Below are 226,040 nucleotides of genomic sequence, written 5' to 3' on the forward strand. Positions count from 1 at the left end.
CGCAAGCGGCTCGGCATCGACACCGCCGGTCCGACCTTGCTGATCACCGACCTCGCCGTCTGGAAGCCGGACCGTGTCACCAAGGAATTCACCGTCGTGTCGCTGCATCCCGGCGTCACCCGCGAAGAGGTGCAGGCGACCTGTGGCTGGGAAGCAAAGTTTGCCGAGGCGCTTGACGAGACGCCGGCGCCGACGGAACTCGAGCTGAAGACATTGCGCGATTTGCAGGCGCGCAGCAAGGCCGCGCATGCGGGTACCGCCAAAGGGAAAGCTGCATAATGACTGATGCCTTCATCTGCGACTACATCCGCACGCCGATCGGCCGTTTTGGCGGCGCGCTATCCTCGGTGCGAGCCGACGATCTCGCCGCCATTCCGCTGAAGGCGTTGGTCGAGCGCAACCTGGGCGTCGACTGGGCCGCGGTCGACGACGTCGTCTTTGGCTGCGCCAACCAGGCCGGCGAGGACAACCGCAACGTGGCGCGGATGGCGTTGCTGCTGGCCGGCCTTCCCCAGGACATTCCGGGCTCCACGATCAATCGGCTCTGTGGCTCGGGCATGGATGCCGTCACCATCGCCGCCCGGGCCATCAGGGCCGGCGAGGCCGAGCTGATGATTGCCGGCGGGGTGGAATCGATGAGCCGCGCGCCCTTTGTCATGCCGAAGGCCGACACCGCCTTCTCGCGCAATGCCGAGATCTACGACACCACCATCGGCTGGCGCTTCGTCAACCCGCTGATGAAGAAGCAGTACGGCGTCGATTCCATGCCGGAGACCGGCGAGAACGTCGCCGAGGAGTTTTCGGTCAGCAGAGCCGACCAGGACGCCTTTGCCGTGCGCAGCCAGGACAAGGCTGTTGCGGCGCAGGCCAATGGCCGGCTGGCGAAGGAGATCACGCCGGTGGCGATCCCGCAGAAAAAGGGCGAGCCAATCGTCGTCTCGAAGGACGAGCATCCCCGCGCCGGCACGACCATCGAGGCCCTGGCCAAGCTGTCGACGCCGTTCCGCGAGGGCGGCACCGTGACTGCCGGCAATGCTTCCGGCGTCAATGATGGTGCTGCTGCGCTGATCATCGCCTCGGAAGCGGCGGCCAGGAAACATGGCCTGACGCCGATCGCCCGCATTCTCGGCGGTGCTGTTGCCGGCGTCGCGCCGCGCATCATGGGTATCGGTCCCGCGCCGGCAACCAAAAAGCTCTGCGCCCGTCTCGGCTTGAGGCCTGACCAATTCGACGTCGTCGAGTTGAACGAAGCCTTCGCCTCGCAAGGCATTGCCGTGCTGCGTGAACTCGGAATTTCCGAGCAGGCGAAGCATGTGAACCCCAACGGCGGCGCCATTGCGCTCGGTCATCCGCTTGGCATGTCGGGCGCGCGCATCACCGGCACGGCGGCGCTGGAGCTGCGCGAGCGCGGCGGACGCTGCGCTTTGGCCACCATGTGCATCGGCGTCGGCCAGGGCATTGCGATTGCACTGGAACGGGTCTGACGGCTCGGCCCGCTCAGTAAGGCAGGCCGACATAGTTCTCCGCCAGCGCGGTCGAGGCGGCAATGGAGTGTACGAGATAATTGAGCTCGGCTTCCTGGATGCGCTGACCGAACTCACCCGCCTCGGGGAAGCGGTGGAGGATCGTCGTCATCCACCAGGAGAAGCGCACCGCCTCGCAATCGATGCGATGGCGTCGCCCTCGAGCCCGGTCCGGTATCGGTTGGCATTGTTTGCGTCATCGTCCATGGAGAGGCTTCCCCTCAGGCAACGACGCGACGAAGGCGCGGATCAGGGCGACGAGCGCATCGGGCTGCTCGATGCAGGGAATGTGCCCGGCGCCGCGGATCAGCTCGAAGCGCGCGCCGGGGATCAGGTCGGCAAGCGAGCGCACGAGATTGGGCGGCGTCGAACCGTCCTGGTCGCCGCCGATGCAGAGCGTCGGCACCGCGATGCGGCGCGCGCTGTCGGTGAAATCCGCGTCGCGAACCGCCATACACGTGCCGATGTAACCTGGCAGCGCCTGCCTGGTCAGCATGTTGCGGCAACCGGCAAGCTCTGCGACGCGGTTGGCATGAAAATCCGGCGTGAACCACACCTTCATGATGCCATCGGCAATCGCCTCGATGCCGTCACGCTCGACCGTCGCGATGCGGCTGTTCCAGCTCTCGGCGGTACCTATTTTGTGCGCGGTGTCGCTGAGGATCAGCGCTTCGACGAGTTCGGGCCGCCGTGCATAGAACCCCTGCGCGACCATGCCGCCGACCGACAGTCCAAAAAGCACGACCTTCTGGAAGCCGAAGCAATCGATGAGCGCGCTCAGATCGTCGACATGGTCGTCGATCGAGCGCACGCCGCTGCCGATGTCGGAAAGTCCATGGCCGCGCTTGTCATAGACGAGCATCGGCATCTCACCGGCAAGCCGTGCGACGACATCGTCCCAGATCCGCAAGTCGGTGCCGAGCGAATTGATGAAGATGATCGGGCGCGCAGCAGCCGTCCCGACGATAAGGCGATGGTGCAACGCAATGCCGCCGATACTGACGAATGGCACGATCTCGATCCTCCAAACCAACATTGCACCAGTTGTCTGGATCGGTAAACCGAAGGCTACTCTGGACGGTGCACGCCGCCTTGGATCTTTTGAGGGGGCGTTTGGCGATCCGCCTCCGGCGTCGAGACCAGCAGGGCGGCGGCGGCATTCGCGGCGGCGATGGCGGCCTCGGTGGGCTCGCCGCGAGCAAGCGCAGCCGCAAAGGCACCGACGAATTCGTCACCAGCGCCATGAGTGCTGACCACCTTCACCGGAATGGCACCGAGCGCAAAGGCGCGGCCGTCGCGATCGTGATAGGCGACGCCATCCTCGCCGGCGGTGACGATTGCCGCCGGATAAACGATTGCCAGTTGCCGCGCTGCCTCAGCTGTGCCTTCAAGCGTGTCGACGACCGGAATGCCGGCCAGGAACTCCGCCTCTAGAGCGTTGGTGACCACGATATCGACGAGCCCGGTGAGTTCGGCTGGCAGCGGCCGGGCCGGCGCCGCGTTGAGCACGACGCAGCAGCCATGAGCCTTCGCCGCGCGCGCGGCAGCGATGTTGGCGATTTCCGGCACTTCGTTCTGCAGCAACAGCACTCCAGCCTGCGCGAGCACACCGGCCGCCCCCGCGACATCCTTTTCGCCGAGTGTCAGATTGCTGCCGGAAACGATCACCGCGCCGTAGTCGCCATCGGCGTCGAAGATGGCCACGCTCATGCCTGATCGGGTCCCTGGTTCTACTCGCACGAAGCGGTGATCGACATTGCTGCGGCTGAGATTGGCGAGCAGCGCGCGGCCGAAATCGTCATCGCCGACGGCACCGATCATCGACGACCTCGCCCCCGCGCGAGCCGCCGACAGGGCCTGATTGCCGCCCTTGCCGCCGCATTTCGGCTGCCAGCCGAAACCGGTCACTGTCTCACCCTTGCGCGGACGATCCGGTGCGTCGACCAGGATGTCGTAATGCAGGCTGCCGAACACGGCCACCAACCCCGCTGAAGCATCGCTCATCCGCGACGATCTTTCATCTGTACTTGTCTCGGCGTTTCGACGTCACTGCCGACATGGTGCGGCCGAGATTGTGCTCCGCCGCCTGATAGTCGCGCTGCGCCACCGCGACGAACAGCGCATCCAGGATGTTGAGCTGGGCGATACGGGCGGCCGCATTCTCGCCCATCAGCGGCGACCCCCGCGCGGTCGAGCAGAGCACGACATCCGCCTCGGCTGCCAGCGGCGAGTTGGCGTAGTTGGTTATGGCAAGCGTTCTGGCGCCGTTCTTTCTGGCAAGTTGAACGGCATCAATCACCGCGCTGCTGTTGCCGGAATGGGAAAAGCCGACGGCAATGTCTTCGGCGCCGAGGAGCGACGCCGACATAAGCATCATGTGGGAATCGTCGTAAACCGCCGCGCGGATGCCGATGCGCAGGAACTTGTGCGAGACGTCCCGGGCGATCTGAGCCGAACCGCCGACGCCATAGAAGTCGCGATTTTTGGATCGATAAATGAGGTCGGCGGCCCAGTCGAAATCGCCGATGTCAAGAATCGCCAGCGTTTCCTCCAGCGCCTGTATGGAAGTGCGGAAGACCTTTTGCACGATCTCGGCCGAACTGTCGTCAGCGGACAGTTCCCGGTGCATCTCGGCGGTCGGCGAGCGGCTGTATTCGCAGACTGCCGTCCGGAAGTCGCGATAGCCGGAGAAGCCCAGCTTCTTGGCGATCTTCACCACCATCGCCTCGGAGACGCCGGCCTCGTCAGCAATCTCCTTCAAAGGGATTGTCTCGTCGAAACCGCGGCGGCCGAACACGGTTTCCACCACCTTTGCCTCCAGCGGTGTCAGATGCGGCATCATCATGCGGATGCGCGGCCCCACGGCCCGGAGATCCGCGAACGTCATCCTGCAGCTCCGAGCAGGATTTCCTGGACGATAGCCTGCGAGGCAACCGCGTCCTGCCCATCGAGGGCAGCCGCCAACCGATTGTCCCGCTCCAGCCGCTCGACGACCCGCAACATGCGCCTGACAGTGACGATGTTGACCTCGCATTCGCGAACCGGGTCGAGACCAGTCGTGTCCGGAAAGGTATCGAAATAGATGGCACCGGCGTAGCCGTCCCTGCGTATCTGGCGCAGCAGCTCGATGGTCTGCAGCGTGTGCACGGCGCCGACCATCAGGCCGTCGTCGCGCTTGGCGTAGCCATCGTTGAGATGAACGCCGAGCAACCTGCTGTGACGGGCGACAAGAGCGGCGGCAAAGGCCGGTTGCTCGTCGGCATAAAGAACATGCGCGAAGTCGAGGGTGACGCCGAGATTGGGCAGGCCGGCCTCGCGGATCGCCAGCAACGTGGTCGCGGCATCCGGCATCAGCGAATAAGAACGCGGCTCGTTCGGCTTATATTCGAGACTGATGGCGCAATCGGGGTCATGCGACGCAACTTCACGAATACCGTCGATTTCGTGTTGCCAAAGTGTCGCGTAGTCGGCTTGGAAAGCGTAGTCGAAACCATCCTGCCCCAGCCACAACGTCATGAGACCGGCGCCGGCCTCTCGCGCCGCGTCGATGCCAGCCTTGGTGAGGTCGATGGCTTCACGCCGCACTGCCGGATCGGGATTGGTGAACGCGCCGAGCTTGAAGGCGGGATTGGAATAGTAGCGCATCGCGAAGCCATTGATGGAAAGCCCGAGATCACCAAGCCTCCGTGCGATTTCCCTGGGGTTTTCACCGATATGGTCGGGAAAGTTGAGGTCGAGATCGGTGAGCCCCTCGACCTTAGCCGCCCGCGCCGCCATCTGCAGCACCGAGGGCTTCCCGGTAAGCCCGGCCCACTCCGCCTCAGGCCGCGAGGCGAAGGAATTGAGACGGGTGGCAAAACGGTGGGATGTCATTTGGGATCCTTGGGATGCCTGAGACTTCACATGGAAAAATGATTTTGTAAAGTTAACTGGTGAGCTGTACAGGCTGGTTGCCCTGGTTGGCATGCGCTGATTGTTCTGGCATTACCGGGTTCGAGAACCATTCCGACGGGCAGCAATGACCTCGAAACGCAACGTCCTTTTCATCATGTGCGACCAGCTGCGGTTCGATTATCTGAGCTGCGCCGGGCACAAGAGCCTGAAGACGCCGAACATCGACCGGCTCGCCAGCCGCGGCGTGCGTTTCACCAATGCCTATGTGCAATCGACGGTCTGCGGCCCCTCGCGCATGAGCGCCTATACCGGCCGCTACGTCCGCTCGCACGGCTCGACGCATAATGGCGTGCCGCTCAGAGTCGGCGAGCCGACGCTGGGCGACCATCTGCGCGAGGTCGGCGTGCGTTGTGCGCTCATCGGCAAGACACATATGAAGGCCGACGAGGAAGGGATGGAGCGCCTCGGCATCGCCAAGGATTCCGTCATCGGCGTGCGTGTCGCGGAATGCGGCTTCGAGCCGTTCGAGCGCGATGACGGCCTGCACCCCTCGACCAGCTACGACCCCGATCCGGCCTACGACTCCTATCTGCGCCAGCACGGCTTCGAGGCCGAAAATCCTTGGGAGCATTGGGCGAATTCCGGCGAAGGCGAGAATGGCGAGAATTTCAACGGCTGGCTGCTCGTCCATGCCGACAAGGCGGCGCGCATTCCGGAGGAGCATTCCGAGACGCCTTACATGACGCGCCGTGCCATGCGCTTCATTGAGGACGCCGAGGCCAAGGGCGAAGCCTGGTGCGCGCATCTTTCCTACATCAAGCCGCACTGGCCCTATATCGTGCCCGCGCCCTACCACGCCATGTACAGCAAGGCGGACATCCAGCCGCCCGTTCGCAGCGAAGCCGAGCGCGTCTCGCCAAACCCGATCTTCGAGGCCTTCCAGCAGGAGCGGTACTCGAAGAACTTCTCGCGCGATGAGATCCGCGAAACGGTCGTTCCCTGCTACATGGGCCTGATCAAGCAGATCGACGACCAGCTCGGCCATTTGTTCGACTTCATGGAGAAGCGCGGCCTGTTCAAGAACACGCTTGTCGTCTTCACTTCTGACCATGGCGACTATCTCGGCGACCATTGGCTCGGCGAGAAATACCTGTTCCACGACGCCGCAGTGAAAGTGCCGATGATCGTCTACGATCCTCGTCCGGAAGCCGACGTCACAAGAGGAACCACGTCGGACGCGCTGGTCGAGATGATCGATCTCGCACCCACCTTCCTCGATTATTTCGGCGGCAGGCCCAAGCCGCATGTCCTCGAAGGCCGCTCGCTGCTGTCGCTGACTTCGGGTGAGCGGAAGAGCCTGCGCAACTATGCCATCAGCGAATATGACTACAGCGGCGATGCGGCGCGGCTGAAGCTCGCCATGCCGGTGTCGGGCTGCAAGCTCTACATGATCACCGACGGCCGCTTCAAACTCGTCCATGGCGAAGGTGTCGAGCCGATGTTCTTCGATCTCCAGAACGACCCCGGCGAATTGCGCGACCTCGGCCGCGAGCCGTCGGCCGCCGGCGACATCGAGCGGCTGCGCAAAATGCTGATGCGCTGGCTGGCGTTGCCCAACAACCGCATCACCGTCCCCGACGAGTGGCTGACGGAGATCGACGACAAGGTCGGGCATTTCGACCCGATCATCGGCTCCGGCGTGCTCATCGGCTACTGGGACGAGGCCGAACTCGCCGAACAGCAGGAGGCGCGTCGCCGCTGGCTGACGCGCCGGGGCAAGTAGCTTCGTTACCCGAGTGTCAGCCCCGCCTTCTTCGCTTCGTCGCGCAGGAAGGGCAGCCCCACCTCGATGACGTCGCGCGGGTCTTCCGCCACCGGACGCCATACCGCGAGCCCGCCGGCGATGTCGACGTCGACATGGTTCATGCTTTCGAGCGTGATCGGGCCCTCATAGCCGATGTCGGCGATCGCCTTCATGCAGGCTGCCCAGTTCAGCATGCCGCGCCCCGGCACGCCGCGGTTGGCCTCCGACACATGCACATAGCCGAGGAAGGGCGCCGCCGCCTCGAAGCCGGCCGCGAAGCTCTCTTCCTCGATATGCATGTGGTAGGTGTCGAGATGGATGAAGATGTTGTCGGCGCCGATGCGCTCGATGATGCGCGCCGCATCGATGCCGCGGTTGATCAGATGCGTCTCGTAGCGGTTGCAGGGTTCGATGCCGAGCTTCAGGCTGCGTGCCTTCGCCGACTTTGCCGCCCGTTCGAGGAAGCGGCACATGCCGTCGATCTCCCGCTGCGTCGGCGCCCGGCCGGTGGTCTTGCCGATCGTGCCATAGGTGACGCCGCCGAGCGCCTCGGCGCCCACCTCGTTGCAGACGTTGAAGGCCGGCTGCAGGAAATCGAGCGCCTCTTCCGGCCGCTCCACCACGTCGAGCGCGCGCGGCAAGCCGAGCGATGGGATGAGCTGCACGCCATAATGGTTTGCAAAACCGCGCGTGCGCTTGGTGTCGATCTCCTCGGGTCTGAGCAGCGGGATCTCCATCAGGCCGATGCCGAGCTCCTTCAGCCGGTCCATCTGCGGCTCGATGCGGGCCAGATCCCAGACCGGGGCGATGGCGAAAGTGTGCAGTCCGAAAACATTCATATCAGCCTCGTTGCTCGTGCGCCGCCGCGGCGGCCGTGTCGCCGCCGCCGACGATGCGGCTGACGACTTCGTTCATGTTGGTTTTGGCGGTGACGAGATCGGCATCCGCCCTGCCGTGGCGCAGCACGACGATGCGATCGGTGACCGACAGCACGTCGTTCAGCCGGTGCGAAATCAAAATGACGGCGATGCCTTCAGACTTCAGCCGCCGGATGAGATCGAGCACGCTCTGCACCTCGCGCACGGCGAGCGCCGCCGTCGGCTCGTCCATGATGACGAGCTTCGGGTTGAAGGTGAGCGCCCGCGCAATCGCCACCGTCTGCTGCTGGCCGCCGGAGAAGGAGCCGACGGAACGACTGATCGACGGCAGGTGCGCCCCGAGCCGCTCGATCATCCGCGCCGCCTGCCGATCCATCTCGGTCTTGTCGACAAAGCCGGGGAAGAGGCCGAGCAGCCTTTTCGTCGGCTCTCGGCCAAGGAAGATGTTGGAGGCCACGTCCTGCTGCTTGGCCAAGGACAGATCCTGGTAGATCATCTCGATGCCGAGCCGGCGCCGCTGGCCGGGATCGAGAGCGAGGATGTCCTTGCCGTCGAACTCGATCGAGCCGGTGTCGGCGCGGTAGATGCCGGTGATGGTCTTCATCAGCGTCGACTTGCCGGCGCCGTTGTCGCCGACCAGCCCGACCACCTCGCCGGCCGCGACCGACAGGTCGACGCCATGCAGCACGTCGACCGCCCCGAAGCTTTTGCGGATCTTATGGAGCGAAAGCAGGGTCATACGCGCGACTCCTTCCGCACCTGATATTGGTCGATGAAGACCGCTAGGATCAGCACCGCGCCGATCGCCATCTGCTGGTAATAGGATTGCACGGCAAGCAGCGTCAGCCCGTTCTGCAGCACGCCCATGATCAGCGCGCCGATCATGGTGCCGAGGATCGAGGCACGGCCGCCGAACAGGTTGGTGCCGCCGATGATCGCCGCGGTGATCGCGGTGAGTTCGTAGTTGATGCCAGCGGTCGGGTCGCCCGCATTGACGCGGGCGGTGAACAAGAGACCGGCAAGCCCGGCAAGCGCGCCGGAGAGCGTGTAGATGATGCGGCGATGCTGCTCGACGCGGATGCCGGCTGCGCGCGCCGCGCCCTCGCTGTCGCCGAGCGCCAAAGTGTGGCGGCCGAAGCGCGTATAGGCAAGCACCGTATGCGCGACGATCGCCGTCAGCACGAAGATGATGACGGGCATCGGAATGCCGAGCGGCCTCCCTTGCCCGATATAGACGATCTCCGGCGGCAGGCCGTAGATCGCCCTGCCCTGCGAGATGACGAGCGCCAGCCCGCGCGCAAGGCCCAGCATGCCGAGCGTGACGATGAAGGCGGGCACGAAGGCGCGGGTGACCAGTTGGCCGTTGATGTAGCCGGCGATACTTCCGGCCAGAATGCAGGCGATCACCGCGAACACCGACGGCCAGCCGAGGTTGACGGCGACGAAGGCCCCCGCCACGCCGGCAAGGCCCATGACCGATCCCAGCGACAGATCGAGCCCACCTGAACCGATGACGAAGGTCGCGGCGATCGCCAGCACGCCGATCGTCGACGTCGCGAGCAGGATGTTGAGGAAATTGCTGAGCGACAGGAAGAAAGGCGACAAAAGCGCCATCGCCGCGCTCAGCAGCACAAGCACCAGCAGCGACTCCAGCCTGATGTGGAGCCTCTCGACGGATGCGCGCTGCACCCGAGCCCAAAACCCGGGCTGCGCCGTTTCGGAAGCCATGTTTTGACCCTTCTGGGTAGGGGACTAGGGGAATAGGGAAGTCAGCGGGAGAGAGCCGGGTCTGGGAAGTGCAAACCTTCCTCCTCCTACTCCCCTACTGACCTACTCCCCTAGTCCCTTCTCTTGCTACTTCACGTATTGCAGCATCGGCTCCTTGCCGGCGTCGAGCACGTCCTTGGTCAGCACCAGGGTGGGCACCGCGATGCTTTCCTCGACCTTCTCGCCGGCCAGCGCCTTCTTGACGTTCTCGACCGCCTGCTTGCCGACGAGATAGGGAAGCTGCGCGACGGAAGCGTTCAGGCGGCCTTCCTTGATCGACTTCACCGCGTCGACATTGCCGTCCACGCCGATGATCGTCACCTGCTCGCCTTTGCCGGCGGCGTAGACCGATTCCACGGCGCCCAACGCCATGCCGTCGTTGGCGCAGAAGATGGCAACCAGATCGGGATGCGCCGTCAGTGTGTCGGTGGCGATCGAGGCGGCCTTGCCGCGATCCCAATCGCCCGGCAGCGAGGCGACCACCTCGAGCCCCGGCGCCAGTTCCTTGAGCTTGTCGGCAAAGCCCTTGGCGCGCTTCTCGCCGGTGATGTTGCCTGAGAGACCCTCGATCACCAGCACCGGACCCTTGGCGTCCTTGCCAAGCTTGGAGACGAGATATTCGGCCCCTTGCGCACCCGCGGCGACGTTGTCGGAACCGATATGGAAGGTGACCTTGACGCCTTCCTTGTCGAGAACCGCCTGGTCAAGATTGTTGTCGAGATCGACGATCTTGATGCCGGCATCCTGCGCCGATTTCAGGCAGGGCAAGAGGTTGGTCGAGTTGATGGCGGCGGTGATCATCGCCACCGGCTTGCGCTCGAGCATCGTGTTGCAGAGGTTGAGCTGCGGCTCGGCCGCCTGGTCGCTTTCGGCCGCCTGCTGGAAGTATTTCACGCCGGCTTCCTTGGCGCCGTCGGCGACGCCCTGCGCCATCGCGCCCCAGAACGGATTGGCCAAGGTCTTCATCAGCACGCCATATTCGCCGTCCTCGGCCTTAGCAGCGCCGACCGCGGCAAACGTAAGCGCTACGCCCAACGCGAGAGTAAATCGATTTATCTTTGTGGAAAGCGATGTCATTCCATCCTCCGTTTGTTGTTTTGCGCCGGATGCCTCGGCCAGGGCCGGCACTCTTCTTCCGTTTTCGACAATGGGGGTTATTGTCGGTCTCCTCCCCCGGAATGCGGGACGCTGCCTGGCGAGCCAACGGATTCCCGCATGAACACGTTGCAAGGTTCGAGCCGCGCCCTCGGCGGGCCGCGCTCGCCTTCGATCCTGCGAAACAAAACCTCCATTGCGTTGGCTGCGATCTCGCGCACCGGCTGCACCACCGCGGCGATCGCCGGCCACGTCACCTGCATCCATTCGGCGTCGTCGAAGCCGACCAGCGAGATGTCGTTTGGGCAATGCCAGCCGCGCCGCCGAAATTCCGAAAGCGCCACCAGCGTGCCCTTCAGGAAGAGCGAATAGACCGCCGTCGGCCTGTCGCCGCCGTCCTCCCGCTGGCTGAAATAATCGCGAAGTAGCGTCCGCAAGGGCCCGACATCGCTTTCGCAGAGTACGACGTCGATCCGGATGTCGGGCGCAAGCTCAAGTGCCGTCTTGCGAAACCCTTCGAGGCGGGCGCGCACGGTCGCCGCCTGCTGGCCGAGACCGACCACAAGAACATGGTGATGGCCCTGGCTGACGAGCGCGCGCGCCACCTCGGCGCTTGCCGCCGCGCTGTCGGCCGAAACCGTGTCGAAGGCGTCATCGGCAAGCACGCGGTCAATCAGCACCCCTGTCATGCCGTTCGCTTTCATAAAACCAGCCGCCGGTCCGTGCTCGTTTCGCACCGGCGCCAGTACGACGCCGGCAACGCGCCAGTCATGCATGCGGGCGAGGATCTCCTTCTCACGTTGCTCCGATTCCCGGCTGGAGGCGGCGACCAGCGTATAGCCGCGTTGCTCGGCGAGGCCTTCGAGCTCGCTCACCATCTGGCCGAAGAACTCGCTTTCGAACTCCGGCATGATGGCGCCGATGATGCGACGCTTGGCCCTGCGCATATCCGAGGCGAGCGGATCGACGCGGTAGCCCAGAAGCTCGACGGCATCGAGGACGCGCTGCGCGTTTTCCGGTTTTACCGTGGTGACGCCGGAAAGAACCTTGGAAACAGTGGCCGCCGACACGCCCGCCTGGCTTGCCACATCGTGGATCGACGCGCGCCGCTGCTGGGCCTGCTGTTGCGCCATTAATCTTCTCCCGGAGGCGAGTGGTCGCCCTCTCGTTAACATAATCGATAAATCGATTTTTCGCTGTTGTAAATCGTTTCATCGGGAGTAAAAACGCTGATATGATTGATGCGATCCAATCGCGCCGGGAGGAAAATCATGTCCAACAAAGCCTCGCCGCTGGTGATCAGCGCACCCGAACCGCGCACGCTCGACCTGATCTTCACGCCGCCGCAGCTGGCGCGCTTCCGCAAAAGATATCGCATCGTCGAGACAACGCCGGAAGGCGTCTCGGAGTTGCCGACAGATGTGCTGGCCGAAGCCCGCTACATCGTCGGCCAGCCGCCGATCACCCCTCAGACGCTGGAGAGGTTGAAAGCGCTGCGCTGCATCTTCAACGTCGAGACCAATCTCATCAACAACATGCCCTATGAGACGCTGTTTGCCCGCGGCATTCACGTCGTCACCACCGGCCTGGTGTTCGCGGAGCCGGTGGCGGAACTCGGCCTTGCCATGGCGCTAAACCTGGCGCGCGGCATCGTCGATGCCGACCTCGCCTTCCGGCAAGGCGAGGAACTATGGGGCGGCGACGGCAACCAGACGGCGCGACTCCTCTCAGGTTCGGATGTCGGCATCATCGGCTTCGGCGATATTGGCCGCGCTCTCAATCGGCTGCTGACCGGCTTCCGCACGCGCACCAGGGTCTTCGATCCCTGGCTACCGCCTTCCGTGCTGGTGGAGCATGGCGTCGAGCCGGCCTCGCTCGACAAGGTGCTGTCGGAAAGCGATTTCGTTTTCGTCGTCGCCTCGGTGACCAGCGAGAACCAGGGTTTTCTCGGCGCCGACGCTTTCGCCAAGATGCGCCAGGGCGCCGCCTTCATCCTGCTCAGCCGCGCCGGCGTCGTCGATTTCCCGGCGCTGATGGAAGCGGTCAAAAGCGGCCATGTCGTTGCGGCCAGCGACGTGTTTCCCGAGGAGCCGCTGGCCAAGAACCACCCGGTGCGCTCGCTTTCCGGCTTTCTGCGCTCGGCACACCGCGCCGGCGCGCTCGACGTTGCCTTCAAGCGCATGGGCGACATGGTGCTGGAGGACATGGACCTCGTCGATCGCGGTCTGCCGCCGATGCGCTCCAAGCGCGCCGAGCGAGAGACCGTTTCGCGGATGCGCTCCAAGCCGGTCGACAGGAACTGATCGCGCCTCGTCGCCTGGAACATTAGCGTTCCTGCTACTGATTGCCGCCCTGAGTGTAATGCAACCAAAATTAACGGCCGGACCACGGAGAGTTTCGGCCCTCTCAGGACCATTTTTTTTCAGAATTTTTTTCTGCATTTCACGGGAATAGAGGAACTTTGATCCGGACCTTCCGTTGATGACACGATCGTTTCTCGAACGATCCAGAGAAACAGGAGGTTTATGTCATGAACATCAAGATGATCTGCCTTGGCGCAATGACCCTTTCGATGGTCGCCGGCTCGGCTCTCGCCGCTGGCGAAACCGGCACGTCGGCGCTGGATGACCCAGCCAAGATGCAGCCCTTCTACACCGACTCCAGCATGAAAACGATGGTCAGCAAGGACGCCTTCGTGAAGGCGTGGAAGGCAATGTCGCCGGAGGACCAGACCGCGATGATGACGGCTTGTGAGGACGAGGCCAAGAACGCCAATGCAGCCAACAGCCATCCGGAGTTCTGCAGCAGCGTCAAGGAGAACGGCGGCAGCAAGTAACCAATCAGTGCAGCTACCGACAAAACGGCCCCGTTGTGGGGCCGTTTTTGCGATCCCAGACGAAGGACCGCGACGCACTTTTCCCGAGATTGATCAGGCAACCAGATCGCTGCGGTCCGCCGGTTCGAAGCCGTCATTGAAATTCGCCGCGAGCCAGGCGATCGCGCTGGCGACATCGGCGATGGCGAAACGCGCCGCGGTCTCGCCCTGCGGTCTCACGCGGATCGAGATCCCGCCCGCGGCATTGACGGTCTCAAAACCGTTTTCGTCGGACGTGTCGTCGCCGAGGAATACCGGACGCCGTCCGGTGAAAGGTTCAAGCTGCATGAAGCGCCGGATTGCGGCGCCCTTGGCCGCCTCCAGCGGCATCAGTTCGACACCGGCATTGCCGGCAATTACGCGGTAGCCTTTCGGCAGCCGGGCAAGTGCTGTCTCGACCAGTTCCGTCGCGCGGGCCAGCAATTGCGGCGCCGCCCGCGTGTGGATGGCGAGCACCGGCCCCTTGCGCTCGACATAGACGGCCTTGCTTGCCAGCTCCAGCTCGATTTCGTCGGCAAGTGCAGTCATATCCGCCGGCTCGTCGGCGGCCTCGATTTGCCCGTCCGGTGTCAGCCTGTGCTCCAACCCGTAGAGGCCGGCGATCCGCAGCTTCAAAGGCTCGAACAGCCGGTCGACGGCCGCGATAGAGCGGCCGGTGATGAAGGCGAGCGCTCCATCCAGCCGGCGCTCGACCGTTTGCAGCAGCGAACGCAACTCCGCGCTGACCGCGACGCTATCTGGATGGGCGGCGTGCTCGAGCAAGGTGCCATCGATATCGAGGAAGAGCGCCCACCGGCCTTCGGGAAGCGGTGGTGTCAAATCTGCCTGGATGTTCATCGGAATCCGACTGCCTGTTTGCGTTCGAAGATAGAGACGACATTGTCGCCGTTGGTGTTTGCCGAGCGGTCGGACAAGGCCGTGACGCGGTCGAGCTCGCCGCGCTTCCTCAATCGCGCCGCGTCGAGCAGCATGCTGCCGGCCCAGCGATAGACATTGTTGTCGCGTACGATCTCGCGCATGCGGCGCATGCGCTCGCGCTGCTCGTCGGGCCCCATGACCAGCGCCTGCCGCATGGCTTCGCTCATCATCGCCGCGTCGTAAGGATTGACGATCAGCGCCTCGAGCAGTTCGCGCGAGGCGCCGGCAAACGTGCTGAGCAGGAGCACGCCCTCTTCGTCGTCGCGCGCGGCAACGAACTCCTTGGCCACGAGGTTCATGCCGTCATGCAGGCTGGTGACGAGGCAGATGTCGGCCGCGCGGTAGATCTTGTAGACGTCCTTCTGCGAGTGATGCTCGGCCACGAGTACGACCGGACGATAGCTGCCGTTGCCGTAGCGCTCGTTGAGTCCCTCGGCGAGCCGCTGGCATTCCTCATGCAGGTGCTTGTAGGCCGGCAATGTGCCCCGGCTCGGTGCGGCGACCTGCAGGAACACCGCCTTGCCGATCATTTCAGGGTAGCGGATGAACAGTTCCTCCAGCGCATGGAAGCGGTCGAGAATGCCCTTGGTGTAGTCGAGGCGCTCGACACCGACGCACAGCTTGGCGTCGGCTGGAATCCCGAACCGCTCGCGGATTTGCGCGCGGCATTCCTCGACCGGCGGCAGGCTCTTCAGGAGCTGCACAGGCCATTCGATAGAGATCGGGTAGGCGTGGACCAAAGTCGTCTGGCCGCCATAGGACACCGCGGCATCCGCCCGTTCGATCCGGCTCTCCATGAAGCGGTCGACGCTCTCGGTGAAGTTGTTGGCATGGAACTGGGTGTGGAAGCCGATGATCGAGCTGCCCAGCAGCCCATCCAGGATGCGCTCGCGCCACGGACAGATGCTGAACACTTCCGAGTTCGGCCACGGGATGTGCCAGAAGGTGATGACGATGGCCTCGGGCAGCCGCTCGCGGATCATGCGCGGCAGCAGCGCGAAATGATAATCCTGGACCAGCACGATCGGCCTCTCGTTGCGGGCCTCGGCAACCACCGTTTCGGCGAATTTGCGATTGACGGCCTCGTAGGCCGCCCAGTCCGACTCGCGGAAGATCGGTCGGGTAAAGGCTATATGGCAGAGCGGCCAAAGCCCTTCATTGGCGAAGCCGAGATAATAGCCCTGATATTCCTCATCGGTCAGCCAGACCCGGCGCAGGGCATAAGATGGATTTTCGGGCGGCACCTGTACCCGGTCGTGGCGGTCGACGACCTGACGATCCGCGCTGCCGCCGCCATAGGCGATCCAGGTGCCGGCGCAGGCGCGCGTGATCGGCTCCAGTGCCGAGACCAGTCCGCTCGCCGGCACGACGAGCTCGACATCGCCGTTCTCGTCCTCATTGTGGATGTAGGGCTCGCGGTTGGAGACGACGATGACCTGTGCGTCCGGCAGATCCTCGGCAAGGATCTTGCGCAGCGTCTCCGGTGACCAGGTGACGAGGGCGGCGTCGACCGACTGCCCGTTCTTCTCGAATTCGCGCAACACCTTGCGTGCGGCTTCCGATGCGACGTCCTCGCCCGCACCGGGCGTGTTCACAGCCGTTGCATGCTGGTGACGGTGCCTGGTTATTGAGACGAAGATCGCGAGAGCGCTGAGTCCGAGACTAGCTAGGATAAGGACCCACAAGAGGTCGACGCCATACTGTGCCATTGATGCCAGGTTGCCTCCGGCTGTCCGCTATTTTGTTTTCGTTCTTGCCGGCTGCGGAGAGGTGTGCCGGTTCCGGTTTGCAAACGCATAGGGCGCTCGTCGGTTCCGACATTTTTCGACTGCCGGATGCATTTGCGGAACTCCGCTCTCGTAACGGTTTTCCGTCCGGAATTGCGCAATCGACCCGTCTAAGTCCGCACAATCAGCGGCACCAGGCCCTCATGCCGATCGGCGAGGAAGGCAACGACGCGGTCCCCGACACGCTGGAAGGTGAGGTCGATAGTCTTATTGCCGACGGACAGATGCCGGAGCGTGAGCGTGTCGATACCGATAGGCATCCGTGGGCGGGTGACGCGCAACTCGCCTTTCCAACCGTCGATTTCCAGACCGAGGCAGGCCTGCATCAGCATGAAGGTGGAGCCTGCCGACCAGGCCTGCGGCAGACAGGCGACAGGATAGGCGATCGGCGCCTCGCCTGGCGCCCGGGTGAAGCCGCAGAACAATTCCGGCAGCCGCATGTTGAAGTGCACGGCCGACTCGAACGTGCCGCTCATCAGCCGCACGACACTTTCGCGCTCTCCATAGCGCGAGAGGCCGACACCGCAGAGCGCCGTGTCGTGCGGCCAGATCGAGCCGTTATGGTAGGACATTGGGTTGAAGAAGATCGCGTCGTCCGCAAGCGTCCTCAGTCCCCAGCCGGAATGGAAGGAAGCCGACAGCAATTGATCGGCGACAATCTTGGCGCGCTCCGGCTGCGGCAGCCCGGCATAAAGCAGATGCCCCGCATTTGACGTTCGCACCTTGCAGGGCTGGCCTTCGCCGTCGATCGCGATGGCGTAGAAGTTCAGATCCTCGATCCAGAAGTCACGCTCGACGGCGATCCGCATTTCCTCGGCGCGGTTCTCCCAATGTTCGGCATCGGCAAACTCGCCGCGGCGGCGTGCGAGCGCGGCAAGGCCGCGATAAGCGGCAAAGACATAGCCTTGCACTTCGACCAGCGCGATCGGTCCCTTGGGCATGCGGCCGTCGGCATGGAAGACCGAGTCGACGCTGTCTTTCCAGCCCTGGTTGGCGAGGCCGGACTCCGCTGCGCGTTGGTAGGTGACGAAACCCGTTGCCCGGCTTGCCTCTTCCGTCCACTCGGCCGCCGCCTTGAGCGATGGCCAGAGCGTGTCGATGAAGGCCATGTCGCCGGTGCGGTCGGCATAGGCGCAGGCGAGATGAATGTAGAGCGGGGTCGTGTCGACGCCGCCATAATAGCGGCCGAAGGGAAGTTCGCGCAGCGCCGCCATTTCGCCCTTGCGCGTCTCGTGCATGATCTTGCCTGGCTGGGAATCGATGAAGGGCGACGTCTCCGTCGCCTGATGTTCGGCAAGGAACGCCAGCACGCCGCGCGCGAGACCCGGATTGAGCCACAGCATCTGCAAGCCGGAGATCACGCCGTCGCGGCCGAAGGCCGTGGAGAACCACGGGATGCCGGCATAAGGATAAGGCCCGGTAGGAAGCTCGGTGGTAAGCAACGCGACATCCGCGCGGGCGCGTTCGACCCAATCGTTGAAGACGCGACCGGAGCTGTGGACCGTGGCGCCATGCCGACGCTTGGCGCGCATGGCAAAACGCGCGCGTGCGGCAGCGGCCCGGAACCGGTCGCGATTCGGCGTTTCGGCAACTTCCGGGCCCACCTCGACATAAAGCACCTTGCTGCTGCGCTTGGTCACCGCGATCAGGAAGTCGGCTCGATTGTCGCTCAGTTGGTCGGGAGCTTGCGAGAAGGAGATTGCCGACTGGCGCGGCAGGCCGTCGAGACCGTCATAGCCGAGCATAACGGACGCCTTGTCGGTCTTCGCCAGATGGACCGTTCCACGTTTCGGCCGTGTCGAGCCGCGCACCTCGAACATGTCGCGAAAGTCGGCGGCGAAATGCAAGGAGATGGCGATGGTCGAATGCTCGCGGCTGTAGTTGGAAAGCGTGATGCGATCGAATAGCCTGTCCTGCCAGATCAGCCTGACGCGCTCGATATGGATCGCGCCTTGCGGAATGTCGCGGCCCGCGGCGCTCTGTATCGGCAAGTTGGTGAGGTTGCTGGTGAAGAGAACATTGTCCTGGCTGAGCGAGGCGCCGAGCAGCGACATCGGCCTGCCGCCGATCGTCAGGCGGAACTCGGAAAGAACGCGCGTGTCGTCGCGAAAGAAACCGTCGCCGGCGCCCCTGATGTCACCATAGGCGTCGGTGACCGCGAAACAATCGCCCTGTTTGAGCGCGAACAGCCGGTGCGGCTCCCGCGGCGCCGTTTCGTCGAGCGAGGCAAGGGCTACGGCGGGATCGAGCTTGCGCTCGTCGAGCTGCGTCATTCGTCACCTCTTCGCTTGCCCCGCCCCAAGAGAATGCCGATCAGGAGGCTCTCGCCTCCTGGATGCCGATCAGGCGCATATAGGCGGCAAGATAGTCGCGCGCCATCCTGGTGGCTGAAAACCGCTTTTCGAAGACCACTCTCACCTGCCGTCGGTCCAGTCCGAGCAGGACCGGCATCGCAGCGACCGCATCATCGACAGAGTCCACGACAAAGCCGGTCACGCCCTGGTCGATGAGCTCCGGCAGGGCGCCGCAGTTCCAGGCGATTACCGGCGTGCCGCAAGCCATCGCCTCGATCGGCGCCAGGCCGAACGGCTCCGGCCAGTCTATGGGAAACAGCAGGCCCGCGGCATTGCCGAGAAACTCGGCCTTCTCGTGTTCCGCGATCTCGCCGACATAGTCGACCCGGTCGCCGTCGACGAGCGCCTCGATCTCGTCGTGAAAATAGGCGCGATCGTCATCGCCGATCTTGGCCGCCAGCTTAAGCTTCAAACCGGAACTTCGCGCGATCTCGATCGCTCGATCCGGGCGCTTGTCGCGAGACAGCCGGCCCAGGAAAGCCAAATAGGGTTCCTCGGCCGAGGGATTGTAGGTGGGCTGATACGCATCGACCGGAATGCCGTGATGGATCGTCGCCAGCCAGTTGGCGTCGGGCAATCCGCGCTTCTGGCTGTGCGAGATGGAGATCATCGGAAAGCGCGGGAAGCGCTTGTAGGCCGGCGCCAGGTCGACATAGTCGAGCCGGCCATGCGGGGTCGTCACCGTTCGCCCCGCCATGTGTTCGAAGAATGGAAAATGCACGAAATGGCTGAGATGGAAGTGGATGACGTCGAACTCGTCCGCCCGCTCGCGCACCTGGCAAAGCATCGCCATATGCGCCGCAATCTCGGACTTTTTCGGCCGCGGATCAAGACGGATCGCCTGGTCGCGACCGGGCACCAGCCGCGCCGAGGTCTCACTGTCGCCGCTGGCGAACAGGGTCACTTCGTGCCCGACTTCCACCAGCGCTTCGGTGAGATAGGACACGATCCGCTCGGTGCCGCCATATAGTTTCGGCGGCACGGATTCGTAGAGCGGCGCGACATGAGCGATGCGCATGGTTCCCTCAAACGGTTGATGGGAACCAAAATGCGTCAGCCGCCAGATCGTTCCTGCCCGATTGTCGCAGGCGGGGCCTCGAGCTTCGGCCAATCAACTCATCCAGTTGCCGCCGTCCACATTGAGCGTCTGCGCCACGACGTAGTCGGCCTCGCTCGATGCCAGGAAGACGGCCGCACCCCGGTAATCGTCGGGATCGCCCATGCGTCCGGCCGGCACCGCCAGCCCGACCTGCCGCTTCTTCTCGCCGATCGGCAGGTTCTCGTAGCGCGCGAACAGCGCGTCGACCTGGTCCCACATCGGCGTGTCGACCACACCCGGCGCGATGCCGTTGACGTTGATGCCGTGCTTGATCAGCGCAAGGCCGGCCGACTGCGTGATGCTGATTACGGCGGCCTTGGTGGCGCAGTAGACGGCGACCAGCGCCTCGCCGCGCCGACCCGCCTGCGAGGCCATGTTGATGATCTTCCCCTTGCGCCCCTGGGCGACCATACGCTTGGCCACCGCCTGCAGCGTGAACAACAGCCCTTTCACATTGACCGAGAATTGCAGGTCGAAGCTTTTCTCCGAAATCTCGAGAAGCGGCCCCATGTCGAAGACGGCGGCATTGTTGACCAGGATGTCGATCCCGCCATGCGTCCTCGTCACCGAAGCGACCATCGCCTCGATCGAGGCGAGGTCGCGCACGTCGAGTTGCAGAGCGGTAGCTTTGCCTTCGAGCTCGCGCGCAAGCGCTTCCGCCTTGTCTAGTGCCATATCGGCGATGACGACATGGGCGCCTTCGGCGGCGAAACCGCGCACGATGGCTGCGCCGATGCCTTGCGCGCCGCCAGTGACGACGGCGACCTTGTCCTTGAGTTTCATCGCAATTCTCCTGTCTCAGCGCCCTAAGCTCAGCGCCATCTCAGCGTGTGGTATAGCCGCCGTCGATGACCAGCACCTCGCCGGTCACATAGCTTGAGGCGGGAGAGCACAGGAAAAGTGCGGCCGCCGCAACTTCTTCCGGCTGGCCGACGCGGCCCATCGGCGTCATGCCGCGCCAGATCGGGAACCATTCCGGATTCTCGATGCCGCCGCGCGAAAGGTCCGTTTCGATATAGCCGGGCGCGACAGCGTTGACGCGGATGTTATCGGCCGCCACCTCGCTGGCGAGGCTCTTGGTCATCATGTGCACCGCCGCCTTGGAACTGTTATAGGCAACCTGGTTCTGGGGAATGTTGGAGACGATGCCGGAAATCGAGCCGACATTGAGGATCGCGCCGCCTCCCTGGCGCCGCATCGGCGCCAGCGCTGCCCTGCAGCAGCGGAAGACGGCATCGACATTGATCGCCATCGTCTGCCGCCAGATGTCCTCCGGATAGTCGCCGCTGTCGCCATGGATGGCGATGCCGGCGCTATTGACCAGGATGTCGAGGCGGCCGGCCTTGGCGAGCGTGTCGGCGACCAGCCTGTCCGGCGCTTTCTCGTCCAGCATCTCGGCGGCGTGAAAGTCGAAGGCGAGGCCCGCGAGTTCCTGCCGCGCATCATCCTTCATCGTCCGGCCCGCAACGACGAGGCGTGCGCCGGCTTCGCCGAGCGCCTTCGCGATGGCGAGGCCGATGCCGCGCGTGCCGCCGGTCACCAGCGCGACCCTGTCGTCCAGTCGGAAGCGGTCGAGGATCATGGCGGCGGTTCCGTTCTGTGAGGGCCGGTCGGCGAGCCGCTCAGATGTCCACGCTCTGCGGCAGGATGACGAGGTCGCGAATGGTGATGTTGCGCGGTCGCGTCAGCATGAACAGCACGGCGTCCGCCACTTCCTTCGCCTCCATCAGGCTGCCGGCGGCGAGCGCTTCTTCCATCTTGGCCTTTGGCCAGTCGCTGAGCAGCGCCGTCACCACCGGACCGGGAGCGACTGCACCGACGCGAATGCCGTGCTTCAGCACCTGGCGCCGGACCGTATGGACGAATGCCTGCACGGCGAATTTCGAGGCGGTGTAGATCGGCTCCCAGACCACGGGAACGAAGCCGGCCACCGAACTGGTGACGATGATATCGCCCTTCTTCCGCTCGATCATATGCGGCAGCACGGCGTGCACCGTGCGGAACACGGCGTTGACGTTGAGGTTGAGCATCCTATCCCACTGATCGGGGTCGCCCGATGCCACCTCCCCGCCGACATAGGCGCCGGCATTGGCATGGAAGATGTCGAGTTGGCCCGCTCTTTCGAGGATCTCGGGCATCATGCGGTTGACGCTCGCCGGATCGAGCAGGTCGGTGACAACCGCATAAGCATTGTCGCCGAGCTCCGCGGCAAGTTCCTGAAGCCGGTCCTCGGCCCGGTCGACTAGGAAGACCTTTGCGCCGGCGGCGAGCATGGTGCGGGCGCATTCCAGCCCGATGCCCGAGGCAGCGCCAGTGATTGCGGCAACCTTGCCGGAAAGACTTTCAGACATTGCGATCCTCTTCGATAGGCCTCAGGCGCGGCCGTGTGAAACACGCGAGCGGCGGGCGAGAGAATCGACGATGACCGCGATCGCCAGCACGCAGCCGGTGATCATGTACCGGAGCGAGGATGACAGATCGAGCAGCGTCAGGCCGCTTGCGATGGATTGGATGACGATGATGCCGAGCAGCGCCGAATAGGCGCTGCCGCGGCCGCCGAACAGGCTGGTGCCGCCGATGACGGCCGCCGCGATGGCGTTGAGATTGACGTCGCCGGTGCCGGCCTGCTGGCTGGCGGTTGCCAGGCGTGCTGCCGAGAGCAGGCCGCCCGTCGCCGCCAGCGTGGCGCAGAGCGCGAAGGCGCTGGCGTAGATCAGCCGGACATTGATGCCGGCGCGACGCGCCGCTTCGCGGTTGCCGCCGACAGCGGTCATTGAGCGGCCCCATTGGGTGCGCTTCAGCGCATAGTTCATCGCCACGACCAGGCCGACGAACAACGCGAACATCCAGGGCACGCCGCGCGACAGGTTGAGGTAGTAAGCAACCAGTTCGAGCGCGACCGTGATCGCGACCGCCTGGAGCAGCAGCCCGCCCAGCGAACGCGATGACAGGCCGGCGGCCTGGCGGCGTTGCGCCTTGCGATAGCCGAGAGCCAGGGCAAGCACGCCGGGCACGACGGCCAAAGTGTGCGACACCCAGTGCGGCATCACCAGGAGCTGGCCGAAATTCACCAGCGGCGAATCGTAAGGCAGGTTGATCGAGCCCGTCGGGCCGAGGATGTAGAGCTGCAATCCTAGGAAGGCGAGCAGGCCCGAAAGCGTCGAGACGAAGCTTGGCATGCCGAGCCTGTTGAGCAGCAGCGCGTAGACACAGCCGGTCACGAACCCGACCGCCATCGCCGCCAGCATGGCAAGCGCGACCGGCCAGCCCCACTGCACCCACAGCACGCCGAGCAGCGCGGAGGCCAGGCCGCTGACAGACCCGACGGACAGGTCGATCTCGCCCACCATCAGCACGCAGACGATGCCGAGCGAGATGATGCCGACCGTCGAGCAGTCGAACAAAAGATTGACCAGATTGTTCGGCGACAGGAATACCGGGTTGAGCGTCTGGAAGATGGTGCAGATCAAAACCAGCCCGACAACCACGGGCAGCGAGCCGAGATCGCCGGAGCGGACGCGGTCGAGGAAGCCCCTGATGGCGCCCTTGGCGCCGCTGCGATCCTTCAGCCGTTCGTCGCTGCGATCGAGCAGCGCGCCGGGATTGCGGTCGGACGCCGTGGTCATGGCTGTTCTCCTTGCGCTTTCTCGGCCGTGCGCCTGCCGCGCCGCGAGACCGCATTGTCGTCGGCGCCGGTGATCGCCGTGACCAGCTCCTGATTGGAGGCGCCGGGCAGGAAGATGCCGTTGTTGCGGCCGAGCCTCAGCACCACGATGCGGTCGGCCACGGCGCGCACGTCCTCCATGTTGTGGCTGATCATGACGACGCCCAGCCCGCGATCCCGCACGCGCTCAATGAGATTCAGCACTTCAGCGGTCTGCGCGACGCCGAGTGCGGCGGTGGGCTCGTCGAGGAGGATCACGCGCGGCTCCATCAGCAGCGAGCGGGCGATCGCCACCGTCTGCCGCTGCCCGCCCGACAGCGACGCCACCGGCTCGCGCACGCTGGGAATCCGTGCCGAGAGCTCGTTGAGCAGTGTCCAGGCGCGGACCTCCATCGAGACCTCGTCGAGGCGAAGCGGATGAAGCTCGCGGCCGAGAAAGATGTTGGCCACGACGTCGAGGTTTTCGCAGAGCGCGAGATCCTGGAAGACGGTGGCGATGCCGAGCTTCAGCGCCGCGGCGGGATTGGCAAGCGTCACCGGCTGGCCGTCGAAAGTGATCGAGCCCGAGCTCGGCATATGCGCGCCGGCCAGGATTTTCACCAGCGTCGACTTGCCGGCGCCGTTGTCGCCGACCAGGGCGACGATTTCCCCGGCATTGATGTCGAGATCGACGTCGGTGAGAGCCGACACCGCGCCGAAATTCTTCGAGATGCCGCGCAGGCTAAGCACCGGCGGACGGCTCGTCGTGGGCGGTGCGTCGGGTATTGCCATTGCGTGTCTCTTCCCGCGTTTTGGTCGATCTGTCCGGCCGCCAGGAGGGAGCGGCCGGACACACCCGGCTCTCAGCCCTGACGGGCCAGCCGAGCATATCGCAGGCGACGCGGCTGCGCCGCATCGCTTTGGGAGACGATGCGGCTTCAGCCGCATCGCTCCTTATTGAATGCCGAGCTTCTTGCAGCCTTCGGCGTAGCGGTCGGTGCAGAGCTGGGCTGCGGTCTGGATCTTCTTGTCGATGATTTCGGCCTTCAAATTCTCCTGCGTCACCACCGCCGGCACGAAGAGTTGCGAGGGCGTATCGTACAGCGTTGTCTCGGCTTTCGGAGTCTCGCCCTTGAGAAGCTGCACAGCAACGTTTGCCGCCGCCGCGGCGACGATTTCGCTCGGCTTGGAGATAGTGTTGTACTGGTCGCCGGCAATGATGAGCTGCAAGGCGGCGATCGTCGCGTCGTTGCCCGTCACCGGCGGCACCGGATCGACGCCGGCTGCCTTGAAGGCGGCAATGGCGCCGCCGCCCGTGCCGTCGTTGGCGGCGACCACGCCGACGATCTTGTTGCCGAAGCGCGAGATCTGTCCCGCCGCCCATTGCTGGGCATTCGATGGCGCCCAGTTCGGCGTGTCAAACTCGGCGAGCGTCTTGTAGCTGCCGGTCTTGAGACCCTCATGGATGCCGTCCTTGATCAGGCCCGCCGCGGCGTCGGTCGGCGAGCCGTTGATCTGCAGCACGCCGACATCGCCGTCGCTCGACACGCCCTTGGCCTTGAGATGCTCGACCAGCGAGGCGGCGATCGCCTTGCCGATGGCCTTGTTGTCGAACGATACATAGAAATCGGCCTTGGCCGTGGGGATCGGACGGTCATAGGCGATCACCTTGACGCCCTGAGCCTGCGCATTGTGCACCAGCGAGGCCGCCGCCGCGGAATCGACCGGGTCGAGCACGACAACCTTCGCGCCCTGGGTGATGACGGAGTTGAACTGCTGCTGTTGCTTGGTGACGTCGGCGTCGGCATTGAGATAGAGCACCTTGCAGCTGTCGCAAAGCTTCTTCATTTCAGCGACGAAGCCCGGATGATCATGCTCTTCGTAACGCGTCGAGCCCTGGTCGGGCATCAGGAACGCGACCGTGGAGCCGGCGATATCCTGCGCATTGGCAAAAGTCGCCCCAAGAGCGAGGCTCGAGACGGCCATCGCGGCTGCTGTCAATCTGGACACGTATCTGGACATAAGGTCTTCTCCAATTCCCATTGTGTGATCTAAACGGACTTCGACATCGAGCCGCGGATGCTGCTCGCGCACCCCATCGGAAGTCCAGTGAACTCGTGCAGCAGCCTCACGGCTTCCTCCCGCTGGCATGACACGAGGAAATACTCGTCCATCGCTGGTTCGCTTGCGCGACCCACCGCTTCGTCCTGGTTCTTGTCTAAGGCTTGTTTCTCCTCCCGAACTCCTTTCTATGCGGCGCGCGCGGCCGCGAAATTATCCGCAACCAATCTCCTGAACTGCGAAGGCGGCATGCCCTTCTCGGCCAGGAACTGGCGATTGAAGTTCGACAGATTGTTGAAGCCGACCTCGAAGCAGATGTCCGAGATCTGCGCCTCTTCGTCGCTCATCAGGATCTGGCAAGCGAGGTTGATGCGCAGCCGCTTGATGTACTGCAGCAGCGACATGCCGGTATGCTTGCGAAACGAGCGCGAGAAGGCGCTCGGCGTCTGTCCCGCGATTGCCGCCAGATCGCCTTCGTTGAATTGCTGGGTCAGGTTCTCGCGGATATAGGCGAGCGCCTGGTTCATGCCCGCAGACATGTATCCGGACGGGTCCGGCAGATAGTTCTCGCTGGCGAGCACGCGCGGCGTAGTTTCGCGGCTCAGCGCCTCCATGATCGACATGAACAGGCTGATCCGGTGAACGCCGTAAGCATGAGTGATCTCCGCCAGCAACGGCATGACCGCCCTGCTCACACTGGCGCTGAACAGGACGCCGCGCCGCGCGAGCTCGAGCAGTGGCGAGACCGCGCCAAGCTCGGGAAAAGTGGCGATCGCGCCGCCGATGAATTCCTCGCTGAACTGGACCAGCCTGCAGCGCAGCGGAACTGACTGACCTTCCGGAACCTCGCTGATCCAGTTGTGCGGCAGGTTCGGACCGGTGAGAACGAGGTTGCCGACCTCGAACTCGCCGATGAAGTCGCCGACGAAATAGCGGCCCTTGGTCGCGACGATCTGGTGCAGTTCGTATTCCGGATGAAAATGCCAGCGCACCGTATGGTAGGGATAGCCATGCCACCTCACCGCGAACGACTCGCCAGGCCTTATCTGTATGACTTCCAGATCGGGTCCCATCGATTCCTCCCGCAGGCTGTGCCAGCCTTCGAACCGCGGCCGTTTGTTCCGGCTCATCTAGGGTCAGGATAGCGGCGGCCAAGGATGTGCGCCACCTCGCCACGCCGCGCCGACTGATACGTTTTTGACCTTTTTGGCCCAGCGAAAAACCTGCCTTCGAAAATTAGAAGCTTCGAATATCGGCGACTGGCCGGCGGCGTTTGGGCGTGGGAAAGTCGCCGCGGACCACGCTACCGCATTGCACAATTCCGGCCGGGCTGCACAATAGGGCGCATGTCCGCTGGTTCGTTGACCATCCTTGTTATCGACGAGAACCGCATCCGCGCCTCGATCATTGAGGCCGGATTGCGGGACGCCGGCCATCGCCATGTCACCGTTGTTCATGACGTGGCCGGCATTGCCAAGCGCATCGCCGAGATCGAGCCGGATGTCATCGTCATCGATCTCGAAAACCCCAACCGCGACATGCTGGAGAACATGTTCCAGCTTTCGCGAGCAGTGAAACGGCCGATCGCTATGTTCGTCGACCGCTCCGACCGGGCCTCGATCGAGGCGGCGGTCGAAGCCGGCGTGTCCGCCTATGTGGTCGACGGGCTGAAGAAGGAGCGCATCAAGCCGATTCTTGACATGACGATCAGCCGCTTCAACGCCTTCTCGCGCATGGCGCGCGAACTGGAGGAGGCGCGCAGCGAGCTCGAGAACCGCAAGGTCGTCGATCGCGCCAAAGGCATATTGATGAAGTCGCGCGGCTTGAGCGAGGAGGCCGCTTACGCGCTTCTTCGCAAGACCGCCATGAACCAGAACCGCAAGATCGCCGACATCGCCCAGAGCCTGGTGACGGCGGCGGGATTGCTGGGCCCGCTGGAGGGCGAATGAGCAAGACTGCCGCGCACCAGATCACCGCCGGCTTCATGCCGCTCTTCGACAGCGCCGTCCTTGTCGCAGCCGGCGAGATGGGCTTTGCCACCCGCGAAGGCATCGAGCTCAAGCTGCATCGCGAGACCTCGTGGGCCAACATCCGAGACCGCATCGCCATCGGCCATTTCGACGTGGCACATATGCTGGGGCCGATGCCGCTCGCCTGCAGCCTCGGCCTCACGCCGCTTGCCTCGGAGACCATAGTGCCCTTCTCGCTCGGGCTTGGCGGCAACTGCGTCACCGTCTCCAATGCGGTGTGGCAAGGCATGTCGGCGCACGGGGCCGCGCCCGATCTCGATCCGGCGCGCGCCGGGACGGCGCTTGGCGCTCTCATCCGCGAGCGGGCGGCCGCCGGCCGCGAGCCTTTGCGTTTCGCCGTCGTCCATCCGCATTCCGGGCATAATTACGAGCTGCGCTACTGGCTCGCCGCCTGCAGCATCGATCCCGACCGCGATGTCGAGATCGTCATCGTGCCGCCGCCCTTCATGGCCGATGCGCTCTCCGCCGGCCGCATCGACGGCTATTGCGTCGGAGAGCCCTGGAACAGTGCCGCCGTCGCCGCCGGCACCGGCCGCATCGTCACCGTCAAGGCGCTGCTGTGGCGCAACAGCCCGGAAAAGGTGATCGGCGCGCGCAGAAGCTGGGCCGAGGAAAACCCCGACGCGCTGGCGGCGCTGCTGAGAGCGCTGCATCACTCCGCGCGCTGGTGCCAGGATCCGGTGAACCGCGGCGCGCTGGCCGCGCTGATGGCCAAGCCTGCGTTCCTCGGGCAGCCGGAGGCGATCCAGATGCCGGCACTCACCGGGCGACTTCAGCTCGGCGGCGGCCCGGAGCGCAGCGTTGAGGCTTTCTTCCTGCCCTTCGACAAGGCGGCGAACTTTCCCTGGAAGAGCCATGCGCTCTGGTTCTACACGCAGATGGTGCGCTGGGGACAATTGCCGCATACGCCGCAAAACCTGGCGATCGCCCGCGACTGCTACCGGCCCGATCTCTACCGCTCGGCGCTGAAGCCGCTCGGCGTGGCCCTGCCCGGCGCCAACGCCAAAGTGGAAGGCGCGCTGAAGACCGCGACGCCGGTCGGCTCGGCCGGGGCGAGCCTTGTGCTCGGCCCGGACGGATTCTTCGACGGCCAGATCTTCGATCCCGATCGGATCGATGCCTACATCGCGGCCCAGAATCGCGACTGATCATTTGCGCGCCATTCTTGTGCATTGCACAAAATTTGTGCGCCCTGCCCGCTCCGTTGATCAACGTTTGACCGTGTCTCGGCTCGGCCGGGCCGGTGCCTGAAGCGCCTACCGCTTTGATTTCCCTGGAAATCCGTCTTCAACGCAAAACTGGCACGCTTCGTGCTTTAAGATAATCGCGCCCCTCGCGGGCAATAGAACAGGCGTCCAATGGCGGGCGCCACAGGCAAAGCTGCCGCTCAGGTCGACGCGTGTCCCGGATGTACGGACGCGACAGGCCTGGCCGGCAGCTTTTTTGTTTTGGACCGAATTGCAATCGAAGGCGCCCAGGCGGCGCCGAACGGAGACGACGATGACGAAACGGATCGGAACTGGCGCTTCCCTGAAGGACTTCACCCGCCGCGATTTCCTGGCGAGCAGCATCCTGACGGCGGTGCTGTTCGCTGCCGCGCTCCTGCTGTTTCCCACCAATCACGACAGAGAGGCCAAGGGTCCGCAAGTGACCGCGGAGATCACAGCCTCGCCGCGCTGACCGATGCCGAGCCTCTGATCAACACAACACGCGGTGCCTCCACGCCGCAAACGGAGCCGACCATGACCGCAAACCTCCAAGCCGCGCCCAGCCAGGACAGTAGCTCCCGGCAGGCGCTCGTCATCTCCACCATCGCCTTCACCGTCTGCTTCGCGGTGTGGACGATCTTCTCCATCATCGGCGTGCGCATAAAGCAGGAGCTCGGCTTGAACGAGACCGAGTTCGGACTGCTGGTCGGCACGCCGATCCTCACCGGCTCGCTCGTGCGCATGGTGCTCGGCGTCTGGACCGACCGCTACGGCGGCAGGCTGGTCTACACCATGACCATGCTCGCGGCGGCGGTCGCGACCTTCCTGCTCGCCTTTGCACATACCTATGAGCAGATGCTGGTCGCGGCGCTCGGCGTCGGGCTTGCCGGCGGCTCCTTCGCGGTCGGCGTCGCCTATGTCTCGCGCTTCTTCCCCGCGCGCAAACAAGGCACGGCTCTCGGCATCTTCGGCGTTGGCAATGTCGGCGCCGCGGTCACCAAGTTCCTGGCGCCGCTCGTACTGATTGCCTGGGGCTGGCAGTCGGTCGCGCTGATCTGGGCCGCGGCGCTGGTTGTCATGGCCGGCGTGTTCTGGTTCATGACCAGCGACGATCCGGTCATCCGCGAGCGCCGTGCCGGTAAGGCAGTACCGGCGAGAAGCTTCTGGCAGGAATTCGCGCCGCTGAAGAACCTTCAGGTCTGGCGCTTCGCCTTCTACTACTTTTTTTCCTTCGGTGCGTTCGTGGCGCTGTCGCTCTGGCTGCCGCGCTATCTGATTGGCGTCTATGGCTTTGGCATCGCCACCGCCGGCATGATCGGAGCCGCCTATTCGATCCCCGCAAGCATTTTCCGCGCCTATGGCGGCGTGCTTTCCGACCGCATCGGCGCCCGTACCGTGCTCTATTGGACCTTCGCCGTATCTGCCGTCGCGACCCTCGTTCTGTCTCTCCCCTCGACAGATTACGTCGTGCGCGGCATCAGCGGGCCGATCCCGTTCCATGTCGAGATCGGCCCGCTCGCCTTCATCGCCGTCGCCTGCGTGCTCGGCTTCTTCATGAGCCTCGGCAAGGCCGCCGTCTACAAGCACATCCCCGTTTACTACCCGCAGAGCGTCGGCGCGGTCGGCGGGGTGGTGGGCATGATCGGCGGCCTCGGCGGCTTCATCCTGCCGATCGCCTTCGGCGCGCTGAACGACCTCACCGGCGTCTGGTCGAGCTGCTTCATGCTGCTCTTCGTCATCGTGGTCTCGTGCCTTCTCTGGATGCACGCCACCATCCGCCGGATGGAGCGCGCGGCCGCCGTGAAGCCCGCGCCCCTCACCTACGCCGCCGAATAGATCGAGGCTGACCGGACATGAGCGAGAAACTCGTCATCATCGGCAACGGCATGGCCCCCGGCAGGATGCTCGAGCACCTGCTGGAAGCCGCACCCGACCGCTACGCCGTCACCATCTTCAACGCCGAGCCGCGCGTGAATTACGACCGCATCATGCTGTCGCCGGTGCTTTCGGGCGAGAAGGAGTTCGAGGAAATCGTCATCCATGGGGACGGCTGGTACATCAAGCACGGCATCACCCTCTACAAGGGCCACAGGATCGTCGCCATCGACCGCGAAGCGAGGACCGTCACCTCGGACCACGGCGTGACCGAAGGCTACGACAGGCTGATCATCGCCACCGGCTCGGTGCCGTTCATCATCCCGGTGCCGGGCAAGGACTTGCCGGGCGTGCTCAGCTACCGCGATCTCGACGACGTCAACGCCATGCTGCTTGCCGCGCAGTCGCGCGCCAAGGCGATCGTCATCGGCGGCGGCTTGCTCGGCCTTGAAGCGGCGGCCGGGCTTAAAGAGCGCGGCATGGACGTGACCGTCCTCCACGTCATGCCGACACTGATGGAGCGCCAGCTCGATCCGGCTGCCGGCTACCTGCTGCAGAAGGCCGTCGAGGCGCGCGGCATCAAGGTCATGATCAAGGCCAACACCAAGGCCATTGTCGGCAATGGCAAGGTCGAGGGCGTCGAACTCATGGACGGCACGATCATTCCGGCGACGCTGGTCGTGATGGCGGTCGGCATCCGCCCGAATATCGCGCTGGCCAAGGACGCAGGGCTGGAAGTCAATCGCGGCATCGTCGTCGACGACCGCATGCAGACATCCGATCCGGCGATCATGGCGCTCGGCGAATGCGCCGAGGTCGGCGGCCATGTCTACGGGTTGGTCGCGCCCCTCTACGAGATGGCCCGAGTGGCGGCAGCCGGGCTGGCGAACGGCGAGGACAGGCGCTTCGTCCATTCCGACACGCCGACCAAGCTCAAGGTCACCGGCATCGACCTTTATTCGCTCGGCGACTTTGCCGATGGCGACGACCGCGAGGAGATCATCCTGCGCGACGCATCGGCCGGCATCTACAAGCGGGTCGTGCTGCAGGACAACCGCATCATCGGCACGGTGCTGTTCGGCGAGACCGGCGACGGCGCCTGGTTCAACGATTTGAAGAAGAAGGCGACCGACATCTCGGAGATGCGCGACACGCTGATCTTCGGCCAGGCATTCCAGGGAGGCGCTTCCTCGGACCCTTTGGCGGCCGTTGCGGCACTGGCGGATGATGCGGAAATCTGCGGCTGCAACGGCGTCTGCAAGGGCAAGATCACCGGCGCGATCACCGGCAAAGGGCTGACCGGGCTCGACGACGTGCGCGCCCACACCAAGGCCTCGGCTTCGTGCGGCTCGTGCACGGGTCTCGTCGAACAACTCCTGAAACTCACGCTGGGCGAGGCCTACAATCCGGCGGCCGTGCAGCCCATGTGCGGCTGCACGAGCCTCGGTCATGACGACGTGCGGCGCCTGATCAAGGCGAAGGGGTTGAAAACGATACCGGCCATCATGCAGGAGCTCGAATGGAAGACCTCCTGCGGCTGCGCGAAGTGCCGGCCCGCGCTCAACTACTATCTGGTCTGCGATTGGCCGGACCAATATGCCGACGACTATCAGTCGCGCTTCATCAACGAGCGTGTGCACGCCAATATCCAGAAGGACGGCACCTATTCGGTCGTGCCGCGCATGTGGGGCGGCGTCACCAGCGCGAGCGAATTGCGCGCCATCGCCGACGTGGTCGATAAGTTCGGCATCCCGACCGTGAAGGTGACCGGCGGCCAGCGCATCGACATGCTTGGCATCCGCAAGGAGGACCTGCCTGCGGTGTGGGCCGATCTCGGCAAGGCTGGCTTCGTCTCAGGTCATGCCTATGCCAAGGGCCTGCGCACGGTCAAAACCTGCGTCGGCTCCGACTGGTGCCGCTTCGGCACCCAGGATTCGACGGGGCTGGGCATCCGCATCGAGAAGTTCATGTGGGGCTCCTGGACCCCAGCCAAGGTGAAGATGGCGGTCTCGGGATGCCCGCGCAATTGCGCCGAAGCGACCTGCAAGGATGTCGGCGTGGTCTGCGTCGACTCTGGCTACGAGATCCACTTCGCTGGCGCCGCCGGCCTCGACATCAAGGGCACCGAAGTGCTCGGCCTGGTGAAGACCGAGGACGAAGCGCTGGAGGTGATCGTGGCGCTTGTCCAGATGTATCGCGAGCAGGCCCGCTACCTCGAGCGCATCTACAAATGGGCCAAGCGCGTCGGTACCGCCGAGATCAAAAAGCAGGTCCTGGATGACGTGGAGAAGCGCCGCGCCTACTTCGAGCGCTTCGTCTTTTCGCAGAAATTCGCTCAGGTCGACCCGTGGTCCGAACGCGTCTCCGGCAAGGACAAGCACGAGTTCCGGCCGCTGGCCTCGGTCGGGTTCGCCGAGGCGGCCGAGTGATGGAGAAGTTCGCGCCATCCTGGACGCTCGCCTATCAAGCAAACACGGGAGTGTCCCAATGAACTGGATCGCAATCGGCTCCGTTTCCGACGTCCCTCGCCGCGGCGCGCGTTGCGTGGCCACCCCGCAAGGCAAGATCGCCGTTTTCCGCACCGCGGATGACCAGGTCTTCGCCATCGAAGACCATTGCCCGCACAAAGGCGGGCCGCTCAGCCAGGGCATCGTCCATGGCGCGGCGGTGACCTGCCCGCTGCACAATTGGGTGATCTCGCTGGAGACCGGCAAGGCGCTCGGCGCCGACGAAGGCTCGGTTAGGACGATCCCGGTCAGGATCGAAGGCGAACGGCTGTTCATTGCGCTCGAAGCGTTGGCCTCGAAAGCAGCCTGAGCCATGGAAGAAGCACGCGAGGTGAGGACCACCTGCCCCTATTGTGGGGTGGGGTGCGGCGTGGTGGCCGAGATCGCCGCGGGTGGCAAGGCAACCGTCCGCGGCGATCCCGAGCACCCGGCCAATTTCGGCCGCCTTTGCTCTAAGGGTGCCGCGCTTGCCGAGACGCTCGGCCTCGATGGCCGCTTGCTTCAGCCGGAAATCCAAGGCAGGCAGACGAGTTGGGACGAAGCGCTCGACCTCGTCGCCGCGAAATTCTCGGACGCGATTGCCGAGCATGGGCCGGACTCGGTCGCCTTCTATGTCTCCGGCCAGTTGCTTACCGAAGATTACTACGTCGCCAACAAGCTGATGAAAGGCTTCATCGGCTCGGGCAATATCGATACCAATTCGCGGCTGTGCATGGCGTCGTCGGTCGCCGGCCACCGCCGCGCTTTCGGCGAGGACATCGTTCCCGGTGTCTATGAGGATTTCGAGCACGCCGATCTGATCGTGCTCACCGGCTCCAACACCGCATGGTGCCACCCCGTGCTCTACCAGCGCATGCTCGCGGCGCAGCGCGAACGCGGAACCAGGATCGTCGTCATCGATCCGCGCCGCACCGCCACGGCCGACGAATGCGACCTGCACCTGGCGCTTGATCCGGGCACGGACGTGCTCTTGTTCAACGGCCTTCTGGCGCATCTCGTCCAGAGCGGAAAGATCGACGCGGATTTCATCCGCACCAGCACATCGGGCTTCGAAGCCGCTGCCGCGCTGGCCGGTGCCGATGCGCCGTCGGTCGCGCGCGTCGCAAAAGGCTGCGGGCTGGTGGCCACGGATGTCCAGGCCTTTTATGAGATCTTCGCCGGCACCGAACGGACGGTCACCGTCTACAGCCAGGGCGTCAACCAGTCGGCACATGGAACCGACAAGGTCAGCGCCATCCTCAACTGCCACCTCGCCACCGGCCGCATTGGCAAGCCAGGCATGGGGCCGTTCTCGGTCACGGGCCAGCCGAACGCCATGGGCGGCCGCGAGGTGGGGGGCCTCGCCAACCAACTTGCCGCGCACATGGACTTCGCGGATCAGGCCGCTGTCGAGCGGGTCTCCCGCTTCTGGAAGGCGCCCGGAATCGCGCGACGCGGCGGGCTGAAGGCCGTGGACATGTTCCAGGCGGTTGCCGACGGCCGCATCAAGGCGCTGTGGATCATGGGCACTAATCCCGCGGTGAGCATGCCGGACGCGTCGCGCGTGCGCGCCGCCCTGTCCAAATGCGATTTCGTCGCGGTTTCGGATGTGACCCGCACCGACACCACGCGCTATGCCGACGTGCTGCTGCCCGCCGCTGCCTGGGGCGAGAAGGACGGCACGGTCACAAATTCGGAACGGCGCCTCTCGCGTCAGCGGCCGTTCATGCGGTCGCCGGGCGACGTGAAAGCCGATTGGCGCATCATCTGCGAGGTCGCCGCGCGCATGGGCTTCGGCGATGCTTTTGCCTACCAGACCCCGGCCGAAATCTTCCGCGAGCATGCCGCGCTCTCGGCTTTCGAGAACAATGGGGGGCGCCTGTTCGATCTCGGCGGCCTGGCGGATATGAGCGATGCGGGCTATGCCGGCTTCGCGCCGCGCCACTGGCCGACACCAGAACGGCGCGAGTACCAGACGAGATTGTTTGCCGACGGTCGTTTCCCGACACCGGACGGCCGTGCGCGTTTCGTGCCGGTGCGGCAGGAGGCGACGGCGTTCACAGTCGATGCGGACTATCCGCTTGCCCTGAACACGGGCCGGCTGCGCGACCAATGGCACACCATGACGCGTACCGGCACCGTGCCGCGCCTGATGGCCAACGCGCCCGAACCGGCGGTCGACCTCAATCCGGCGGATGCAGCCGCGCACCAGCTCAAGGATGGCGACCTTGCCCATCTGTCGACGCGCTTCGGCTTCGTGCGCGCGAGAGTACGTGTGACCAACGCGCAGCGGCGCGGCCATGCCTTCATGCCCATGCATTGGAGCGGCCAGTTCGCGGCCAGGGCCGCCGCCGGCCTGCTGTCCTCGCCTGTTACCGACCCGCATTCCGGCCAGCCGGAACTGAAGCATGTCCCAGCCAGAATCGTGCGCGAAAACACTGGATGGGCCGGCGTGCTCATCACGCGGCGCAATCTCAGGCCGACGGGTTTCGTCCACTGGAGCCGCTACACGGTCGAAGGCGGCTGGGTCTACGAACTGACGGGGACCGAGCCACCGGACCAGGGCATTCTTCTGGCGCGCAAGCTGCTCGGCGTCCAACGGCAGGATCAACTGCTCGAATACACCGACCGCCGCGGGCTCGCTTATCGCGCCGCTGCGATCGACGAAGGCGGCGCCATGGCTGAGGCCGTGCTCGTCGCGGCTCCAGACCAGTTGCCGACGCGCGACTGGCTGATCTCGCTGCTGGCCACGCGCCAGCCGCTGTCGGCAGGCGATCGCCATGCGCTTCTTTCCGGGCGTTCACCAGCGCCGATGCCCGCCATCGGGCGGGTCGTGTGCTCATGCTTCCACATCGGCGTCAACCAGCTCGCTTCGGCGGTCGCTGCGGGCTGCGACAGTCTGGAGGCGATCGGGTCGACGCTGCGCGCCGGCACCAACTGCGGTTCGTGCCGCTCGGAGATAAGGGCGATCATCGACGCCCGGCACGTTCAGGCCGCCGAGTGAAATTCTCCCGAACCGTTCAGATCACCGCTTCTTCCAGGAACGGTTCATTGCGCGGGATGCGCTCGTAACAGAACGGTGAAAGGTCCAGCGTCTGGAAGGCGCCGTGCACGATGAGCTCCGACACCGCCCGGCCGACCGCCGGCGACTGCTGCAGGCCGTGCCCTGAGAAGCCGTTGGCGAACATGAAGTTCTTCACCTCCGGGTGAAAGCCGACGATGCCGTTGTGGTCGAGCATGTTGTATTCGTAGTGGCCGGTCCAACTGGTCTGGACCTTGAGCGCGTCGAAGCCCGGAATGCGGTGCCACAGCGCCGGCCAGATATAGTCGTCGAACTCCTCGAAATGCATTTCGAAATCGTCGTAATCGGCCGGCCCGTCGCCCTGCGGCGTGTTGCCGGTAAGGAAGAGCTCGCCTTCCGGGCGCACGAAAGTGCCGGAAAGGTCGATGACGTTGGGCATTCGCCCAGGGATCGGGTTGGCGCTGGCGAAGACGAAGCTGTAGCGCTTGTACGGGGCTACCGGGATGGAAAGGCCGGCCATGGCAGCGACCTGCTGCGCTCGCGGGCCGGCGGCGTTGACCAGGGTTCCGCAAGCGACTGTCTCGCCGGTCGCCAGCCGAGCGGAGACAACCCGCCCATCGACGACATCCAGTCCGGTCACGGCATTGTCGATGTACTCGACCCCGCTGGCGCGGGCGGCGCGGCGGAAGCCGTTCAACATGCCCATGGAATCGAACCAGCCCTCTTCGCGCGCACCCCACGAACCGCCGCCGAGGTCGTCGACATTCAGCCAGGGGAAGCGTTCCTTCAGCGGACCCGGCTCGAGGAAGACGGTGTGGGCGCCGAGGCTGCGCTGCAGCTCGACCCGCTCCTTGGCCGCCTCCACGCCTTCCGGCGAGCAGCAATAGAGATATCCGTGCTCCTTGAAGCCGAGATCGGGCGCCGGCTCGTTCGTGTAGAAGGGCGCCATCCGCTCCTGGAAACCGCGGATGATCTCGATGCCGAACTGGCTGATCTTCACATTGATCGGATTGGAATATTGCTGGCGGATGGCGCTGGTGGAGAGCGCCGTCGAGGAGAATTCGTAGCTGGAGTCGCGCTCGACCACGAGGATCGAGGCGCCGCTGCCCAGCGCTTGGCTCAGCCAATATGCCGTCGACGAGCCGATGACGGCACCGCCGACGATGACGATGTCGTAGGCGTAGCGCGAGGGTGCTTTGTAAGGGGGGATCGCCACGGCCGTCTCCCGAGTCTAGAGGTTGAAGGACGCAATCAGGGCGTCCGAGCCCCGCGCCAGCAGGCCGAGGTCGGAACCGACGGCAACCATGGTGAAGCCGTCGGCGAGATAACGGTCGGCGTCGGCCTTCACGGGAGCCAAAATCCCGCTCGCCTTGCCTGCCGCGGCCGAGGCCTTGCGCACGGAAGCGATCGCTTCCTGCACATGCGCAGCGCCGGGATTGCCCATCGCACCCATATTCGTGGAAAGATCGCCGGGCCCGACAAACAGAACGTCCACGCCTTCCACCGCTGCGATCTCAGCCGCATTGGCGACGCCGGCCGCGTCCTCGATCTGCACGGCCAACAGCTGCTGCTCGCGCGCTTTCGCATGATACCCGGCGATACGGCCGAAGGCGTTGGCGCGATGGCCGACCGAGAAGCCGCGGAAGCCGCCCGGAGCATAGGTCATCGCCGCGACGATTGCGCGCGCCTGGTCCGGCGTGCGCACATTCGGAATCATCAGGCTGCGGGCACCGACATCCAGGGCCTGCTTCATCAGGTTGGGATCGTCGGACGGCAGGCGCACCACCGCCTCGCACGGAAATGCCGCCGCGACCTGAAGCTGCGCCATGATGCTGCGCAGATCGTTGGGGCTGTGCTCGCCGTCGATCAGCAGCCAGCCCGCTCCGGAACCAGCCACCACTTCTGTGGTCAGCGCTGAAGCCAGCGAGCACCAGATGCCGATATGAGGCCGGCCGGCCTTAACGGCCGCCTTCAGCGAATTGACGCGCTCTTGCATTTGCGATCGGTCTCCAGTGGAAGAGGCATTGAAATTTGTATGATGTCCTATATCATACGCCTCCATTGAGCTGCAAGACGCTCTGGCGAGCACGGGAGTTGCGCATGAAAATCGGTTTCATCGGACTTGGCGTCATGGGCGCGCCGATGGCGCGGCATCTTGCCGATGCCGAGCACGAGATCGTCACGGTGCTCAATCGCTCTCCTCTGCCTGCCGATCTGAAAGCGTCGGTGCTGGCTTCCCCGGCGGAAGTGGTGCGGGTTTGCGAAATCATCATCACCATGCTGCCCGATACGCCCGACGTGGAGCGCGTCCTGCTCGGGCCGGGTGGCGTGCTCGAAGGGATTTCAGCCGGCAAGCTGGTCATCGACATGAGCTCGATCAGCCCGATCGCCACCGCGCAATTCGCGGCGAAGTTCAGGGAAGCGGGAGGCGGCTTCCTCGACGCACCGGTCTCCGGCGGCGAGGTCGGCGCAAAAGCGGCGAGTCTCACCATCATGGTCGGCGGGCCGGCTGCCGAATTCGAGCGCGCGCTGCCCATCTTCGAAAAGCTCGGCAAGAATATCACCCTGATCGGCGAGAAGAACGGCGCCGGCCAGACCTGCAAGATAGCCAACCAGATCATCGTCGCGCTCAACATAGAAGCCGTTGCCGAAGCGCTTGTTTTTGCCAGCAAAGCGGGCTGCGATCCGGCGAAGGTCCGAAGCGCGCTGATGGGCGGCTTCGCCTCGTCCCGCGTGCTCGAAGTGCATGGCGAGCGCATGATCGCCCGCACCTTCGCGCCGGGCTTCCGCATCCGCTTGCACCAGAAGGATCTCAACCTCGCGCTCGAAAGCGCCCGCGCGCTTGGAGCCGCCCTGCCGAGCACGGCGCTGTCGCAGCAACTGATGAATGCCTGTGCGGCCCGCCCGGGCGGCGCGGAAGCAGACCACTCGTCGCTCGTCCGGGCTCTCGAGGTCCTGAGCGATCATGAACTGTCAAACGGAAAGGAATAACCGATGCGCGGAACCGGCAAGGCCGATGTCTTCGTCATGCTGGCCCATCCCGTGGGCCACGCGAAAAGCCCTGGCATCTTCAACGAGATCTTCGAGCAGAAGGGGCTCGACAGCCTGATGGTGCCGCTGAGCTGCCGTCCGGAAGACTTCGATACTTTCTGGGCCGGCATCACGGCGGCGGAGAACATCCGCGGCGTCATCATCTCGGTGCCCTATAAGGTCCCGGTCTACCACAAATGCGCCGCCGCCCACGATCGCGCCGCGCGCGTGCAGAGCGCGAATTCCGTGCGCCGGCAGGCGGACGGCACCTGGTATGCCGACAATTTCGACGGCGTCGGCTTCATCGACGGCTTGAAGGCCGGCGGACACCGGATTGCCGGCCGGCGCATCCTCCAGGTCGGCGCAGGCGGTGCGGGCGCATCGCTGACCTACTGCCTCGCCGAGGAAGGCGCGACGGAGATCCGCCTCGCCGACATCGACAGGGAACGCGCGCAAAAGCTCGCTTCGCTGGTCAGCAGGTCGTTCCCCGATTGCCGCATCGAGGTCGGCGAACCCGATCCGTCCGGAATGGACATGGCGATCAACGCGACGCCCTCCGGGCTGAAGGCCGGCGATCCGCTGCCGATGGATGTGAACAAGCTGACGCCGGAGATGACCGTGGTCGACATCATCATGGAGCCGGCCGAAACGGCCCTGCTCAAGGCGGCGAAAGAGATCGGCTGCCGCATCCAGCCCGGACGCCCGATGATGGACTTCCAGGTCGAGGCCATGGCCGCATTCTTCGACATCGAGCGAAAGGAGCGCCACAATGGCTGAGGCTTCGACCGCGGTCGTCATCGGCGGCACGTCCGGGATCGGCCGCGCTATTGCGGAGCGCTTCGCCGAGGAAGGCTACCAGGTGGTCGTCGCCGGCCGGGACGCGAGCCGCGGCAAGGAAGCCGCCGAGGCCTGCGAGAGCGCCGGCGCCCCACGCGCCGTGTTTGTCCAGACCGATGTCGGCGATCCCGATTCCGTCGAGGCGCTGGCGCAAGACGTCAGCAATGCGTTCGGCACCCCTCATGTCGTGGTCAACTGCGCCGGCATCCTGCAGAGCGGCAAGCATGTGCTCGACCAGGACCTCACCGAAGACGAGCAGATGTGGCGGATCAACTATCGCGGCACGCTGCTTGGCTGCCAGTTGTTCGGCCGGCTGATGTCGGCCGCCGGACGCGGCGCGATCCTCAATGTCGGCTCGCTCGCCTCCTTCGCGCCGCTGTCGCTTCCGGCCTACACGCCCGGAAAGCATGCGGTGCTGGCGCTCACCCAGATCCTGGCTGCCGAACTCGGCCCGCATGGAGTCCGTGTGAACGCCGTAGCGCCGGGCTATACCCTCTCCGACGGGCTGAAGGCCAGGATCGCCAAGGGCGAACGCAACCCGGAAGCGATCCAGGCCACCACCGCGCTGCGCCGCTTCGTCGAGCCGCGCGATGTCGCCGAGGCGGCGCTGTTCCTCTGCTCCGACCGTGCCGCCTCGATCACCGGCGTTACGCTGCCCGTCGATGCCGGCTGGCTCGTCCAGGCGCCGTACGCGCAGTACCTGCAGGGCAACCCCATCCGGCAGACGCCGGCAATCTGACGAGGAAGAACCAGTGGGCGATATCCAGCGCTTCGACTTCGACACCCGCATCCATCATGGCGTCATCCACAACGGCACGCTCTACCTGACCGGCCAGGTTGCCAGGCCGGGCCAACCGGCGGCCGACCAGATGCGCGAGGTGCTCGCCAAGATCGATGCGCTGCTCGCCGCGGCAGGCACCGACAAGACCCGCATCCTCCACGTCCAGATGTGGCTGGACGACGTGCGGGATTTCGACGAGGTCAATGCGGTCTGGGACGCCTGGATGCCGAAAGAGCATGCGCCGGCACGCTCTTCCGGCGAGGGGCGGATGGCCAAGCCCGGCATGCTGGTCGAACTGATCGTCACCGCGGCGGTTTGAATGGTCTCGCCGGTTCGGGCATCATCCCGAATCTGAACTTGAACGGCCCTAGTCTGGACTTGAACGGAAGGCCTGAATGACGAAGCGCAAGCCGCTTTCCACCCTCGTGGCGGAGAGCCTGGCAAAAAAAATCCGCTCCGGTGAGTTGCAGCCGGGCGCGCAACTGCCGACCGAGGCGGAGCTTTGCGCCGAATACGATGTCAGCCGCACCGTCGTGCGCGAAGCCGTGGCGCGGCTGCGCTCCGAGGGCATGGTGGTGCCGCAGCAGGGACGCGGCATGTTCGTCAGCGAAACGCCCGTGCCGCGCAATTTCTCGATCCCGGACGAGGCGCTGAGAACCTTGCCGGAAACCATCGCCTTGCTCGAGCTCAGGTTGAGCGTCGAAGTCGAATCCGCCGGGCTATGCGCCGAACGCCGCACCGACAAGGAGGCGAGCGACATCCGTGCCATGATGGATGACATCGACGCGCAGCAGGCGGACCCGGCAGCCGTCCAGATCCACTACGACTACGATTTCCACCTCGCGATCGCCAAAGCCGCGCGCAACGAATTCATCCATGGCTTCCTGGCCTATCTCGGACCGATGATCGTGCCGCGCTTCCAGCTCGGCTACGTCGTCGAGCCAGCGCTGAAGGACAGCTATTACGCGCGCATCCACAGCGAGCACAAAGCCATCGTCGATGCCATCGAACGACAGGACGGCGGCAAGGCTCGCCAGGCCATGCGCAAGCATCTGCACAACAGCCTCGGGCGCGTTCGAGCCCTGGCGCGGGCTTCCGGAGTCGAGGCGACCGACGCGGAGCAAAAGGCCGCCGCAGCCTCGCTCTTCACCGAAATGAAAAGGCCTGCACCAACGGCCGGTTAAGGCCGGGACGGGTTCGATCCTTCGCGTGAGCACCGAATGCGACTTGCCGCGCGTTGCGAAAGCCGTGTTTTTGTTCCACCGGCGACCGGAAACCCTCTCCCGCGCGCCGACGGGATTGTTTTCCTTTGGTTCGCAGCGTTGGAGGCCGCGCAGGCAGCGTGGAACGTTTGAGCTGCCGGAAAGGCTCTCGAAAGTTTATCTTTCCTTTTTGCTGCTTTTCTTGGTTTCGCGGCACCGGTCGAGGCCGCAGCAATAGGGGAAGCCCACGTGACGACAGCCTTCATCACAGGTGCGACGAGCGGCATTGGGCGAGCCATCGCCATCGCGTTGAGCGACGCCGGCTACGACGTCTATGCGGTCGGTCGCAGCCAGGCGGCGCTGAAAGAACTGCAGGCCGAGCGTCCTGGCATCCTGCCGATCGCCGTTGACGTTACCGACCGCGAGGCTTTGGAATCGGTCCTGGCCGATCTCACAATCGATGTACTGATCAACAACGCCGGCATCATGCCGCCGCTCGGCAATTTCGCCGACATGACGATCGCAGACATCGACACCACGTTGGAGGTGAACCTCAGCGCGGCGATCCTGCTCACCCGCCTCGTCGTGCCGCAGATGCGCGAGCGCCAGTCCGGCCACATCTTGTTCACCGGCTCCACCGCCGGCCACGCGGCCTATTCCAACATCGCCGTCTATTCGGCCACCAAGGCGGCGATCTCCGGCTTTGCCGCTGCCTTGCGCGCCGACCTCTCGCCGTCCGGCATACGCGTCACCGAGATCGTCGCCGGTCGCGTCGAGACGCAGCTCTACAAAGGCATCCTCGACGCCGACGCCCGGGCGGCGATGTACGCCGGAAAAGTAGTGCAGCCGGACGACGTGGGCAGGATGGTCGTCGCTGTGCTGGCGCTCCCCGCATGGGCCGACGTTACCCGTTTCGACATCATGCCGACCTGGCCGACCTCGCCCAGCGGCACCAAGTAAGGAAAACTGCGATGAAGGATCTTTCCGTTCTGATCGTCGGCGGCGGCGCCGGCCTTGGCGCCCTTCTCGCCCGCATGGCTGTGGAGGCCGGGGCGGCAAAGATCGCCATCATCGACATCAACCAGGAAGCCGCTGAGAGCGCTCTCGACGCGGCGAAAGCCAAGGGCCTGCCCACGGCTGCCGCAGCTTGCGACATCCAGGTCGGACCGCAGTGTCACGCCGCCTTCGACGCCATTGTCGCGAAGCTCGGGCGCGTCGACACGCTGATCAATTGCGCCGCGATCTATCCTCGGCGTCCGCTCCTCGAGATCACCGACGCCGAGTGGGACGCCTCCAACGGCATCAACATCAAGGGCACGTACCACATGATGGTGGCGGCCGTTCGCCACATGCAGTCGCAAGAGCCAAAAGCGCATGTGCGTGGAAGGATCGTAAACCTCACTTCCGTCGACGCCTTCAAGGCGCATCCGCAGAACGCCCATTATGCGGCGACCAAGGCCGCCGTCGTCAGCCTCACGCGCTCCTTTGCCCATCACGTCGCCAAGGACGGGATTTTGGTGAATTCCGTCGCGCCCGCCGGCATGGCCACCGAGAAGGCCAAGGCGCTCGGTTTTCTCGAGGAATTGACCAAGGCAAGCCCGCTCGGCCGCGGCGCCGAGCCGACCGAGATCGCCGAGTGGGTGCTCATGACCGGCGGCCCGAAGAACACCTATATGACCGGTGAAAACGTAATCGTCTCAGGCGGTTACATCTACGCCTGAATCGGTTTTCATAAGCCGGCGGCGTCTGAAATCCAGCAGTGCATGATCAACGGAGTCTCGAACGAAAGGAGGCGGACCTCACGATGACCGGCAAGCTTCGCCTTCCTTCGCTCAATGCGCTTCGCGTCTTCCACGCCGTCGCACAGCACAAGAGCTTCCGGCAGGCCGCCGACGAGCTCCTGGTGACGCCGCAAGCCGTCGGCCAGCAGATCAAGCTCCTGGAAGACACGCTGCAGGTGACGCTGTTCGAGCGCAAGGGGCGCTCGATCGAACTGACTGAGTCGGCGATCCTGCTCTCGCACTATGTCAAAGCCGGCTTCGACGAATTTTCCGAAGGCGTTCGCCGCGTCACCAAATCGAACTACCGGGACCGCATCAATCTTAATGCCAGCCCCTACTTCGCAACGCACTATCTGCTGCCCAGTCTTTCATTGTTCCGCGAGATCCTGCCGGGCGCTGATCTGCGCCTGACGACGATGGTCGACCTGCCCGATTTCGGGCGTGACGACATCGATATGACGGTGCAGTGGGGCTATGGCAACTGGCCGGACTACGAGACCACGCTGCTGGTGCCGGACCCGAAGATCATATGCTGCACCCCGGCGATCGGCGAGAAGATCAAGTCGGCGCAGGACCTGACGCGGTTCACGCTCCTCGACACCGTCAAGTCGAAGCGGCTGTGGCCCGACATATTGCGGCACCTCGGAGTGGAACTGGCTGAGGGCGACCGCAGCATCGGGTTCGATGACGCCGCCACCATGCGCCGTGCGACGCTCCAAGGCATCGGTGTCGGCCTGGTTTCCGTCATCGATGCCGAGGAGGACTTCAGGTCGGGCGCGCTGGTCGCGCCACTTGGCCGTGACGCCCTCTCGGACATGAAGCCGGAAGAAGTCCCCGGCTTCTACCTCGTCATGCCGCGCGGGCATCTGCGCGTGAAGGCGGTGGCCGCCCTGCATCGCTGGCTCGTCCAGCAGGATTGGGGCAGCGACCTCAAGCTTTCTCTGCCGAAACCGACACCGCTCTCCGATTAGGAGCGGCTTCGCGACCGAGGGCCGAAGCGCGTGTTTCGGGCCTCCAACAACAAGAACAAGTGAACCTCAACAGTGGAGACAACAAACATGAAAATGAGGAAATGGGGGGCCGCAGCCATGGCCCTTGGCCTGGTTCATTTTGCGGCGCCTGCCGAGGCGGCGGGCGGCAAGACGCTGGAAACGGTGAAGGCGCGCGGCTTGCTCAACTGCACGGGCCATGACGGCTCCTATCTCGGCTTCGCCGAGGTAGACGACAAGGGCAACTGGAAGGGCATGGACATCGACCTCTGCAAGGCGGTGGCGACCGCCGTGCTCGGCGACCCGGCCAAGCTGAAGATCGTCCCGATCAGCTGGGCGCAGCGCTGGCCGTCGCTGCAGTCGGGGGACGTCGACATCATCATCAAGGCGTCGGGCGGCACGCTCAGCCGAGATACCGAGCTCGGCCTGCAATTCTCGATGTCCTATTACCTCGGAACGACCAAGGTGATGGCGCATAAGGAGCTCAATCTGAAGTCGCTCAAGGACGCCGATGGCGGCTCGATCTGCATCCCCGCGGGGACGACCATCGAGCAGCAGGTCGCGGCTTATGCGCAGAAGGTCGGGATCAAGCTGGAGCCTGTCGTCATCGAAAAGACGGAAGAGCTCGAGCAAGCATACTTTTCGGGGCGCTGCGACATGTATGCCCAGTGGGGGCCAGTTCTCGCAATCGCGCGTGTCGCCAAGGGCAAGGTCGACGACCACGTGATCCTGCCCGACGTGCTCGCCGTCGAACCCGAGGTCATGATCGTGCGGCAAGGCGACGACAACTGGGTCGACGTCGCCAACTGGACGCTCTCGGCCCTGCTCTTCGCCGAGCAGGAAGGCATCACATCCAAAAATGTCGATGAGATCAAGGCCAAGCCCACGTCGCCGGCAGTTGCCAAGTTCCTGGGTGCCGCGCCAGGCATGGGCAAGGGTCTCGGACTTCCTGACGACTGGGCTTACAACGTGATCAAGAAGGTTGGCAACTACGGCGAGATCTTCGATCGCGATCTCGGCAAGGAGTCGCCCTACAAGATGGATCGCGAGCTCACCAACCTGTGGAACAATGGCGGCGTCCTGTTCCCGCTGGTGATCGACTGACTCCACCTCTTAACGCAGCTCGCTCTGAGCTCCGCCTGGCACCGCCAGGCGGAGCCGGCGACAATTCGGGGACGACCATGATGGTCAGCCTGCTAAGAAATCAGAGGGTCCGCAATACGCTTTTACAGGTTCTTTATGTCGGCTCGCTTGCTGCGATGATCCTTGCCTGCGTGATGATTGCCCGGCGGAACCTGGCGCAGCAAGGCATCACCTCCGGCTTCGACTTCCTGTTCAAGTCGACGGGCTGGGATGTCAACTTCTCGCTGCTGCCCGCCACCGCCAACGACCCCTACTGGTGGTTCTTCCTCATCGGGGTCATCAACACGCTATTCCTGGGATGCACCGGGCTGATCCTGGCGACGATCGTCGGCACCATCGTCGGCCTGGCGCGGACTTCCTCGAACGAACTGGCGCGGCTGCTTGGCCGCACCTATGTCGACATCTTCCGCAACATCCCGCTGATCCTCCAGGTCTTCTTCTGGTACGCCGTCATCACGCATCTGCCGACGCCACGCGCCGCGCACGAGGCCTTCGGCATGCTGCTGACCAGCCGCGGCCTCTATGTGCCGGTCCCCAATGTCGGCGGCGTCGCGTTTGCGGCAGCTTTCCTTGCTGTAATCGCCGCGATCGCGCTGCCGGTTTGGCTGGGCCGGACCACGCGCCTCAGCCAACCGCCCGGCGAGCGGCTCGGCATTCAACTGACCGCGGCCGCGACGGCACTGGCCAGCGCAGTCATTGTCCTTGCGCTAGGTCGCCTGCCGGACCTGCCGCTGCTCGACTTCCCTGCCCTGCAAGGTCTCAATCTCAAGGGTGGCCTGCGCATCCCTCCCGAATTTTCCGCTTTGGCCATCGCGATCGCCATCTATGGCGGCTCCTATATCGCCGAGATCGTGCGTGGCGGCTTCAAGGCCGTCGGGAAGGGCCAGATGGAGGCCGCACTTTCGCTGGGGCTGAGCCCCTGGCGCGTGTTCACGCTGGTGCGGCTGCCGCTGGCGCTGCGTGCCATGCTGCCGATCCTCGCGAACCAGTATGTCTGGCTGATGAAGGCGACGACAATGGGCATTGCGGTGGGCTTCACCGACTTCTTCATGATCGTGGCGCTGACCATCAACCACTCCGGCCAGACGCTGGAAGCGATCGGTATCCTGATGGCAGGGTTCCTGGCGATCAATCTCAGCCTGGCCGCCGTGTTCAACCGCATCAACAAAACCATTGCCCTCAAGGGCAATCAGTTGAGGGGGTGAGTGATGGAGATGGTAATTGTCGCTCCCCCTGCCCCTGGCAAGCTCGAAGACGTGAGGCGCCGTTTCTTCGCCACGCCGCTGCAGGCGCTGTTGTCGCTGATATCCCTGACGATCATGGCTTTTGTCCTCTGGAAGCTGCTGAACTGGGCGGTGTTCTCAGCGGTGTTCACCACCAGCGGCGGGCCCGAGGCCTGCCAGGCGGCGGCAGGAGCCTGCTGGTCGGTCATTGCCGCCAGGTGGCGCATCATCCTTTTCGGCCTCTATCCCTTCGAGGAGCAATGGCGCTCGGCCTTGGCCTGTGTGGCCGTCGTGGTCATGACCGTGCTGAGCTGCATTCCGGCCTTTTGGACCGGCAGCCGCATCGCGCTCGTCTGGGGCGCCGGATCGGCGCTCTACTATGTGCTGATGAAAGGCGGCGTGTTCGGCCTTCCCTATGTCGGCGAGGAAGCCTGGGGCGGGCTGGCGCTCACCCTTTTCATCTTCGTCACCACCTGCCTGATCGGCTTCCCGCTGGCGATCTGCCTGGCTCTCTTGCGCCGCTCGGAGCTGCCCTGGATATCCAGGACCACGGGCCTGATCATCGACGGAGTGCGCTCGCTGCCGCTGATCTCTATTCTCTTCACCTTTGCCGTCGTGCTGCCCTTCGCGCTGCCGCAATGGATGGCAGGCGACAAGCTGTATAGGGTCATTCTCGGCTCGGCCCTGTTCTTCTCGGCCTATCAGGCCGAGATCGTGCGCGGCGGCATGCAGGGCGTTCCGAAGGGCCAGGAGGAAGCCGCCATGGCGCTGGGCATGAGCTACTGGCAGCGCATCGGCCGCATCCTCCTGCCGCAGGCCATGCGCAACGCGCTGCCGGCGACGATCAACCAGTTCGTCATCTCGTTCAAGGAAACCTCGCTGGTGGTTATCGTCGGTTTCTTCGAGATCCTCGCCTCCGGCAATGCCGCCTACGGCACCGGCGAATGGCGCTTCGCCTATGTCGAGGTCTATGCCTTCATTGCGTTGATCTATTTCGTCTTCGTCTTCAGCCTGTCCCGCTACGGTGCTTACCTCGAGCGCCGCATGTCGGTCGGCGAACGGTAAGGAGGCGCGCAAAGTGATTTCGACGCAGTCATCCGGCGCCGCGGTTCATATCGAGAACCTGGACAAATACTACGGCTCTTTCCACGCGCTGCGGAACATAAACCTTTCCGTGAAGCGCGGAGAAAAGATCGTCGTCTGCGGCCCCTCGGGCTCCGGCAAGTCGACCATGATCCGCTGCATCAATCGGCTCGAGCAGCACAATGGCGGGCGCATCACCGTGCTCGGCACCGAGATCAACGACGATGTCGGCAACATTGACGGGATCAGGCGCGAAGTCGGCATGGTGTTCCAGCACTTCAACCTGTTCCCGCACATGACTGTGCTGGAGAACTGCATGATCGCACCGATGATCGTGCGCAAGCGACCGCGCGCCGAGGCCGAGGCGACCGCCCGGCGCTATCTGGAGAAGGTCCGCATTCCCGAGCAGGCGACGAAGTTTCCCGAACAGCTCTCCGGCGGCCAGCAGCAGCGGGTGGCGATTGCGCGCGCGCTTTGCATGCAGCCGCAGCTCATGCTGTTCGACGAGCCGACGTCGGCGCTCGACCCGGAAATGATCGCCGAAGTGCTGGACGTCATGGTGACCCTTGCTTCGGACGGCATGACGATGATCTGTGTCACGCACGAGATGGGCTTCGCGCGCCGCGTCGGCGACCGCGTCATTTTCATGGACAGCGGCGAAATCGTCGAGGAGGCGCCGCCGGAGCAGTTCTTCACCTCTTGCCGGAACGAGCGCACCCGGCAATTCTTGTCGCAGGTGCTGGGTCATTGAGCCAGGCGCCGCTGCTGTCTATACGCGGCGTGCCACACATCGCAGGTATCGCAATGACCGACCCCGTGACCGCTTTGCGCGAGATTCTCGGACCGAAAGGCTGGCTTTCGGGCACCGACGCCGAGCCTTATCAGCGCGACTGGCTGAACCGCTATGGCGTCGCGCCTTTGGGCGTTGCCAGGCCCGCAAACACGGCCGAAGTTGCAGCAGTCGTCAAGGCATGCCGGATGGCGGGCTTGGCCGTGATTCCGCAAGGCGGAAACACCGGCCTATGCGGCGGCGCCGTCGCCGATCGGGCGAGCGCGGTGATCGTCTCGCTTTCGCGCATGACGGCAATAGGCGAACCGGATCCGGAGAGCGGGTCGATTGCGGTTGACGCGGGCGTTGTGCTCGCCGCGTTGCACGACGTGCTGGAGCCGCATGGCCTGATGTTCCCGATGCATCTCGGCGCCGAAGGCAGCGCCAGGATCGGCGGCCTGATCGGCACCAATGCCGGCGGCAGCCAGGCGTTTCGCTATGGCATGATGCAGGACCTTGTGCTCGGCCTCGAAATCGTGACCCCGGACGGCGCGATGTGGGACGGCCTTCGCGCGGTGCAGAAGGACAATGCCGGCTATCAGCTGCGCAAGCTGTTCTGCGGTGCCGAAGGCACGCTCGGCATCGTCACGCGCGCTGTCCTCAGGCTCTATCCCACCCCAAAACAACAGGCGAGCGCGCTTCTGGTAATGTCCGACTTCGCCGCGGCCGTTTCCTTCGGCACCTATCTGCGCGGCGAGGCCGGCGAGTTCCTTGCCGGGCTCGAATTCTTCTCCGATGTCGGCCTGACGCTGGCGCTCAAGCATCTGCCTGATCTCGCCTACCAGCTGGAAACACGAGGCGACGTCTACCTGCTCGTCGAACTGGCGTCAGGTTCGGCGCGCGTTCCGCTGGACGAGATCCTCGCTTCGGCACTGGAATGGGGTATGGAGGAAGGTCTGGTCGTGGATGGCGCGCTGGCCAACTCGGGCGCCCAGCGGGCGCAATTCTGGCGGCTGCGCGAGGAACAACCCGAGGGGCAGCGGCTGGAAGGCGAACAGTTGAAGCACGACATCTCGGTGCCGCCGGGCGCCATCGCCCGCTTCATCGAGACCGGCGCCGAGATTTGCGACGACATCCTGCCCGGCGTGCGGATCAACCCATTCGGGCATCTCGGCGACGGCAACATCCACTACAATCTGTCGCCGCCGGAAGGCCGCGCCGATTTCGACGGCAAGGCGGGACAATTTGCCGAGGCGCTGGCTGCGCTCGCTACCGAGATGGGGGGCAGCTTCGCGGCGGAACATGGGCTTGGGCGCGCCAAGATCGCCATGGCCGAGCGGAATCGCAGTTCTGTGGAGCGGGAACTCATGGCGCGGCTGAAGGGCGCGTTCGACCCGCAGGGCACGATGAATCCCGGCGTCCTGGTTCGAATTGCAGAATAAAGAAAAACTTTCGAATGGATCGCATTTCTTGATTTCGCGTCGGCCCGCCAGAGTGCAGGTATAAGTTCGAAAGGCAGGCTCCGTCTGCTTGCCACCATCGTAAGAGGATGCCGAAGCATGGTCCGCAATGGCGGTCGCCTTCTTGTCGAGTGCCTGATCTCGCTTGGCGCGACCAAGAGCTTCGGCGTTCCCGGCGAAAGCTATCTCGCCGTTCTCGACGCGCTGCACGACACGCGTGGAAAGCTGGACTACGTGCTCTGCCGCAATGAGGGCGGTGCGGCTTTCATGGCTTCCGCCTACGGCAAGCTGACGGGCACGCCGGGCATCAGCTTTGTGACGCGCGGCCCGGGCGTGACCAATGCCAGCATCGGCGTGCACACCGCCATGCAGGACAGTTCGCCGATGATCCTCTTCGTCGGCCAGGTCGGCACCGACATGAAAGGCCGCGAAGCCTTCCAGGAAATAGACTACCGGGCGGTGTATGGAACCGTCGCAAAATGGGCGGTCGAGATCGATGACGTCGATCGTCTTCCCGAAATCGTGGCGCGGGCCTGGACCACCGCTTTGACCGGACGGCCCGGCCCCGTAGTGGTCGCGCTGCCGGAAGACATGCTGACGGCCATGACCGGAGCCGCGCCGCTCGGCGGACCGGCCTCTGTCTTCGAAGCGGCGCCGGCACAGGAGGCAATTGCGTCGGTATTGAAGATGCTTGCCGCCGCCGAAAATCCGGTGCTGCTGATGGGCGGCACCAACTGGACGGCTGACGGACGCGCGGCGCTTCAGGCTTTCGCTGAGGCCTCCGATATCCCGGTCGTGACAGCCTTCCGGTATCAGGACCAGTTCGACAACCATTCGCCGGTGTTTGTCGGCGAGGCCGGCGTCGGGATGGTGCCGCATGTGAAAAACCTGATCCGCGATGCGGACGTGATCCTCGCCGTCAATGTCCGCTTCGGCGAGATGACGACCGACGGCTACACCCTGCTGGAAGTTCCCGTACCGCGCCAGAAGCTGATCCACGTGCACGGCTCCGATCGCGAGATTGGCAAGATCTATGTGCCCACGGTCGGTATCCATGCCGGTCCGAACGCCTTCGCCAAGGCGCTCATCCCGATCAAGGGTTCTTGGGCCGACTGGCGCACGACGGCACGCAAGGCCTATGAAGGCACGTTCGCTGCGCCCGTGCAGCCCGGCCCGGTCGACATGGTCGCGGTCAGCACCTGGCTGCGCGAGACGCTGCCGCCCGACGTCATCCTCACCAACGGCGCCGGCAATTTCACCGTGTGGCCGAACAAGTTCTTCAAGTTTGGACCGCAAGCGCGCCTGCTTGCGCCGCAATCCGGCGCCATGGGCTATGGCCTGCCGGCCGCGATCGCGGCCAAGGTCGCATACCCGCAACGCACCGTGGTCTGCTTTGCCGGTGACGGCGATTTCCAGATGAACTGCCAGGAACTCGGAACCGCCATGCAGGCCGGCGCGCAGCCGATCGTGCTGATCGTCAACAATGGCATCTACGGCACCATCCGTGCCCATCAGGAGCGCAACTATCCGGCTCGCGTCTCTGGAACCTCGCTCGAGAATCCCGACTTCGTGGCGCTGGCGAAGGCCTATGGCTTTCACGCCGAGCGGGTCGAATCCACGGGGGATTTCGCGGCGGCGTTCGAGCGGGCGCTTAGCTCGACGACCGGCGGCGTCCTCGACATCACCATCTCGCCCGAAGCGATAACGCCCCGGCAGACCCTCTCTCAGATGCGCGACGCCGCGCTCGCTTCCCAGAAGGCCAAGTCATGACCTCCAGAACTGACGACATCCGTCTCGGCGCGGACATCGGCGGCACCTTCACCGACATCGCCCTTGATGTCCGAGGGACGATGTTTTCGACCAAGGTGCTGACCAACTATGCGGCTCCCGAGCAGGCGATCCTCGACGGCATCGCCATCGTCATTCGCGACGCCGGAATTTCGCCGTCCGAGATCGGCATCATCATCCACGGCACGACGCTCGCCACCAACGCGCTGATTGAGCGCCGTGGCGGGAAGACCGCGCTGGTCACGACGGAAGGGTTCCGCGACGTGATCGAGATGCGAACCGAAAACCGCTTCGAGCAGTATGATCTGAACCTGCAGCTGCCGACGCCGCTGATCCCGCGCGAGGATCGCTTCACCGTCAAGGGCCGCATCGGCGCGGAAGGCCAGGAGTTGCAGCCGCTCGACGAAGCCGCTCTGGAAGAGATCGCCGACCGCATTGCGGCGGGTGGTTTCGGTTCGGTGGCGATCGGCTTCATCCATGCCTATGCCAACCCCGACCACGAGCGCCGGGCGCGCGAGATCCTCGCCAGAAAACTCGGCATCCCGATCTCGATCAGCGCCGAAGTCTCGCCGCAGATGCGTGAGTTCGAACGCTTCAACACGGTCTGCGCCAACGCCTATGTGCGGCCGCAGATGGCCGACTATCTCGCCCGCCTGCAGACGCGCCTGAAGGACATGGGCGCCGATTGCCCCGTCTTCATGATCCATTCCGGCGGCGGCCTGATCTCGGTGGAGACCGCTTCGGAATTTCCGGTCCGGCTGGTCGAATCCGGCCCGGCGGGCGGCGCGATCTTCGCCGCAGACATCGCCAGGCGCTTTGGTCTTGAGAAGGTCGTCTCCTACGACATGGGCGGAACCACCGCCAAAATCTGCCTGATCGAGGACTATGCGCCGCGCACGGCGAGAACCTTCGAAGTGGCGCGCACCTACCGCTTCTCGAAGGGCTCGGGCATGCCGATCTCCATCCCGGTTATCGAGATGATCGAGATCGGCGCCGGCGGCGGTTCCATCGCCTGGGTCGACGCCATGGGCCGTATCCAGACCGGGCCGGAGAGTGCCGGCTCGGAGCCGGGGCCGGCCTGCTACGGGCGCGGCGGCAAGCGTCCGGCGATCACGGATGCCGATCTCGTGCTCGGCAAGCTCGACCCCGACAATTTCGCCGGCGGGGCGATCAAGCTGGACAGCACTGCGTCCGAGCAGGCGATTCTGCGCGATGTCGGCGAGCGGCTGTCGCTCGATGCCATGTCGACGGCCTTCGGAATCTGCGAGGTAGTGGACGAGAACATGGCCAATGCTGCCCGCGTCCATGCGGTCGAGAACGGCAAGAACATATCCGACAATCTGATGATCGCCTTCGGCGGCGCCGCCCCGCTTCACGCGGCGAGACTGTGCGAAAAGCTCGGCATCGACCAGTGCATCGTTCCGCGCGGCGCCGGCGTCGGCTCGGCGATCGGCTTCCTCAAGGCGCCGTTCGGCTACGAGGCCCTGGCCTCGAAGCTGACGCGCCTGTCGCGGTTCCAGCCTGCCGAAGTGAATGCCCTGCTCGCCGATCTCAAGGCCTCCGCCGAGGGTTTTGTGCGCGGCGGCGCCAGCGGCAGGATCGTCTGCGAAATCACCGCCTTCATGCGCTATGCCGGCCAGGGCTGGGAAATCCCCGTGCCGGTGGCAGACGAGCCGTTCGGAGACGATGCCGTTGCAGAACTCAAGGCGTTGTTCGAGGAGAATTACCAGCGCTTCTTCGGCCGCGCCATCGAGGGGCTCGACGGACTGGAAATCGAGATCGTCACCTGGTCGGTCAAGGCGACGGATGTTCGTCCCGCCGTCGCCAGGCACGAGCTCACAACTGGCAAGACAACGAGCGAACTCAAAACGACCCGCGAGGTGTTCGATCCGGTCAGCGGCGCACCGCGCAGCTACGGCATCGTCGAGCGCGACTCGCTCCGCCCCGGCGATCGGATCGCGGGCCCCGCGGTCATCGTCGAGCGCGAAACTTCCACCGTCGTCACCACCAGCTTCGACGCCGTCATCCAGAGCGACGGCGCGATCCTACTGATCCGCAAAGGCAGCCAGGCATGAGCGATATTGGCGAAATCCGCATGCAGGTCATGTGGAACCGATTGATCTCGGTGGTCGAGGAGCAGGCGCTCACCCTGCTGCGCACCGCCTTCTCGACTTCGGTGCGCGAATCCGGCGACCTGTCGGCTGGCGTGTTCGACCCGCGCGGCCAGATGCTTGCGCAGGCAGTCACCGGCACGCCGGGCCACGTCAACACCATGGCCGAGGCGGTGCTGCATTTCATGCACGAAATCCCGCGCGACCAGATGTTCGAAGGCGACACCTACGTCACCAACGATCCCTGGCAGGGCACCGGCCACCTGCACGACATCACCATGGTGTCCCCGTCCTTCCTCAACGGCGAGCTCGTCGCCTTCTTCGCCTGCACGGCACATGTCGTCGATGTCGGCGGGCGCGGCTTCGGCGCCGACGGCAAGTCGGTCTACGAGGAAGGCATCCAGATCCCGATCATGAAGTTCGCGGAAAAGGGCAAGGTCAATCTCGATCTGGTCAGGATCCTGCGCGCCAATGTCCGCGAGCCCAACCAAGTGGTCGGCGATTTCTATTCGCTCGCTGCCTGCAACGAGGTCGGGCACCGGCGCCTCGTCGACATGATGAAGGAGATCGGCCTGACCTCGCTGGATGGGTTAGGCAATTTCATCTTCTCGCGCACCCGCGACGCCATGCTGGAACGCATCGAGGCGCTGCCCAAGGGAAGCTGGTCGAACGAGCTGGTGACCGACGGCTACGACGAGCCGGTGAAACTCGCGGCCACGGTGTCGGTCCGCGAGGACCATGTCGAGGTCGACTTCACCGGCACCGACCCGATGAGCCGCTGGGGCATCAACTGCCCGATCATCTACAGCAAGGCCTATGCCTGCTATGCGCTGAAATGCATGGTGGCGCCCGACATCCCGAACAATGCCGCCTCGCTCGCCTTCTTCACCGTGTCGTCGCCGGTCAACATCCTGAATGCCGTGCGGCCGGCCCCGGTGGCGTTGAGGCACATCTTCGGCCACATGGTGCCCGATCTGGTACTTGGCGCGTTCTCCAAGGCGTTGCCCGGAAAGATCCTCGCCGAAGGCGCCGGCGCGCTGTGGAACATCCACATTTCGGCGCGGCCCGTCGCCGGCGCGTCCGGCCGCCGCGCCGAAGTGCTGATGTTCAACTCCGGCGGCATGGGCGCGCGGCCTGAGCTCGATGGGCTGTCGGCGACGGCCTTCCCGTCCGGTGTCCATACGATGCCGATCGAGGCGACGGAGCATACGGGTCCGATCGTGATCTGGCGCAAAGAGCTGCGGCCGAATTCCGGCGGCGACGGCGAGTTCCGCGGCGGCCTGGGTCAGATCATCGAGATCGCCGCGACCGACGGCCACGAGTTCGACTTCTCCGCCATGTTCGACCGAGTGAACCATCCCCCGCGCGGGCGCAATGGCGGCGAGCCCGGCGTCGCCGGCGTGGTCAAGCTCGACGACGGCACAAAGATGCGCCCCAAGGGCTGGCAGCACGTCCCCGCCGGGCGGCGGCTGATCCTCGAACTGCCGGGCGGCGGCGGCTATGGCGATCCGGCCAAGCGCAGTGCCGCCGCGCGGGTCAACGACCGATCCAAGGGTTACATCTGGGAGAACGACCAATGAGTTACGTTGCCTCGCGCCTCTCGGCGGTGAAGCCTTCGGCTTCCATGGCGGCTTCGCAGGCCGCCAAGGCGCTGCGCGCCAAGGGTGTGGACGTGATCGACCTCGGGTTGGGCGAACCCGATTTCCCGACCCCGCTTCACATCATCGATGCCGCCCATTTCGCGGCGAAAGCAGGACAGACGCTCTACACCGCTGCCGCTGGCACCATCGAAGTGCGCGAAGCCGTGGCCGGCAAGTTCCGCCGTGAGAACGGGCTGGACTACACGGCCGACGACATCGTCGTCGCCAACGGCGCCAAGCAGATCATCTTCAACGCCCTGATGGCGACGCTGGAGCCAGGCGACGAGGCGATCCTGCCGGCGCCCTATTTCGTCTCCTATCCCGAAATGGTGAAGCTGCTCGGCGGCACGCCCGTCGTCGTCGAATGCCCGGAGACCACAGGTTTCCGGCTGACGCCGGCGCTGCTGGAAAAGGCAATCACGTCAAGGACAAAGTGGCTTTTCCTCAACATGCCCGGCAACCCGTCTGGCGCGGTCTATTCCGCGTCCGATCTCAAGGCGCTGGGCGCGGTCCTGGCAAAACACCCGCAGGTGCTGGTCCTTTCCGACGAGATCTACGAGCACATCCTCTTCGACGGACGCGAATTCGTCTCCTTCGGCAAGGCCTGCCCCGAGCTCAAGGACCGCACCCTGATCGTCAACGGCGTCTCGAAGTCCTACGCCATGACCGGCTGGCGCGTCGGCTACGCAGCCGGCCCCGCGCCACTCATCAAGGCGATGTCGACGATCCAGAGCCAGTCCTGCACCTCGGTGTGCTCGATCGCACAAGCCGCGACCGTCGCCGCCCTCAACGGGCCGCAGGATGAAGTCGCGCGCTTCCGGCAGGCCTTCGAGGCGCGCCGCAACCTGGTAGTGGACGGCATCAGGAAGATAAACGGACTGACGTTGTCGCCGCCGGAGGGCGCCTTCTACGCCTATATCGGCTGCGCCAGCCTGATCGGCCGCAAGACGCCCAAGGGCCTCGTCCTGGAGGATGACGCGGCCGTGGCCAACTATCTTCTCAACGAAGGACGCGTGGCGTCGGTGCCGGGTTTCGCCTATGGACTGTCACCCTATTTCCGCATCTCGACGGCGACCGGCGAAGGGGTGCTGGCCGAGGCGATCTCGCGGATCAATGCCGCCGTCGCGCAAGTGGAGTAAACGATGCCGCACTACGAACGTATATTGATCACCGGCGCCGCTGGCCGGCTCGGCTCGCAATTGCGCAAGGGACTGGTGCCGCTGGCAAGCAAGATCCGCCTGGCGGGCCGCGGGCCGTTCAGCGATCTTGCGCCTCATGAAGAAGAAGCCGTCTTCGATCTTGCCGACATGGAGGCGACCATCGCGGCCACCAAGGACTGCGATGCGATCGTGCATTTCGGCGGCGCGCCGCTCGAATGCGAGTGGCATACCATCCTCGATTCCAGCATTCGCGGCTCCTACCACATCTATGAAGGCGCGCGGAAACACGGCGTGAAGCGCGTCGTCTACGCCTCCTCGGTACATGCCATCGGCTATCACGAAATCGAGGCGCACATCGGCGTCGACGCGCCGGTGCGCCCGGACAGTCTTTATGGCGTGTCGAAAAATTTCGTCGAAAGCCTCAGCCGGCTTTATTGGGACAAGTTCGGCATCGAGACGGTGTGCCTGCGCATCTTCTCGTCGTTCCCCGAGCCGGCCGACCGGCGCATGCTGTGGTCGTATCTTTCCTTCGCCGACTGCGTGCGCCTGGTCGAGGCATCGCTGACAGCGCCGCGCGTCGGCCACACCATCTCGTTCGGCCTATCCAACAACAAGCTGAAGATGGTCGACAACAGCGGCGCCGATCATCTCGGATTTATCCCGCAGGACAGCGCCGAGCCGTTCCGAGCCGCCGTCGAGGCGAAGACGCCAATTCCCGACCCAAGGAGGCCGTCGGTGAAATATCTCGGCGGCTGGTTCTGCGAACTCGGTCATCCGGACGACAAGCCCGAATAACCATGCCTCGCAAGCAGGTCAGTTCGGAAATGCCGATCTGACCGAGCCGACACGGGCGCTGTCATAGTGATCGATGGGTCAGTCCCGTGGCCGCACCTGCGGCAGCGCGGCCTCGAGCGACCGTTCGAACGCGTCGACCAAAGCGTCGACCTGAGCCTCGGTAATGATCAGCGGCGGACAGAAAGCGATCGCATCGCCCATGTTGCGCGAGATCACGCCGTTGTGCTGCATGAACCCATTGACCAGCGCACCGAGAGCCGCAGGCTTGCCCCATGGCGCCTTGCTCGCCTTGTCGGCGACCAGCTCGACGGCGGCGATCAGGCCGACGCCACGCACCTCGCCCACCAGTGGATGGGAACCGAGCTTGCGCAGCCTGGCCTGCAAATGCGCGCCGACCGTGCGCGCATTGCCGACAAGGTCGCGCTCCTCGATCAGCTTGAGGTTTTCCAGCGCGACGGCCGCGGCGACAGGATGACCGCCGCCGGTGAAGCCGTGGCCGAAGGTGCCGATGCGATCGCTCTCGTCGGCGATCGGTTCGAAAACCTTGTCGTTGATCAGCAGCGCCGAGATCGGCAGGTAGGACGACGAGATCTGCTTGGACAACACCATGATGTCGGGCTTGATGCCGAAGGTCTGCGAACCGAACATCTCGCCGGTGCGGCCGAAGCCGCAGATGACCTCGTCGGCCACTAAAAGAATGTCGTATTTCGACAGCACCGCCTGGATTTTTCCCCAATAGCCGGCGGGCGGAACGACCACGCCGCCGGCGCCCATGATCGGCTCGCCGATAAAGGCGGCGATGGTTTCCGGCCCCTCTGCGAGGATCAGCTTTTCCAGGTCGTCGGCCAGACGGCTGGAAAACTGCTCCTCGCTTTCGCCGGGCTCGGCATCGCGCCAGTGGTGCGGCGTCGAGGTGTGCAGGATATTGGCGATCGGCAGGTCGAAGGACAGATGATTGTTCGGCAGCCCGGTCAGGCTTGCGGACGCGATGGTGACGCCATGATAGCCGCGCTTGCGGCTGATGATCTTCTTGCGCGTCGGCTGGCCGAGCGCGTTCGACCGGTACCAGATCATCTTGATCGCCGTGTCGTTGGCCTCGGAGCCCGAATTGGTGAAGTAGGCCTTGCTCATCGGCACCGGTGCCATCTGCACCAGCTTCTCGGCCAGATCGATCAGCGGCGAATGCGCCTTCGAGCCGAAATCGTGGTAGAAGGGCAGCTTCGACATCTGCCGCGTGGCCGCCTCGACCAGTCGCTTTTCCGAGAAGCCGACGGCAACGCTCCACAGGCCGGCCATCGCCTCGATATAGCGGTTGCCGGCAATGTCCTCGACATAGACGCCGTCGCCCTTTTCGATGACCAGCGGTCCCGTTTCCTGATGCTTGCGGGCATTGGTGTAGGCGTGCATGTGGTAGCGGATGTCGCGGGCTTCAGGGGAATTCGGTCTGGCGTCCATGATGGCTCCTGTCTGCGAGTGTAGGACCATCTCGCTGGTCGAGAAGTCCGAAATTTGCCCTCGTGTCTGAGCTGTGATGCATCATCGCGGGTCCAAGCCGCAAGAGCCGCCCTGTCACGATCGATAGCGCCATGGGAACCTGGCGCATGGTCGGTCTCGGAAGCGGCGGCGGGCACATCATTGCCCGACAGCAATGGACAACAGCCAGATGATCCTTGAGAAAGGGCTGTGAGGCGCCGCTCGCGCAACCGAATGGACTGGGCATGGAACGGGTTGACTGCGTGATTGCCGGTGCCGGCGTGGTCGGCCTCGCAATCGCGCGCGGCCTTGCCGCGCAAGGTTTCGACACGCTGATCCTCGAAGCGGCGGATGCCATCGGCACCGAGACGAGCTCGCGCAATTCGGAAGTCATCCATGCCGGCATCTATTATCCGCAAGGCTCGCTCAAGGCGCGGCTCTGCGTGGCCGGACGCGAGATGCTCTATCGCTACTGCGCCGAGCGCTCGATTCCGCACCGGCGCTGCGGCAAGCTGATCGTCGCGACCGATGATGCGCAGGAGCCGGTGCTTGCCAATATCCGAGCCAATGCCGCGGCCTGCGGTGTCGGTGACTTGCGTTTCCTCTCTGCCGCCGAGGCTCACAAGCTTGAGCCGGCGCTGCATTGCACCGCTGGCCTGCTTTCGCCCTCCACCGGCATCATCGACAGCCACGCGCTGATGCTCGCCCTGCTCGGCGAAGCCGAGGGCGGCGGTGCGATGCTGTCGCTCAACACCCGCATCGTGTCGGGCCGGATCGAAGCCGACCGCATCGTTCTCCAGACAACCAGCACGGGAAGCGGCGAAGATTTCGAGATCGCCACATCGCGGCTCGTGAACGCGGCGGGGCTCGGCGCTGTCGCGCTTGCCGGCTCGATCACAGGATTCGATCGCCGGTTCCTGCCCGGGCTTCGCTACGCCAAAGGCAACTATTTTTCAGTGGCGACGCGAGCGCCCTTTTCGCACCTCATCTATCCCGTGCCGGAGCCCGGCGGGCTTGGCGTCCATCTGACGCTCGACCTCGGTGGCACGGCGCGCTTTGGGCCTGACGTCGAATGGACCGATGCGCTCGATTACCGCGTCGACCCCGCACGCGGCACCCGCTTCTATGCTGAAATCCGCAAATACTGGCCGGAACTGGCCGACGGCAGCCTGCAGCCGGCCTATAGCGGTATCAGGCCAAAGCTTTCCGGTCCCGGCGAAGCCAACAGCGATTTCGTCATCCAGGATACCGGGACGCATGGCATCGCGGGCCTGGTCAATCTATTTGGCATCGAAAGCCCTGGGCTGACCTCGAGCCTGGCCATCGCCGAGCATGTGACGCGCATCTTGCTGGAGCATCGCTAATGGATAGAACTCATCGGAGCTCGAGCGAAAGCATGACGCTGAGAAGCCGCCTCAGGCCTGCGGACCGCCCTGATCGCACCGGTCGCAGCAAACAATATCCTTGCGGGCCTCGCGGGCGCTGACCATAGTTCGGGTATGAAATTAAGTTTCCCTGTTAGATTCCGCAGCACGAAATGAGTTCCGCGAAAGAATCCCTTGTTGTCGTCGAGAGCCGCCCTGTCGAGAATGTGGGGCTGGTCGAAATCAATCGTCCCGAAGTGCGCAACGCGCTCAACCTCGAAGTGCGGCAGAAGCTGGCCGCCGCCGTGGCAAGCTTTTCCGAGGACACGGAAATCCGTTCGATCGTCATTGCTGGGCGCGGCGGCAACTTCGCTGCAGGAGCCGACATAAAAGCGTTTGAAAAGCTCGGCTCGGCCGACATGCTTCTGCAGCGCACCCACCGCTACTGGGACGCGATCGCAAGGTGCCCGAAGCCGGTCATTGCCGCGGTCGAAGGCTTCGCGCTGGGCGGCGGGTGCGAGCTTGCCATGCACGCCGACATCATCGTCGCCGCAAGGTCAGCCACTTTTGGCCAGCCTGAAGTCAAGCTCGGCTTGATGCCGGGCGCCGGCGGCACCCAGCGCCTGCTCAGGGCAATCGGCAAATACAAGACGCTGATGCTCCTTCTCACCGGCGACATGTTTTCGGCCGAGGATGCCGAGCGTGCCGGCTTGGTCAGCACCCTGACGGGTGAGGGCCAGGCCTTGCAGCATGCGCTGCAAATCGCTGAGAGGATCGGCCGTCTTCCGCCGCTGGCCGTCGAGCAGATCAAGGAGGCGGTCGTCAACGGCGAAGACGCTCCGTTGGAAACCGCCTTGAGGCTGGAACGCAAAGCCTTCCAGCTGCTTTTCGATACCGCGGACAAACGGGAGGGCATTGCCGCCTTCCTGGAGAAGCGCAGACCCTCGTTCAAGGGGCGCTGACTTGGCAGGCGCGGGAGGGGAGTCCATCAGTCGGATCGAGAAAGCCGGTGTCGTAGGCGCCGGGGTGATGGGTTCCGGCATAGCGGAGGTCCTGGCGGCGGCAGGCATCGATGTGATGATGGTCGATGATGCCCCCGGAAAGGCGGCGGCGGCCATCGAGCAAATCGCGTCGCGTCAGCGCGCCAGGGCAGCCGCCGGCAAAGTCAGCTCGGACGTGGTCGAGAAGCTGCTCGCCCATATCGAACCTGCCGAAACACTTGAGCGACTGGCAGGCGCCGATCTGGTGGTGGAAGCTATTGTCGAACGTCTCGAGCCCAAACGTCAGCTCATCGAGGCGCTGGAGACAATCGTCAGGCCGGACGCCATCATCGCGACCAACACCTCTTCACTGTCCGTCACGGCGATCGCTTCCGCGGCCAAGCGACCTGAGCGGATTGCCGGCTACCATTTCTTCAATCCCGTGCCCGTGATGAAACTGGTCGAGGTCATCTCAGGAGCTCACACGGCGCCTGAGGTCGAGCACACGCTGGTCGAGCTTGCAGCCCGCTTCGGCCACCGGCCCGTCGTCGCCAGCGACACGCCCGGCTTTATCGTCAATCACGCCGGCCGCGCCTTCGGCACCGAGGCCCTGGCCATGCTGCGGGAGGGCGTGGCCTCGATCGCCGAGATCGATGCGATCCTGCGCGACGCCGCCGGCTTCAGGATGGGCCCCTTCGAATTGATGGACCTCACCGGGCTCGATGTCTCCCACCCGGTGATGGAGGGTGTCTACAACCAGTTCTATCAGGATCCGCGTTACCGCCCTTCCGTCATCGCGGCGCAGCGTGTGGCTGCGGGCCTGCTCGGGCGCAAGACCGGACGCGGCTTCTATGCCTACGACGGCAGCCGGCAAGCCGTTCCGCCCGCATCGACACAGCCGGCGGAGACCGCCGGGATTCCGGATCGCGTCACCGTTCTGGCCGACAATGACACCGGCGAAATGCAAAAACTGGTCGCGTCGGCCGGCGCCACTGTTTGCGGTCTCCAGGATCAGGCGCTAGGGCGGGACGGCCTCATCCTCGTAGGGTTGGAGGGGCACGATGTCGCCGGCGCCGCGATGCGTCTTGGCCTCTCATCTTCACTATGCGTCGGGTTCGATCCCTATTTCGGCCTGGACCGTCACGTCACGCTCGTCGCGTCGGCGGCGACATCCGATACGGCCAGGAGCGCCGCCCTCGCGCTTGCCAAAAGCGCCGGCCGCAAGGCGACCCTGGTGAGCGATAGTTGCGGCGCGGTCTGCCAGCGCGTGGTCGCGATGATCGTCAATATCGGCAGCGAGATCGTCGAGCAAAAGATTGCATCGGCGGCGGATGTGGACGCAGCCGTACGGCTGGGGCTCGGCTATCCCCACGGACCTCTGGAGTGGGGCAACAAGCTCGGCCCTGCCCGCATTCTGCGCATCCTGGATACGATCCATGACCGCACCCGGGATCCTCGCTACCGCGCAAGTCTTTGGCTGCGACGGCGCGCCGAATTGGGGCTTGCGCTGGAAGAATAGGCTGCCGGAAGGAGACGATTTGGCCCTAACGGTTTGGGCAGTTCAGCACTTCCGCGCTCTGAACTGCCCGTGCCAGGCCTGAGCGCCTTGCATCAGCTTGAAATGTAGGACCGATCAAATCCGGCTGTTTTGATCAGTCCCGGAAGATCGTGCAACTCGACGACCCCGTAACGGAATGAGGCCAGGGCGGTCTGTCGCAACGTTTTCAACACGCGACTCACATGCACAGCCGAAAGTCCCAATGCATCGGCCAGTTCGCCCTGGGTCAGCGGGCATTCAAAGCGGGCCGGATAGCTCGTTGCCGATCGATGTGAGCGGCAGGCCAGTTCGAGAAGGAAATGGGCCGTACGCTCAACGGCACCCCTTCTGCTGACGCTTGCCAGGTGTTCCGCAACCCTTGAATATCGATCCGCCTCAGCCCGCAGGATTGCTTCGCAGATGGACTGCGGATAACGCGCAGAACATGTACGGACGGGGCCGGCCAGCTCGATCGCGATAACGTCCGAGAGGGCCGTCACCGTATCGCCCGCTTTTCCGGCGAACTCGATCACCGCAATTTCGCGAGGAAGCGCAAAATCGACGATGAGACGTGAGCCATTTGGCAATGTCTTCGCAAATGCCGCCCAGCCGGCGATCATAATCAGAATAGAGGATTTGGTGTGGTATTCGCCTGCAATAGTCGCGTTGGCCGCATAGGTGCGGCGCACGGCTCCTGGCAGTACAGAGATTCCCCTTTCCCAGCTTGCGTCAGCAAGCGTGGGTCCTTTCACCAATCCAACCTGCTTCGATAAGTTCATTTCCCCGAATCGCCCAAGCCCATGATCCACCCCCCCGGGTCAACCTGAAGCTGCAACTATCGACTAGGCAAAAAGTTCCATCTGTCACCTCATCCGAATTGCAGCGCAGTCTACCACCTTTTGGTACAACCCTACACCCTTGGTATATTAAAGTCGCTCAGGCAGCACAGCTTTGGCTTGCAGCGCACGATGACTTCGGAACAACAGCTCGTGCCGCACCGATGCCAAGCAGCATGCCGCGGCGTGCCCGCATGCCGTCGAAATGCAGGCCCACCGCACCGATCCCGCATACTGCGCCCGACAGTATCGTCTGGACCATCGCAAAGCCCCGGCGGGAGGCCGGCAGAGTCTCGTCATTACGCGCGACGCTGCGGATGCAGCGAAAAGTTGAACCGCGCTGTCGGTCCGGACAGGCTGCCCGAGAACCTGCCGCCGGAACACCGATCCTTGTCTTCGAACCTTTTGTCAGGGGCTCCCACCCGTCGATGAGGCAAAATCGCGCCCTGCCGATTGCGTTGACGCCGGAGCCGCGGATTCGGGTCGCGGACCGGGCGCTTGCAGCTCTTGCCAAGGCGGCCCTGGGATATATCGCGTCTCGTTCTCTGGATTGTCCGTCGCGCCGACCGCGACGGTTTGCACCATTGCTCCGGCTTCCGGCTTCCGGCGCGAACGCCTGACGCTGTAGGTCTGTCGCCGCTCCTCGGCGACTTCCAGGCCGTCTATTGCCGACGCGACCAATGCGAGGCGGTCCTCGATTTGCTTCATACGCCTCCAGGTGGAAAGCAAGGCCAATGAAACGAGGACGCAATAGGCGAGAAGAGCGGCGACCGCTCCCGCCCAATTCTCGATACCCAACAAAAGCAACATGACAGTGCCGATAATGACGGCAAGGGTCCCGTAGCCCAGCTGCCGGCCCTTAAGAAGAAGCATCAGCGGCAGGGTTGCCGCCAGCAGAAGAATGACCCCGGGACCGTCGAGCACCCAACCTGCAAAACTCGGAACGACTTCGCTATAAGTGTCCATGTCAACCTCAGAACTGCCGAGGCCGGCCGCTTCTCTCATCGTCAGGAGCATCCTTGACGATCGTAGCGTTGTAGTGGACCTCCCTGAAGGGCGAGAGGAAGGTGTCTCGGCGACTTCTTAAAGCTCGGAGAGGCATACGGGGTAGACCAGATCGACCTTTAGCCGAGTTACTACTCAATAATGGTAATGGCGGCGATGTCCGCGAAGCTGATATGTTTCTGCCTTACCGGTGACGCGATCGGTGAGTGGGCGCAGAAGAGCGATTTGGACATGTCGGCGGGACACCAACCCTTACGATTCATGCGTTTGAGAGCGCATAACGGCTAGCTGCCCGACCCATTTTGAAATGAACGCCATTCAGCCGACGCTGAAGGGCTGGGAGTTGTGCTGTCGATCGTGAGGATTCGGGAAATGGCCAGTCCAACTGATAATCCGAGGATGATTCGGGAATTCCTGCCCCTCGACGTCAGGGAAGTCTTCGATTTCTTTCTTCGTCGGTGGAAGCTGGTGTGCGGAATTGCCGTCATCACTTTCACACTGTTTATGGCTGCCGCATATACTCTTCCGACAACATACACCGGCGTCTCTCAGATATTGCTCGACGCTCCGATCGACTATATGACTCCACAGGATTACTCCAATTCCGATTTTTCTGACAATCCAACATTCATTGAAAGTCAGATCGCTGTCTTGAGGTCTGCGTCACTTCTTCAGCAGGTCGTCGACAGCCAAAAGCTGGCGGAAGACCCCAAGATAGGACCGGGAGCATTGATATGGCTCCAGAACGCGCTGGGAGTTTCGCGCGTCGGGCTTGGCAACGTCATTGAGCTTGATGTAGGCGCTTACGATCCGGAAAAAGCGGCATCGCTCGCGAACGCGATTGCCCAGGCCTATGTGGCAGATCGAATAAGGTCCCGTTACGAAGGGGTCCAGAAGGCCTCCTCGTGGCTCAGCGATCGGGCCGCCTATCTGCGAGCGGAGCTCAGCCGCTCGGAGCAAGCTGTCCAGAAGTTTCGGATCGATCACAATCTAGTAGCGACGCAGGCGGGCAGCTTGACTGACCAGCAACTGTCCGAGTTGAACGTCGCCCTAATCAATGCTCGCGCCGAGTTGTCCGAGAAACGTTCGCAATATCAGCAAGTTAGCAAGGTACAGGCTGCCGGAGGCGACATCCAGTCGATTCCGGACGTGCTGCAGTCGGTGGTGATTAACGCGCTCAGGGCTCAGCTCTCCGGAGTGACCCGGCGGGAAGCCGACCTCAAATTGAAGTATGGCGAGCGGCATCCCGAGGTCTTGTCCGCTCAGGCCGAGCGCCGCGACATCGAGGGACAGATCGCCGCCGAAGTCCAGCGCCTGATCGGCAATCTGAAGAACGAGGTCGACGCGGCCGAAGCTCGGGAGGCTTCTCTGGCTCGCGCCCTGGACTCGGTATCCAACCGCTCCGAAATCGAAGGTCAGGTTGGCGTCCAGTTACGCGATCTGGAGAGGATCGCGGCCGCGAACAAGGAACTCTTCGAGACGTTCCTGTCGCGCGCCAAGCTCACCGAGGAGAAATCCACCCTCCTCAACAGCGGCGTGCGTGTAATCACCGATGCCAGCGTTCCTGGCGCTCCGAGCTTCCCAAACAGGCCTCTTTTTGCGGCTTTGGGTGTGGTTTTCGGCATCTTCTTCGGGGGCGCCGGCGCCGTTCTGCGTGAACTCTTCGCTTCCGGCTTCATGGCAAAGAAGCAGATCGAGGAAGAATTGGCCGTTCCGGTTCTTGCGTCGATGCCAAGGATGTCAGGCTGGTCGAAAGACGTCCATGCTCAGCCTGTGGCCTATCTCGAGCGCAAACCGCTCTCCAGGTACAGCGAAGCGGTGCGGCGGCTTCGCCTCGGTATCCAGGCCACGCCGGAATTGGACCGTTCGCCGCGCCTGGTGCTCGTGACATCGGCGATGCCCGGCGAAGGCAAGACAACGCTGGCATTGAGCCTGGCTTGCTCGGCGGCTGCCGACGGCGAACGGGTTCTGGTCATCGACGCGGACTTGCGCCTTTCGGCCGCCACGGCCTTCTTCGGCATGGCTGACAAGGTCGGATTGGTCGATCTCCTGACCTTGCCGGTGAAGGCCGCAAACGCGATCCATCTGGACGAACGCTCGGGCATATCCATGCTGCCCGCAGGAGCAAGAACCCGCAACCCGCCTGCCCTTCTTGCTTCGGCGCGAATGCGCTCGCTGCTTGAGGAAGTTCGGGGCAAATTCGACACGGTGATCATTGACGCACCACCCGTCGGACCCGCGGCCGATGCCTCGATCCTGGCCAGGCATGTCGACAAGGTCGTCTTCGTCGTGAGGTGGCGGGAAACCTCGCGCGAGGCCGTTGCCGAAGGAATTCGACATCTTGGCGATCGGTCCAAGCTTGCCGGCATTGCCCTGACGATGGTGGACGAACCAAAGCTGCCCAGATACGGCCGTTACACGTCGCTCGAAAGCAGTGTCTCGGACAGTTACTACCTCAATTAGGGAAAGACACAGTATTGCGTCATGCTGCACACTAACTCCTGCAACAACGGTTTTCCTGACTCGGCGGACAAAAGTCACGGCGGCGAAGCTGCGCGCTGGTGCGTGGTCCAGACGCACCAGCATTCCGAGAGCCTTGCCGAGCGGCACCTGCTATCGCAGAACTTCCGGACCTATCTGCCCAAGCGCAGGCGAACCGTCCGGCACGCCCGCAGGGTCAGGACCGTCTCCAGCGCGTATTTCGACTGCTATCTGTTCGTCTCCCTGGCTGTCCATCAGCAGAGCTGGTACCCGATCAACTCGACCGTGGGCGTCCGAAAGCTCGTCATGAGCAAGGGCATGCCGGTACCGGCGCCTTATGGGGTGGTTGAATCCTTGATATCGGCAACCGATGAGGACGGGATTTTGCACCCGGACATCCTGTTGAGGCCGGGCCAGAAAATCAGGATCATAGACGGGCCATTTTCGGACCAGCTCGGGATTCTTGATCATGTCGGAAGCGCCGGAGCGGTCAGAATCCTTCTCGACATCATGAACCGGTCTACTCCTATCACTATTGATCGGGACAAGTTGTCGATAGTGTCTTGAAACTACCCGGTGAGTTTTTACTCACCGCTTTCGTTACACAGATGCCGAAATACTCGGCAGGGAGTGATGAGTTGGCACCCAATTCACCCTCGGTGCGGTAGCCTGCGAAGGTGATGTCAGAACCTGCGGGCCGGCACTGAGACGATTGGTCGTTCGACATCCCAGGAACACCAGCCCACCGAGGGGCTTGGACTTACCGCACGCCAGTTCCACGACGTTTCCGGTGACGACGAGCGGGTGACGCTCGCCCGCGACCAATCACGAGAAATCTCTTGCAAACACCACGCAAGTCCAAATCGGCAGCCTTCCCTCCGGCCGCGGCCGGAGACCTTCGGGATCGTCTGCAGCCGCAGCAGTATCGACGCTGGGCTACGGAGGCCAAGGCGGAGATCGTGGCGGAAACGTTGGCGCCGGGAGCGAATGTTTCAGCGTCGGCGAAGACTGTTGGCGCGGGCGCATTGGGCAGCCACTCAGGTGCAGCGCCGTATCAAACTGACGGAGACGCTCCTTTCAGGCCGATCGAAACGGCGCCGGCACTGCCGATTGCCAGCGAACTGTTTCGAGCACTCAATGAAGCTGGCGTGAGGTACGGAATTATTCAGGATCTCGCGTCCGTGCACGACGGATTTGCCGGCCGGGATGATCTGGATGTCCTTTTGGACAAGCATGACTACCCGCTCTTCTGCTCTATCGTCTGTCAATTGCACGGCCGGCGCGGCGTGAGCCTCTCCTGCTACGATAATGTCTGTGCCGGCAGAGAAGACTGGTTCCTGCCTGACTTCACGCATGGCCGCTATCTCCATCTCGACATGCATATCGGTGCCCGCGTCGGCCGGGAATTTCGCAAGCGCTATCCGGCTTTCGATTATGCGGCGATCACGCGATGGGAGGCGATTTGCGTCGACGGAGTATCGGTTCCGGTGGTCTCTCCCGAAGACGAGCTTCGAATAGCGATTGCCCGCTTCGCCTTCCGCGCCTCGGCGCTTCCATGGAGGCAATGGATCACCCTCGACGAGGGTTGGAAGCAGCACTTTGCGCGCCTGCCGTCCACGTCGGACGAGCACGGCTTGCAGGTCGTCGACTGCACGTTTGACGGCGCAAGAACGGTGCGCTGCAGGTTCCTGCAAAGCGCCGACGGCTTGGCCGCCCACCGCGGAGATCTGGCCAGGCTGCGGCGTTCGATTCGGGAAATGTGTGGTTACACGGGACGCCCCCCTATCGCCGATGCGGCGGTGCACCTGGTGCGCAAGACCTGCTATCTCGCCCTGAGATCCCTCCACCGCTTGCTGCCGGGGCGCTTTCCACCGAAGAGACGGCCCGCAGCTGGTGGATTCGTGGTGGCCTTGATAGGTCCCGATGGCATGGGCAAGAGCACTCAGGCTACCTGGCTGAGGCAGATATTCGGGTGGAAATTCGGATGTGCCCAAGTCTATGTCGGAACTGGCGATGGCAATGGATGGCGGCTTCGCAAGGCACTGCAGGCCGTCGTCTCTCCCCATAGACGGCGCCTGAAGTCCCTGGCCCAGAACGATGGCAACGATTCCTCCGGCCGGGCTTGGTCGAAGGGAGGATTTGTCGCTGCCGCGTTGGCGTTTTGGGCGGTTTTGATCGCGTTTGAGCGATACGCTGTAGTGAAACGCGCACATCGATGGTCGACGCGCGGCATGATCGTCATTTGCGACCGGTGGCCGCAGGCGCTCGGCAGGGGATATCTGGACGGGCCGACCATTCCCGCTCGCCTGTTCTCCGTCCCAGGCCTGTCAGTTCTCGCCCGGCTTGAGCAGCGACTCTACGAGAAGATGGCGGAACGCCGCCCACACCTCGTTTTGCACCTCGTTTCAGACTTTGCGGTCTCCGAACAGCGAAAGCCCGGGGACATCAGGAAAGAAGCGTTCGACGCGCGGCTATCGCTGATGGCGGAACTGCGGGCGAAGGACAAGGATATCCGGACCGTTGACGCCAGCGCCGGCATAGAGGCCGTCGGCCAAGAGTTGTTCAGGCATATCTGGCTGTCTCTCTGAGAGGCAAATCGGGCGGTCCAACCGCCCCGCATCATCCCCGACGTGCAGCTTTTACGCGATCGCGCCGAACGACGGGCGAGCCCGGCCCGTGCCCCGAAACCCGCGGAAGGCGCCCCGCGACACTCCCGCTCGATCCCCTCGATCTCTCGCCGCTCCCGGATTTCATGTCCCTGAGGTACAAGCAAATGAAGATCGTTCATGTGATCACCAGACTGCTTCGAGCCGGCTCCGAGGAGAACACGTTGGCTTGCTGTCTCGCTCAGGCGCGGCACGGCCATGAAGTGCTGTTGGTTCACGGCGCCGAATACGACCCAAGGTTACGGGCATCCCTTGCCGGAGCCCTGCGAGTGGTGACGCTGGAAAAACTTATCAATCCGATCGCGCCATCCCGCGACGTTTCCGCCTTAAGGCAGCTCACCCGCCTTATGCGTGATTGGCGGCCCGACATCGTGCACACCCATCAAAGCAAAGCCGGCATTGTCGGCCGCCTCGCCGCCAAGGAAGCCAATATCCCTGGCATCATACACGGTGTCCACATCTTGCCTTTCGTGCATGTCGGCCGCGGGCAGAGGCTGGTGTTCCTGGCCGCCGAACGCCTGGCCGCGAGGTTCACGCGCGCTTTCATCGATGTCAGTCAGGCTATGCGCGACATCTGCATCGCCAATCATCTGGGCAGCCCCGATCAGCACCATGTCGTCCATTCCGGCTTCGATCTGGCACGCTTCGCGAACGCGCGGGGGCCGCAAGATCCGCATCTGCTCCTGGGGACGGCTGCCGGGGAGCCAAAGCCGCCGGTGGTCCTGATGTTGGCCGCGCTGGAACCGAGAAAACGCCACGTCGAGTTCATTGAGGCATTCGGCAAAGTCGTTGACCGAGTTCCAAACGTGCGACTGCTCCTCGCCGGTGACGGACCGGCGCGTTCGGACGTTGAATCGGCGATTGAACGATCCCGGTTCGCAAACAACATTCGCATGATCGGCTACCATAGCGAGCCCGAACGACTGATCAGCCTGGCGGACGTGTGCGTGCTGACCTCGATGCGAGAGGGATTGCCTCGCGTCATGATGCAGTATCTGGCCGGCGGTCGAGCCAGCGTGGTCTCGCATTTGCCCGGCGTGGAAGAGGTTGTCCGCCATGGCGTGAACGGAATTGTGACCCCGGCCGAGGATGTGGGCGCCGCGGCGGCGGCTGTCGCCGGTCTTCTCGAGAACCAGCAGCACCGCAGTCAACTGGCCGACGGCGCGAAACGCACCGACCTGTCGTCCTGGGGGCTGGACGCCATGTGCGAAAGCGTCGAGCAGATTTATCAATCCGTGCTGGAGCCCGCCCCTTCGGCCGCGAGGCCAAACGAGGCGAGAGTTCGCGACCGCCTCGCCGGGCAAACCTTCGGGCTGCACGGATTTTGATCGGCTTTTGCTGTTCCGATGGAGTTCGCAATGCAGGCTTACTTCTCGAACCATAGGAAGAACCTCCTGTCACGCGCCCGCCGGCGAATGTCGGCGGGTCTCGATGGCAGCAGGCTAGACAACCGGAGTACCGACGATGCGTATGCGTGTTGACCAGCAATTTCCTTCCAAGCCTCTGCGCATGAAGGACTGGTGCCGACGGCTAATTTCCAACTTCGAACCCGCGGTCGGCAGCATGCTCGCAATGATCGGCGGGCTTGCCGTTGCCATTGTACTGCTCACCGCAAGTGCATCGCGCGCAGATGGATACACCTTCGACACCGGTGACATCCTGCGTGTGTCCGTGATCGGCGAACAATCCTATCCGCTGGAGGTCGTGGTCGATGATCGGGGCTCGATCTCGCTGCCAATGTTGGGTGATATCAAAGCGCGCGGCCTGACCACCGTTGCCCTTTCGCAGGCCATCCAGCAAGCATTTCAGCAGCAGAAGCTGATCCTCCAGCCGTTCGTGAAAGTGGAGATCGGACAATACCGGCCATTTTTTATCTCCGGAACGGTGGCCCACCCTGGATCCTATCCGTTTCAACCCGGAATAACGGTTCGCCATGCACTCGCTATAGCAGGCGGGTTTCGCGCCAGCGCTGTGGGCAACACGGAGCCCGCCCTGGAAATAGCTGATCTGCGAAGCGCGCGCTCAAACCTGGCGCTTGAAGAATATCGCCTGAAGGTCCGTCTTGCCCGGCTCCAGGCGGAAAGTCGACTGGAAAAGTCCTTCGTCGCTCCTCCCGATTCGCCCGTCGAGTTTGGCGGGCAATTGATTGACGGCATCATCGCGTCCGAACAGCAGCAGCTGGACGCCCGCCTTGCCGCGTATCGGGATGACGTTTCCTACCTGGAGGCCTCGCTGGATCGGGCGAAGAAGGAAGCGGCCATGCTAGCCGCGGCCAGGCAAGAACGTGAAAAGACCGCGAACATCCAACTGCAAGAACTGCAGTCTGCCCGGTCTCTGCGGGAAAAGGGTTTGATAACGAACTCGAATGTGTTGACGGCGGAACGAGCACATACCAGCTATCGGGCTGAACTGGCGCAGACGGAATTGCAGCAGGAACAGGCGCAGCAGGCGATGCTGAACGCTGAAAGCGAGCTGCGAAAGAAGCACCAAAGTCACGAAATGGAATTGATCGGCCAGACCCAGGACGCGCAAGTTGAGCTCGGAAAAATCCAAAGTCAAATCAGATACGTGGCCGACAAGCTTCTCTTTATCTTCACTTACGGCGAACAGAGAACCTTCGACGACCTGCAGGGCTCGGTGAGGATTTCCATCTTCAGGCGCGACCAGAAGATCGCCCACGACATCGTCGCCGATCAAAACACGGAAGTGAGAGCCGGCGACGTCATCGAGGTTTCCGTCGTGGCCAACAAGGGGTTCTACGCTCCGGACTCTGGTATCTCTCCCAAAGTGCAAAATCCGGCCGTCCAGCGCAGCATGGTCGGCCAATAGAGCAGCAGAAATCTTCGGAATTTTGACGTGATCTTTGGCACAGCATTGACGGCCTTTGGAGCGCGTCCCCGCCGGGCGAATTTCCATGCCAAGACGAAGCAGCGGCCGCCAAAGCGCCCCCGCACAACTGCGCGCCGCAAGAAGTCGAGCAAGGCCCCGCGCCGCCGCCTCATCGTCCGACTTCCCGCTGCAATCCTGCTCCTCCTCGCCGCCGCGCTTGCGGGTGCGGAGTTTCTGCCACGCTTTGTTGATCTCGCCAGGGTTTCGCAGACGCGACCCTGGACGGACCTCGTGGCTGGCTGGCGCTATTTTTACGACCTGCAGGCCCTGCTGGCCGGTCCGGGCGCCCTCCAGGTTTTCGTGGCGGTCGCGGCCCTTGGTCTCCTCATGGCAGCCGTCCGCAGCGCAAGGCGGAGACGAAGAAGCGACTTGCCCGGCGCATTCGCGAACGCCGGCGCCCCGTCCCCGACCAAGGAACCGGCGCCCGGCTCCGAACTGGCCAGTGCGTTGCGTTCCTGCAAGGCAGCCTTCGCGGGCGTTGCAGTTTTCAGCGGCGTGAGCAACATCCTCATGCTGACCGGCGCAATGTTCATGTTGGAGGTCTACGACAGGGTGCTGCCGAGCCGCAGCGTCCCCACTCTGATCGCCATGGCAATACTGGCCGGCGTTCTGTTTGCCGGGCAGGCGGTCATCGACCTCGTGCGCGGCCGCATCATGAACCGGATCGGTGCTGAGTTGGACGAAGCGGTTGGGGGACGCGTATTCACCGCCGTTTCGAAATTGCCCCTGTACATCGGCCAGCAGGGAGATGGATTGCAGCCGCAACGCGATCTCGACAACATCCGTACTTTTCTGTCGAGTGCCGGGCCTGGCACCCTGTTCGATCTTCCCTGGCTGCCCTTCTATCTGGCGATCATCTGGAGCCTTCATCCGACCCTCGGGACAACCGCCGCTTGCGGCGCGTTGGTGCTGGTGACGCTGACGGTCGCCACGGAGATCCTCACACGCAGACCGATGGGCGCCGCGGTTCTAAGCAGCGTGAGGCGCAACAGCTTGGCCGAGGCCAGCCGGCGCAACGCGGAGGTGCTTCAGGCGATGGGCATGGGCAGGCGCCTGCACGACCACTGGCGCGAAGCGAGCCGCGAACATCTTGCGCTGCAACAGCGTGTCAGCGACATCGTTGGCGGTTTCGGCAGTTTCGCTCGCGCGTTGCGACTGATGCTTCAGTCGGCGATGCTGGGTGTGGGCGCCTGGCTCGTGATCGAGGGCGAGGCGACCTCCGGGATCATCATCGCCGGCTCCATCCTTGTAGGCCGTGCGCTGGCGCCCGTCGATCTTGCCATCGCCCATTGGCGCAACTTCGTCGGGGCGCGACAGAGCTGGAGCAGGCTGAGCAAATTGCTCGCCCGGTTGCCGCAGGACGCTCAACCGATGGCGCTTCCGGTGCCCGGGTCGAAGTTGACTGTGGAGCGCATCGCGATCGGTGCGCCGGGCGCGCAACGCATCATCGTGCAAGGTGTGGAATTCAGCCTGGATGCCGGCTCGGTGCTAGGCATCATAGGACCAAGCGGTTCCGGCAAATCGAGTCTGGTTCGCGGGCTGGTCGGCGCATGGCGACCGTTGGCGGGCCGTATCAAGCTGGACGGCGCCGCTCTCGACCAGTGGTCGTCGGAGCGGCTGGGCCGCTACATAGGCTACCTTCCGCAAGACGTCGAACTGTTCGCGGGAACGGTTGCCGACAATATCGCGCGCTTCGATCCCGGGCCGGACCCGCAGGCCATTGTCGCAGCCGCCCGCGCCGCGGGCGTCCACGAGCTCATCATCGGTCTCCCCAATGGCTACGAGACGCAGATCGGAGAGGGCGGAACCGCGCTTTCAGCCGGCCAGCGTCAGCGCATTGCGCTGGCGCGCGCGCTGTATGGCGATCCGTTCCTGGTGGTCCTCGACGAACCCAACTCCAATCTCGATGCCGAAGGTGAAATGGCGCTTGCCGCTGCCATCCTCGCAATCAAGGCCCGCGGCGGCATCTTAGCGATTGTGGCGCATCGGCCGAACATTCTCAGCACAGTGGATTTCCTGCTCGTGATGAAAGAAGGCCAGACGCAGATGTTCGGCACCAGGGAAAGCGTTCTGTCGACACTCTTGCCCGCGCCACAGACCGTGACCGCAGGCCTGCAGCCGGTTTTCAAGCTCACTCCGACACCGCGTTGATGGCTGACCCGGATTGGAATGGGGAAATGACAGCTGCCCTTTCGAACGTGTCGCTTTTGAACCGACGGTCGATCCGTCGCAATCTGCTGGGCGGCACGACCATCGTCGCATTGCTCGTCGGCGGAATGGGAGTCTGGGCCGGGACGGTGGATATTTCGGGAGCGGTGATTTCGCACGGCACGGTGGTCGTCGACAGCAGCGAAAAGAAGGTTCAACACCCGACCGGCGGTGTGGTCGGCAAGATTTTTGTGCGCGACGGCGACCGCGTCAGGGCCGGAGACGTTCTGGTCCAGCTCAGCGACACCGTTCCGCGTGCCAGCCTGGCCTACGTGACGAAGAACCTGGATGAGCTCTATGCGCGAAAATCCCGGCTCGAGGCCGAGCGTGACGGCAGCGAGCGCATCACGCTTGCTCCGATGCTTGTCGCGAGAATGAACGACCCTGAGATAGCTGCCACGGTGGCGAGCGAACAGCGGCTGTTCGAGCTTCGTCGAACCGAGGTGTCTGGCAACAAGGCGCGCCTGCGCGAACGCATCGAGCAGTTCGGGAAGCAGATCGAAGGCTATTCGGCGCAGGAATCGGCAAAGACGAAGGAGATCAAGCTGATCAACGACGAGCTCGTCGACATACGCAGTCTTGTCGAAATGAAACTCACCCTCAAATCGAAGCTGACCGAATATGAACGTGAGGCAACGCGCATCGAGGGTGAGCGGGCGCAACTTGTGTCGAGCATTGCGCAGGCAAAGGGAGCGATCGCCGAAATCGAGCTGCAGATCCTGCAGCTGGACAAGGAGTTTTCCAGCGAGACCGGGAGCGATCTGCGCGATGTCGAGGCCAAGATCGCCGAGTTCGAGGAGCGCAAGGTCGCCGCCGAGGACCAGCTGTCGCGCATTGATATTCGCGCCCCCGCCAGCGGCACGGTCCATCAATCCGCAGTCCATACCGTTGGCGGCGTGATTGGCGCGGGGGATCCGATCATGCTGATCGTGCCCGACACCGATGCTCTCGCGGTCGAGGTAAAGGCCGCACCTCAGGACATCGATCAGCTCTCGATCGGTCAGCGCGCGCTTCTTCGCTTCACGGCTTTCAACGTCCACACCACGCCCGAAACGGAAGGTATGGTCTCCATGATCGCGGCAGACGTGACGCGCGATCAGCATACCAACGAAATCTACTACACGGTGCGCATCACCCCCGACCCCCACGAGCTGAAGAAGCTTGGAGCGCTCTCGCTGGCGCCCGGCATGCCGGTGGAAGCGTTCATACGGACTGGCGACCGCAAGGTGCTCTCATACCTGATGAAGCCTTTGACGGACCAGATGATGCGTGCGTTCAGAGACCAGTAGCAGCGCGTTGTCGTGCGCATCCGTGCATCCTGGTTGACCTTTAGCGATAGGGGCTTGTCATGACGACAGCAGAGTTGAAACCTCCGATTTTTCTGATTGGCAACTACCGGTCGGGCACCACCATCACGCAGAAATTGATCGGGCTGCACCCGGATGTCGTCACCTGGTACGAGCCAAAAACATTGTGGCTCTATGCCGATCCGGCGCGCCGGCATGACGAATTTGTCAAAGCCGATGCCAGCGAGAAGGTCGTGCGCTACATTCGCAACCGGTTCCTCGACTATCAGCTGCGGAACGGCAACCGGCAAATCATGGAAAATACGCCCGCCAACGTCTTGCGCGTGCCATTTATCCACCAGATATTCCCAGAAGCTATATTTCTATATATTACAAGGAATCCGTTTTCCTATATAAGCTCCATGGAACTTAAGTGGCAGCGCGCAAAAAGTTTCAAAGGTCTTCTGCGACTATTGAAAGAAACGCCGGCCACACAAGTCCATTACTACGTGGGAGACGTCGTAAAGCAGATAGTCGCCAAGAGGATATTACACAGAAAATACACGTCGATCTACGGACCGCGCTACAAGGGAATAGATCGGGATTTGCAGGAGCATCAAAAATTGACAGTGATCGCGCGCCAGTGGGCGCGCGGCAATCGAATGGCCCGAGAGGATCTCGCCAGGCTGGGCGAAGGCCGCGTGCTGTCGTTTCGCTATGAGGATCTGATACAGGATCCCGAGTTGGTCTTGCGCCGTATCTATGAACATTGCGGGCTGCATTGCTCTGACGACATCCTTCGCGTGGCGAAGGAGATGATCGATCCCGGCCGCCAGCAGAAGTGGCTGCGCCTGGATGCGAACGAACTGGCGGCGATCATCCCCGAGGTGCGGGATGAGATGGGATTCTACCGCTACGAGATCCCCCCGTCCCTTCTCGTCGGGCATGGCTCGCGGCCCACGCGGGCGCCGTTGGCGTTTCAGCATGGCCATCCGAATATCCCCTCCCCCCGCTGAGCGGTTCCGGGGAGATGCATGGCCGCCCTTCTTTGGTCGGTCGAGTAAGCAAGGCGGCATGTGGAGATTGGCGTGAGCGACATCCGGCGCGGGCTGGCAAAACGCAGTGTCGTAGGCATGTTCTGGACGGGCCTGTCCATGGGCGCCTTGGCGGTTGCCGAGCTTGTCGCCCTCGTCCTCCTGGCCCGGTTGCTCTCGCCCAACGAGTTCGGTCTCTACTCCGCGGCACTGATCGTCATCAAGTTTTCGGCCATCTTCCAGGGCCTCGGCATCACGCCTGCGATCGTGCAGCGACCTGTACTGGAGGAGCGGCATCTCCGGGTCGGATATACCCTGTCGCTCTTCCTTGGGCTTACCGTAACCGCTCTGGTATGGGCGTTGGCACCCGCTATTGCCGGTCTTCTTCGCCTGCCCGAGCTCACTCCGATCGTGCGTGCGGTCTGCTTCATCTTTCTTTTCCAAGGAGCCTCCATGGTGGCGCTGGCCTCGGCCCAGCGTGCCTTGCGGTTCCGTTGGCTCGCGCTTGTCGACGCGGTCGCTTTCGCCATCGGCTACGTGGTCGTCGGTCCAGTGCTGGCTTGGCTCGGCTTCGGTATCTGGGCACTTGTCGCAGCGATCCTGGTCCAGCAGTTGTTCCGCACGATCGTGCTGCTCGTCGGCCAGCGGCACCCGATGCGGCCGTTGCTCGAGCGGAGCGCGATTTTCGAACTGCTCTATTTTGGCGGCGGCTTCACCATTGCGCGGGTCTGCAACTACCTTGCCACTCAGGTGGACAGGCTTGTCGTGGGCCGCTATCTCGGCGCCGATGCGCTCGGTGTCTACGGTTTGTCGTCCCAACTCATGACCACTCCGGCGGTGATCGTCGGCCAGGTTCTCGATCGCGTGCTGTTCCCCACCATGGCGCTGGTCCAGGAAGAGCCCGTCAGGCTTGCGCGCGCTTATCGCAGCGCGGTCGCCGGTTGCAGCCTGCTTGTCCTGCCGGCCAGCGTGGTGGTGGCGATCGTCGCACCCGAATTGGTTCGGGTCATTCTCGGACGGGGCTGGGAGGGCGTGGTCGGCCCCCTCCAGATCCTGGCGTTCAGCATGCTGTTCCGCACGAGCTACAAGCTTAGCGATTCCGTCTCGCGGGCAACCGGAACGGTTTACGCCCGGGCCTGGCGCCAGGCTGTTTTCACCGTCGGTGTCTGCATCGGAGCCTTCATAGGGCAATTCTGGGGCGTGGAAGGGGTGGCGTTCGGTGTCGGCCTGGCATTCGGGGCCAATTTCTTTCTCATGGCGCAGCTGAGTCTCCGCGTGACCGGGATGACGTGGGCGAATTTCTTCCTTGCGCACCTGCCTGGCGTCGCGCTCGCCGGCGTTGTCGGAACCGGTATCTGGGCGTTCGTGGACTGGCTTCGCGCCCTCCATCTATCGCCTCTTCCGCTGCTCATCGATACGGCATTGCTGGCCTCTGTGGGGGGCTTGCTGTTGTGCTGGCTCCTGCCGTCGCTGTTCCTTGGGCGGGAAGGCCTGTCACTGTTGCGCCTGCTCGCGGCAGTCGTGCCCGCATGGCCAAGACTGAGGCAGGCAACAGACTGATCAGCGGCGGAACTCGAGCTCAGTTCCCAGGATCACCTTCTTCACGCGCAACGACGCCATCGCCTTGCTCGATCATGGGCTCAGCCTGACGCCCGATCGGGCACCGGGAGATTCCGTCGTTGCGGAGGAAATTTACGAGAGGAGACCGACTATGGCTGAACTATTCGAAGCGCGGCTGGCGGCCGCGGGCGATGATGTCGAGGAGAAAGGTTCCGGCTCGATTTCGACCAATGTCGACGATCTGGAACTGGGCTTTGCCAGCACGACCCGCCAGACGGTCGGCCTACGCTTCACCGGCGTCGATATCCCGCAAGGCGCGATCATCACCAGCGCCTACATCCAGTTCCAGGCCAATGAGGTGAAGACCGGCGCGACCTCGCTGGTGATCAAGGGCCAGGACACCGACGACGCAAGCGCCTTCACCAGCACCAGCTTCAATGTATCGTCACGGGCAACGACCGACGCGTCGGCGACTTGGACGCCGGCCCCGTGGACCACGGTGGGCGAGCAGGCCCTGGCCGAGCGCACGCCCGACCTGACGGCTATCGTCCAGGAGATCGTCAGCCGCTCGGGCTGGGCGGCGGTCAACGATATGGCGTTCCTGATCACAGGCACCGGCACGCGCACAGCCGATTCCTACGAGTACAATCCGACCAGCGCGCCGCTGCTGCACATCGAATATGTCTTGCCCGGATCCGGAAGTCCGGTGGCCTTCAACACGCCTGCCGATGCCGATCCCACTGCCAACCAGATCGCCGAGCTCGCCGCGGCGGGAGCGCCGACCGGGATCACCGCTTCGGCCACGGATCCCGACGCCCGCGCGACCGTCACCTACAGCCTCAACGACTCGCGTTTCGACATCAATGCCAATACCGGCGTCATCACGCGCTCGGGCACAGGCACGCTCGACTTCGAAACCCAGTCGTCCATCAATCCGACGGTGACGGCAATCTCTTCCGACGGCAGCACCGCCACCACGAGCTTCACCCTCGATGTCCTCGACAGCCCGGAGCCGATCGCGTTCAACACGCCGCCGGATGCCAACACCGCGGCCAACCAGATCGGCCAGAACGCTGCCGCCGGCACCGCCGTCGGCATCACCGCTTCGGCCACGGATCCCGATGCCGGCTCGACGGTCGCCTACACGATCGACGACACGCGGTTTGCCATCAGTTCCAGCACCGGCGTCATCACGCGATCAGGTACCGGCACGCTCAACGCCCAGTCCGAGCCGTCTGTCAACCTCACCGTCACCGCCACCTCGTCGGACGGGAGCGTCGTCACGCACCCCTTCACCGTCGCCGTCACGGCCGGCCAACAGCCTGTGGCCTTCAACACTCCGCCCGACTCCAACCCCGGTGCCAACCAGATCGCCGAGCTCGCCGCGGCGGGAGCACCCACGGGCATCACCGCTTCGGCCACCGATCCCGATGCCGGCTCGACGGTCACCTATAGCCTCAACGACACGCGCTTCGCCATTGATGCCAATACCGGCGTCATCACGCGCTCGGGCACAGGCACGCTCGACTTCGAAACCCAGTCGTCGATCGACCTGACGGTGGCGGCAACCTCTTCCGACGGCAGCACGGCCAACAAGGTCTTCACCCTCGCCGTCCTCGACAGCCCGGAACCGGTTGCGTTCAACACGCCGCCCGATGCCAACACCGCGGCCAACCAGATCGGCCAGAACGCTGCCGCCGGTACTGCCGTCGGCATCACCGCTTCGGCCACGGATCCCGATGCCGGCTCGACGGTCACCTACAGTCTCAACGACCCGCGCTTTGCCATCAATCCCAGCACCGGTGTCATAACACGCTCGAGCACCGGCACGCTCAACGCCCAGTCCGAGCCGACGGTTGCGCTCACGGTCACCGCGACCTCGTCGGACGGCAGCACCAACACCCACGCCTTCAATGTTGACGTCACCGGCGGCAGCACGCCTGGGACTTTCGAGGCCAGGGTGGCGGCCGCAGGCGACGATGTCGAGGAGAAAGGTTCCGGCTCGATTTCGAGCAACGTCAGTGATCTGGAACTGGGCTTTGACGGCTCTACCCGCCAGACGGTCGGTCTCCGCTTCACCGGTATCGACATCCCGCAAGGCGCGATCATCACCAGCGCCTACATCCAGTTCCAGACCAACGAGGTGAAGACCGGCGCGGCCTCGCTGCTGATCAAGGGCCAGGACACCGACGACGCAAGCCCCTTCACCAGCACCAGCTTCAATGTATCGTCACGGGCAACGACCGACGCGTCGACAGCTTGGACGCCGGCCCCCTGGACCACGGTGGGCGAGCACGTCCAGGCCGAGCGCACGCCAGACCTCACGGCTATCGTCCAGGAGATCGTCAGCCGCTCGGGCTGGGCAGCGCTCAACGACATGGCCTTCCTGATCACCGGCACCGGCACGCGCACCGCCGATTCCTACGAATACAATCCCGCCAGCGCGCCGCTGCTGCACATCGAATATGTCTTGCCGGGATCCGGAAGTCCGGTGGCCTTCAACACTCCGCCCGACTCCAACCCCGGCGCCAACCAGATCGCCGAGCTCGCCGCGGCGGGAGCACCCACCGGGATCACAGCTTCGGCCACCGATCCCGATGCCGGCGCGACCGTCACCTACAGCATCAACGATGCACGCTTCGCCATCAATTCCAATACCGGCGTCATCACGCGCTCGGGCACAGGCACGCTCGACTTCGAAACCCAGTCGTCCATCAATCTGACGGTGACGGCAACCTCTTCCGACGGCAGCACCGCCACCAAGAGCTTCACCCTCGGTGTCCTCGACAGCCCGGAGCCGATCGCGTTCAACACGCCGCCGGATGCCAACTCCGGGGCCAACCAGATCGGCCAGAACGCTGCCGCCGGCACTGCCGTCGGCATCACCGCTTCGGCCACGGATCCCGATGCCGGCTCGACAGTCACCTACACGATCGACGACTCGCGCTTTGCCATCAATTCCAGCACCGGGGTCGTCACGCGCTCGGGCACCGGCACGCTCAACGCCCAGTCCGAACCGACGATCAATCTCCAGGTGACAGCGACGTCGTCCGATGGCAGCAGCGCCACGAGCACCTTCACTGTCAGCGTCACGGCCGGCCAACAGCCCGTGGCCTTCAACACTCCGCCCGACTCCAACTCCGGCGCCAACCAGATCGCCGAGCTCGCCGCGGCGGGGGCACCGACAGGGATCACCGCTTCGGCCTCGGATCCCGATGCTGGGTCGACGGTCACCTACAGCATCAACGACACGCGCTTTGCCATCAATTCCAGCACCGGTGTCATCACGCGTTCGGGCACAGGCACGCTCGACTTCGAGACCCAGTCGTCCATCAACCTGACGGTGACGGCGACCTCCTCCGACGGCAGCACCGCCAACAAGAGCTTCACCCTCGCCGTCCTCGACAGCCCCGAACCGATCGCGTTCAACACGCCGCCCGATGCCAACTCCGGGGCCAACCAGATCGGCCAGAATGCCGCCGCCGGCACTGCCGTCGGCATCACCGCCTCGGCCAAGGATCCCGATGCCGGCTCGACGGTCACCTACACGATCGACGACTCGCGCTTTGCCATCAATTCCAGCACCGGCGTCATCACGCGATCGAGCAGCGGCACGCTCAACGCTCAGTCCGAACCGACGATCGATCTCCACGTGACAGCCACCTCGTCCGACGGCAGCATCGCCACGCACACCTTCACCGTCGGCGTCACCGCCACCCAGTTGCCGACATCCGTGACCTTGGCGCACACTATTCTGACTTCGCAGTGGTCACCGCCGAGCCCCGACCCGACCGATATCGTCTATATCTCCCATCTCGGCAAGCTGCTGGTGGCCGATAGTGAGGTGGAGGAGATGTCGATTTTCACCGGCAAGAATCTCTTCCAGATGAATCTGAACGGCACCCTGACGGGCACGCTCACCACCATCAATTTCTCGGATGAGCCGGCCGGGGTCACCTATAATCCGGCGAACCACCATCTCTTCTTCTCGGACGATACCGGCACGAAGAGCGTCTACGAGTTGAACCCGGGCAACGATGGGCTTTACAACACCTCCGACGATATCGTGACCTCGTTCAGGACCGCCGCGTTCGGCAGTACGGATGCGGAGAGTATTGCCTACGACACAAACCGCGGCGTGCTCTATCTCGAGGATGGCACAACCCATAGGATTTACACCATCGCTCCGGGCCAGAACGGCAGATTCGACGGCGTCCCAAGCACGGGGGGCGATGATGTCGTGACGAGTTTTTCTGAAGAGGCGCTCGGAACCCCTTCTGACGGGGGCATCGCGTATGATCCGGTCCACGACCTGCTTTATGTCATCGTGTCACGCACCTCCGTGGCAATGGTGACGCCAACCGGGGATCTGCTGGGCACGCTCGACATCTCCGCCGCCAACGCGAAAAAGCCGGCGGGACTTGCCCTGGCGCCGAGCAGCGACGATCCGAGCCACCAAATGAGCCTCTATGTCGTCGATCGCGGCGTGGACAACGACTCGAATCCGACCGAGAACGACGGCAAGATCTATGAATTCCATTTGAACGATTGGCTGCTCGCCTGATCTGACAGGGGAGCGACCGCCAACAAACAAATACCCCGACCGCGGCGTGCCGCCAGCGATCGGGGTATCAAAATTGAAGCGCGCCGCCCGGATCAATCCCCGCGCGACGCGCTTTTGGTTCTCAAGACGCTGCTTCAGCGACCCTGACGGTCAACCTTACGACTGGCCGGGAGGCCCGAGGTGAATGTGGTTTTTATCGCCCCAGCCGTTGCCCGGGCGTGTTCCTCCCGATTTGGCGATTGCTCTGGAGTTCAGGCTGGTGCCGAGCAGAACCGTTATGGCCGGTGGAGTCACCGCCGCAAAACGCCCTGCCTTCTTGAGAAAGTCCCGGCGCGCCTGAGCCTCTGAAACGAGGACTTCCTGCGTCGTTTCCGAGCGTTTCGTGCTTTCGGTTGGCATGACGATTCTCCCATGCGGGTTCCAAAGTATCACAACAGCTTATGTTTCCCGATGCCAGGATACTAGTTCACCAAAAGGCTTAGATTTTCGCGCTTGGAAGCAAAAGCGTACGAGCGATGCGCCGCGCGAAATCGGACGAGCCCCCCCTCGCCGAACCCCTGGCGCTTAGAAACCGCCGCGTTCCCCAAATCAAATTCCCGGCCAGGCGCAACGGAGCGCCGATGATCGGGTGGGTTGCCGTGAAGACGCGCCTCCAGTGCTGGAAACGGACGATCGGGCGCCGCGCGCATCTTGCCGGGATCCTGGTTCCGAAGAAGTGATGCAAGGCCAGGAGCTGGGTATCCAGGGCATTGCGGGCGCTTCGGTCCGACATGGATGCCTGCAGCGCGCTCCAGTCCACGTTCTCGCTCTCCGCCAATTGGGCCAGGTCGTGAAGGTGCCTGAGATCAATCCTTCCGCGCCAATAGTCGCCCTCCTTAAACAGGTCGTGCACGATCCAGTGCAGAGCCCGGGACTGGGCAGTAGGAATATTCACCCACAAATCGTCGTGCTGGACGAGCTTGGGAGGTTCAAAGTCGATCGCCCGGCGCGCCCGGAGTTCCAGCATTCCGGCATCCTGCTCACGCGCCATGCCTCGCTCACCTGCCACCTCGACATAGCCGAGCTCTTCAAGGCAGATTTGGGCGGCCGCCTCGTTGGCCGGCTCCACGGCCAGATCGAGGTCGCTTGTCATCCTGCTGGGAGCCTGGCCTGCCGGCGCAAGGAACAAGGGAACAGCGCCCTTGAGCAGGAGCGGAACGATGCCGCGGCGATTAAGCGCCGCAACGGCTTCGCGCAGTTGCGCACGCAAGCGCAAGTTCCGCTCCCGATTGCAGTCGTGAACGAACCGGAGATACTCGTACACGTCCTGCGGTAGCCGGTGGATCTGGCCGGCGCGCGCGAGGGAGGAGAACAAATCCGGCGTGAGCAAAGTGCGATTGGCCAGAGCGATTACGGCGTGCCAATCGGCCCGGTCGGCCGGACTGCCGCGAAGTCCGGCGATCAGAGCCTCGAGCGCGTTGCCTCTGTGTCTCACCGGCATGCCTTCGTGATCAGCTCTACTGCATCATCGAGCTTCGAATAATTCAGGCAATAGGTGCCCGCCGATCCGATGACTTCGGTCAGAGTGTCGAAGGCGCTGCCACTCAACTCTCGGCCGGGTGCGAACGCCCCGTTGAGCAGCACACGCAATGCGCTGGCCGGGTCGATCGGCTCGAGGCAAGCTTTCGCGTCGCGACCTCGACGAAGCTGGATTGCATAGCCGATTGGTATGGGAGAGGACGGCACGACCTCGCTGGGCACCGCAAACCGAACTCGCCTGCGGTCTGGCCGGCGACAAACCGGAACAGCGTCGAGATCGGGGAAGCGTTCGGCCAAAAGCGGCCATGCTCCTGCCTTGACGGCAGGCGCAAACGGCAGACCAATGCCATGTCCCCGGGAGTCCAACAGGGTCACATCGTCAGATACGAAACCGAACCCTGCATTGACCAGCGCCAGGGTCAACGTAGTCTTGCCTGCGCCCGGGTTGCCGCAAAGAAGCACGATGCGCTCATTTTTGAGAAGCGCAGCCGCGTGCAGAGCAAGTTCGTAGGCGCTGCGATCGAGGACCTCGATCAGCATTTGCCCTTTCACCATGACGGGCAGCTCGTCGGGCGCGCAGGAAAGAACCCAGTCGCCATCCCGGAACAGGTGGACCCGTCCTTCATGCTCGACCAGTTGGAACAGAATGTCGGCAGTCTCTCGTCGGACCTCGAGATGCCGGAACACGGCGACCGCGGGAAAGGCGCAGGCTGCAGGATACTCGATGCGTACGGAAAGGCCCGCGATCGCGACGACCTGGCTCACAGCCTCTCGAGCCGACACAGACGGCGGTGCGTCGGGCCGTATCAAGCTCAGCCGCTGCCAATCCCTCAGCGCGGCCTCGACATGCCTGTTTGCCTCGATCCCATCGACGCCGGCGCGCGCCATCTCGGCCGAAATGGCGCGCGGCGATGTTCCCTCTTCCAGGGAGCGCCAGATCTCGGCGGCAGTATCGTTGACGGCGAAGATGGCCCGCTGGGAGGGACTGAACAGGATATTCTGCCCCCTGACGCGTGCCAGCCGTCCCTGGGTCACAAACGTGGCCGGGATATGAGCGGTGGAGCCTGGCGGCGCCGTTCCGTTACCCGCCTCGTGATTCATCGAGTAGTCCTCTCCCCCTCTGCCGGAACGCGACGGCGGTCCAACCTATCGTTGCGAAACAGGTACGTTCAATGGGCGAAGCGACAAGCGTTTCGGCAGGAGTTCACTTCGCCCAACACAGCTAAGCAACCGAATGTTTTGCCCCCGAGTGCGACTTCTCACAGCGCTTCGTCGGAGAACCGGGCCACGTTCTGATGCGCCGCGACCCATTGCAGATGCGCCTTGTTCCAGTATTCGCGCGCGTCAGCGCCCGTCAGCACCTTGAAACCGGATGGCGGCAGCGGCAATTCCGAAGGAATTGGTTCGTCGGGCAGCCACAGCAACACGTTGTCCCGGCTTTCGATAGCCAGCCCCCAGGTTCTTTCCAGGCGACGGAGTCCACGCATGTTCACCGAAGCCAATGCGAAAACCGATCCCGTTATCCTCAGCCTGGGTGACTGATCGACGGCCTTGATCGGCGCCTGATGTGTGATTTCGCCCTTGGAGAGAAACGAGTGCATGCGAATGAGGGTTCGATCGATCTGCACTGTCTCCCCTGTCCCATCCCGCTCGTTTGAGGCAGGATCCACGCTGATCCCCGAAAAACAGCCGTCGAACAGGCAATCTTCGACAATGCCGCTGAGCAGGTAGTCGTTCTCCACCGCATCATCCCTGATTTCGCTGAGCCAGCAGCCTTTCAGGTGAAAGCCGTCGGCCCGCGCTGCGAAACGCACGCCATCCCAGCAGCGCCGCGCGCGCACACCTTCTATTGTCGCATTGGCGGTTCCGTCCCTGACAAGCAGAGCCGCGCTGTTGCAGTAGGTGTCGCGCCAATCGGAGGTCAGCGGCACCTGGCCGTCGAAGCGCCCTCCGATGAAATGAACGTCCGGACAGTTGCGGATGACCACCGGGTAGCGATTGACCGGCAGGTTTCCTTCGTCGCAGCCCATCATCGCGCTGGGCTCAGGATTTCTGCTGTTGGCGACTGTGAAGGAAGCATTCCGGGCGTCGATTGTCGTTCCGGCTTCGAGATCCCGAAACATTTGTTGTTCGTAGCCGTGCTCACCCGTCAGAACGAGCTGCTTGCCCTCCGGCTTCTGCCCGCCCTCCGCCTGGCACGAGCCCGGCAACAGCGCGAACACGGGAGACAGCCCAGCAAGGCCCATGAATGAACGGCGGTCCATCCTCATGCTCGTTGACCTGAAGAAAGGGATTGCCGATGCCGCTCGAGACAGGCCGAACGGACCGCCTCGAGAGCTCTCGAGGCCACGTCTTCGGGCGATGCGAGCCTTTCGATGTCGATGGCCGCCAGCACGCCCATGCGATCTTCCGTTCCCATTCCCCGCTCAAGGGCGGCCGCCATTTCGCGGCAGGCCCGATCCGCCGCCGACCAAAGGTCGGGATCGCTGTCCGGAGATGTCCGTTGCAGCCGCGAGGAGCGATCGCCCCTGGTCAGGAGCCGGTCTCTGGCGATGCCGGTCTCGCTGCGCAGGTGGACAAAAACCATGTCATGCAATCCGACGGCAGAAAGCATATCCAGCCAATTCTCGGATGTTTTTCTGCATCTGCTCTTCAGCAATATGGACCAGAATCCCTGCAGCAACCCCTGATCCATTATGATTATTGAATTTCTTCTTGCCCTCTCATGCTGGATAAATGCGACCAGGCTGATAAGATTCCAGACAAGCCTGATGGCATCAAGGCGCGACACTTGCCTGCTTTCGATGACGAAGCGGGCAATTCGAGCAAGCAACGAGCGAAACTCACGATCTAGCAGCCGAGGGGCGACAACGCCCATTCTGTGTATCTGCCTCTCGATGAATGTTCTTCCTTCCCACGCCACTCGCACGTCGCCTACCGGCGGGCCGCACCGTCGCAGGCTGTTCGCCAGCAGGCCGGAGGTGGTTGTCTTTCCGACCCCGGGCAGACCAAAGAACTCGACAAATCGAATGTCTGTCCGCAGCGCGCGTGCTTCGACGCTTGGCGGGAGGCTTGCCGCCAGGTCACCAAAACTGTGCGAAGTCATTGGATTTCAGGTGATAAGATGAGCTCTTGGAATGCCCAGGAAATCAAGGCGATATGCGAGGGGCATACTCAACTTCAAGCAGCTGAGACCCGGTCCCGACATACAACCTCGGGGTCTTGGCAAGGCCGGTCTGCAGCGATCGCTGCATGCCGCGGTAGACTATGAGCAAAGCGAGCGGCAGCCAGAAGAAGGCCGCGGTTGACGGCCCGAAGGAATCGCTCATCTGGTTGGCGACCAAGTAGTTCCATACGGCGACCGATGTTCCGAGCACCATGACATTCACTTCGGTCGCTTGTTCGCTCCTGCCCCTGTCGACCAATGTGTGCAGAACGGCGCTGATCAGATACCCCACCACCAGCAGAACCATGATCACCACCAAGGCAAGGCCGGGCACTCCCAGCGTTCTAAAATAATCGATGAACAGGTTGTGGCTGTGCGGAGCGATGTCGCCCACCCATTGCCCTGCGCCCACGCCCATGAACGGATGCGACAGGCCCAGATCGATTGATATCGACCACAGTCGCTGCCGCGAAACGATCGAATGTGCCTCCCCGCCGGAGAGCTGAAGCGACAGCAGCTTGTAGGCCCGTGGGTTCAGGAACTGCAACATCATAAAGCTAGCCTGGAACAATATCGGAGCCGTAACGGTCGCCGCGATCACTGTTACCGGACGCTGCTTCCTTATCACCAGATAGATGCAGTATAGCCCGTAGAACGTGCCGAGACCGACGACCCCAAGAACGAAATTCGTCTTGGATCCCGATTTGACCAAACCCAGCAACCCCGCGAGGAGGCAAACCGACAGGAGGATTCGGTGCCTTCGAGAAGCGACCAGCTTCGCGGCGACAAGCGGCAGACCGGCCGACAAGGCAATTCCGAGCTGGTTTGCGTGCTTGAAATAGCCCTCCGCCCGATCGGCGAATCGAGCATCGCCGAGGCCAATAACGACAAGGCAGGATGTAACAGCAACCATGATGGCCATGGTCATCCCAATCCTGTCGATTGCCTCAAAACTCCTAGGCCTCGCGGCGATCAATGCAATGGTCGGGATAGTGGCGAAACCAAACACCTGGGCGAAGACAGCGCGCATGGTCCTGACCGGATTGTCCGCGTGTAGCGCCGACAGCAGCGATAGAACCATGATGAGGGCAGATGTTGTCAGCACGGCAGTTGCCAGGGCCGTGTCGGTGCGATGCAGACGTTTTGTCGCTTCGGCGTAGGGAACGAGGCTTACCAGGCCGCAGAACAAAGCGAGCAAAAAGGAAATCGAGCCATCGGTTCCGGCAATCCGCGTGGCGCCAGGGAACCATATCGACACGATCAGCAAAAGGATGGAAGCCTGCAGCATCGATGGACGTCACGCTGAAAATGCTATGCAACAACCGCGGGCCGACGCGCTCTTGCCTCGCCAGGCTGCGTCCGGTGCCCCTGTGTCCTGAACGGCAACGCCAAGAAATAGAGACACAACGTTCACTCCAGGACGGTGATTCAAGGCGCGCTGCCGCACCGCGGGTGAATACTCCGCGTACCTATTTCATAAGCAGCGTAGGCGCAGCGGGATGACAAGGAAATGAGCGAAAACGCGTCATTGGGACAAGGTGTCCTACGCCTTTTGTGCAAGGGCTGGTGGTGCTGCGATTCCAGTCTGCCTGGTCGAGATCCGGTCCAGCCGCGGCGGGGATTCGGTGTTGGTGCGGATTTGCATATGTGGGAGACTTGGGCGCGGCACACCGAGTCTTTCACACCGTAGGAGATCGCCGTGCTTTGGGGTCTTGTCGCTGTCGGCGTGATCGGCATTTTGCTCGGATTTCGTGTTCGCGCGCCGGCGCTCATCGTCATGACCGCGGTGATTGTGGTGTTCAGCGCCATTGCAGGCGGCATCGGCAGCCTGTTTGCCTGGGACCGTCTGCTTTCGATCCTGCTTTTCGTTGTCACGCTGCAGGGCGCCTACCTGCTCGGCGTCTTCCTCGGCATCGTGTGGCGTCGCGCCGTGACCGATGAGCATTGACGGATTGCGGCTGCCATTTCGTCGCCGGCGCCGGACTTTTTTAAAGCGGCGATGCCGCCAATGCTCGCTGCCTTCCTCGGCAGTCAGGACGCATGATCGAATCTCATCACAGCGAAGACCGTCCGAACGAGAATGACGACGTCGGCCCATATGGACCAGTTTCGCACGTAGCGGCTGTCGAGGGAGACACGGCTGGGATAGTCTATTGCGTCTCTGCCCGTCACTTGCCACGCGCCGGTCAGCCCGGGCCGGGTTCGAAGATAATCGATAGCGCAGGCGCCGTAACGTTGCAGCTCGTCGGGGACGACCGGCCGAGGGCCGACGCAACTCATGTCGCCGCGCAGCACGTTGATGAGCTGAGGCAACTCATCAAGGCTCGACTTTCTGAGAATGTGCCCCAGGAAGGTGACGCGCGGATCGTTCTTGAATTTCAAATTCTGCTCCCACTCCTTGGCGGCTTCGGGATTGCTCGCAAGATAGTCGGCCAGAACCTGCTGGGAGTTGGCAACCATGGTCCTGAATTTGTAGCAGGCGAAACGCCTGCCGTTGAAGCCGACCCGAGTGTGAGAGAATATCGCCGGTCCGCCGTCGGTCGCCAATATCAAGAGAGCAACCACAAGCATGATCGGAGCGGCCAGCACAAGCGCGATCGATGCGATGGTGACGTCCATGATCCTCTTGCGCCGCCCCCCAAGCGGACGATGGTTTTGGCCGACGCCTATTCCGGGTCTGCGGGGGTTCGTGTCGAATGCGCTGATTGTCATGAGCTTCGCCAAGGAAAACGGCTGATTTTAGCGCTCAACTTCACGCGGCGGATCATTCCCGGCAAGAACCGAAAAGGAGGTAGCGCCCTATCTGGCGCCGGTTAGCCTCTTAGCCTGAACGCGTATTGCCTGCGCGGTGTCGATAAGCCTTCTGATCAAACGGCGTAACACTGGCACCCATTTTCTGCAGTAGCAGTGTGGGCACCTTCGACTGTATTCGTGATCGACGAAATCAACTGGTCCGGCTAGGGGCGATCCAGACCGCCGACTGAATTCAGGCCCTAGCTCTGATGGCAAGGATGCCGAGAGAATGTCTGGAGCTACTGGTGCCGGATGGGCGAGCCGGCAGCCGTCTGGCAATGCCTGAAAAGCATGCGCGCGCATGCGACGAGATTCGACGAGACAGATCTTCCGCGTCGAAAGAATGCCTGCCAGCCTGTCAGTGGAGCACGCAACGTGACGCCCATTCCGAAGCCTTCGTCCGGTAACTTCCCCGCAAGGCCGGGCGCTCGTCAGTTTCTGGAGGTCGACCATGCGGAAGCACTTGCCGTCGTCCGCAAGCAGATAGCTTTGCTCGATCTTGATCTCTCCGGCCTCACTGTCGTGGCTGGCGCGGCGACGGGCTATCAGGCGGTGACTGCGACAGCCGCGGCGCTCGCCAATGCCGACCGTGTCGTTGCACTCACCCGCGTATCCTCCAGACATCCGAGCCTGGCGGCGGCCGCGGACGCGACGTTGGCATTTGCCGAGTACGCCAAGGTCGCCGAACGCGTGGAAGTGACGAACCGCATCGAAAGCCGCAAATGGCAGGAGGTCGACCTCATCACCAATTGTCCCCAGGTCGGACCGATTTCGAGATCGCTCATCGAGCTCTTGCCCTCTCACGCGGTCGTTGCGCTCATGGCGGAGCCTTGGGAGCTTCGGCAAGGCGTGTTGGACTTCGATGCCTGTGACGAGGCCGGCATCAAGGTTGCTGCTCCAAATCTCGGTCACCCGGCCATAGACCTGATGCCGGAATTCGCGCGCTTATGCCGGGTCCTACTCGAGGATGCCGGTGTCGATCAGCGTGCCTCGAGATTCGCCGTCGTCTGCGACACGCCCTGCGCACCATTCCTCGAACGTATGCTCGCCGAAAGTGGAGCAAGAGTTGGTGTTTTTTCGCATCCGGTTCTGCTGACCGATGATGCATGGGAGGTGATCATCGTCGCTATGCGGCCCTCCGCCAAACCCCCAATGGACATCAACAGTCTGGGCCGCATCGCCAGGAGAACGCGCCAGGCGCTGCTGGTGCAGTTCAGCGGCGGGATCGACCGCTCGGCCGCCAGCTATTTCGGCCTCAGGGTATGGCCGCCGAAGCGCCCCAACCGCGGCGAGCTGGGCCTGCCGCTTGAGATACTCGGAGCGGCTCCGGTGATCCGCAGACTGACGGGAGGCCTGAAGGCTGCCGAAGCAGCATATCGCGGTGCGGAGTTGGGCCGCGACAGTATTGGATTTCTCGTGAAGGCAGGATTCGAGATGCTCGACCGGGAACATGCCTGAGCATCGGCCTGAGCGCATCCGTTTCAAGACCTGCAGGCACCGTCCTATTTCTGAATCTCGAAAGGGAGGCGGACCTGAAATAGGTCCGCCTCCACGTCGAGGATCGGCGTGCGTCGTTCTATTGCCAGGCACCAGGCCTGGGCAGCCTTCAAAGCATCATCTGTCTAAGCTTGTAGGCCACCTCAGTGCGGTTCGTGGCTTTCAGTTTTTTCATGATGTTGCGGATATGGACCTTGACCGTGCTCTCGCAGAGGTTGAGCTCGTAGGCAATGATCTTGTTGGCCTTGCCTTTCCTGAGCGCTTCCACGACCGCGGCCTCGCGCGAGGTGAACATTCCGGCGAGCGGACGGGCGCCGTTTGCCGTCGAATGGATGATCTCGCGAAGCGCCAGCACGCAGCTGGCGGGCACGAAGATTCCTCCGGCGCGGGCGAGACCGATGGCCTCGGCAGCGACCTTCACCTTGACGCTCGTGGGAATGTAGCCGCGGGCGCCGCATTCGAGAGCCGCAAGGATCTCCCCCGGCTCGTCGGAATCCACCACGACGATTACCGGTACGGCGCCGACCTCGGAGATGAGGTGCACAAGTTCCGCCCGAACGCTCTGGTCGGTCACCTTTCGGGCGCCGAGAATAACGAGGATCGCGGAAGCCTCCGCCCCGCCGGCGACGTGCTGAATCTCATCAAGAGATCCTACGGCGCTGACGCGCAAAGCCGGATTATGTTCGATAAGGCCTCGAGCAAGACATTCGCGCTCGAGTGCCCGCTTGTCCACAATTACCACCAGACCTTCGGTCGGGTGTCCTTCTTCGAGATCAGACGTGCCGAGCCCGTTCACGTCCGTCAGATGCCCGTTCTGCAACGACCCCGTCGCGTCTTTCCAAGACTCGGAAATTTGAAGATGTCCCATCGCCTTATTTACTCCTCTCCGCCGCCGACTTCGCTCGCTCCCCTTTTTATCTTGACTCCCACGCAGGGCTTGTTCAGCGGCATGAACTGATACGCTGTTTACCGTGTGTCGGGCGACTTGCTGCGAAGTGAGGAATAGATTCAAGGAGTAGTGCATACGCCGGCCCAACCCACGGACGTATGGGATCCCCGCTCCATTGAGGTAATCCAGCCTCAAATGCATACTACGATGCTGTGGAAAAGGCGCATTAATCCTGGTTAACAATTTGGTAATTATATCTTAGGTGGCTAATATGACCGAAAGGATAACAACCTTAAGTTGCCATCACAGGAATTCTGCTCCTCAAAGCTGCGCGCGAGCATATCTCGACCTTAGAGCGAGATTTGCGGTTTGAAGCAAACGGCGCCACAGTTCTGAGAAAAACATTGACCTCGGCTGCCGTGCCCCCACCCAACCACTGCAGCCGGGGTTCCTTTTTTGGCCGGCAATCGCAGTCTTGTCGGGCCGACAAGTCAATCTTCGCGCGGCCTATCTCCACAACATCAAAGCGTCGCGCCTCGGAAATACGTACGCCTACCGGTACTAGCGTTTCAGGTTAGGCCTGACTGTCTCGACTCCTTCACGCGTGGTGGTGTCCGGCAATTCGCCGGGACCGTCCGGATTCCGTGTCGGGTTTTCGCGCGTGTCCCTCGGCGGCTTTTGCTTTGGGTTGGGGTCAGACGGATTTGGCTTGCGAGCTTTTTCCCGTTTCGATGGTTTAGGCATCTACACACTCCCTGCCTGCGCAATTTCGGAGAAACATTGCGGTTCCCGTCAAACAGCAGTTGATCGGTCGCTTTCGGCTGTAGCCGGTGCGGATCGTCCCATAACGTTCAGGTCCAGGCCGAAAGGACCGTCTCCATCTCGACGGTCTCGACCTGTTGCGCGAAGCGCTGATGGTAGACGGTCATCAGGGCATCGTGCGTCGCGTCCGATGAACTGCAAAGCGCATCCGTGACCAGCACCACGCGATATCCGATGTCGATCGCCCCCAGGACGGTTGCGAGCACGCAAACATCGGTTTCGCCTCCCGTGACCACCAGGGTGTCGATGCTGCGCGCGGCAAGTGCCGTCTGCAGTCTGCCCTCCGGCCAGGGCGAATAAACATGCTTGTCGATCACCTGCGCCGGCGGACAGAAGGATGACAGCGGCGGCAGCAACCCGACCATTTCTCGCCCGACATTTTCGATCGTCATCGAGGCCCAGCGCTCATAGTAGCGCCTCCAGGTGCCGGCACCCAGGCCAGGCTTTTCAGCCGGCACGAAGCGCGTGAAAAGGGTCTGCTCGGCTTTCCATTCGACGAGGCTGACGATCCTCGGAAGGACGCGGGTGATCCACGGCGTGGCCCATTCCGAAGGTTCCGCGAACAATTTCTGCATGTCGACGCATAGATGCGCGCAGCGCTCGCCCAGAGGACCATAGCTCAAGCCGGAAGCCGACATCGGATTTCCTGTCGGAAGTTCATGTTCGCTCTGGTGAAGAAGTGCCCGACGCGGTCAAAGCTCGACATTTGGTTTCTGAACTTTGGTGAGGCAACGCCTCGCCGTGCAACTCGTTCCCGTCGACCGGAAACTACAGGTGTGGTCGAACGTTCTACCGAGATGGAGACCTCCAGGATTACGTCCCAACCGGCGATCTCGAGTCCCGAGTTTCCGCTGTCTTTGGATACGCCGCCGATGGAGGCGCGGACCGCGGACGCCTTGCCTGAAGGTCCCTGGCAGTACGAACCCAAATGGGACGGGTTTCGCTGCCTGGCCTTCAAAGGCCGCGACGCCGTCGAGCTTCGCGCCAAATCCGGCAAGCCGCTCGGCCGCTACTTTCCCGAACTGACCACGATGCTGCGCGACCTCGCCGCAAGGCAATTCGTCGTGGACGGCGAGATCGTGATCGAGATCGACGGGCGCGTCTCCTTCGACGCGCTGCAGATGCGCCTTCATCCGGCCGAGAGCCGTATCCGCAAGCTGAGCGCGGAAACACCGGCGCGGTTGATCCTGTTCGATGCACTGGCTGCCCCGGGAGGCGAGATGTTGCTCGATTTGCCCTTGCCCGATCGGCGCCGGGCGATCGAGGACTTCGTTGCCAGGGCAGAGAACGCCGGGCTGAAGCTCTCGCCGGCCACAACGAGCCTCGCGACCGCCAGACGATGGTTGCGCGGCGCCGGCCGAGGTGCCACCGATGGCGTGGTCGCCAAGGCACTGGCCGAACCCTATCGCCCGGGCGAGCGAACCATGATCAAGGTCAAGCGGCTGCGCACAGCAGACTGCGTGGTCGGTGGCTTTCGCTACCTGAGCGGCAAGCGCCAGATCGGCTCGCTGCTGCTTGGCCTCTACAACGACCGTGGCCAGCTCGACCATGTCGGCTTCACCTCGACCATCGCCAGTGACGAGCGAGCGGCGCTGACCAAGAGGCTTGAAGCGTTGCGCGGCGGGCTCGGCTTCACCGGCAAGGCACCCGGCGGCCCGAGCCGCTGGAGCACCGAGCGCAGCGGAGAATGGGAGCCGGTGCGGCCCGAATTGGTCGTGGAGGTCCGCTTCGACCATGTCACCGGCGACCGATTCCGGCATGGAACAAGGATGGTGCGCTGGCGGCCCGACAAGGCGCCGCGCCAATGCACGTTCGAACAGATCGCGTAGGACACCTACCAGGGAGAGGCGACGCCACAACGGCCGCCACTTGCTGCAACGGGCGGAACCACCATTCGCCTGAGCGGTTTTCCAACTGAGCGAACCGCGAGCCGGATAGGCTTGCAGCATTGGAGAACGAGATGGACCCGCGTAAAAAGCAACGCACCGCAAATCAGGACGAAACCGAGGCTCCGGCAGTCGAGCAGCAGGACTGGGACGCGCTTGAGGGCGGCCGGATCCTGCCCGACAGCGTCGCCGTCAACGGCGACCCGCAGGACGATGAAGAAGCGGAGGGAACGCTCCCCGAAGAAGACGACGACAATCCCTATCAGGAAAGTGACGAGGCACTCCCGGACGACGAGGAGGAGCGGGTCCTCGCGCGCGATCCCTCCAAGGAAGGAAGCCGGTTCGACGAGGTCTGAGCGGCCGTTCTGGCGTCAAGCTGACTTGCGTTTGCCTTGCTTCGCGCCTTTCGCGGCGATGCCCTCCTTGGCAAGGCTCTTGCGCAGAACGTCGGCCAGATTGATGACGTTCTCACGCGGTTTCGGCGCCGCCTTGGGCAGCTTCTTGCCTTTGCGCTTGGCCTCGATCATGGCGATCAGCGCGTTCTCGTATGTATCCTCGAATTTCGAAGGATCGAACTTCGTCGCCTTCTTGTCGATCAGCAGACCGGCGATCTCGAGCAGGTCCGCCTCGTAGTCCTGCTTCTTCAGCCCTTCGAACACCGTCGCCTCCGAAACCATCTCATTGCGGTCCCGCAGCTCGGTGAGAAGCATTCCCTTGCCGAAGGGCTGGATGAGAACCTCGCGTCCGCGCTGGTAGAGGACGACACAGGATCGCGCCGCCACCCGTTTGTTCTTCATGGCCTCCCGAAGGACGTTGAACGCCTCTGCGGAAGCATCCTCCGCCGGAATGAGGTAATAGGGCTTCTCGAGATAGCGCGTGTCGATGTCTGCGACCGGCACGAACTCGCCGATTTCCAGCGTGTGCTCGGAGGCGAGTTTCAGCGCCTTGATCTCCTCGGGCTCGATCTGGATGAAATCCTCCTTATCGGTCTCGAAGCCCTTGACTTGGTCCTCGGCGTCCACCGGTTCGCCGGTCTCCTCATCCACATAGGCGCTTTTCACCGGCAGGCCGTCCCTCCGGTTCAATATCCTGAAATGGATTTTCGACGCTTCGCTGGTGGCGCCGACGATCTTGACGCCGCATGAAACCGATCCGACCTTCATGAAGCCTTTCCAGATCGCGCGAGGCGCAGCCATCGAGCTTACTCCGTCCGGATGCGCCCGGCAGGCGCCGGCGGATCGTCGGTTTCATCGGGATTTGGACGCGGCGCCTCGTCCGGCAGCCCGTGCCGCTCCGGCTTCCTGACCGGCTCCGGTTTCCAGCTGGGCGCCGGCATCGGCGTGTCGCGATCGGGATCCGGTTGTCTGGGGTCAGGCATCGAAGTTGGTTCCGTTGGTCTCCTGCACAACTCATCGCTGCCGGCATGGTTCCGAAGCGGCAGGCAGCACTGCGCCTCAGATTTCGAGCAGCGCGTAAGGACGGCCGGTCGGCTTCGCGATATGCATGGCGACGTTGTAGACGCTGGCCCCACCAGGGGTCCGGCCTTCATACGAGCCGCGATGGGCATGGCCATGCACCACGGCGCTTACCTTGAAGCGATCGATGGTTTCGGCCAGCCGCGAGGAGCCGAGGAACGGAAAGATTTCCGGAGGCTCTCCCGCCACGGTCTCCGGGACCGGCGCATAGTGGAGCACCACGAGCGTGCGCTTGGCGCGCACCTGCCGCATAGCATTCTCGAGCCGCATTGCCTCGTTGACGCTTTCGGCCACCATCGCCTTGATGGCCGGCTCACCGAAGGAGCCCAGCATCCTTCGACCGAAGCCGCCGACAAAACCCTTCACGCCGACGAAGCCGACATCGTTCAGTTCGATCGCCTGGCCATCGAGGAGATGGACCCCCGCCTGGCGGAGCGTTGCAGCGATCTGCTCGACGCAACCGGATTCGTAGTCATGGTTGCCGAGAACCGCGACCACTGGAATCGAGCATGCGCGCAGATCCTCGGCCAGAAGTTCCGCCTCACGCGGTTTTCCGAGATTGGTGAGATCGCCTGTAAGGACCAGGACGTCGGCCTCGCGCGATATCTCGCCGAACAGGTCGCGGTACGAGGTCTGGGCATCTTCCTGAACATGCAGGTCGCCCATGGCGGCGACCTTGATGACACCGTTGCCGTTTGATTTCGCTGATGTGGCTGGTTCAGGCATCGCGCATCTCTCCAACGCCGCCGACGCCGGCAAACCCCCATTCCTTGACGTCGATCTCATAGTCGACCTGCGACAGCAGGCGGCCGCGGCAGATCTTCATTTTGGGCGACGGCAGCTGCCGTTGCCGCGCAAGCCGGCCCAGCAGTTCGTCGAGCAGCCAGTCTGGGATGCGGTCCCGCTCGCTGGGATAGATCCACCGGAAGTTGAGGACCTGCATCAGCAGCACTTCCCAATGGACATCGAGATAGGCGAGCAGCCTTGGCCAGTCGATCTGGTCGTGCGCCTTGAGGATGGTGTGGGCGATGTCGGCGCCGTCGTGGCGTCCTCTGTCCTGGATGAAGCATTTCGACCAGATGAGCTCCGTTGGGCCGATGATGCGAACCCGGCTGCCCAGCAGCTCGACTTGGCGGGCATGCTCCAGCCACTGATCCTTGACCTGCATCGTGCCGTTGGCCGAGGCGAAGATAACATCGAAGAAATGCTTGCCCTCGAAGACCTTCCCGAGCCAGCGATCGTCCCGGATCTCGACCGCATAGCCGATGTCCTTGAAATGCTCGAGTATGCGCGAGCAGTCTCCGGCCTTGCAGAAGATATCCAGATCCTTAGTTTGCCGAACAACGCCCGTATAGGCGCTCACCGCGTAGGTCCCGGCGACGAGGAAAGGAATGTCGGTAGCGGCGAGCTCGCGGATCGCATGGGTGTAGAACGCTTCCGCCGCGGCGCTTTTCAGCGTTGGCTCGGCTTTCGCGTCGATCACGGGGAGCGATGCTGGCAGACCCGGCAACTCGTCGTTGGTCATCAACTGCTGCTCCGATTTCGGACCTTTCGATAACAGCCGCGGGCCTCGCTTGTTCCGCTGTCGGAGTTTGCGAAATGGGCCCGGCAACACCGTCCGGAGATCAGGCAAGCCGCCTCGCGCGCGGAGCATTGCCGAAATCGCGTGAAAACAACGACTTGGGCGCGACAGCTTGGCTGGTGCGCTAGTCCTTTTGCTCGCGGTACAAGCGCTCGGTCGCGCGGTCGCTCTCGCGCCGTTCGACTGGGCCTCTGTGACGGCGGGTGAAAAGCACGTAGATGATCGCAATGAGAAGGATCAGCGGACCGCCGGCAACAACGAACAGCCATAAATCGGAGCCGAACATGGCGTTTCCCTTCCTGTCGAAGGTGGTTTCTCCAGCAACCTATCGCTGGTCTTGAGCTAACCGATAAGGGCTGCAAATGTTCCTGTCCAAGGGAGTAGGCGGCCTGCATGGTCAGCCGCCTACGCGCCCGGCGGGATCGCCTTGGCGACCATGTCCGGCCGTTGCGGCACCCTAAGCCAAACGGCCGAAGGAAATCGCAGACGGTAGCCGCCAGTTCGTTTGCCGAGAGCGCCCTCTTGACCAAACCGCAGCAGGAAAGGCCGTTCCGTCCAAGCGACTTGCGGCGAGCAAGAACCTCTGAGGTGGGCTTGTCGTGGAACGCGGCCTTCGGATCACAGTTCCGGCAGACGCCATCTGAAAATCGACAGGCTCGGACTGGAACAAAGCCCTGAGTCGCTTGTTCGGCTCCGGCCCATCGAGCACAGGAGCTGGAAGCCACAGGAGCTTGAAGCCATGAACATGCGGACACTTCTCGCGCCATTGGCCGTCGCTGCGACCTCCCTCGTTTTTCCGGCGGTCGCAGCCGATAACGCGCAAACCTTTGCCGGCCAACAGTAATCGACAGGAGTCATCAAAATGCAGACGATCACCGCACTGTTCGACGATTATGACGATGCCGCCGATGCCGTGGGCGAGCTGGAGTCCATGGGCGTACCGCCGAGCGATCTCAGCATCATTGCCAACAATGCCGACGGCCGGCATTCTTCCGCGGCCGCCGAAGATGCAGCCAGTGGAGCCGGGATCGGGGCGGTCGTGGGCGGCGCCGGCGGCTTGGCGACGGGCCTCGGCGCCATAGCAATACCTGGCGTCGGTCCGGTCGTGGCGGCTGGCTGGCTGGCGGCGACAGCCGCGGGCGCGGCCGCGGGCGCAGTTGTTGGTGGAGCGGCCGGCGGCATCATCGGCAGTCTGACTGACGGCGGCGTGTCGGAGGGCGACGCCCATATCTATGCCGAAGGCATTCGCCGGGGCGGCACTCTGGTTACCGCTCGCGTCGAAGATGACCTCGCTCTGCAAGCACAAGCGATCCTCCACGATTCCAGGTCGGTGGACATCGGCGAACGGCGGAACGACTACGAAGCTGGCGGTTGGACCGGATTCGATCCGCGGGCCGGCGATTACCGTCAGCAGAGCAAATAGGAATCAGCGTGAGACGAGTGCTGTTGCCGCTGATCCTGACGGTAGTTGTGCTGTTGGCATGTTACTGGGCCTTCGCCTATGTCCAGAGTAGCTGGCCGACGGCACCGTTGAAGCGGACACCTGAGCAGAACCAGGGCGGAAACGCACCCCAGGACACGTCTCCGGCCGCCGGCATAAGAAAGGATCCGCAAGGCAGCAACAAAATGCCGGGCAATCAATAGCGGCAGGCGTAAGCAGCGAGCATCAGGCGAGCGAGTTGCTTTCCGCCCGATCGCATGGCGCTTCTCTCATCCGCGCTCGACGAATTTGTTGAAACGGCTGGGCAAACCTTCCGCCGTTAGGTCTTGGTGCACGAAGGCAAGTTCGTTGTCATCCAATATGGCGAAGAACTCTTCCCATTCGACGGGCTGCAGATCCTCTTCCTGCTCGCCGAAGTCGACGCGCAGCACCGCTCCCTTGCCTGCAGTCCGCGCGACTGCAGGTCTGCCTTCGCGGGCTTCAATCCAAGCCCGGATCACCTCGTGATTTGTGGTTTTCAGTGGCTCGCTCATGATCAACCCTTCCGGCTAATCGCCAATCCTGGCGCTTTGCTCGTCAGCGAATGAGGATTCAATCCGCGTCCGGCTCGCTCGTTCCCGCGAAATCGCTCCTTGCGAGGCGGTGGCCTGGTGGGGTGGGCAAGGGAACCAACTGCCGCCCTACTGGTTCGGAATGCATTCATTGGAGCCTTGCCATGCCAAATGCAGCCGAAATTTTCGTCGACACTCCGGTTGCCTGGGATGTCGAGGTCATGTTGGGCCTGCCCGGCGATGGCATCAACGGCATCATGGAGGCTTTGCGGAAAAACCGGGACAAAATCTCCTTTGTCCAGGTGCGCCATGAAGAATCTGCCGCATTGATGGCTTGCGCCAGCATCGAGCGGGCCGACGAGGTCGAGCGCGTTCTTGACGAGCCTTGATGCCGAAGATGCCGCCCGATTATGCCAAGAATTTCCGCAAGGCGCTGCCGGAGACTCCGGGGCGCGAGCGGATCGAGGAGAACGTCGCGCGGGAGCCGGCCAGGACGATGATGGAAGCCGAGGGATGACGTTGCCGCAGCCGCTTGCGATTCCAACTTCCTGTTGAGGATGCACATGCTCGACCTGTCCCGCGAACGTCGCCGAATGGTCGATGTTCATCTCCGCCGCCGCGGCATTCATGATCGTGAGATCCTGGCAGCGATGCGCGAGGTCCCACGCGAGACTTTCGTGGACCCTGGCTTCGAAGAATTTGCCTACGAGGATGGACCGCTGCCGATTGCCGAGGGCCAAACGATATCGCAGCCCTATATCGTCGCGTTCATGCTGGAAATGGCTGAGATCGGGCCCGGCGATCACGTCCTCGAGGTCGGCACGGGATCTGGCTACGCCGCCGCCGTGATGAGCCGCATCGTCGATCATGTCTACACGATGGAACGGCACGCCGGCCTGGCGGAAACCGCGAGACGGCGCTTCGAGACGCTTGGCTATCGCAACATCGATGTGCGCACCGGCGACGGCACCAAGGGCTGGCCCGAAGCGGCACCGTTCGATGCCATTGTCGTCGCGGCGAGCGGGCCCGGCGCGCCGCTCGCGCTGCAGCAGCAGTTGGATGTCGGCGGCAAGTTGGTCATTCCGGTCGGAGATGACCCTGACGAGCAGCGTCTCCTCAAAGTCACCCGCACGGGCGCTTCCACCTACAGCGAGGAAGATTTCGGTGCGGTGCGCTTTGTCCCTTTGATCGGCGAAGAAGGCTGGCAGGAGGACAACCGCATCCGAACCAGCCGTGTCTCCCCGCTCTTGCCAGCGCGCCGTCTTCCGCAGATGATTGCCGCAGCGGCCGAACCGCTTCCGGAGTTCGATGATCCCGCCTTTGTGGAGGCCTTCGATCGCTTTGCCGACCGGCGGATCGTGCTGCTCGGCGAAGCGAGCCACGGCACATCCGAGTTCTATCGGGCGCGGGCTTGGATCACCAGAAGACTGATCGAGAAACATGGCTTCACGATCGTCGCCGCTGAAGCCGACTGGCCCGACGCCGCGGCGATCGACCGCTATGTGCGCCACCGCCCACCTTCGCCGCGCGCCGACATGCCTTTCCAGCGGTTTCCCACCTGGATGTGGCGCAACGCCGAATTCGCGGCATTCGTGGAGTGGCTGCGTGCGCACAACGAGCAGATCGAAACACCGGCAAGCCAGGCAGGGTTCTACGGCCTCGATATCTACAATATGAAAGGCTCGATCGCGGCGGTTTTGGAATATCTCGACCGCATCGATCCGGAGGCGGCAAGCATTGCCCGCGAACGCTACGGCTGCCTGACGCCGTGGCAGCACGAACCCGCCACCTATGGCCGGGCGGCGCTAACCCGAGGCTACCGGGAATGCGAGGAGGCGGTGCTGCGGCAATGCCGGGACATGCTGTCGCGTCAGCTCGATCACGCCGGCCAGGACGGCGACGAATTGTTCGATGCCGCGCAGAACGCCCGGCTCATCGCCTCCGCCGGGCACTACTATCGCGTGATGTACTATGGCGGCGCGCAATCCTGGAACCTGCGCGACACGCACATGTTCGACACACTGCAACATGTTATCGAAGCGCGTTCCCCCGATGCCAAGGCCGTGGTCTGGGCGCACAACTCCCATATCGGCGACGCCCGCTTCACGGAGATGGGAATCGTCAGGGACGAAGTGAACATCGGTCAGCTCTGTCGCCAGCGGTTCGGCGACGACGTAGCCCTCATCGGCTTCGGCACGCATGCCGGGACGGTCGCTGCCGCCAGGCATTGGGACGGCGAAATGGAAATCATGTCCGTGCGGCCTTCGCGCGAGGACAGCTACGAGCGGCTTTGCCACGACGCCGGCACCGCTCGTTTCCTGCTCGACCTTGGAGCCGATCCAGCCCTTCATGAACGGCTGACCGAACGTCGGCTGGAACGGTTCATCGGAGTGATCTATCGACCGGAAACGGAACTGCACAGCCACTATGCCGACGCCTCGCTTGCGCGGCAATTCGATGCCTTCGTCTGGTTCGATGAAACTACCGCCGTGACGCCGCTCGGGCTGGAGCATGTGACGCGCGGTGTCCCCGACACCTACCCCTTCGGGGTGTAGGTGATGGACGGATGCATTCGACATCGCGCTATGCGGAACCTTCGGCGCACAGGTGATGCGGCGAGCGAAGACTACTATTCTTTCACATAGGTACCAGACCGGCGGCCGCCTTTGGGCGCTTTTGCATCCTTGGATTGCTTGGGGACCGATGGGCCCGCTCCGGAAGTCTTTTCCGTCGCAGGACCAGGCGTCGCCCGTCCCGGAGGGTTTTGCCCTTCCGACTGATGTGTCTTATCTTCCACCTCGCCCTGTCTGCGGGTGAGCCCAAAGCGATCGTGAGGCTTTTCGTTGCCGGCCGCAGCCTGCGAAAACCGGTCTGAGGGATCCGGATCGGTGTTGGCCGGGTACTTCCTGGCGCCGGTCTCGCGGCGGTTCTCGTCATTGCCCATGACACTCTCCGGGTTGATCTGAGGGATAACCAGATCGTCGGAAGAGCGTTCCCCGACCTGGCCGATAAGGGACGCGGGCAATCGGCTCCATCAGTCCGATGGAACAAACACGCCATCGCCCAATTAGGCAAACAGAGTTCGGAGGCCAAGCGCGGTCCGGTTGCGCCCGATCCGACAGTCGGCGCGGCTTCGGCTCCAAACACGAACAAGCCGGGCGGCTAGCAGCGGACGAAAGGATTTCTGATGCCCCGGATCGTTGCAGTGATCGCGATCGTGGTGATTTTGTTGATAACCGTTTGGGCCTGGATCGGCCGAGAGCCCGAGCGCCCGAGCGGCGGGAGCCAGCAGCCAGCGCCCCACGCGATCGACCAGAACGGCTGAAGCAGGGCCTTTCGATCGGCGACTTGCCGTTCTCACCGCATCGCCGTCTTCGCCGCATTGCGGTCTCGCGCGCCCTGCATGGACCTATCGCTCCGCGGATCGATCAACGTCCGAGCAAAGCCGGCGGCTGTCGCAACAGCCGCGATAGCGAGCAGGTTGAGACGCAGTCAGTGTATGAAGCGGCTTCTCAGCCAGGCAAAAATGCGATTGCCTGTGACAATTCTCCGGACGCGTCCAGCAGCCCAACTGGCCTGCATGGTTGCGCCGGTGTGGCAGCTGCAGACGACTTCATGCAACTGCCAATCGGAGAGTTCAAAGAAGCGTTTGGCTTCCCCATAGGTATCGGACTGCAGGCCCGAGGCCCTCAGCAGCGGGTCTTCGAACGCAACCGTCAGCGGGGATCCAGCCGCCCGCGCCTCTTCCCGCATGCCTGGATAGAGATACTCGGTGCCGGTGAGCGCGGCGAGACAGCGCAACGGATTCCGCTCGAGCAGTTCTGCCCACCTCTCTATCTTTTCAGTCCTTGTCGTGAGCGGCACCAGCGGATTGATATCAGCGACTGCGTGCAGTTGGTCGAGCGTTTGGTGTTTCATGATAGGCTCCCGTCCATACTTGGCTGACCGGCTTGTCCTGGCGGGGTCGGCAGGCCCGCGTCTGAGGTGCGGGCCGATCAGTGTTTCCCACCGATCTCCGGCAGGCGCCAAAAAAGCGGCGCCTGCAAATCATCGAACTGACAGTCGTCCCCAAAGTTCCGGATGAACACGGAATTCATTTGGAATGAGGTTCCGCAGTGCAGGACTGCACGGCGTTTCAGTTGCGAGCCCAGGCTGGACTAAGATGCAGGCGCATTGTCGAATATCTCATATCCAGTGATAGGAACGGGAGCATGGTCCTTTCTCAGGCCCCCGCGGTCCTCATTCCGCTGCCGCCTTCTTCCGTTTCGCCTCGTCGAAGTCGATTGACAGCACGATCTTTCCGTTGGCGTCGCGAACCCGGACGGCCCAGCCCTGCTGCCCACCTTCGGCGGCCGTGTCGTCAAGCAAATCAATCGCCGAACGCAGCGCCTCGTCGTGCACGGCCTCCAGGTTCGGGAATTCCACGCCCTTGAGCTGCCGCACGCCATCATTGTCGCGATATTCGAATGTGAAGGGGCTGTCCGGCTTGGCGGGCCCGCTGAAGTCGCGGCTGCTCTGCTGCTCGGACCGGTTTTCCACGGTCTCGAAAACCGCGCACGGCACCATCATCTCTTTGGCGCGATCGATAAGAGCGGTCGCCGTACGTCGGCCGTGGATCGGATCCAGCCATTGTGACGGCAATCTTTTCGCCGCCCTCACCGAGAAATTCGACTGTCACCACGCCTTCCGAGTTGGAAACTATTTGGGTCTCGAGAACCTGCATCGGTGCCTCGTCATCTTAGATAACGAAGGTAAAAGCTGCCCAACAGGAAATGTTCCGGCCGCGCTCAGCGATTGATAGTTCCCCCTTCCCGGAAACGAGTTCCTGGACAGCAGCGTTTCTACTTCGCGTTCAAGATCCCGTGGGAACACCGACGCCTGACAGATGTTTGGTAGCGAAGGAGCTGTCCGATGACCTCACCGAGCAAGCGAACACCCGCCGAGGGTCGAGGCGAAATGCAGATGGGCATTAGCCGGGACAAGACGCCCGGATTCGACCCTTCTGCCGCCCCGCAGGAAACGGATGCAGAGGCGGGAGGGTCGACGAGTTCCGCCCATCGCGTCGCATCAGATAAACCGAAATTCACCAATCAGGCGAGCTTCGCCGACGCCATGCAGCGCCCCCAGAACACGCCCGGCCTTCAACCGAGCAGGAACGGGCCGGTGCTGGTGATTGCGGCGCTCGTGGTTCTGGCGGGCGCCGCTTTCCTGCTTGCCGCCCGGCTGGGTTGATGGATGCCGGCTCGCCGAGGAAGTGGCGCTCCAACCCGGAACGCCCGATGCAAGGTCTGATAGCTAGGGAGTATGTGCATGCCCATGTTGAAAAAGCTTCTTCGCCATCTTTGGCGACGGAAAATCCAGCCGGCGGCCAATCCATCCCCAGTCGAAGCGATCGTGCGGCTGTTGCGTGAAAGCGAGGAACGCAACGGATAGATTTTTGGATCGTGCCCGGTGCGCCCCGGCGCGCCAAATCCTCGAGCTCGTACGGTGTTTTAGCCCGCGCTGAGCGTTACCCGAATTCCTCCTCGGCGAAGGCGCCAAGACTTCAGCCTTGTTTGCCTCGGCCTGCAAGCCAGCTTGATGTCGCTCACCGCACAGACAACTGCTATGCCGATTTGCGCCCCCGTGCAGAATTCTTCGTCTTTTTCCGTTTCGGCGCTCCCCTGGACTTCGGGGATTTGGGTTTTGCCCCGGCCTCCGCGCCGAGGCTCTTTTTCAGCGCATCGAACAAATTGACCACATTGGATGGCTTGGGTTCCGCCTTGGCTTTCGGCGCCTTCCTGCCGGCCTTTCTGGCGCGAACCAGTTCCAGCAGTGCCTCCTGATATCGATCCCGGAACTCGGTGGGATCGAACTTGCCCTTCTGCTTATCGATGATGTGCTCGGCCAACCCGATCATCTCGCTGTCGGGCTTTCCCGACTTGATCTCGGCGAAGACGCCGGCGGGCTCGCGCACAGTGTCGCCATAACGCAGGGTGGTCAGCATCATGCCCTTGCCGCGCGACTCGACCACCACCGGACGTTCCCTCTGATAGAGCACGATGCGAGCGAGCCCGGCCATCTTCTTTTCGGCCAGCGCGTCGCGGATCACCGCAAACGCCTCTTCCGAGACCTTGTCGGCGGGCGTCACGTAGTAGGGCGCGTCGAGATAGATCTGCTCGATCGACGATTTGTCGACGAAGCCGTCGAGATTGAGCGTGTGCGAAGACTCGATCTGCACCGCCTCGATGTCTTCCTCTTCGATGAAGATGAATTCGTTCTTGCCGACTTCGTAGCCCCTGACCTCGTCGTCTTTATCCAGCGGGTTGCCGCTCTCGGCATCGACATAGACGCGCCGGACCCGGTTGCCGGTCTTGCGATTGAGCACGTGGAAGGAAACCTTCTCGGCATGGGTCACGACGTTCGTCAATTCGACGGCGCAGGTGACCAGCGACAGTTTGAGATAACCGCTCCAGGCGGGACGCGGCGCCATGGCGATCTCCTTGGCGACAGGAATGCAGCCGGAACGGCGAACGCACCGCTTCGGTTCCGACGTCGCAGGCCGGCGCATCGCGTCGGCTTCAGCCGGCTGAACCGCGAAGCAGCGCTGAACTTCCCGGCGGGAGAAGCAACGGGAGCTTCCGACAAGGGCTTGGCCCGACATATTCGAGTTGCAGACATTTCGTTCGAAACGTCCGTGCCTCGCGGGATCATTCGGAACAATGGGCCTTCGGGCAAGTTGGATACGGCTCCAACGGCGAATTGATCTGGAACGACCGTGGCGACGCGGAAGATCGACAAGGACAGGCGTGAGCGCACCTCGAATGCGGCGCGCGAACTGCTTGAGACGGAACGACTGGCGCGCCAGGCAAAGACGGCGCGACTACGCGAGCAGCGTTTGGCCGCGGCACCGGCGGCAAAGTCGCCTCCTCCCGCAGCCAGGCCGGGCCGGACGCCCAAGAAGCGAAAAATCATAGATATCAGCTAGCGCCTGGCTCCGTGCGGCGCTGCCGCTTTAGGGCGGCCGGAAATCGATGACGCGTCCAGCCAGCTTCTCTCATTCCTTGGCCGCTGGCTCTCCAGGCCCAATCTCGGTCTCATCTAATATGTGCTCGTGAATGATGCCGAGGATTTGCAGCCTGACCGCCTCACGCGCCTCCGGCTGGATGAACGGCATGAGGAGATCGACCTTCTCCTTGACCCGCCGGGGCAGATCAGCGCTGGGATCGGTCAGCTGGCTGCCATGCTCATAGAGGTTGTCGGTAAGTTTCTTATCCAGATCGGAAAAGATGCCCATGGCTGTCGCTCCACATTGACGGCGGAACAGCCGTGCCCCGAATTGGTTCCGTCTCGCCGAGCCTCGTTTGCCGCGCGTTGCCGAATCCCAAGAATTCGAACGGAACAATCGCACTCTGCGCATGTTCGGCCGGACCACACTCGAACGGTCGGAGAACGAAATGGAAAGCGGAAAGCTCGCCGTGGTGACCGGCGCTTCCAGCGGCATCGGCAAGGAACTGGCGAAATTATGCGCGAGAGATGGCTACGAACTGGTGATCGCGGCCGACGAGCCGGCGATAGAGCAGGCTGCCGAGGCGCTGCAATCTCACCACGTTGCAGTCGAGGCGGTAGAAGCCGACCTCGCGACCGAGGAAGGGGCCAATCAACTGATCGCGAGGATTGGTGACCGCGCTATTGACCTTCTGTTCCTCAACGCGGGACGAGGCCTGGGCCGGGGCTTCATCGATCAGGACTGGCCCAAGGCGCGCCGCGTCATTGACACCAACATCACCGGCACGGTCTATCTGGCACATCGGCTCGGCCGGCAGATGGTCCGGCGTGGCCGCGGCCGGATCCTGTTCACGGGCTCCATCGCCGGCTTCATGCCCGGCACCTTCCAAGCGGTCTACAACGGCACCAAGGCCTTCATCGATTCTTTCGCCATCGCGCTGCGCCATGAGTTGAAGGACAGCGGTCTGACCGTGACAGTGCTGATGCCCGGCGCGACGCAGACCCGCTTCTTCGAGCGGGCCGACATGATGGACACCGAAATCGGGACTCAGGAGAAAGACAATCCGGCCGATGTGGCCAAGGACGGCTATGACGCCATGATGGCCGGAAAAGAGCAGGTCGTTAGCGGTTTGAAGAACAAGATGCAGGCTGCCGCGGCCCATGTCACGCCGGCCGGCACGCTGGCCGAGCAGCATCGCAAGGCCGCCGAACCGGGCTCCGCGAACAACGGATGAATCCGAGGCGCCGCCCGGGGAACATTCCAGCCGGGCGCAAGTTCGATGCACTCAATCCTCCAATCGACAGGAACGGCACGATGAAAGCGCTGACATGGCACGGCAAGGGCGATATCCGGTGCGACGCGGTCGCCGATCCCGCGATCGAGGACGACCGCGACATCATCATCAGGGTTACCTGCTGCGCCATTTGCGGTTCGGACCTGCATCTGATGGACGGCTATATGCCGACGATGAAATCGGGCGACGTGCTGGGCCATGAGACCATGGGCGAAGTGGTGGAGGTCGGCCGTGGACACAGCAAGTTCAAGAAGGGCGATCGCGTCGTCGTTCCCTTCAATATCTCATGCGGCGAATGCTGGTTTTGCCAGAACGGCCTGTTTTCACTCTGCGACCGGTCGAACCCCAACGCCGACCAGGCCGCCAAGGTCATGGGCCAGTCGCCCGCGGGCCTGTTCGGCTATTCGCATCTGGTCGGTGGCTATTGGGGCGGGCAAGCCGAGTATTTGCGCGTGCCTTTTGCCGATGTCGGCCCGATCAAGGTGCCGGACGGCATGGACGACGAACAGGTCCTGTTCCTCTCCGACATCTTCCCGACCGGCTATATGGCGGCGGAGAACGCCGGCATCCGGGAGGGCGACACCGTCGCCATCTGGGGCTGCGGGCCGGTCGGCCAGTTCGCGATCCAGAGCGCCTGGATGCTTGGCGCCGGACGCGTGATCGCCATCGACAAGGTGCCGGAGCGGCTTGCTATGGCGCGGGACCACGGCAAGGCCGAGACCCTCGATTTCAGCAACGTGAATATCTACGATGCCCTGATGGCCATGACCAACGGTCGCGGCCCGGACAGTTGCATCGACTGTGTCGGCACCGAAGCCGATGCCAGCGCCACCCCGGATTCCATGCTCGATAAGGTCAAGGCGAGTGTCTATCTTGGCACCGACCGGCCGCATGTGCTGCGCGAGGCGATCTATTGCTGTCGCAAGGGAGGCACCATTTCGGTGCCCGGCGTCTATATCGGCCTTGTCGACCACATCCCGTTCGGCGCGGCGATGAACAAGGGGCTGACGTTCCGCATGGGACAAACCCACACGCAACGCTATCTCGAGCCTCTCCTGCACAAGGTCCAAAGCGGCGACATCGACCCGTCCTTCGTGATCACCCACCGCGCTGGGCTCGAGGCCGGACCCGACCTCTACAGGAAGTTTCGCGATAAGCAGGACGGCTGCATCAAGGTCGTGATGCGCCCTCACGGGTGACCACGTCTTTGCCCGGAACTCGCCCGGCGCCCTGTCGTTGCGATCAGGTAAGGAGGTATCAAATGGCTCAACTGAAAAACACATCTCGGCCGGCCACCAGGTCACCGAACGCCGAAGGCCTTCCGCGTCCAAACCGCGATGCCATAGATAGCGACGCCGGCGCGAGACCGGCAGTTCCCAAAACAGCCGGCGCCGCCGAGGAACAGTCGACATCACCGCTCGACAGTAAGGTTGCCAATCGCAATGCCGGTCGCAAGCGCGAGGCCGGAACCACCCCGCGCCCAACCGACAAGCCATTGGATTGAGGCAACCGGGGCGGCGCGGCAGCCTCCGCCGGTCGGGCCGCTTGCGTGCGTTCGTTGCTGGTTACCTGCCGCCGCCCGCGTCAACCATTCCCGCTCCGCTCGACAAATTTGTTGAAGCGGCTCTTTCCTCCGCTCCCGGCCTTGTCCTGATGGAGGAAGGCAAGGTCGTTCTCGTCGAAGATCCGGAAGAACTCATCCCACTCGATCGGTTCGAGCGCTTCCTCCGGCTCGCCGAAGTCGATGCGCAGGATGCCGCCCTCGCCCTTGGTGCGAACCACGGCGGGATGGCCGTCCCTCTCCTCAACCCATTTGCGAATTTCGTCGTGATTGGTGGTCGTCTTCGCTTCAGACATGGCATTCCCTTTCTCGCCGCACGTCGGTGAGCGGCCCTAACAGCGCGCAAAGGGCAATGTTCCCAGGCATGCGGGCGACCCGCCGACAGCTTCGCCACGGAGGGAACTTTGATGAAGCAGGGAACAAACCTTTTGTCCCGAAGTTCGGGAGCCCAACGCTAAATCGGCCCCAACGCTAACTCGGCAAGGAGTTCTCGTGAAACGTGTCCTGGTTACGGGAGGCTGCGGTTTCATTGGCCGGCATGTCGCCCAGGAACTCATCGAGCATGGCTACGAGGTCCGTGTCCTGGACGCACTCTTGGACCAAGTGCACGGCAATGAAGCCGTCAGCATTCCAGCCGGCGCCGAGCTGATACGGGGAGATGTACGTGATCGAGACGCGGTCGCCGACGCGGTAGCGGATGTCGACACCGTCATCCACCTCGCTGCCGAGGTCGGCGTCGGCCAATCCATGTACGAGATCGCCCGATATGTCGGCACCAACGATCTCGGCACCGCGACCCTGCTCGAGGCGTTGATCAAGAAACCAGTCGAACGCATTGTCGTCGCATCGTCGATGAGCATCTACGGCGAAGGCCTCTACAAGACACCAGACGGGCGGCGTATCGACGATGCCCATCGCAAGCCAAGCGACATCAGGATCGGCCAATGGGACCCGCTGTCGGCTGCCGGCGAAGCGCTGTCGCCGATTCCGACCGACGAGGAGAAACGTCCTGACCTCGCTTCGATCTACGCGCTGACCAAATATGCGCAGGAACGCGCGGTGCTGATCTTCGGTCAGGCTTATGACGTGGATGCGGTGGCATTGCGCCTGTTCAACGTCTTCGGCGCCGGTCAAGCGCTCGCAAATCCCTACACCGGCGTGCTTGCCAACTTCGCTTCGCGGCTCGCCAACGGCAAGCGGCCGATGATCTTCGAGGACGGCGAGCAAAAGCGCGACTTCGTCCATGTGCGCGATGTCGCCCGGGCTTTTCGGCTGGCGCTGGAGCAACGCCAGGCAGCCGGCCACGCGATCAATATCGGCAGCGGACGGTCCTACACCATCAGCGAGGTCGCTCGATTGCTTGCAGAAGCGATGGGCGTTCCGAAGCGGCCGCCCGAAATCCTCGGCAAGGCGCGCTCCGGCGACATCCGCAACTGCTTTGCCGACATTGCCAAGGCGCGCGAGCTGCTTGGCTTCGAGCCGAGCCATCGGCTTGAGAACTCCCTCGGTGAATTCGCAGCCTGGGTTCGCAACACCGTCGTCATCGACCGCGGCGCTGACATGAAGCGCGAACTTGAAGAGCGGGGGCTGGTGTCATGAGTGAGCGGCATCGCGGCCTTGGCAAAGCGCCGGTGGCCGTCATCGGCGGCAGCGGCTTCATAGGCTCAAACCTCGCCGACAGCCTGTTGTCGGATGGCGAGCCCGTTCTGGTCATCGACAATCTCAGCCGAGCCGGCGTCGAGCAGAACCTCGAATGGCTGGCGCAAAAGCACGGCAGCGATCTTAGAGTTGAAACCGTAGACGTGCGCGACCAAGCCAGACTGGCCTCCGTGCTGACGCCAGCAAGAGCGATCTTCCATCTGGCCGCCCAGACCGCCGTGACCACGAGCCTGATCGATCCCGCGGAGGACCTCGACATCAATCTCAAAGGCACCTTCAACGTGCTTGAGGCGGCGCGCCAGGTGAGCGCCCCGGTAATCTTCGCCAGCACTAACAAGGTCTACGGCAGCTTGCCCCAGCTCGCGGTGCGGGAAACGGACGACCGTTACGAGCCTTGCGACGAAGCCATCCGCGCCAATGGCGTCGACGAGACGATCGGGCTCCATTTCTGCACGCCCTATGGCTGCTCCAAGGGCGCTGCGGACCAGTATGTCCTTGATTATGCCAAGTCCTATGGCCTGCCGACAGCGGTGCTGCGCATGAGCTGCATCTATGGACCGCGCCAGTTCGGCACCGAGGACCAGGGCTGGGTCGCGCATTTCCTCCTCAGCGCGCTCAGCGGCCGGCCCATCACCGTCTATGGCGACGGCAAGCAGGTGCGCGACATCCTGCATGTGTCCGACGCGGTTGCCGCCTATCGCGGAGTGCTGGCCAGGATCGAAGACCTCAAGGGACAGGCGTTCAATCTTGGCGGCGGACCGCGGAATGCCGTCAGCCTGCGCTCGCTCCTGTCGGAGATCGCCATCATGACCGGCCGCGACATCGTGGTGCGGCAGGATCTCGAACGCACCGGCGACCAGCCCTTCTTCATCGCCGATACCCGCAAGATAGAGGCCGCGCTTGGCTGGCGGGCGCATGTCCCGTGGCGCGAAGGCATCAGCGACCTTGCCGGCTGGCTGTTGCGGCACCGTCTTCAGCCGCACGCTGAAGTGGCGAGGTACGTCGCATGAAAGTCGCACTGGTCAATCCACGTTGGACGTATGAACACAGCATCTATTTCGGCTGCCGCCAGCCGCATCTGCCCCTGGAGCTTGGCTACTGCAAAGCGCTCTTGGAGACCGACGGCCACAGCGTGCTGATGCTGGACGGGCAGTTGCAGCATCTCGACAACGCGGAACTTGCCGAGCGCGTGGCGGCGTTCGCGCCGGACATGACCGTCGTGACCACCGCGCCGACCTATCTGTTCTGGCGCTGCGCGCCGCCGGAGCTGCGGGTGCCGGCAGAATTCCTGAAGCATCTCGCCGGGCGCGGCGGGCGCACCGCCGCCGTCGGGCCGCATGGCTCGGCGACGCCGGCCCCTACCCTGCGCAAGCTTGGCGTCGATGTCGTCGTGCGCGGCGAATGCGAGGAGGTGGTGGCGGAGCTTGCCGGGCGCGGCGAATGGAGCGCCGTCCCTCACACGGCGCGGCTCGAGAGCGGCGTGCTGGCCTGCAACGGTGGCGTGAGCGTCAGCCGCTTCGTCGACCACCCGGCACTTCATTGGCCGTCCGATTGGATTGCGGCCCATTCGCACCACCATCATCGGTTCGACGCGGACCAGAAGGGCGCCGGTGCAGAGGTGGAAGCTTCGCGGGGTTGCCCCTATAATTGCAGCTTCTGCGCCAAGATCGATTTTCGCGACGCCTACCGCCGCAGGAACCACGACGCGGTCGTCGCCGAGATCGACGGTCTGATGGCCCAGGGCGTCGGCTACATCTACTTCATCGACGAGATTTTCCTGCCCCAGAAGGCGCTGCTCGAGGCCCTTGTCGACCGCGATATCCAATTCGGCGTTCAGACGCGCATCGACCTCTGGAAACCGGAGTTGCTGGAATTGTTGGGCGAGGCCGGCTGCGTCTCGATCGAAGCTGGCCTGGAAAGCCTGACCGTCGAAGGCCGCGAGATGCTGGCCAAGCGCTGTCGGCTGGGCACCGAGGAATTGGCCGCGCTGCTGGTCGATGCCCGCCGCCATGTTCCTTTCGTCCAAGCCAATCTGATCGGCGTGGTCGAGGACGATCCGGCGTTGGTGGAGTATTGGCGCAAGCACCTCATCGACAACGGCGTCTGGGCCAACGAGCCGGTGCCGCTCTATCCCTATCCGAGCTCGCCAAGCTACCGCGAGCTGTGGGGCGAGCCCGACGATTTCGCCTGGGAGCGCGCGCATGAGCATTATCTGGCTTCGTTCAGGACGTTCAGCGACATCCAGGATCAGCGCCCGCGCGCGCTGGCCGAATTGGAGTCCTCATGCTGCAATCATTGATCCATCGCCCGCGGCGCATCCTGATGACCACCGACTCCGTCGGTGGCGTCTGGCGATATTCGCTCGACCTGGCGCGCGAGCTCACCAACCGAGGGGACAGCGTCGTGCTGGCCGGGCTAGGGCCTCGGCCTTCTCGGGAGCAGGCACAAGAGGCGCAATCCTTCGCGACGCTCGCATGGCTCGAGACCCCTCCGGACTGGATGACGCGCAACGAGAGCGATCTCGACGGCCTGCCCGGCGAGCTTCGGGAGCTTGCGACGGCCTATGCCGCGGACCTCGTTCATCTTAACGCTCCGGCCCAGGCGGCCGAGGTCGATCTGCCCTGCCCCATCCTCGTGGTCTCGCATTCCTGCGTCGTGACGTGGCTGCATGCCGTGCGCGGTCAGGTGCCGACCGATGCCTGGGCCTGGCAGAAAGACCGCAACCGGGCCGGTTTCAATCTCGCCGATATTGTGGTGGCACCCAGCCGAAGCCACGCCGACATGCTTGAGGCCTGCTACGGGCCGGTCGCGCGGCTAAGTGTTGTCCACAACAGTGCTCTTCCCGGCCCGGTCGCCTCGCGGCGCGAGCCTTTCGTCCTGGCCGCCGCCCGCTGGTGGGATGAAGGAAAAAATGCGGCGGTGCTGGATGCCGCGGCTGCCATAACCGAATGGCCGGTCCATGCCGCCGGCCCCCTCGACGGGCCGGACGGGCAGATGGCGTGTCTCGATCATTGCGTCGCGCTCGGCTCGATCGGCCATGCCCAAGTGCGTCAGCGGATGGCGCGGGCCGGCATTTTCGTTTCGCCATCCATCTACGAGCCCTTCGGGCTTGCCGCGCTGGAAGCCGCGCTCTCGGGCGCGCCGCTGGTCCTCGCCGACATCGCGACCTATCGCGAGCTCTGGGACGGCGCAGCCATGTTCTTCGACGCGCGCGATCCGCATGCGCTTGCCGGATGCATAGCCCACCTCTCCCGCGACGAAAATTTGCGGCGCCAGCTCGGCCGGCGCGCCGTCCGTCGCGCGCGCAAATTTTCGCCGCAGGCGCAGGCGGTCGCGATGAGTGAAATCTACGATCGCGCGGCGATGGCCGTCGCAGGGCGCTGAGCATGCATTTCGTATTCTACACCCATTCCGTCGTTTCCGATTGGAACCATGGCAATGCGCATTTCCAGCGCGGCATCATGCGCGAGCTTATTGCGAACGGACACCACGCCCTCGCGCTCGAACCCGCGGACGGTTGGAGTCGTTCGAACCTTCTGGCCGAGCAAGGCCCCTTCGCCGTCGAGCGCTTCCGGAAGGATTTTCCCGAGCTGATGCCGGTGACCTACGATGCGTCCTTCGATCACGAGGCCTGGATTGCGAAGGCGGATGTGGTGATCGTCCATGAATGGACCGATCCAGATCTTGTGGCGCGGATCGGGCGGGCCAAGCTCAACGGTGGCAAGTTCACGCTGCTGTTTCACGACACGCATCACCGCGCCGTGTCGGCGACGCAGTCGATCTCGGCACTGAACCTGGAGCACTATGACGGCGTCTTGGTCTTCGGCGAGGCGTTGCGGGAGAGCTACCTTCGCGCCGGCTGGGGCCGACGGGCTTTCACCTGGCATGAAGCAGCGGACGAACGGTTGTTCAAACCCTCTCCCGATGTCGACGCCCTATCGGATCTGGTCTGGGTCGGCAACTGGGGCGACGACGAACGCAGCGCCGAAATCCAGGAGTTCCTCGTCGCGCCGTCACGCGAGCTTGGCCTGTCGGGAACCGTTCATGGGGTGCGCTACCCAGCGCAGGCACGGGCCGCGCTCGCCGTCGCCGGCTTGCGCCATGAGGGCTGGATCGCCAATGCCGACGTCCCGAAAGCGTTCGCGCAGCATCGCGTGACCGTGCACATCCCGCGCCGACCCTATCGGGAACATCTGCCGGGCATTCCCACGATCCGCATGTTCGAGGCATTGGCCTGCGGCATTCCCCTCGTCTCTGCGCCATGGTCGGACGTCGAAGAGCTGTTCCGTCCCGGCAAGGACTTTCTGTTTGCCCGCGACGGCGCCGAGATGCGCCAGCACCTGCGCGACGTGCTGCACGACGCCGGGCTTGCCAAGGCTCTGGCGGCAGCCGGGCTGGAAACCATCCTGGCGCGGCACACATGCCGGCGCCGCGCCGACGAATTGTTCGACATACTCGCCGCATGCGGCAATCGCCATGCGGCCGACGGGTTGCCAGCAAGGGAGGCCGCCGCATGAAGATCGCCTTTTACGGATCCAGCCTGCTGTCGTCCTATTGGAACGGCGCCGCCACCTATTATCGCGGCCTGCTGAAGGCACTTTCCCGGCGCGGATACGACATCGTCTTCTACGAGCCGGATGCCTTTGACCGGCAGAAGCACCGCGACATCGAGGTTCCCGACTGGTGCGACGTCGTCGTCTACGAGGCGACGCCGGATGCGCTGATGCAGGTCGCTTGCTGCGCCGAGCAGGCCGACATCGTGGTCAAGGCAAGCGGTGTGGGCTTCGAAGACGAAGCGCTGTTGCGCGCCGTGCTCGACCACGCCCGCAATGACGCGCTGACGGTGTTCTGGGACGTCGACGCCCCGGCGACGCTCAGCGAGTTGCGGAACGATGCCGCCCATCCTCTCCACGAGGAGCTCAAAAGGATCTCCCTCGTGCTGACCTATGGCGGCGGAGATCCCGTCGTGTGGGACTATAGGGCGCTTGGCGCCGCCGAATGTGTGCCGATCTACAACGCGCTCGATCCCGAGACGCATTTCCCCGTCGCCCGAGATTCCCGCTTCGCCTGCGATCTCGCCTTTCTCGGCAATCGCCTGCCGGATCGCGAGGCCCGCGTGGAAGGCTTCTTCCTCGAGCCGGCCGGTGCGCTGGAGGACCAGAAGTTCCTGCTCGGCGGATCAGGCTGGGGCGACAAGCCGATGCCGGCGAATGTCTCCTGGCTCGGCCATGTCGGCACTCGAGACCATAACGCCTTCAATGTCACGCCGAAGGCGGTGCTGAACATCAGCCGCGACAGCATGGCCAGCAACGGCTTTTCGCCGGCAACGCGGGTGTTCGAGGCGGCCGGCGCCGGTGCATGCCTCATCACCGACGCCTGGGCCGGTGTCGAGCTGTTCCTTACGCCTGGCGAGGAAATCCTGGTGGCGCGAGACGGCGCCGACGTTGTCGAGATCATGTGCACGCTCACACCAGGGCGCGCAAAGGCGATCGGGGCGGCAGCGCTTCGGCGTGTTCTGGCCGAGCACACCTACACACTGAGGGCTGAACGGGTTGACGCAATCTTAAAGGCGCATTTCGAGAGCGAGACCGTGGAGGCCGCAGAATGACGAAGGCACTCGATATCGTGTTCCTGGGTCTTTCTCTGTCCTCTTCCTGGGGCAATGGCCATGCGACGACGTTTCGGGGGCTGCTGCGGGGCCTCGACGAGCTCGGCCATCGCGTCACCTTCTTCGAACGCGACGTGCCCTGGTACGCGCACCACCGCGACCTGCGCGACCCCGATTATTGCGACTTGCGCTATTACGACACCGTCCAGGAGCTTCGTCGCAGCCATGAACGAGACCTTCAGCAGGCCGATGTTGTGGTCATCGGCTCGTTCGTGCCTGAAGGCAGGGCGGTCATCGACGACCTCGCGTCGCTGTGCACCGGGCTATTCTGCTTCTACGACATCGACACGCCGGTGACGCTGGCCAGGATTGCCGAGGATGACTGCGACTATCTCGCGCGTCGGCAGATTCCCTATTTCAACCTTTATTTCTCCTTCACGGGCGGACCGACCCTCCATCGCCTGGAGCTCGAATTCGGCGCGCGTCGGGCCGAACCGCTCTATTGCTCCGTCGACCCCGAGCGGCACCATCGAAACCGAAATGTGATCAAATGGGACCTAGGCTATCTCGGCACCTACAGTCCGGATCGGCAGCAGACCCTGGAAACGCTTCTGCTCGAGCCTGCGCGTCGACTGCCGGATCGACGCTTCGTGGTCGCGGGCTCGCAATACCCGCACGATATCGACTGGCCCGACAATGTCGAGCGGATCGAGCACCTGCCGCCGGCCGAGCATGCCGGCTTCTATAACCGGCAGCGCTACACGCTGAATGTGACACGCACTTCGATGGTCGAAGCCGGATGGTCGCCCAGCGTCCGGCTTTTCGAAGCAGCGGCGTGCGGGACGCCGATCATCAGCGATCGCTGGCCAGGCCTCGACAGTTTCTTTCCGGCTACGGCGATACAGACGGCCGGCAGCGCAGATGATGTGACGGGAATTCTTCTGGGACAGCCCCACCGCGCCAGGCTCAGCATGGCCAGGCAGGCCCATTCGCTGGTCCTGGAAAGACACACCGGAGTTGCTCGGGCACGAGAGTTCACGTCGATGCTGGCGCGAGCAAGGCAGACACGTCCGGTGCTCGATCTGGATGTCGAAAGTGCAGCATGACAGGCAGACAGGAGAACACACAGATGCGGCGTTCAAGAAAGGCCCAACAGACACGGACGGCGCTTGTCGCCGGCGGTGCCGGTTTCCTCGGTTCGCACCTATGCGAGGCCCTGTTTGGCATCGGCTATCGCGTGATCTGCATCGACAACTTTCTCACCGGCCGAATGGAGAACATTACGCCGCTTATCGGCCAATCGCGCTTCCGGTTGATCGAGCAGGATATCTGCAGCCCGCTGGAACTGGGTGAACCGGTCGACCGTGTCTTCAACCTGGCATGCGCGGCGTCACCGCCCCGCTACCAGGCCGATCCCGTTCATACCACGCGCACCTGCGTGATCGGGTCGCTCAATCTCCTCGAGCTTGCCGTTCGCGACGGTGCACGCTTCCTGCAGGCATCGACCAGCGAAGTGTATGGTGATCCCGAGCAGCATCCGCAGCGTGAGGACTATCTCGGCCATGTGAACTGCACCGGCCCGCGCGCCTGCTACGACGAGGGCAAGCGCACTGCGGAGACGCTTTGCTTCGACTACCTTCGGGCCGATCGGGCCGACGTGCGTGTCGCCCGTATCTTCAACACTTATGGCCCAAGGATGGACCCCGCCGACGGTCGCATCGTCTCGAATCTGGTCATGCAGGCACTTGAAAAGCGGCCGATGACGATATTCGGCGATGGCCGGCAGACGCGATCCTTCTGCTACGTCACCGACCTGGTCGAAGGCCTGCTGCGGCTCATGGACATCGAGCCCAATCCGCGCCAGCCGATCAATCTTGGCAACCCGGGGGAATTCACCGTCCTCGAACTGGCGAGCCTGGTGAGGGAACTGACCGGCACCAGGTCGCCCGTGAAATTCCTGCCTTTGCCGGAAGACGATCCCCGCCGGCGACGCCCCGACATAGCGCGTGCGAAGGAGCTTCTCGGATGGGCCCCCAAGGTACCTCTCCGGCAGGGCCTGCTGCAAACGGTCGTTTACTTCGCCGAACTCGAAGGCAGCGCGACCGTGTCGCCCGCCGCCGCGACCAACAGGTCCGGAGCAGACGGATTGGAAACCGGCAGCCCGCAGGATCCCGATGCGTCCCGCGTTCTTTTCACCGAAGCGGAACATCCGACCGAGATTCTGGTTGGGCCCGATAACCGGCACGGAGAACGCAGTCGTGCAGTCGAAGCGATCAGCCAAGGACATCGAGCAGATGGCGGCCGCGGAAACCGCCGCCTTCCTGCGACGAGCCTCCATCACCTACCTCGAATGTTGCGTCAGCCTGATGATGACGCATCTTCAACGCGAAGAAGTCGCAACCATCCTCGAGCGGGAAGCTGACATGCTGCGCAGGCTGGACTGAGCCCCCAGCGCCTCAGATGAATGACGAACAAATAGCATATGAGCCCCGCAGTCTGAGGTCCGAACGTCCACCTCGCCAATGAAGGGGACCCGATATGAGTCTCGGCACAATCCTCATTATTATCCTGATCTTGTTGCTGATCGGCGCGATCCCGGCCTGGCCGTATTCGTCGGGCTGGGGCTATGGGCCTTCGGGCGTGCTCGGCGTCATACTTGTCATCCTGGTGATCATGGCGCTCATGGGCCGGATTTGAGGCCGAGCGGGCGAGATTCGATTAGCCGCACTCCGAACGTCGCGTCCTGCGCTGGCCGTTCGGAGACAACCCGGCAACGGGAGTCTTGAACGTCGACCGCATCGGCGAATTTTCCACCTCTCAAGGAACATTCCTGACCGGTCACAGTTCGGCGCGAGGAACTTACCTCCAACAATAGAGGCGGCGGTTTCGTGACATCGAAAAAGGTTCGCATCGGCATCGTCGGTGTCGGCAATTGCGCATCCTCCCTAGTGCAAGGCCTCACCTATTATCGTCAGGCAAAAAGCAACGAGCCGATCCCCGGGCTGATGCATGCCGATCTCGGCGGCTACCATGTCGAAGACATCGAGGTCGTCTGCGCCTTCGACGTCGCCAAGAGCAAGGTCGGGCGCGATGTGGCCGAAGCAATCTACAACGCCCCGAACAACACCTTCCGTTTTGCCGATGTGGCGCCGATCGGCGTGCGCGTGCAACGCGGACCTACACTCGACGGCATCGGCAAATATCTGCGCGATGAAATCGAGGAAGCGAATGAGCCGGTCGCCGACGTGACCGCAGGCCTTCGGGAAAGCGGGACCGAGGTGCTGGTGTCCTATCTGCCGGTCGGCTCGGATGCGGCAACCCGCTATTATGCCGAATGCGCGTTGGCGGCCGGGTGCGCTTTCGTCAACTGCATACCGGTCTTCATCGCTTCGCGGCCGGAATGGCGCCGCCGCTTCGAAGAGCGCGGCCTGCCCCTGATCGGAGACGACATCAAGAGCCAGGTCGGCGCTACCATCGTTCACCGGCTGCTCGCCAATCTGTTTCGGGAGCGCGGGGTGCGCATCGACCGCACCTACCAGCTCAACTTCGGCGGCAACACGGACTTCCTCAACATGCTGGAGCGTGAGCGGCTGGAATCGAAAAAGATCTCCAAGACGCAGTCGGTCACCAGCCAGATCGATGTACCGCTCGAGCCCGGCAACATCCATGTCGGACCCAGCGATCATGTGCCTTGGCTCACCGACCGCAAATGGGCCTATATCCGGGTCGAAGGCACGACCTTCGGCGGCGTCCCGCTGAATGCCGAACTCAAGCTGGAAGTCTGGGATTCGCCCAACTCCGCCGGAGTGGTCATCGACGCGGTGCGCTGCGCCAAGCTGGCGCTCGATCGCGGTATCGCTGGGGCGCTCACCGGGCCTTGCAGTTATTTCATGAAGTCTCCGCCGGAGCAGTTCACCGATGCCGAAGCCCGCCTGCGCACCCTCGCCTTCATAGCCGGTAGGGGCGAGCCGATGCTCGACGCCGCGGAATGACAACGACTATTTTCCTCGTGCGGCATGCTGCGTATGACAATGTCGGCCGCTATCTGGCAGGCCGCCAGGATATCGATCTTGGCCAAACCGGCCAGGCACAGACGCTGCGTCTGGCCGGCCGTCTGGCGAGGGAACCGCTCGCGGCCATTTTCAGCAGCCCGCGCAAGCGCACCTTGGAAACCGCGAAACCGATCGCTGTCGCCTGCAATATCGAGCAGATCGGAATCTGCCAGGAATTGGACGAGATCGATTTCGGCGCTTGGTCCGGCAAGACATTCGAAGAGCTGGCCGATGACGCCGCCTGGCGGATGTGGAACGACCAGCGACAGAGCGCCCGAACACCGAGCGGCGAGACCATGCAGGACACCCAGCAGCGGATCGTCGACCTCATGGACGTGCTGCGCGAACAGGCCCCAAACCGATGCGTTGCACTGATCAGTCACGCGGACGTCATCAAGGCTGCGGTGTGCAAGGTGCTTGGCCTTCAGCTCGGCGACTGTTTTCGCTTCGACATCGAACCTGCCTCGATCACCACCGTCGTCCATGGCGACTGGGGCTCTAAGCTCATTCGCCTGAACGAAATCGCCTGACTGGAGCTGCCCGATGCGCATGGTGATCTTCGGCCTCACGGTCACCTCTTCCTGGGGAAACGGACATGCCACGCTTTGGCGCGGGCTGATACGCGCGCTGGCGCCACTCGGCTGGTCGATCAGCTTCTTTGAGCGCGACACGCCCTACTATGCCGGCGCAAGGGATCTCACCCATCTCGATGGCGGCCACGTGGTGCTCTATCCGGGATGGGATGATATTGCCCAGGCTGCGGCAATCGCGGTCCGGCAGGCTGACGCGGTCATCGTCACCTCCTACTGCCCGGATGCTGTTGAAGCCTCACGCCTCGCGCAGGAGAGTTGCCGTGGGCTCAAGGTGTTCTACGATCTTGATACCGCGGTGACGCTCGCGCGCATCGAGCAGGGCGAGCAGCCTCCCTATTTCGGTCCGGAAGGCCTTCGCGATTTCGATTTGGTGCTGAGCTACACCGGCGGCGAGGCACTCGGTGCGCTCAAGTCCATGCTGGGGGCGCGCCGTGTCGTGCCGCTCTACGGCCATGTCGATCCGGAGCGTCATCGGCCGGCAAAGTCCAGGCCCGAGTTTGCGGGCGATCTGTCCTACCTCGGCACTTATGCCTCGGATCGCCAGGCCGGCGTCGAGAAGCTGCTCGTCGCGCCCGCCGTCCGGCTGCCGGATCGCCGTTTCGTCATTGGCGGCGCTCAATATCCGCAGGAGTTTCCGTGGAGCGACAACATCTTCTTCGTCAGGCATTTGCCGCCTGCCGATCATCCGGCCTTCTTCTGCTCGTCACGTCTCACCCTGAATGTCACCCGCGAGGCCATGGCGCGCAAGGGCTGGTGCCCCTCCGGCCGGCTGTTCGAAGCGGCTGCCTGCGGCGCCGCCATCGTTTCCGACGACTGGCCGGGTCTGGACGACTTCTTCGAGCCCGGCTGCGAAATCCTGCTTGCACATTCCACCGACGATGTGGTCGCCGCGCTCGGTTTATCGGACGGCGAGCTCGAGGCGTTGCGCCGCCGAGCCCGCGAACGCGTCCTCGACGAACACACATCCGCACGCCGCGCCGCGGAACTGGACCGGATTCTGGTCGAAGCCGCCACCGCGCCAGCAAGCGAACCGATGAAGGAAACCGTCTGATGTTGGGTATCGTGCCTGCGGCGGGGCGCGGCAGCCGCATTCAACCGCTGGGTTTTTCCAAGGAACTGCTCCCGGTTGGCAGCCGGATGGACGGGCAAACCGAGCGTCCGTGCGCGGTCAGCGAGTATCTGGTGCGCCGAATGGTGCGCAACGGCGTCGACAGGATCTGCTTCATCATCGGTTCGGGTAAGTCCGATATCCTCGAATACTATGCGGCCGGCTATGACAGCGCGGCCGCGATTTTCGTGGCCCAGCCCTCTCCCGTCGGTCTTTGCGACGCGATCTTCCGCGCCGCCCCTCTCGTCGCGCCGCAAGAGACCGTCCTGATCGGTCTGCCGGACACGATCTGGTTCCCCGAGGACGGCTTCTGCCATCTGCCGGACGACCGGCTGTCATTCCTGCTGTTTCCTGTAGACCGTCCCGAGCTTTTCGACGCCGTGGTTGTCGATCAGGACGGCCGCGTCGAGCAGATCCAGGTCAAGCAGCAGGACGCAGCCACGGACTGGGTCTGGGGCGCGTTCAAGATGCCGGGCTTCACCTTTCAGCGGCTCGCGGCGCTTTGGCGCGAGCGGGACGGCTGCGACGAGTATTTCGGAACGCTGGTCAATGCTTACCTTGCCGTCGGCGGTGAAGCCTGGGGCGTCAAGGCAGGCTCGGCCTATGTCGATGTCGGCACCTTCAACGGCTACCGCACGGCGCTCCGGCTGCTTGAAAACAACGACGCCTCGGAAGACGAAGACACAGCGATATTCGTGCCGCCGAGCCGCTCGCAGGTGCCATCCTTGCCAGGCGAAGGAGGCTGACCGTGCTGCATTCCGACGCGGAAATTCGCCGCCGCATCGATGCGCTTGGACCGTGGTTCCACAACATGGAACTGGCGGGCGTGGAGACCGCTCCCGACCATTTCCTCGGCAACTATCCTCTGGTGAAATGGCAGAAATTCGCGGATGCGATCCCGGCCGATCTCTCGGGCAAGTCGGTGCTCGATATCGGCTGCAACGCCGGGTTCTATTCCATTGAAATGAAGAAGCGAGGCGCCGATCGCGTGCTCGGCATTGATTTCGACGTGGACTATCTGACGCAAGCGCGTTTCGCCGCCGAAATCGCCGAGTGCGACATCGAATTCCGGCAATTGTCGGTCTACGACGTCGGCGCGCTCGGCGAGACCTTCGACATCGTGCTCTTCATGGGCGTGCTTTACCATCTACGCCACCCGTTGCTGGCGCTCGACCTGATCCGCGAGCATGTTGCGCGCGACTTGATGGTCTTCCAGTCGATGCAACGCGGGAGCAGCGAAATCCTCGCGCTCGAACAGAACTATGATTTTTGGACGCTCGACCTGTTCGATCGAACCGAATTCCCGAAGCTGCACTTCATCGAGCACCGCTACGCCGACGATCCGACCAACTGGTGGATCCCGAACCGCGGCTGCATCGAGGCGATGCTGCGCAGCGCCGGCTTCCAGATCCTGCTTCACCCGGAAGACGAGGTCTACTTCTGCCGCGCGTCCGATGAGCCGGCGGGTGAAGGTGCGGTCTACCCGTCGAAAGGACGAAATGATGATTGAAGCCGCCATGATCTGGAATGAGCCCAACAACAAGTCGCATTGGGACCCAGAGCTCGATCCGGACTGGAGCCGCTTCGCCGGCATGAGTATCCTGGCGGCGGACGCGATCGGGCTTGAAAACCCGGCGATCACCAGAGTGCTTGGCGGCATTTCGCCGATCGATGCCGGCTTCATGTCGCTGATCAAGGGATATGGTGTCCTCGACCATGTCGATGCCGTCGCCGTGCACGGCTTCCCGCTGGACTGGAACCTTTGGCAGATCCACGAATGGCCGCAAAAGCTCGGCGAGATCGCCGAAGTCACCGATCTGCCGATTTGGATCAGCGAAGTCGGCGTGTCGAGCTTCGGCGCCGAGGAGGTCCAGGTCTGGGGCCTGCGGCGGACGGCGGAGCTTCTGCTTGGCAACGCGCCCCGCGTCCAATGGTATAGCCTTTATGATTTGCCTCATGCTTGGGGAGCGACCACACGGCATCGCGAGGTGGAAGGCTCTTCCTATTACCGTCATTTCTACATGGGTCTTCTGCGCGAGGATGGCTCGCCCAAGCCCGCGCTCGAAGAGTTCGTGCGGCACACTCCGGAAATGGGCCTCGTCCAGTGGTTCCATTTCGAGGACCACCGGCTGGACGACGCCGTCGCCTGGATGAAGCGGCTGGGCGTCACCAGTCTGCGCACCGGCCTCTCTTGGGCCGACAGTTTCAGACCGAATGCCCTCGATTGGTTCGATCGCCAGATGGAAGCCCTGGCAGACTTCAACGTCACCATCACTTTCTGCTTCACGCCCGAGCACCGAGGCCTGCAGCCCCATCACACCAGCCCGCCACAGGCGCCCGAAGAGTTCGCCGAATTCTGCGCGAAGATGGTGCGCCGCTACGCACCTGGCGTGCGCGACGCCGCGATTCCCATGCGGCGGGTCTCGGCCGCATGAGGTCACTTCGGCTCGATCAGCCATGACGCTTACAGTGCTCAACGTCGCCTATCCGCTTGCGCCTGTCGGCCTCGATGCGGTCGGCGGCGCCGAGCAGGTGCTGTCGATGCTGGATCACGCACTGGTCAGGCAAGGCCATCAATCCATCGTCGTCGCCTGCCGGGGCTCCAGCGCGGCCGGAACCTTGGTCGAGACGCCTGCCGAAACAGGCGCGCTCGACGAGACGGCAAAGAGCCGCGCCCAGGACGCGCACCGCGCGGCGATCGCAGCCGCGCGTGCGCGCTGGCCGATCGATGTCGTCCATCTGCATGGCATCGATTTCGATGCCTATCTTCCCGATGACGGCCCCACGCTCGTGACACTGCACCTGCCGCTTGCCTGGTATCCGGCCGGAGTGCTGAGCCCGGCCCGTGAAGACCTGTGGCTGCACGCGGTCTCGGAGGCGCAGCAAGCAACCGCGCCGGCCGGATCGAGACTGATCGCGCCCATCCCAAACGGGGTTGACGTCAATGCGCTTGCCGCCCCCCGGTCGCATCGCAATTTCGCGCTCGTGTTAAGCCGAATATGCCCGGAAAAAGGCATCCACCTGGCGATCGACGCCGCGAAGCGCGCTGGAGTGCCGCTTGCAATAGGAGGGCAGATATATCCCTACCGGACACATGTTCAGTATTTCGCCGACGAGGTGGAGCCTCGCCTCGACAGGCGGCGGCGTTTCCTGGGACCGCTCGGGTTTTTCGCCAAGCGGCGCCTTCTCAACGCCGCCCGCTGCCTGGTCATTCCGAGCCTCGCCGCGGAGACGAGCTCGCTCGTTGCCATGGAAGCCCTCGCCTGCGGCACGCCGGTTGTGGCCTTCCCGAATGGCGCCCTGCCCAATGTCGTTGAGCACGGCAAGACCGGGTTCCTGGTCAATGATATCGACGAGATGGCGATAGCCATCGACGCTTCGGCCGACCTCGACAACGAAACATGCCGGGCCGAGGCGCGAGATCGGTTTTCGCTCGATCGCATGGTTTCGGCCTATATGGATGCCTATCGGGCATTGGCAAAGCTCGGCGATTCCCGAGCACGGTTGGGAGCCGCCGGGTGAGCGGCCTGCGTGCCGATGTCATCCGCGACCAAGAAGCGCTCGACGGTCTAGAGCAGCATTGGTGGCCGCTCTGGTCGCAATGCAGCTCTGCTACGCCTTTCCAGTCACCCGCCTGGCTCCTGCCATGGTGGCGGACATTCGCGCCGGGCGATCTCTCGGCGATCGCCGTGTGGAACGGAAACGATCTCGTCGGCCTGGCACCACTCTACCTCGAACGGCACGCTTCCGGTTTGCGCCTGCTTCCGATCGGAATATCGCTGAGCGACTATCTCGATATTCTTTGCGCACCCAAGTTCGAAGAAGCCGTCGGTACCTTGATTGCCGAGACTGTGCTTTCGCTCGAATGGTCGCAATGGATCCTGCCGGACCTTTCGAGTGAAGCCGCATCCCTGGAGCTTTTGCTGCCCGATATCGAAGAGAGCCGATCTACCGGCCATGCCGCCTGCCCCGTGCTTGCCTTGGCTGGCGACGAGACGCTTGCAGGCTGCGTTCCCGCGCGGCGAAGACGCCAGCTGCGTCGCGCGCTGCGAGCCGCGCAACGGAGAGGCCGGGTGACGATCAACCGGGCGGAGGCCGCGCCGGAGATATTTCTCGGTCAGCTGATCCGCCTGCACGACGCCCGCTGGGCCGGACAGGGCGGCGGCGTGCTGACGCAAAGCGCGATCGAGTTTCATCGCAATGCCTTGCCCCGTCTCGCCGCGAGCCATTTGGCGCGGTGCTGGCTGATGGAAATCGACGGCGCCGTCGTCGGCGCCTATTACGGTTTTCATCACCACGACCGCGCCTATGCCTATCTCGGCGGCTTCGACCCCGCTTACGCATCGGAGAGCCCCGGCGCCATTCTGATCGGCAAGGCTATCGCCGAAGCCGTTCAGGACGGCGCGCGAGAGTTCGATTTTCTACGCGGCCGGGAGAGCTACAAATACAGCTGGGGAGCAGAGGACCGATGGACGGTGCAAAGGGTCTGGACCCGGAGCGCCTCGCCATGACCACAGCAGAGCGAGTGAGGTCGACCGCGAGGCATATCCTCGAGGATTGCATGGCGACCGACCTGTCCGCCGAAGTCGCGGTCGCCAGATTGGCCGTCGAGACGGATATCCGCGCGCCAGAATTGGCGGACGTCGCATTGGACATGCGTGCAAGCGCTGTCGAGCAAAGAGGCTGGCTCGAGGACATAGCCGTGCTTCTTTCGGGCAAGGCAGATGCCTTCGATAGTCTGAGGTCAACGGCAGCTTCGGTTTGTCATGACCGTCTGCGCGGCGAAACCGGTGAGATGACGATCCGCCGGCTGGCCGGGGGCTTTGACGAAGCGGTCGCCATCTCTCCGGCGGCCAGCGTCCAACTTTCGTCGCTTGGCGACGAGGAAAAGCTTTCTGCTGCAACGGCCGAAATCGTCTCCTGGCTGGAGCGACAGGATTTTACCGGCGCGGATAAGACAATACTCGATATCGGCTCCGGCATCGGCCGCTTCGAATGCGCGCTCCACGCCAGAGCGGAGCATATCGTCGGCATCGATATCTCCCCCAGGATGATTGCCGTCGCGCGCCGACGCTGCGCCGGTCTTGGCAATGTTGAATTCCGCCGGACCTCGGGCCTCGATCTTGGCGAATTCGTCGACGCGGGTTTTGATGGCGTGCTGGCGGTCGACAGCTTCCCTTACCTGGTACTTGCCGGCGTCGCCGAACGGCACTTTATCGAAGTGGCGCGCGTGTTGCGGCCGGGAGGGATGGCGGCAATCCTGAATTATTCATACCGGATGTCGCCCGCCGCCGATTCCTCCGACATCCGCCATCTCGCCCGAATATGCGCCATGGACGTCCTCATCGATGGTGAGATGCCTTTCCGTCGATGGGACGGCACCGCCTTTCTTATTCGTCGTACCGGCGGAACATAACCGACGGACCGAAGTTCGGCTCCCAGACCACTTGCGCAGAATCTAGAAGACCCAGGAGAAGAAGATGGCGTCCGGCGGTAAGAAACACATGGGACGCGGCAGTCAGGGCAAAGGTGCAGGGACCGGAGCGAAGACGACGGTTCCGAAAGACATGATTGGCGAAAATGACGTCCTGTCGAACCGGGATAAGAAACAGCATACAAAAGAACGCGGCCTCGACAGCAATCGGATCAAGTCCGATCAGTATCAGGACCACGCGGCAAACCGGATCCCGGAAGACTGATCTTGCGGCGAATATCGCAAGACTTTGCAGGCTCGCAACGGATCAGTTCAGGCAAAGGGTTTTCGCTCCGCCACGATCTGCTGCGGGGCTGAAGCTGATCGGCGGCTGGAAGCGCCTTGCAAACTCCGGCCGTGTATGGTCTCAAGTGAATCTCGAAGGGGCCACATTTGCTAAGAGAATGCCATGTCTCGTCCGAGCCAGCGCGATCCCGTCAGCCAGGCAAGCCTGGGCATAGACCAAGAGATCGCGTCGTTGTTGACCGCCATTGAGCAGGAAAAAGTTCCTGATCGCCTGGCTAAGCTCGCGATCGAGTTGCAGAATGCGCTGATCGAGAAGCGCCGGTGCAAAAAGGAGAACTGACGACAAGCCTCATCGATGCCTGTCAGCGCTTCTGTCCCAGTGATCTTCCGCGAGATGGTCGTGTCTTTCGACCAGCGCTTGCGATGAGCTTTCATCGAGGAATTCCAGGACGCTTGCACGCGCGCGGTTGAGACGGCTTTTAACGGTCCCGACCGCGCAATCGCATATCTCCGCGGTTTCTTCGTAGCTGACGCCCAGCACACCGATTAGCGTCAGTACCTCGCGCTGATGTATCGGAAGCTTCTGGATGGCGCGGTAGACCTCCTTGGTCCGAACGGACCAGTCCTGCGAGGCTTCCGAAATCGGCCGGCTGGAGGCGCAGTCAAGCAAACCGGGCGCTTCCCTAGCTGCCGCCTTGACCCGCGTGTAATGCGTATTGCGCATGATGGTGAAAAGCCAGGACTTCAATCGCGTCCCCGGCTCGAACTTGTCCAAATTCGCAAGCCCCTTGGTCAGGGTCTCCTGCACCAAATCGTCGGCATCATCGGGCAAGCGGCAAAAAGTGCGCGCAAAAGCACGCAAGGCAGGAATGAGGTCGACGACAGCGACCTCGCCCGGTACGCAGTCAGGCACGGCATGGCCTTTGGGTAACACGGTTCTCACCCCAGCAGAGAGAGTTGATGGGCATTGATTAGGGAGAATGCGTGACGATGATGATCGTTCCTGTTGTAAGCGAACTTGCTTGAACGCCTTCGCCAACCCCCGGCGTCGCCGTTCGAGTTAGAGGAACGAACTCGCCAATCCCCCCGAGGCCGCAAAGATCACCACGGTCGTGGTGCCCCCCAGGATGTTGGTGCTTCGGCTATTGACCTGGTCGCTCGCGATCCTGCGATCGTTCGTCAGCCAACGGATCAACAGCAGCGGAGAGTGGAAAAGTCCTCCACGATGCCAGACGGGACCAATGCCTGCATTGGATGTTGCGAACGCTTGCAAGAAGCCGATTGCCAAAGGCGAGGCGCCCCGAAGCCTCAGTGCTTATGCGCGCCAAATCGCGCGACCGCCTCGATCAGCACTTTGGAGTCTACTGGCTTCGACAGTCTCGGCGAATCCCGGAACTGATCGGGAAAGACCGTTGCGCTGTCATAGCCGGTGAGGAAGAGGAAAGGAACGTGGCGCGCTGCGAGGTGCTCGGCAAGCGGGAAACTGCGTTCGCCATGCAGGTTCACGTCGAGCACCGCCCCATCGAGTTCGACGCCATCGATCTGCTCGAGCGCCTGTTGGACCGAGGGCGCGGGCCCCACCACATGGCAGCCCGCATCGGTCAGTTCGTCGGAGAGGTCGAGCGCAACCAGGAAAGCGTCCTCGACGACGAGGATTCGCAGGCCCGATAATGGAGCGCTCTTGTTCATGCGTAGCCGGGCAGCGGCTCGAAGGCTTCGGTTCGGGCAAGGGGGATTTCAAGCAGGCACTCCAGGCCGGTGGGCCGGAAGTTCAATTCGACACTCCCCCTCAACTCGTACTCCAAACTCTGCTGGATGAAAGTGGTTCCAAAATTTCTGCGGGATGGCTCTTCCACGGCCGGACCGCCGAGTTCCTTCCAGCTGATCGAAAGCATGCCCGGCTTCACCACGTTCCAGGAGACCTCGACGCGTCCGGTGTCGACGGAAAGCGCCCCATATTTGGCGGCGTTGCTGGCAAGCTCGAAGAACACCATGCCGAGTGCCGCCGCCGTTGCCGCATCGAGGTGGAACGGCCGGCCGTGAACGACTAGATTCTGGCGTCCCGTGGTGCTGTAGGGGGAAAACGTCGCCCTCAGCAGTTCCTCGAGGTCGGCGTCGCCCCAATTGTGGGAAGACAGGACCTCATGCGTGCGCGCCATCGCGTGCAGTCGCTCATGGAATGATGTCGCGAATTCCCCCATTGAGCTTGACGAGCGGATCATGCGCGAGGTCAGTGCGGTGATCGTGGCTAGGATGTTCTTCACACGATGCTGCAGCTCGTGCAGCAGCCTCTCCTGAGCGCGCTCGGCCTCCTTATGGTTCGAGACATCGACCAGGGCCGCAATAGCGCCCCGAACCCTGCCGGACTCGTCAAACAGCGGATTGGCCGACATCATCACGTCGATGCTTGAGCCGTCCGCCTGCGCGATTCGGGCTTCGTAGCCGCGGACGGGCTTGCCCGTTCGCATCGCCTTCTGCAGCGGCTGCTCGTGCGTCTCCACCTTGGAGCCGTTCACCATTAGCGGCAGGACCGCCGGCACAGTGCTGAGCTTGCCGTCCGCCGCGCGCCGGCCGGCGAGCTCGGCCGCGCGGCGATTGGCGCGGATGGCATCGCCGTCGTCGTCTTCGGCGATCAAGATGCCGACAGGCACAAGATCCAGAACAGTCTCCAGGCTTTCGAGGCGGTTGCGCAGGTCGTGCGACAGCGCGCCGATCTTTTCCTCCGCCTGCGCGATCTGGGTAATGTCGACGAAGGTGACGACGACGCCGGCGATGACATTGTCGACGGTGCGGTAGGGCATCACGCGCATGATGTAGCGCTTGCCGCTTTCGGTGCCTTCCACCTGCCTTTCTATCGTGCCCAGCCGCTGCAGCACCTGCTCCATGTCTGCCTGCAGCCGGTCCGCGGCAAAGCGCGGCCGCACATGCGCGAGCGGCCGGCCGACATCGCTTTCGACCAGCCTGAACAGGTCGCGTGCCGTCGGCGTGAAGCTCTTGATACAAAGGTCGCGATCGAGGAACACGGTCGCGATCTGCGTGCTTTCGAGCAGGTTGGACATGTCGTTGTTGGCGCGGCTGAGCTCGTCGACGCGGATGTTGAGCTCGGCATTGACGGTCTGCAGTTCCTCGTTGATCGATTGCAGCTCCTCCTTGGAGGTCTCCAACTCCTCGTTGGACGATTGCAGCTCCTCGTTGATAGAGGACAGTTCTTCGTTGGAGGATTTCAACTCCTCGTTGGAGGATTCTAGCTCCTCCGTCGTGATCTGCAGCCGTTCCCTGGTTTCCCGCAGCTCCTTTTCGAGCTGACTGACATTGGCGCTTTCGACATCGTCGGTCGTGTGGACGGGCTCGTCCTCTGCCTCCGCCTTTATCCCGCCGATATCGCGGAAGACCAGCATGTAGAGCGGATCCGAATTGCCGTCGACCGGCAGCGGCTGCACGGCGAGGCTGATCGTCTGGCGTCCGCCATTGGTGCCGATGCTGATATTGTTCTGCACCGCCATCTGTCCGGTGCTGACTGCCTTGTGAAGGGCAGCGCGCAGATCCATGCGCAGCCCGCGACGGGCCATGGAGAAGACGTTGTGGTCGGGCGCGCCGGCGGCAAGTTCCAGATATTTGCCTGTCCCGCCCGAGCTGTGCATCAATTCGCCGGCGGCGTTGATGACCACGTAGGCCGGAGCATAGCGCTCGACCAGGAAGCGTTCTGCAACTTCTTGCAGGGTTCCTGTCGTTGCCCGCGGGCGCGTGCTGGGAACAGCCTGCCTGGCGGCGGCGGCAAGTGGGAATTCCGGCAGGCGTTGCGCGGCGACCTCACTGCGCTTCTGGAAGATGCGGGTCGCCTTGTCGATGGTCGAGAACAGGCGCGCATGGCGCGTAACGTTCTCGGACGAGCCGAGGAAGAGATAGCCGTTATTGCGCAACGCATAATGGAAGATCGGGATGATCTTCTCCTGCAGCTCCGGCCCCATATAGATCAAGAGGTTGCGGCAGGCGATGAGGTCCAGCTTGGAAAACGGCGGGTCGCGCAACAGATTGTGCGCCGAGAACAGGCAGGCTTCCCGCAACTCGGCGGAAACACGATATGTGCCGTCCTCGCGCGAGAAGAATTCCTTCAGGCGCTTCGGCGTGATGTCGCTTGCGACGGTCGCCGGATAGCGGCCGGCGCGCGCCACTTCCAGCGCACGCTCGTCGATGTCGGTGGCGAAGATCTGCAGGTTGGGAGAAGCGGCGCCCCGCGGCGCGTTCTCCTTCAAAAGCATGGCGATCGAATAGGCTTCCTCTCCGGTGGCGCAGCCGGGCACCCAGGCCCTGATCGTCTCGTCCGGCTTGCGGCCCCCGAAAAGCTTCGGAATAACCAAGCTCTCTAGCGCATCGAAGGCCTGCGGGTCCCGGAAGAAGCTGGTCACGCCGATGAGCAGGTCCTGGAACAGAAGGTCGACCTGCTGCGGCTCGTCGCGCAGCCGCTCGTAGAAAGCCGTGGGATCGTCGATCTGCAGCACCTGCATGCGGCGTTGGATGCGCCGCAGGATGGTGTTGTCCTTGTAGCCGCTGAAATCATGGCCCGTGCGCGTACGCAACAGCCCCGTGATCCGCGAAAGCTGTTCGCCCACTTCGCGCTTGCGGCGGTCGCGTTCGCTTTCATCGCGGTTGGCGCGGCTGAAATAGCCGACGAGCTTCGCAGCCATCTCCTCGGCCGGCAGCACCATGTCAACCAGGCCGCTCTGCACGGCGCTGCGCATCATGCCATCATATTCGGCGCTCTGCTGCGCCAGCGTTAGGCCGCCATGTTCCTTTATTGCCCTGAGCCCGATCGTGCCGTCGCTGCCGGTTCCGGAGAGGATCAGCCCGGCCGCATCCTCCCCTTGATCCTGTGCCAGGGACGTGAAGAAATCGTCGATCGGCGTCCGCTTCGCGCGCGTGGCGGCCATCTTGGCCATGTTGAAACGCTGTCCCCGGATGGTCACCGAGACGCCCGGCGGGATGACGTAGATGTTGTTCGGCTCGACTTCCGCGCCTTCGACCGCGGTCTGCGTTTCGATCGCGGTGGAGCGCTGGATGATGCTCGCGAGCACACTCTCATGCTCGGCATCGAGGTGTTGGATCACGACATAGGCAAAGCCGCTGTCGGCCGGCACTTCCGGAAAGAACTTCTGCAACGCCGCGATGCCGCCGGCCGATGCGCCGATGCCGATGACAGGGAACAGCGCGGGCTCTCTCTCATCCTGGCGCGGGCTAGTCCGTGCCTTCCTTGTGCTTGCCTTCCTCGCCGCCTGCGCCATTGCCTGTTACCTGTGTCCGCCTGCTTTCCAGGATGCGCTTGATGACGGAGGCATCCGCTTCGTATTCCCTCGCCCGCTTGCCGAACTCGCTGGCGAGTTGGGAGCGATGTCGCGTCTTCTCCCGCTCCGCCATGCGCCGGGCAAACTCCGCCCGCTGCTGATGCGACCGCAGCAGGCTCCACAGGATCTCGTCCGCCTCGATCGCCTGCGCCTCCATGATCGCATCGGCGGTGAAAGCGTGCCCGGTATGGCACCGATAGCGCAGCATGTCACCGTCCTCGATCTCCCACAGCGGCCCGTGGCATTCCGGGCATGTAAACACCGACAGTTGCCCAAGTCGATCTGGTTCTTTCATGGTCGAATGCTCCTGTGCCGCGATTGCGGCCTCCAGCCTGACCGTCGGTGGGGCCGGCAACGTTTCTCCGGCCGGCTCGGCCGCCAGCTTGCCCAGCAAGCCGCCGAGTTTGGCGGCGGGTTCGCAATGATCGATGTCGACATAACGCAGCGCGCTTTCCACCATGGAAGGCACCAGCGCGTCCTTGGGATGCTGGACCACCGCGAGGCCGCCGACCGCCTTGATTGCCCGCAGGCCGGCGGTGCCGTCGGAAAGCGCGCCCGACAGCAGCACGCCGACGACGCTTGCGCCGAAGCTCAGCGCCGCCGAGCGGAACAGCGGGTCTACCGCCGGCCGCGCGAGGTTTTCGCGCGGGCCGCGGCGCAGCATCATGTGATCGTCATGCAGAAGAAGATGGAAGCCGGGCGGCGCGACATAGATGTTTCCCATCTTGAAGGACTCGCCGTTCTTGGCGCCGGAGGCTTTCAGCGCTCCCGCACGGTCGAGGATTTCCGGCAGATAGCTGACCTGGCCGACATGGACCACGACGAACACGGCCGCCGGTAGATCGGCAGGCAGGTCGCTCACGATCGCTTTCAGGGGCTCAACCCCGCCAGCGGACGCCCCGATGACGATGATGGAGCGGTTGCGCGCCTTAGCTTGCCGCGAGCTCGTCTCGGCGTCGCGGGCAGGTGAGATCCGGTTTCGAAAGTCGGCCATGGCTCCCCTATCAGGTCGCCCCCGGCCCATAACACAATGGCCGAAGGCAGGACTCTGTTCCATGAACCGCGCACGCAACGAAAGCAACGATCACCGGGATCGCACCAGTACGAGCGGGTCTCGGCCGAACATGGGCGATGGGCTGCCGGCCTTGCTTCCCTCGGGCCTGCGCAAGGACCGGTCGCCTGTCCGGCTGGCATTCGAGCCCCACGGCGGAACTTTCCATGCCCTCTCCCGCGCGAGATTTGAAGGAACCAATAGCGCCGAGCATTTGTTTTCTCAGTTCAGGTTCGGCGGGTGGGCTCCGCAACAAAGGGAGATAGCCATGAAGGTCGGCAGTTGCATGACAAAGGACGTTGCCGTCGCGAATCCCGAACAGTCGATCCGCGAGGTGGCGCTGATGATGGGCAAGCTCGACGCCGGCGTCGTGCCTGTCGGTGAAAATGACCGGCTGGTGGGGATGATCACCGACCGGGACATGGTCATCCGCGGGATAGCGCTGGGCAAAGGTCCCGATACCAGGGTGCGCGATGTCATGAGCCAAGAGGTAAGATATTGCTTCGATGACGAAGACGTCGATCATGTTCTTGCTAACATGGGAGACTTGCAGGTGCGCCGGCTCCCGGTTCTGAACCGAGACAAACGGCTCGTTGGCATCATCTCCCTCGGAGACCTCGCAAGAAAGGGTGAAACACGGGAGGCTGGAGAGGCTTTGAGCGGCATTTCGGCGCCGGGCGGTGTTCATTCGCAGACCGCCCATTGATGACAACGACGACATCGGGGTCTGTTTGATCGTCGGTTGACGCCCGCCGGGCGTGACTGGGTTGCGGCGGCCTCATCGCGGCTTCGCAACCTAATCACGACCTGATGGACCGACAGGTGGCGACGATCCCTCTCAGGTTGTCAGCCTAAGCCAACGCTGTCTGGCCCAACGCCTGATCTCTTTAGGCAGAGGGTCGCGCGCAGTGTTGCGTTCTCCGGCGTTGCTTGACCGTCACCTCTCCGTCTTTCCGACCTCCGGCTTCATAACCCGCCTGAGGTCGGCCCGGCTTCCGCTGCTCACCGAATAGGCGCGCGTGATTTCGGCGCCGAACAGAAAGATTTGAGCCGAGTAATAGACCCATAGCAGCACCACCATCAGCGCGCCGGCGGCGCCATAGGAAGTGGCGATCGAACTGCTGCCGATGTACCAGCCGATCAGCGACTTGCCGATGGTGAAGAGAAGCGCGGTGACCAGCGCACCGACAGCGACATCGCGCCATTTGAGACTGCGGTCCGGCAGGACCTTGTAAATCGCCGCGAAGAGCAGCGCGATCAACGCGAACGATACGATCGTGTTGATCGAACTCACAATCAGTTCGCCGAACGGCAGGTGTTGGTTGATGACATCGGCCAACAGCGAGATGGCCGTGCTCGCCGCGAGCGACACGAGCAGCATGAAGCCGAGCGCGGCGACGAGACCAAGGCTCGCCGCCCTCGCCCGCACCAAACGCGAGAGCGACATGGCCCTTGGCTCGACCTTCCAGATCTCATTCAGCGACTGCTGCATCTCGCCAAAGACGCCGGAAGCTGTGATCAGGAGCGTCACCAGCCCGATAATGGTGGCAAGCGCGCCGGACCAGGGACGCGAAGCGGTCTCGATCGTCGCCTTCAAGAGGTCGGCGCTCTGCGGACCCATCACGCCCGATATCTGGGCCGAGAGCGCGAGCTGGGCGGCGTCCTTGCCGACGACGAGACCTGCGACCGCCACCACGATCAGAAGGATCGGCGCAAGAGAGGTGGTGGCATAGAAGGCAATCGCCGCCCCGTGGCTCAGCGCGTTGTCATCCATATAACCGCTGACGCTTTCCTTCAGCAGAAGCCAGGCTTCCTGAAGCCAGCCGGTCTTCGATTTCCTGTCTTTCGCCATGCGCTCGACACCGAACTGAAGCGGGTCGGGTGGACAAGAGCTCGACTGCCTTTTCGTTGGCCAGGATGTGAAGCCGGAAAAACGACCCTGTTCTCTTTGCCACCAGGTCCGGCTGACGCGGCCCGCAGAGGTCAATGACGCCGCGGGCGGGAGGTTCCGATCTATTCGCTTGCGGGGTCTTTTGGACATCGCGCTGGGCCTTCACGCTGCCGATGCCGTCGTGAACGCGACTGCGCGATCAGATCGAAGCTGGCGCTCGTTGAAGGCTAAAAGAATGCCCGGCCGAAACCGGGCAGGAGACTTTGTAGGAGCCGATGATGGGACATCCGGCCTCGCTAATGTATTCGCACCTTATGACGGACTCATGAAGGCCGCCATCCTCCAGGAACAAACCCCGGATTGGCGCGTATTGGCTGAACAGCCGGGTCCAGATGGGGGCACAATGTCAACTCGCAAGAAGCGCCACACCCAAAATGCATTCTCGCTTTGTGGAGACCTGATGTTGGCACCCGCTGTCGTCGCCATGCGCCTTCCGCTGATTGCTTTGGATGCAAGCAGCCGTGCCCCGAAAGGGATTGAGGCGATGCTTGCGGTCAACGAGAAGGCGCTCGCCTTCGCCGAAGGCATGGCGGCTGCACAATTGGTGATCTTACGATCGGCTTTAAGGTTTTGGCCTGAAGTTCTATCCGGCCGGAGCCCGTCTTTTCTAAGCGGCGGTGCTCTGAAGGATTCCATGGTCGCAGCACTCAAACCTGCCGGCCGCCGGGTCCGAACAAATTTCAACCGGCTCTCCAAACTGGGCTGATTGGGGCCAGATTGATGTTCTGGGCCGAAGCGGTCGCGGACCGCCGGTAATCGAGCATGACGACGGCAGTCGAGGCAGCCGGCCGTGGCAGACATGCCCGCATCGATCAGCTCTTGGAGCGTCCAGCCGTCATGTTTGCGTTTCAAGGGCCAGCTCGGCCTTTTGGCTGAATTTTGATTTATTAGTAGATGCGCATATACTCGTTCGCCGGCATCGTGTTCCCTAAGCCCCTGCCGGCCAAGGCCCGGTGGCCACCCCATAGCCACCCAAGGCTACCGGGCCACCTGCCCCGCCTAGAGGCGCCCAAGGCTGCCCTGCACGCTATGGGCGAGCGAAAATGGAAGACCCGGAACAACCCTCCTCGCTCCAAGTTCGGGTCGCTGCTTGGAGCGATCATGAAGACATACCGAGTTGAAGAGATGGCTGGCGACCAGGTGGTGGCTTATCACGTTGCCAATGCCCGTGCCCCTTGGGAGGCTGCTCAGAAAGTCACCGGCAAAGACGTCCTGGCGAGACGGGATGAACATTTCTGGGTGCGGGTGACCGATGAAGGAAACCGCGCAATTTACAAATATGCCTTCAGGCTTGACGCACCGGATTGCCTTTGAGGCTCCGTCCGGTCGGGCTTGGGAAAGGGAGGCGGCGCATTCGGGTCCGGGCAATCGACGCTTGGCACCTTTCCGCAGGGTGATGCGGGATCATTGCCCGCACCGCCATACCGCTCTACGAGTTTTGCGAACCCGTAGGCGAAGGCGGCGAGAAGCGCCAGGACAACCGCTATCCGAACGGCCATTGGAGATTATACCCCGGTCGGCCTGCGGATAGTAATCACTACTGCTATCCCGGCGAGCCGCCGGCCAGGCTGAATTAGCCGGATCAGCAGAAGAGCCCGCCGCACCTCCTCCGCGGGCGGGGTCTTTGCGTCGGGGGCAACCCGACCAAGGCGCGCTCGACCGTCCTCTGTTTGCCGGGAGCTGCACCCAGAATGCGAACTGCAGCGGCACCGAATTGTTCCAAGACAAGCAAAGAGCCCGCCCGCCTGGGGAGGTCGAATGGGCGTTGAGGAAACGCCTTTCGCGGCGCGGTGAACCTCAGCTGAGACACACGCCGCGCGACCCAACCGGGACGATTGGCAGAATGATCGCTTCCGCCGATGCGACACAAGTCCGAGAGGCTGACGCTTTGGTCCCCATGCTGAAACCTAAGCCTCGCTGCATCATTTGATAGAGCCGGTGAGGAAGTGCGTCACCTTCCTGGTCGGTAGCAGCTAGATAGATGCCCGCCATTTCCTGCCTGGGGTGACGGGCATCGTCCTATTGGGACGTCGCGCCGTTCACGAGCGAGACGACCATCACGGCCGTAACGGCGGACAGGCGGTCACGCTTGACCAGGACGGGCTTTTCATAGGTGCGCTTCATGGCGAATCCCCCTTGCTGAAGTTGGCTCGCCGATCTGGCTGAGGCAGCACCCGACCGTCATTTAAAAAAAGATGTAGGTCCGGAAGTAGCGACGAAGGGCCGAAGCACGAGGAAGCGGCGCTGATCGACGAGAAGGCCCTACAGACAAGGCCATACAAAAGAAAAGCCCGCCGACCAAAGCCGACGGGCCATCTTCCCTCAAAACTGCTGTGCGCCCCTTTCCCAGATGGTCCGCCCGATTCCGGGAACCCCGCACAAGCGTTTCCTAATACAGTCGCGCCCAAAGGGCTGTAGCCCAGCGGCAACAATGACGAATATTCACAAGGCGGCGGGCGGCAGGCAGTCCAGTCCGTTCAGACCGTTACCTACCTAAAGGTAGCCTGGATAGCGAAACCAGTTCATTCTCGTCCACAATTCCCGCCATGAAGTTGGCGATGATGCGAGAGGCCAGCGCCTCACGCTGCTCGGTCGTTTGGCCATCATTTTTCAAGCGGTCGAAGACGCGGGCCAGAATTTCCAGCTCTTCCGGATCGAAAATTTCCGCTTCCAGTGCTCTTTGGCGGATCGCCATGGCGGTGAACTCCTATTCGTGCCTGGCTCTGCCGGCAGGCTTGCGCATGCGAACCCCAATGGGAAACTCGAATTTGATTCAATATGGAACTCCCGTAAGCGTTCCCTTAGCGCGATCTGAAAGAACGGCCCGCCCCTGATGGGAGCCAGGGAGCGGGCCTGCGGAGAATGGGAGGCTCCGCCCGGCGGCTGTGCACATGATCGGGAGGGAATTGCGCCGCCGCGCCCCAAACCTCTTCGAATGCGAGGTGTTCCGCGATGACGGAACATTTTCTTGATGATCCGTTTGTCTCGGGCAGGAGGAGTGTTTCCGTACCGGTTGTCATCGGCATATAGGCTTTGCCATCGTTCAAGCCTGCGCACGCTGACACACCCTCTGTTTCATTTCAGGACGGAATATGCTGGCATCAGCCTTGCAAATAGGATGATGCCGGTACCCTCCCGGGTCGGCACTCGTCGGGCTTGGGGCTGGGCTATGGGGCGGCGAGCCCGGCGAGTTCTCAATACATTAGCAACTGCTTGTAGACATAGATGAACAGGCGGATAATCAGGCCACGCGCGTACGAGGAGCTTTGAGGGAGTTCCAGCCATGCGACCGATCCTGCTGATCGTCGCCGCCCTTGCCGCGTTCTTCATCTGGGATGGCGTGGCGAACAAAGGCGCCTATCGAATTGCGCTGATGAAAACATAGACCAGTCCGAGCACTTCCCAGGTCTAGTGCGGGTTGGTTGAACCAATGGTTTGAAAGCATTGTCGCTCCGGACGGAAGTCGGACATCCAAACGCATTGGTCCCAGTACTGAAACATTAAGCCCGTTCCGACATTTGGTAGAGCCGGCGGAATCCTTCAGTCGTCGGCGGAGAGAGGTCAGGTACCCGCCATACACTCCCCCGGTGGCGGGTACCTGTTTGGGTTTTCAGCCGTCAAGCCGCCTTCGCGGTGCTGCTTCGCACATGAAGGGTATCGACCTACAAGTTCAGTGGACCAGAAAGCCCGTCGCGCAATGGCGCAAGCGCGACGGGCTTCTGTTGCTTACGGAGTAGAGCGGCCGCACCCTGAATGGGAGAAAACGAGTGCGGTCGCATGTTACCAACCCGACCGCACCGTTTGGGTTCCATCAGCCTGCTCGAATATTAGCGCCAGCTTGAAGCCATGATATTGGCTGCACTGATCCGGCTCGGCTTTATCCTTATGAATGCGTTCCGGCTATACAATCAGGGGTATATGCTCATTGGTCAGCCGGCGCCGTGTTGCGATTCCGAGCCCCCGCCGGTCAGGCCCGGCTCAATTCTGGCCTTTGTCGGCCAGAGAGCCGGGCCGCTCCGGACACCGGCGCGGTGTACGCCTTTTGGAGAACTACTTTCTTTGCAGACAGCAATTAAAGTATCTTGCAGGAAAGGAGTGCTAAAATGCCGAACGAGAGCAAAAGGCTTATTGAAAAGAATTCCGAAAAGCTTGTTTCAGAGGCCAACGCGCGCCGCGATTTTCTCAAGCAGGCTGGACGCTTTGCTGCGGTGACTCCTCCGGCCATTACATTGCTGCTCGGCACAAGCTTGAACTCCAGGGCGATTGCCAAATCGGGAGGAACACGTCCGGGCAATGGATGGGGTGACAAGAACCACGTTCACGTCGGGCCCAAGCCAAAGTTTCTTAAATCCGGCAACGGAGGGTCGCGGGGGGACAGCTATGGCGGCGGAGCCCATGGGGGCTCGAGGTCCGGCGATCCCAACTAGTGCCGTCGAGGAACGACCTCTTTCCGCTCGACTGAGGTTAGACAGGCCGGCGCATTGGTCGTTATGCTAGCAACAACTTGCCCGATGCATCATTTGGTAGGGCCGGCGAGGAAATGCGTCACCTTCTTCGTCGGCAGCAGTGAAAATAGATGCCCGCCATTCCTGGAATGACGGGCATCTGTTGCGTCTTTCGGCTAGAGCGCTCTCCCAGTGCTGCATCGCCTGAGGATCATTTCGCACAAGCTCTTCCGAACGCGCTCATTTTGCTCAGAACCCGTCTACGCGAACTTCGGCTTTAGTGGACTTGTTCCAGCCGAGGGCACCAGGCTTTAGCGCACCTTCTCGAGTTCTTCCAACAGCTGGTCAGCATCGGTCACACCGCGTCCAAAAAGGCTCATGACTTTGACCGCGACGTTTTCGCGCTCGTCCTTGCGTTCGATCTTGTGACTGGAGCAGTAGTCACTCACCGCCTTGGCCAGAATGTTGACCTCTGCAGGTTCAACTATACCGCATCCCGCACTTTTGGGCGGGACAGCATTGCGATCGATTCCACGCATCGTTTACCTCACCCCGATACGCCACAACGGGGAAAGGATACACCCAAAAAAAGTCAGCTACGAGTCAATTGGATCGGACTGAGGTCCCGGGCAAATAGCCGATTGCCTCCATGCTGCGCTACCGAGCAACGGCCGCCCACCGAACTTTTGTCCGGCGTCACTGCGCGGTCTGTGAATTTCGTCTCGGCAGGAGCCCTATCGGCTTGGTTCGCGCATGACATTATAGAGCAGCAGGCCGGCCAGTAACGACACGACTGCGCTTAGCATATCATCGCCGGTCAGCCCTGATGAATACGCGAAAGTTGATGCCAGCTCGGCCATCGTTCGACCCAAGGAGTGCGGGATTGCCCGAGGAGAACTTTTAGATGCCGCTAAAGTTCCTTGTGAGCGCTGGCGGGCTGTCTCCTCATGCCGCGAAGGTGTTTCGGGCTCGTATCGGGGGCAGTGTGAACGCCGTCAGAGACGGCACATTCATCTTCGGCCGGAAATCCCATTCCCAAGCGGAGGAACGCTAGACCCGTTGCCGTGACCCGCCAAGGTTAGACAACGGGCCTAGCTATCGGTTCGCTTCTCAAGTCGGTGACACTGTCGCCGCAAACCGAACCCAACTCCAAAGCCCAGGGCAACGCCCGCCAAGTCATCTACGCAGTTCATTAGCAGGTCCGCAGTAACAATGTTAATGGTACACTACTGGCTTGGCGAGAAAGGCGCCGCTGGAGGAAAGACTGACGCAAGCGACCTTGGCCCGTCGCAGCGCCCAAGGGATCCGCGCAACGGGCCAAGTAACCCGGCCTTCGGCTTTGTTGAGGCCGGTCCTCCCATCCTCCGCCGTGGCGGGCGGAGTGACGTTAATCCTGCACGAGCGAGCAGTCCGTTTTCGATAACTTTTGTTAGTCCCGCCTAAAATTGCCGCTTGCCGCGCCTGGAACATTCCTGCGCGGCCGCTGTTATTCCCTGCCGGAGGAACAGGCGATGGCAGACGACAAGAGCAAGCGTGGTGGCAGTGACCGCAACCGGGTATCAGCGGACGATGACTACGAAGTCCGGCATTTCGCCAACAAGGTCGGGCTGACGGCGCAACAGGTTCGCGATCTCATCAAACAGCACGGCAACGACCGGAAAACCTTGGAACGCGAGGCCGAAAAGCTTCGCGGATGACCAAGAGCTCCAACGCAGCGGCGATCGCCGGGATCCACGCCAAATCATGAGCAGCGCAGCACGAGCCGCTTGAACTGGACGCTGAATAGCCGGTCAATCATCGTCATCGCTTGTTACGCGACGATATCGGAAGCGATTGCGGATGTGCGCGTTGAAAAAGCGGCCCTTGGCAAAGGCTGATCGGAATGCCGCGAACGTCTCCGGCGGCACCCCCTCGAACTCGTAGCGTTTCCCGCTGGTCACAAACCATACGGAAAGAATCCCTTTGGCCGGATCATATTCTGTTTTCTTGATCGAGGTGGATGGCATGGCACGGCACCCGGTGGTCTGGCATAGAGCGAACGATCCGGCCGGCCTTTTGTTTCCGAAGCTAGTGAGTAAGAGCCAAGTCTCGCAGCCGACGCCGCCGTCCCAGATGCGGACGGGCAGCGGTAGCGCGAGCGCCGCATTCCATGGCATCGAAAAAGCCCGCAGACCGGAGCCTGCGGGCTGAGTATTCTGGAGGTTGGTACCTGAGTGCGCAAACCTGGCAACGTGCGCAGCAGGCATCCAATCAACAAAATCCGACAGCGACCGTTCCCTAAAATTCTGGACCTCGGCCACCGGTCCCAGCGAATGCGGGACAAATGTCGTACGGGCCAACTCAAAGGTCGGGGGCAGGAAACATCTAGCGAGAAATTTCATTGGGTCGCGACTGGCGAGGATCAGCCCCTGCCACCCTCGAGGTCATCTCAACAGACGGAGAGTTCGCAAAGGTTGCCAGGCAGGCCGAGCGGCTGGGCGATAGCAGGTAATGGCAAATCAGTCTGTTCATCGGCCCCGCACTGTTCGAGGCTCTTATCCTCGGTCTGGCACTTAAGATTAGAACCACGGAGGCAATTATGATCGAAATTTCCAACGCCTTGGCCACCAAGTTGACGGGTCTCCAAGAAAGGCTGCGGGCGGCCAACGTGAGCATGGATGACATGCAGGCATTTCAAAGGGTCGCCGACCATATGGACAACGGTCGCAGCGGCATCGACGCCGACGATCTGATCGCGCTCTCCTTTGTCATGTCGGATGACGCTGAGCGATCGCAGATGGAAACAGCGCCGGCGATCGAGCCTGCAGCCCATAGGCAGCATCGGTCCGTCGGCCGATCCCGCGGCGCGAAAGGGACGGGCTACATCGTTCCGCGCAAGGCGGGCTGAACGCGCCCCTATCCGGGTTAATTGCAGGCTGCCTTGGCTTTCAATCGGACTTGCCCGAGTCCTCAAGTCCGACGATTGCAGCCAGTATGGCATCGTAAGCGCTCCCGATCTCCTCTTCAATCTCATGCTCGGAAACACCTGCGGCCTTCGCATCTGCAAAGAGCTTGGTCGTCAATTCCGCGACGGAAATGATGTCAGCGCCGACGCTGCCGCGCATCACGTTGTTGGTAATCCATTCGCCAAAGAATTCGGCCCCGCGTTCGCTCATAGGCGATGCCGCGCCTTCAGAAAATGAGCCTCTCGAAGCAGGGAATTCCAATCGGTCCCGATCAACTCGATCAGTTCGCGGGCTTGCTCTTCGGAAATGTCTGCCTCCCTGGCCAATCGGCCGGCCAGGATCTCAACGGCACCGTCATGCGAGTCGCCTTTGTCGGTGTGCTCGTTCATCGAAACCTCCTAGCCTTGAAAACTGCCGAAAGGCCGACAGGTTCAGGCTTGTGCCGAAAATCTGAATTCCTTCGGACTCTTCCCAGCGTCTGCGACTGCCTTGCCGGCCGTTTGGCCAACCAGATTATCTGGGCGGCCCGTCAGGCCGGATTACCAAGACGGCCGGCGGATCGAGAACCGCCTTTTTCATCAAGACCTTCATATAGGCGGCCGCGGTCAATAGCCCCCAATGATCGGCAGGATCTCGCCGGTGATATAGCTGGAGCATTGCGGCGAAGCGAGAAATACATAGGCAGGCGCGATCTCTTCCGGCTGGGCTGGCCGTTTCATCGGGGTCTTTGCGCCAAACTGCGAGACCTTCTCCGCTTCCTTCTCCGACGGGTTCAGCGGCGTCCAAACCGGCCCCGGCGCCACGGCATTGACGCGAATGCCCTTGCTGATCAGGTTACCAGAGAGCGCCCGGGTGAAGGCGTGAATGCCGCCCTTGGTCATCGAATAATCGATGAGTTCCTTCGAGCCTTCGATGCCGGTGACCGACCCGGTGTTGATGATGGCCGAACCCGGCTTCATATGCGGAACGGCTTCCTGGGCCATGTGGAAGTAGCCGTAGAGATTTGTCTTCAGCGTGGTGTCGAAGTGTTGCTCGGTGAGGTCGGCGAAATCGGTCGAATGCACCTGGAAGGCAGCGTTGTTGACGAGCACGTCGAGCCTGCCGAAGGCCTTCAGCGTCCGCTCCACCGCCTTGTGGCAGAAGGTCCGCCTGGCCACGTCGCCGCGCATGATGATGCAGCGCCTGCCTTCGGCCTCGACTGCCTGCTTTGTCGCCTTCGCGTCGCGATCCTCGCTGAGATAGGCGATGGCGATATCCGCCCCTTCCCGGGCGAACAACACGGCAACTGCGCGGCCGATGCCGGAATCGCCGCCGGTGATCAGCGCCACCTTGCCTCCCAATTTGTTCGACCCCTGCCAGAACGGCGCGTCGTAGAGCGGCGCGGGCTCGATCGCCCATTCCTCGCCGGGTTTGGGATGATGCTGCTTCGGGAAAGGCGGCACCGGGTATTCCCGTGCGCCGGCCTGCATGGCGCCTTGTGATTTGGATTTGCCGTTCGACTTGGCGCGATCGGTCGCGTCGACCTTGCGTTGCACGCTCCGCTGCTTGCTGGCCGCCTGCTCGGAGGTGGATTTAGTCCGCGGGGCCGATTTCATCGGTGTGGCGGAGTCGGTCATCCTGGCGGATTTCGTCGGCATCGGTGTCTCCTTCGCTTTCGAGGGACAACGCACGCGAACAGAAAAGGTTGGCCTCGCTCCGAAGCTGCCGGCTCTCAATCCGGACATCGGTCGCGACATCCGTCGGGACCTCAATCACGGCCGCCACAACCGCCGGCGCCGCTCGCCGGGACAGCGATCAGTAGGAGCAGGTTTTTTGACCGCCACGGGCCGGCTGAATGCAACTACCCGGCGGCAGCTTCGTTTTATGCGATCTCAAACAGGCGGTAGCACCATGAAATCCTTTCGGACCGATAATCCCCTTGGCGGCGGCGCCGACCGCGGACCTCTTCGTCGGGGCCGCCCGGCCTGCGTGCGAATGGCTAGGACGGTGAAAGAGCCTTGAGCAGATTCCTGCCCCTCACCATCCACTTCGTCAACGGCGGCACGATGATGGTGTCGTCGATCGCTGACGCCAAGAAGGCGCTTGGTCGGAAATGGAAGAGCAAGGACTCACCAGCCTATCGCAAGGCGGTTCGGCTGGTGGAAGACGCGACCAACGGGATTTGCCGGCCGGCAATCGCCTTTGCCGCCTTCAAGAAGGCGGCCGCCGAGCAGGGTCTGCTGGAGCATGCGGGTCCCAGTGCAGCGCTCAGCATGCTCGACCAACTTTCGTCCCGCAACGGCAAGGGCACGCCGAAGTAACGCTCGCGCACCTCGGCTCGTCGTCCCGGCTTCAAAAAATATTTCGCGGGAACATCGGTCGATCCCACCGGTTTTGTTTGGTCAAGAAAGTCGAACGAAGGAGACGTCGATGGCAAAGAAAAGTTCGTCCGGCGCGGCGAACGGCTTGGAAAGCCTGTTCGTGGATGGCCTGAAAGACCTTTATTATGCAGAGAAAAAGATCCTGAAGACGCTGCCTAAGATGGCCAAGGCGGCGCAGTCACAGGAAGTGGGCGCGGCCTTCGAAAAGCATCGCACCGAGACTGAAGCTCAGGTCGACCGGCTCGAGCAGGTTTTCGAAATGCTGGGCAAGCCGGCGCGCGGCAAGACGTGTCCCGCGATCGATGGCATCATTGAAGAGGGTTCGGAGATCCTCGAGGAATACAAGGACGAGCCGGCGCTCGACGCGGGCCTTGTGGCTGCCGCCCAGGCGGTCGAGCATTATGAAATAGCGCGCTACGGCACGCTGATTGCCTGGGCGGAGCAACTGGGCCTGAAAGACGCCCTCCCCTTGCTGCGCGACACCCTCAAGGAAGAATCCGCTACCGACGAGACACTTAGCAAGCTCGGCGAAAGCGGTGCGAACAAGCGGGCCATGCAGGCGGCCGCGTAAGGCGCCCGATAAACGCTTATTCGCATGCCAAAAGTCGACTTGGCGACGCGGCCCCGGTCTCTTTGACCGGGGCCGCGATTACGGGGCCCGCCTCCTCGCGAAACGCTGCAAGTTTTTTCAGCGGAGCGGTCGCCTTCTTGGCGTCGCGCCCGCCTTCAGTTGATTTCTTGCCGGTGCCCAGCGCCAAGGACAGGATAAACGGCTGCATTTCGGTGCAGTTCATCCGGCACACTATCCTCAGGCTGGCGTGGCGGGAAATTTCGTCAGGGTGAAAGTCCGGAGTTCAAGGTGGAAAAAGCATTCAATCGGCTCGCGGAGATTGTCGCCCATGCCGCGGGCCGTGCATGGGCCTTCGTCTTGTGCGTGGTTTCGGTGGTCCTCTGGGCCATTGCCGGCCCGGCCTTTCATTATTCCGAGACTTGGCAGCTGATCATCAACACCGCGACGACGATCGTTACTTTCCTGATGGTTTTCCTGATTCAAAACACCCAGAACCGCGACGGCGTGGCCATTCAGGCGAAGCTCGATGAGCTCATTCGCTCAGGCCGCGCAAAAAACGACTTCATCGGCATCGAGCATCACACGGAAGCGGAGGCCCAAGAATTCAGAACCAGGTGTGCCCAAACCAAGACCGCCAGCAAGGGGACGATCGCATCTTACGCCGAAAGCCGCCCTGCCTAAAACATGTCTTCCGAAAGTGGAATCCGGCTTCGGGACCAAGACATGCGTGACGCGCTTTAGTCGCCACGATGCTTGTTGTGGCCGCTTTCCTGATTCTTGCCGCGAAGGATGTTGCGATCATCGGGGTCGACGAGGTCGGGCGTGTCGCTCCTGAGGTCCGAACCTTTCCGCCGCGCTTCGCGCTCCGCGGCTGGCTGCTTCAGCTCCGCCTTGGCGTCGAATTCCTTGGGCGCGTTCTTTCTGTTCTCACGTTCTTCCAGAATGCGCACTTGCTGGTCATGGGTTCTGCGTCCGCTCATCGGTTCCTCCTGTTCTTTCGTCGGTAACGGCAGTTGGATTCGATCGTTCCGAACATGCGCAAAGGCGTTTCGGGTGCCTGAAATGTCAGGGCGCCAGATGACCCTAATCACGCGGGAAATCGAAATCGACTGCGAGGTGTCGAGGAGGTGATCCGGTCGATCGAGGAACGCTGCTGAGGAGCCGCCATTCCTGCGCTAAGCGTTCCAGATCGACTGGAGGGCGCAGCTTACCGTCGGGCCGTGGATGAGCGATCCCGTCTGCCGCGAAGATCCTCGTTGTAACCGCTCAGACGAAAGACGCGGCAACGCAAGCTCCGCCAGAGGAACATTGGCAGACGGCGGCCGTTCTCAGCTCGAAGGAGGCGGCTCATGAGTGCAACCAGGGAGTTCTTTCGAAGCTGGCTCGAGGAGAACGTCGGGAACTTGCCTGCCGACACGCAAGTCAGCGTTCCGGTGCTTGTGCGACAGTTCGAGCAGGACGCCGACGCCGCGGGCTACGGGCACGAGGTTCGCGAGGAGGAAATCGGCAATATCGAAGATGCAATCGAACGGGCGCTCGACATGACCGCCGAGCAGGAGGACCCGACAGAATCAAATCAGCGGAAAGAGACCTCGCTTGCCCCGGTCATTGAGGCTCTCGAGGAGTCGGAACCGGCACAGGCGGAAGACCATGAGGATCGGGACTGACCAACTGCGAGGATCGGGACTGACCAACTGCCGCACGGGATGGCCGGAACAAAGAGACAGCTCGCCTGTAGGGCTGCTTCTGAACAGATCGGCACGTGATCCGCCGACGTGGCAGGCCAGATAGGTAAGTAAGCCAATGACGAAGCATTCTGCAAAGGACGATCCGTCCAAACTGGGATCGGACAGTGACCGGGCGAGCGAGCAAGGCACAAAGCGAACAGATAAGCGTCTGCCGCAGGAAGATCCTGTCGAGGGCGCGCGTGACACGGTGGAACGCGAGCTTGAACGGCTGGATCGACCGGTCGACGCTCAGGGAAGAGAGCGCGAACGCAGGGCTCTCCAGGAACAGGTCGATGAGGAGACGAAGCTGCCTCAGAAGGGCTCGGCCTGAAAGCTCCTTCTTTGGAAGCCAGCGCCTGGGTACATCCGCCGCTTCTCTCAACAGCGGCTTGTGCCATGGCTCCGTAGCAGCACGGGATCATGCCTGACATCGCCACGTTCAACGACGTGGTCCTCCTCCTTGCCGCGGCAGCGGCCGGGCTTGCCCTCTACAATGGCCTGCGAGCGCGGCGGGCGTTACGCGGCCGACGTTTTGGACGCTCCGTCGAAGTCGACGGAGCGCGGCTGCACCTGATCGAGGATGGCCAGGGCATGCCGCTGTTGTTGCTGCATGGCAACGGCTCTTCGGCCGAGGATTTCACGACAAGCGGCATCGTCGACAAAGCGGCCGCAGACTATCGTGTTCTGGCTTTCGACAGACCAGGCTTCGGCAGGAGCTCGCGCCCGATCGGCAGGATCTGGTCGGCCGCCGCGCAGGCCGATCTGATCGATGCCGCGGCCGCGAAACTCGGAATTGGACGCTATATTGTTCTTGGCCACTCTTGGGGTGCCGCGGTTGCGCTCGAGATGGCGCGACGGCGCCCTGGGCGCGTTGCCGGGGTCGTGCTTGTCTCCGGCTACCACTATCCATCGCCAAGGTTCGAACTCGCCTTGTCGGGGTTGCCGATCTTGCCTTTGATCGGAACGGCCTTCCGCCACACCTTGCTGCCGCCGCTGGTCAGGCTTGGCTGGGCTTGGTCAATGCGAAAGATATTTGGCCCGGCGGCGATCTCGGCGGCATTCACCGCAACGACGAGGGAGTTGGCGAGCCGCCCCTCGCAACTGCGGTCGATCGCGGCGGAGTCCTTCCTGATGTGGATCGAAGCGGCGTTTGTGACGCCTCGGCACAACGACATTTCCGTTCCTGTTGGGATAATCGCCGGCGCCGGCGATCAGCTTTTCGACGCGCCGGCCGAGGCGTTTCGGCTGCACGCGGATCTCGCAAACTCGGTAGTCGATATCGTCCCCGATGCCGGGCATATGGTGCACCTGACAGCCCCGCAGGCGGTGCTCGCCATGATCGACAAGATCGCTGCCCTTTCGACCACCGAGGACGCGCAACTGAGCGACCGACAAGCGGCCGGTGCCGGAGCCCGCCAACGGAGAGTCCCGTGCAACCGGCCTACGGCGGGGAACCTTCCGATCCACGCCGCTTTATCTCCATGTTCGAAGCAGCAGCAGTGAGAGGAAGCATTGCGCAGCATTGCTCGGCGAAAACTGCCTTTACTGCAGGTGCTTGCACTGACACTTGCTTCCTGCTCCTCGTCTGAAACCGTCGAACAGCAATCGAAGCTAGCCGCCTCGACCGCGCAGGCGGCGGTGCTGGTCACCGATGCCTGGCTCTCCGGCGCCGCGCCGTCCCACTACGCGTCTTCTGCCTTGCAATCCTTCGCCGAGACACTCGCCGATGCCGGCCGGCAAGTCGAATCGAACTCCCCGTCCGATCCTGCAAAGCGAGATACGCTGAAGGCGGCGGTCAGCCGGCTGTCCACCGCGGCAAGCGGGGCCGAGAGCGCGGTCGAGGCCGAACAGGAGGCGCAGGCCAGCCGGGCACGCAATGAGCTTCGCGCCGCGCAGGCGGATCTCGCCACGGCCTATCGCGGCTATTTCGCGCCGCAACGATGAAGAAGCTGCTGGAAATTTCGCTTGGCGTCGTGACCAGCGTCGGTGGTTTCCTGGAGGTCGGTTCGATGGCGACGGCGGCGCAGGCCGGTGCCCTGTTCGGCTTCCAACTCATCTGGGCGATCGTGCTTGGCACCATCTGCATCATTTTCTTGGTCGAGATGGCCGGTCGCTTCGCCGCCGTGAGCCACCACACCATCGCCGACGGCATCCGCGAACGCTTCGGCTTCAATGCTTTCCTTTGGCCGCTGCTTGCAGTCGTGCTGGTCAATTTCCTGGTCCTCTCGGCAGAAATAGGCGGGGTTGCCATCGCTGCCGAGCTTGCCACCGGGATCAGCTTTCAATGGTGGGCATTGCCAGCGGCTTTCCTCGCGTGGCTGCTGCTGTGGAAGGGCACGTTCGGCCTCATCGAGAAAGGCGTATCGATGCTTGGCTTGATCACGCTCTGCTTCGTCGTCGCAACGGTGATGCTGAAGCCCGAATGGAAACAGGTGGCTGCCGGTGCCGTGCCCAGCCTGCCACAACACGATACGGCGAACTACTGGTTCATGGCCGTCAGCATCCTCGGCGCTTCCATCTCGCCCTACCTTTTCATGTTCTATTCCTCGGGCGCGGTCGAGGATCAATGGGACAAGAGCTATCTCGGCACCAATCGGGCGATTGCCGGTCTCGGCATGAGCTTCGGAGGAACGATCTCCGTGGCCGTGCTGATCGTGGCCGCGCTTGTGCTCGGCGCCCACGGCGTGAACCAGGTCCACGACTACAACCAGCTCCCGCTGATGCTGATCTCGGTGTTCGGCTTCTGGGGCTTCGTCCTTTTCGTCGCATCGCTCGGCATCGCCTGTTTCGGAGCCGCTCTGGAAGTGGCGCTGCAGCAGGCCTATCTCGTCGCGCAAGGGTTCGGCTGGACCTGGGGCGAGGATCTCAAGCCGCGCGACGATCCCGGCTTCAGCCTCGTCTACACGCTCACGCTTTTTCTTGCAGCCGTTCCGATAGCGCTTGGTCTCGACCCGCTGAGGCTCACCATCTTCTCAATGGCGTTGACCGCCGCCAGTCTGCCGCTGACGGTCGTGCCGTTCCTCTTCCTGCTGAATGACGAGCGCTATGTCGGCCAGCACCGCAACGGCGTCATCTCTAATGCCGCCGTGATCTTCGTCATCGCGCTCGGCTTCGTGCTGGCGGTGGTGACTATTCCCCTGCAGATATTCGGAGGCACCTGATGCAGCTGCTGCGCGATATCCTGGACAAGCAGGTCGTCGACCGCGAGCAAGTGAAGATCGGCAAGGTGGATGGACTGGTCGCCGAGCTGAGGCAGGGCAAGCCGCCGAGGGTCGTTGCGGTCGAGCTTGGCGTGATAGCGCTGGCCCGACGGCTTGGCGCTCGGCCTGGGCGATTAACGGCGCGGCTGGCCGCAAGGCTGAGCGGGAAGCAGCAGGCACGGCCGCATCGCATCGCCTGGACCAAGGTGCGCGACATCGGCGTCGACATCGAATTCGATATCGACGTGCGCAGGACCAAGATCTTGGCCTGGCAGAGCTGGCTGCGCGATCGCATCGTCGGCCGAATCCCGGGAGCCTGAGGATGCCAAATGTGAATCTCGAGCATCTGGCTGGCCGGCGCGTTCTCACGCAGGGCGGCAGGAGCATCGGCCATATCGAGGAGGTCATCGCCGAGCAGGACGGCGACGACCTCGTTGTCACCGAATTCCATGTCGGCATCTTCGCAGCTTTTGAACGCCTGTCGGCCTCGGCCATCGGCACCGCATTGCTCGACTTTTTCGCGCTGCGCCGCCGCGAGGGCCTCTACCGCATACCTTGGGACAAGCTCGATATCTCCGATCCGGCGCAGCCGCGGCTGCTCTGTTCGGATGACGAGCTTGCCGGCTTCGGAGGCGCCGATCGGGGTAAGTAGCTACTTACAAAAAATCCTGGTCGCGAAAGGGAACATCGCGGCCAGCGCGAAGTTGGAACAGGCAAGGAGGAGCCTGCGCCATGAACAGTGTCATCTATCTTATCGGTCTCATCGTGGTTGTGCTCGCGATACTCTCCTTTCTCGGCTTTCACTAGGAGGCGTCATGCAGCGCGAAAATAATCAGGGCCGCGAGCCGGCCGACTTCGCCAAGGCGAAGAACGAAGTTTCCGATCGAGTTAAGAAAGAAACCCAAAGCGCCGGCGAAGCGCTCCACGATGCCCGCGACGAGGTTGCTCGCAGGGCAGTCGACTATGCGTCGGAAGCACAGGAGGCCCTGTCGGAAAGGGCCGAGGAAACGCAGCGCGACATCGGATCGAGCCTGGCGGCATTCGGCGGCGCTCTGCGTGCCGCAAGCGACCATCTGGCCAACAGCGACCAGAGCTCGGCGTCGAATTTCATGCGGGATGCGGCAGGCGGACTGGAGAGGCTGTCCTCCTCGTTGAAGCAGAAGCCCTTCGGCGAGGTGCTTGAGGAAATTCAGAACTTCGGCCGCCAAAATCCCGGCACTCTGATCGCTGGTTCGGTGCTGGCAGGACTGGCGCTCGGACGGTTCATAAAGGCTTCTCCCCCGGAAACACGCCGCGCGGGGCAGAGCGCAGCGACGCCACGGAAGACTGGTAGGGAAACGAGCAGGCAGACTGGTGCGCAGGCGAGCGAGCCATGGGATGACGCGACGACCAATTGGGGCGTCGACGGCGGCGCTCCCAGGAAGGCAGCGGAGCTAAAGAAATGAACACTCAAGACAACCAAAGCCTCGGCACTCTGGTCGCCGATCTGGCACAGCAGGTGAGCACGCTGGTGCAAACGGAGGCCAGACTCCTGCGGGCGGAGCTATCCGAGAGCGTGACTAAAGCGGAGGCCGGCGCCGTCGGGGTTCTGGGCGGCGCGGTATGTCTTCTCGCCGCGCTGATAGTGCTGCTGCAAGCGCTCGTCATTGCCCTGACCCGCCTCGGCCTGGGCGCCGGCTGGTCCGCCTTGCTCGTCGGAGTGGTCGTTGCCGTGCTGGGTGTCATCCTCCTGCGGACCGGCATGGCGAGCATGTCGCCCTCCGAGCTCGCGCCGGACCGTACGCAGGAGCAACTGAAGCGTGACGCGAACGTAATCAAGGAACAAGCGAGATGAGCGACAAATCCGCAGCCGAACTCGAACGCGAAGCCGAGGCCACGCGAGCAAGGGTGGTAGCGACCGCCGAGTCCATTCGAGGCAAGATGACGCCCGGCCAGCTCTTCGATGAGTTCACCGGTATTTTCACCGGCGGCGCAGGCTCCGACATGCTCCACAACCTGAAGGCTCAGGTGCGAGACAATCCTCTGCCACTGACTGTAATCGGCGCCGGTCTGGCCTGGCTGATGCTGGGCAGCGGCGCTTCCGCCGCAACCGCCGCGCCCGGCTACGCGACCCGTCGCGGTTCCGACGGGCATGACGGCACACCCACGGCGGGAACCGGAGCCATGACTTCGGACACCTATGCCTCTGTCGGCGACATGGCCAGCGGTGCGGCCGGCACTGTCTCGGGAATGGCCAGCAGTGCGGCCGGCACCATGTCTGACATGGCCAGCAGCGCAGCCGGCAGCGTATCTGGCATGGCAAGCGGCGCGGCGGAGACGCTGACGAACTCGGCGACAGCCACCGCCGACATGGCGACGAGGGCCACTCGTTCCGCGCAGCAGTTGATGGAGGATCAGCCTCTGGCAGTTGCTGCTGTCGGTCTCGCGATCGGAGCGGCGATCGGCGCGATGCTGCCCCACACGCAACTCGAAGACGAGCAGCTCGGCGGCTATCGCGAACAGCTTCGCGAAAGGGCCGAGGACGCGCTCGAGAAGGGCGTCGACCAGGTGAAGCAGGTTGCAGCCGAAGCCTACCAGGCGGCCAGCGACGAAGCAGGACGGCAGGCGTCGAGCGAAGGTACGCTCGCTGACAAGGTCAGCGATGTCGTCAAGTCCGCCGCCGACAAAGCCGATGAGGCGGTGCACCGGAGGCTGTCCGATACCGAACCGTCGACAACGAACAAGTCCTGATCTGAACAGACCGGATCGATCTGCAAGAATCGCGTTCGAGGAACATTCGCGTCGGGCCTGGTGAACCATTCGAGCCCGACCTGTTGGATGGCTGCGGGTAGAAGCCGCGCCACAGGCTCGGCCGCGCTATCGCGGCTCTCTCGCCGGAGGGAGCCTTTTTAGCTTTTTGGGGATGGCTCCGCGGAACTTCCCCTGCAGACAGCGTAAATCCTCGCCAAGATTCCTGCAGCATCGCCACCAACGCACACCGATTGGACTGGACGCTGATCCCATTCGTTCGGTGAGTAACTGGCGGCGCCCAGTCTCTGCACGGTCATACCTGCCGCCGGGCCGTCCTCCAGCACGATGATCGAACCGGATCGGGTGGCGAATAAGTGCGGGTCGGTCAGGTAGACCGCGGCGCTGCAGTCGTGCACAAGCATACCCGCTTCGCCCCATTGCAGGTAGAAGTCGATGTAGCCTTGCGACAGTGCGGCTACCATTTGCATGGCGGCATCGGCACCTTCCGAGGCCGCGGCGAGATCCTGTCGCGTAATCACCGTTCGATTTGTGAGATTGAGCGGAACCGCGGTCACTTTCCACGAGGCTGCAAACACTCGATCGGCTGCCTTCGGATCTGCGTAGATATTGGCCTCGGCAACGGGCGACACATTGCCAGGGACTTCGAACGCGCCACCCATGACGACGACGTCCTGCACCAGATCTGCTATCGCCGGATCGGCCTCCAATGCCCGCGCCAAGTTGGTCAGGCCTCCGACAGCAAGCAACCGCACCTGACGCGGATTCTGCCGGACGGTATCGACGATGAATCGCGCGGCAGTGTCCTTCTCCTCCCGCGCTTCCTGGGCAATAGGATAATCCCCCAGCCCGTTCGCGCCATGAACATGGACAGGATAGGGGTGCGGCGCGCCGGACCAGTTTAGCGGAACGGAAGCACCGGCGTGAACGGGCGCTTTGATCCCCCAAGCCTCGGCGAGGAATCTGGCATTGCGCGTTGTAACCGATATCGATGCGTTGCCGAAGACGGTCGTGATGCCGAGCAGTTCGATGTTCGGATGACGGTGCAGGTAAAGCAGCGCGAGGGCATCATCTACGCCAGGATCGGTATCAAAAAGAATTCTCTGCTTTGTCATGTCTCTATGGTCACGCTCTTTCCCACACTGCCGCCAATTATCTTAGCCAGCCTTCTTCGAGAGGCGAGGCCGACAGAATCGTGGCTCCGAGTGTCACCACCGAAGGGTATCGTGAATATGTCGCCGGGTGACGCGCTTGGCGCGTTTCTCGTCGGCGCGCCGGTCTCCTCGCCGCCCGGTGGGGACCGCGAGGCCGACATCGCTGTCCTCAAAGGGCGCTGCGGTCCGCCCAAAAGATGACACGGCGCTCCCTACCTCAGCGGAGGAGCCCGTTGCGCTCGAAGTCTTCCCAGCCGCGCAGGTTGGAGTGGACTGCCTCGCTTTGGCTGTCGTCGGTTGCGGCCGCGCCGCGGCTCTTTTGCGAGCGCTTGAGCGCCGCCTTTGCAGCGGCTCGGCGTCGGTTCTCGGCGGCTCTCGCAGCGTCTTCCTCGCGCCAGACCGCTACAAGGTCACGGTCGAGCACATCCTCGATCAGGCGCGGATCAAAAACGTGGAAGGTGATCTTCCTCGCGCGGCCACGCAGTTTCACCGTCCGCGTCCCGGCGCTCTGCAAGCGGCCGGCCTTGAGCCAGCGGTGACGCTCGCCCGCCGAGATCGTCAGAATGTCCTCGACCTCGCGAGGCATGACGGGCAGGTCTTCGATGTCCTGCATGGCTTTGGACACGATCGCCGATGCGGCCTCAACATTGGCATGGGAGCCCTCCGGCAGACGCAAGGTAAGCACCCGGGACTCGCTATGGAGCAGGCTTCTCAAGTCCGTCGGAAGGCGAGCGCGCATTTCAAGAAAAATGCCCCTCGCCCGCACCGACGATCCAAGCGTCGCCGCCGGGGATAGCGGCCACTCTGCAACCAGCCGTGCAGTCGAATCGATTTTTCTGCTCGCGGGCATCCCTTTAAGTAGGAGTCCTGCCCTGCGAACTCAACGCGAAGCGAGCCTGCACCGGTCTGCAGCAACCGCTGTTGCATCGGGCAGGATCGCCGGACAAGACGCTCGTTCGGCACTCTGGACAGCGGTGAAATGGAGCGAATTGCCAAATAGCGAGTTAGGCTGCCTAGACGGGAGAGACAACAATGAATCCCAAAGCCGCTCCAGAGGACCAGGGCTACGCCACTCCGACCACGCCGGCAGCGGAAGGGCTCGCCCCTGCCCTGGCGCGGAACATCGAGGCACTGGTCGAGAGGCGGAAGCGCGATGCCAAGGCAGCATCGCTGGAGCAGCGCGCGGCGGCGGCAATCAGCAGGTTTGCCGGCAGCATGATGTTCGTCTACATCCACCTCGTCTTCTTTGGCGCCTGGATCGGCCTAAATTTCGGGATCGTGAACTTTATCAAACCCTGGGATCCTTCTCTGGTTATTCTGGCCATGTTCGCCTCGGTCGAGGCGATCTTTCTCTCAACGTTCGTACTGATCAACCAGAACCGCATGGCCGCCCAGGATGATGCGCGGGCAGACCTCGATCTGCAGGTGAGCCTGCTCAACGAGCATGAGACGACCAAGCTCATCAAACTGGTCGAGGAGATCGCGAAGCGCCTGGATGTTCCGACGGAAGCAGACAATGAGTTGAAGGAGCTGAAGCGCGACGTGGCGCCTGAAGCGGTCTTGGACAAGATTAAGGAGGCAACGGGTCAAGCGACGGTCGACTGACCGATCCGTATCCACCGGACGCCAGCAGAAGCTGCTGATCTTGAGGCCTGTCGCGCACTCCATGCTCCCGCCGGGCGCCGCCATCATCCCGCCTGCGCAAATAGCTGGGAGACGCCCGAACGCCATTTGCCAGAGCTGGTTTATACCGCATGGGGAAGTCATGGCGGACGCGCTCGGACTGAGTGTGCCCCATCTCAATCGCGCAATTCAGCATTGCGTGTCGAACAGCTCATCACCAGCAACTCGCGCGTCCTACATCTGACTGACCTCGCGGGCCTGCAAGGACTCGCTCGGTACGAGCCGATGGCTCTTACCCCAATCCCAATTCTGAAGCATCAGATCGACGCCCCGAGCGCGTCATTGGGCGTGACTCACCAATGGATTTATTACAGCCGCACAGGCATACTATGGATCGGGCGCGCAGTGGTTGAAAATGATTGCGCCGCGTTATGTTATTTACAGGCTGCGCCGGTCCCTGTCGCTATCGTTTGTGGCGTTGGCATCCGGCTGGAAACGACTGCGAAAAAGGAGGCAGCTCTGGTCCCACAAGAACGGGACATCCTTTGCGTCATTGATTTTGCGATTTGAGACCGGCGACGGGCCCATCATTTGCCCGCTTGCCGAACAGGGAGGAAAGCAATGGACGGAGAATCGCGTTCCCAATCAAGGCGAAAGTTTCTGAAGACGAGTGGACTTGTCGCTGGGCTAACGGCGACGGCGGTCACCGCGCCCTGGGTTCGAAGGGCCGGAGCCGCAGACGCAATCACCTGGAAAATCCAAACCTCGTGGCCGGCGGGTGTCGGACTTGAAACCTTCCAAAACTGGTGTGGCACCATCAAGGAAAAAACCGGAGGCCAACTCGAATTTCAGCCGTTCAAGGCAAAGGATATCGTTGGTGACTTCGAACTCCTCGACGGGGTGAAGAACGGCGTTCTGGAAGCGATGAACTCGTTTTCACTTTATTGGGCCGGCAAGCTTCCCGCTACGGCGTTCCTGTCCTCTTACACGTTGGGGCTACGCTATCCGCACGAATGGGATATCTTTTTCTATTCAAAAGGTGGTCTGCAGGCCGCGCGCGACCTTTATGCGAAACAAGGCCTTTACTACGTCAACCGCATTCATCACGGCCCGAACATCATCCACTCAAAGACACCGATCCGCTCAATCGAGGATTTTAGGGATCTGAAACTGCGCGTACCGGGCGGCATGATCGCCGAAACCTTCGCGAAAGCCGGTGCCAAGACTACGTTGCTGCCGGGCGGCGAGGTGTTCTCCGCGCTGGAAAAGGGCACGATCGATGCCGCCGACTACACCGGTCCGGCCGTAAACTGGGCCCTCGGTTTCCAGCAGGTGACCAAGTACATCTCCATGGGTCCAGCCGGTCTGATGTCCGTATACCAGCCCGTCGACCTGATGGACTTTGCCGTCAACATGAATGTCTGGAACCAACTCCCGGACAACCTCAAGAAGTTCGTGGAAGACGAGATCCAAGTCTATTCCAATGCCCATTTCGGCTCGATCCAGAAGGCCGACATGGAGGCTTGGCAAAAATTCCTGGATGCCGGCATTGAAATCAATCGGCTTGGACCGGAGGACCTCCAGAAGTTCCAGGAAATCGCGGTGCCCATATGGTTCGAGTGGGCCAACAAGGACAAGGACGCAGCGCGCATCTTTAAGTTGCAGCTCGAGGTCATGGAGAACCCGACAGTCGGTTACGTCACTCCGGACATGTACCAGGGGCTGACCATCAACCTGTGAACCCTCTTCTCGCCCGTCCTGAGCCGGACGGGCGCTCGCTCCTGCAGCAGGCGTTCGCCGATGCCTTCCCTAACATTTGTGCTGCCGCACTGGCTCTACTGGTTAACCCTCGCGGTCTTTCCGCTGGCCGCCGTGCATTTTGTCCATCGAGAACGGGCACAGCGTGATCCCGGCCGTCCAAACCTGTTTCTTGCCTATCTGTTCCTGGTCACAGCCGGCTTCCTCGGCATGCACCGCTTCTATCTGAAGAGCAGGTGGGGATTCTTTTTTATCCCGTTCTTCATCGCGGTACTTTGGACAAGCACCCAGGTGCGCGATGGACGCGAGGCAGTTTCACTCGCGCGATCCCAGAGCGAGCACGCCGAGAGACTGTTGCCGCGTGCCAAGGCAGATACGGCAGCCAACAAGCAGGGGGCTGCCGATCGACTTGCAAAAGCTGAGGCTGAGGCCGCGGCGGCGCGCAACAATCTGACGGCGGCCGTTCACGGGCTCGAGTGGGACAGCAGCATCAGCCGGATTGCGGGACTTCTGCTCGGTCTCATTATTGTCGGCGACGCCCTTCTCATACCCGGTCTTGTGCGGCGCGCCCGCGCCCGTGAGACTGGGCGCGCCGCAACCCACCATGAGATCGTCGTCGATGTGCCCGCGACGCCCGTCAAACAGCCTCTTGCGCCATTTAGGCCGGTCGACTGGCTTGTAAGAGTGACAGGCGAGTTCGTCGCCTATTGGTCGGTCCTCGCGGTCATGGCGTACTATTACGAGGTGGTCGCCCGCTTCGTTTTCAACTCCCCTACCAACTGGGTGCACGAGAGCATGTTTCTGATGTTCGGCATGCAATACATGCTGGCTGGGGCCTATGCCTATCGCGATGAGACCCATGTCAGGGTCGACATCGTGTACAGCCACCTCTCCGAGCGTGGCCGGGCGATCTGCGATATCATCACCTCGGCATTCTTTTTCCTGTTCGTGGGTACAATGCTCGTTGCCGGCTGGCGTTTTGCCAGCGACGCGATGGCGGTGGGCGAGAGTTCTTTCACCGAGTGGGGTATTCAATATTGGCCGGTGAAGCTGGCGATTCCTGTTGGCGCCGCGCTGCTGCTGCTTCAAGGCGTGTCTCGCCTGATGCGTGACATCGCGACCGCAACAAGAAGGCTCCGCTAAGCCATGGGTCTCGAGCTTCCAATCCTGTGGCTGAGCATCCTCATGTTCGGCGGACTGGGCGTTCTTTTATTGCTCGGGCTGCCAATGGCCTTCTGCACGGGCAGCCTCGCCGTTCTCTTCCTCTTCTTATTCGGTAATGCGGCCATGCTGAACATGCTGCCGTCGCGGATTTTTCCCTTCATGACGGATTATCAGCTCTCGGCGGTGCCGCTTTTTATCTTCATGGCCGCGATCCTTCAGAAAGCGGGGATCATCGAGGAGCTGTTTGACGTCGTCTATAAATGGCTGGGTGGGCTGAAAGGCGGACTTGCCTCGGCCACCATAATCTCGTGCACCCTGCTCGCAGCAATGGTTGGGGTCGTCGGTGCGACGGAAGTGACAATGGGCATGATCGCTCTGCCAGCGATGCTCCGCCGCAACTACGACGCAAAGCTCGCCTGCGGTTCGCTGCTCGCCGGAGGAACGCTTGGCATCCTCATACCGCCTTCGGTGATGGCGATCGTCTACGCCGTCGTCGCGCAACAGTCGTTAGGCGAGCTTTTGATCGGGTCGGTATTCCCAGGGCTGCTGCTGTCTGGGATGTATGTCGTCTATGTCACGGCGCGCTGCTACGTCAACCCCAAGCTAGGCCCGGCTTTGCCGCCGAGCGAGCGCATCGGCTTTGGGGAGAAGCTGAGGCTTCTGCGCCGCACGTTCATGCCCATTCTGCTCATCCTGCTTGTGCTCGGAGTCATCTTCCTTGGCATAGCAACGCCTGTTGAAGCCGCCGGCATCGGCACATTCGGTGCTTTCATCGTCTGCGCCGCCCATCGCCGCCTGACTTGGGACACGATCCGGGAAGCCGGCGTGGCGACCCTCAAGGCGACTGCGATGGTGATGTGGATATTCTTCGGAGCCACCATGTTCGTCGGCTTCTTCATCCTGAAGGGCGGGCAGAGCTTCGTCGCCGAATCCATTCTCGGAACTGGATTCGCGCCTTACGGCATTCTTGTTCTGATGATGATCATCCTGTTCGTCCTGGGCATGTTTCTGGACTGGGTGGGCATTCTCCTTCTCACCGTACCGATATTTCTGCCCATCCTTAAGTCCCTCGAATTCGGCGGTACGTTCGGCTTAGCCGGTGTGGCTCCTGAAGACGTGCCGCTGTGGTATGGCGTCATTTTCATGGTCAACATGCAGATGGCGTTCCTGAGCCCACCGTTCGGCTATTCACTGTTTTACTTGAAGAGTGTCGCGCCACCGGAGATATCGATGGCGACGATCTTCCGATCCGCCGTTCCCTTCTTATGCCTGCAGGCGATCGGAGTAGGGTTGTGCATCGTGTTCCCCTCGATCGTTATTTGGCTGCCGAAGCTCATGTACGGAGGCGGTTGACCGCACACGTCTTTGGCGGCTCGACGCCGACGCAACAATCGAAGGTTCAGCGCTTCGGAGGCGCCGCTCGCCTGCAGAAGCTGCTGATCTTGAGGCCTGTCCGCGCACTCCATGCTCCTGCCGGGCGCCATCACCCCGCCCGCGCAAATAGCTGAGAGACGAGACATCCCGCTTTGGATTGCGTATCTTGACGTTCAGCTTTTCCTGGGCCTGCCGTCCGGTCGACTTGGCTTCTGGACAAACTGAAGAGCGACACAGTTGTACGGTCCCAATGTATGGGTGGTCAGCGGGGGTTTCGCCGGCTTCGTGTCCTCATCTGCAACGCAGAGCAGTTTAGCATCCCAGGATAGCGCGATATCGATCGGCACTGGGGTCAGGTTGGCCGCCAGCACGCGGATAGTTGTGCCGAGACGAAAGGCAATCGCTGCCACGCCTGGCCAATCACTCGAAATCCCATAGCGTTCGACGCCGGCGGCCTCAGCGATCTGGGCATGGACGGCTTGCAAAGGTCGTCGGGAGCCGTCCTCGTTCAAGAGCCCGAAGGGTCCAGTCGGTGCTGCCAATATGAATTGCTCGGCGGCGGTCTCAGCGGCCCGGGCCGCGATGCCGACGGCAAAGGCGGCACCGAACAATGCACGCTGACGCGGGTCGGTGCCGGCGGCGGGCACCCGGGTATTTCCGGGATTGGCTGCGACCGCCTCACCATAGGGATTGTGCCGCAAGCCGATCGTGCAAGGCCCAAGCCAGATCGGCTTTCCGGGACACAATTGCCGTGCTGTCTCCATGACTGCAGGATAAACGGTCAGGGTCTCCATGACCGACTGCTCATCGGCGGCATGCACGATGGCGCCGTTGCCGAAGAAGACGAAATCCGCATCGCCGGTCGGCGGGTTGCGGTTGAATTCGGTGAATAGGGAGGGCGTACCAGCCCCAATCGGACAAGCGAGACCGACAGCCCGCAATGCCTGCACGATCTCGTCAATCGGTCGCTCACCGTTCGGCAAATAGTTCGAGGGGCGTGTCTTGAATTCGCGCCGTGGTGAAACCAGAATGGCGCTCGGTTCGACGCCCGCCAAGCGAACCATAGCTGCAAGACCCTGGGCCTCGACCCCGGGGTGGATCGCATCAAAGATCGCCTCGACCGCCAGCCCGCCGCCAAGCGCGCTCGCAAGCTCGGCCGCCTTTTCCAGCACGCGTTGATCATGCCCGCGCGCGCTGTCGAAGCGCAGTATGATCTCCGGCACCGGGCCAAGCGAAGCCGCGCCGGCGATGGCTGCCGGCAGTTGGTCGGGATCGACGAACAGCGCTATCGACGACATCCGCCCGGCAGGTCCGCCAAGGGTCAGGGTTGCTGGACTGCTGATAGCCGGTCCAGGCGCCGATGTCTCGGCGCGCACGGAAACCGTGACGCGCTGTATGTCCTTCACACCTTTGCCGATGACATAAGGTCGGGGCTTTGAGAGCGGCCGCACATAAGTCTTGAACGAGGCGCGTCCGTCCAGTTGCGCTGGTCCTCCATCTCGAAGGCATCGCCTTCCATGGCGACGGCGCAGACCAGGCCGGGTGCTGGCTCGTGCGTCAGCGCTGAAATGTCGAAGGCAGGCTGGTCCGGGCTGATCAATTTGGGAAATGTCGTCTCCTCGATGCTTCCGTCGCTATGCCGGATGGTCAGCCTTTTGCCCGCCGCCTCTGAAGGATGAAGCACCACGAAACCGGTGCGGTTGGTGGGAAAATCGGTGAGCGCCACGCCATCCGCTTGCAAGCTCAGCTCGCCCGAAGCGTCGCCACGAATCTTCATGCGATAGGCGAAACGTCCCTGCGGGCCGGCGCAGAGTCCGTCATAGCGAAGCTCGAACGACGTGCCGTCCTCGGAAATGCGCATGTTGGACAGTTCGGCCTTGTAAGTCCCCCAGGACGCATCGCGCGCAAGATAGTTGATCGCCCGCACCACCTCCACGCCGGCAAAACAGATCGTCCGCAGATTGCCGTCCTCGAGAACGGCGGTCAGCGGTCCGGCGGCAAGAAGCCTCCGTTGCGGAAGCGGCTCGTCGGTGCCGTAAAGCGCAAGGAGATCTTGAAGTCTGTAAACTCCGCCCTATGGAAACCGATCCGGACTCGTCCGCACGCAAAGCTCCCCCGGCTGTTCGCTGGGCGGACCTGGCCGACCTCATCCTCATCATTGCCCGTGAGATTCAGTTTCGCGGTTACAGGGACGAGAAAGCGCTGTCGCTGTCGCAATCGGAGGGCATGGTGATGCGCCACCTGGTTGCGCACGCTTCCGCAACGCCCAGCCAGATCGCGACGGCGACCGGGCTGCAGCGCACCAATGTTTCCACCGTGCTGCGCGACCTGGAAGGCAAGGGGCTGATCGAGCGCCATGTCGACCCGCAAGATCGCCGGGGCGTCAGCGTCCACCGCACCCGGCGGGGCGCCCACAATTACGCCCTGGTGCGCAAGGAGTGGGCAACTGCCGTATCCGAGGCCGCCGGCGGCGACACACGCAAGCTCAATGCCGCGCTTGAGCTTCTCAGATCCATCGAAGCCGGCCTGACCGCAACGCGACCCATAGACAGCGACGGTCCGGGGCGAGTTTCCGCCCGCCGCCGGAACGTCTAGTGCCGAACAGCGCGAGAGAGAAGCAATCTCGACCGCAACTCGGTAGCGGCCAGCCCTGTATCTCGTAAGGCTGCCGGCCGTCAGGACATCTTCAACGAGGCGCACTCCCTTAGCAACATGCTCAGGTAATACCCCCCGACCTATGCAATCCAGGAGCGCCTCACGAAGTCGAATTCGGGTCTCAGTGGTCGTGCGCACCATGCTCCTGCAGCGAAAGCCCAAAAGTCCGCACCAGGTCGCTGACCTGCTCCGGTGACAGATAGCGGGGGTTGAGGCCGCGCAGAAGCAGATAGAGCTTTGCCGTTTCCTCCAGCTCTTCGGTAGCGAATACCGCCGCCTCAAGCGTCTCGCCCGCGACAACGGGACCATGGTTGGCGAGCAGCACCGAAGAGTAGCGTCCAGCGAGCCCTTTGATTGCATCGGCTACCGCAGGGTCTCCGGGACGGAAATATGGCACCAAAGCCGTCTGTCCGGCGCGCATGAGATAGTACGGCGTCATTGGCGGCAGGACCGACTTGGGATCGATCTCGGGAAGCATGGTGACGGCCACCGCATGGGTTGAGTGCAGGTGCACAATCGCACGCGCTGCTGCCCGCGTCTCGTAGAGGGCGGTATGCAGGGGGATTTCCTTGGTCGGCGCATCGCCCGCGACGAGCCGCCCTTGCGCATCGAGCCTGGCAAGGCGAGCCGGATCGAGAAAGCCCAGCGATGCGTTGGTCGGCGTCACAAGCCAGCCGCCGTCATCGAGCCGCAGACTGATATTGCCCGATGATCCCGGTGTCAGCCCGCGCTCGAATAGGGAACGGCCGAAGCGGCATATCTCTTCGCGAAGTTTGGCCTCGCTCATGTTGTGGCTCCCTCGATCAGTTCGAACCCGAGATCGATCTTCGTCGGCGGCCCGTCGGAGCAGACCAGCCGGGCGCCGGTCTCTCCGACCGCGACGCGTGGCGTCCGGATGGTGGAAAGCGGTTGCGGCGCCGCGCGGGCGACGTCCAGGCCGTTATAGCCGAAAATCGCCAACCGGCCGGGGATGGCGATGCCGCGGGCAAGGCAATGGAAATAACCGCCAATCGCCATGTCGTCGTTAGAGAAATAGACGGCATCGAGATCGGGGGCGCGCCCGAGCAGCCGGCCGAGACCGTCGCGCCCGGCCTCAATCGACGAAGATGAGGGAATGATTTCTTCCGCGGCGACTTCAAGGCCTGCCTCTGCGAGCGCCGAGCGAAATCCGGCCAAGCGTTTGGCGGCGCGCAGATCGCGGCTGAGATCGTGGCCCACATAGCCGATGCGCCGATAGCCGCGCGAGACCAGATGACGCGCGCTCGCGCCTCCCGCCTCGCGGTTGGAATAACCGACGACGATGTCGATGCCATCGCCATCGGAATCGAGCAGTTCGGCGACCCTGATGCGGGCGTGCCTGAGCATGGCCACGGTACGCTCGGTGTGTTCCAGACCGGCCACCATCATACCCGCCGGACGCCAGCTAAGCAGCGACTCGATGAGAGTTTCCTCGCGGCCCTGTTCGTAGTCCGTGACCGCGACGACAGGCTGGAATCCGGAGCCCACCAGCACCGTGTTGGCGCCGCGCAGCATGTCCGGAAAGACGATGTTGCTGAGCGACGGGATCACGATCCCGACCAGCTTGGAGCCGGTCGAGGCCAGCGTGCCGGCGATGCGGTTCGGCACATAGCCGAGGCTTCTCGCGGCATTGAGGACGCTCTCGCGTGTCTTGGCCGAAAATGAACCGTGCCCGCGCAACACGCGCGAGGCGGTGCTCTCGCCGACGCCGGCCGCGCGTGCGACATCGGTAAGGGTCGTCGTCCCCGTCGGCGTGCCGTCGGCCACTTTCGATCTCCCCGATGGAGCGCGACGTCGCACTGGACCGTCCTCGCCTCCGTCCATCCTCTTTTGCCATGTCGCGGCAACCTTTTCAAACGATTGTTGGCAGCGCTGCCACCTTTTCGTTGGCAGCGCTGCCAATCCATGTTACCCAGTTACGCAAGCGCTGCCAAAGCCGCTATCGGAGGGCGCGCTGACACCCCATTCACAGTCAAGGGAGGAACCAATGACCGTGCTTACACCTGCGCTACCGGCGCAAGCCGTAGCTGAAATCGAAACGAGGAGAACCGCCTACAGCAAGGTCTTCTGGCGCATCGTGCCGTTCCTGATGCTGTGCTACGTCGTTGCCTATCTCGACCGCGTCAACATCGGCTTCGCCAAGCTGCAGATGTCGGCCGACCTCGGCTTCAGCGAGACCGTCTACGGCCTCGGCGCCGGCATCTTCTTCATCGGCTATTTTCTCTTCGAGGTGCCAAGCAACGTCATTCTTCACAAGGTCGGCGCGCGCATGTGGATCGCGCGCATCATGATCACCTGGGGTTTGATCTCAGCTGGCTTCATGTTCGTCACGTCCGCGCCGACATTCTACCTGTTGCGCTTTCTGCTGGGCGTCGCCGAGGATCATCCTTTTCCTCACCTACTGGTATCCCTCGCACCGCCGGGCCAAGATCATCGCGGTGTTCATGTCCGCGATCCCGGTCTCGGGCATATTGGGCAATCCTCTTTCCGGCTGGATCATGGATTCGTTCGATGGCGCCCACGGCCTCGCCGGATGGCAATGGATGTTTCTTATCGAGGCGGTTCCAGCCGTCCTGCTCGGCATCGCTGTCTTGTTCTTCCTCGACAACGGCATTCGTCAAGCCAAGTGGCTGAGCGAAACGGAAAAGCAGACCCTGGAAGAGGAGATCGCACGCGAGGAGCGTCACAAGGAGAGTGGGCATTCGGTAGCCGGTATCTTCCGCGATCGCCGAGTTTGGCTGATGTGCCTGATCTACTTCACCTTCGTGATGGGCCAGTACGGGCTGACTTTCTGGATGCCGACGCTGGTCAAGGCGACCGGCATCACCGGAAACTTCAATATCGGACTGATTAGCGCGATCCCCTTCATCTGTGCCGTCGTGGTCATGAATCTGTTCGGACGCAGCGCTGACAGGCATCGCGAGCGCCGTTGGCACCTGGTCGTTCCGGCACTGCTCGGGGCCGTCGGTTTCGTCGTCGCGGCCGCCAGCTTGAATCTGACGATCGCCATCGCCTTCCTGTCCGTTGCAGCGGCCGGAGCGATCACCTGTGCGCCGCTGTTCTGGTCGCTGCCGACGTCATTTCTCGCCGGGACAGGTGCCGCGGCAGGCATTGCGCTCATCAATTCGGTCGGCAATCTGGCCGGCTTTGTTAGCCCGTATCTCGTCGGCTACCTGAAGGATTTGACCGGCGCAACGCAGGTCGGCATGTATGCGCTCGCCGCAATCCTGGTGCTCGGCGCGGTCCTGGTGCTGACGACGCCACCCAAGCTGGTCAATCGCTAAACCGGATTGCGTTTCGAATAAGGATCTCCGTGATGACCGTTTATGATCGAAGCAAGGAAAACCCCGCCGGAGCAAGGACGAACCGGGCCGCCCTGATCGGCATCGGTTCCATGGGACTTGGCATGGCCATGTCGCTCAGGCGGGCCGGGTTTGAAGTGGCTGGCTTCGACGTGGACGCCGCGGCCATCGCCCGGCTCGTCGACGCGGGCGGCCGAGGCGCGGCAAGCCCCGCCGAGGCCGCTGAAGGTGCCGACGTCGTCGTGTCGGTGGTCGTCAACGCCGCGCAAACGGAGGCCATCCTGTTCGGTACGAACGGCGTCGCCGAAACCATGGCCGAGGGCGCGGTTTTCGTCTCCTCGGCCACGATCGATCCCGATGCGGTGCGCCGCCTTGCCACGCCGCTCGAAGCGACGGGACGGCTCTATCTCGACGCGCCGATCAGCGGCGGGTCGGTGCGCGCCGCCGAGGGTGCGCTCACCATTCTGGCCTCCGGCAGCCCTGCCGCCTTCGCCAGAGCGCGGCCGGCACTGGATGCAATAGCCGCCAACGTCTATGAACTCGGTGACGAGCCGGGCGTTGGTGCAGCCTTCAAGATGATCAACCAGTTGCTTGCTGGCGTGCATATCGCGGCGGCCAGCGAAGCCATCGCATTTGCCGCCCGGCAAGGGCTGGACATCCGCAAGGTCTACGAGGTGATAACTGCCTCCGCAGGCAATTCGTGGATGTTCGAGAACCGGGTGCCGCACGTGCTGGACGGCGACTACACACCGCGCAGCGCGGTCGACATCTTCGTCAAGGACCTCGGCATCATTCAGGATATGGCCCGCAGCGCCAAATTCCCGGTGCCGGTGGCCGCAGCCGCGCTACAGATGTTCCTGGCGACCTCGGCGGCTGGAATGGGCCGGGACGACGACGCATCCGTCGCCCGGCTCTACGCAAAGATCACCGGCACCGAACTGCCTACAACCCGCAAACCTAGCCAACCGGCCTGACATCGGCCTGAGGAAGACTGGATCGCCCATGCCCCGCTTTGCCGCCAACCTGACAATGATGTTCAGCGAGTGGCCGTTCCTGGATCGGTTCCAGGCGGCCGCCGATGCCGGCTTCCGTGCGGTCGAATTCCTGTTTCCTTACGAGCACACGCCCGAGGCGATCGGCGAGCGCCTTCGCAGATACGGTTTGACCCAGGCTCTGTTCAATTTGCCGCCTGGCGATTGGGCCGCCGGCGAGCGAGGATTGGCCGCCTTGCCCGATCGATTTGCCGAGCTCCAGGCCGCCGTGGCATTTGCCCTTCCCTACGCGGAGGCCACGGGCGTGAAGCGTCTGCATTTGATGTCGGGGCTCGCCGCTCGCGAGGACAGGGCGGCCGTGGATACCTATCGCAAAGCGATCATCTGGACCGCCGGCAAGCTTGCCGATCGCGGCATCGACCTGGTGATCGAACCAATCAATGGCCGCGACATGCCGGGCTATTTCCTCAATGACTTCGACTTTGCCGAGCAGCTCATCGGCGAACTGGCCCTGCCCAATCTCAAGCTGCAGTTCGATGTCTACCACCGCCAGATCCTGCACGGCGATGTCGTCATGGCGTTGCGCCGGCTGCTGCCGATCATTGGCCATGTCCAGATCGCAAGCGTGCCCTCCCGCCATGAGCCGACTTCGGAAGAGCTCAACGACCGGTTCATCTTCGCGGAACTGGACGGGCTGGGCTATGATGGTTTCGTCGGTTGCGAATATCGGCCCGGCGGCAAGACACTTGAGGGGCTCGGCTGGTTCGCCCCCTTTGCCAGCGGGCCCCTCCCCCAGGCCGGCATCGGAGTTTCGCCATGAGCCTCGCCCTCGGCGCAATTGCGGACGACTACACAGGCGCGTCCGACCTGGCCAACACGCTCGCCAAGGAAGGTCTTCGCACGGTTCAAACCATCGGCATTCCGGCCGCTGGTCTCGATCTCCCCGAGGTCGACGCGGTTGTCGTCTCCCTCAAGATCCGTTCGGTTGCCGCCGCGCAGGCGGTGGAGCGCGCCCGCGCGGCCGACCAATGGCTGCGCGCCCGCGGGGCAGCGCATGTGATGTACAAGATCTGCTCGACCTTCGATTCCACCGATGCCGGCAATATCGGCCCGGTGCTGGACGCCTTGCGTCACGACGTGGATGAGAAATCGGTTTTGGTGACGCCGGCCTTTCCGGAAACCGGCCGAACCGTCTACCAGGGGAATCTTTTCGTCGGCGCGGTGCCGCTCAACGAGAGTCCGCTCAAGGATCACCCGCTCAATCCCATGCGCGATGCCAATCTGGTGCGCGTACTCGCCCGGCAGAGCATGGCAGCGGTCGGGTCGGTCGACCTCGCGACGGTCGCGCGCGGCGCAGACGCGATCCGCGCGCGCAACGCGGCGCTTTCCCAAGATGGAGCCGGAGCGGCAATCGCCGACGCCGTCTTTGAGAGCGATCTTGAAGCGATCGGCGCGGCAGCCTTGGCACAACGCCTGTCGGTCGGAGCGTCCGGCCTGGGACTGGGTCTCGCCCGCGGCCTGGTCGCCGCCGGCACCGCGCGGCGCCATCAACGGACGGTGCTGCGGGACCGGCCGGTCGGGGGGCCTGCGGCGTGCCTCGCCGGCAGCTGTTCGCGGGCGACACTGACGCAGATTGCCCGCGCCGAAGAGACGATGCCGGTGCTGAGGCTCGATCCGGAAAGGCTGATGAGCGGAGTGGCAGAGACGCACCGTGCGCTCGCCTGGGCCGCCGCCCGCTTGGCCGATGGCCCCGTCCTCATCGCCAGCAGCGGATCGCCCGAGGTGGTTTCGGCGCTGCAGGCGCGGCATGGACGCGACGCTGCCGGTCATGCGATCGAGCAGTCGTTGGCGACCATCGCCGAAGGTCTGGTCGAACTCGGCGTGCGCAGGTTGGTCGTGGCGGGCGGCGAGACGTCCGGCGCCGTCGTGGACCAGCTTGCCATTCCCGCCTTCGAGTTGGGCCCCGAAATCGCCGCGGGTGTCCCAGCGCTGCGTGCACTCGGCAGCCCGCACGGCGAGCTGCTGCTTGCCCTGAAATCAGGCAATTTCGGCGGCGACCGTTTCTTCGCCGACGCCTTGGCCGTTTTGGCATGAGACGGAGTCTTGGCTGTACAAGAATAACTGAGAAGGTCGCGCCAGGGTCGAATGCAGCGATGGATTGCGAAGAGGCCGCTCCTTTTTGGGTCGAAGAAGGTGACGGTCAATCTCGTTAGCACCGATCGCCGCCAGCGGCGCGCCGGGCCGCCGCAGTGGTGCCCTCGAGCGGCAATTCGCCCCTTCATAAATTCGTAGATGAAACAGGGGGGCTTTGTGTAATGCCACTCTCTGGAAAAGGATGGAAAATGTCCAAGATCCCCGGCAAGACCGAAACGATCGAAAACGCGGAATCCGCTACTTACGAGCCGTACAAGGTTACCGAGCAGGTTCGCGCTGTCGCCGAACAGGGCATTGAGCAGGCGAAGGAAGCATTTTCCAAATTGGAATCGAACGCCGAGACGACTCAAAAGGCTTTTGAGTCGACCCTTGAGGTGGCCAAGACCACCCGCAACGAGGTGTCGCTGAAGACGATTGCAGCTCTGCGAGCCAATGCCGAAGCCGGCTTCGCTCACCTGGAAGCACTGGTTGCCGTGAAGTCGCCGTCCGAGTTCTTCGAGCTGCAGGCCGCTTTCGTGAACAAACAGATCGACACTTCCGTCGAGCAGGCCAAGACCCTGCAGGCGGTGATGTTGAGAGCCACCGAAGACGTATCCATGCCGATCAAGGATGCCTTCGAAAAGGCCTTGAAGAACCTCAAGGCCGCTTGACTGCTCAGGCAATCCGAGACCGGAGGTCGCCGACCTCCTCTGCTCGTTACGACATCAAGACCGGCACCTTCGCGCCGGTCTTCTTCCATTCGGCCGGCGTCCTTTTGCACGAACCTCATCCATCGGCCAAGCATCGCTTTTCCAAACAGTTGGCTACGGAAAGGCGCGCAGAGACGAAGGCCCGAAATCGGGACGAGGACGCCGCTTTGGTCCTGCAGCTACTTGACCATTGATCGTTGCAGCCCAGTGCCGGCGATTTCTCCGGGGCTGCTTTCGAAGTCGAAGAGCCTTTGGGTCGCAAGCGCCGCGGCGCCACGCGCCCAGGAATCGTCTGCCCAATCGGGTGTAATCGGTGGCGGGTTCCACATGGCATAACGCTTCAATGCATCGCGCATTGGCCCGAACAGATAGTCGCCAAAGGTGACGGCTTCGCCCCCGCCGACAATCACTTCCGGATCGATGATATTGCAGAAACCGCCCAGGTATCGTCCAATCCCCTCGCCTGCCTCCTGCAGCAGGTCTATGGCTGCCCGGTCTCCAGTCTTGGCCGCGTTCAGCATGTCGTGGCGCGTCACTTCACCAGCGAGTCGCCTGGCCTCCTTCCATCGCCGCACCAGGGCCGGTTCCGAGAAGAAGGTCTGCAGGCAACCGCGCCTGCCACACTCGCATGGCGGCCCGTTCGGATCGTATGTCGAGTGACCCATCTTGCCCGCGGCGCCATTCGCGCCGTGATGGACAGAGCCATCGATGACCACCGCGCAGCTGATGCCGGCCCCGATGGCCAGGGCCCCGACGGTGCGATGATGCCGGCCAAGTCCGAACAATTGTTGCGCGAGCGCAAATGCGTTGGTGTCGTCGTCCGCCCAGACGGGTACGCGCACGCGTTCGGCAAGCATCGCAGCGATCGGCACATCGGCCCAATTGAACCGGTGGCTCAACCGGCAGACACCGTTATCGATGACGCCTGGTACAGCGATGCCGATCCCGCTGAGCTGGGCGCCTGTCGGTGCCCTGCGGTCGGAAACCAGCTCCTCGACTGCCGAGGCGCAGGCCTCCACCGTACTTTGTGGCGACAGATCGGGGACAACGACCTGCTTCGTAACAAGTGGAGTCGTGGCAAGATCGGTCAGCACACAATCGATGCCGCCTACCTTCAGCTTGAGCCCGGCCACAAGCCTGCCGGCGTAGTTTATATTGATCGGGATAGGTCGACGTCCCGGCGCGCCAAGACTCGCCTCCCCTTCCACCAGAATATTTTCCTCGAGCAATTCAGACACGACGAACGTCACCGCCGCGGGGCTGAGGCCCGTAACAGAGGCGATTTCGGCGCGGCTTATAGCACCTTGCCTTCGCAGCAGGTTCAGGATCAGCCGCCGGTTGATCGCGCGGGCCGTTTGCTGATCGCCTTTGAGCTTCATTCCTGCCTCATAATTAATTTTGTAAATTAAGTATTGACCATGCTGACATCCATACGATACGAATTCGCATGGTTCAATTGGAATCCGGCTGTTCTCAGGGAGGAGATAGAAGCCATGACCACCGACTTTTCCGCGTTAACCACAACAAGGCGCCGTTTCCTCAAGGGCACTGGCGCGGCACTCGCCGCTTCGGCGACTGGTCTTTGCCTCCCGGCCTTGGCGCAGGCTCAGGAAATCACCATCATTTCCAACCTCAGCAATGTCGAGCAACGCCAGATCCTGCAGCGGCTGGCGAGCGAGTATGAGGCAAAATCAGGCACGAAGATCGTCATCAACAACATGGACCACGAGGCCCATAAGACGGCAATCCGCAGCTATCTTGTCGTCGGCGCTCCGGATATCTGCTTCTGGTTTTCCGGCACCGCATGAAGGCCTTCGTCAACAAGGGCCTTTTTGACGACATCTCCGATCTGTTCGCCAAGGAGAACTACAAGAGCGTACTCGGTGCCACCACAAGCGCGGTCACCGTCGACGGCAAGCAGTATGGCCTGCCGATGGGAGGTCTTCTCTGGGGCCTCTTCTATCGCAAGGACGTCTTCGCCGAACACAACTGGACACCGCCCAAGACCTGGAACGACTTCCTGGCCTTCGGCGAGGCGGCCAAGTCCGCGAAGATGATCCCGATCAGCATGGGCACGAAGGAGCTTTGGCCGGCGGGCGGCTGGTTCGACCATATGAACCTGCGCATCAACGGGCTCGACAAGCACATAGCGCTGATGGACGGCAAAGTTCCCTACACCGATCCGATGTTGACGCCAGTCTTCGACAAATGGAACGATCTGATCAAGGCGGGCTTCTTCTCGCCGAGCCACAGTTCGTTCGGATGGGAGCAGGCGGGTGCTGCCCTAGCGCAAAAGAAGGCGGCAATGATGGACCTGGGCGGCTTCGTTCGATCCGCCTTTCCGGAAGCGGATTTGCCTCAGCTTGCCTACGCGCCATTTCCCGAGATCGTTCCCGGGGTCGCCCGCTACGAGGATTTTTCGGTCAACTCCATCCACGTTCCGGCGAATGCGAAGAACAAGCAGGGTGCGCGCGACTTCCTCGCCTATTTCTACAAGCCGGAAAATCTGGGCGCATTCCTCGCCGCCGAAGGCGCCATCCCGCCTCGCAACGACTGCCCGCCAAGCAAGGACCCGCTGGTCAATGCTGCGGTCGAGGAACTGAAGAAAGTGGTTGGAACATCGCAATATTACGATCGCGACACCGATCCGGACATGGCCCAGGAAGGGATGGCGGGGCTGCAGGAATTCATGGTCAAGCCTGAGCGACGTGAGCAGATCCTCAAGCGCCTCGAAAAAACCCGCAAGAGAATCTTCGGTTGATCCTCCCTGGCTGACGGGCGCCGCCTTTCGGCGGCTCCCGTCTCTCTTTTTTCGGATGGAACGCCATGCCTCCTGTCTGGCGCAGAAATCGTCATTGGTTGACGCCGGTACTTTTCCTGCTGCCGGGCCTCATCTTGTTCGGCTCGGTGATCCTTGCCGCCTCCATCGAGACGGTCTGGATTTCGCTGCACGACTGGGATGGGATTGGCGCCAAGACCTGGGTCGGGCTCGCCAACTATGTCGAACTGGCCGACGATCCGCAGTTCTACGTCTCGCTCAAGAACAACGTAATCTGGCTGCTGATCTTCATGCTGGCGCCGCCGACCGGCCTGGCGCTTGCGCTGATCGTGAATCAGCAGATCCGCGGCATGCGCATCCTCAAGTCGCTGTTCTTCGTGCCGCTTGTGCTGGCGACCGTCACCGTCGGTGTCGTGTTCGGATGGGTCTATGATCCAAACTTCGGGTTGCTGCAGCTTCTCTTCGGCGCCTTTGGCGGTACCGCCCCGGCGCTGCTTTCAGACGAGACCTTCGTCACCTTCGCGGTAGCCGCCGCCGGTCTGTGGCCACAGATCGCGTTCTGCATGATCCTGTTCCTGGCGGGCCTGAACAGCCTCAACGACGATCTGATCGCCGCCGGACGCGTCGACGGTGCGCGCGGCTGGCGCATGTTGCGCCATGTCGTCCTGCCGCAACTGTCGCAGGTCGGCTTCATCGCCATCGCGGTGACGGTGATCGGTGCGCTGCGCTCCTTCGACATGATCGCGGTCATGACCAGTGGCGGCCCCTATGGCTCGTCCACCGTGCTCGCCTACCAGATGTATCAGGAGTCGATCTTTTCCTACCGCTTTGGCTACGGCGCCGCGATCGCCACCGTGCTGTTCGTGATCATGATCGTCTTCATCGCCTGGTATCTCAGTGGCCTCATCAAGGCCGAGCGGAGCAACGCCTGATGTACCCGCGCCCCATTCCCGAAAACGCCAGGATCCAGCGAGCCCTCTATCTAGGTGGTGTAACCCTGGTCGTGATCCTGTGGCTGCTGCCTCTGCTCGCCGTGATGCTGACCTCGATCCGTTCCAACGAGGAGCTGATGGCCGGCAACTATTGGGGCTGGCCGCAGAAATTCAGCCTGATCGACAACTACAAGGCGGTTTTCGACCAGACCGCCATGCTGCGCTTTTTCCTCAACAGCCTGCTGATCACCATTCCGTCCGTCATCGGCGTTCTCATCCTGTCGACACTGACCGGCTTCGTCTTGTCGCGCTACCCGTTCCGTGGCTCCAACCTCATCTTCGCCCTCTTCGTCGGCGGCAATTTCCTGCCGGCGCAGATCATGATGATCCCGGTCCGCGACCTGATGGTGAGGCTGGGTCTCTACGACACCGTCTATGCGCTGATCGTTTTCCACATTGCCTTCCAGACCGGCTTCGCCACGCTTTTCATGCGCAACTTCATCGCCGCTCTCCCGGGCGAACTGTTCCAGGCGGCGCGCGCCGAAGGCGCCTCGCCGTTCCAGACATTGCGCCACGTGGTTGTTCCGCTGGTCCGGCCTGCACTGGCGGCACTCGCGATCCTCACCTTCACCTTCGTCTGGAACGACTATTTCTGGGCGATCGTCCTTACCCAGAGTGATGCGGTCAAACCCGTTACCGCAGGCCTGAACAATCTGCGCGGCGAATGGACATCGGCCTGGAACATCATCTCGGCGGCCACGATCTTCGTCGCCCTGCCCCCGGTCGTGATGTTCTTCATGATGCAGAAGCACTTTGTCGCCGGCCTCACCATGGGAGCCGTCAAGGGATGATCCGCCGCGAACCCTGCCGCACCCGACACGCACGGAAAGGCGCCTCGATATGAGCAGCGTGGAATTGCGAAAAGTCGACAAGCACTATGCCGGCTACCATGCCCTGAAGACGGTCGACCTGACGATCGAAAAGGGCGAGTTCGTCGTCATGGTCGGCCCCTCCGGCTGCGGAAAGTCGACATTGCTGAAGACGATCGCCGGGTTGGAAACCATCAACTCCGGCCACATCGTGATCAACGGGCGAGACGTCACCAGGGAAGAACCCGGCGACCGCGGCATCGCAATGGTCTTCCAGTCCTATGCACTCTACCCACACATGACCGTGGCCGAGAACATGGGCTTCGGCCTGCGGATGGCCCACCGGCCCAGGACCGAGATCGACGTCGCCGTCAAACGCGCAGCACGGATCCTGCGTCTGGAGGAGCAGCTCGACAAGCGCCCGAAGCAACTGTCGGGCGGGCAGCGCCAGCGCGTCGCGATCGGCCGCGCGATCACCCGCTCTCCCGAGGTGTTCCTGTTCGACGAGCCGCTGTCGAACCTCGATGCCGCGCTGCGCACTCAGATGCGAGTGGAACTTTCGAGCCTGCACGCGCAGCTTGGATCGACGATGATCTACGTCACCCACGACCAGGTCGAGGCGATGACCATGGCCGACCGAATCGTGGTCCTCAACAAGGGCCGGATCGAGCAGGTCGGCTCGCCGCTGGAGCTCTACGCCAACCCTGCCAACATTTTCGTCGCGGGCTTCCTCGGCGCGCCACGCATGAATTTCATCGAAGCGAAAGCAGTGAGCGTCGAGGCATCCAGCGTCTCGGTAGCCGCCGCCGGCCTCCCTGCCATCACCTTGGATGGCATCGACGCCGGCGGCCTTTCGGCTGGTGACGCCGTGACCATCGGCATCCGTCCGGAGGCCCTGCGTGTCGTCGAGCCAAGCGACGACGTAATGCCGGCCTTCTCCAGCCAGGTCCGTCTGGTCGAGCAGTTGGGGCGCGAAACTGTCCTCTACGTCGACGGCTCTCCGCTTCAGACGACCAATTCCGACAGCGGCACCGGCAATTTCACGCTTCAGCTCAACAAGGTTTCTACCCTCGGCGTCGGCGCCGCGTTGCAGGTCGGCTTCGAAGCCGGCGACGCCTACCTCTTCGGCCCCGATGGCCGCACGCTCACGCCAAGAAAACCCCTCGCCTCAGTCTGAACCTCGAAATTTCGAAAGTCCCATACGCATGAACCGCAAAGAGCCCGCTCCGCTATCCGTATGGCGGCCCCTCAATCTTGACCGCTTTCTGCTTGGAGCACCTCATTACCCCGAACATGTCGACGAAGGCTGCTGGCAGCGTGACGCCGAGCGCATGGCCGCCGCCGGCGTCAACACAGTGCGTATGGGAGAGTTCGCCTGGCACATTTTCGAGCCCCGCGAAGGCAAGTTCGAGTTCGGCCTGTTCGATCGCGCGATCGAACTTCTCGGCCGCGCGGGGATCGACACGATCATGTGCACGCCGACAGCCACCCCTCCCCGCTGGCTCACCGTCAACTATCCCGAAGTGCTGCGCGTTGACATGAACGGGCGGGCCTCAAGCCACGGATCGCGCCAGCATGCCGACACCACAAGCCCGGTATTCCGCGCCCACAGCCGCCGCATCACCCGCGCCATGGCCGAGCATTATCGGCACAACCCGCGTGTGATCGGCTGGCAGACGGACAACGAGCTCAACACCACGGTGTCGGAATCGTTCGCGCCTTCGACAAGGCTGGAGTTCCAGAAATACCTGCAGAAGGCCTACGGCACCATTGAGGCGTTGAACTTCGCCTGGGGCGGCCACTTCTGGGCGACGGCCTACGACGATTTCTCGCAAATCGACCTGCCGAGACCGCTCATGCCGTCCTACCCCAGCCCCGGCCACGTGCAGGACTACCATCGCTTTCTGGCCGCCGCGACCGCGGCCTTCCAACACGACCAGGTCGAGATCCTGCGTGTCGCCAATCCGGACTGGTTCATCTTCCACAATCTTGGCCAGCTTGCCGACATCGACTTCCGCGGTCAGTTCGGACAGGACCTCGATTTCATCGGCTTCGACATCTATCCGATGCTCTATGACGAGATGCGCCGAACCGGCGGGCATGCGGCGACCCAGGCCCTCCATCTCGATATATGCCGCGCCTATTCCGGCAACTTCATCGTTCCGGAGCAGGCCTCGGGCTTCGGCAGTCAGCCCGGCTTCTCGACGATGACGCCGGAGCCCGGCGAGATGCGTCGCATGGCCATGACTTCGGTGGCGCGCGGCGCCGACGGTGTCATGTTCTTTCGTTGGCGTCCCGCGCATTTCGGCGCCGAGATCTACTGGATGGGCGTCATCGATCACGACGACGTGCCGCGCCGCCGCTATGACGAGGCAGGCCGCTTCTTCCATGAGATCGCCGCCGCGAAGGAGCAGATTCTTGGCACCGCAGTGCGCATGGACCTCGGCATCGCCGGCGCGGACTTCGACAACCAGGAGGCTCACAAGACCTATCCGATCGGCCTCCCCAGTCCGCTCGAAGACGCGACGCTGCTTCATCGCCACTGCTATCAGAACGGCATTGCATGCGGGTTCATTCATCCCGAAGACGATCTTTCGCGGCTCAAGGCGCTCTACGTCCCGCATTGGGTGATGTGGAAGGATGAATGGAACGAGGCTGTTGAAACATTCGTCCGCAACGGCGGTACGCTGATCCTATCGGCATTGAGCGGGACGAGGGACGAGAACAACCACATCATTCGCGAGCAGGCGCCCGGCAAGGCCCTTGCAGCCCTGAGCGGCGTCAGGGTGGCGGAGTTCGGCCGCGTCGTTCCCGAAGGCGCCAGCGGCCTGTTTCCGCTGTTTCGTCCGGCTCCGATGGGCGCCTATGCACCGCCGCCGCTCCCGGCCTCGTCCGCGGAACGCAAATACCTGTTCACCCTTGGCAATGAAGAATTCCAGGCTGCGCATTTGTACGAGGTGCTTGATGTAGCGCCTGACACCGAGGTGCTCGGCATCTGGTCGAACCGCTTCGCCGCCGGCTCTCCGGCAATTACCGCCCGCAAGGTTGGGCAAGGTCGGGTTGTCTATGTCGGCACGTATCTCACGCCGCAACTGACGGAGAAGCTTGTCGATGTCGTGCTGGCCAAAGCCGGTATAGCGCCTTTGCTGCCCGACCTGCCTGCCGGGGTGGAGGTCTCTGTCAGGGAAGCCGACGACCGCCGGCTGATGTTCGTGCTGAACACCACGGAAGTCGCCGTGATCGTACCCAACGTCCCAAAGGGCCTCGACCTGCTGACGGGCAAGGCCGTTGAAGGAACGCTGCAACTCGACCCTTACGGCTGCGCAATAATTCGGTCCTGAACAAATCGAACCAGCGTCCGTAGACGCCGAGCAGATGCTCTTCGAGGCGAAAAATGCGTTCTTCAATCCGCCGCCACAAGGGATTCGCAAAAGCGTTTCCTTGGCGGATGACAAGTGGGCCCCGACTGCCAGCTCGACGCGCGCAAGGTCGTGGCTCAATGGGCGTCGATGTAAGAGATGCTCGATCAAAGCTGCGTGGCTGCGCCCCTTCTCGTCGCTTGTTCGAGGCTGGAGAAGTCATGAAGTCGAGTTGACAGGATAGCGTCGCATCGTCCAACCTAGGCGCCTCACCAGGGGAGTCCCGGCAAGGGGCTGAGATACTGCTAATAGCGCGCAGTGACCCGTTGAACCTGATCCAGTTCATACTGGCGTAGGGACGGTGCGAGGCTTCGCGGGTCGGCAATCCGGCTTCGGCATTCGGGCAGTGCCCGCATCCTAAGCGAAGCGTCACTTCCTCCTCATCGCGTGGACTGGGTCTCCGTGCACTCGAGCAAGGAGGCTCACTCATGAATGCCCACACCCCGACCGTCACCGTCGGCGAATTGCCCGCTTCGAAGAAGGTCCACAAACCCGGTCAGCTCCACCCGGAGCTGCGGGTGCCGATGCGCGAGATCTCGGTCCACCCGAGCGCCGGCGAGCCGCCGGTCACGGTCTATGACTCGTCCGGTCCCTACACGGACACCGCGATGAAAACCGACATCGAGCGTGGCTTGCCACGGCTGCGCGAGGCATGGATCGAGGCGCGCAGAGACGTGGAGCGCTACGAGGGCCGCACGATCAAGCCGGAAGACAACGGCTTCGTCTCAGCCGATCGCCTGACGCCGGAATTCCCGGTTCGCAACAGACCGTTGCGCGCGGCCGGCGGCCGCGCCGTCACCCAGCTCGCCTATGCGCGCGCCGGCATCATCACGCCTGAGATGGAGTTCGTCGCCATCCGCGAGAACCTCGGCCGTGAGCAGTTGCGTTCGAAAGTTCAACGTGATGGCGAAAGCTTCGGCGCCGCGATCCCCGACTTCGTCACGCCGGAATTCGTGCGCGACGAGGTGGCGCGCGGCCGCGCCATCATCCCGTCCAACATCAACCACCCGGAAAGCGAGCCGATGATCATCGGCCGCAATTTTCTGGTCAAGATCAACGCCAATATCGGCAACTCCGCCGTCACCTCGTCGATGGCCGAAGAGGTCGAGAAGATGGTGTGGGCGATCCGCTGGGGCGCCGATACGGTAATGGACCTCTCGACCGGGCGCAACATCCACAACATCCGCGAATGGATCGTGCGCAATTCGCCGGTGCCGATCGGCACGGTGCCGATCTACCAGGCGCTGGAGAAAGTCGGCGGCGTCGCCGAGGAACTGACCTGGGAGGTGTTCCGCGACACCCTCATCGAGCAGGCCGAGCAGGGCGTGGACTATTTCACGATCCATGCCGGCGTGCGCCTGCCCTATATCCCGCTGACCGTCGACCGCGTCACCGGCATCGTGTCGCGCGGCGGCTCGATCATGGCCAAGTGGTGCCTGCATCACCACCAGGAGAGTTTTCTCTACGAGCATTTCGAGGAGATCTGCGACATCGCCCGGGCCTATGACGTGGCGTTCTCGCTCGGCGACGGCCTTCGCCCCGGCTCGATCGCCGATGCCAATGACGCGGCCCAGTTCGCCGAACTGGAAACGCTAGCCGAACTCACCAAGATCGCCTGGACCAAGGACTGCCAGGTGATGATCGAAGGGCCCGGCCACGTGCCGATGCACAAGATCAAGCAGAATATGGACAAGCAGCTCGCGGTTTGTGGCGAAGCGCCGTTCTACACGCTCGGGCCGCTCACCACCGACATAGCGCCCGGCTACGACCACATCACATCGGGCATCGGCGCGGCGATGATCGGCTGGTTCGGAACGGCGATGCTCTGCTACGTCACGCCCAAGGAGCATCTCGGCCTGCCCGACCGCGACGACGTCAAGACCGGCGTCATCACCTACAAGATCGCGGCCCACGCCGCCGACCTCGCCAAGGGCCATCCAGCCGCCAAAATCAGGGACGACGCGCTGTCGCGGGCGCGCTTCGAGTTCCGGTGGGAAGACCAGTTCAACCTGTCGCTCGATCCGGAGACGGCGCGCGCCTTCCACGACGAAACCCTGCCCAAGGAGGCGCACAAGGTGGCGCATTTCTGCTCCATGTGCGGCCCCAAATTCTGCTCGATGCGGATCTCGCACGACATCCGCGCCGAAGCCCAGAAGGAAGGGCTCGCGGCCATGGCGGCGAAGTACCGCGACGGCGGCGATCTCTACATGCCTGTCGACAGCACCCCCGAGCGCACGGACACGCCATGAAGGTGCTCATTCGCGGCGCTGGCGTCGCCGGATTGACACTCGCGCACGAGCTGGCAACGCGCGGCGCCGATGTGACCGTGGTCGAGAAACGCCTCGAGATCGCCGGCAATGCCTCTTGGCACGCTGGCGGCATGCTCGCGCCCTGGTGCGAGCGCGAGAGCGCCGAGGAGACCGTGCTGACGCTCGGACGCGACGCAGCCGATTGGTGGGACGCCGCCTTGCCCGGCCATGTCTCGCGCCAGGGCACGCTGGTGCTGGCGTCTGCCCGCGATGCCGGCGAACTCGACCGGTTCGGCCGCCGCACATCCGGTTTCAGGCAGTTGGACGCCAGCCAAATCGCGGCACTCGAGCCGGCGCTCGACGGCCGGTTTGGACGCGGTCTGTTCTTCGCTGAGGAAGCGCATCTCGACCCGCGCAAGGCGCTGCTTTCCCTGCGCGACAAGCTGCGCGGGATGGGCGCGCGCGTCGAGTTCGGCCGCAGCTCGGCGCCCGCATCTCAGGATATTGAGGTGGATTGCACCGGCAGCGGTGACAGGCGACCGGAACTGCGCGGCGTGCGCGGCGAGATGCTTATGCTGCGAACGGGCGAGATCTCGCTGGCCCGGCCAGTGCGGCTGCTTCATCCGCGCATCTCGGTCTATGTAGTGCCCCGCGCGGAAAACCTGTTCATGGTCGGCGCGACGATGATCGAATGCGATGCCAAAGGCCCGATCACCGCGCGCTCGACCATGGAGCTGCTCGGCGCCGCCTATGCGCTGCATCCGGCCTTCGGCGAAGCCGAGCTGGTCGAAACCGGTGTTGGCGTGCGTCCCGCATTCACCGACAACTTGCCTCGCGTCGAGCGCGACGGGGGGAATATTCGCATCAACGGCCTCTACCGCCACGGCTTCCTGCTCGCGCCGGCCATGGCGCGGCGGGCAGCCGACCTCATCCTGGAATCCTGGAGCAAAGGAGTTTGCCCTTGAAGCTCACCGTTAACGGCCAAGCCCATGAAGTCGCGGCAGAAACGCTTGCCGCGCTGCTCAGCGAACTCGATTTCCAAGGCGGCTGGCTGGCAACCGCGCTGAACGGTGACGTCGTACCGGCCAGGGAGCGCGTCCGCTGCCGGCTCAAAGATGGCGACCGCATCGAAATCCTTTCACCGATGAAGGGAGGCTGATCCATGCTCGAGTTCTATGGACAGAAACTCGCGTCCCGCCTTCTGCTGGGCACCGCGCTTTACCCCTCGCCTGCCATCATGGCGGAGGCGGTGAAAGCGTCCGGCACGGAGATCGTCACCGTGTCGCTCCGCCGCGAAACATCGGGCGGCAAAGCCGGCGGCCAGTTCTGGTCGCTTGTCCAGTCGCTCGGCGTTCGCGTGCTGCCCAACACCGCCGGCTGCCACTCGGTGGTGGAAGCGGTCACGACGGCGCGGATGGCGCGCGAGGTGTTCGGCACGGACTGGATCAAGCTCGAAGTGATCGGCAACCACGACACGCTGCAGCCCGACGTCTTCGGATTGGTCGAAGCCGCAAGGATCCTTGCCTCCGAAGGCTTCGAGGTGTTTCCCTATACGACCGACGACCTCATCGTCGCCGAGCGCCTGCTCGACGCCGGCTGCAGGCTCCTGATGCCCTGGTGCGCGCCGATCGGCTCCGCACGCGGGCCGCAGAACCCCAATGCGCTGCGAAGCCTGCGAGGCCACTTCCCCGGCATTCCGCTGATCGTCGATGCCGGCATCGGCCGGCCCTCGCATGCCGCGGCCGTGATGGAGCTCGGCTACGACGCGGTGTTGCTCAACACGGCCGTCGCCAGGGCAGGCGATCCCGCCGCCATGGCCGCGGCCTTCGGCAAGGCGGTCGAGGCCGGCCGCGAGGCCTATTGCGCCGGCCTGCTCGAGCCGCGCGACATGGCCGTTCCCTCCACCCCCGTCATCGGCATGGCAGCATTCTCATGAAGCTCGATCCGTTTTACCTGATCGTCGATTCCGCCGCTTGGATCGAACGTCTGGTGCCGCTCGGCGTGAAGCTGGTGCAGCTGCGCACTAAGGACCAGGACGAAGCTTCGCTGCGCCGAGAAATTCGCGCCTCGAAGGCAGTCTGTGACAGCCACGGCTGCCAGCTCATCGTCAACGACTACTGGCGCCTTGCGATCGAGGAAGATTGCGATTTCGTTCACCTCGGCCAGGAAGATCTGGCGGAGGCTGATGTGAAGGCGATCCGCAGGGCGGGCGTGAGGCTGGGCCTCAGCACTCACGACGGCTCCGAACTCGAAACCGCGCTCCAAGCCGAGCCGGACTATGTCGCGCTCGGACCGATCTACCCGACCATTCTCAAGGCGATGAAATGGGATCCGCAGGGGCTGGACCGCATCGCCGCCTGGAAGCAGCGCGTAGGCGAACTTCCGCTTGTGGCCATCGGCGGGCTCACCGTCGAGCGCGTAGCCGGTGTCTTCGCGCACGGCGCCCAAAGTGCGGCGGTCGTCACCGACATCACCCGCAACACGCACCCCGAGGCGCGGACGGCTGAATGGCTGGCGGCGACAGCCCAATGGCGTTGACGCCGCATGTGCTGATCGTCGCCGGCTGCGATTCAAGTGGCGGCGCGGGAACAGCCCGAGACGTCGAGACCGTATCCGCCTTTGGACTGCGCAGTTGCCTCGCCGTCACGGCCGTGACCGTCCAGACGCACTCGGCCGTCGAACACATCGAGCAGATGCCGCCGCAGCTTATCGCCGCCCAGATGCGCGCTGCCTTTGCTGCCAATCCGGTCGCAGCGGTCAAGATCGGCATGCTGGGGACCGCGGCAGCCATTGAGGCGGTCGGCTCTGTCCTGGCGGCCCATCCGAAGGTGCCGGTGGTCCTCGACCCTGTGCTTGCCTCGACCTCGGGACGCGGGTTGCTGGAGGACGATGCCGTCGACCTGTTGCGCCGTGATCTGATGCCGCTCTGCCGGCTCGTGACCCCCAACCTGATCGAGCTCGCAAGGTTGGTGGGAGCAGGCCCTGCGAAGGACGAAGAAGGCGCGTGCGTTCAAGGCGAGAACCTGTTGGCGAGGGTGGGGACCGCCGTGCTTGTCAAGGGCGGGCACGCGCACGGAGATCAAGCGAATGACTTTCTCATGCAGCCGGACCGTCGCGCAGTTCGGGTCGAAGCGCCTCGCGTCCATCGGGGGATGCGTGGCACCGGCTGCGTGCTGTCCAGCGCCATCGCAGCATCGTTAGCTCAAGGTCTGCCGTTGGAGGCGGCGGTACGGGGCGCCAAGACCTATGTTCTTGAACTCCTTCGTGGGGCGCGATGACGTTGAACGGGCGAGCGCAATGCGCATCTTGACCGATTCCCAGGAGGTCAGAGGCGCATGCCCTCCAGGTCCGAGCCGGCGATCTAACAAACCTTGGAGATCAAGGGCATCAACTCGTTACCGTCTGCTATTCACCTCGCTTCATAAGATGCTACCCCAACAATCTGGAAGCGGCCGGAAGCGAACGGTAACAAGTGGCGGCCCCGAGTTTGGCCTCCAGCATGGGCATGCAGCGCCAGTGTAGGCTTGTGTCGTCCGGGCAATGGTGGTTAGTCACTCGATGGTGCTGCGCCTCCAACTTGACGGGAGCAAACGCGGGGATCGCCTTTTGCCCAGCCCGTCAACGGGCCCGGAAGTTTCTGGCTTCGCTCAATTTCGGCAACGAAATCAAAGGTTATGGTGGGCCCGGAGGGACTCGAACCCCCAACCAAGCGGTTATGAGCCGCCGGCTCTAACCATTGAGCTACAGGCCCCACGCGGGCTGGCTTAGTGTTTTTCGCCGCCCGGCACAAGGCTTTCGAAAGCGCTGGCGGCAAATGCCAAAATCAGCTCATATTCGCTCCGTACAGCGGTGTGCGCGCCCATCAGGCGCGTGAACTGGTCCGGACTGCCCGCAACGCCGGGAATCGATGCCTTTTTCGAGTCTGGGCAGAGGTGATACCGGATCGCAGATTTCGAGGAGTTTTCATGACCAAATATCTTTTGCCTGTCGCGCTCGCTGCCGCGATCGCGTTTCCGGCGCTGGCAAGCGCCGCCGACACCCAGCCGCCTCCGCGAATTGTCGTCTCGGGCGAAGGCGAAGCGACTGTCGCGCCGGACATGGCGATCCTGACGCTCAGCGTCATGCGTGAGGCAAAGACCGCGCGCGCCGCGCTTGATGCCAACAATGATGCCATGGCGGCCGTGATCGCGGCGATGAAATCGGCCGGAATTGCCGATCGCGACCTGCAGACAGCCGGCATCCAGATCAATCCGCGCTACAATTACACCAACAAGGCGGACGGCAGCCAGGAAGCCGAACTCGTTGCCTACCAGGTGACGAACACACTGTCGGTGCGCGTGCGCGACGTCGACAAGACCGGCGACATCCTCGACAAGGCGGTGTCGCTCGGGGTCAACCAGGGCGGCGGCATCGCCTTCACCAATGATGATCCGAAGGCCACCATCACCGAGGCGCGCAAGAAGGCGGTTGCCGACGCGCTCGCCAAGGCCAAGACGCTCGCCGCGGCCGCCGGCGTCAACCTTGGCAAGGTGATCGAGATCACCGACCAGAACGTCGCGCCGGCGCCGATGCCGTTGAACGCCAAGGCTTTCGATGCCGCCCGCGCCGCCGTGCCGGTGCAGGCCGGCGAGAATTCCTACACCGTCCAGGTGACCGTCACGTTCGAGCTGAAATAGCTTGCCCGCCGCTTTGGTAATCCGACAAAAACAAAACCCCGGAGGACCGATCCTCCGGGGTTTATCTGAGCCACGCTTCAGCACTGGCCGAAGGGGCTCCACTACTCACAGGTGACGTCGGCGAGAGTCATCCTGCTCCCGACCTCGCAGAAGGTCAGCTGGTCCTGCAGAGGATCATGCCCAACCTGTCCTCGCAGGCTCCAGAAAAGCCTCAGCGATAGATGATCGGGCAGCCACGCTCGTTGGCGAAGACCACCACCACGCGGTCGCCATACTGACGGCCGGCCACCTTCACCGTTCGCCGGCTGATGTCGACGATGCGGACGCGGTGCAGGCCCATACGCTCGGCCTTGTCGAGCGCGCGGTCCGGCGAACAGCCGCGGCGGCGCCAGTCGCGATCGCGGCGGTAATAGCCATCATCGCCGGTGTAGACGCCGAAGCGCGGATCGTGATTGTTGCCGAAGCCGAGATAGAGGCTGTCCGCATGCGCCGCCGGGATGGCGCCGAGCGTGCCAAGCCCGACAAGGGCCGAAAGGGCTGCCGTCTTGATCTGGTTGAACATTGTCTCTCTCCTTGTTGTGGGCCTCTCGCCCTTGAACGGATGATTGGCGAACCAATGATTACAAAATGCCTTTTTGTGTCTGAACTTTGTGCGAACCGGCCGTTCATGTCCGGTTCATGTGGAAGAAAGGCAAAACCCCTCACCCGAATGCACTTCCAAATCTGACGCGGGGAACGCGTCACCGCGGCCCCAGTTCCCTCAAGTTTCAAGATGCGAACCCGTCAGGGTTCGTCATCAAGCACATAATCAAAATAGTCGTCCGGCTCGGCGAGATCCGTTTCCTTGGCCTTCACCCGGCCGCGGATCGAAATCCCGGCCTCATGCACGGTCTCGGCGCTTCCCGAAACCAGCTTGTGCCACCAATAGAGGTCGTTTCCCTCGGCGATGAGCCGGTAGGCGCATGTCTTGGGCAGCCAGGTGATGGTGCGCACATTCTGCGGTGTGAGGCCGACGCAATCGGGCACGCGCGCCAACCGGTTGGCATAATCCGAGCACAGGCATTTTTCGGCGTCGAACAGCCGGCAGCCGACGCTCGTCCAATAGATTTCGCCGGTATCCTCGTCCTCGAGCTTGGACAGGCAGCATTTGCCGCAGCCGTCACAGAGTGATTCCCATTCGGCCGGCGTCATGGCCTCGAGAGTCTTGGTTTTCCAAAATGGCGCATTCATGCGGCTGGATTTGGCCCTCCGGGACCTGTCGGTCAAGCACTGCTGTCACAGTGACCCAGTATCAACATTAGAAAAACACGAAATTGCCTTCAAAAGGCCGGCCGGGCATCCTTGGCTGACAACAATGCCCGGCGGAACCAATTGATGCTGTTGAAAGTTTGGGCAGCGATGGGACCCCAGTAGGAGAAAATCGATATGAAACGCCAACCACGGATTCTGGCAGGTACGGCAATCGGCCTGCTAATGGCATCCGCGCCGTTGGGCGCGTATCCGCTGCAGGCCGATCTCGGCCCTTCGCGGGGGACGCCGTTTATCCTAGCGCAGTCGAACTGCGCCGAAGGCCAATCGGCTGAGGAATGTGCGCAAGGCCAGCAGGGGCAAGCCGAGCAGCCGAGGAAAAAGAAGCGCGAGCAGCAGACGGAGTCGGCGCCGGCCGAACAGTCCGCCGAGCCAGAGCAGAAGCCGCGCCGGAAGCGGCAGGACCAGCAGCAGTCCGGCCAGGCGGAAGAGGCGGCCCCGGCGGAGCAGCAGCTCAAACCGCGCAAGAAACGCGATCAACAGCAGCAGATCGAGGCAGCCCCTGCCGATCAGGGCGGACAGGCTGCGACCGACGAGCAGCAACCGCGCAAGAAGAAGCGCCAGCAGCAGACCGAAACCGCTCCGGCCGAGCAGCCGGCCGAACAGGCCGCGCCGGCGAGCGACGAACAGCAGCCGCGCAGGAGGAAGCGCCAGCAGCAGCAAACCGAAACGGCCCCGGCAGAGCAGCCCGCCGAACAGGCGGCGCCGGCGAGCGACGAACAGCAGCCGCGCAGGAAGAAGCGCCAGCAGCAGCAAACCGAGACTGCACCGGCCGAGCAGCCTGCCGAACAGGCGGCGCCCGCCAACGACAACACGCCGCAAGACAAGCTGCGCAGGAAGAAGCGGGATCAGCAGCAAACCGAGACCGCCCCGGCCGAGCAGGCGCCGAAGACCGAAGCCCCTGCCGGCGAGGCACAGCAGGCCGAGCCACAGCAAAACAATCAGCAAGCAGCACCGGCCGAAGGCGAACAGCCTCTGGACAAGACCAAGAAGCGCAGACAGACGGTCGGCGAGCAGCCCGGCACCGGTCAGGCGGTGACGGGAGATCAACCTTCGACCAAGCAGCCCTCCAGCGAAGGCCAGGCAACCACCCAGCCCGCTACCGGTGAGCAGCCGGCTGAAGGCGGCGCGAACGCCGGCGCTGCCGCACAGGGCGAGACCCCTGCCAACGCGAACGAGGCTCCCATCCTCGACAGCCAGAAGGATGTCGTTCGCAAGCGCAAGGGCCGCCAGCCGGCCGGCCAGAACGAGAATGGCCAGGCCGGTGTCGAGCAAGGCGGCAACCAGGCTGGACAGCAGGGCGGCAATCAGGCCGAACAGCAGCAGCGGCCTGCCGCGGTCGATCAGGGGCCGCCGCCCACCGACGACAAGGCGGCCCAGCAGGCGATCAAGCCTGAGAAGCTTGTTCCGGTCACCGAGGAAAAGGGCAAGCGGATCGAGCTTACGCCCGAGCAGGTGGTCCGCGAGCGCCGCCGGCCCCAGGGCGCGGATGTGGTGAAGCAGTTCGGCGACCGCGTGATCCTCCAGTTCAACAACCAGACTTTCGTGGAAAGCAACGAGGCTCCTCGCATTACCCGTGGCGCCAGGGATGTCTATTACGAGGATCTGCCGCGCGGCCGCACCCGCGAGACCGTCGAGCGCGAGAATGGCGTCAAGATCGTCACCATCCGCAACCGCAATGGCGACATTGTCCAGCGTTCGCGCATCACGCCTGACGGGCGCGAATATGTCCTGAGCTATGTCGACGAGCGCTATTACCAGGATGTCGACGACTGGCGCGATCCAGGCGACGACCTGCCGCCGATGCGTCTCGACATATCGCGTCGGGACTACATCCTGGATTCGGAAGAAGTCGAGGATCCGGACGAGTATTACACCTTCCTCGAGCAGCCGCCGGTAGAGAGGGTCCAGCGTCTCTACTCGATCGACGAGGTCAAGCGCTCGGCCCGCGTGCGCGACATCGCCCGTCGTATCGACCTCGACACGCTCAACTTCGATTTCGGCTCGGCGACTCTTTCCGACACCGAAGTGCAGAAGCTCGAAGGCGTGGCCACCGCCATGGACAAACTTCTCAAGAAGAACCCGGCCGAGACCTTCCTGATCGAGGGCCACACCGACGCCGTCGGTACGCCTGACGCGAACCTCGCACTGTCGGATCGGCGTGCCGAGGCGGTCGCCGAAGCGTTGACCAACGCTTTTGGCGTCCCGGCCGAGAACCTCACGACACAGGGCTATGGCGAGGAATATCTCAAGGTGAATACGTCTAGCCCGAACCGCGAGAACCGTCGTGTCGCCATCCGCCGCATCACCTCGCTGGTGGCGCCTGTGGCGAGCAACGAGCAATGACTTGAAGATCCTGAGCCGATTTTCGGAATCGGCGCGACAAGATTGGGCCCGTCCGGATCCGGACGGGCCCTTTCTCTTGGAATTCAAGAAGAATTGTCCCGCTCATCCCGCCGTGCTCATTGAATCGCCGCATTGCGGCACCCAGATTCCAGTCAGGGCGTTCCCTGCCCTGTCCCGACTCCAGCGGGACACATGAGCCCCGCCGGCGCCCCTCTCCGGCGGGGCTTTATCTTGAAAATAAGTCCACCTGCCCGAGATACGGCCGAACCCCACAGAGCAATTCCAGGAGAGTGCGCAGCGGTTTTCGGAATTGCGTAGATCAGGGCGAAACCGCCCCGGAACATCTCAGGACGCGTCTCGAACTCGCGTCGAATCCATCGAAAGGCAGGAAGGGCGCCGCGGAATGAGGCGGCCGCGGGCTGTCAGTAGATCCTTCTGACCTTCGTCGGCGAGTTGGCGAACACTTCGTCCGGCACGAAAAAATCGCCGGCAAGCTGATCCGCCGCGCCTGGCGCATAGACCGAAAAGTCCGTGACGCCCTCGGCCCGCAGCACCTCTTCGTCGATGTAGAAATTGCCGGTCGCCTCGCGCGCCGGCCGCAGGAAGATCGCGCACGCGGCATCGGCCATGATGTCGGGCGAGCGGCTCATCGCAGCCACCGTGGCGCCACCCAGGAGATTGCGCACGGCGGCCGTGTCGATGGTCGAGATCGGCCATAGCGAATTGACGGCGATGCCGTCTTTGGCGAACTCGGCGCTCATGCCGAGCGTGCACATCGACATGCCGAACTTGGCCATCGTGTAGGCGACGTGGTTCTTGAACCACTTGGCCTTCATGTCGAGCGGCGGCGCCAGATTCAGGATGTGAGGATTGTTTGCCAACTTCAGGTGTGGAATGCACATTTTGGACACCAGGAACGTGCCGCGCGTGTTGATCTGGTGCATCAGATCGTAGCGCCTCATGTCGGTCTCCAGCGTGCCGGTAAGCTGGATGGCGCTGGCATTGTTGACGCAGATGTCGATGCCGCCGAACCGCTCGACGGTTTTTGCCACCGCCTCGCCGACCTGAGCCTCGTCGCGGATGTCGCAAAGCACCGGCAGCGCCTTGCCGCCGGCCTGCTCGATTTCTTCGGCCGCGCTGTAGATCGTGCCCGGCAGCTTCGGATGCGGCTCGGCGGTTTTGGCTGCAATCGTTACATTGGCGCCGTCGCGCGCCGCGCGCAGCGCGATCGCCAACCCAATCCCGCGCGATCCGCCCGAGATGAATAGCGTCTTTCCCTTGAGCGACATGTCTCGGCTCCCTCTGCAACAGTGAGGCAACTTGCGCGGCGGGCAGCCGTGGCGCAAGGCCCAACGCACCGGTCGGAGGTTACGCAGCGTCGTGCTGAAAGGGTCTAGACCAGCACCAGCCCTTGCCGCATCGCGATGGCGATCGCATCGGTGCGGTTGGCGGCGCCGAGCTTGATCAGGATCGCGGCGACGTGGAATTTCGCCGTGTGGACGGAGATGTTGAGCCGCCGGGCGATTACCTTGTTGGGCGCGCCTTCCGCCAGCAGCGCGAGCACTTCAGCTTCGCGCGGCGACAACGCCGCGCGGGGCTGGTTGTCGTCGGGCGTCTCGTCCTCGGACACCCCCGCGTGGAACTCGCCATGTGCACCAAGATCGGACGGTCCTGCCCGGCCGATGCGATAGCCGGACGCCGCCAAGCGCAAGGCGGCGGCAATCAGCAGGCCGTCGGCGGAGGCCGGCAGCGTCGCAAACACATTGCCGCCCGGCCTTTCATGGCCGGCGCGACGCGACAGCAGCACACATGGCGTTGCCGGGCTCACGGCCCGGCTTTCCGAAGCAGCCTCATCGACCAAGGCGACATCCGCCGTTTGACCCATGCCGCTCCCGGCGAGGATCGGCAGCAGGTCCTCGCTCGCCGCAAGCGCATCGACCAGTTGCTCGGCGCGGGCCGCGTCGCCGAGCGCGATCAGCACCGTCAGCCGGGTGCTTGCCGGCTCCGGTCGAGCAATCGTTTGTATCGCGCTGCTTGCCATCGGCCTCTCAGCTCAACGGCTTTTCGCCGATGGTGATCGAAACATCGCGCTCAGCGCCGCCGCTCAAGATACCGAGCGTCACGGTGGTGCCGGCGCTGTCCGGCCCGAGCTTGCGGATCAGCTCGCGCGGCCCATGCACGGCCTCGCCATTCCAGGTGACGATGATGTCGCCGACATGCAGGCCGGCGGCTTTCGCCGGGCCGCTGTCGTCGAGGCTCATCACCATGGCGCCGTGGGTGTCGCTGTTGCGGATCGGGTGCAGCCCGGCACCGAGATAGCCGCGCGCGACATGTCCCTTCTCGCGCAGCGTCGCAACCGCCCGCTCGATCGTCTCGTAAGGCATGACCAGCGCCCGCCGGCGCGGCCCGAACAAGAGCATGCCGATCAGGCCGCCCTTGGCATCGAGCACCGGACCGCCCTCGAAGCGGCCGCCGGCGTTGATGGCCAGATTGATGCGCCGTTCGATCGCGCCGCCGCGCATCGAGCGCCAGGCGGGCCCGACCTCGCCGACCGTGCCAAAGACCGCAAGTGCTGCCCCTTCGCTATTGCCGACGGCGATCGCCACGTTGCCGGGGCGCACGGCAGCGGCCTCAGCCAGTTGCGGCAGACCGGCGGCGGAAGCCGGCTTCAGCAGGGCAACGCCCGTCGAAGGATCTCGGCCGGCAAGCTCGGCCTTCACAGTTTCGCCCGAGGCCAGCGTCAGTTCGATCTCCTCTCCGGCTTCGACCGCTTCCTCCGCGGTAACAAAGAAGCCGTCGCGCCAGTGGAAGGCGCTCGCGGTGCGGTGGTGATGCGTAGCGAAGCTTGCCAGCGCCGGCGCGGCGGCCGCCGCGACATCGGCAACGGCATCGGAAAAGGCACTAAGGTTGAAGTTGCTCATATCGATGATCTCCTGGGTTCTGTGACCCAGATATCGCTCCATGGCCCCGCCGCGAATACTCGCCTGACGGCTAGTCGAGTGCCTGACTGGCCATGTGGTCAGGTCGCGGCAATTGCTGCCGCTCCGCACATATAGGCATCGTTTGCGCCAGATCACACGGGAGCCCCACCCATGGCCTTCGCCGTCGAAAAACTCCAATCCGATGACGCCTTGCTCGACGCCTACTCGGCGACGGTCGCTGACGCCGTCGATCGAATCGGACCGGCCGTGTGCCGCATCGAGCGCATTGGTGCCGGCGGCCATGGCTCGGGCTTCGTGATCGCTCAGGACGGGCTGGTCGTCACCAATTTCCACGTCGTCAACGACGCCCGCGACGTTCGCGTCACGATGCCGGATGGCGCTTCGCGCGAGGGGCGCGTGCTTGGCCGCGATCCCGACACCGACATTGCGCTGGTTCGCGCCGACGGCAGCTTCGCCGACATCGCCCCGCTCGGCGATTCCAAGCGCCTCAGGCGCGGCCAGATCGCGATCGCCATCGGCAATCCGCTCGGCTTCGAATGGACCGTCACCGCCGGCGTCGTCTCGGCGCTCGGCCGCTCAATGCGCGCCTCGACCGGCAGGCTGATCGACGACGTCATTCAGACGGACGCCGCGCTCAACCCCGGCAATTCCGGCGGACCGCTGGTGTCGTCGGCTGGCGAAGTCGTCGGTGTCAACACCGCCATGATCCACGGCGCGCAAGGCATTGCCTTCGCGGTCGCCTCCAACACCGCCAATTTCGTCATTTCCGAGATCATCCGCTTCGGCCGCGTGCGCCGCGCCTTCATCGGCGTCTCTGCCGATACGACCAACCTGCCGCGCCGTGCCGCACTTCTCTCGCAGGTCACGACCAACACGGCCGTGCGCCTGCGCAGTGTCGAGAAGAACGGCCCCGCCGCGAGGGCTGGCCTGAAGGAAGGCGACATCATCGCCGCTCTCGACGGCCGACCGGTCACCGGCGTCGATGATCTCGTGCGCATGCTCGACGCCGACCGCATCGGTCGCGAGACGCTCTGCACCGTCGTGCGCCGCACCGGCGTCAGCCAGGTCGCCGTGACGCCGGTGGCGCGGACGAACTGAGACCCGCTGTCCGGCCTAGCTCCCGGCCGCACCTTTGGCGTATTGCGCCAGGAATTCTTCGCTCGGCGCAATAGGCTTGATCACGTCGATCAGCACGCCGTTGGGGTCCTTGGTGATGAAATGGCGCTGGCCGAAGGGCTCGTCGCGCAAGGTGCGCAGGATCGGCAGGCCTGCGGCCACGATGCGCTCATAGACGGCGTCGGGATCGCGGACCTCGAAATTGATCAGCAGGCCGGACGTGCGTCCCCGGCCCTCCTCAGGGATCGTCTCATGGTCCCCGTCGACGATGCCGAGATTGACGCGGCGATCCTCGGCCGACTGCAGATGGACGTACCAGTCGCTGTCGAACAGCGCCTTGAAGCGGAAATGCTCGACATAAAAGGCCGCCGTGGCGGCGACGTCGCCGGTCATCAGCACCGGATAATAGCTGGTCGTCTTCATCTTTCTTTCTCCTGCCATCCAACATACAGTCTGTATGTAAGTGCAAATTAACATACAGGCTGTATGTATGCAACCAGAGTCTGGACGCCGCTCCAACCGCGACCGCACCGAGGCAACGCGCGCCGATCTGATCCGCGCGGCGCGAAAATTGTTCACGGAAAAATCCTATGCGGAGACGGGCACGCCGGAGATCGTGGCCGCCGCCGGCGTGACGCGTGGGGCGCTCTATCATCATTTTGCCGACAAGCAGGCGTTGCTCGCCGCGGTCGTCGAACAGGAGGCAGCGACCGTCGCAGCGGAGATCGACCGCGCCTCGCCCGCCTCGCTCTCGGCCCGCGATGCCTTGATCTCCGGCTCCGACGCCTATCTCGCAGCGATGCGCGCGCCCGGCCGCACGCGGCTTTTGCTGCTCGATGGGCCGGCCGTGCTTGGCCGCGCGGCGATGGACGAGATCGACAACCGCCACGGCAACCGCTCGCTGCGCGAAGGCCTGATCGCAGCCATGCGCGCGCGCTCGATGGTCAAGCTGCCGGCCGAGGCGCTGACCGCGGTGCTGGCCGCCGCCTTCGATCGCGCGGCTTTGGCCATCGAGGCCGGCGCATCGGCCGAGGAGTATCGCGCCGTGCTGATGGCGCTCATGGACGGCTTGTCTCCGGCTCCTCCTCCGTCCAAACGCCCGGCTCCTGCTCGTTGAAGCAGCCGAGCTGCCGCTTGAACTCGTCGATGAGCCACGACGCCGCCGGCTTGGGGCTCCGGTCGTTGCGGTGCATCGCGTACATCGGCGCACGCACCTCGCGATAAGGCTCGAGATCGAGCTCGACCAGCCGCCCGCTGGCGATGTCGTCGGCAATCAGCCAGCGCGGCAAGCCTCCCCAGCCGAGACCCTCACGCATCAGGGCATGCTTGGTGCGCACGTCCGTCAGCCGCCAGGTGCGATAGGCAAACACGCCATAGTCGCGGCCCCGCGTCCGCTCCGACTGGTCGGAGACGACAAGCTGGATGTGGTCGCGCAGATCTTCGATCGCAATTGGCTTCGGCAGTTTCGCCAGCGGATGGTCGGGTGCGGCAGCCGGCACCAGCGAGATGAAGCCGATGCGCAGCAGATTGACGTCCGCATCGCCTTGCAGGCCGCCAAAGCCGAGGTCCGACTGGCCGTTGACGACCTGATCGACGATCAGGCCGAGCGAACCGATATAGAGGCGCAGCATCACCGCCGGGAACTGAGCCTCGAAGGCCTTGAGCACCCGCACGAGCGCCGGCGAAGGCAGCGCCACGTCGACGGACAGGTTTACTTCCGCCTCCAGCCCTTGCCTGTAGCCGTCGGCGCGCGAGCGGATGCGCTGCAGCACGCCGATCATGCGCCGCGCGTCCTCCAGCATGGCCTTGCCGACATCGGTCAGTTGCGGCTCGCGCAGGCCTTCGCGCTCGAACAGCTTCAGGCCCAGTTGCGCTTCGAGATTGGCGATGCCGTAGCTCACCACCGATTGCGCCCTGTTTAGCTTACGCCCCGCGGCTGAGAAGCTGCCGGTGTCGGCCACCGCCACCAGGATCTGCAATTGGTCGAGCGTCGGATTTGGCTGCATGAGCAATCCATATTCTCGATGGGTACCATGCAAATTATACCAGTTTTCCGGATAGAGCCGCAACCCCATATGACTCGGGCAAGTTCAATCCAATCAAAGGGGACACCGCCATGTCCATACTGCTTGTTACCTCCAGCCCGCGCGGCGCCGCCTCGCACTCGACCCGCGTCGCCACCGATCTTGCTCAGAAGCTGGCCGCCGCCGATCCGTCCAACACACTTGTCGTGCGCGACTTGGTCGCCGATCCGCTGCCGCATATCGATCCCGACTACGCCACCGGCATCTATACCCCCGCCGAGGCGCGCAGCCCGCGTCAGGCCGAGGTGGTCGGCGTGTCCGACGCGGTGCTCGACGAGCTGTTCGCGGCCGACACGATTATCCTCGCCACCGGTTTCATCAACTTCAACATTTCCTCGACGTTGAAGTCGTGGATCGACCACGTCGCACGCTCGGGCAGGACTTTTGCTTATGGTGAGAATGGCCCGAAGGGCCTGGTCGCCGGCAAGAAGGTCTATATCGTGCTTGCTTCGGGCGGCATCTATTCCGAGGGTGCCGCGGTGCAGATGGATCACGCCATCCCCTACCTGCGCGGCGTGCTTGCCTTCCTGGGCATGACGGACGTCGAAGTGATCCGCGTCGAAGGCGTCGGCATGGGGGCCGACGCGGTCACCGCCGCGCTTGCCAAGGCCACCGCCAAGGTGGATGCGATCGCGGCCGCGGCTGCTAACGCGGACGGGATCGCCGTGGCCGCGTAATCATTGCCCTGAGAACGGAAAAACCCTGAGAATGAAAAGGCGGGCGCCGATCGGCGCCTGCCTTTTTTGCATGTTCGTCGAGCCGTGCCGATCTGGAACGACTGTTTCTTCCCGCTGGTGCTGATCACCTCCGGCAATTTGAGGAAACTGCCGCCGGGGCTGACGGTGTTCGTCGGCGAAATTCACCGCCGACTAGCTGTTCACCGGGCTGACACTGGCGGCGCTGCCGATTACCCTGTTCTATATCGTGCCGTCGAGCGGTTCATTGCCGGCATCGCCCAAGCGGTCGAACAGGACGCGGTCGAACAGGGCGCGTTCGGATAGCGAAGAGATCAGGATCAGGGCATCAAAAAGTGGCAAGCCAGAACAAGATCATCATCACCTGCGCGGTCACAGGCTCGATCCACACGCCGTCAATGTCGCCGCACTTGCCGGTGACGGCCGAGGAGATCGCGACCGCCGCTATCGAGGCGGCCGAGGCGGGTGCCGCGATCGTCCACCTTCATGCCCGCAATCCGGTCGACGGACGCCCCGACCAGTCGACCGAGGCGTTCGCCCCTTTCCTGCAGGTCATCAAGCAGCGCTCCAACTGCGTCGTCAACATCACCACCGGTGGTGCGGCGACGATGAGCGTGGAGGAACGCGTCAGGCCCGCGAAAGTCTTCGCGCCCGAGGTCGCCTCGCTCAACATGGGCTCGATGAACTTCGCGCTGTTTCCGATGCTGGAGCGCTTCAAGACGTTCGAGCATGAGTGGGAGCGGCCCTATCTCGAATCGTCGCGCGACCGGATCTTCCGCAACACTTTCGGCGATATCGAGCACATATTGCGCACCTGCGCCGACAACGGCACGCGCTTCGAGATCGAGTGCTACGACATCGGCCATCTCTATACCCTGGCGCATTTCGTCGAGCGCGGGCTGGTGAAGGCACCGTTCTTCGTCCAGAGCGTGTTCGGCATCCTCGGCGGAATCGGCACGCATCCGGAGGACGTCGCCCATATGAAGCGCACGGCCGATCGGCTGTTCGGCAACGACTATCACTGGTCGGTGCTGGGCGCCGGCCGCCACCAACTGCCGATCGCCACGCAGGCGATCGCGCTGGGCGGCAATGTGCGGGTTGGCCTGGAGGACTCGTTATGGATCGGCAAGGGCAAGCTTGCCCGCTCGAGCGCCGAACAAGTAACGAAGGTCCGCCAGATCATCGAGGGCCTCGGCGCCTCGATCGCCACGCCCGACGAGGCGCGGCAGATCCTGCAGCTGAAGGGCGGCGACAAAGTCGCGTTCTGATCCCGGCAAAAAAAGAACCCTGCGGCAACGGCTATCCAAACATCCGCTCGCCCTGCTCGTCGACGAGCTGGATGCCCTTCTTGATCGAGATGTCGACCGCATCGTCCAGCCCGGCGAAACGGTCGGCGCGGATGAAGCGGTGCTCCTTCATCACGCCGTCCACTTCCTTGGAGACGACGCCGCAGGTCTGGTACTGGCCGTCCGCCTTGTAGGGCGTGGCGCTGATCAGGAAGCCCTTGTGCTCGACCTGCTTTGCCGGCTTCGCGGCTCCGGTGTCCGTCGCTTCACCACCGCCGCCGCCGAAAAGACGTTTCAGAAAAGACATAGCGCATCCTCCAGCGGCAAATCGTCCTGCATCACATAGCGTGCCGCAGGACGATTTTCACTACAGCATGAACCCGAAAACTGTGCAGCGGTTTTCGGGAAGATCATGCTCACACAAAGATAAACGGGATGACTTTTGGAAGTCATCCCGCTTTGACGGTCATCGGTCGAGCCAGCAATAGCCCGTTCAGTGCCGGGCGACTCAGCGACGTGAGAGGGCCTCGAGCGCTGCGGCGGCGTCTTCCAGAATGCTGATCGCCTCGGCCTGCTTGTCCTCCGGCGCATCGACGATATCGCTGAGCGCGGCGCGTAGGCGGTGGCGCAGTGCGCGGAACCGGTCGCGCTTTTCGTGACGGCCGCGCCGGCCGACGTCCTCGCCCTCGTCGTTCCAGCCGAACCAGTCGCGCGCCTTGGCCATCTTGCGGCCGAACCGCTCGAGGTGGTCGAGCACGTGATCGATCATCTCGCGATTTTGCTCGAGATGCGCCCTGCCCGCCTCGGTGATCGAGAACACCTTCTTGTTGCCTTCGCTTGACGAGACGGCATAGCCGGCCTCTTCGAGAAAGGTCAGCGTCGGATAGACCACGCCCGGGCTCGGGCTGTAGATGCCGCTGGTGCGTTCCTCCAGCGCCTTGATGATGTCGTAGCCGTGCCGCGGCGCCTCGGCCAGAAGCGACAGCGTGATCAGCTTGAGATCGCCGTCGGCCAACATGCGGCCGGCGCGGAACATGTCGCCCGGACCGCCGCGGCCGCCGCCGCGCATGCCCTGGCCGAAGGGACCAAAGCCGCCGCCGCGACCACCGAAACGACCGGCCATATGCATGAATATGCGCTGACCGAAATGGTTGTGCCCGAAGGGATTATGCTTGTGCATGGATCGCTCCTTGAGTTCTATCTTACGATATATCTTAGCTAGGTGGCGGGTGGAGTCAAGATATATCTTACGATGCATCTTGGTTGACGCAAGGCGAACTGCGAGGCGGTCGAATGCGCAGCGATCGCCGCGAAAACAGCCTACCAGCGGCCTTTGCGGCGGTTCCAGGCGTAGAGAAGATCGGCAAACCGATCATAGGCAAAGCGCGTCAGCCGCAGCACGACCGAATTGCCGAACAGGGTGGCGAGCCATCCCTCGCCAGGCGTGAGCCGCCAGACGGCGATCGCCACATCGGCACCGACCAGCAGCTTGCCCTCGGCATCGGTCGCATGCAGCCGCCGGCGGACATCCTCGAGCGAGGCGCCGAAGGCTGAAAGCGCTTGCGGTTCGAAATTAATGTCGCGGAATTCGACGCGGCCGGACTTGACCGCTTCAATCAGCCGCCGTTTCTGGCGGTTGATGCCGGCATCGCAGACCGGGCAGCGTGTGTTGTACCAGACAGTCAGCAACGGCTCAGGCATCGCGCGACTATCGGCGACCGAGCGCGGCACCGCAATATCAGCATCGAGCCGGGCTGTTTCCGGCGCTCTACCCCAGCGAACTGATGATCTCGCGGTAGGCGAATTCCGGAAACGCCTTCATCGTCCGCGTCCTGACATTGCCGCCCGACGACAACATCAGCGCGAAACGGGCAAGCACGGCATCGTCCGGCGCTTCGACAATGGCGACCATGTCGCATTCGCCCATCGTCAGATAGAATGCCTTGAACGATCCGCCCATTTCACCGAGCAGCTTCTTGGCGGCATCGAGCCGCTTCGGCGACTCCCGCACGTTCTTGGCGCCCAATTCGGTCCAGTTGATAAGCACGATGTAGGTTGTCATGGCACACCTCCCACCGGGAGCCACGGAGCGCAACGCCTGGCAGTTGCGGCCGGCGTCCGGGGCGGGCATCCGGCTTGTCGCCCACAAATGCATCCGACCCTGAAATTATCCTCCTGTTGAGCAAGCCCGGCAAGGCGGCATAACAAATAGGTGGAAATGAAAAAGGACGCCGAGGCGCCCGTTTTCGTATGTTGCGTTTCCGCTCAGCTGTCCAGGAAGCTTCTCAGCTTCCGCGAGCGGCTCGGGTGCTTGAGCTTGCGCAGCGCCTTGGCCTCGATCTGACGGATACGCTCGCGGGTGACCGAGAACTGCTGGCCGACCTCTTCCAGCGTGTGGTCGGTGTTCATGCCGATGCCGAAGCGCATGCGCAGAACACGCTCCTCGCGCGGGGTGAGCGAAGCCAGCACGCGCGTGGTTGTCTCGCGCAGATTGGCCTGGATCGCCGCGTCGATCGGCAGGATCGCCATCTTGTCCTCGATGAAGTCGCCGAGATGCGAATCCTCCTCGTCGCCGACCGGCGTTTCGAGCGAGATCGGCTCCTTGGCGATCTTCAGCACCTTGCGCACTTTTTCGAGCGGCATTGCGAGCTTCTCTGCCAGCTCTTCCGGCGTCGGCTCGCGGCCGATCTCATGCAGCATCTGGCGCGAGGTACGCACGATCTTGTTGATCGTCTCGATCATATGCACCGGAATGCGGATGGTGCGCGCCTGATCGGCGATCGAGCGGGTGATCGCCTGCCGGATCCACCATGTCGCGTAGGTCGAGAACTTGTAGCCGCGGCGATACTCGAATTTGTCGACTGCCTTCATCAGGCCGATATTGCCTTCCTGGATCAGGTCCAGGAACTGTAGGCCGCGATTGGTGTATTTCTTGGCGATGGAGATGACGAGCCGAAGGTTCGCTTCCACCATTTCCTTCTTGGCGATCGCGGCCTCGCGCTCGCCCTTCTGCACCTGGTTGACGATCCTGCGGAATTCCAGAATCGAGATCGCCGTCTCGGTGGCGAGGTTCTGGATCTCGGCGCGCAGTTCCTTGATCGCGTCCTTCTCGTTCTTTGTGAATTCCTTCCAGCCGCGCGAGGTGAGATTCGCGATCGAGCGGGTCCAGTTCGGATCGAGCTCCGAGCCCTGATACTCCTTGAGGAACTCCTCGCGGCGCACGCCGTAGCTTTCGGCGAGCCGAAGCAGCTTGCCCTCGTTCTGCACCAGGCGCTTGTTGATGTCGTAGAGCTGCTCGACCAGCGCCTCGATGCGCGCGGTATTGAGCGACAGCGACTTCACCGCCTTGATGAGCTGCTCCTTGAGCTCCTTCAGCCGGCGATCCTGGCTGGGCGAAAGCGTGCCGGCAGCCGCCAGCCGGTTCTCGACCTGCTGGTCCTGCAGCTTGCGAAGCTTCTTGTAAGTGTCGGCGATGACGTCGAGCGTCTCCATCACCTGCGGGCGCAGTTCCGCTTCCATCGCGGCCAGCGACAGGCTTGCCTCGTCCTCGTCGTCTTCCTCTTCTTCCAGCCCGCGCGTGTCGCCGCCGACATTGGTGATGTCGTCTTCTTCCTCGCGCGCCGCCGAGCGGCCGCGCGGCTTCTCTTCGGCCTTGGGCGCTTCCTCGACGCGTTCGACAACGGGCGCCTGCTTGGCCTCGGGGCCGGCATAGGTCGCCTCGAGGTCGATGATCTCGCGGAGCAGGATCTTCGATTCGTTGAGCTCGTCGCGCCAGATGATGATCGCCTGGAAGGTGAGCGGGCTCTCGCACAGGCCCGCGATCATCGTCTCGCGGCCGGCCTCGATGCGCTTGGCGATCGCGATTTCGCCCTCGCGCGACAGAAGCTCGACCGAGCCCATCTCGCGCAGATACATGCGCACCGGGTCGTCGGTGCGGTCGGTCGGCTCTTTCTTGGTGGTCGTGGTGGCAACGGCGGTGCCGGTCTGCTCGGCAAGCTCGTTGGCGTCTTCCTCGGAGTCGGCGCCCGCGTCGCCGCCTTCCGCCTCCTCGCCCTGCTCGTCGTCCTCGACGACGTTGATGCCCATGTCGGACAGCATGGCCATCGTGTCCTCGATCTGCTCGGATGTCACTTCCTCCGAGGGCAGCACCGAGTTCAGTTCGTCCATGGTCACATAGCCGCGCTTCTTGGCGGCCTTGATCATCTTCTTGACAGCATCATCGGAAAGGTCGAGCAGCGGGCCATCGGTGGCGCCTTCACGTTCGGTCTCGACCTCTTCCTTTTCCTTTGTCGCCATTCTTTGTCGTCTCCAAGCGGCCGAATATCGAAGCCGCGTAAGCTGCCGGACCGGTCAAACCGGATGCGCTCGCCCCAGAACGCTTCTTACCGGGCCAGTGACCGCATCATCTCTTTTGTTTGCTGCCTGTCGTTGCCCCAAAACCGGTTCCACTTTTGGGCGACATGCATTAAGTCCAGATTAACCCTGGTATCTGTGGCAGGCCTTTTGCCTGTCCAGTCGCCAGAACCTAACATCGCTCAAAATTTCCCACCGACGCCGGGCACGGTTAACGTTTCGAATCGTCCTGATTCCGCCAATCTGCCAGAAGGTCAAGCGCCTCTGGCATGATTCGCATGAAAAAAGCGAATCAATTGCCCGACTTAGAGGCGTCGAATCGACGCGCCTTGAGCATTTCCATTTCATTTCGGGCCGACCTGGGCCTAAGCGCGCCCAGCCCTGCCCGACGAAACGCCGAACCCTTCGATCAGCGCTTCCGTTGCCTGTACATCGTTGAATTGCGCTTGAATCTCGACGAGATGCCGAAAGTTTTCGTCCGACGGGTCTGCCTCGAGCGCCGCCTGCGCCTGTTTCAGCTCCCTATGTAAGGTGCGCGCGCTGCGCTGCAAGTGCAGCGCTTGGTTGAAGGCGTCGCGGGCGTCGTCAAGTCCCGCGGTTTCGAGCGCCGGCCACTGCCGCGCCCGCTTGATCAGCGCCACCGCGCCTTCCCAGATGTCGCCGCATCCGGCGCGCTCGATGGTGGCGATGACTGCGTCGCGGTCGTCGGCCGCGTCATGCGCCATCGCGTCGAGGATGGCGGCATGCAGCCGCCTGAGATCCGAATTGGCAAGGTCCAGGAATTCGACATGCGCGAAATTCTCGTCGATCAGCGGCGGATGGTTGACCAGCGCCACGATGATCGTCGCCTCGCGTACCGACATGGCCTCGCCCGTGCGCTTGACCAGCGCCGACCGGCCGAGGCTTTCGGTGATGGCGGTGCGCGCGCCGGCAGCGCTCCGGCCAAACGCCCCGCCTGGCGCCGAACCTCTGCCGCGCTCGCCTGGCCGGCCGTCCTGGCGTCCCTCGTGTAGGCCTTGCCGCGCGCCGCGCTGCGAGCCGAAGAAGCTTAGGACGCGCTCGCGCATCTCCTGCTGATAGTGGTAGCGCAGGCTTTCGTCGCGGATGCGGCCGGTAAGCTCGCGCAGCGTCTTCTCGAGCTCCGCCCGCCGCTCCGGCGTGTCGAAGACGCCGCCCGCCGTCTCGCGCATCCACAAAAGGTCGACCAGCGGCCGCGCATCGGCAAGCACCGCGCGGAACGCGTCCGGCCCATCCGCTTTGACCAGATCGTCGGGGTCCTTGCCTTCGGGCAGCAGCGCGAAGCGTGCCGAGCGCCCGGGCTGGATCGCCGGCAGGGCGAGGTCGGCGGCGCGCCAGGCGGCCTTCAGCCCGGCCTGGTCGCCGTCGAAGCAAAGCACCGGCTCGCCGGCCATGCGCCACAAAAGCTCGAGCTGGTTTTCGGTAAGCGCCGTACCGAGAGGCGCCACGGCATTCTCGAAGCCGGCCTGTGCCAGCGCGATCACGTCCATATAGCCTTCGACGGCGATCACCGTGCCGCCCTTGGCCACCGCTTTGCGGGCGCGGGCGAAATTGTAGAGCACGTTGCCCTTGTGGAAGAGCTCGGTCTCCGGCGAGTTCATGTATTTCGCCAAAGCGTCCGGCGCCAGCGCCCGACCGCCGAAGGCGATGATCCTGCCGCGCGAATCCGGGATCGGGAACATGATGCGGTCGCGGAACCAGTCATAGGAGACCGGGATGTCGTCGCCATGCCGGACCAGTCCGCAGGCTTCGATATCGGCCTTCGGCACCCCCTTGGCGGCGAGGTATTCCTTGAGCGCGTTGCGGCTGTCCGGCGCATAGCCGAGCCGGAAGGACTGCTGCGTCGCCGGCGTCAGACCGCGGTCGCGCAGATAGGCGCGGGCCTTGGCGCCTTCCGGTCCCTGCAGGCGCTCCTGGAAGAAGACCGTCGCCATCTCCATGACGTCGATCAGGCTGGCGCGTTCCTTCTCGCGCTTTTCTTCTTGGGCGTCGCGCACCGGCATCGGCACGCCGGCCATCTCTGCGATCCTTCCGACCGCTTCGGGAAAGCTCATGCCGTCGAGTTCGGTCAGGAACTTGAAATGATCACCCGAGACCGAACAGCCGAAACAGTGATAGCGCCCCTTCTTGTCCTCGCAGTGGAACGACGGGCTCTTTTCGCCGTGAAACGGGCAGCACGCCCAATAATCGCCGCGCGATGCGTTGGACTTCTTCCTATCCCAGGAAACGCGTTGACCGATCACCGAAGAAATCGGCACTCGGTCGCGTATCTCGTCGAGGAAGGCGGGTGGAAAGCGCATCGGGAAAGGCTCGTTTACCCTCCATATAATCAAGCCGCTTGGGCGCGACGACTCGATAAGCCCGATCGTACCCGCTTTTCACAGACAAAAAGAAGGCGGCCGCGCGGCCGCCTTCCCGTCTTTCGGACCATTCCCCGCTCAGTGCGCGGCGATCGCGCCGAAGATGATACCGGAGACGATGCTGACCAAAAGGTAGTCGTTGCCGACGCGAATCCACTCCTGGCCGGGGCCGGGACGGCGCAGCCCATAACGGTGCCAGTCGCGAACCGCCTGATGGCGCTTCCAGCTGGAATACTTCTGCCCATTGCGCCAATGGCTGCGCTTCACCACGACCTTCTTCTTCACGACGCGCTTCTCGACATGCCGGCCCGGCCTCTGCCAGTCGACCTGTGTGTAGGTCGATTGCGTCTCGCTCGGCTGAACGAGCGGCGCGGCCTGGCCCGAAAAGGCCGAAGCGGTCAGCATCGCGGCGGTCACGGTGGAAAGTATGAGACGCTTCATGGTCAGTGCTCCTTGGTTGTCGATAGGCAAGGAGATATTCCGGCTGGCATGAACCGAAACTGAACACCTTGGTTACAATTCCGTAATGATTTCCGTTGGTTACGCAAGCAGGTTCACCAATTTACAGAAACCGGTTCAAGCCCAGGCTTCGCGTCGACGCGACATTTGCCGCCTGTCCGACCGCGATCTGCAACCAAAGCACCTTCTATCCATTTCCGACACACGCCGTCGTGTGCCGAATGTCGGCCGAATCGGGTAAAATTTATTATCCGGCTAATGTAAACTGCTTTAGTCTCGACCTTCGAAATGCTTGCGATTCGCACCTTTTTCCGCTTCCTGGCCGCCTCGTTGCGAGGCTCGGCATGAGCGGATCCGTTGTCCTTCTGCACCTTGCCGGCGCAGTGGCGCTGATGCTGTTCGCCACCCGCATGGTAAAAACCGGTGTCGAGCGCGCCTATGGCGATGTGCTGCGTCACAGGCTGCGCGCCACCATGCGCAAGCCGCTGATGGCGGTGCTGGCCGGCTGTGGCCTCGCGATCGCGCTGCAGAGTTCAACCGCCGTCACGCTGCTGGTCGGCTCCTTCGCCGGCGCCGGCATCGTGTCGGGCGCCGCCGGGCAGCTTGCCGTGCGCGGCGCCGAGATCGGCTCGGCCTTGGTCGCGAAGCTTCTTACCTTTGATCTGTCGCTCGTGGTGCCGTTGTGCCTGGTCGCAGGAACCATCATGTTCATGGCCACCGAGCGCCGCGATTGGCGTCAGACCGGCCGCATCCTTGTTGGCATCGGCCTTCTGATCCTGTCGCTGGAGATGATCGGCCAAGCTTCCGAGCCGTTGCGCGACAGCCAGCTCATGCCGGTCATCATCGACTACTTCTCCGGCGATGCGATCAGCTCCTACCTGCTGGCGGCACTGATCACCTGGCTGTTCCAGTCGAGCATCGCGGCGGTCCTGCTCATGGCCACGCTAGCCGGCCGGGGTTTGATCACTCCGGAGCTCGGCGTCGTCCTGATCCTGGGCGTCAATCTCGGTTCCTCGATCATCGCGCCGATGCTCACCCGCTCGGCAGCGGCGGAAGTCCGCATCGTGCCGATCGGCAATCTTCTGATGCGCGGGCTTGGCTCGCTCGTGATGCTGATCCTGTTCATGATTTTCAGGCCGCACTTCTCCTTCCTCGGCACGACGGCCTCCGGCCAGATCGTCAACGCCCACATCCTGTTCAACGTGATCATCCTGCTTGCCGGGCTGCCACTCGCCGGCCTCGTCTATCGCGCTTCGGAGAAGATCGTGGCGCTCGGTACTAAGCCCGAACCGGCGGCAGCGCTCGACGTGGTCGAACTGTCCGCGCTGAACGAGAGCGCGCTCGACACGCCAAGCCAGGCCCTGGCCAACGCCACGCGCGAGGTGGTCCGGGTCTGCGAGACGGTCGAGATCATGCTGAAGCGGATCATCGAGCTCTATGAGAGCGCCGACGCCGGCAAGATCAAGGCGCTGGCCGCGCTCGACGACCGGGTCGACCAGAAGCACGCCGCGATCAAGCTCTATCTGGCCAAGGTCACCAAGAACCCCCTGAGCGAGGACGAGGCGCTGCGCTGCCAGGAACTGATCGGCGCCTGCGTCAAGCTGGAGCAGGTCGGCGACATCATCGTGCGCAACATGCTTGTGCATGTCAGGAAGAAGCTGGAGCGCGGGCTGGAATTCACGCCCGAGGGCTGGCGCGAGCTTTGCGCTTTCCATGCCTCGGTTCTGGCCAATGCGCGGCTTGCCTTCAACGTGCTGGTCTCGCGCGACCCGGAAACCGCCCGCCAGTTGGTGCTCGAGAAGGACCTGCTGCGCGAGCGCGAGAAAGAGACCAGCGCCAGCCACTTCGTGCGGCTGCGCGACGGGACCGCGAAAAGCGTCGAGACCAGTTCGATCCATCTCGACACCATCCGCGACCTCAAGCAGATCAATTCGCTGCTCGCCTCCATGGCCTACCCGGTGCTGGAGGAGCGCGGGCTGCTCGGCGGCTCGCGTCTGAAGGCGAGCTAGCATCGCTGAAGGCGAGCTAGCATCGACCGACCGGCCCGCACACAATTAGCCTTCGTTCAATCCTCGCATCCGTCGGCTAGGTGACGGTGAGATTGATGACGGCTCCGACTGAGCGCCCGTACGGCACGAAGAGGGCCAGTCGAGACCACTGCCCAACCCGGTCAAGAAAACCTAAAGCGGCATCGACAATTTCTGCATTGCCCGCAGCGTCCCATCCATGGTTTGAGGCCAGCTCATTCAGGATCGCTGTCCGCGCCATGCTGCCCCTCATTGCCCTGTTCATTGCCGCCTTCGCTTTCGGCACGACTGAGTTCGTCATCGCCGGCGTGCTGCCGGAGGTAGCGCAGGGTCTGGGTGTTTCCGTGCCCACCGCCGGCTATCTCGTCTCCGGCTATGCCTGCGGCATCGCCATTGGTGGTCCGCTCCTGGCGCTCGCAACCAGCAGGGTCTCGCGAAAGTCGCTGCTCATCGCCCTGACCATTGCCTTCACTCTTGGCCAGGCCGCTTGCGCGCTGGCGCCCGATTTCACCTCGATGCTTCTCCTGCGCATTGCCACTGCAGTGGCGCATGGCTGCTATTTCGGCGTCGCCATGGTGGTCGCGGTCGGCCTGGTGCGTGAGGACCAGCGCGGCCGGGCGGTCGCGGTCATCCTCTCTGGATTGACCGTCTCCAACGTTATCGGCGTTCCGGCCGGCACCGCGATCGGCGGTCTCTGGGGCTGGCGGGCGACCTTCTGGGTGATGTGCGCGCTGGGCGTCGTCGCGATCGTTGCCATGCTTGCGCTGCTGCCCCGCACGGCAGGCGCCGCCAACCGGCCCGCCGGCCTCGCGCGCGAGGTGCGCGTCTTGGGGCGCCAGCAGGTCTGGACCTCGCTCATCCTGATGCTGATGTTGATGATCGGCCAGTTCGGCCTCTTCACCTACATCACGCCGACGCTGCTCGAAGTCACCGGCCTCCACGAAAGCCTGATCCCGTTTGTGCTGCTGCTCAACGGCGTCGGCGCGACGATCGGCGTTCTCTTGGGCGGCAAGCTTGCCGACTGGAAGCTGATGCCGTCGCTGATCGCCATGCTTTTCCTGCAGGCGGTTATGCTTGGCGTCATCTATGCGGTCAGTCCCTACCCGGTGCCGATGATCGTCGCGATCGTCATATGGGGCGGCCTCAACTTCGCCATCGGCGCGCCGATCCAGACCCGGATCCTGGCCTGGACGGCAGACGCCTCGAACCTTGCCTCGTCGCTGATTCCCTCGGGCTTCAATGTCGGCATCGCGCTCGCCGCCTCGCTGGGCGCTGCGATGCTCAATGCCGGTCTTGGCTATCGCAGCCTGCCGGTCGCCGGCGCGTTTGCCATGCTGGTGGCCCTGGCGGTCGCGCTTGCCTCGCAGGCTTGGGAATGGCGCAGCCGGGCGACGCCGCCGTTGCCGGCTGCGGCGGAATAGAGCCTTGGCGTGCCGCTCTGCCGCCTCAGACCTGAGGACGCAAGGAGCCAGAGCCGCCCGACAGGATCGACTTCAAACCGTGAAGCCCCTCCTCCAGCCTTTCGTGGCTGGATGCGGCACCCAACGCCAGCCGCAAGCCATCAGCGGCACTGGGCACGACGGAGAACTCTTCCGCCGGGCTGAGGGCCAATCCGCGACGGCGTGCGATCTCGGCGATATCCGATGAACGCAATCGCGCATCCAGCGGATACCAAAGATGCAGGCTTGATTCCGTCGAGGCGAAACCGGCCGGCAGGATCTTGCGCGCGATCGTCTGCCTGGCCTCTGCTTCGGCACGCACCGCGGCGGTGATCTCGCCGGCCAGGCCGCTTCGCACCCACTCGCAGGCGAGCCCCGTCATCAGCGGCGGCGCCATCATGGTGGTGCCCCGGATTGTCGCCGCGATCCGCTCGACGGATTTCGCGTCGGGCGCCGCCAGGAACGCCGTGCGCAGAAATGGCGAGATGCATTTCGCCAATGTAGCCAGGTGGAATGTCCGGTCCGGCGCCAGGCTGAGGAAGGCTGGCGGTGAAGCGGTCTGCAGGGGACTGTAGGGATCGTCCTCGACGATCACCAGGCCAAGCCTGCCCGCCATCCGAGCCAGATCCCGGCGCCGGCCCTCCGGCATGGTGAGCGTGGTCGGATTGTGAAGTGTCGGGTTGAGATAGAGGACGCGGGCGCGATATCGTCGCGCCGCTTCCTCCAGATGGTCGGGGCGCATGCCGTCATCGTCGCGTCCCGCCCCAGCCAGCTTTCGCCCCGTGGCCTGCGCCAGCGCGATCAGGCCGGGATAGGTCAGCGTATCGGTGAGGATCGTATCGCCCTCACGGGTTTGCGACAGAAGGACGGCGGCGAGCAGCGCCTGCGCCCCCGAACCAAGAGCCACGCGCTCGACAGGCAACCTGCCGCCGGCTGCGGCAAGCCAATACGAGCCGGCGGCGCGTTCCGCGGGAGAACCCGGGCCGGGATGGTAGGAAAGCAGTGCTTCGGCGCTGAAACGTTTGAGCAGTCCCTCGATGCCGCTCCGGATCAATGCCGGCAGGCTCAGGCCCGAAGGCGCCGGCGGAATGTTCATGCTCAGATCGAGGATCGGCTCTTCCGGCTCGCCGGGCGTGATGAAGGTGCCGCGACCGGCCGTTGCATCGATCAGGTTCCTGCGGCGGGCTTCGGTGAACGCCCGGGTGACCGTGGTCAGATCCACGCCAAGGAAGCGGGCAAGCTCTCGCTGCGGCGGCAGCCTGTCCCCCGGTTGCAGCCGCCCGATCGAGCGGGCAGTCGCAAGCGCCTCGACGATCTTGAGATAGAGCGGCTGTGAGTCTTCCGCCAAGGGAGAAAGCCAGCTGAGGTCCCCTTCACTGTTCATGCCACCGGTATCCATACATTTTATCGCATTGTATGCATACAATAGTCATATTAGTATGTATGCGTGACCTCAAGGCCGATCGAATGCATGCGAGGTCCTGGAGTGATGACCATGCACGACGCGCACTATCCCCACCTCGAACCCTGGCGGGTCGGCATCCGCGGGCGATGCCCGCGTTGCGGAGAGGGCCGGCTGTTCGACGGATTTCTGAAGCTGGCGCCGAAATGCGAAGTCTGCGGGCTCGACTATTCTTTTGCCGATCCGGCCGACGGACCCGCCTTCTTCGTCATCTGCTTTGCCTGCGTGCCCTCCGTCCTGTTCGCCGTCTGGGCGCAGGTGACGTTCGAGCCATCCATGTGGTTCCACGCCTTCGTTTCGGTGCCGATCATCCTTGCGACCTGCATTCCGCCGCTCAGGCCGCTGAAAGGCTGGCTTGTCGCGAGCCAGTTCTACTACAAGGCCGCAGAAGGAAGACTGGCCAGGCCCGGCGAATAAGGTTCTCAAGTTCGCTTGCCTTGAGACCTAAAGGTCGATCCGGTACTTGAGGCTCTCCGCGCCACCATAGGCGGCGACTTTGGCGAACCGGCCGACGAGAATGCCGCCATTGGCGAGCACCACCTTCTGGGATGCAAGATTGTCGAGATCGGTGGTGATCTCGACATAGTCGAGACCGACCGCCCTTGCCTCGTGAAGCATCAGCCGCAGCGCTTCGGTGGCATAGCCGCGCCCCTTCTTCCATGGCATCACGGCATAGCCGATGTGGCCGAGCACGTGCGGCGGCAGCGCCGACGTGCCCTTCTGCCAGCGAAGCCCGATCGAGCCGGCGGCCTCGCCGTCCCAGATCCAGCGCCGGAAGCCCGGCAGGCGTGGCACCATTGTGCCGTCCGGCAGTGCGATCGGCGGCCCCTTGGCCTCGGGGTCGTCCAGGTCGGCGAGAAATGCCACCGGATCTTCTTCAATGGCCTCGAGCTGCTCGCGCGTAGCCTCCAGCAGCCGCACATTGTCCGGCGACCAGCCGCGCTCCAGCGCCGCCTTGTAGGACGGCAGATGCTCGAGCGCTGGTTTGACGAGTTCGACCATGAAGCCGTGTCCTTTGCGAGATCGGCAGGCATAGCCCCGGTCAGGATCGCCCTCAAGCTGACTGAAAGCGGATTTCGCCCTTGTTGAGGAAGCACATCTTGTCGAAGAGCGATAAATCGAGTGGGTTCGGCAGCCGGACATCGTCAAGGTCGGGAAAAGGCTTCCTGGACGCATCGTATGACCGGTCGACCTGGGAGATGAAGACCAGCACCAGCCCGCGTTCCCGGGCAAACGATCTCAAGGCGCGTATCTGCACCATGAGCTCGGGATCTTCGCGCTTCTGGTCGAGCAGTTGCAGATAGTCGATCACCGCCAGCGTGCCGCGCGGCGCCGACCCCAACGCCTCGATGATGTAGGCGGCGCTGATGGCGTCGGAATTGTCGAACTCGAACAGATGGTCGAAAACGGCAGGGTCGACGCCGATGTCGCGGAACCGGTCGAGGATGTCGGCATGCATGTATTCCAGGGTGAAGAATACGGCGCGACTGCCCTGCTTCATGGCCGCCACGGCGAGTTCGAGGCTCATCAGCGTCTTGCCCTGACCCGGCCGGGCCGCCACGAGGACCATGTCGCCGGGTATCAGTTGCGCAGGCAGCCTCCCGGCGGGTGCGGCCTCGGCGGCTTTCGCCGCAAGCAGGCTCCAGCTGCCAAAGCCTTCCTTGAAGGCCATGCGGTCAAGCGCCTCATGAAGGGGAACATTTTCCTTGCGCGACAGCAACCTCGCCTGGCGCTTCAGATGATAGACGGGTGCGGAAAGCCGCATCGAAAAACCTTCTATTGCGAGCAGTCTTCGCAATCCCTCCTTATGCCGATGCTCGAACAGTCGGTTTAGCGATCGAATGCCCTGCATGAACAATGCTTTCCCAACGGAGGGAGGAGGCGTGGGCGCGCCGGAATCAGATAGTAGCCAACTTCTTGCCTGTCGAAAATCGCAGATGCGCCAGCTTCGGCAGAGCGCACTAGACAAGAAGTGTTTCGCCCATCGGCGCTATGCTCTTATGATTGGCGCAGGTGATTCACCACAAGCGATACCAGTTCGAGGGGGGATTAATCCGGTGCGGTTGATATCTGTTCCGCTTGGTGCCGCCGTCCTCTTCGTCCTCGCCGCTCTGACGGCATCGGTCGGCTCGTTCGCGGCGTTGCGCCCATCGAACATTCCGGACTGGCTGCAGCGCCATGTCGGCGACAACGAAGGTCAGATCTCGCAGGTCGTGCTGGAGCGGGCGCGCGCCCTCTACCAGAAGAAGGTCAGTGAAGGTTCGGTCAGCAACCCCTGCTACTTCGCCATGGATGCAACGCGGCCCGGCGACCTGGGCAACAGTGTGCTTGGTCAACGCTACTATATCATCTGCGAGGCCAAGCAGCTCTTTCGAGCGGTTTCTTCGGGCCATGGCGGCGGCCGCAATCTCAAAGGCGTTGCCGATTTCTCCAATGGCAGGCGTTGCGCGAAAAACTTCGGCAACGCGATGGATTCGGAGCTGACGGCAGGCGGAGCCTACATGACCGCCGAGACCAAGACGTCCTTCAAGGGCTATTATCGCGTCGGTGCGCAGAACGCGGTGTTCATGCGTACCTTCATCCAGTTCGATGGCGAAGGCGAAGCGGCCAACGCCAGGCAGCGCGTGATCGGCGGCCATCCGGCAGCCTTGCTCAGGGGCATGTGCCTGCGCAAAGATCCGAACAGCTCCTACGCCGACCATGACGGCTTCGTCCCGTTCGGCAGGCTGGTGAATTATGCCGGCGGCCGCAGCAATGGCTGCACCAGCTGGTCGCCGGCCGATGCCGAGCAGATCATCCCGTTGGTGAAGAACAACCCGACCACGCTCTACATCTATCCTGAATCGCGCGACATCGCCGCTGTGGCGCGCGCCAAGGCCGCCGGCCAAGCGCTGTCGGCTGCGGGCGTCTATTGGAACGCATCCTGCCTGAAGGAAATCGGCTCTCCGAAGTTCTGGCCGAAGAAGACCCTCGAGCCGATCATCGCGCAGTACAAGAAGGACCATCCGGCGCCGCCGCCGCAGCCGGTGCCGATCTGCAAGAACTGAGCCGGTCTTCTACTGGAGCAGCCCCTTGATGATAGCGCTCGCCTTGGCGAAATCCATCTGGCCGGCATATTTCTGCTTCAGGGCGCCGATCACCTTGCCCATGTCCTTCTGGCTGGCGGCACCCGTCGCCGCGATCGCCTCGCGCGCCGCCGCCGTGATCGCCACATCGTCGAGCTGTGCCGGCAGGAACTCGCGGATGATCTCCATCTCGCCGCGCTCCTGCGCCGCCAGTTCCGGCCGCCTGCCGTCCTCGAAGGCTTTGGCCGATTCCTCGCGCTGCTTCACCATCTTGGAGAGGATCTGCAGGATCTCTTCCTCGCTCGCCGCAGGCTTGCCCGCGCCGCGATTGGCGATGTCGCGGTCGTGGATGGCGGCCTGGATCAGCCTGAGCGTCGGCAGCCGATGCTTGTCCTGTGCCTTCATCGCGCTCTTCATGGATTCGGCGATTTTCTCGCGCATGATGCTTCTCCTTCGATCGCGGCGGACAATAGCTTCGCCGGACGCTCAAGGCAAATCCAGGCAAACCGTTGATTTTGCTCGGCGAAATAAATCCATTCCGCTCGGAGGAAGCGTCATTGACCGCTTTGCCGCCATCCCCTATGTACTGAGCCTCGCATGAACTGAAACTTTGGTTGCGCGCAGGCTCGCGAATTCGCCGCCGCGCGTCGTTTGCTGCGCGGGTCGTCCCTCCAACGGGATGATCCGGAACAGCCTCTAGGAGTGCCGCCATGGCCACGACCGCCCCCTGGGCCACCGAAAAGCCGACCGCCCTTCTCGTGCTCGCCGACGGCACGATGATCGAAGGCCGCGCCCTCGGCGCCACGGGATCGGCGGTCGCCGAAGTCTGCTTCAACACCGCCCTGACCGGCTACGAAGAGATCCTTACCGACCCCTCCTATGCCGGCCAGATCGTCACCTTCACCTTCCCGCATATCGGCAATGTCGGCACCAACAGCGAGGATATCGAGGATTTGCATCCAGCTGCCCGCGCGGGTGCCGTCGGCGCGATCTTCAAGGCCAATGTCACCGACCCCTCCAACTACCGGGCGGCCGGGCATCTCGACCAATGGTTGAAGAGGCGCGGCATCATCGCGCTCTCGGGGATCGACACTCGCGCTCTCACCGTGCTGATCCGCGAGAAAGGCATGCCCAACGCCGTGATCGCCCATGCACCGGATGGCGTTTTCGACCTCGACGACCTGAAGCGGCGCGCCGCCGCCTGGTCGGGCCTTATCGGGCTGGACCTCGCCAAGGAGGTCACCTCGGGCCAATCCTCGGTCTGGCGCGAGACGCCCTGGGCCTGGAACAAAGGCTTCGGCGAGCAGGACGAGTCGTCGCTGCATGTCGTGGCCATCGATTATGGCGTCAAGCGAAACATACTGCGCCTGCTTGCGGGCCTCGGCGCCAAGGTCACCGTCGTGCCGGCAAAAACCGGCGCGGAAGAGATCCTGGCCATGCAGCCGGACGGCATCTTCCTGTCCAACGGTCCCGGCGACCCGGAAGCGACGGGCAAATATGCCGTGCCGGTCATCCAGGACCTGCTGAAAAGCGATCTCCCGGTGTTCGGCATCTGCCTCGGCCACCAGATGCTGGCGCTGGCGCTCGGCGGCAAGACCGAGAAGATGCATCAGGGCCATCACGGCGCCAACCATCCGGTGAAGGACCACACAACCGGCAAGGTCGAGATCGTCTCGATGAACCATGGCTTCGCCGTCGACGCCGACTCGCTGCCCGAAGGCGTCGAGGAAACCCACGTCTCGCTGTTCGACGGCTCGAATTGCGGCATCGCGCTGACCGGCCGGCCGGTGTTCTCGGTCCAGCACCATCCCGAGGCCTCGCCCGGGCCGCAGGATTCGCACTATCTCTTCCGCCGCTTCGTCAATCTCATTCGCGAGCGGCGCGGCGCGCCGGCCCTGGCCGAGCGCGCCTAGCTCAAAGCGCAACCCACTCCAAGGCGTATTGAGATTCGGGCCAGGCCGGGCCGGAGTCGAAGACGGGCGCGAAGCGACCAAACTGGCCGGGTTCAGAGAACCGGAGGGGATCGTATTTTTTGGTCGTGCGCACTGGAAGCGCAGGAAACAGTCATTTACAGGCCAGCACCACCTGAATATCAACACGCCTTAAGCCGCGTCGGTCACCGCTTCCTGCGCGTGCATGCGCTCGACCTCCTTCGGTGTCGGCTTGGCGACCTTCGTCACGAAGACGATCACCGCCAATGTCAGGAAAACCGCGCCGAGCACATAGGGCGCGCCGCCGAACTCAACCGGCGCGCTTGGGCCGGTGAACCAGGAAAAGATCGCCGTATAAAGCAGCGGCGTGATGATCGAGGTGATCGAGAAGATCGAGGTCATCGCGCCCTGCAATTCGCCTTGCGCCGAAGGCGGCACCTTGGCGGCCGCAAGGCTCCTCAATGGCGGGTCGGCGAGCGCTTCCAGGCAGCCGGCGACGATCACCGCGTAGATCATCCAGCCCTGCGTCGCAAACGCGTAGCCAAAGGCGCTGAGCGCGGTGAAGGTCAGGCCGATCGCCGCGGTCCTCCACTCGCCGAGCTTCGGGATGACACGCGGCAGCACCGTCGCCATGACGATCGCGCCGCATAGACCGAAGGCGCCGAGCGAGAAGCCGATCTGCTGCTCATTCCAGCCATAACGGTAGCTTGAAACGAAGGACCAGACCGCCGGATACATCATGTGGCCGAGCGTCATCAGGAAGAAGACCAGCCCGATCCAGCCTATGCCGGGATAGTTGCGCATCTGGATCAGCGTGCCAACCGGATTGGCACGTTTCCATTCGAAGCGGCGACGATGCTGCTCGTCCAGCGTCTCCGGCAGCAAGAACATCGCGATGAGGAAGTTCACGAAGGCGAGCCCGGCTGCGAAATAGAACGGCACGCGCGGCCCGAATGTGCCGAGCAGTCCGCCGAGCACCGGACCGATGACGAAGCCGACGCCGAAGGCAATGCCGAGCAGGCCGAAATTCTTGGCCCTGTTCTCGTCGTTCGAGATGTCGGCGATGAAGGCCGACGTCGTCGAATAGCTGGCGCCCGAAATGCCGGCGAGCACGCGTCCGATGAACAGCATCGGATAGGACCAGGCGATGGCGCAGATCAGATTATCGATGGAGAAGGTGAGCACCGAGGCAAGCAGGATCGGCCGCCGCCCGAAACGGTCGCTTAAGCCGCCGATGACAGGCGCGAAGAAGAACTGCATCGCCGCATAGACGAAGAACAGCCAGCCGCCCTCGATAGCCGCCTCGCTTACGCCGGCGCCGGTCAGCTCCTGCAGATAGGCCGGCAGCACCGGCATGATGATGCCGAAGCCGATGACGTCGAGCAGCAGCGTCGTGAAAACGAGCGCAAGGCCCCGCTTGGCGGTCTTGGGGTCGATCATGGTGACAAGCTCCTCGGCCGCCTTGGACGGGAGGCTCTTATAGGCGAGCCAGCCGGCCGGAACAATAAGCGAACGACCGCAACTGCCTCATCCTGACATCAGTTCCCGGCAGCCCGCCGCGGTGCCGCAGCCCTGCGTCGCTGTTCAGACCGGATTGTTGAATGTATCGCAGTCCGAAAGCTTGCCGCTCTTGTAGCCGCGCGCCAGCCAGGTCTGCCGCTGCGCCGACGTGCCGTGGTTGAAGCTTTCCGGAACCACATAGCCCTGCATTTTTTTCTGCAGCGTGTCGTCGCCGATCTGCTTGGCGGCATTCAGCGCGCTTTCCATGTCGCCCTGCTCCAGAATGCCCTTCTGCGCGGTATAGTGCGCCCAGACACCGGCGAAGCAGTCGGCCTGAAGCTCGACCCGGACCGACATCTGATTGGCCTCGGCCTCGCCCATGCCCTGCCGCATCTGGTTGAATTTCGACATGATGCCGGTGAGGTTCTGCACGTGATGGCCGACCTCATGCGCGATCACGTAGGCGCGGGCGAATTCACCCGAGGCGCCGAACTGCTGGTCGAGCTGCTGGAAGAAGGTCATGTCGAGATAGACCTTGTGATCGCCCGGGCAATAGAACGGTCCCGCCGCCGAAGAGGCAAAGCCGCAAGCCGACCGGATCTGGCTGCTGAACAGCACCAGCTTCGGGTCCTCGTAGGTAAGGCCATTGGCCTTGAAGATACCGCTCCATGTGTCCTCGGTCTCGGCGAGCACGGTCGCCACGAACTGTTTCATCTCGTCCGAGGCGGGCGCGCCGCTGTCCGGCGAACTGCTGTCTTCGGTAATCTGGCCGCCGCCGCCCGGCACGAGGCCACCACCTTCACCCAGGATCTGCGATGGATCGAAGCCGAAATACCATCCGGCGAGAACCACCAGAATGACGAAGATGATGCTGCCGCCGCCGCCCGCTCGCCTCCCGATCGGAACGCGGAACTGCCGCGGACTGCCACCGCCGAACCCGCCGCTGTCGCTGCGCTCGTCCTCGATATTGTCGCTCTGACGGCGGCCTCTCCAAAGCATGGCAACTTCCTCGCAATGCAGATGTTCTGGAAGGTCCGGCCTATGACCGCCCCCTTCAGACAATTATCGCAACGGTCACGCCGAGTCACAGCATTTTTGCTGACCAAAAGACCGCGCGTCCGGCTCCAGATGGGATGAAATCAGAGCTTTTGCTTCGAGCCGGTTTCGGCCTCGGTCTTGCGCTCGTCACGAGCCGCCGCGTGTCTCAACCCTTTGGCCGCTGGCTTGCCCTTCGTGGTCGGTGCCTGTTCAACGCCGTCGTTTCCTCCCTTCCACGCGATCATCGCGCAACGTCAGCAGCAACGTGCGTACCGTTCGGCGGTTCCAGCGACTCGTGGTCGGGAAGTTTAACGCTGGCGGGGCTCAGCGCGTCGTCATCGCCCTGCGAAATGCATCCAGCGTCTCGGCGCTGACATGGTGCTCGATCCCCTCGGCATCGATCCGCGCCGTCTCGGCGCTGACACCCAGCGAGCGCAGGAAGGCTTCGACAGTCTCGTGACGGATGCGGCTCTCCTGCGCCACCTTGCGACCGGCGTCCGTGAGAAACACCCCGCGATAGGGTTTCCTGGACACCAGCCCGTCGGCGCAGAGCCGTGTCAGCATTTTTGCCACGGTGGGTTGCGCGACGCCAAGCCTGGCCGCGATATCGACCTGACGGGCCTCGTTTCCGTCCTCGATCAGATCGGCGATCAGCTCGACATAGTCCTCGACAAGCGCGCTGCGACGCGCTTCGCGGGTCTGCCGGAACCCTTCCGAATGGATTTCGGCATCAGGAAGCGGCTTTTCGCGTCGAACTGGTCTGTTCCTCAGCGCCAATACGCGCTCCTTCATGGCTGAATCGGCTCCGCACTCATAGCACGGACCGTAGTGCTCTGGCCGTTTATTTGCATTCCCGGGTCGGCGCAACCCGGCGTTTGCTGCTGCACGCGGCGCCTGTCGGCTTGCATCACAAGAGCTTGAACAATGAAGTATAGCCTGTTGCATAATGTTCAGCCTTAGCATACATAGTGGCGATCCTCGATACCCTTCCAGCGGCCCCCCCGATGTCAGAAGCAGTGTCCCGTCCCTCGTGGCAATTTGCCCGCTCCGATGAGACTGAACAGCCCAGTCTGCGCGAGGTCAATGCCTCGATTAGGGTGCCCGACACCGGTCTCTGGTTCCGCCGCCTGTTCGCCTTCATGGGTCCCGGCTATATGGTCTCGGTCGGCTATATGGACCCGGGCAACTGGGCGACAGACCTCGCCGGCGGCGCCCAGTTCGGCTACACGCTGCTTTTCATCATCATGCTGTCGAACCTGATGGCGATCCTGTTGCAGGCGCTGGCCGCCCGCCTCGGCATCGCCACCGGCCGCGACCTCGCGCAGGCCTGCCGCGCCTATTATCCGCGTCCGGTAAATTTCCTGCTCTGGATCGCCTGCGAACTGGCGATCATCGCCTGCGACCTCGCCGAGGTGATCGGCACGGCGATTGCGCTGCAGCTCCTGTTCGGCATCCCGCTGATCGGCGGCGCCGTCCTCACCGCGCTGGACGCCTTCCTTGTGCTGCTGCTCATGAACAGGGGCTTCCGTTATCTCGAGGCGTTCGTCGTCGCGCTCCTGATCATCATCTTTGGCTGCTTCGCCATCCAGATCTTCGTCGCCGCCCCGCCCGCAGGCACAATCCTGCATTCGATGTTCGTGCCGTCGTCCCAGATCGTCACCAACCCGACGATGCTCTACATCGCCATCGGCATCATCGGCGCCACCGTGATGCCGCACAATCTCTACCTGCACTCCTCGATCGTGCAGACCCGCGCCTATGAGCGCACCGATGCCGGCAAGCGCGACGCCATCAAATGGGCGACCACGGACTCGACCATCGCGCTGATCCTGGCGCTGTTTGTCAACGCGTCCATCCTGATCGTCGCGGCCGTGGCCTTCCACGGCACCGGGCACCAGGATGTCGCCGAGATCGGTCAGGCTTTCGCATTGCTGTCGCCGCTGTTGGGCTTGAGCATCGCCTCGATCCTGTTCGCGGTCGCGCTGCTCGCCTCCGGGCTCAACTCGACGGTCACTGCCACGCTCGCCGGCCAGATCGTGATGGAAGGCTTCCTGCGTCTGCGCATTCCGCAATGGGCGCGCCGCCTGCTGACGCGCGGCCTTGCCATCGTCCCCGTCGTGATCGTCACCGCGCTCTACGGCGAAAAGGGCACGGCCCAGCTCCTGGTCTTCAGCCAGGTCATCCTGTCGATGCAGTTGCCCTTCGCCGTTGTGCCGCTGGTGCAGTTCGTCTCGGATAAGAAGAAGATGGGCAGTTTCGCCATCTCGCGCGGCGTCGCCGCACTCGCCTGGGTAGTCGCGGCGATCATCCTGGTGCTCAACTTCAAGCTGCTCTTCGACACTTTTGCCGGCTGAGTTCGAGCCGCGACATCCCGGCCGGCCGCGCTATCTTCTGAAAGCATGACCGTTTCGGACGACGCCCGAAAATTCTACGCCAAACTGATGGCCGCGCATGCGCGCTCCGCCGATCCCCGCATCGAGGAGGCGTTCGCCTCCGTGCCGCGCGAGGCCTTTCTCGGCCCTGGACCTTGGACAGTCTTTGCCGGCGACGGAGCGTTCAAAACCCCGACTGCCGATCCAAGCTACATCTACCAGAACGTGCTGGTGGTGCTCGATGCCGACAAGGGCATCAACAACGGCGAACCGGTTCTGCACGCCATGTGGATCGGCAAGGTCGAACCGAAACCCGGCGAAGCCGTCACCCATATCGGCGCCGGTACCGGCTACTATACCGCGCTGCTGGCAAGGCTGGTCGAGCCCAGTGGCAGCGTCACCGCCTTCGAGATCGAAGCGGATCTCGCCGCGCAAGCCAAGGTGAACCTCGCGGCCTATGGCAATGTCGAGGTCGTTGCCGGCGACGCTGTCGCCGGCCCGCTACCGCCCTCCGACATCATCTATGTCAATGCTGCCGTCATTGCCCCGCCCCCTGCGTGGCTGAGGGCGCTGAGGCCCGGCGGCCGGCTGATCTTCCCCTGGCGGCCGGCGCAGCGTATCGGCCTCGCCGTGCTGGTCACCCGCATGCAGGCGGGGTTCGCCTGCCGGCCCTTCATGGGTTCCTGGTTCATCCCTTGCGTCGGCGCCTCCCTCGCCGGCCCGGAGGCAAGAGTGCCAACCCGCGAACGCGCCAGCCGCACGCGCTCGATCTGGCTGACCGAAGACAAGGCGCCCGATCGAACCGCCACCGCCGTGTTCGGCGATGTCTGGTTCTCGTCCCGCGCCATGCGCGCCGACAGCGAACGATAGAAATCTGCGGAAGCCTGTGTCGGAACGCAGGCTTGTCGCCCGTCCTTAGGACGAAATCCGGCCGCGACGGCGCGGATCACGAAAAGGGAGAAGACAGATGCGCAAGATCATCGCCGCCACATTCGTCAGCCTCGACGGCGTCATGCAGGCGCCAGGCGGCCCGGAAGAGGACCCGGTCGGCGGCTTTCAATTCGGCGGCTGGACCTTCCATTACTTTGACGAGGTGGCGGGCGAGGCAATGGACGAATTGTTCTCAAAGCCCTTCGCCCTGCTGCTCGGTCGCAGAACCTATGACATCTTCGCCGCGTACTGGCCGTATCAGAAAGATACGATCGCAGATGCCTTCAACCCGGCGACCAAATATGTCGCGACGCATCGGCCGGATAGCCTGACCTGGCAGAACACGCAGCCGCTTGGACCAGACGTCGTTGCCAGGCTCAGGCAGCTCAAGCAGGAAGACGGACCCGATCTGCTCATCCAGGGTTCGGGCAATCTGATCCAGACCCTGCTCGCCAATGGGCTGATCGACGAGATCCGGTTGATGATCTTCCCGCTGTTGCTGGGCAAGGGAAAGCGCCTGTTCGGCGATGACGCGATGCCCGCCGCCTTCAAGCTCATCAAGTCGCAAACCACCAGCACGGGTGTCATCATGGCGACCTATGAACGTGGCGGCGGCGTCAAGACCGGATCTTTTGCGACAGAGCAGCCTTCCGAAGCCGAGCTCGAACGGCGCAAGAACTGGAAGTAGCGCCAAGGTTCCTCGCCCCCAAAGCGGGGGCGAGGAACGAAAAGTGTCGCTCACGCTGCCCGGCGATGCCGCGCCAGACCCTCGCGGATATGAGTGGCGAATGCCTCTGCCGTCCGCGTCACTGCATGCTTCGGCAGGTGCAGGTTGACGGAAAAATTCGGCAGCGCCGGTAAGTCGGCGTCGGACAGGATGTCGAGGTCGGCCGGAACCGTCGAGGCGAGCCAGGTGGTCACCGCAAGGTCCGACCGTACCGTTGCGGTCGTTGCGTCGATGTTGCCGTTCTCGAACACGGTGCGCCAATCGAGCCCGTGCGTGCCGAGCGCCGCCAGCACCGCGGGACGGAAGGCGCAGCTATCCGCGACCATGGAGACCGGCAAAGGCCGCTTCAAGCGCGCCGAGCCGCCTCTGGCACCGACCCAGACCAGCCGGTCGACCAGTAGGCACTCGCCGGCCGTCGGACCGGCCCGCTCCTCGATGACGGCAAGGTCGATCGTCCCTGCCGCCAGCGCCGCCGCGAGTTCCGGCGAAGAGGCGCAGACCAGCGAAATCTCCACCTGCGGATAGGCTTCAGCGTAGGTTTTCAAAACAGGTTGCAGCAATGTGCCGACAAGATCGTAGGGCACGCCGATCCGCACCCCGCCGGCGACCGCCTTGCCGCTTATCTCCGCCAGGATCTCGTCATTGAGCCGCAAGAGACGCCGGCCCTTGTCGAGCAGCCGTTCGCCCGAACGCGTCAGTCTCAAGCCGCGGCGGTCGCGCTCGAACAACATCTGGCCAAGGATCTCCTCCAGCCGCTTGATCTGCTGGCTGACGGCGCCCTGGGTCAGATTGAGGGCGTTGGCCGCGGCCGTCATGCTGGCTTTGTCGGCCGTCGTCACGAAGGTGCGGACAAGTGTGGTGTCGAGATCGCGGAACATCGCTGCATTATAATCACTAATGCAGACCATATCCAACATTGCATTTACTGATAGCGCCCAGCGCCTAACATGCAGGCTCCTTCCACCGTGGAGGCTTTGGATGTCCGAAACCATCATCCCCCTTGTCCTGTTCGCGTTGATCTCGACCTCGACGCCCGGCATCGCCACGACGCTGTCGACGGCATCCGGGGCGCAGTTCGGCTTTCGCCGATCGGTGCCGCTGATGGCCGGCAGCGCCGCGGGACTGGCGTCAGTAGCGGCGGCGGGTGCTGCCGGCCTGGCCGGGCTGATCGCCGCCGTCCCCTCGCTCCAGCTTGCGATGAAGATCGCCGGCTCGCTCTATCTGATCTGGCTGGCGATCAGGATCGGCCGCAGCGGCCCGCCCAAGCTCGACGTGAGCATGGCTAGGCCGAACAGCTTCTTCGGCGGCGCCGGGATTCAGTGGATGAATCCCAAGGGTTGGGCAATGGGCCTGGGTGCGGCCGCTTCCTTCGCGGCGCTTGCCGACGGCCCCTTGCAGTTGGCATTGCTGCTCGGCGCCGTGTTCGGCCTTGCCGCGGCCGTCTCGCTGTCGCTCTGGTGCGTAGCCGGCACGCTGCTGGCACGTTTGCTCCGAACCGAGCGGCAATGGCGCGCGCTCAACATCGTGCTTGGCCTGCTGCTGGCCGCCTCCATCCTGCAGATGTGGCGGCCAGCCTGAGACCGGCAAGTCCTTCAGGTTTGCGAAGTCTATTCCGCCGGCATGGCGACCGGGCGGGCGAGCGCGCGACCCGCGAGCACCACACCCAACCCGACGATCGGGAATACAGCCGCGACCAGACCGAGATCGGCCGGCGCGCCGAAGCGCAGCACCGCACCGCCGACCACCGCGCCAAGGGCGACCCCGAAATAGAGCGCCGAGGCGTTGAGCGAGAGCACGATCGGGGCGGCATCGGGCGCTATTTTGATGATCCGGCTCGCCTGCGCCGGCGGGAAGGCCCAGCCGACGATGCCCCACGGCACCATCATGCCCATCAGCGCCGGCCCGGCGATCGAATGCGGCAGGAAGGTCGGGATCAGCGACAAGGTGACGAGCATCGCCGCGCTCAGCCCCAGCGACCAGCAAACCGTGCGCGCCGCGCCGAAACGGTCCGCCGCCTGGCCGCCGGCGATGTTGCCGATGACGGCGCCAACGCCGAAGGCAAGCAGCATGCCGGGAAGCGCCAGCGGGCTGAGGCCGCCGCCCTCGATTGCCAGAGGCGCGATGAAGGCAAAGACGGTGAAGGCGCCGACCAGCGCCAGCGTGGTCGTGACCAGGATCGGCAACACGCCAGGACGGACCGCCGCCGCCAGCCGCGCCTTGAGCGGCAACCTGGTGCCGACAA

Annotated in this window: 220 protein-coding genes, 1 tRNA gene, 5 pseudogenes and 1 riboswitch (2 of these 227 only partly in view); of the genes and pseudogenes, 131 read left to right on the forward strand and 95 right to left on the reverse strand. The window is 63.1% G+C overall.

The genetic code is table 11. The annotated features are described in order from the left end of the window. On the forward strand, positions 1-279 hold the 3' portion of the coding sequence (locus EOD29_RS02440; RefSeq protein WP_127245835.1) for a CoA-transferase subunit beta. Its footprint begins 522 nt before the window's first position; only the last 279 of its 801 coding nucleotides appear in the window; its start codon lies off the left edge, out of view; its stop codon occupies positions 277-279. Continuing rightward, the gene (gene pcaF, locus EOD29_RS02445) at positions 279-1,484 is read left to right on the forward strand and encodes a 3-oxoadipyl-CoA thiolase (RefSeq protein ID WP_127245836.1); all 1,206 of its coding nucleotides are present in this window, start codon (positions 279-281) and stop codon (positions 1,482-1,484) included. Before EOD29_RS02440 ends, pcaF begins: the two co-directional genes overlap by 1 nt. Positions 1,485-1,497: 13 nt before the next feature. On the opposite strand, the pseudogene EOD29_RS02450 reads toward pcaF, so the two are convergent. From EOD29_RS02450 to EOD29_RS02470, 5 genes and pseudogenes are all read right to left on the reverse strand, one after another. Further along, positions 1,498-1,659: pseudogene (locus EOD29_RS02450) on the reverse strand (4-hydroxybenzoate 3-monooxygenase); the annotation flags it as partial. Between the two features lie 60 nt (positions 1,660-1,719). Then, a complete protein-coding gene (gene pcaD / locus EOD29_RS02455) occupies positions 1,720-2,535 on the reverse strand; it encodes a 3-oxoadipate enol-lactonase (RefSeq protein WP_127245837.1) in 816 nt (271 codons plus the stop codon). 56 nt (positions 2,536-2,591) lie between these two features. Then, positions 2,592-3,527 carry a ribokinase gene (locus EOD29_RS02460; RefSeq protein ID WP_127245838.1) on the reverse strand — a complete coding sequence of 312 codons (936 nt, stop codon included), beginning with the start codon at positions 3,525-3,527 and terminating at the stop codon, positions 2,592-2,594. A gap of 13 nt (positions 3,528-3,540) precedes the next feature. Continuing rightward, the gene (locus tag EOD29_RS02465; RefSeq protein ID WP_127245839.1) at positions 3,541-4,410 is read right to left on the reverse strand and encodes a MurR/RpiR family transcriptional regulator; all 870 of its coding nucleotides are present in this window, start codon (positions 4,408-4,410) and stop codon (positions 3,541-3,543) included. Continuing rightward, positions 4,407-5,396 (reverse strand): sugar phosphate isomerase/epimerase family protein, encoded by a 990-nt coding sequence (locus EOD29_RS02470; RefSeq protein WP_127245840.1) that lies wholly within the window; start codon positions 5,394-5,396, stop codon positions 4,407-4,409. Before EOD29_RS02470 ends, EOD29_RS02465 begins: the two co-directional genes overlap by 4 nt. Before the next feature lie 145 nt (positions 5,397-5,541). Between EOD29_RS02470 and EOD29_RS02475 the strand changes: the two genes are divergently transcribed. Beyond that, entirely contained in the window at positions 5,542-7,200 is a 1,659-nt protein-coding gene (locus tag EOD29_RS02475; RefSeq protein ID WP_127245841.1) for an alkaline phosphatase family protein, read from the forward strand. Positions 7,201-7,205: 5 nt separating this feature from the next. On the opposite strand, the gene EOD29_RS02480 is transcribed toward EOD29_RS02475, so the two are convergent. From EOD29_RS02480 to EOD29_RS02500, 5 genes are all read right to left on the reverse strand, one after another. Further along, complete coding sequence (locus EOD29_RS02480) at positions 7,206-8,060, reverse strand: sugar phosphate isomerase/epimerase family protein (protein ID WP_127245842.1); 855 nt, start codon at positions 8,058-8,060, stop codon at positions 7,206-7,208. A 1-nt stretch (position 8,061) separates the two neighbouring features. Then, a complete protein-coding gene (locus tag EOD29_RS02485; protein WP_066992195.1) occupies positions 8,062-8,838 on the reverse strand; it encodes an ATP-binding cassette domain-containing protein in 777 nt (258 codons plus the stop codon). Further along, a complete protein-coding gene (locus tag EOD29_RS02490; protein ID WP_066992192.1) occupies positions 8,835-9,827 on the reverse strand; it encodes an ABC transporter permease in 993 nt (330 codons plus the stop codon). The genes EOD29_RS02485 and EOD29_RS02490 overlap by 4 nt, the downstream gene beginning before the upstream one ends. A 126-nt stretch (positions 9,828-9,953) precedes the next feature. Further along, the gene (locus EOD29_RS02495; protein ID WP_245322399.1) at positions 9,954-10,943 is read right to left on the reverse strand and encodes a substrate-binding domain-containing protein; all 990 of its coding nucleotides are present in this window, start codon (positions 10,941-10,943) and stop codon (positions 9,954-9,956) included. 77 nt (positions 10,944-11,020) lie between these two features. Further along, positions 11,021-12,094, reverse strand: a complete 1,074-nt coding sequence (locus EOD29_RS02500; protein WP_127245843.1) for a LacI family DNA-binding transcriptional regulator — start codon at positions 12,092-12,094, stop codon at positions 11,021-11,023. A 138-nt stretch (positions 12,095-12,232) separates the two neighbouring features. Between EOD29_RS02500 and EOD29_RS02505 the strand changes: the two genes are divergently transcribed. Together EOD29_RS02505 and EOD29_RS02510 are read left to right on the forward strand one after the other, a co-directional pair. Continuing rightward, entirely contained in the window at positions 12,233-13,264 is a 1,032-nt protein-coding gene (locus EOD29_RS02505) for a hydroxyacid dehydrogenase (protein WP_127245844.1), read from the forward strand. A gap of 227 nt (positions 13,265-13,491) precedes the next feature. After that, complete coding sequence (locus tag EOD29_RS02510; RefSeq protein ID WP_095779425.1) at positions 13,492-13,797, forward strand: hypothetical protein; 306 nt, start codon at positions 13,492-13,494, stop codon at positions 13,795-13,797. 93 nt (positions 13,798-13,890) lie between these two features. Here EOD29_RS02510 and otsB read toward each other — a convergent pair whose 3' ends face one another. The 11 genes from otsB to EOD29_RS02565 form a co-directional block, all read right to left on the reverse strand. Beyond that, the gene (gene otsB, locus EOD29_RS02515; RefSeq protein WP_127245845.1) at positions 13,891-14,673 is read right to left on the reverse strand and encodes a trehalose-phosphatase; all 783 of its coding nucleotides are present in this window, start codon (positions 14,671-14,673) and stop codon (positions 13,891-13,893) included. Then, positions 14,670-16,463 carry a trehalose-6-phosphate synthase gene (locus tag EOD29_RS02520; RefSeq protein ID WP_067328827.1) on the reverse strand — a complete coding sequence of 598 codons (1,794 nt, stop codon included), beginning with the start codon at positions 16,461-16,463 and terminating at the stop codon, positions 14,670-14,672. The genes otsB and EOD29_RS02520 overlap by 4 nt, the downstream gene beginning before the upstream one ends. A 188-nt stretch (positions 16,464-16,651) precedes the next feature. Further along, complete coding sequence (locus EOD29_RS02525; RefSeq protein WP_067328824.1) at positions 16,652-18,814, reverse strand: amylo-alpha-1,6-glucosidase; 2,163 nt, start codon at positions 18,812-18,814, stop codon at positions 16,652-16,654. 40 nt (positions 18,815-18,854) lie between these two features. Further along, positions 18,855-19,913, reverse strand: coding sequence for a glycosyltransferase family 4 protein (locus EOD29_RS02530; protein ID WP_067328822.1), 1,059 nt, complete (start codon positions 19,911-19,913; stop codon positions 18,855-18,857). A 93-nt stretch (positions 19,914-20,006) separates the two neighbouring features. Then, entirely contained in the window at positions 20,007-20,777 is a 771-nt protein-coding gene (locus tag EOD29_RS02535; protein ID WP_127239832.1) for an L-iditol 2-dehydrogenase, read from the reverse strand. A 40-nt stretch (positions 20,778-20,817) separates the two neighbouring features. Next, positions 20,818-21,576, reverse strand: coding sequence for a glucose 1-dehydrogenase (locus EOD29_RS02540; RefSeq protein WP_127245846.1), 759 nt, complete (start codon positions 21,574-21,576; stop codon positions 20,818-20,820). A 40-nt stretch (positions 21,577-21,616) separates the two neighbouring features. Further along, on the reverse strand, positions 21,617-22,345 hold the full coding sequence (locus tag EOD29_RS02545) for an SDR family oxidoreductase (RefSeq protein ID WP_095802295.1): 729 nt from the start codon (positions 22,343-22,345) through the stop codon (positions 21,617-21,619). A gap of 21 nt (positions 22,346-22,366) precedes the next feature. Next, the gene (locus EOD29_RS02550) at positions 22,367-23,620 is read right to left on the reverse strand and encodes an ABC transporter permease (RefSeq protein ID WP_066992162.1); all 1,254 of its coding nucleotides are present in this window, start codon (positions 23,618-23,620) and stop codon (positions 22,367-22,369) included. Beyond that, positions 23,617-24,429, reverse strand: a complete 813-nt coding sequence (locus EOD29_RS02555) for an ATP-binding cassette domain-containing protein (protein ID WP_066992159.1) — start codon at positions 24,427-24,429, stop codon at positions 23,617-23,619. Before EOD29_RS02555 ends, EOD29_RS02550 begins: the two co-directional genes overlap by 4 nt. A gap of 162 nt (positions 24,430-24,591) precedes the next feature. Further along, positions 24,592-25,659, reverse strand: a complete 1,068-nt coding sequence (locus EOD29_RS02560) for a sugar ABC transporter substrate-binding protein (protein ID WP_066992156.1) — start codon at positions 25,657-25,659, stop codon at positions 24,592-24,594. Between the two features lie 227 nt (positions 25,660-25,886). Next, positions 25,887-26,771: an AraC family transcriptional regulator gene (locus tag EOD29_RS02565; protein ID WP_066992353.1), complete on the reverse strand. Its 885-nt coding sequence runs from the start codon at positions 26,769-26,771 to the stop codon at positions 25,887-25,889. A gap of 273 nt (positions 26,772-27,044) precedes the next feature. Here EOD29_RS02565 and EOD29_RS02570 point away from each other — a divergent pair, with 273 nt between their 5' ends. The 7 genes from EOD29_RS02570 (at position 27,045) to EOD29_RS02600 (ending at position 36,301) form a co-directional block, all read left to right on the forward strand. Then, complete coding sequence (locus EOD29_RS02570; protein ID WP_066992153.1) at positions 27,045-27,647, forward strand: ANTAR domain-containing response regulator; 603 nt, start codon at positions 27,045-27,047, stop codon at positions 27,645-27,647. Next, entirely contained in the window at positions 27,644-28,876 is a 1,233-nt protein-coding gene (locus EOD29_RS02575; protein ID WP_127241126.1) for a CmpA/NrtA family ABC transporter substrate-binding protein, read from the forward strand. Before EOD29_RS02570 ends, EOD29_RS02575 begins: the two co-directional genes overlap by 4 nt. 352 nt (positions 28,877-29,228) lie before the next feature. Further along, positions 29,229-29,408 (forward strand): hypothetical protein, encoded by a 180-nt coding sequence (locus EOD29_RS02580; protein ID WP_127245847.1) that lies wholly within the window; start codon positions 29,229-29,231, stop codon positions 29,406-29,408. A 62-nt stretch (positions 29,409-29,470) separates the two neighbouring features. Further along, positions 29,471-30,772: a nitrate/nitrite transporter gene (locus EOD29_RS02585; RefSeq protein ID WP_127245848.1), complete on the forward strand. Its 1,302-nt coding sequence runs from the start codon at positions 29,471-29,473 to the stop codon at positions 30,770-30,772. A 17-nt stretch (positions 30,773-30,789) separates the two neighbouring features. Beyond that, positions 30,790-33,240, forward strand: coding sequence for a nitrite reductase large subunit NirB (nirB, locus tag EOD29_RS02590; RefSeq protein WP_127245849.1), 2,451 nt, complete (start codon positions 30,790-30,792; stop codon positions 33,238-33,240). A gap of 58 nt (positions 33,241-33,298) precedes the next feature. Continuing rightward, complete coding sequence (gene nirD / locus EOD29_RS02595; RefSeq protein ID WP_095824989.1) at positions 33,299-33,628, forward strand: nitrite reductase small subunit NirD; 330 nt, start codon at positions 33,299-33,301, stop codon at positions 33,626-33,628. Between the two features lie 3 nt (positions 33,629-33,631). After that, positions 33,632-36,301, forward strand: coding sequence for a nitrate reductase (locus EOD29_RS02600; protein WP_127245850.1), 2,670 nt, complete (start codon positions 33,632-33,634; stop codon positions 36,299-36,301). A 16-nt stretch (positions 36,302-36,317) separates the two neighbouring features. Here EOD29_RS02600 and EOD29_RS02605 read toward each other — a convergent pair whose 3' ends face one another. Both EOD29_RS02605 and EOD29_RS02610 read right to left on the reverse strand, forming a co-directional pair. After that, positions 36,318-37,535, reverse strand: coding sequence for an FAD-dependent oxidoreductase (locus EOD29_RS02605; RefSeq protein WP_127245851.1), 1,218 nt, complete (start codon positions 37,533-37,535; stop codon positions 36,318-36,320). 15 nt (positions 37,536-37,550) lie between these two features. Further along, positions 37,551-38,315, reverse strand: coding sequence for an aldolase/citrate lyase family protein (locus EOD29_RS02610; RefSeq protein WP_095824992.1), 765 nt, complete (start codon positions 38,313-38,315; stop codon positions 37,551-37,553). A 104-nt stretch (positions 38,316-38,419) separates the two neighbouring features. On the opposite strand from EOD29_RS02610, the gene EOD29_RS02615 reads away from it, so the two are divergent. From EOD29_RS02615 to EOD29_RS02700, 18 genes are all read left to right on the forward strand, one after another. Then, positions 38,420-39,310: a 2-hydroxy-3-oxopropionate reductase gene (locus EOD29_RS02615; protein WP_127245852.1), complete on the forward strand. Its 891-nt coding sequence runs from the start codon at positions 38,420-38,422 to the stop codon at positions 39,308-39,310. A gap of 3 nt (positions 39,311-39,313) precedes the next feature. Then, on the forward strand, positions 39,314-40,126 hold the full coding sequence (locus EOD29_RS02620) for a shikimate dehydrogenase (protein WP_067328798.1): 813 nt from the start codon (positions 39,314-39,316) through the stop codon (positions 40,124-40,126). Further along, positions 40,119-40,925: an SDR family oxidoreductase gene (locus tag EOD29_RS02625; RefSeq protein ID WP_127245853.1), complete on the forward strand. Its 807-nt coding sequence runs from the start codon at positions 40,119-40,121 to the stop codon at positions 40,923-40,925. Before EOD29_RS02620 ends, EOD29_RS02625 begins: the two co-directional genes overlap by 8 nt. Before the next feature lie 13 nt (positions 40,926-40,938). Then, on the forward strand, positions 40,939-41,286 hold the full coding sequence (locus EOD29_RS02630; protein ID WP_127241747.1) for a RidA family protein: 348 nt from the start codon (positions 40,939-40,941) through the stop codon (positions 41,284-41,286). A gap of 76 nt (positions 41,287-41,362) precedes the next feature. After that, entirely contained in the window at positions 41,363-42,151 is a 789-nt protein-coding gene (locus EOD29_RS02635; protein WP_164746953.1) for a FadR/GntR family transcriptional regulator, read from the forward strand. Positions 42,152-42,418: 267 nt separating this feature from the next. After that, entirely contained in the window at positions 42,419-43,129 is a 711-nt protein-coding gene (locus EOD29_RS02640; RefSeq protein WP_127245854.1) for an SDR family oxidoreductase, read from the forward strand. Positions 43,130-43,140: 11 nt separating this feature from the next. After that, on the forward strand, positions 43,141-43,890 hold the full coding sequence (locus EOD29_RS02645; protein WP_095802281.1) for an SDR family oxidoreductase: 750 nt from the start codon (positions 43,141-43,143) through the stop codon (positions 43,888-43,890). Between the two features lie 83 nt (positions 43,891-43,973). After that, the gene (locus tag EOD29_RS02650) at positions 43,974-44,921 is read left to right on the forward strand and encodes a LysR substrate-binding domain-containing protein (RefSeq protein ID WP_127245855.1); all 948 of its coding nucleotides are present in this window, start codon (positions 43,974-43,976) and stop codon (positions 44,919-44,921) included. A gap of 87 nt (positions 44,922-45,008) precedes the next feature. Further along, the gene (locus EOD29_RS02655) at positions 45,009-46,043 is read left to right on the forward strand and encodes an amino acid ABC transporter substrate-binding protein (RefSeq protein ID WP_127245856.1); all 1,035 of its coding nucleotides are present in this window, start codon (positions 45,009-45,011) and stop codon (positions 46,041-46,043) included. A 77-nt stretch (positions 46,044-46,120) separates the two neighbouring features. Then, complete coding sequence (locus tag EOD29_RS02660) at positions 46,121-47,287, forward strand: ABC transporter permease subunit (protein ID WP_245322400.1); 1,167 nt, start codon at positions 46,121-46,123, stop codon at positions 47,285-47,287. A 3-nt stretch (positions 47,288-47,290) separates the two neighbouring features. Then, on the forward strand, positions 47,291-48,370 hold the full coding sequence (locus EOD29_RS02665) for an amino acid ABC transporter permease (protein WP_127245857.1): 1,080 nt from the start codon (positions 47,291-47,293) through the stop codon (positions 48,368-48,370). Between the two features lie 13 nt (positions 48,371-48,383). Beyond that, entirely contained in the window at positions 48,384-49,139 is a 756-nt protein-coding gene (locus EOD29_RS02670; protein WP_127245858.1) for an amino acid ABC transporter ATP-binding protein, read from the forward strand. Between the two features lie 53 nt (positions 49,140-49,192). Further along, positions 49,193-50,599: an FAD-binding oxidoreductase gene (locus tag EOD29_RS02675; RefSeq protein WP_127245859.1), complete on the forward strand. Its 1,407-nt coding sequence runs from the start codon at positions 49,193-49,195 to the stop codon at positions 50,597-50,599. A gap of 117 nt (positions 50,600-50,716) precedes the next feature. Then, on the forward strand, positions 50,717-52,387 hold the full coding sequence (locus EOD29_RS02680; protein ID WP_127245860.1) for a thiamine pyrophosphate-binding protein: 1,671 nt from the start codon (positions 50,717-50,719) through the stop codon (positions 52,385-52,387). Further along, entirely contained in the window at positions 52,384-54,480 is a 2,097-nt protein-coding gene (locus EOD29_RS02685; protein WP_127245861.1) for a hydantoinase/oxoprolinase family protein, read from the forward strand. Before EOD29_RS02680 ends, EOD29_RS02685 begins: the two co-directional genes overlap by 4 nt. Next, the gene (locus EOD29_RS02690; protein ID WP_095825002.1) at positions 54,477-56,096 is read left to right on the forward strand and encodes a hydantoinase B/oxoprolinase family protein; all 1,620 of its coding nucleotides are present in this window, start codon (positions 54,477-54,479) and stop codon (positions 56,094-56,096) included. Before EOD29_RS02685 ends, EOD29_RS02690 begins: the two co-directional genes overlap by 4 nt. After that, positions 56,093-57,295, forward strand: a complete 1,203-nt coding sequence (locus EOD29_RS02695) for a pyridoxal phosphate-dependent aminotransferase (protein WP_127245862.1) — start codon at positions 56,093-56,095, stop codon at positions 57,293-57,295. The genes EOD29_RS02690 and EOD29_RS02695 overlap by 4 nt, the downstream gene beginning before the upstream one ends. Positions 57,296-57,298: 3 nt before the next feature. Further along, positions 57,299-58,111: an NAD(P)-dependent oxidoreductase gene (locus tag EOD29_RS02700; RefSeq protein WP_127245863.1), complete on the forward strand. Its 813-nt coding sequence runs from the start codon at positions 57,299-57,301 to the stop codon at positions 58,109-58,111. A gap of 78 nt (positions 58,112-58,189) precedes the next feature. Here EOD29_RS02700 and EOD29_RS02705 read toward each other — a convergent pair whose 3' ends face one another. Next, the gene (locus EOD29_RS02705; protein ID WP_095802338.1) at positions 58,190-59,566 is read right to left on the reverse strand and encodes an aspartate aminotransferase family protein; all 1,377 of its coding nucleotides are present in this window, start codon (positions 59,564-59,566) and stop codon (positions 58,190-58,192) included. Between the two features lie 263 nt (positions 59,567-59,829). Here EOD29_RS02705 and EOD29_RS02710 point away from each other — a divergent pair, with 263 nt between their 5' ends. The 3 genes from EOD29_RS02710 to EOD29_RS02720 all read left to right on the forward strand — a co-directional run bounded on the left by EOD29_RS02710 (position 59,830) and on the right by EOD29_RS02720 (position 63,447). Continuing rightward, positions 59,830-60,948, forward strand: a complete 1,119-nt coding sequence (locus tag EOD29_RS02710; RefSeq protein WP_067328766.1) for an NAD(P)/FAD-dependent oxidoreductase — start codon at positions 59,830-59,832, stop codon at positions 60,946-60,948. A gap of 173 nt (positions 60,949-61,121) precedes the next feature. After that, positions 61,122-61,910, forward strand: a complete 789-nt coding sequence (locus EOD29_RS02715; RefSeq protein ID WP_127245864.1) for an enoyl-CoA hydratase-related protein — start codon at positions 61,122-61,124, stop codon at positions 61,908-61,910. Between the two features lies 1 nt (position 61,911). Beyond that, on the forward strand, positions 61,912-63,447 hold the full coding sequence (locus EOD29_RS02720; RefSeq protein WP_281059190.1) for a 3-hydroxyacyl-CoA dehydrogenase: 1,536 nt from the start codon (positions 61,912-61,914) through the stop codon (positions 63,445-63,447). 92 nt (positions 63,448-63,539) lie between these two features. On the opposite strand, the gene EOD29_RS02725 is transcribed toward EOD29_RS02720, so the two are convergent. Continuing rightward, entirely contained in the window at positions 63,540-64,244 is a 705-nt protein-coding gene (locus EOD29_RS02725) for a Crp/Fnr family transcriptional regulator (RefSeq protein WP_082954067.1), read from the reverse strand. 465 nt (positions 64,245-64,709) lie between these two features. After that, a complete protein-coding gene (locus EOD29_RS02730) occupies positions 64,710-65,267 on the reverse strand; it encodes a hypothetical protein (protein ID WP_127245866.1) in 558 nt (185 codons plus the stop codon). Positions 65,268-65,678: 411 nt separating this feature from the next. Between EOD29_RS02730 and EOD29_RS02735 the strand changes: the two genes are divergently transcribed. The 10 genes from EOD29_RS02735 to EOD29_RS36980 all read left to right on the forward strand — a co-directional run bounded on the left by EOD29_RS02735 (position 65,679) and on the right by EOD29_RS36980 (position 83,994). Beyond that, positions 65,679-67,769, forward strand: a complete 2,091-nt coding sequence (locus tag EOD29_RS02735; RefSeq protein WP_095802268.1) for a polysaccharide biosynthesis tyrosine autokinase — start codon at positions 65,679-65,681, stop codon at positions 67,767-67,769. Between the two features lie 21 nt (positions 67,770-67,790). Beyond that, positions 67,791-68,354 carry a transcription termination/antitermination NusG family protein gene (locus EOD29_RS02740; RefSeq protein WP_095825009.1) on the forward strand — a complete coding sequence of 188 codons (564 nt, stop codon included), beginning with the start codon at positions 67,791-67,793 and terminating at the stop codon, positions 68,352-68,354. A gap of 272 nt (positions 68,355-68,626) precedes the next feature. Continuing rightward, positions 68,627-70,375 carry a hypothetical protein gene (locus tag EOD29_RS02745; RefSeq protein WP_245475187.1) on the forward strand — a complete coding sequence of 583 codons (1,749 nt, stop codon included), beginning with the start codon at positions 68,627-68,629 and terminating at the stop codon, positions 70,373-70,375. A gap of 185 nt (positions 70,376-70,560) precedes the next feature. Next, positions 70,561-71,781, forward strand: coding sequence for a glycosyltransferase (locus tag EOD29_RS02750; RefSeq protein WP_127245867.1), 1,221 nt, complete (start codon positions 70,561-70,563; stop codon positions 71,779-71,781). A gap of 136 nt (positions 71,782-71,917) precedes the next feature. Beyond that, positions 71,918-73,282 (forward strand): polysaccharide biosynthesis/export family protein, encoded by a 1,365-nt coding sequence (locus EOD29_RS02755; RefSeq protein ID WP_245475189.1) that lies wholly within the window; start codon positions 71,918-71,920, stop codon positions 73,280-73,282. Positions 73,283-73,309: 27 nt separating this feature from the next. Next, positions 73,310-75,493, forward strand: coding sequence for a type I secretion system permease/ATPase (locus EOD29_RS02760; RefSeq protein ID WP_245299542.1), 2,184 nt, complete (start codon positions 73,310-73,312; stop codon positions 75,491-75,493). A gap of 26 nt (positions 75,494-75,519) precedes the next feature. After that, positions 75,520-76,839, forward strand: coding sequence for an HlyD family type I secretion periplasmic adaptor subunit (locus EOD29_RS02765; protein ID WP_095825011.1), 1,320 nt, complete (start codon positions 75,520-75,522; stop codon positions 76,837-76,839). Between the two features lie 59 nt (positions 76,840-76,898). Then, positions 76,899-77,852: a sulfotransferase gene (locus EOD29_RS02770; protein WP_082954065.1), complete on the forward strand. Its 954-nt coding sequence runs from the start codon at positions 76,899-76,901 to the stop codon at positions 77,850-77,852. A 72-nt stretch (positions 77,853-77,924) separates the two neighbouring features. Beyond that, on the forward strand, positions 77,925-79,430 hold the full coding sequence (locus tag EOD29_RS02775; RefSeq protein WP_245307672.1) for a lipopolysaccharide biosynthesis protein: 1,506 nt from the start codon (positions 77,925-77,927) through the stop codon (positions 79,428-79,430). A gap of 151 nt (positions 79,431-79,581) precedes the next feature. Next, positions 79,582-83,994: a hypothetical protein gene (locus EOD29_RS36980; protein WP_245475190.1), complete on the forward strand. Its 4,413-nt coding sequence runs from the start codon at positions 79,582-79,584 to the stop codon at positions 83,992-83,994. A 156-nt stretch (positions 83,995-84,150) separates the two neighbouring features. Here the strand turns inward: EOD29_RS36980 and EOD29_RS02790 are convergent, their stop codons facing one another. The 6 genes from EOD29_RS02790 to EOD29_RS02815 all read right to left on the reverse strand — a co-directional run bounded on the left by EOD29_RS02790 (position 84,151) and on the right by EOD29_RS02815 (position 89,966). Next, the gene (locus EOD29_RS02790; RefSeq protein ID WP_127245868.1) at positions 84,151-84,393 is read right to left on the reverse strand and encodes a hypothetical protein; all 243 of its coding nucleotides are present in this window, start codon (positions 84,391-84,393) and stop codon (positions 84,151-84,153) included. Positions 84,394-84,472: 79 nt separating this feature from the next. Further along, on the reverse strand, positions 84,473-85,474 hold the full coding sequence (locus EOD29_RS02795; RefSeq protein WP_245475192.1) for a nucleotidyltransferase family protein: 1,002 nt from the start codon (positions 85,472-85,474) through the stop codon (positions 84,473-84,475). After that, positions 85,465-86,613, reverse strand: coding sequence for a PqqD family protein (locus EOD29_RS02800; protein ID WP_067320667.1), 1,149 nt, complete (start codon positions 86,611-86,613; stop codon positions 85,465-85,467). Before EOD29_RS02800 ends, EOD29_RS02795 begins: the two co-directional genes overlap by 10 nt. Before the next feature lie 158 nt (positions 86,614-86,771). Beyond that, positions 86,772-87,776: a hypothetical protein gene (locus EOD29_RS02805; RefSeq protein WP_127245869.1), complete on the reverse strand. Its 1,005-nt coding sequence runs from the start codon at positions 87,774-87,776 to the stop codon at positions 86,772-86,774. A gap of 2 nt (positions 87,777-87,778) precedes the next feature. Further along, positions 87,779-88,618, reverse strand: a complete 840-nt coding sequence (locus EOD29_RS02810; protein WP_127245870.1) for a hypothetical protein — start codon at positions 88,616-88,618, stop codon at positions 87,779-87,781. Positions 88,619-88,661: 43 nt separating this feature from the next. Continuing rightward, positions 88,662-89,966 (reverse strand): O-antigen ligase family protein, encoded by a 1,305-nt coding sequence (locus EOD29_RS02815; protein ID WP_067320661.1) that lies wholly within the window; start codon positions 89,964-89,966, stop codon positions 88,662-88,664. A 411-nt stretch (positions 89,967-90,377) separates the two neighbouring features. Here EOD29_RS02815 and EOD29_RS02820 point away from each other — a divergent pair, with 411 nt between their 5' ends. Continuing rightward, a complete protein-coding gene (locus EOD29_RS02820; protein ID WP_066992046.1) occupies positions 90,378-90,626 on the forward strand; it encodes a hypothetical protein in 249 nt (82 codons plus the stop codon). Between the two features lie 83 nt (positions 90,627-90,709). Here EOD29_RS02820 and EOD29_RS02825 read toward each other — a convergent pair whose 3' ends face one another. After that, complete coding sequence (locus EOD29_RS02825; RefSeq protein ID WP_208720894.1) at positions 90,710-91,297, reverse strand: sugar transferase; 588 nt, start codon at positions 91,295-91,297, stop codon at positions 90,710-90,712. 549 nt (positions 91,298-91,846) lie between these two features. Between EOD29_RS02825 and EOD29_RS02830 the strand changes: the two genes are divergently transcribed. After that, entirely contained in the window at positions 91,847-92,929 is a 1,083-nt protein-coding gene (locus EOD29_RS02830; protein ID WP_127245871.1) for a hypothetical protein, read from the forward strand. A 148-nt stretch (positions 92,930-93,077) separates the two neighbouring features. On the opposite strand, the gene EOD29_RS02835 is transcribed toward EOD29_RS02830, so the two are convergent. Together EOD29_RS02835 and EOD29_RS02840 are read right to left on the reverse strand one after the other, a co-directional pair. Beyond that, a complete protein-coding gene (locus EOD29_RS02835; protein ID WP_245299539.1) occupies positions 93,078-93,764 on the reverse strand; it encodes a response regulator transcription factor in 687 nt (228 codons plus the stop codon). A 944-nt stretch (positions 93,765-94,708) separates the two neighbouring features. Next, entirely contained in the window at positions 94,709-95,317 is a 609-nt protein-coding gene (locus tag EOD29_RS02840; RefSeq protein WP_066992037.1) for a cysteine hydrolase family protein, read from the reverse strand. Positions 95,318-95,476: 159 nt separating this feature from the next. Here EOD29_RS02840 and EOD29_RS02845 point away from each other — a divergent pair, with 159 nt between their 5' ends. Together EOD29_RS02845 and EOD29_RS02850 are read left to right on the forward strand one after the other, a co-directional pair. After that, positions 95,477-96,508, forward strand: coding sequence for an ATP-dependent DNA ligase (locus EOD29_RS02845; RefSeq protein ID WP_127246135.1), 1,032 nt, complete (start codon positions 95,477-95,479; stop codon positions 96,506-96,508). 131 nt (positions 96,509-96,639) lie between these two features. Further along, positions 96,640-96,921 (forward strand): hypothetical protein, encoded by a 282-nt coding sequence (locus EOD29_RS02850; protein WP_066992031.1) that lies wholly within the window; start codon positions 96,640-96,642, stop codon positions 96,919-96,921. Between the two features lie 15 nt (positions 96,922-96,936). Here EOD29_RS02850 and EOD29_RS02855 read toward each other — a convergent pair whose 3' ends face one another. The 5 genes from EOD29_RS02855 to EOD29_RS35780 all read right to left on the reverse strand — a co-directional run bounded on the left by EOD29_RS02855 (position 96,937) and on the right by EOD29_RS35780 (position 99,908). Next, on the reverse strand, positions 96,937-97,761 hold the full coding sequence (locus EOD29_RS02855) for a Ku protein (RefSeq protein WP_127245872.1): 825 nt from the start codon (positions 97,759-97,761) through the stop codon (positions 96,937-96,939). Positions 97,762-97,766: 5 nt separating this feature from the next. Beyond that, positions 97,767-97,943, reverse strand: a complete 177-nt coding sequence (locus EOD29_RS35775) for a hypothetical protein (RefSeq protein WP_095783951.1) — start codon at positions 97,941-97,943, stop codon at positions 97,767-97,769. Positions 97,944-98,019: 76 nt separating this feature from the next. Further along, positions 98,020-98,766, reverse strand: coding sequence for a metallophosphoesterase (locus EOD29_RS02860; protein WP_067320643.1), 747 nt, complete (start codon positions 98,764-98,766; stop codon positions 98,020-98,022). Continuing rightward, positions 98,759-99,565, reverse strand: coding sequence for a nucleotidyltransferase (locus EOD29_RS02865; RefSeq protein ID WP_127245873.1), 807 nt, complete (start codon positions 99,563-99,565; stop codon positions 98,759-98,761). Before EOD29_RS02865 ends, EOD29_RS02860 begins: the two co-directional genes overlap by 8 nt. Positions 99,566-99,746: 181 nt before the next feature. After that, positions 99,747-99,908: a hypothetical protein gene (locus EOD29_RS35780; protein ID WP_082953723.1), complete on the reverse strand. Its 162-nt coding sequence runs from the start codon at positions 99,906-99,908 to the stop codon at positions 99,747-99,749. A gap of 576 nt (positions 99,909-100,484) precedes the next feature. Between EOD29_RS35780 and EOD29_RS02870 the strand changes: the two genes are divergently transcribed. Next, positions 100,485-101,045 (forward strand): hypothetical protein, encoded by a 561-nt coding sequence (locus EOD29_RS02870; RefSeq protein ID WP_127245874.1) that lies wholly within the window; start codon positions 100,485-100,487, stop codon positions 101,043-101,045. 287 nt (positions 101,046-101,332) lie between these two features. On the opposite strand, the gene EOD29_RS02880 is transcribed toward EOD29_RS02870, so the two are convergent. After that, positions 101,333-101,596 carry a hypothetical protein gene (locus tag EOD29_RS02880; protein ID WP_127241335.1) on the reverse strand — a complete coding sequence of 88 codons (264 nt, stop codon included), beginning with the start codon at positions 101,594-101,596 and terminating at the stop codon, positions 101,333-101,335. Positions 101,597-101,778: 182 nt separating this feature from the next. Between EOD29_RS02880 and EOD29_RS02885 the strand changes: the two are divergent. From EOD29_RS02885 to EOD29_RS02890, 3 genes and pseudogenes are all read left to right on the forward strand, one after another. Beyond that, positions 101,779-101,955: pseudogene (locus EOD29_RS02885) on the forward strand (thiamine pyrophosphate-binding protein); the annotation flags it as partial. A 47-nt stretch (positions 101,956-102,002) separates the two neighbouring features. After that, on the forward strand, positions 102,003-102,131 hold the full coding sequence (locus EOD29_RS37795; RefSeq protein WP_281059193.1) for a hypothetical protein: 129 nt from the start codon (positions 102,003-102,005) through the stop codon (positions 102,129-102,131). Between the two features lie 46 nt (positions 102,132-102,177). Further along, on the forward strand, positions 102,178-104,169 hold the full coding sequence (locus tag EOD29_RS02890) for a protein-L-isoaspartate(D-aspartate) O-methyltransferase (RefSeq protein ID WP_127245875.1): 1,992 nt from the start codon (positions 102,178-102,180) through the stop codon (positions 104,167-104,169). Between the two features lie 74 nt (positions 104,170-104,243). Here EOD29_RS02890 and EOD29_RS02895 read toward each other — a convergent pair whose 3' ends face one another. The 3 genes from EOD29_RS02895 to EOD29_RS02905 all read right to left on the reverse strand — a co-directional run bounded on the left by EOD29_RS02895 (position 104,244) and on the right by EOD29_RS02905 (position 106,177). Next, positions 104,244-104,558 (reverse strand): hypothetical protein, encoded by a 315-nt coding sequence (locus tag EOD29_RS02895; RefSeq protein ID WP_127245876.1) that lies wholly within the window; start codon positions 104,556-104,558, stop codon positions 104,244-104,246. Positions 104,559-105,106: 548 nt separating this feature from the next. Next, the gene (locus EOD29_RS02900; RefSeq protein ID WP_067320635.1) at positions 105,107-105,532 is read right to left on the reverse strand and encodes a hypothetical protein; all 426 of its coding nucleotides are present in this window, start codon (positions 105,530-105,532) and stop codon (positions 105,107-105,109) included. A 321-nt stretch (positions 105,533-105,853) separates the two neighbouring features. After that, the gene (locus EOD29_RS02905; protein WP_164763684.1) at positions 105,854-106,177 is read right to left on the reverse strand and encodes a hypothetical protein; all 324 of its coding nucleotides are present in this window, start codon (positions 106,175-106,177) and stop codon (positions 105,854-105,856) included. A 348-nt stretch (positions 106,178-106,525) separates the two neighbouring features. Between EOD29_RS02905 and EOD29_RS02910 the strand changes: the two genes are divergently transcribed. Next, entirely contained in the window at positions 106,526-106,846 is a 321-nt protein-coding gene (locus EOD29_RS02910) for a hypothetical protein (RefSeq protein WP_127241332.1), read from the forward strand. Between the two features lie 373 nt (positions 106,847-107,219). On the opposite strand, the gene EOD29_RS02915 is transcribed toward EOD29_RS02910, so the two are convergent. Next, positions 107,220-108,086 carry a Ku protein gene (locus tag EOD29_RS02915; protein ID WP_127245878.1) on the reverse strand — a complete coding sequence of 289 codons (867 nt, stop codon included), beginning with the start codon at positions 108,084-108,086 and terminating at the stop codon, positions 107,220-107,222. A 285-nt stretch (positions 108,087-108,371) separates the two neighbouring features. On the opposite strand from EOD29_RS02915, the gene EOD29_RS02920 reads away from it, so the two are divergent. After that, a complete protein-coding gene (locus EOD29_RS02920; protein WP_066992002.1) occupies positions 108,372-108,581 on the forward strand; it encodes a hypothetical protein in 210 nt (69 codons plus the stop codon). 69 nt (positions 108,582-108,650) lie between these two features. Here EOD29_RS02920 and EOD29_RS02925 read toward each other — a convergent pair whose 3' ends face one another. Beyond that, positions 108,651-108,890 carry a hypothetical protein gene (locus EOD29_RS02925; RefSeq protein WP_067320622.1) on the reverse strand — a complete coding sequence of 80 codons (240 nt, stop codon included), beginning with the start codon at positions 108,888-108,890 and terminating at the stop codon, positions 108,651-108,653. 160 nt (positions 108,891-109,050) lie between these two features. Between EOD29_RS02925 and EOD29_RS02930 the strand changes: the two genes are divergently transcribed. From EOD29_RS02930 to EOD29_RS02940, 3 genes are all read left to right on the forward strand, one after another. Next, complete coding sequence (locus tag EOD29_RS02930) at positions 109,051-109,836, forward strand: SDR family NAD(P)-dependent oxidoreductase (RefSeq protein ID WP_127245879.1); 786 nt, start codon at positions 109,051-109,053, stop codon at positions 109,834-109,836. A gap of 80 nt (positions 109,837-109,916) precedes the next feature. After that, a complete protein-coding gene (locus EOD29_RS02935; RefSeq protein WP_127245880.1) occupies positions 109,917-111,095 on the forward strand; it encodes a zinc-dependent alcohol dehydrogenase in 1,179 nt (392 codons plus the stop codon). A gap of 62 nt (positions 111,096-111,157) precedes the next feature. After that, positions 111,158-111,400, forward strand: coding sequence for a hypothetical protein (locus tag EOD29_RS02940; protein WP_127245881.1), 243 nt, complete (start codon positions 111,158-111,160; stop codon positions 111,398-111,400). Positions 111,401-111,480: 80 nt separating this feature from the next. Here EOD29_RS02940 and EOD29_RS02945 read toward each other — a convergent pair whose 3' ends face one another. Then, entirely contained in the window at positions 111,481-111,753 is a 273-nt protein-coding gene (locus EOD29_RS02945; protein ID WP_095779479.1) for a hypothetical protein, read from the reverse strand. 196 nt (positions 111,754-111,949) lie between these two features. Between EOD29_RS02945 and EOD29_RS02950 the strand changes: the two genes are divergently transcribed. The 20 genes and pseudogenes from EOD29_RS02950 to EOD29_RS35785 all read left to right on the forward strand — a co-directional run bounded on the left by EOD29_RS02950 (position 111,950) and on the right by EOD29_RS35785 (position 130,536). Further along, a complete protein-coding gene (locus EOD29_RS02950; protein WP_067320618.1) occupies positions 111,950-113,056 on the forward strand; it encodes an SDR family NAD(P)-dependent oxidoreductase in 1,107 nt (368 codons plus the stop codon). Further along, complete coding sequence (locus EOD29_RS02955; RefSeq protein WP_067320615.1) at positions 113,053-114,126, forward strand: NAD-dependent epimerase/dehydratase family protein; 1,074 nt, start codon at positions 113,053-113,055, stop codon at positions 114,124-114,126. The genes EOD29_RS02950 and EOD29_RS02955 overlap by 4 nt, the downstream gene beginning before the upstream one ends. After that, positions 114,123-115,415: a TIGR04295 family B12-binding domain-containing radical SAM protein gene (locus EOD29_RS02960; protein WP_095802770.1), complete on the forward strand. Its 1,293-nt coding sequence runs from the start codon at positions 114,123-114,125 to the stop codon at positions 115,413-115,415. Before EOD29_RS02955 ends, EOD29_RS02960 begins: the two co-directional genes overlap by 4 nt. After that, positions 115,400-116,500, forward strand: a complete 1,101-nt coding sequence (locus EOD29_RS02965; RefSeq protein WP_127245882.1) for a glycosyltransferase family 4 protein — start codon at positions 115,400-115,402, stop codon at positions 116,498-116,500. The genes EOD29_RS02960 and EOD29_RS02965 overlap by 16 nt, the downstream gene beginning before the upstream one ends. A 2-nt stretch (positions 116,501-116,502) precedes the next feature. Next, on the forward strand, positions 116,503-117,633 hold the full coding sequence (locus EOD29_RS02970; RefSeq protein WP_127245883.1) for a glycosyltransferase: 1,131 nt from the start codon (positions 116,503-116,505) through the stop codon (positions 117,631-117,633). Beyond that, on the forward strand, positions 117,630-118,724 hold the full coding sequence (locus tag EOD29_RS02975; protein WP_127245884.1) for a glycosyltransferase: 1,095 nt from the start codon (positions 117,630-117,632) through the stop codon (positions 118,722-118,724). Before EOD29_RS02970 ends, EOD29_RS02975 begins: the two co-directional genes overlap by 4 nt. After that, positions 118,721-119,830, forward strand: coding sequence for a glycosyltransferase (locus EOD29_RS02980; RefSeq protein WP_127245885.1), 1,110 nt, complete (start codon positions 118,721-118,723; stop codon positions 119,828-119,830). The genes EOD29_RS02975 and EOD29_RS02980 overlap by 4 nt, the downstream gene beginning before the upstream one ends. Positions 119,831-119,853: 23 nt before the next feature. Continuing rightward, positions 119,854-120,807, forward strand: a pseudogene (locus tag EOD29_RS02985) (UDP-glucuronic acid decarboxylase family protein); the annotation flags it as partial. Positions 120,808-121,262: 455 nt separating this feature from the next. Continuing rightward, a complete protein-coding gene (locus EOD29_RS02990) occupies positions 121,263-121,421 on the forward strand; it encodes a DUF3309 domain-containing protein (protein ID WP_066991972.1) in 159 nt (52 codons plus the stop codon). Positions 121,422-121,612: 191 nt separating this feature from the next. Further along, positions 121,613-122,716: an inositol-3-phosphate synthase gene (locus EOD29_RS02995; protein WP_127245887.1), complete on the forward strand. Its 1,104-nt coding sequence runs from the start codon at positions 121,613-121,615 to the stop codon at positions 122,714-122,716. Next, positions 122,713-123,306 carry a histidine phosphatase family protein gene (locus EOD29_RS03000; protein WP_127245888.1) on the forward strand — a complete coding sequence of 198 codons (594 nt, stop codon included), beginning with the start codon at positions 122,713-122,715 and terminating at the stop codon, positions 123,304-123,306. Before EOD29_RS02995 ends, EOD29_RS03000 begins: the two co-directional genes overlap by 4 nt. Before the next feature lie 13 nt (positions 123,307-123,319). Next, complete coding sequence (locus EOD29_RS03005) at positions 123,320-124,420, forward strand: glycosyltransferase (protein ID WP_127245889.1); 1,101 nt, start codon at positions 123,320-123,322, stop codon at positions 124,418-124,420. Continuing rightward, entirely contained in the window at positions 124,420-125,223 is an 804-nt protein-coding gene (locus tag EOD29_RS03010) for a sugar phosphate nucleotidyltransferase (RefSeq protein ID WP_095827599.1), read from the forward strand. Before EOD29_RS03005 ends, EOD29_RS03010 begins: the two co-directional genes overlap by 1 nt. 2 nt (positions 125,224-125,225) lie before the next feature. Continuing rightward, positions 125,226-125,987, forward strand: a complete 762-nt coding sequence (locus tag EOD29_RS03015) for a TIGR04290 family methyltransferase (RefSeq protein WP_095827600.1) — start codon at positions 125,226-125,228, stop codon at positions 125,985-125,987. After that, a complete protein-coding gene (locus tag EOD29_RS03020; protein ID WP_127245890.1) occupies positions 125,980-126,912 on the forward strand; it encodes a beta-xylosidase in 933 nt (310 codons plus the stop codon). The genes EOD29_RS03015 and EOD29_RS03020 overlap by 8 nt, the downstream gene beginning before the upstream one ends. Positions 126,913-126,934: 22 nt before the next feature. After that, positions 126,935-127,999 (forward strand): glycosyltransferase, encoded by a 1,065-nt coding sequence (locus EOD29_RS03025; RefSeq protein WP_127245891.1) that lies wholly within the window; start codon positions 126,935-126,937, stop codon positions 127,997-127,999. Beyond that, a complete protein-coding gene (locus EOD29_RS03030; RefSeq protein WP_127245892.1) occupies positions 127,996-128,988 on the forward strand; it encodes a GNAT family N-acetyltransferase in 993 nt (330 codons plus the stop codon). The genes EOD29_RS03025 and EOD29_RS03030 overlap by 4 nt, the downstream gene beginning before the upstream one ends. Positions 128,989-129,272: 284 nt before the next feature. Continuing rightward, positions 129,273-129,893 (forward strand): class I SAM-dependent methyltransferase, encoded by a 621-nt coding sequence (locus tag EOD29_RS03035; protein ID WP_245475194.1) that lies wholly within the window; start codon positions 129,273-129,275, stop codon positions 129,891-129,893. A 64-nt stretch (positions 129,894-129,957) separates the two neighbouring features. Next, the gene (locus EOD29_RS03040) at positions 129,958-130,176 is read left to right on the forward strand and encodes a hypothetical protein (RefSeq protein WP_066992288.1); all 219 of its coding nucleotides are present in this window, start codon (positions 129,958-129,960) and stop codon (positions 130,174-130,176) included. Positions 130,177-130,359: 183 nt separating this feature from the next. Next, on the forward strand, positions 130,360-130,536 hold the full coding sequence (locus EOD29_RS35785) for a hypothetical protein (RefSeq protein WP_082953720.1): 177 nt from the start codon (positions 130,360-130,362) through the stop codon (positions 130,534-130,536). A 9-nt stretch (positions 130,537-130,545) separates the two neighbouring features. Here EOD29_RS35785 and EOD29_RS03045 read toward each other — a convergent pair whose 3' ends face one another. From EOD29_RS03045 to EOD29_RS03060, 4 genes are all read right to left on the reverse strand, one after another. Next, positions 130,546-131,109 carry a sigma-70 family RNA polymerase sigma factor gene (locus EOD29_RS03045; RefSeq protein ID WP_067320579.1) on the reverse strand — a complete coding sequence of 188 codons (564 nt, stop codon included), beginning with the start codon at positions 131,107-131,109 and terminating at the stop codon, positions 130,546-130,548. A gap of 395 nt (positions 131,110-131,504) precedes the next feature. Then, on the reverse strand, positions 131,505-131,885 hold the full coding sequence (locus EOD29_RS03050; protein WP_095802758.1) for a response regulator: 381 nt from the start codon (positions 131,883-131,885) through the stop codon (positions 131,505-131,507). Continuing rightward, on the reverse strand, positions 131,882-135,475 hold the full coding sequence (locus EOD29_RS03055) for a CheR family methyltransferase (protein WP_127245894.1): 3,594 nt from the start codon (positions 135,473-135,475) through the stop codon (positions 131,882-131,884). Before EOD29_RS03055 ends, EOD29_RS03050 begins: the two co-directional genes overlap by 4 nt. Further along, positions 135,429-136,559: a chemotaxis protein CheB gene (locus EOD29_RS03060; RefSeq protein WP_348630408.1), complete on the reverse strand. Its 1,131-nt coding sequence runs from the start codon at positions 136,557-136,559 to the stop codon at positions 135,429-135,431. The genes EOD29_RS03055 and EOD29_RS03060 overlap by 47 nt, the downstream gene beginning before the upstream one ends. Before the next feature lie 295 nt (positions 136,560-136,854). Here EOD29_RS03060 and EOD29_RS03065 point away from each other — a divergent pair, with 295 nt between their 5' ends. Beyond that, complete coding sequence (locus EOD29_RS03065) at positions 136,855-137,292, forward strand: CBS domain-containing protein (protein ID WP_067320757.1); 438 nt, start codon at positions 136,855-136,857, stop codon at positions 137,290-137,292. Between the two features lie 231 nt (positions 137,293-137,523). Here the strand turns inward: EOD29_RS03065 and EOD29_RS03070 are convergent, their stop codons facing one another. Then, a complete protein-coding gene (locus EOD29_RS03070) occupies positions 137,524-138,438 on the reverse strand; it encodes a YihY/virulence factor BrkB family protein (protein WP_127245896.1) in 915 nt (304 codons plus the stop codon). Positions 138,439-138,802: 364 nt separating this feature from the next. Here EOD29_RS03070 and EOD29_RS03075 point away from each other — a divergent pair, with 364 nt between their 5' ends. Next, on the forward strand, positions 138,803-139,243 hold the full coding sequence (locus EOD29_RS03075) for a hypothetical protein (RefSeq protein WP_245475198.1): 441 nt from the start codon (positions 138,803-138,805) through the stop codon (positions 139,241-139,243). A gap of 395 nt (positions 139,244-139,638) precedes the next feature. Further along, positions 139,639-139,851, forward strand: a complete 213-nt coding sequence (locus tag EOD29_RS03080; RefSeq protein ID WP_095779495.1) for a hypothetical protein — start codon at positions 139,639-139,641, stop codon at positions 139,849-139,851. A 705-nt stretch (positions 139,852-140,556) separates the two neighbouring features. Here EOD29_RS03080 and EOD29_RS36475 read toward each other — a convergent pair. Beyond that, complete coding sequence (locus EOD29_RS36475; protein ID WP_206520447.1) at positions 140,557-140,661, reverse strand: putative RiPP precursor; 105 nt, start codon at positions 140,659-140,661, stop codon at positions 140,557-140,559. Between the two features lie 361 nt (positions 140,662-141,022). Further along, entirely contained in the window at positions 141,023-141,232 is a 210-nt protein-coding gene (locus tag EOD29_RS03085) for a hypothetical protein (RefSeq protein WP_127245897.1), read from the reverse strand. Positions 141,233-142,640: 1,408 nt separating this feature from the next. Here EOD29_RS03085 and EOD29_RS03090 point away from each other — a divergent pair. Further along, positions 142,641-142,964: a hypothetical protein gene (locus EOD29_RS03090; protein ID WP_245458926.1), complete on the forward strand. Its 324-nt coding sequence runs from the start codon at positions 142,641-142,643 to the stop codon at positions 142,962-142,964. A 329-nt stretch (positions 142,965-143,293) separates the two neighbouring features. On the opposite strand, the gene EOD29_RS03095 is transcribed toward EOD29_RS03090, so the two are convergent. Further along, the gene (locus tag EOD29_RS03095; RefSeq protein WP_127239693.1) at positions 143,294-143,521 is read right to left on the reverse strand and encodes a hypothetical protein; all 228 of its coding nucleotides are present in this window, start codon (positions 143,519-143,521) and stop codon (positions 143,294-143,296) included. A gap of 972 nt (positions 143,522-144,493) precedes the next feature. Here EOD29_RS03095 and EOD29_RS03100 point away from each other — a divergent pair. Next, positions 144,494-144,679, forward strand: a complete 186-nt coding sequence (locus tag EOD29_RS03100; RefSeq protein WP_066994850.1) for a DUF3606 domain-containing protein — start codon at positions 144,494-144,496, stop codon at positions 144,677-144,679. A gap of 93 nt (positions 144,680-144,772) precedes the next feature. Here EOD29_RS03100 and EOD29_RS36985 read toward each other — a convergent pair whose 3' ends face one another. After that, on the reverse strand, positions 144,773-145,363 hold the full coding sequence (locus tag EOD29_RS36985) for a KTSC domain-containing protein (protein WP_245475200.1): 591 nt from the start codon (positions 145,361-145,363) through the stop codon (positions 144,773-144,775). A gap of 197 nt (positions 145,364-145,560) precedes the next feature. On the opposite strand from EOD29_RS36985, the gene EOD29_RS03110 reads away from it, so the two are divergent. Next, positions 145,561-145,869, forward strand: a complete 309-nt coding sequence (locus EOD29_RS03110) for a hypothetical protein (RefSeq protein WP_127245898.1) — start codon at positions 145,561-145,563, stop codon at positions 145,867-145,869. 40 nt (positions 145,870-145,909) lie between these two features. Here EOD29_RS03110 and EOD29_RS03115 read toward each other — a convergent pair whose 3' ends face one another. From EOD29_RS03115 to EOD29_RS03125, 3 genes are all read right to left on the reverse strand, one after another. Beyond that, the gene (locus EOD29_RS03115) at positions 145,910-146,137 is read right to left on the reverse strand and encodes a DUF768 domain-containing protein (RefSeq protein ID WP_095779498.1); all 228 of its coding nucleotides are present in this window, start codon (positions 146,135-146,137) and stop codon (positions 145,910-145,912) included. Further along, positions 146,134-146,316 carry a hypothetical protein gene (locus tag EOD29_RS03120; RefSeq protein WP_067320556.1) on the reverse strand — a complete coding sequence of 61 codons (183 nt, stop codon included), beginning with the start codon at positions 146,314-146,316 and terminating at the stop codon, positions 146,134-146,136. The genes EOD29_RS03115 and EOD29_RS03120 overlap by 4 nt, the downstream gene beginning before the upstream one ends. Positions 146,317-146,532: 216 nt before the next feature. Continuing rightward, positions 146,533-147,522: an SDR family oxidoreductase gene (locus EOD29_RS03125; RefSeq protein WP_095802652.1), complete on the reverse strand. Its 990-nt coding sequence runs from the start codon at positions 147,520-147,522 to the stop codon at positions 146,533-146,535. A 402-nt stretch (positions 147,523-147,924) separates the two neighbouring features. Between EOD29_RS03125 and EOD29_RS03130 the strand changes: the two genes are divergently transcribed. Continuing rightward, positions 147,925-148,227 (forward strand): DUF982 domain-containing protein, encoded by a 303-nt coding sequence (locus EOD29_RS03130; protein WP_066994825.1) that lies wholly within the window; start codon positions 147,925-147,927, stop codon positions 148,225-148,227. 109 nt (positions 148,228-148,336) lie between these two features. Continuing rightward, positions 148,337-148,858, forward strand: a complete 522-nt coding sequence (locus EOD29_RS03135) for a ferritin-like domain-containing protein (RefSeq protein ID WP_066994822.1) — start codon at positions 148,337-148,339, stop codon at positions 148,856-148,858. Positions 148,859-148,874: 16 nt separating this feature from the next. Here EOD29_RS03135 and EOD29_RS03140 read toward each other — a convergent pair whose 3' ends face one another. Continuing rightward, positions 148,875-149,081 (reverse strand): hypothetical protein, encoded by a 207-nt coding sequence (locus EOD29_RS03140; protein ID WP_095826180.1) that lies wholly within the window; start codon positions 149,079-149,081, stop codon positions 148,875-148,877. A gap of 65 nt (positions 149,082-149,146) precedes the next feature. On the opposite strand from EOD29_RS03140, the gene EOD29_RS03145 reads away from it, so the two are divergent. After that, positions 149,147-149,539, forward strand: a complete 393-nt coding sequence (locus EOD29_RS03145; RefSeq protein ID WP_127245899.1) for a low affinity iron permease family protein — start codon at positions 149,147-149,149, stop codon at positions 149,537-149,539. Between the two features lie 56 nt (positions 149,540-149,595). Here the strand turns inward: EOD29_RS03145 and EOD29_RS03150 are convergent, their stop codons facing one another. Further along, positions 149,596-149,838: a hypothetical protein gene (locus EOD29_RS03150; protein ID WP_127245900.1), complete on the reverse strand. Its 243-nt coding sequence runs from the start codon at positions 149,836-149,838 to the stop codon at positions 149,596-149,598. Between the two features lie 369 nt (positions 149,839-150,207). On the opposite strand from EOD29_RS03150, the gene EOD29_RS03155 reads away from it, so the two are divergent. From EOD29_RS03155 to EOD29_RS03200, 9 genes are all read left to right on the forward strand, one after another. Then, positions 150,208-150,525, forward strand: a complete 318-nt coding sequence (locus tag EOD29_RS03155) for a hypothetical protein (RefSeq protein ID WP_127245901.1) — start codon at positions 150,208-150,210, stop codon at positions 150,523-150,525. 480 nt (positions 150,526-151,005) lie between these two features. After that, positions 151,006-152,088 (forward strand): alpha/beta hydrolase, encoded by a 1,083-nt coding sequence (locus EOD29_RS03165; protein ID WP_127245903.1) that lies wholly within the window; start codon positions 151,006-151,008, stop codon positions 152,086-152,088. A 9-nt stretch (positions 152,089-152,097) separates the two neighbouring features. Continuing rightward, a complete protein-coding gene (locus tag EOD29_RS03170; RefSeq protein WP_127245904.1) occupies positions 152,098-152,529 on the forward strand; it encodes a hypothetical protein in 432 nt (143 codons plus the stop codon). Continuing rightward, positions 152,526-153,746 carry a divalent metal cation transporter gene (locus EOD29_RS03175; RefSeq protein WP_127245905.1) on the forward strand — a complete coding sequence of 407 codons (1,221 nt, stop codon included), beginning with the start codon at positions 152,526-152,528 and terminating at the stop codon, positions 153,744-153,746. Before EOD29_RS03170 ends, EOD29_RS03175 begins: the two co-directional genes overlap by 4 nt. Continuing rightward, positions 153,746-154,105, forward strand: coding sequence for a hypothetical protein (locus EOD29_RS03180; RefSeq protein ID WP_127239685.1), 360 nt, complete (start codon positions 153,746-153,748; stop codon positions 154,103-154,105). The genes EOD29_RS03175 and EOD29_RS03180 overlap by 1 nt, the downstream gene beginning before the upstream one ends. 2 nt (positions 154,106-154,107) lie before the next feature. Beyond that, positions 154,108-154,437, forward strand: coding sequence for a hypothetical protein (locus EOD29_RS03185; RefSeq protein WP_067320531.1), 330 nt, complete (start codon positions 154,108-154,110; stop codon positions 154,435-154,437). Then, positions 154,403-155,230, forward strand: coding sequence for a hypothetical protein (locus EOD29_RS03190; protein ID WP_245475202.1), 828 nt, complete (start codon positions 154,403-154,405; stop codon positions 155,228-155,230). The genes EOD29_RS03185 and EOD29_RS03190 overlap by 35 nt, the downstream gene beginning before the upstream one ends. Continuing rightward, complete coding sequence (locus EOD29_RS03195; protein WP_066994794.1) at positions 155,227-155,619, forward strand: phage holin family protein; 393 nt, start codon at positions 155,227-155,229, stop codon at positions 155,617-155,619. Before EOD29_RS03190 ends, EOD29_RS03195 begins: the two co-directional genes overlap by 4 nt. Continuing rightward, positions 155,616-156,515 (forward strand): DUF3618 domain-containing protein, encoded by a 900-nt coding sequence (locus EOD29_RS03200; protein ID WP_127245906.1) that lies wholly within the window; start codon positions 155,616-155,618, stop codon positions 156,513-156,515. The genes EOD29_RS03195 and EOD29_RS03200 overlap by 4 nt, the downstream gene beginning before the upstream one ends. 158 nt (positions 156,516-156,673) lie before the next feature. Here the strand turns inward: EOD29_RS03200 and EOD29_RS03205 are convergent, their stop codons facing one another. Beyond that, complete coding sequence (locus EOD29_RS03205) at positions 156,674-157,648, reverse strand: nucleoside hydrolase (RefSeq protein ID WP_127245907.1); 975 nt, start codon at positions 157,646-157,648, stop codon at positions 156,674-156,676. 256 nt (positions 157,649-157,904) lie between these two features. Next, complete coding sequence (locus tag EOD29_RS03210; protein WP_095826171.1) at positions 157,905-158,537, reverse strand: hypothetical protein; 633 nt, start codon at positions 158,535-158,537, stop codon at positions 157,905-157,907. A 182-nt stretch (positions 158,538-158,719) separates the two neighbouring features. On the opposite strand from EOD29_RS03210, the gene EOD29_RS03215 reads away from it, so the two are divergent. The 4 genes from EOD29_RS03215 to EOD29_RS03230 all read left to right on the forward strand — a co-directional run bounded on the left by EOD29_RS03215 (position 158,720) and on the right by EOD29_RS03230 (position 163,585). Then, positions 158,720-159,292, forward strand: a complete 573-nt coding sequence (locus EOD29_RS03215) for a DUF1003 domain-containing protein (protein WP_095827618.1) — start codon at positions 158,720-158,722, stop codon at positions 159,290-159,292. A 639-nt stretch (positions 159,293-159,931) separates the two neighbouring features. Further along, positions 159,932-161,050, forward strand: coding sequence for a TRAP transporter substrate-binding protein DctP (gene dctP, locus EOD29_RS03220; protein WP_067320507.1), 1,119 nt, complete (start codon positions 159,932-159,934; stop codon positions 161,048-161,050). A 60-nt stretch (positions 161,051-161,110) separates the two neighbouring features. Next, a complete protein-coding gene (locus EOD29_RS03225; RefSeq protein ID WP_095827620.1) occupies positions 161,111-162,211 on the forward strand; it encodes a TRAP transporter small permease subunit in 1,101 nt (366 codons plus the stop codon). 3 nt (positions 162,212-162,214) lie between these two features. Continuing rightward, a complete protein-coding gene (locus EOD29_RS03230) occupies positions 162,215-163,585 on the forward strand; it encodes a TRAP transporter large permease subunit (RefSeq protein ID WP_127245908.1) in 1,371 nt (456 codons plus the stop codon). Positions 163,586-163,779: 194 nt separating this feature from the next. Here EOD29_RS03230 and EOD29_RS03235 read toward each other — a convergent pair whose 3' ends face one another. Both EOD29_RS03235 and EOD29_RS03240 read right to left on the reverse strand, forming a co-directional pair. After that, on the reverse strand, positions 163,780-165,012 hold the full coding sequence (locus EOD29_RS03235) for a hypothetical protein (RefSeq protein WP_127245909.1): 1,233 nt from the start codon (positions 165,010-165,012) through the stop codon (positions 163,780-163,782). After that, entirely contained in the window at positions 165,009-165,533 is a 525-nt protein-coding gene (locus EOD29_RS03240) for a hypothetical protein (RefSeq protein WP_127245910.1), read from the reverse strand. Before EOD29_RS03240 ends, EOD29_RS03235 begins: the two co-directional genes overlap by 4 nt. 149 nt (positions 165,534-165,682) lie before the next feature. On the opposite strand from EOD29_RS03240, the gene EOD29_RS03245 reads away from it, so the two are divergent. Continuing rightward, complete coding sequence (locus EOD29_RS03245) at positions 165,683-166,201, forward strand: MarR family transcriptional regulator (protein ID WP_127245911.1); 519 nt, start codon at positions 165,683-165,685, stop codon at positions 166,199-166,201. Positions 166,202-166,382: 181 nt separating this feature from the next. Here EOD29_RS03245 and EOD29_RS03250 read toward each other — a convergent pair whose 3' ends face one another. After that, entirely contained in the window at positions 166,383-167,048 is a 666-nt protein-coding gene (locus EOD29_RS03250) for an aldolase (protein WP_095826166.1), read from the reverse strand. Beyond that, on the reverse strand, positions 167,045-168,046 hold the full coding sequence (locus EOD29_RS03255) for a LacI family DNA-binding transcriptional regulator (protein WP_245475204.1): 1,002 nt from the start codon (positions 168,044-168,046) through the stop codon (positions 167,045-167,047). The genes EOD29_RS03250 and EOD29_RS03255 overlap by 4 nt, the downstream gene beginning before the upstream one ends. 220 nt (positions 168,047-168,266) lie before the next feature. Between EOD29_RS03255 and EOD29_RS03260 the strand changes: the two are divergent. From EOD29_RS03260 to EOD29_RS03280, 5 genes and pseudogenes are all read left to right on the forward strand, one after another. Continuing rightward, positions 168,267-169,563: pseudogene (locus EOD29_RS03260) on the forward strand (MFS transporter). Between the two features lie 32 nt (positions 169,564-169,595). After that, the gene (gene ltnD, locus EOD29_RS03265; protein WP_067320485.1) at positions 169,596-170,555 is read left to right on the forward strand and encodes an L-threonate dehydrogenase; all 960 of its coding nucleotides are present in this window, start codon (positions 169,596-169,598) and stop codon (positions 170,553-170,555) included. 28 nt (positions 170,556-170,583) lie between these two features. Further along, entirely contained in the window at positions 170,584-171,393 is an 810-nt protein-coding gene (otnI, locus tag EOD29_RS03270) for a 2-oxo-tetronate isomerase (RefSeq protein ID WP_127245913.1), read from the forward strand. After that, positions 171,390-172,667 (forward strand): 3-oxo-tetronate kinase, encoded by a 1,278-nt coding sequence (otnK, locus tag EOD29_RS03275; RefSeq protein ID WP_127245914.1) that lies wholly within the window; start codon positions 171,390-171,392, stop codon positions 172,665-172,667. Before otnI ends, otnK begins: the two co-directional genes overlap by 4 nt. 248 nt (positions 172,668-172,915) lie before the next feature. Beyond that, the gene (locus tag EOD29_RS03280) at positions 172,916-173,377 is read left to right on the forward strand and encodes a phasin (protein ID WP_127246140.1); all 462 of its coding nucleotides are present in this window, start codon (positions 172,916-172,918) and stop codon (positions 173,375-173,377) included. A 218-nt stretch (positions 173,378-173,595) separates the two neighbouring features. On the opposite strand, the gene EOD29_RS03285 is transcribed toward EOD29_RS03280, so the two are convergent. Beyond that, on the reverse strand, positions 173,596-174,795 hold the full coding sequence (locus EOD29_RS03285) for an ROK family protein (protein WP_067320474.1): 1,200 nt from the start codon (positions 174,793-174,795) through the stop codon (positions 173,596-173,598). A gap of 114 nt (positions 174,796-174,909) precedes the next feature. On the opposite strand from EOD29_RS03285, the pseudogene EOD29_RS03290 reads away from it, so the two are divergent. From EOD29_RS03290 to EOD29_RS03340, 11 genes and pseudogenes are all read left to right on the forward strand, one after another. Further along, positions 174,910-176,177 (forward strand): annotated as a pseudogene (locus tag EOD29_RS03290) (ABC transporter substrate-binding protein). Between the two features lie 65 nt (positions 176,178-176,242). Next, entirely contained in the window at positions 176,243-177,127 is an 885-nt protein-coding gene (locus tag EOD29_RS03295; protein WP_095826159.1) for a sugar ABC transporter permease, read from the forward strand. Beyond that, positions 177,127-177,978 (forward strand): carbohydrate ABC transporter permease, encoded by an 852-nt coding sequence (locus EOD29_RS03300; RefSeq protein ID WP_127245915.1) that lies wholly within the window; start codon positions 177,127-177,129, stop codon positions 177,976-177,978. The genes EOD29_RS03295 and EOD29_RS03300 overlap by 1 nt, the downstream gene beginning before the upstream one ends. Before the next feature lie 49 nt (positions 177,979-178,027). Further along, positions 178,028-179,173, forward strand: a complete 1,146-nt coding sequence (locus EOD29_RS03305; protein WP_067320467.1) for an ABC transporter ATP-binding protein — start codon at positions 178,028-178,030, stop codon at positions 179,171-179,173. Between the two features lie 28 nt (positions 179,174-179,201). Next, on the forward strand, positions 179,202-181,337 hold the full coding sequence (locus EOD29_RS03310; protein ID WP_127245916.1) for a beta-galactosidase: 2,136 nt from the start codon (positions 179,202-179,204) through the stop codon (positions 181,335-181,337). A 282-nt stretch (positions 181,338-181,619) separates the two neighbouring features. Further along, positions 181,620-181,732, forward strand: a riboswitch (TPP riboswitch). 111 nt (positions 181,733-181,843) lie between these two features. Then, positions 181,844-183,664: a phosphomethylpyrimidine synthase ThiC gene (thiC, locus tag EOD29_RS03315; protein ID WP_127245917.1), complete on the forward strand. Its 1,821-nt coding sequence runs from the start codon at positions 181,844-181,846 to the stop codon at positions 183,662-183,664. Beyond that, positions 183,661-184,629 (forward strand): glycine oxidase ThiO, encoded by a 969-nt coding sequence (gene thiO, locus EOD29_RS03320; RefSeq protein ID WP_067320455.1) that lies wholly within the window; start codon positions 183,661-183,663, stop codon positions 184,627-184,629. The genes thiC and thiO overlap by 4 nt, the downstream gene beginning before the upstream one ends. Then, positions 184,626-184,823 carry a sulfur carrier protein ThiS gene (gene thiS, locus EOD29_RS03325; RefSeq protein ID WP_127245918.1) on the forward strand — a complete coding sequence of 66 codons (198 nt, stop codon included), beginning with the start codon at positions 184,626-184,628 and terminating at the stop codon, positions 184,821-184,823. Before thiO ends, thiS begins: the two co-directional genes overlap by 4 nt. A 3-nt stretch (positions 184,824-184,826) precedes the next feature. After that, positions 184,827-185,600, forward strand: coding sequence for a thiazole synthase (locus tag EOD29_RS03330; protein ID WP_127245919.1), 774 nt, complete (start codon positions 184,827-184,829; stop codon positions 185,598-185,600). Then, positions 185,597-186,202: a thiamine phosphate synthase gene (locus EOD29_RS03335; RefSeq protein ID WP_127245920.1), complete on the forward strand. Its 606-nt coding sequence runs from the start codon at positions 185,597-185,599 to the stop codon at positions 186,200-186,202. Before EOD29_RS03330 ends, EOD29_RS03335 begins: the two co-directional genes overlap by 4 nt. Beyond that, on the forward strand, positions 186,193-186,942 hold the full coding sequence (locus EOD29_RS03340; protein ID WP_127246141.1) for a hydroxymethylpyrimidine/phosphomethylpyrimidine kinase: 750 nt from the start codon (positions 186,193-186,195) through the stop codon (positions 186,940-186,942). The genes EOD29_RS03335 and EOD29_RS03340 overlap by 10 nt, the downstream gene beginning before the upstream one ends. 397 nt (positions 186,943-187,339) lie before the next feature. Here EOD29_RS03340 and EOD29_RS03345 read toward each other — a convergent pair. Continuing rightward, a tRNA-Ile gene (locus tag EOD29_RS03345) sits at positions 187,340-187,415 on the reverse strand. 214 nt (positions 187,416-187,629) lie between these two features. Between EOD29_RS03345 and EOD29_RS03350 the strand changes: the two genes are divergently transcribed. Beyond that, positions 187,630-188,340 (forward strand): SIMPL domain-containing protein, encoded by a 711-nt coding sequence (locus EOD29_RS03350; RefSeq protein WP_095801601.1) that lies wholly within the window; start codon positions 187,630-187,632, stop codon positions 188,338-188,340. Between the two features lie 211 nt (positions 188,341-188,551). Here EOD29_RS03350 and EOD29_RS03355 read toward each other — a convergent pair whose 3' ends face one another. The 3 genes from EOD29_RS03355 to EOD29_RS36990 form a co-directional block, all read right to left on the reverse strand. Then, positions 188,552-188,902: a hypothetical protein gene (locus tag EOD29_RS03355; RefSeq protein ID WP_095779689.1), complete on the reverse strand. Its 351-nt coding sequence runs from the start codon at positions 188,900-188,902 to the stop codon at positions 188,552-188,554. A gap of 221 nt (positions 188,903-189,123) precedes the next feature. After that, positions 189,124-189,570 (reverse strand): YcgN family cysteine cluster protein, encoded by a 447-nt coding sequence (locus EOD29_RS03360; RefSeq protein WP_127245921.1) that lies wholly within the window; start codon positions 189,568-189,570, stop codon positions 189,124-189,126. 315 nt (positions 189,571-189,885) lie between these two features. Next, positions 189,886-190,698, reverse strand: coding sequence for a hypothetical protein (locus EOD29_RS36990; protein ID WP_245475206.1), 813 nt, complete (start codon positions 190,696-190,698; stop codon positions 189,886-189,888). Between EOD29_RS36990 and EOD29_RS36995 the strand changes: the two genes are divergently transcribed. Next, positions 190,684-191,994, forward strand: coding sequence for an OmpA family protein (locus EOD29_RS36995; RefSeq protein ID WP_245307586.1), 1,311 nt, complete (start codon positions 190,684-190,686; stop codon positions 191,992-191,994). The two genes, EOD29_RS36990 and EOD29_RS36995, sit on opposite strands and share 15 nt — an antisense overlap. A gap of 422 nt (positions 191,995-192,416) precedes the next feature. On the opposite strand, the gene EOD29_RS03370 is transcribed toward EOD29_RS36995, so the two are convergent. The 3 genes from EOD29_RS03370 to EOD29_RS03380 all read right to left on the reverse strand — a co-directional run bounded on the left by EOD29_RS03370 (position 192,417) and on the right by EOD29_RS03380 (position 194,915). Then, complete coding sequence (locus EOD29_RS03370) at positions 192,417-193,283, reverse strand: NAD(P)-dependent oxidoreductase (protein WP_095801603.1); 867 nt, start codon at positions 193,281-193,283, stop codon at positions 192,417-192,419. Positions 193,284-193,387: 104 nt separating this feature from the next. After that, entirely contained in the window at positions 193,388-194,035 is a 648-nt protein-coding gene (locus tag EOD29_RS03375) for a helix-turn-helix transcriptional regulator (protein ID WP_067326819.1), read from the reverse strand. Between the two features lie 7 nt (positions 194,036-194,042). Continuing rightward, positions 194,043-194,915 (reverse strand): S1C family serine protease, encoded by an 873-nt coding sequence (locus tag EOD29_RS03380; RefSeq protein ID WP_067326816.1) that lies wholly within the window; start codon positions 194,913-194,915, stop codon positions 194,043-194,045. Positions 194,916-195,086: 171 nt separating this feature from the next. Between EOD29_RS03380 and EOD29_RS03385 the strand changes: the two genes are divergently transcribed. Then, positions 195,087-196,034: a trypsin-like peptidase domain-containing protein gene (locus EOD29_RS03385; protein ID WP_127245923.1), complete on the forward strand. Its 948-nt coding sequence runs from the start codon at positions 195,087-195,089 to the stop codon at positions 196,032-196,034. 15 nt (positions 196,035-196,049) lie between these two features. Here EOD29_RS03385 and EOD29_RS03390 read toward each other — a convergent pair whose 3' ends face one another. Further along, entirely contained in the window at positions 196,050-196,475 is a 426-nt protein-coding gene (locus EOD29_RS03390; protein WP_127241546.1) for a VOC family protein, read from the reverse strand. 67 nt (positions 196,476-196,542) lie between these two features. Between EOD29_RS03390 and EOD29_RS03395 the strand changes: the two genes are divergently transcribed. Beyond that, on the forward strand, positions 196,543-197,169 hold the full coding sequence (locus EOD29_RS03395) for a TetR/AcrR family transcriptional regulator (protein WP_127241547.1): 627 nt from the start codon (positions 196,543-196,545) through the stop codon (positions 197,167-197,169). Here EOD29_RS03395 and EOD29_RS03400 read toward each other — a convergent pair. Further along, the gene (locus EOD29_RS03400) at positions 197,111-198,058 is read right to left on the reverse strand and encodes a LysR family transcriptional regulator (protein ID WP_127245924.1); all 948 of its coding nucleotides are present in this window, start codon (positions 198,056-198,058) and stop codon (positions 197,111-197,113) included. The two genes, EOD29_RS03395 and EOD29_RS03400, sit on opposite strands and share 59 nt — an antisense overlap. A 110-nt stretch (positions 198,059-198,168) precedes the next feature. On the opposite strand from EOD29_RS03400, the gene EOD29_RS03405 reads away from it, so the two are divergent. The 3 genes from EOD29_RS03405 to EOD29_RS03415 all read left to right on the forward strand — a co-directional run bounded on the left by EOD29_RS03405 (position 198,169) and on the right by EOD29_RS03415 (position 200,099). After that, the gene (locus EOD29_RS03405; RefSeq protein WP_067326803.1) at positions 198,169-198,813 is read left to right on the forward strand and encodes an FMN-dependent NADH-azoreductase; all 645 of its coding nucleotides are present in this window, start codon (positions 198,169-198,171) and stop codon (positions 198,811-198,813) included. An 84-nt stretch (positions 198,814-198,897) separates the two neighbouring features. Continuing rightward, the gene (locus EOD29_RS03410) at positions 198,898-199,137 is read left to right on the forward strand and encodes a hypothetical protein (RefSeq protein WP_067326800.1); all 240 of its coding nucleotides are present in this window, start codon (positions 198,898-198,900) and stop codon (positions 199,135-199,137) included. A gap of 29 nt (positions 199,138-199,166) precedes the next feature. Then, positions 199,167-200,099: a 3-keto-5-aminohexanoate cleavage protein gene (locus tag EOD29_RS03415; protein WP_095826523.1), complete on the forward strand. Its 933-nt coding sequence runs from the start codon at positions 199,167-199,169 to the stop codon at positions 200,097-200,099. A 31-nt stretch (positions 200,100-200,130) separates the two neighbouring features. Here the strand turns inward: EOD29_RS03415 and EOD29_RS03420 are convergent, their stop codons facing one another. From EOD29_RS03420 to EOD29_RS03450, 7 genes are all read right to left on the reverse strand, one after another. Next, positions 200,131-200,424 carry an HlyU family transcriptional regulator gene (locus tag EOD29_RS03420; RefSeq protein ID WP_067326794.1) on the reverse strand — a complete coding sequence of 98 codons (294 nt, stop codon included), beginning with the start codon at positions 200,422-200,424 and terminating at the stop codon, positions 200,131-200,133. A 201-nt stretch (positions 200,425-200,625) separates the two neighbouring features. Further along, positions 200,626-201,297: a PadR family transcriptional regulator gene (locus EOD29_RS03425; protein WP_095823214.1), complete on the reverse strand. Its 672-nt coding sequence runs from the start codon at positions 201,295-201,297 to the stop codon at positions 200,626-200,628. Between the two features lie 140 nt (positions 201,298-201,437). Beyond that, positions 201,438-201,818 carry a DCC1-like thiol-disulfide oxidoreductase family protein gene (locus EOD29_RS03430; RefSeq protein WP_206520448.1) on the reverse strand — a complete coding sequence of 127 codons (381 nt, stop codon included), beginning with the start codon at positions 201,816-201,818 and terminating at the stop codon, positions 201,438-201,440. A gap of 67 nt (positions 201,819-201,885) precedes the next feature. Then, positions 201,886-202,179: a GYD domain-containing protein gene (locus EOD29_RS03435; RefSeq protein WP_066994615.1), complete on the reverse strand. Its 294-nt coding sequence runs from the start codon at positions 202,177-202,179 to the stop codon at positions 201,886-201,888. A 203-nt stretch (positions 202,180-202,382) separates the two neighbouring features. Next, positions 202,383-204,413 carry an RNA polymerase sigma factor RpoD gene (gene rpoD / locus EOD29_RS03440; RefSeq protein ID WP_066994612.1) on the reverse strand — a complete coding sequence of 677 codons (2,031 nt, stop codon included), beginning with the start codon at positions 204,411-204,413 and terminating at the stop codon, positions 202,383-202,385. A 422-nt stretch (positions 204,414-204,835) separates the two neighbouring features. Further along, a complete protein-coding gene (gene dnaG, locus EOD29_RS03445; RefSeq protein ID WP_127245925.1) occupies positions 204,836-206,788 on the reverse strand; it encodes a DNA primase in 1,953 nt (650 codons plus the stop codon). Positions 206,789-206,926: 138 nt separating this feature from the next. Further along, positions 206,927-207,289, reverse strand: a complete 363-nt coding sequence (locus tag EOD29_RS03450; protein ID WP_127245926.1) for an RcnB family protein — start codon at positions 207,287-207,289, stop codon at positions 206,927-206,929. A gap of 362 nt (positions 207,290-207,651) precedes the next feature. On the opposite strand from EOD29_RS03450, the gene EOD29_RS03455 reads away from it, so the two are divergent. Continuing rightward, positions 207,652-209,316 (forward strand): Na/Pi cotransporter family protein, encoded by a 1,665-nt coding sequence (locus tag EOD29_RS03455; RefSeq protein WP_095801609.1) that lies wholly within the window; start codon positions 207,652-207,654, stop codon positions 209,314-209,316. A 76-nt stretch (positions 209,317-209,392) separates the two neighbouring features. Here EOD29_RS03455 and EOD29_RS03460 read toward each other — a convergent pair whose 3' ends face one another. Continuing rightward, entirely contained in the window at positions 209,393-209,575 is a 183-nt protein-coding gene (locus tag EOD29_RS03460) for a hypothetical protein (protein WP_127245927.1), read from the reverse strand. Between EOD29_RS03460 and EOD29_RS03465 the strand changes: the two genes are divergently transcribed. Next, the gene (locus EOD29_RS03465; protein WP_127245928.1) at positions 209,574-210,755 is read left to right on the forward strand and encodes an MFS transporter; all 1,182 of its coding nucleotides are present in this window, start codon (positions 209,574-209,576) and stop codon (positions 210,753-210,755) included. The two genes, EOD29_RS03460 and EOD29_RS03465, sit on opposite strands and share 2 nt — an antisense overlap. A 25-nt stretch (positions 210,756-210,780) precedes the next feature. On the opposite strand, the gene EOD29_RS03470 is transcribed toward EOD29_RS03465, so the two are convergent. Further along, complete coding sequence (locus EOD29_RS03470) at positions 210,781-212,157, reverse strand: PLP-dependent aminotransferase family protein (RefSeq protein WP_164763685.1); 1,377 nt, start codon at positions 212,155-212,157, stop codon at positions 210,781-210,783. A gap of 111 nt (positions 212,158-212,268) precedes the next feature. Between EOD29_RS03470 and EOD29_RS03475 the strand changes: the two genes are divergently transcribed. Continuing rightward, positions 212,269-212,652, forward strand: a complete 384-nt coding sequence (locus EOD29_RS03475) for a DUF983 domain-containing protein (protein WP_164746753.1) — start codon at positions 212,269-212,271, stop codon at positions 212,650-212,652. A gap of 27 nt (positions 212,653-212,679) precedes the next feature. Here the strand turns inward: EOD29_RS03475 and EOD29_RS03480 are convergent, their stop codons facing one another. After that, complete coding sequence (locus tag EOD29_RS03480; protein WP_127245930.1) at positions 212,680-213,237, reverse strand: GNAT family N-acetyltransferase; 558 nt, start codon at positions 213,235-213,237, stop codon at positions 212,680-212,682. Positions 213,238-213,289: 52 nt separating this feature from the next. Beyond that, positions 213,290-214,000 carry a DNA helicase gene (locus EOD29_RS03485; protein WP_127245931.1) on the reverse strand — a complete coding sequence of 237 codons (711 nt, stop codon included), beginning with the start codon at positions 213,998-214,000 and terminating at the stop codon, positions 213,290-213,292. 292 nt (positions 214,001-214,292) lie between these two features. On the opposite strand from EOD29_RS03485, the gene EOD29_RS03490 reads away from it, so the two are divergent. Next, on the forward strand, positions 214,293-215,282 hold the full coding sequence (locus EOD29_RS03490; RefSeq protein WP_127245932.1) for a hypothetical protein: 990 nt from the start codon (positions 214,293-214,295) through the stop codon (positions 215,280-215,282). A gap of 9 nt (positions 215,283-215,291) precedes the next feature. Here EOD29_RS03490 and EOD29_RS03495 read toward each other — a convergent pair whose 3' ends face one another. Beyond that, complete coding sequence (locus tag EOD29_RS03495) at positions 215,292-215,741, reverse strand: GatB/YqeY domain-containing protein (protein ID WP_067326768.1); 450 nt, start codon at positions 215,739-215,741, stop codon at positions 215,292-215,294. Positions 215,742-216,010: 269 nt separating this feature from the next. Between EOD29_RS03495 and carA the strand changes: the two genes are divergently transcribed. Further along, a complete protein-coding gene (gene carA / locus EOD29_RS03500) occupies positions 216,011-217,213 on the forward strand; it encodes a glutamine-hydrolyzing carbamoyl-phosphate synthase small subunit (protein ID WP_127245933.1) in 1,203 nt (400 codons plus the stop codon). Between the two features lie 189 nt (positions 217,214-217,402). On the opposite strand, the gene EOD29_RS03505 is transcribed toward carA, so the two are convergent. From EOD29_RS03505 to mntR, 4 genes are all read right to left on the reverse strand, one after another. Beyond that, a complete protein-coding gene (locus tag EOD29_RS03505) occupies positions 217,403-218,671 on the reverse strand; it encodes a TCR/Tet family MFS transporter (protein ID WP_095801616.1) in 1,269 nt (422 codons plus the stop codon). Positions 218,672-218,815: 144 nt separating this feature from the next. Next, positions 218,816-219,730, reverse strand: coding sequence for a neutral zinc metallopeptidase (locus tag EOD29_RS03510; RefSeq protein ID WP_127245934.1), 915 nt, complete (start codon positions 219,728-219,730; stop codon positions 218,816-218,818). A gap of 140 nt (positions 219,731-219,870) precedes the next feature. Then, a complete protein-coding gene (locus EOD29_RS35790) occupies positions 219,871-220,014 on the reverse strand; it encodes a hypothetical protein (RefSeq protein WP_164763671.1) in 144 nt (47 codons plus the stop codon). Positions 220,015-220,093: 79 nt separating this feature from the next. Next, complete coding sequence (mntR, locus tag EOD29_RS03515) at positions 220,094-220,546, reverse strand: manganese-binding transcriptional regulator MntR (RefSeq protein ID WP_066994948.1); 453 nt, start codon at positions 220,544-220,546, stop codon at positions 220,094-220,096. A gap of 227 nt (positions 220,547-220,773) precedes the next feature. Here mntR and EOD29_RS03520 point away from each other — a divergent pair, with 227 nt between their 5' ends. From EOD29_RS03520 to EOD29_RS03530, 3 genes are all read left to right on the forward strand, one after another. Continuing rightward, positions 220,774-222,123, forward strand: coding sequence for an Nramp family divalent metal transporter (locus tag EOD29_RS03520; RefSeq protein ID WP_067326755.1), 1,350 nt, complete (start codon positions 220,774-220,776; stop codon positions 222,121-222,123). Positions 222,124-222,168: 45 nt separating this feature from the next. Beyond that, the gene (locus tag EOD29_RS03525; protein ID WP_127215859.1) at positions 222,169-223,011 is read left to right on the forward strand and encodes a protein-L-isoaspartate O-methyltransferase; all 843 of its coding nucleotides are present in this window, start codon (positions 222,169-222,171) and stop codon (positions 223,009-223,011) included. 97 nt (positions 223,012-223,108) lie between these two features. Next, positions 223,109-223,759 carry a dihydrofolate reductase family protein gene (locus EOD29_RS03530; RefSeq protein ID WP_127245935.1) on the forward strand — a complete coding sequence of 217 codons (651 nt, stop codon included), beginning with the start codon at positions 223,109-223,111 and terminating at the stop codon, positions 223,757-223,759. A 50-nt stretch (positions 223,760-223,809) separates the two neighbouring features. On the opposite strand, the gene EOD29_RS03535 is transcribed toward EOD29_RS03530, so the two are convergent. Next, positions 223,810-224,676, reverse strand: a complete 867-nt coding sequence (locus EOD29_RS03535) for a LysR substrate-binding domain-containing protein (protein ID WP_127245936.1) — start codon at positions 224,674-224,676, stop codon at positions 223,810-223,812. A 100-nt stretch (positions 224,677-224,776) separates the two neighbouring features. Between EOD29_RS03535 and EOD29_RS03540 the strand changes: the two genes are divergently transcribed. After that, on the forward strand, positions 224,777-225,376 hold the full coding sequence (locus EOD29_RS03540; RefSeq protein WP_066994945.1) for a LysE family translocator: 600 nt from the start codon (positions 224,777-224,779) through the stop codon (positions 225,374-225,376). 29 nt (positions 225,377-225,405) lie between these two features. Here the strand turns inward: EOD29_RS03540 and EOD29_RS03545 are convergent, their stop codons facing one another. Beyond that, on the reverse strand, positions 225,406-226,040 hold the 3' portion of the coding sequence (locus EOD29_RS03545) for an MFS transporter (protein WP_067326740.1). 544 nt of this gene lie beyond the right edge of the window; the window shows 635 of its 1,179 coding nt (coding positions 545-1,179); its start codon lies beyond the right edge, outside the window; the stop codon is at positions 225,406-225,408.

The sequence above is a fragment of the Mesorhizobium sp. M1A.T.Ca.IN.004.03.1.1 genome (assembly GCF_003997555.1).
In the GTDB taxonomy this organism is placed as follows: Bacteria; Pseudomonadota; Alphaproteobacteria; order Rhizobiales; family Rhizobiaceae; genus Mesorhizobium.

Coding starts and splice junctions, on each gene's coding strand:
- EOD29_RS02505 (WP_127245844.1), top strand. CDS start 12,233: ATGTCCAACAAAGCCTCGCCGCTGGTGATCAGCGCACCCGAACCGCGC.
- EOD29_RS02625 (WP_127245853.1), top strand. CDS start 40,119: ATGGCTGAGGCTTCGACCGCGGTCGTCATCGGCGGCACGTCCGGGATC.
- EOD29_RS03395 (WP_127241547.1), top strand. CDS start 196,543: ATGCAACCAGAGTCTGGACGCCGCTCCAACCGCGACCGCACCGAGGCA.
- EOD29_RS02530 (WP_067328822.1), bottom strand. CDS start 19,913: ATGCGCATCGCTCATGTCGCGCCGCTCTACGAATCCGTGCCGCCGAAA.
- EOD29_RS02600 (WP_127245850.1), top strand. CDS start 33,632: ATGGAAGAAGCACGCGAGGTGAGGACCACCTGCCCCTATTGTGGGGTG.
- EOD29_RS03065 (WP_067320757.1), top strand. CDS start 136,855: ATGAAGGTCGGCAGTTGCATGACAAAGGACGTTGCCGTCGCGAATCCC.
- EOD29_RS02865 (WP_127245873.1), bottom strand. CDS start 99,565: ATGACCAACGACGAGTTGCCGGGTCTGCCAGCATCGCTCCCCGTGATC.
- carA (WP_127245933.1), top strand. CDS start 216,011: ATGGCCACGACCGCCCCCTGGGCCACCGAAAAGCCGACCGCCCTTCTC.
- EOD29_RS03165 (WP_127245903.1), top strand. CDS start 151,006: ATGCCTGACATCGCCACGTTCAACGACGTGGTCCTCCTCCTTGCCGCG.
- EOD29_RS02900 (WP_067320635.1), bottom strand. CDS start 105,532: ATGAAACACCAAACGCTCGACCAACTGCACGCAGTCGCTGATATCAAT.
- EOD29_RS02690 (WP_095825002.1), top strand. CDS start 54,477: ATGAGCGATATTGGCGAAATCCGCATGCAGGTCATGTGGAACCGATTG.
- EOD29_RS03535 (WP_127245936.1), bottom strand. CDS start 224,676: ATGTTCCGCGATCTCGACACCACACTTGTCCGCACCTTCGTGACGACG.
- EOD29_RS02845 (WP_127246135.1), top strand. CDS start 95,477: ATGGAGACCTCCAGGATTACGTCCCAACCGGCGATCTCGAGTCCCGAG.
- EOD29_RS03475 (WP_164746753.1), top strand. CDS start 212,269: ATGCACGACGCGCACTATCCCCACCTCGAACCCTGGCGGGTCGGCATC.
- EOD29_RS02495 (WP_245322399.1), bottom strand. CDS start 10,943: ATGACATCGCTTTCCACAAAGATAAATCGATTTACTCTCGCGTTGGGC.
- EOD29_RS02935 (WP_127245880.1), top strand. CDS start 109,917: ATGAAAGCGCTGACATGGCACGGCAAGGGCGATATCCGGTGCGACGCG.
- EOD29_RS35790 (WP_164763671.1), bottom strand. CDS start 220,014: ATGATCGCGTGGAAGGGAGGAAACGACGGCGTTGAACAGGCACCGACC.
- EOD29_RS03470 (WP_164763685.1), bottom strand. CDS start 212,157: ATGAACAGTGAAGGGGACCTCAGCTGGCTTTCTCCCTTGGCGGAAGAC.
- EOD29_RS03010 (WP_095827599.1), top strand. CDS start 124,420: ATGTTGGGTATCGTGCCTGCGGCGGGGCGCGGCAGCCGCATTCAACCG.
- nirB (WP_127245849.1), top strand. CDS start 30,790: ATGAGCGAGAAACTCGTCATCATCGGCAACGGCATGGCCCCCGGCAGG.
- EOD29_RS02815 (WP_067320661.1), bottom strand. CDS start 89,966: ATGCTGCAGGCTTCCATCCTTTTGCTGATCGTGTCGATATGGTTCCCT.
- EOD29_RS03460 (WP_127245927.1), bottom strand. CDS start 209,575: ATGGCGCGGACAGCGATCCTGAATGAGCTGGCCTCAAACCATGGATGG.
- EOD29_RS02765 (WP_095825011.1), top strand. CDS start 75,520: ATGACAGCTGCCCTTTCGAACGTGTCGCTTTTGAACCGACGGTCGATC.
- EOD29_RS03420 (WP_067326794.1), bottom strand. CDS start 200,424: ATGTCTTTTCTGAAACGTCTTTTCGGCGGCGGCGGTGGTGAAGCGACG.
- EOD29_RS02675 (WP_127245859.1), top strand. CDS start 49,193: ATGACCGACCCCGTGACCGCTTTGCGCGAGATTCTCGGACCGAAAGGC.
- EOD29_RS02930 (WP_127245879.1), top strand. CDS start 109,051: ATGGAAAGCGGAAAGCTCGCCGTGGTGACCGGCGCTTCCAGCGGCATC.
- EOD29_RS02685 (WP_127245861.1), top strand. CDS start 52,384: ATGACCTCCAGAACTGACGACATCCGTCTCGGCGCGGACATCGGCGGC.
- EOD29_RS03245 (WP_127245911.1), top strand. CDS start 165,683: ATGGAAACCGATCCGGACTCGTCCGCACGCAAAGCTCCCCCGGCTGTT.
- EOD29_RS03100 (WP_066994850.1), top strand. CDS start 144,494: ATGGCAGACGACAAGAGCAAGCGTGGTGGCAGTGACCGCAACCGGGTA.
- nirD (WP_095824989.1), top strand. CDS start 33,299: ATGAACTGGATCGCAATCGGCTCCGTTTCCGACGTCCCTCGCCGCGGC.
- EOD29_RS03175 (WP_127245905.1), top strand. CDS start 152,526: ATGAAGAAGCTGCTGGAAATTTCGCTTGGCGTCGTGACCAGCGTCGGT.
- EOD29_RS02870 (WP_127245874.1), top strand. CDS start 100,485: ATGCAGACGATCACCGCACTGTTCGACGATTATGACGATGCCGCCGAT.
- EOD29_RS03300 (WP_127245915.1), top strand. CDS start 177,127: ATGTACCCGCGCCCCATTCCCGAAAACGCCAGGATCCAGCGAGCCCTC.
- EOD29_RS03305 (WP_067320467.1), top strand. CDS start 178,028: ATGAGCAGCGTGGAATTGCGAAAAGTCGACAAGCACTATGCCGGCTAC.
- EOD29_RS02705 (WP_095802338.1), bottom strand. CDS start 59,566: ATGGACGCCAGACCGAATTCCCCTGAAGCCCGCGACATCCGCTACCAC.
- EOD29_RS03360 (WP_127245921.1), bottom strand. CDS start 189,570: ATGAATGCGCCATTTTGGAAAACCAAGACTCTCGAGGCCATGACGCCG.
- EOD29_RS03135 (WP_066994822.1), top strand. CDS start 148,337: ATGGCAAAGAAAAGTTCGTCCGGCGCGGCGAACGGCTTGGAAAGCCTG.
- EOD29_RS02750 (WP_127245867.1), top strand. CDS start 70,561: ATGAAGATCGTTCATGTGATCACCAGACTGCTTCGAGCCGGCTCCGAG.
- EOD29_RS03465 (WP_127245928.1), top strand. CDS start 209,574: ATGCTGCCCCTCATTGCCCTGTTCATTGCCGCCTTCGCTTTCGGCACG.
- EOD29_RS02860 (WP_067320643.1), bottom strand. CDS start 98,766: ATGCCTGAACCAGCCACATCAGCGAAATCAAACGGCAACGGTGTCATC.
- EOD29_RS02755 (WP_245475189.1), top strand. CDS start 71,918: ATGCGTATGCGTGTTGACCAGCAATTTCCTTCCAAGCCTCTGCGCATG.
- EOD29_RS02735 (WP_095802268.1), top strand. CDS start 65,679: ATGGCCAGTCCAACTGATAATCCGAGGATGATTCGGGAATTCCTGCCC.
- EOD29_RS02655 (WP_127245856.1), top strand. CDS start 45,009: ATGAAAATGAGGAAATGGGGGGCCGCAGCCATGGCCCTTGGCCTGGTT.
- EOD29_RS03385 (WP_127245923.1), top strand. CDS start 195,087: ATGGCCTTCGCCGTCGAAAAACTCCAATCCGATGACGCCTTGCTCGAC.
- EOD29_RS02575 (WP_127241126.1), top strand. CDS start 27,644: ATGAGCAAGACTGCCGCGCACCAGATCACCGCCGGCTTCATGCCGCTC.
- EOD29_RS03530 (WP_127245935.1), top strand. CDS start 223,109: ATGCGCAAGATCATCGCCGCCACATTCGTCAGCCTCGACGGCGTCATG.
- EOD29_RS02645 (WP_095802281.1), top strand. CDS start 43,141: ATGAAGGATCTTTCCGTTCTGATCGTCGGCGGCGGCGCCGGCCTTGGC.
- EOD29_RS03505 (WP_095801616.1), bottom strand. CDS start 218,671: ATGATCGACCCCAAGACCGCCAAGCGGGGCCTTGCGCTCGTTTTCACG.
- EOD29_RS03430 (WP_206520448.1), bottom strand. CDS start 201,818: ATGCCTGAGCCGTTGCTGACTGTCTGGTACAACACACGCTGCCCGGTC.
- EOD29_RS37795 (WP_281059193.1), top strand. CDS start 102,003: ATGCCGAAGATGCCGCCCGATTATGCCAAGAATTTCCGCAAGGCGCTG.
- EOD29_RS03310 (WP_127245916.1), top strand. CDS start 179,202: ATGAACCGCAAAGAGCCCGCTCCGCTATCCGTATGGCGGCCCCTCAAT.
- EOD29_RS02990 (WP_066991972.1), top strand. CDS start 121,263: ATGAGTCTCGGCACAATCCTCATTATTATCCTGATCTTGTTGCTGATC.
- EOD29_RS02965 (WP_127245882.1), top strand. CDS start 115,400: ATGCTGCAATCATTGATCCATCGCCCGCGGCGCATCCTGATGACCACC.
- EOD29_RS02790 (WP_127245868.1), bottom strand. CDS start 84,393: ATGCCAACCGAAAGCACGAAACGCTCGGAAACGACGCAGGAAGTCCTC.
- EOD29_RS02680 (WP_127245860.1), top strand. CDS start 50,717: ATGGTCCGCAATGGCGGTCGCCTTCTTGTCGAGTGCCTGATCTCGCTT.
- EOD29_RS02795 (WP_245475192.1), bottom strand. CDS start 85,474: ATGCCGGTGAGACACAGAGGCAACGCGCTCGAGGCTCTGATCGCCGGA.
- EOD29_RS03195 (WP_066994794.1), top strand. CDS start 155,227: ATGAACACTCAAGACAACCAAAGCCTCGGCACTCTGGTCGCCGATCTG.
- EOD29_RS03055 (WP_127245894.1), bottom strand. CDS start 135,475: ATGGCGCAGGCGGCGAGGAAGGCAAGCACAAGGAAGGCACGGACTAGC.
- EOD29_RS35785 (WP_082953720.1), top strand. CDS start 130,360: ATGTCTCGTCCGAGCCAGCGCGATCCCGTCAGCCAGGCAAGCCTGGGC.
- EOD29_RS03495 (WP_067326768.1), bottom strand. CDS start 215,741: ATGCGCGAGAAAATCGCCGAATCCATGAAGAGCGCGATGAAGGCACAG.
- EOD29_RS03075 (WP_245475198.1), top strand. CDS start 138,803: ATGAAGGCCGCCATCCTCCAGGAACAAACCCCGGATTGGCGCGTATTG.
- EOD29_RS03115 (WP_095779498.1), bottom strand. CDS start 146,137: ATGAGCGAACGCGGGGCCGAATTCTTTGGCGAATGGATTACCAACAAC.
- EOD29_RS36985 (WP_245475200.1), bottom strand. CDS start 145,363: ATGAAATTTCTCGCTAGATGTTTCCTGCCCCCGACCTTTGAGTTGGCC.
- EOD29_RS02540 (WP_127245846.1), bottom strand. CDS start 21,576: ATGATCCTCGACCGCTTCCGACTGGACGACAGGGTCGCGCTGGTGACC.
- EOD29_RS03340 (WP_127246141.1), top strand. CDS start 186,193: ATGGCGTTGACGCCGCATGTGCTGATCGTCGCCGGCTGCGATTCAAGT.
- EOD29_RS02635 (WP_164746953.1), top strand. CDS start 41,363: ATGACGAAGCGCAAGCCGCTTTCCACCCTCGTGGCGGAGAGCCTGGCA.
- EOD29_RS02910 (WP_127241332.1), top strand. CDS start 106,526: ATGACCTCACCGAGCAAGCGAACACCCGCCGAGGGTCGAGGCGAAATG.
- EOD29_RS02895 (WP_127245876.1), bottom strand. CDS start 104,558: ATGGGCAATGACGAGAACCGCCGCGAGACCGGCGCCAGGAAGTACCCG.
- EOD29_RS03200 (WP_127245906.1), top strand. CDS start 155,616: ATGAGCGACAAATCCGCAGCCGAACTCGAACGCGAAGCCGAGGCCACG.
- thiC (WP_127245917.1), top strand. CDS start 181,844: ATGAATGCCCACACCCCGACCGTCACCGTCGGCGAATTGCCCGCTTCG.
- EOD29_RS02555 (WP_066992159.1), bottom strand. CDS start 24,429: ATGGCAATACCCGACGCACCGCCCACGACGAGCCGTCCGCCGGTGCTT.
- EOD29_RS03070 (WP_127245896.1), bottom strand. CDS start 138,438: ATGGCGAAAGACAGGAAATCGAAGACCGGCTGGCTTCAGGAAGCCTGG.
- EOD29_RS03125 (WP_095802652.1), bottom strand. CDS start 147,522: ATGAAATCGGCCCCGCGGACTAAATCCACCTCCGAGCAGGCGGCCAGC.
- EOD29_RS03085 (WP_127245897.1), bottom strand. CDS start 141,232: ATGGCGATCCGCCAAAGAGCACTGGAAGCGGAAATTTTCGATCCGGAA.
- rpoD (WP_066994612.1), bottom strand. CDS start 204,413: ATGGCGACAAAGGAAAAGGAAGAGGTCGAGACCGAACGTGAAGGCGCC.
- EOD29_RS02960 (WP_095802770.1), top strand. CDS start 114,123: ATGAAAGTCGCACTGGTCAATCCACGTTGGACGTATGAACACAGCATC.
- EOD29_RS03295 (WP_095826159.1), top strand. CDS start 176,243: ATGCCTCCTGTCTGGCGCAGAAATCGTCATTGGTTGACGCCGGTACTT.
- EOD29_RS02770 (WP_082954065.1), top strand. CDS start 76,899: ATGACGACAGCAGAGTTGAAACCTCCGATTTTTCTGATTGGCAACTAC.
- EOD29_RS03510 (WP_127245934.1), bottom strand. CDS start 219,730: ATGCTTTGGAGAGGCCGCCGTCAGAGCGACAATATCGAGGACGAGCGC.
- EOD29_RS03480 (WP_127245930.1), bottom strand. CDS start 213,237: ATGGTCGAACTCGTCAAACCAGCGCTCGAGCATCTGCCGTCCTACAAG.
- EOD29_RS02565 (WP_066992353.1), bottom strand. CDS start 26,771: ATGGGACCCGATCTGGAAGTCATACAGATAAGGCCTGGCGAGTCGTTC.
- EOD29_RS03355 (WP_095779689.1), bottom strand. CDS start 188,902: ATGTTCAACCAGATCAAGACGGCAGCCCTTTCGGCCCTTGTCGGGCTT.
- EOD29_RS02525 (WP_067328824.1), bottom strand. CDS start 18,814: ATGACGCAGCTCGACGAGCGCAAGCTCGATCCCGCCGTAGCCCTTGCC.
- EOD29_RS03180 (WP_127239685.1), top strand. CDS start 153,746: ATGCAGCTGCTGCGCGATATCCTGGACAAGCAGGTCGTCGACCGCGAG.
- EOD29_RS02510 (WP_095779425.1), top strand. CDS start 13,492: ATGAACATCAAGATGATCTGCCTTGGCGCAATGACCCTTTCGATGGTC.
- EOD29_RS03155 (WP_127245901.1), top strand. CDS start 150,208: ATGAGTGCAACCAGGGAGTTCTTTCGAAGCTGGCTCGAGGAGAACGTC.
- EOD29_RS03455 (WP_095801609.1), top strand. CDS start 207,652: ATGAGCGGATCCGTTGTCCTTCTGCACCTTGCCGGCGCAGTGGCGCTG.
- EOD29_RS03050 (WP_095802758.1), bottom strand. CDS start 131,885: ATGAACAAGAGCGCTCCATTATCGGGCCTGCGAATCCTCGTCGTCGAG.
- EOD29_RS02460 (WP_127245838.1), bottom strand. CDS start 3,527: ATGAGCGATGCTTCAGCGGGGTTGGTGGCCGTGTTCGGCAGCCTGCAT.
- EOD29_RS35775 (WP_095783951.1), bottom strand. CDS start 97,943: ATGCCTGACCCCAGACAACCGGATCCCGATCGCGACACGCCGATGCCG.
- EOD29_RS02610 (WP_095824992.1), bottom strand. CDS start 38,315: ATGCAAGAGCGCGTCAATTCGCTGAAGGCGGCCGTTAAGGCCGGCCGG.
- EOD29_RS03375 (WP_067326819.1), bottom strand. CDS start 194,035: ATGGCAAGCAGCGCGATACAAACGATTGCTCGACCGGAGCCGGCAAGC.
- EOD29_RS36980 (WP_245475190.1), top strand. CDS start 79,582: ATGGCTGAACTATTCGAAGCGCGGCTGGCGGCCGCGGGCGATGATGTC.
- EOD29_RS03520 (WP_067326755.1), top strand. CDS start 220,774: ATGTCAGAAGCAGTGTCCCGTCCCTCGTGGCAATTTGCCCGCTCCGAT.
- EOD29_RS02890 (WP_127245875.1), top strand. CDS start 102,178: ATGCTCGACCTGTCCCGCGAACGTCGCCGAATGGTCGATGTTCATCTC.
- EOD29_RS03000 (WP_127245888.1), top strand. CDS start 122,713: ATGACAACGACTATTTTCCTCGTGCGGCATGCTGCGTATGACAATGTC.
- EOD29_RS03390 (WP_127241546.1), bottom strand. CDS start 196,475: ATGAAGACGACCAGCTATTATCCGGTGCTGATGACCGGCGACGTCGCC.
- EOD29_RS03090 (WP_245458926.1), top strand. CDS start 142,641: ATGCCGAACGAGAGCAAAAGGCTTATTGAAAAGAATTCCGAAAAGCTT.
- EOD29_RS03150 (WP_127245900.1), bottom strand. CDS start 149,838: ATGAGCGGACGCAGAACCCATGACCAGCAAGTGCGCATTCTGGAAGAA.
- pcaF (WP_127245836.1), top strand. CDS start 279: ATGACTGATGCCTTCATCTGCGACTACATCCGCACGCCGATCGGCCGT.
- EOD29_RS02880 (WP_127241335.1), bottom strand. CDS start 101,596: ATGAGCGAGCCACTGAAAACCACAAATCACGAGGTGATCCGGGCTTGG.
- EOD29_RS02570 (WP_066992153.1), top strand. CDS start 27,045: ATGTCCGCTGGTTCGTTGACCATCCTTGTTATCGACGAGAACCGCATC.
- EOD29_RS03280 (WP_127246140.1), top strand. CDS start 172,916: ATGTCCAAGATCCCCGGCAAGACCGAAACGATCGAAAACGCGGAATCC.
- EOD29_RS03205 (WP_127245907.1), bottom strand. CDS start 157,648: ATGACAAAGCAGAGAATTCTTTTTGATACCGATCCTGGCGTAGATGAT.
- EOD29_RS02800 (WP_067320667.1), bottom strand. CDS start 86,613: ATGAATCACGAGGCGGGTAACGGAACGGCGCCGCCAGGCTCCACCGCT.
- EOD29_RS02730 (WP_127245866.1), bottom strand. CDS start 65,267: ATGGACACTTATAGCGAAGTCGTTCCGAGTTTTGCAGGTTGGGTGCTC.
- EOD29_RS02665 (WP_127245857.1), top strand. CDS start 47,291: ATGGAGATGGTAATTGTCGCTCCCCCTGCCCCTGGCAAGCTCGAAGAC.
- EOD29_RS02485 (WP_066992195.1), bottom strand. CDS start 8,838: ATGACCCTGCTTTCGCTCCATAAGATCCGCAAAAGCTTCGGGGCGGTC.
- EOD29_RS03110 (WP_127245898.1), top strand. CDS start 145,561: ATGATCGAAATTTCCAACGCCTTGGCCACCAAGTTGACGGGTCTCCAA.
- EOD29_RS03540 (WP_066994945.1), top strand. CDS start 224,777: ATGTCCGAAACCATCATCCCCCTTGTCCTGTTCGCGTTGATCTCGACC.
- EOD29_RS35780 (WP_082953723.1), bottom strand. CDS start 99,908: ATGTTCGGCTCCGATTTATGGCTGTTCGTTGTTGCCGGCGGTCCGCTG.
- EOD29_RS02580 (WP_127245847.1), top strand. CDS start 29,229: ATGACGAAACGGATCGGAACTGGCGCTTCCCTGAAGGACTTCACCCGC.
- EOD29_RS03525 (WP_127215859.1), top strand. CDS start 222,169: ATGACCGTTTCGGACGACGCCCGAAAATTCTACGCCAAACTGATGGCC.
- EOD29_RS02550 (WP_066992162.1), bottom strand. CDS start 23,620: ATGACCACGGCGTCCGACCGCAATCCCGGCGCGCTGCTCGATCGCAGC.
- EOD29_RS02615 (WP_127245852.1), top strand. CDS start 38,420: ATGAAAATCGGTTTCATCGGACTTGGCGTCATGGGCGCGCCGATGGCG.
- EOD29_RS03285 (WP_067320474.1), bottom strand. CDS start 174,795: ATGAAGCTCAAAGGCGATCAGCAAACGGCCCGCGCGATCAACCGGCGG.
- EOD29_RS02695 (WP_127245862.1), top strand. CDS start 56,093: ATGAGTTACGTTGCCTCGCGCCTCTCGGCGGTGAAGCCTTCGGCTTCC.
- EOD29_RS03370 (WP_095801603.1), bottom strand. CDS start 193,283: ATGTCGCTCAAGGGAAAGACGCTATTCATCTCGGGCGGATCGCGCGGG.
- EOD29_RS02940 (WP_127245881.1), top strand. CDS start 111,158: ATGGCTCAACTGAAAAACACATCTCGGCCGGCCACCAGGTCACCGAAC.
- EOD29_RS03330 (WP_127245919.1), top strand. CDS start 184,827: ATGCTCGAGTTCTATGGACAGAAACTCGCGTCCCGCCTTCTGCTGGGC.
- EOD29_RS02585 (WP_127245848.1), top strand. CDS start 29,471: ATGACCGCAAACCTCCAAGCCGCGCCCAGCCAGGACAGTAGCTCCCGG.
- ltnD (WP_067320485.1), top strand. CDS start 169,596: ATGACCGTTTATGATCGAAGCAAGGAAAACCCCGCCGGAGCAAGGACG.
- EOD29_RS02470 (WP_127245840.1), bottom strand. CDS start 5,396: ATGACATCCCACCGTTTTGCCACCCGTCTCAATTCCTTCGCCTCGCGG.
- EOD29_RS03005 (WP_127245889.1), top strand. CDS start 123,320: ATGCGCATGGTGATCTTCGGCCTCACGGTCACCTCTTCCTGGGGAAAC.
- EOD29_RS02840 (WP_066992037.1), bottom strand. CDS start 95,317: ATGTCGGCTTCCGGCTTGAGCTATGGTCCTCTGGGCGAGCGCTGCGCG.
- EOD29_RS03060 (WP_348630408.1), bottom strand. CDS start 136,559: ATGGGCCGGGGGCGACCTGATAGGGGAGCCATGGCCGACTTTCGAAAC.
- EOD29_RS03025 (WP_127245891.1), top strand. CDS start 126,935: ATGACGCTTACAGTGCTCAACGTCGCCTATCCGCTTGCGCCTGTCGGC.
- EOD29_RS02975 (WP_127245884.1), top strand. CDS start 117,630: ATGAAGATCGCCTTTTACGGATCCAGCCTGCTGTCGTCCTATTGGAAC.
- EOD29_RS02710 (WP_067328766.1), top strand. CDS start 59,830: ATGGAACGGGTTGACTGCGTGATTGCCGGTGCCGGCGTGGTCGGCCTC.
- EOD29_RS02850 (WP_066992031.1), top strand. CDS start 96,640: ATGGACCCGCGTAAAAAGCAACGCACCGCAAATCAGGACGAAACCGAG.
- EOD29_RS03225 (WP_095827620.1), top strand. CDS start 161,111: ATGCCTTCCCTAACATTTGTGCTGCCGCACTGGCTCTACTGGTTAACC.
- EOD29_RS03140 (WP_095826180.1), bottom strand. CDS start 149,081: ATGAACTGCACCGAAATGCAGCCGTTTATCCTGTCCTTGGCGCTGGGC.
- EOD29_RS03095 (WP_127239693.1), bottom strand. CDS start 143,521: ATGCGTGGAATCGATCGCAATGCTGTCCCGCCCAAAAGTGCGGGATGC.
- EOD29_RS02620 (WP_067328798.1), top strand. CDS start 39,314: ATGCGCGGAACCGGCAAGGCCGATGTCTTCGTCATGCTGGCCCATCCC.
- EOD29_RS02740 (WP_095825009.1), top strand. CDS start 67,791: ATGCTGCACACTAACTCCTGCAACAACGGTTTTCCTGACTCGGCGGAC.
- EOD29_RS03400 (WP_127245924.1), bottom strand. CDS start 198,058: ATGCAGCCAAATCCGACGCTCGACCAATTGCAGATCCTGGTGGCGGTG.
- EOD29_RS03335 (WP_127245920.1), top strand. CDS start 185,597: ATGAAGCTCGATCCGTTTTACCTGATCGTCGATTCCGCCGCTTGGATC.
- EOD29_RS03035 (WP_245475194.1), top strand. CDS start 129,273: ATGACGATCCGCCGGCTGGCCGGGGGCTTTGACGAAGCGGTCGCCATC.
- EOD29_RS02855 (WP_127245872.1), bottom strand. CDS start 97,761: ATGGCTGCGCCTCGCGCGATCTGGAAAGGCTTCATGAAGGTCGGATCG.
- EOD29_RS02980 (WP_127245885.1), top strand. CDS start 118,721: ATGACGAAGGCACTCGATATCGTGTTCCTGGGTCTTTCTCTGTCCTCT.
- EOD29_RS03450 (WP_127245926.1), bottom strand. CDS start 207,289: ATGAAGCGTCTCATACTTTCCACCGTGACCGCCGCGATGCTGACCGCT.
- EOD29_RS02480 (WP_127245842.1), bottom strand. CDS start 8,060: ATGAATGTTTTCGGACTGCACACTTTCGCCATCGCCCCGGTCTGGGAT.
- EOD29_RS02500 (WP_127245843.1), bottom strand. CDS start 12,094: ATGGCGCAACAGCAGGCCCAGCAGCGGCGCGCGTCGATCCACGATGTG.
- EOD29_RS02915 (WP_127245878.1), bottom strand. CDS start 108,086: ATGGCGCCGCGTCCCGCCTGGAGCGGTTATCTCAAACTGTCGCTGGTC.
- EOD29_RS02970 (WP_127245883.1), top strand. CDS start 116,503: ATGCATTTCGTATTCTACACCCATTCCGTCGTTTCCGATTGGAACCAT.
- EOD29_RS02560 (WP_066992156.1), bottom strand. CDS start 25,659: ATGTCCAGATACGTGTCCAGATTGACAGCAGCCGCGATGGCCGTCTCG.
- EOD29_RS02925 (WP_067320622.1), bottom strand. CDS start 108,890: ATGGGCATCTTTTCCGATCTGGATAAGAAACTTACCGACAACCTCTAT.
- EOD29_RS03425 (WP_095823214.1), bottom strand. CDS start 201,297: ATGCACAAGCATAATCCCTTCGGGCACAACCATTTCGGTCAGCGCATA.
- EOD29_RS03350 (WP_095801601.1), top strand. CDS start 187,630: ATGACCAAATATCTTTTGCCTGTCGCGCTCGCTGCCGCGATCGCGTTT.
- EOD29_RS02475 (WP_127245841.1), top strand. CDS start 5,542: ATGACCTCGAAACGCAACGTCCTTTTCATCATGTGCGACCAGCTGCGG.
- otsB (WP_127245845.1), bottom strand. CDS start 14,673: ATGAACATCCAGGCAGATTTGACACCACCGCTTCCCGAAGGCCGGTGG.
- EOD29_RS03210 (WP_095826171.1), bottom strand. CDS start 158,537: ATGCCCGCGAGCAGAAAAATCGATTCGACTGCACGGCTGGTTGCAGAG.
- EOD29_RS02535 (WP_127239832.1), bottom strand. CDS start 20,777: ATGAAACTCAAGGACAAGGTCGCCGTCGTCACTGGCGGCGCGCAAGGC.
- EOD29_RS03230 (WP_127245908.1), top strand. CDS start 162,215: ATGGGTCTCGAGCTTCCAATCCTGTGGCTGAGCATCCTCATGTTCGGC.
- EOD29_RS02520 (WP_067328827.1), bottom strand. CDS start 16,463: ATGGCACAGTATGGCGTCGACCTCTTGTGGGTCCTTATCCTAGCTAGT.
- otnI (WP_127245913.1), top strand. CDS start 170,584: ATGCCCCGCTTTGCCGCCAACCTGACAATGATGTTCAGCGAGTGGCCG.
- dctP (WP_067320507.1), top strand. CDS start 159,932: ATGGACGGAGAATCGCGTTCCCAATCAAGGCGAAAGTTTCTGAAGACG.
- EOD29_RS03405 (WP_067326803.1), top strand. CDS start 198,169: ATGTCCATACTGCTTGTTACCTCCAGCCCGCGCGGCGCCGCCTCGCAC.
- EOD29_RS03215 (WP_095827618.1), top strand. CDS start 158,720: ATGAATCCCAAAGCCGCTCCAGAGGACCAGGGCTACGCCACTCCGACC.
- dnaG (WP_127245925.1), bottom strand. CDS start 206,788: ATGCGCTTTCCACCCGCCTTCCTCGACGAGATACGCGACCGAGTGCCG.
- EOD29_RS02490 (WP_066992192.1), bottom strand. CDS start 9,827: ATGGCTTCCGAAACGGCGCAGCCCGGGTTTTGGGCTCGGGTGCAGCGC.
- EOD29_RS03020 (WP_127245890.1), top strand. CDS start 125,980: ATGATTGAAGCCGCCATGATCTGGAATGAGCCCAACAACAAGTCGCAT.
- otnK (WP_127245914.1), top strand. CDS start 171,390: ATGAGCCTCGCCCTCGGCGCAATTGCGGACGACTACACAGGCGCGTCC.
- EOD29_RS03485 (WP_127245931.1), bottom strand. CDS start 214,000: ATGCGGCTTTCCGCACCCGTCTATCATCTGAAGCGCCAGGCGAGGTTG.
- EOD29_RS02465 (WP_127245839.1), bottom strand. CDS start 4,410: ATGACGTTCGCGGATCTCCGGGCCGTGGGGCCGCGCATCCGCATGATG.
- EOD29_RS02825 (WP_208720894.1), bottom strand. CDS start 91,297: ATGGACGTCACCATCGCATCGATCGCGCTTGTGCTGGCCGCTCCGATC.
- thiO (WP_067320455.1), top strand. CDS start 183,661: ATGAAGGTGCTCATTCGCGGCGCTGGCGTCGCCGGATTGACACTCGCG.
- EOD29_RS02725 (WP_082954067.1), bottom strand. CDS start 64,244: ATGAACTTATCGAAGCAGGTTGGATTGGTGAAAGGACCCACGCTTGCT.
- EOD29_RS02810 (WP_127245870.1), bottom strand. CDS start 88,618: ATGACTTCGCACAGTTTTGGTGACCTGGCGGCAAGCCTCCCGCCAAGC.
- EOD29_RS03040 (WP_066992288.1), top strand. CDS start 129,958: ATGGCGTCCGGCGGTAAGAAACACATGGGACGCGGCAGTCAGGGCAAA.
- EOD29_RS03185 (WP_067320531.1), top strand. CDS start 154,108: ATGCCAAATGTGAATCTCGAGCATCTGGCTGGCCGGCGCGTTCTCACG.
- EOD29_RS03080 (WP_095779495.1), top strand. CDS start 139,639: ATGAAGACATACCGAGTTGAAGAGATGGCTGGCGACCAGGTGGTGGCT.
- EOD29_RS02650 (WP_127245855.1), top strand. CDS start 43,974: ATGACCGGCAAGCTTCGCCTTCCTTCGCTCAATGCGCTTCGCGTCTTC.
- EOD29_RS03435 (WP_066994615.1), bottom strand. CDS start 202,179: ATGACAACCTACATCGTGCTTATCAACTGGACCGAATTGGGCGCCAAG.
- EOD29_RS03380 (WP_067326816.1), bottom strand. CDS start 194,915: ATGAGCAACTTCAACCTTAGTGCCTTTTCCGATGCCGTTGCCGATGTC.
- EOD29_RS02545 (WP_095802295.1), bottom strand. CDS start 22,345: ATGTCTGAAAGTCTTTCCGGCAAGGTTGCCGCAATCACTGGCGCTGCC.
- EOD29_RS03250 (WP_095826166.1), bottom strand. CDS start 167,048: ATGAGCGAGGCCAAACTTCGCGAAGAGATATGCCGCTTCGGCCGTTCC.
- EOD29_RS02955 (WP_067320615.1), top strand. CDS start 113,053: ATGAGTGAGCGGCATCGCGGCCTTGGCAAAGCGCCGGTGGCCGTCATC.
- EOD29_RS02715 (WP_127245864.1), top strand. CDS start 61,122: ATGAGTTCCGCGAAAGAATCCCTTGTTGTCGTCGAGAGCCGCCCTGTC.
- EOD29_RS02660 (WP_245322400.1), top strand. CDS start 46,121: ATGATGGTCAGCCTGCTAAGAAATCAGAGGGTCCGCAATACGCTTTTA.
- EOD29_RS36475 (WP_206520447.1), bottom strand. CDS start 140,661: ATGAAGCGCACCTATGAAAAGCCCGTCCTGGTCAAGCGTGACCGCCTG.
- EOD29_RS02700 (WP_127245863.1), top strand. CDS start 57,299: ATGCCGCACTACGAACGTATATTGATCACCGGCGCCGCTGGCCGGCTC.
- EOD29_RS03120 (WP_067320556.1), bottom strand. CDS start 146,316: ATGAACGAGCACACCGACAAAGGCGACTCGCATGACGGTGCCGTTGAG.
- EOD29_RS02805 (WP_127245869.1), bottom strand. CDS start 87,776: ATGGACCGCCGTTCATTCATGGGCCTTGCTGGGCTGTCTCCCGTGTTC.
- EOD29_RS02945 (WP_095779479.1), bottom strand. CDS start 111,753: ATGTCTGAAGCGAAGACGACCACCAATCACGACGAAATTCGCAAATGG.